Annotated in this window: 171 protein-coding genes, 1 pseudogene and 1 riboswitch (2 of these 173 running past the window's edge); of the genes and pseudogenes, 78 read left to right on the top strand and 94 right to left on the bottom strand. The window is 72.5% G+C overall.

Annotated elements, in window-relative coordinates; genetic code table 11:
* On the top strand, positions 1-768 hold the end of the coding sequence (locus tag ACIQOU_RS01380) for a long-chain fatty acid--CoA ligase (protein WP_401532880.1). The gene continues 792 nt to the left of window position 1, outside the view; 768 of the gene's 1,560 nt are visible here — the last part of the coding sequence; its start codon lies beyond the left edge, outside the window; its stop codon occupies positions 766-768.
* 270 nt (positions 769-1,038) lie between these two features.
* On the opposite strand, the gene ACIQOU_RS01375 is transcribed toward ACIQOU_RS01380, so the two are convergent.
* A complete protein-coding gene (locus ACIQOU_RS01375; RefSeq protein WP_401532878.1) occupies positions 1,039-1,884 on the bottom strand; it encodes a helix-turn-helix transcriptional regulator in 846 nt (281 codons plus the stop codon).
* 139 nt (positions 1,885-2,023) lie between these two features.
* Here ACIQOU_RS01375 and ACIQOU_RS01370 point away from each other — a divergent pair, with 139 nt between their 5' ends.
* Complete coding sequence (locus tag ACIQOU_RS01370) at positions 2,024-2,749, top strand: SDR family oxidoreductase (protein ID WP_401532875.1); 726 nt, start codon at positions 2,024-2,026, stop codon at positions 2,747-2,749.
* A 103-nt stretch (positions 2,750-2,852) separates the two neighbouring features.
* Positions 2,853-3,026 carry a hypothetical protein gene (locus ACIQOU_RS01365; RefSeq protein WP_401532874.1) on the top strand — a complete coding sequence of 58 codons (174 nt, stop codon included), beginning with the start codon at positions 2,853-2,855 and terminating at the stop codon, positions 3,024-3,026.
* 103 nt (positions 3,027-3,129) lie between these two features.
* Here ACIQOU_RS01365 and ACIQOU_RS01360 read toward each other — a convergent pair whose 3' ends face one another.
* Positions 3,130-3,768, bottom strand: coding sequence for a hypothetical protein (locus tag ACIQOU_RS01360; protein ID WP_401532872.1), 639 nt, complete (start codon positions 3,766-3,768; stop codon positions 3,130-3,132).
* Between the two features lie 302 nt (positions 3,769-4,070).
* Between ACIQOU_RS01360 and ACIQOU_RS01355 the strand changes: the two genes are divergently transcribed.
* From ACIQOU_RS01355 to ACIQOU_RS01335, 5 genes are read left to right on the top strand one after another with little or no spacing between them, the layout of a single operon-like run.
* The gene (locus ACIQOU_RS01355) at positions 4,071-5,081 is read left to right on the top strand and encodes a substrate-binding domain-containing protein (protein ID WP_401532870.1); all 1,011 of its coding nucleotides are present in this window, start codon (positions 4,071-4,073) and stop codon (positions 5,079-5,081) included.
* A 3-nt stretch (positions 5,082-5,084) separates the two neighbouring features.
* Complete coding sequence (locus ACIQOU_RS01350) at positions 5,085-6,101, top strand: ABC transporter permease (protein ID WP_401532868.1); 1,017 nt, start codon at positions 5,085-5,087, stop codon at positions 6,099-6,101.
* On the top strand, positions 6,098-6,985 hold the full coding sequence (locus ACIQOU_RS01345) for an ATP-binding cassette domain-containing protein (protein WP_401532867.1): 888 nt from the start codon (positions 6,098-6,100) through the stop codon (positions 6,983-6,985). Before ACIQOU_RS01350 ends, ACIQOU_RS01345 begins: the two co-directional genes overlap by 4 nt.
* A complete protein-coding gene (locus tag ACIQOU_RS01340; protein WP_401532865.1) occupies positions 6,982-7,662 on the top strand; it encodes a nucleoside/nucleotide kinase family protein in 681 nt (226 codons plus the stop codon). Before ACIQOU_RS01345 ends, ACIQOU_RS01340 begins: the two co-directional genes overlap by 4 nt.
* Positions 7,663-7,671: 9 nt before the next feature.
* Positions 7,672-8,703 carry a LacI family DNA-binding transcriptional regulator gene (locus ACIQOU_RS01335; RefSeq protein WP_401532864.1) on the top strand — a complete coding sequence of 344 codons (1,032 nt, stop codon included), beginning with the start codon at positions 7,672-7,674 and terminating at the stop codon, positions 8,701-8,703.
* A 19-nt stretch (positions 8,704-8,722) separates the two neighbouring features.
* On the opposite strand, the gene ACIQOU_RS01330 is transcribed toward ACIQOU_RS01335, so the two are convergent.
* Complete coding sequence (locus tag ACIQOU_RS01330; RefSeq protein ID WP_401532863.1) at positions 8,723-9,331, bottom strand: TetR/AcrR family transcriptional regulator; 609 nt, start codon at positions 9,329-9,331, stop codon at positions 8,723-8,725.
* 79 nt (positions 9,332-9,410) lie between these two features.
* Between ACIQOU_RS01330 and ACIQOU_RS01325 the strand changes: the two genes are divergently transcribed.
* Positions 9,411-10,229: an SDR family oxidoreductase gene (locus ACIQOU_RS01325; protein ID WP_401532861.1), complete on the top strand. Its 819-nt coding sequence runs from the start codon at positions 9,411-9,413 to the stop codon at positions 10,227-10,229.
* Positions 10,230-10,270: 41 nt separating this feature from the next.
* Here ACIQOU_RS01325 and ACIQOU_RS01320 read toward each other — a convergent pair whose 3' ends face one another.
* Genes ACIQOU_RS01320 through ACIQOU_RS01310 form a run of 3 tightly spaced genes read right to left on the bottom strand, consistent with a single transcriptional unit; the run spans position 10,271 to position 13,366 of the window.
* On the bottom strand, positions 10,271-11,713 hold the full coding sequence (locus tag ACIQOU_RS01320; RefSeq protein WP_401532860.1) for a pyridoxal phosphate-dependent decarboxylase family protein: 1,443 nt from the start codon (positions 11,711-11,713) through the stop codon (positions 10,271-10,273).
* Between the two features lies 1 nt (position 11,714).
* Positions 11,715-12,365, bottom strand: coding sequence for a GNAT family N-acetyltransferase (locus tag ACIQOU_RS01315; protein ID WP_401532858.1), 651 nt, complete (start codon positions 12,363-12,365; stop codon positions 11,715-11,717).
* Positions 12,366-12,403: 38 nt separating this feature from the next.
* Positions 12,404-13,366, bottom strand: a complete 963-nt coding sequence (locus ACIQOU_RS01310) for a polysaccharide deacetylase (RefSeq protein ID WP_401532855.1) — start codon at positions 13,364-13,366, stop codon at positions 12,404-12,406.
* Between the two features lie 248 nt (positions 13,367-13,614).
* Between ACIQOU_RS01310 and ACIQOU_RS01305 the strand changes: the two genes are divergently transcribed.
* Both ACIQOU_RS01305 and ACIQOU_RS01300 read left to right on the top strand, forming a co-directional pair.
* Positions 13,615-15,096: a glutamate--cysteine ligase gene (locus tag ACIQOU_RS01305; protein ID WP_401532853.1), complete on the top strand. Its 1,482-nt coding sequence runs from the start codon at positions 13,615-13,617 to the stop codon at positions 15,094-15,096.
* Positions 15,093-16,346 (top strand): amidohydrolase family protein, encoded by a 1,254-nt coding sequence (locus ACIQOU_RS01300; protein ID WP_401532851.1) that lies wholly within the window; start codon positions 15,093-15,095, stop codon positions 16,344-16,346. The genes ACIQOU_RS01305 and ACIQOU_RS01300 overlap by 4 nt, the downstream gene beginning before the upstream one ends.
* A 74-nt stretch (positions 16,347-16,420) precedes the next feature.
* On the opposite strand, the gene ACIQOU_RS01295 is transcribed toward ACIQOU_RS01300, so the two are convergent.
* The 12 genes from ACIQOU_RS01295 to ACIQOU_RS01240 form a co-directional block, all read right to left on the bottom strand.
* Complete coding sequence (locus tag ACIQOU_RS01295) at positions 16,421-18,433, bottom strand: hydantoinase B/oxoprolinase family protein (protein ID WP_401532849.1); 2,013 nt, start codon at positions 18,431-18,433, stop codon at positions 16,421-16,423.
* Positions 18,434-18,460: 27 nt separating this feature from the next.
* A complete protein-coding gene (locus tag ACIQOU_RS01290; protein WP_401532847.1) occupies positions 18,461-20,536 on the bottom strand; it encodes a hydantoinase/oxoprolinase family protein in 2,076 nt (691 codons plus the stop codon).
* Between the two features lies 1 nt (position 20,537).
* Positions 20,538-21,380, bottom strand: a complete 843-nt coding sequence (locus tag ACIQOU_RS01285; RefSeq protein ID WP_401532846.1) for an ABC transporter permease — start codon at positions 21,378-21,380, stop codon at positions 20,538-20,540.
* Positions 21,373-22,251: an ABC transporter permease gene (locus ACIQOU_RS01280; protein WP_401532845.1), complete on the bottom strand. Its 879-nt coding sequence runs from the start codon at positions 22,249-22,251 to the stop codon at positions 21,373-21,375. The genes ACIQOU_RS01285 and ACIQOU_RS01280 overlap by 8 nt, the downstream gene beginning before the upstream one ends.
* Complete coding sequence (locus tag ACIQOU_RS01275; RefSeq protein ID WP_401532843.1) at positions 22,248-23,441, bottom strand: ABC transporter ATP-binding protein; 1,194 nt, start codon at positions 23,439-23,441, stop codon at positions 22,248-22,250. Before ACIQOU_RS01275 ends, ACIQOU_RS01280 begins: the two co-directional genes overlap by 4 nt.
* Positions 23,442-23,455: 14 nt before the next feature.
* A complete protein-coding gene (locus ACIQOU_RS01270) occupies positions 23,456-24,583 on the bottom strand; it encodes a PotD/PotF family extracellular solute-binding protein (RefSeq protein ID WP_401532842.1) in 1,128 nt (375 codons plus the stop codon).
* Positions 24,584-24,760: 177 nt separating this feature from the next.
* Positions 24,761-24,882, bottom strand: a riboswitch (SAM riboswitch).
* Between the two features lie 146 nt (positions 24,883-25,028).
* The gene (locus tag ACIQOU_RS01265; protein ID WP_401532841.1) at positions 25,029-26,102 is read right to left on the bottom strand and encodes a lactonase family protein; all 1,074 of its coding nucleotides are present in this window, start codon (positions 26,100-26,102) and stop codon (positions 25,029-25,031) included.
* A gap of 94 nt (positions 26,103-26,196) precedes the next feature.
* The gene (locus tag ACIQOU_RS01260; RefSeq protein WP_401532838.1) at positions 26,197-27,168 is read right to left on the bottom strand and encodes a sugar kinase; all 972 of its coding nucleotides are present in this window, start codon (positions 27,166-27,168) and stop codon (positions 26,197-26,199) included.
* A complete protein-coding gene (locus ACIQOU_RS01255; RefSeq protein ID WP_401532837.1) occupies positions 27,165-27,866 on the bottom strand; it encodes a bifunctional 4-hydroxy-2-oxoglutarate aldolase/2-dehydro-3-deoxy-phosphogluconate aldolase in 702 nt (233 codons plus the stop codon). Before ACIQOU_RS01255 ends, ACIQOU_RS01260 begins: the two co-directional genes overlap by 4 nt.
* A complete protein-coding gene (locus ACIQOU_RS01250) occupies positions 27,863-28,777 on the bottom strand; it encodes a carbohydrate ABC transporter permease (RefSeq protein ID WP_401532835.1) in 915 nt (304 codons plus the stop codon). Before ACIQOU_RS01250 ends, ACIQOU_RS01255 begins: the two co-directional genes overlap by 4 nt.
* A 100-nt stretch (positions 28,778-28,877) precedes the next feature.
* The gene (locus tag ACIQOU_RS01245) at positions 28,878-29,750 is read right to left on the bottom strand and encodes a carbohydrate ABC transporter permease (RefSeq protein ID WP_401532833.1); all 873 of its coding nucleotides are present in this window, start codon (positions 29,748-29,750) and stop codon (positions 28,878-28,880) included.
* 129 nt (positions 29,751-29,879) lie between these two features.
* Positions 29,880-31,148: an ABC transporter substrate-binding protein gene (locus ACIQOU_RS01240; protein ID WP_401532832.1), complete on the bottom strand. Its 1,269-nt coding sequence runs from the start codon at positions 31,146-31,148 to the stop codon at positions 29,880-29,882.
* A gap of 364 nt (positions 31,149-31,512) precedes the next feature.
* Between ACIQOU_RS01240 and ACIQOU_RS01235 the strand changes: the two genes are divergently transcribed.
* The 8 genes from ACIQOU_RS01235 to ACIQOU_RS01200 all read left to right on the top strand — a co-directional run bounded on the left by ACIQOU_RS01235 (position 31,513) and on the right by ACIQOU_RS01200 (position 42,580).
* A complete protein-coding gene (locus ACIQOU_RS01235) occupies positions 31,513-32,595 on the top strand; it encodes a LacI family DNA-binding transcriptional regulator (protein WP_401532830.1) in 1,083 nt (360 codons plus the stop codon).
* Between the two features lie 298 nt (positions 32,596-32,893).
* A complete protein-coding gene (locus tag ACIQOU_RS01230; protein WP_401532828.1) occupies positions 32,894-33,664 on the top strand; it encodes an SDR family NAD(P)-dependent oxidoreductase in 771 nt (256 codons plus the stop codon).
* Between the two features lie 376 nt (positions 33,665-34,040).
* Positions 34,041-35,186 carry a galactonate dehydratase gene (gene dgoD / locus ACIQOU_RS01225; protein ID WP_401532826.1) on the top strand — a complete coding sequence of 382 codons (1,146 nt, stop codon included), beginning with the start codon at positions 34,041-34,043 and terminating at the stop codon, positions 35,184-35,186.
* Positions 35,187-35,375: 189 nt separating this feature from the next.
* Positions 35,376-37,901, top strand: coding sequence for a right-handed parallel beta-helix repeat-containing protein (locus ACIQOU_RS01220; protein ID WP_401532825.1), 2,526 nt, complete (start codon positions 35,376-35,378; stop codon positions 37,899-37,901).
* 191 nt (positions 37,902-38,092) lie between these two features.
* Positions 38,093-39,460: an MFS transporter gene (locus ACIQOU_RS01215; protein ID WP_401532823.1), complete on the top strand. Its 1,368-nt coding sequence runs from the start codon at positions 38,093-38,095 to the stop codon at positions 39,458-39,460.
* A 28-nt stretch (positions 39,461-39,488) separates the two neighbouring features.
* Positions 39,489-40,148 (top strand): response regulator transcription factor, encoded by a 660-nt coding sequence (locus ACIQOU_RS01210; protein WP_401532822.1) that lies wholly within the window; start codon positions 39,489-39,491, stop codon positions 40,146-40,148.
* Between the two features lie 21 nt (positions 40,149-40,169).
* A complete protein-coding gene (locus ACIQOU_RS01205; protein ID WP_401532821.1) occupies positions 40,170-41,588 on the top strand; it encodes an ATP-binding protein in 1,419 nt (472 codons plus the stop codon).
* On the top strand, positions 41,585-42,580 hold the full coding sequence (locus ACIQOU_RS01200) for a TAXI family TRAP transporter solute-binding subunit (protein WP_401532820.1): 996 nt from the start codon (positions 41,585-41,587) through the stop codon (positions 42,578-42,580). Before ACIQOU_RS01205 ends, ACIQOU_RS01200 begins: the two co-directional genes overlap by 4 nt.
* Before the next feature lie 109 nt (positions 42,581-42,689).
* On the opposite strand, the gene ACIQOU_RS01195 is transcribed toward ACIQOU_RS01200, so the two are convergent.
* Complete coding sequence (locus ACIQOU_RS01195; RefSeq protein WP_401532818.1) at positions 42,690-45,101, bottom strand: SpoIIE family protein phosphatase; 2,412 nt, start codon at positions 45,099-45,101, stop codon at positions 42,690-42,692.
* Between the two features lie 380 nt (positions 45,102-45,481).
* Complete coding sequence (locus ACIQOU_RS01190; RefSeq protein WP_401532817.1) at positions 45,482-46,789, bottom strand: MFS transporter; 1,308 nt, start codon at positions 46,787-46,789, stop codon at positions 45,482-45,484.
* 107 nt (positions 46,790-46,896) lie between these two features.
* Between ACIQOU_RS01190 and ACIQOU_RS01185 the strand changes: the two genes are divergently transcribed.
* Positions 46,897-47,499, top strand: a complete 603-nt coding sequence (locus ACIQOU_RS01185) for a TetR/AcrR family transcriptional regulator (protein WP_401532816.1) — start codon at positions 46,897-46,899, stop codon at positions 47,497-47,499.
* A 31-nt stretch (positions 47,500-47,530) separates the two neighbouring features.
* Here ACIQOU_RS01185 and ACIQOU_RS01180 read toward each other — a convergent pair whose 3' ends face one another.
* A complete protein-coding gene (locus ACIQOU_RS01180) occupies positions 47,531-50,347 on the bottom strand; it encodes an AAA family ATPase (protein ID WP_401532815.1) in 2,817 nt (938 codons plus the stop codon).
* Positions 50,348-50,476: 129 nt separating this feature from the next.
* A complete protein-coding gene (locus ACIQOU_RS01175; RefSeq protein ID WP_401532814.1) occupies positions 50,477-51,136 on the bottom strand; it encodes a TetR/AcrR family transcriptional regulator in 660 nt (219 codons plus the stop codon).
* A gap of 64 nt (positions 51,137-51,200) precedes the next feature.
* Here ACIQOU_RS01175 and ACIQOU_RS01170 point away from each other — a divergent pair, with 64 nt between their 5' ends.
* Positions 51,201-52,658: an MFS transporter gene (locus ACIQOU_RS01170; protein ID WP_401532813.1), complete on the top strand. Its 1,458-nt coding sequence runs from the start codon at positions 51,201-51,203 to the stop codon at positions 52,656-52,658.
* Positions 52,659-52,918: 260 nt separating this feature from the next.
* On the opposite strand, the gene ACIQOU_RS01165 is transcribed toward ACIQOU_RS01170, so the two are convergent.
* The 23 genes from ACIQOU_RS01165 to ACIQOU_RS01055 form a co-directional block, all read right to left on the bottom strand.
* A complete protein-coding gene (locus ACIQOU_RS01165) occupies positions 52,919-53,659 on the bottom strand; it encodes a class I SAM-dependent methyltransferase (protein ID WP_401532811.1) in 741 nt (246 codons plus the stop codon).
* Complete coding sequence (locus ACIQOU_RS01160; RefSeq protein WP_401532809.1) at positions 53,656-55,149, bottom strand: flavodoxin family protein; 1,494 nt, start codon at positions 55,147-55,149, stop codon at positions 53,656-53,658. The genes ACIQOU_RS01165 and ACIQOU_RS01160 overlap by 4 nt, the downstream gene beginning before the upstream one ends.
* Positions 55,146-56,231, bottom strand: a complete 1,086-nt coding sequence (ribD, locus tag ACIQOU_RS01155; protein ID WP_401533605.1) for a bifunctional diaminohydroxyphosphoribosylaminopyrimidine deaminase/5-amino-6-(5-phosphoribosylamino)uracil reductase RibD — start codon at positions 56,229-56,231, stop codon at positions 55,146-55,148. Before ribD ends, ACIQOU_RS01160 begins: the two co-directional genes overlap by 4 nt.
* Before the next feature lie 62 nt (positions 56,232-56,293).
* Positions 56,294-57,277: a formylglycine-generating enzyme family protein gene (locus ACIQOU_RS01150; RefSeq protein WP_401532806.1), complete on the bottom strand. Its 984-nt coding sequence runs from the start codon at positions 57,275-57,277 to the stop codon at positions 56,294-56,296.
* Positions 57,274-58,599, bottom strand: a complete 1,326-nt coding sequence (locus tag ACIQOU_RS01145; RefSeq protein ID WP_401532805.1) for an SGNH/GDSL hydrolase family protein — start codon at positions 58,597-58,599, stop codon at positions 57,274-57,276. The genes ACIQOU_RS01150 and ACIQOU_RS01145 overlap by 4 nt, the downstream gene beginning before the upstream one ends.
* A complete protein-coding gene (locus tag ACIQOU_RS01140) occupies positions 58,596-59,324 on the bottom strand; it encodes an SAM-dependent methyltransferase (protein ID WP_401532802.1) in 729 nt (242 codons plus the stop codon). The genes ACIQOU_RS01145 and ACIQOU_RS01140 overlap by 4 nt, the downstream gene beginning before the upstream one ends.
* A gap of 181 nt (positions 59,325-59,505) precedes the next feature.
* A complete protein-coding gene (locus ACIQOU_RS01135) occupies positions 59,506-61,191 on the bottom strand; it encodes a WD40 repeat domain-containing protein (RefSeq protein ID WP_401532801.1) in 1,686 nt (561 codons plus the stop codon).
* Complete coding sequence (gene ribA, locus ACIQOU_RS01130; RefSeq protein WP_401532800.1) at positions 61,188-61,853, bottom strand: GTP cyclohydrolase II; 666 nt, start codon at positions 61,851-61,853, stop codon at positions 61,188-61,190. Before ribA ends, ACIQOU_RS01135 begins: the two co-directional genes overlap by 4 nt.
* Before the next feature lie 525 nt (positions 61,854-62,378).
* Positions 62,379-63,524 carry a homoserine O-acetyltransferase gene (locus ACIQOU_RS01125; protein ID WP_401532799.1) on the bottom strand — a complete coding sequence of 382 codons (1,146 nt, stop codon included), beginning with the start codon at positions 63,522-63,524 and terminating at the stop codon, positions 62,379-62,381.
* Positions 63,521-64,288 carry a gamma-glutamyl-gamma-aminobutyrate hydrolase family protein gene (locus tag ACIQOU_RS01120; RefSeq protein ID WP_401532797.1) on the bottom strand — a complete coding sequence of 256 codons (768 nt, stop codon included), beginning with the start codon at positions 64,286-64,288 and terminating at the stop codon, positions 63,521-63,523. The genes ACIQOU_RS01125 and ACIQOU_RS01120 overlap by 4 nt, the downstream gene beginning before the upstream one ends.
* Positions 64,285-65,664: an O-acetylhomoserine aminocarboxypropyltransferase/cysteine synthase family protein gene (locus ACIQOU_RS01115; protein ID WP_401532796.1), complete on the bottom strand. Its 1,380-nt coding sequence runs from the start codon at positions 65,662-65,664 to the stop codon at positions 64,285-64,287. The genes ACIQOU_RS01120 and ACIQOU_RS01115 overlap by 4 nt, the downstream gene beginning before the upstream one ends.
* Before the next feature lie 214 nt (positions 65,665-65,878).
* Positions 65,879-66,973 (bottom strand): SDR family oxidoreductase, encoded by a 1,095-nt coding sequence (locus tag ACIQOU_RS01110; RefSeq protein WP_401532794.1) that lies wholly within the window; start codon positions 66,971-66,973, stop codon positions 65,879-65,881.
* Positions 66,970-67,416 (bottom strand): type II toxin-antitoxin system RatA family toxin, encoded by a 447-nt coding sequence (locus ACIQOU_RS01105; RefSeq protein ID WP_401532792.1) that lies wholly within the window; start codon positions 67,414-67,416, stop codon positions 66,970-66,972. The genes ACIQOU_RS01110 and ACIQOU_RS01105 overlap by 4 nt, the downstream gene beginning before the upstream one ends.
* Before the next feature lie 31 nt (positions 67,417-67,447).
* Positions 67,448-68,677 (bottom strand): aspartate aminotransferase family protein, encoded by a 1,230-nt coding sequence (locus ACIQOU_RS01100; RefSeq protein WP_401532790.1) that lies wholly within the window; start codon positions 68,675-68,677, stop codon positions 67,448-67,450.
* Between the two features lies 1 nt (position 68,678).
* Positions 68,679-69,209 carry a DUF6031 family protein gene (locus ACIQOU_RS01095; protein ID WP_401532788.1) on the bottom strand — a complete coding sequence of 177 codons (531 nt, stop codon included), beginning with the start codon at positions 69,207-69,209 and terminating at the stop codon, positions 68,679-68,681.
* A 33-nt stretch (positions 69,210-69,242) separates the two neighbouring features.
* On the bottom strand, positions 69,243-70,265 hold the full coding sequence (locus ACIQOU_RS01090; protein ID WP_401532787.1) for a DUF6001 family protein: 1,023 nt from the start codon (positions 70,263-70,265) through the stop codon (positions 69,243-69,245).
* Complete coding sequence (locus tag ACIQOU_RS01085; RefSeq protein ID WP_401532785.1) at positions 70,249-71,247, bottom strand: fatty acid desaturase family protein; 999 nt, start codon at positions 71,245-71,247, stop codon at positions 70,249-70,251. Before ACIQOU_RS01085 ends, ACIQOU_RS01090 begins: the two co-directional genes overlap by 17 nt.
* A 1-nt stretch (position 71,248) precedes the next feature.
* Complete coding sequence (locus ACIQOU_RS01080; protein WP_401532783.1) at positions 71,249-71,791, bottom strand: dCTP deaminase domain-containing protein; 543 nt, start codon at positions 71,789-71,791, stop codon at positions 71,249-71,251.
* Positions 71,788-72,354, bottom strand: coding sequence for a hypothetical protein (locus ACIQOU_RS01075; protein ID WP_401532781.1), 567 nt, complete (start codon positions 72,352-72,354; stop codon positions 71,788-71,790). Before ACIQOU_RS01075 ends, ACIQOU_RS01080 begins: the two co-directional genes overlap by 4 nt.
* On the bottom strand, positions 72,351-73,397 hold the full coding sequence (locus ACIQOU_RS01070; RefSeq protein WP_401532780.1) for a hypothetical protein: 1,047 nt from the start codon (positions 73,395-73,397) through the stop codon (positions 72,351-72,353). Before ACIQOU_RS01070 ends, ACIQOU_RS01075 begins: the two co-directional genes overlap by 4 nt.
* Entirely contained in the window at positions 73,382-75,064 is a 1,683-nt protein-coding gene (locus ACIQOU_RS01065) for an alkaline phosphatase family protein (RefSeq protein ID WP_401532779.1), read from the bottom strand. The genes ACIQOU_RS01070 and ACIQOU_RS01065 overlap by 16 nt, the downstream gene beginning before the upstream one ends.
* Complete coding sequence (locus ACIQOU_RS01060; protein WP_401532778.1) at positions 75,061-76,260, bottom strand: hypothetical protein; 1,200 nt, start codon at positions 76,258-76,260, stop codon at positions 75,061-75,063. The genes ACIQOU_RS01065 and ACIQOU_RS01060 overlap by 4 nt, the downstream gene beginning before the upstream one ends.
* On the bottom strand, positions 76,250-78,739 hold the full coding sequence (locus ACIQOU_RS01055) for a dCTP deaminase domain-containing protein (RefSeq protein ID WP_401532776.1): 2,490 nt from the start codon (positions 78,737-78,739) through the stop codon (positions 76,250-76,252). Before ACIQOU_RS01055 ends, ACIQOU_RS01060 begins: the two co-directional genes overlap by 11 nt.
* A gap of 333 nt (positions 78,740-79,072) precedes the next feature.
* Between ACIQOU_RS01055 and ACIQOU_RS01050 the strand changes: the two genes are divergently transcribed.
* Genes ACIQOU_RS01050 through ACIQOU_RS01040 form a run of 3 tightly spaced genes read left to right on the top strand, consistent with a single transcriptional unit; the run spans position 79,073 to position 82,681 of the window.
* On the top strand, positions 79,073-80,311 hold the full coding sequence (locus tag ACIQOU_RS01050; RefSeq protein ID WP_401532775.1) for an ATP-grasp domain-containing protein: 1,239 nt from the start codon (positions 79,073-79,075) through the stop codon (positions 80,309-80,311).
* On the top strand, positions 80,308-81,558 hold the full coding sequence (locus ACIQOU_RS01045) for an MFS transporter (RefSeq protein ID WP_401532774.1): 1,251 nt from the start codon (positions 80,308-80,310) through the stop codon (positions 81,556-81,558). Before ACIQOU_RS01050 ends, ACIQOU_RS01045 begins: the two co-directional genes overlap by 4 nt.
* A 37-nt stretch (positions 81,559-81,595) precedes the next feature.
* Entirely contained in the window at positions 81,596-82,681 is a 1,086-nt protein-coding gene (locus tag ACIQOU_RS01040) for a substrate-binding domain-containing protein (RefSeq protein ID WP_401532773.1), read from the top strand.
* Here the strand turns inward: ACIQOU_RS01040 and ACIQOU_RS01035 are convergent.
* Positions 82,665-83,120, bottom strand: coding sequence for a MarR family winged helix-turn-helix transcriptional regulator (locus tag ACIQOU_RS01035; RefSeq protein WP_401532772.1), 456 nt, complete (start codon positions 83,118-83,120; stop codon positions 82,665-82,667). The two genes, ACIQOU_RS01040 and ACIQOU_RS01035, sit on opposite strands and share 17 nt — an antisense overlap.
* Before the next feature lie 245 nt (positions 83,121-83,365).
* Here ACIQOU_RS01035 and ACIQOU_RS01030 point away from each other — a divergent pair, with 245 nt between their 5' ends.
* From ACIQOU_RS01030 to uca, 3 genes are all read left to right on the top strand, one after another.
* Positions 83,366-84,124: a GntR family transcriptional regulator gene (locus ACIQOU_RS01030; protein WP_401532771.1), complete on the top strand. Its 759-nt coding sequence runs from the start codon at positions 83,366-83,368 to the stop codon at positions 84,122-84,124.
* A 173-nt stretch (positions 84,125-84,297) separates the two neighbouring features.
* Complete coding sequence (locus tag ACIQOU_RS01025) at positions 84,298-85,953, top strand: purine-cytosine permease family protein (protein WP_401532769.1); 1,656 nt, start codon at positions 84,298-84,300, stop codon at positions 85,951-85,953.
* A 63-nt stretch (positions 85,954-86,016) separates the two neighbouring features.
* Positions 86,017-89,589 (top strand): urea carboxylase, encoded by a 3,573-nt coding sequence (gene uca / locus ACIQOU_RS01020; protein WP_401532768.1) that lies wholly within the window; start codon positions 86,017-86,019, stop codon positions 89,587-89,589.
* Positions 89,590-89,646: 57 nt separating this feature from the next.
* On the opposite strand, the gene ACIQOU_RS01015 is transcribed toward uca, so the two are convergent.
* From ACIQOU_RS01015 to ACIQOU_RS00900, 24 genes are all read right to left on the bottom strand, one after another.
* Positions 89,647-90,534, bottom strand: coding sequence for a peptidoglycan-binding protein (locus ACIQOU_RS01015; RefSeq protein ID WP_401532766.1), 888 nt, complete (start codon positions 90,532-90,534; stop codon positions 89,647-89,649).
* Entirely contained in the window at positions 90,534-92,069 is a 1,536-nt protein-coding gene (locus ACIQOU_RS01010) for a DUF6519 domain-containing protein (RefSeq protein WP_401532764.1), read from the bottom strand. Before ACIQOU_RS01010 ends, ACIQOU_RS01015 begins: the two co-directional genes overlap by 1 nt.
* Positions 92,070-92,141: 72 nt before the next feature.
* Positions 92,142-94,289, bottom strand: a complete 2,148-nt coding sequence (locus ACIQOU_RS01005) for a hypothetical protein (protein ID WP_401532762.1) — start codon at positions 94,287-94,289, stop codon at positions 92,142-92,144.
* The gene (locus tag ACIQOU_RS01000) at positions 94,289-98,050 is read right to left on the bottom strand and encodes a putative baseplate assembly protein (RefSeq protein ID WP_401532761.1); all 3,762 of its coding nucleotides are present in this window, start codon (positions 98,048-98,050) and stop codon (positions 94,289-94,291) included. The genes ACIQOU_RS01005 and ACIQOU_RS01000 overlap by 1 nt, the downstream gene beginning before the upstream one ends.
* Positions 98,047-101,139: a putative baseplate assembly protein gene (locus ACIQOU_RS00995; protein WP_401532759.1), complete on the bottom strand. Its 3,093-nt coding sequence runs from the start codon at positions 101,137-101,139 to the stop codon at positions 98,047-98,049. Before ACIQOU_RS00995 ends, ACIQOU_RS01000 begins: the two co-directional genes overlap by 4 nt.
* Positions 101,136-101,522, bottom strand: a complete 387-nt coding sequence (locus tag ACIQOU_RS00990; protein ID WP_401532758.1) for a GPW/gp25 family protein — start codon at positions 101,520-101,522, stop codon at positions 101,136-101,138. The genes ACIQOU_RS00995 and ACIQOU_RS00990 overlap by 4 nt, the downstream gene beginning before the upstream one ends.
* Complete coding sequence (locus ACIQOU_RS00985) at positions 101,519-101,854, bottom strand: hypothetical protein (RefSeq protein ID WP_401532756.1); 336 nt, start codon at positions 101,852-101,854, stop codon at positions 101,519-101,521. Before ACIQOU_RS00985 ends, ACIQOU_RS00990 begins: the two co-directional genes overlap by 4 nt.
* 83 nt (positions 101,855-101,937) lie before the next feature.
* A complete protein-coding gene (locus ACIQOU_RS00980; protein ID WP_401532755.1) occupies positions 101,938-102,474 on the bottom strand; it encodes a phage baseplate assembly protein V in 537 nt (178 codons plus the stop codon).
* A gap of 33 nt (positions 102,475-102,507) precedes the next feature.
* Positions 102,508-103,647, bottom strand: coding sequence for a hypothetical protein (locus tag ACIQOU_RS00975; RefSeq protein WP_401532754.1), 1,140 nt, complete (start codon positions 103,645-103,647; stop codon positions 102,508-102,510).
* Positions 103,640-104,005, bottom strand: a complete 366-nt coding sequence (locus ACIQOU_RS00970) for a hypothetical protein (protein WP_401532753.1) — start codon at positions 104,003-104,005, stop codon at positions 103,640-103,642. The genes ACIQOU_RS00975 and ACIQOU_RS00970 overlap by 8 nt, the downstream gene beginning before the upstream one ends.
* 7 nt (positions 104,006-104,012) lie before the next feature.
* Positions 104,013-104,693, bottom strand: coding sequence for a hypothetical protein (locus tag ACIQOU_RS00965; RefSeq protein ID WP_401532751.1), 681 nt, complete (start codon positions 104,691-104,693; stop codon positions 104,013-104,015).
* Positions 104,690-105,127 (bottom strand): hypothetical protein, encoded by a 438-nt coding sequence (locus ACIQOU_RS00960; RefSeq protein WP_401532750.1) that lies wholly within the window; start codon positions 105,125-105,127, stop codon positions 104,690-104,692. Before ACIQOU_RS00960 ends, ACIQOU_RS00965 begins: the two co-directional genes overlap by 4 nt.
* Before the next feature lie 55 nt (positions 105,128-105,182).
* A complete protein-coding gene (locus tag ACIQOU_RS00955) occupies positions 105,183-111,662 on the bottom strand; it encodes a DUF4157 domain-containing protein (RefSeq protein ID WP_401532749.1) in 6,480 nt (2,159 codons plus the stop codon).
* Positions 111,659-111,943, bottom strand: coding sequence for a hypothetical protein (locus ACIQOU_RS00950; protein ID WP_401532747.1), 285 nt, complete (start codon positions 111,941-111,943; stop codon positions 111,659-111,661). The genes ACIQOU_RS00955 and ACIQOU_RS00950 overlap by 4 nt, the downstream gene beginning before the upstream one ends.
* Positions 111,934-113,877: an ATP-binding protein gene (locus tag ACIQOU_RS00945; RefSeq protein WP_401532745.1), complete on the bottom strand. Its 1,944-nt coding sequence runs from the start codon at positions 113,875-113,877 to the stop codon at positions 111,934-111,936. The genes ACIQOU_RS00950 and ACIQOU_RS00945 overlap by 10 nt, the downstream gene beginning before the upstream one ends.
* Before the next feature lie 33 nt (positions 113,878-113,910).
* Entirely contained in the window at positions 113,911-114,819 is a 909-nt protein-coding gene (locus ACIQOU_RS00940; protein WP_401532743.1) for a DUF4255 domain-containing protein, read from the bottom strand.
* A 49-nt stretch (positions 114,820-114,868) separates the two neighbouring features.
* Positions 114,869-115,591: a hypothetical protein gene (locus tag ACIQOU_RS00935; protein ID WP_401532742.1), complete on the bottom strand. Its 723-nt coding sequence runs from the start codon at positions 115,589-115,591 to the stop codon at positions 114,869-114,871.
* Positions 115,584-116,312, bottom strand: a complete 729-nt coding sequence (locus ACIQOU_RS00930) for a hypothetical protein (RefSeq protein WP_401532741.1) — start codon at positions 116,310-116,312, stop codon at positions 115,584-115,586. The genes ACIQOU_RS00935 and ACIQOU_RS00930 overlap by 8 nt, the downstream gene beginning before the upstream one ends.
* Positions 116,313-116,345: 33 nt before the next feature.
* Positions 116,346-116,870 (bottom strand): phage tail protein, encoded by a 525-nt coding sequence (locus ACIQOU_RS00925; protein ID WP_401532739.1) that lies wholly within the window; start codon positions 116,868-116,870, stop codon positions 116,346-116,348.
* 35 nt (positions 116,871-116,905) lie between these two features.
* The gene (locus ACIQOU_RS00920; RefSeq protein WP_401532738.1) at positions 116,906-118,774 is read right to left on the bottom strand and encodes a phage tail sheath family protein; all 1,869 of its coding nucleotides are present in this window, start codon (positions 118,772-118,774) and stop codon (positions 116,906-116,908) included.
* Between the two features lie 519 nt (positions 118,775-119,293).
* Positions 119,294-120,580: a TIGR02679 family protein gene (locus ACIQOU_RS00915; RefSeq protein ID WP_401532737.1), complete on the bottom strand. Its 1,287-nt coding sequence runs from the start codon at positions 120,578-120,580 to the stop codon at positions 119,294-119,296.
* Positions 120,577-124,734: a TIGR02680 family protein gene (locus ACIQOU_RS00910; RefSeq protein WP_401532736.1), complete on the bottom strand. Its 4,158-nt coding sequence runs from the start codon at positions 124,732-124,734 to the stop codon at positions 120,577-120,579. Before ACIQOU_RS00910 ends, ACIQOU_RS00915 begins: the two co-directional genes overlap by 4 nt.
* Positions 124,731-126,044 carry a TIGR02678 family protein gene (locus ACIQOU_RS00905; protein WP_401532734.1) on the bottom strand — a complete coding sequence of 438 codons (1,314 nt, stop codon included), beginning with the start codon at positions 126,042-126,044 and terminating at the stop codon, positions 124,731-124,733. Before ACIQOU_RS00905 ends, ACIQOU_RS00910 begins: the two co-directional genes overlap by 4 nt.
* On the bottom strand, positions 126,041-127,597 hold the full coding sequence (locus tag ACIQOU_RS00900; protein WP_401532733.1) for a TIGR02677 family protein: 1,557 nt from the start codon (positions 127,595-127,597) through the stop codon (positions 126,041-126,043). The genes ACIQOU_RS00905 and ACIQOU_RS00900 overlap by 4 nt, the downstream gene beginning before the upstream one ends.
* A gap of 369 nt (positions 127,598-127,966) precedes the next feature.
* Between ACIQOU_RS00900 and ACIQOU_RS00895 the strand changes: the two genes are divergently transcribed.
* On the top strand, positions 127,967-128,626 hold the full coding sequence (locus ACIQOU_RS00895; protein WP_401532731.1) for a TetR/AcrR family transcriptional regulator: 660 nt from the start codon (positions 127,967-127,969) through the stop codon (positions 128,624-128,626).
* A 209-nt stretch (positions 128,627-128,835) separates the two neighbouring features.
* A complete protein-coding gene (locus ACIQOU_RS00890) occupies positions 128,836-129,471 on the top strand; it encodes a hypothetical protein (RefSeq protein WP_401532730.1) in 636 nt (211 codons plus the stop codon).
* 486 nt (positions 129,472-129,957) lie between these two features.
* Here the strand turns inward: ACIQOU_RS00890 and ACIQOU_RS00885 are convergent, their stop codons facing one another.
* Positions 129,958-130,260, bottom strand: coding sequence for a phosphopantetheine-binding protein (locus ACIQOU_RS00885; protein ID WP_401532728.1), 303 nt, complete (start codon positions 130,258-130,260; stop codon positions 129,958-129,960).
* The gene (locus tag ACIQOU_RS00880) at positions 130,257-131,825 is read right to left on the bottom strand and encodes a tryptophan 7-halogenase (protein WP_401532727.1); all 1,569 of its coding nucleotides are present in this window, start codon (positions 131,823-131,825) and stop codon (positions 130,257-130,259) included. Before ACIQOU_RS00880 ends, ACIQOU_RS00885 begins: the two co-directional genes overlap by 4 nt.
* Before the next feature lie 365 nt (positions 131,826-132,190).
* On the opposite strand from ACIQOU_RS00880, the gene ACIQOU_RS00875 reads away from it, so the two are divergent.
* Positions 132,191-132,994: a siderophore-interacting protein gene (locus tag ACIQOU_RS00875; RefSeq protein WP_401532726.1), complete on the top strand. Its 804-nt coding sequence runs from the start codon at positions 132,191-132,193 to the stop codon at positions 132,992-132,994.
* Here ACIQOU_RS00875 and ACIQOU_RS00870 read toward each other — a convergent pair.
* From ACIQOU_RS00870 to ACIQOU_RS00855, 4 genes are all read right to left on the bottom strand, one after another.
* On the bottom strand, positions 132,958-134,931 hold the full coding sequence (locus tag ACIQOU_RS00870) for an ABC transporter ATP-binding protein (protein ID WP_401532725.1): 1,974 nt from the start codon (positions 134,929-134,931) through the stop codon (positions 132,958-132,960). The two genes, ACIQOU_RS00875 and ACIQOU_RS00870, sit on opposite strands and share 37 nt — an antisense overlap.
* The gene (locus tag ACIQOU_RS00865; protein ID WP_401532723.1) at positions 134,928-136,676 is read right to left on the bottom strand and encodes an ABC transporter transmembrane domain-containing protein; all 1,749 of its coding nucleotides are present in this window, start codon (positions 136,674-136,676) and stop codon (positions 134,928-134,930) included. Before ACIQOU_RS00865 ends, ACIQOU_RS00870 begins: the two co-directional genes overlap by 4 nt.
* A 175-nt stretch (positions 136,677-136,851) precedes the next feature.
* Positions 136,852-137,892 (bottom strand): FecCD family ABC transporter permease, encoded by a 1,041-nt coding sequence (locus tag ACIQOU_RS00860; protein ID WP_401532722.1) that lies wholly within the window; start codon positions 137,890-137,892, stop codon positions 136,852-136,854.
* Between the two features lie 92 nt (positions 137,893-137,984).
* The gene (locus ACIQOU_RS00855) at positions 137,985-138,980 is read right to left on the bottom strand and encodes a FecCD family ABC transporter permease (RefSeq protein ID WP_401532720.1); all 996 of its coding nucleotides are present in this window, start codon (positions 138,978-138,980) and stop codon (positions 137,985-137,987) included.
* 234 nt (positions 138,981-139,214) lie between these two features.
* Here ACIQOU_RS00855 and ACIQOU_RS00850 point away from each other — a divergent pair, with 234 nt between their 5' ends.
* From ACIQOU_RS00850 to ACIQOU_RS00830, 5 genes are all read left to right on the top strand, one after another.
* Positions 139,215-140,300 (top strand): iron-siderophore ABC transporter substrate-binding protein, encoded by a 1,086-nt coding sequence (locus ACIQOU_RS00850; RefSeq protein ID WP_401532718.1) that lies wholly within the window; start codon positions 139,215-139,217, stop codon positions 140,298-140,300.
* Between the two features lie 459 nt (positions 140,301-140,759).
* Positions 140,760-142,214, top strand: coding sequence for a hypothetical protein (locus tag ACIQOU_RS00845; RefSeq protein ID WP_401532716.1), 1,455 nt, complete (start codon positions 140,760-140,762; stop codon positions 142,212-142,214).
* 263 nt (positions 142,215-142,477) lie between these two features.
* Positions 142,478-143,275, top strand: a complete 798-nt coding sequence (locus ACIQOU_RS00840; RefSeq protein WP_401532714.1) for a YqcI/YcgG family protein — start codon at positions 142,478-142,480, stop codon at positions 143,273-143,275.
* On the top strand, positions 143,272-143,484 hold the full coding sequence (locus ACIQOU_RS00835; protein WP_401532713.1) for an MbtH family protein: 213 nt from the start codon (positions 143,272-143,274) through the stop codon (positions 143,482-143,484). Before ACIQOU_RS00840 ends, ACIQOU_RS00835 begins: the two co-directional genes overlap by 4 nt.
* Before the next feature lie 241 nt (positions 143,485-143,725).
* Positions 143,726-151,294, top strand: coding sequence for an amino acid adenylation domain-containing protein (locus tag ACIQOU_RS00830; RefSeq protein ID WP_401532711.1), 7,569 nt, complete (start codon positions 143,726-143,728; stop codon positions 151,292-151,294).
* A gap of 49 nt (positions 151,295-151,343) precedes the next feature.
* On the opposite strand, the gene ACIQOU_RS00825 is transcribed toward ACIQOU_RS00830, so the two are convergent.
* Entirely contained in the window at positions 151,344-151,997 is a 654-nt protein-coding gene (locus tag ACIQOU_RS00825) for a hypothetical protein (protein ID WP_401532709.1), read from the bottom strand.
* A gap of 62 nt (positions 151,998-152,059) precedes the next feature.
* On the opposite strand from ACIQOU_RS00825, the gene ACIQOU_RS00820 reads away from it, so the two are divergent.
* Positions 152,060-153,364, top strand: coding sequence for a cation:proton antiporter (locus ACIQOU_RS00820; protein ID WP_401532707.1), 1,305 nt, complete (start codon positions 152,060-152,062; stop codon positions 153,362-153,364).
* A 37-nt stretch (positions 153,365-153,401) separates the two neighbouring features.
* On the opposite strand, the gene ACIQOU_RS00815 is transcribed toward ACIQOU_RS00820, so the two are convergent.
* Complete coding sequence (locus tag ACIQOU_RS00815) at positions 153,402-154,151, bottom strand: hypothetical protein (protein WP_401532705.1); 750 nt, start codon at positions 154,149-154,151, stop codon at positions 153,402-153,404.
* Here ACIQOU_RS00815 and ACIQOU_RS00810 point away from each other — a divergent pair.
* Genes ACIQOU_RS00810 through ACIQOU_RS00800 form a run of 3 tightly spaced genes read left to right on the top strand, consistent with a single transcriptional unit; the run spans position 154,120 to position 155,382 of the window.
* Positions 154,120-154,230, top strand: a complete 111-nt coding sequence (locus ACIQOU_RS00810) for a DUF6114 domain-containing protein (RefSeq protein ID WP_401532703.1) — start codon at positions 154,120-154,122, stop codon at positions 154,228-154,230. The two genes, ACIQOU_RS00815 and ACIQOU_RS00810, sit on opposite strands and share 32 nt — an antisense overlap.
* On the top strand, positions 154,227-154,733 hold the full coding sequence (locus ACIQOU_RS00805) for a hypothetical protein (RefSeq protein WP_401532702.1): 507 nt from the start codon (positions 154,227-154,229) through the stop codon (positions 154,731-154,733). Before ACIQOU_RS00810 ends, ACIQOU_RS00805 begins: the two co-directional genes overlap by 4 nt.
* Positions 154,734-154,740: 7 nt before the next feature.
* The gene (locus tag ACIQOU_RS00800) at positions 154,741-155,382 is read left to right on the top strand and encodes a hemerythrin domain-containing protein (RefSeq protein ID WP_401532700.1); all 642 of its coding nucleotides are present in this window, start codon (positions 154,741-154,743) and stop codon (positions 155,380-155,382) included.
* Between the two features lie 196 nt (positions 155,383-155,578).
* On the opposite strand, the gene ACIQOU_RS00795 is transcribed toward ACIQOU_RS00800, so the two are convergent.
* Positions 155,579-156,001: a YjbQ family protein gene (locus ACIQOU_RS00795; RefSeq protein WP_401532698.1), complete on the bottom strand. Its 423-nt coding sequence runs from the start codon at positions 155,999-156,001 to the stop codon at positions 155,579-155,581.
* Positions 156,002-156,123: 122 nt separating this feature from the next.
* On the opposite strand from ACIQOU_RS00795, the gene ACIQOU_RS00790 reads away from it, so the two are divergent.
* From ACIQOU_RS00790 to ACIQOU_RS00765, 6 genes are all read left to right on the top strand, one after another.
* Positions 156,124-156,207 carry a putative leader peptide gene (locus tag ACIQOU_RS00790; RefSeq protein ID WP_401533603.1) on the top strand — a complete coding sequence of 28 codons (84 nt, stop codon included), beginning with the start codon at positions 156,124-156,126 and terminating at the stop codon, positions 156,205-156,207.
* Between the two features lie 131 nt (positions 156,208-156,338).
* The gene (locus tag ACIQOU_RS00785; protein ID WP_401532697.1) at positions 156,339-157,232 is read left to right on the top strand and encodes an ABC transporter permease; all 894 of its coding nucleotides are present in this window, start codon (positions 156,339-156,341) and stop codon (positions 157,230-157,232) included.
* On the top strand, positions 157,205-157,942 hold the full coding sequence (locus ACIQOU_RS00780) for an ABC transporter ATP-binding protein (RefSeq protein ID WP_401532696.1): 738 nt from the start codon (positions 157,205-157,207) through the stop codon (positions 157,940-157,942). Before ACIQOU_RS00785 ends, ACIQOU_RS00780 begins: the two co-directional genes overlap by 28 nt.
* A gap of 43 nt (positions 157,943-157,985) precedes the next feature.
* The gene (locus ACIQOU_RS00775) at positions 157,986-159,011 is read left to right on the top strand and encodes an ABC transporter substrate-binding protein (protein WP_401532695.1); all 1,026 of its coding nucleotides are present in this window, start codon (positions 157,986-157,988) and stop codon (positions 159,009-159,011) included.
* A 1-nt stretch (position 159,012) separates the two neighbouring features.
* Entirely contained in the window at positions 159,013-160,161 is a 1,149-nt protein-coding gene (locus tag ACIQOU_RS00770) for an LLM class flavin-dependent oxidoreductase (protein ID WP_401532693.1), read from the top strand.
* A gap of 85 nt (positions 160,162-160,246) precedes the next feature.
* Entirely contained in the window at positions 160,247-161,323 is a 1,077-nt protein-coding gene (locus ACIQOU_RS00765; protein WP_401532691.1) for an FAD-dependent oxidoreductase, read from the top strand.
* A 7-nt stretch (positions 161,324-161,330) separates the two neighbouring features.
* Here ACIQOU_RS00765 and mltG read toward each other — a convergent pair whose 3' ends face one another.
* Both mltG and ACIQOU_RS00755 read right to left on the bottom strand, forming a co-directional pair.
* Complete coding sequence (gene mltG / locus ACIQOU_RS00760; protein WP_401532690.1) at positions 161,331-162,182, bottom strand: endolytic transglycosylase MltG; 852 nt, start codon at positions 162,180-162,182, stop codon at positions 161,331-161,333.
* A gap of 43 nt (positions 162,183-162,225) precedes the next feature.
* Positions 162,226-164,025: an ABC transporter ATP-binding protein gene (locus tag ACIQOU_RS00755; RefSeq protein ID WP_401532689.1), complete on the bottom strand. Its 1,800-nt coding sequence runs from the start codon at positions 164,023-164,025 to the stop codon at positions 162,226-162,228.
* A 147-nt stretch (positions 164,026-164,172) separates the two neighbouring features.
* Here ACIQOU_RS00755 and ACIQOU_RS00750 point away from each other — a divergent pair.
* Positions 164,173-164,601 (top strand): annotated as a pseudogene (locus ACIQOU_RS00750) (MarR family winged helix-turn-helix transcriptional regulator); the annotation flags it as partial.
* Positions 164,602-164,964: 363 nt separating this feature from the next.
* Here ACIQOU_RS00750 and ACIQOU_RS00745 read toward each other — a convergent pair.
* The 3 genes from ACIQOU_RS00745 to ACIQOU_RS00735 form a co-directional block, all read right to left on the bottom strand.
* On the bottom strand, positions 164,965-166,440 hold the full coding sequence (locus ACIQOU_RS00745; protein ID WP_401532688.1) for a cation:dicarboxylate symporter family transporter: 1,476 nt from the start codon (positions 166,438-166,440) through the stop codon (positions 164,965-164,967).
* Between the two features lie 168 nt (positions 166,441-166,608).
* Positions 166,609-168,207, bottom strand: a complete 1,599-nt coding sequence (locus tag ACIQOU_RS00740; RefSeq protein WP_401532687.1) for a peptide-N4-asparagine amidase — start codon at positions 168,205-168,207, stop codon at positions 166,609-166,611.
* A 56-nt stretch (positions 168,208-168,263) separates the two neighbouring features.
* Positions 168,264-168,992, bottom strand: a complete 729-nt coding sequence (locus ACIQOU_RS00735) for a L,D-transpeptidase family protein (RefSeq protein ID WP_401532686.1) — start codon at positions 168,990-168,992, stop codon at positions 168,264-168,266.
* A 213-nt stretch (positions 168,993-169,205) separates the two neighbouring features.
* Here ACIQOU_RS00735 and ACIQOU_RS00730 point away from each other — a divergent pair, with 213 nt between their 5' ends.
* The 4 genes from ACIQOU_RS00730 to ACIQOU_RS00715 all read left to right on the top strand — a co-directional run bounded on the left by ACIQOU_RS00730 (position 169,206) and on the right by ACIQOU_RS00715 (position 174,301).
* Entirely contained in the window at positions 169,206-171,464 is a 2,259-nt protein-coding gene (locus ACIQOU_RS00730; protein ID WP_401532685.1) for an ABC transporter transmembrane domain-containing protein, read from the top strand.
* A complete protein-coding gene (locus tag ACIQOU_RS00725) occupies positions 171,461-173,242 on the top strand; it encodes an ABC transporter ATP-binding protein (protein ID WP_401532684.1) in 1,782 nt (593 codons plus the stop codon). The genes ACIQOU_RS00730 and ACIQOU_RS00725 overlap by 4 nt, the downstream gene beginning before the upstream one ends.
* A 303-nt stretch (positions 173,243-173,545) precedes the next feature.
* Positions 173,546-174,016 carry a DUF5709 domain-containing protein gene (locus ACIQOU_RS00720; RefSeq protein ID WP_401532682.1) on the top strand — a complete coding sequence of 157 codons (471 nt, stop codon included), beginning with the start codon at positions 173,546-173,548 and terminating at the stop codon, positions 174,014-174,016.
* Positions 174,017-174,028: 12 nt separating this feature from the next.
* Positions 174,029-174,301 (top strand): type B 50S ribosomal protein L31, encoded by a 273-nt coding sequence (locus tag ACIQOU_RS00715; RefSeq protein ID WP_401532681.1) that lies wholly within the window; start codon positions 174,029-174,031, stop codon positions 174,299-174,301.
* A 98-nt stretch (positions 174,302-174,399) separates the two neighbouring features.
* Here the strand turns inward: ACIQOU_RS00715 and ACIQOU_RS00710 are convergent, their stop codons facing one another.
* A complete protein-coding gene (locus tag ACIQOU_RS00710) occupies positions 174,400-175,194 on the bottom strand; it encodes a metal-dependent hydrolase (protein WP_401532680.1) in 795 nt (264 codons plus the stop codon).
* Positions 175,195-175,339: 145 nt separating this feature from the next.
* Between ACIQOU_RS00710 and ACIQOU_RS00705 the strand changes: the two genes are divergently transcribed.
* Positions 175,340-177,853: a DEAD/DEAH box helicase gene (locus tag ACIQOU_RS00705; protein ID WP_401532677.1), complete on the top strand. Its 2,514-nt coding sequence runs from the start codon at positions 175,340-175,342 to the stop codon at positions 177,851-177,853.
* 19 nt (positions 177,854-177,872) lie between these two features.
* On the top strand, positions 177,873-178,739 hold the full coding sequence (locus ACIQOU_RS00700; RefSeq protein ID WP_401532676.1) for an acyl-CoA thioesterase: 867 nt from the start codon (positions 177,873-177,875) through the stop codon (positions 178,737-178,739).
* A gap of 1 nt (position 178,740) precedes the next feature.
* Here ACIQOU_RS00700 and ACIQOU_RS00695 read toward each other — a convergent pair whose 3' ends face one another.
* Both ACIQOU_RS00695 and ACIQOU_RS00690 read right to left on the bottom strand, forming a co-directional pair.
* A complete protein-coding gene (locus ACIQOU_RS00695; protein WP_401532675.1) occupies positions 178,741-179,706 on the bottom strand; it encodes a DUF6397 family protein in 966 nt (321 codons plus the stop codon).
* Positions 179,707-179,831: 125 nt separating this feature from the next.
* Positions 179,832-180,245, bottom strand: a complete 414-nt coding sequence (locus ACIQOU_RS00690) for a roadblock/LC7 domain-containing protein (RefSeq protein WP_401532674.1) — start codon at positions 180,243-180,245, stop codon at positions 179,832-179,834.
* 97 nt (positions 180,246-180,342) lie between these two features.
* Here ACIQOU_RS00690 and ACIQOU_RS00685 point away from each other — a divergent pair, with 97 nt between their 5' ends.
* The 3 genes from ACIQOU_RS00685 (at position 180,343) to ACIQOU_RS00675 (ending at position 182,763) form a co-directional block, all read left to right on the top strand.
* Positions 180,343-180,771, top strand: a complete 429-nt coding sequence (locus ACIQOU_RS00685) for a PPOX class F420-dependent oxidoreductase (protein WP_401532672.1) — start codon at positions 180,343-180,345, stop codon at positions 180,769-180,771.
* A 90-nt stretch (positions 180,772-180,861) separates the two neighbouring features.
* Complete coding sequence (locus ACIQOU_RS00680) at positions 180,862-181,461, top strand: class I SAM-dependent methyltransferase (RefSeq protein WP_401532670.1); 600 nt, start codon at positions 180,862-180,864, stop codon at positions 181,459-181,461.
* A gap of 432 nt (positions 181,462-181,893) precedes the next feature.
* Positions 181,894-182,763 (top strand): hypothetical protein, encoded by an 870-nt coding sequence (locus ACIQOU_RS00675; RefSeq protein ID WP_401532669.1) that lies wholly within the window; start codon positions 181,894-181,896, stop codon positions 182,761-182,763.
* A gap of 31 nt (positions 182,764-182,794) precedes the next feature.
* Here ACIQOU_RS00675 and ACIQOU_RS00670 read toward each other — a convergent pair whose 3' ends face one another.
* Positions 182,795-182,974, bottom strand: a complete 180-nt coding sequence (locus ACIQOU_RS00670; protein WP_401532667.1) for a hypothetical protein — start codon at positions 182,972-182,974, stop codon at positions 182,795-182,797.
* A 275-nt stretch (positions 182,975-183,249) separates the two neighbouring features.
* On the opposite strand from ACIQOU_RS00670, the gene ACIQOU_RS00665 reads away from it, so the two are divergent.
* From ACIQOU_RS00665 to ACIQOU_RS00655, 3 genes are all read left to right on the top strand, one after another.
* Positions 183,250-186,108: a DEAD/DEAH box helicase gene (locus tag ACIQOU_RS00665; protein WP_401532666.1), complete on the top strand. Its 2,859-nt coding sequence runs from the start codon at positions 183,250-183,252 to the stop codon at positions 186,106-186,108.
* Complete coding sequence (locus tag ACIQOU_RS00660; protein ID WP_401532664.1) at positions 186,105-187,361, top strand: SWF or SNF family helicase; 1,257 nt, start codon at positions 186,105-186,107, stop codon at positions 187,359-187,361. The genes ACIQOU_RS00665 and ACIQOU_RS00660 overlap by 4 nt, the downstream gene beginning before the upstream one ends.
* A gap of 127 nt (positions 187,362-187,488) precedes the next feature.
* Complete coding sequence (locus ACIQOU_RS00655) at positions 187,489-188,829, top strand: esterase-like activity of phytase family protein (RefSeq protein ID WP_401532662.1); 1,341 nt, start codon at positions 187,489-187,491, stop codon at positions 188,827-188,829.
* A gap of 113 nt (positions 188,830-188,942) precedes the next feature.
* Here the strand turns inward: ACIQOU_RS00655 and xylA are convergent, their stop codons facing one another.
* Positions 188,943-190,109: a xylose isomerase gene (gene xylA / locus ACIQOU_RS00650; RefSeq protein ID WP_401532660.1), complete on the bottom strand. Its 1,167-nt coding sequence runs from the start codon at positions 190,107-190,109 to the stop codon at positions 188,943-188,945.
* 187 nt (positions 190,110-190,296) lie between these two features.
* On the opposite strand from xylA, the gene xylB reads away from it, so the two are divergent.
* From xylB to ACIQOU_RS00620, 6 genes are all read left to right on the top strand, one after another.
* The gene (gene xylB, locus ACIQOU_RS00645) at positions 190,297-191,742 is read left to right on the top strand and encodes a xylulokinase (protein ID WP_401532658.1); all 1,446 of its coding nucleotides are present in this window, start codon (positions 190,297-190,299) and stop codon (positions 191,740-191,742) included.
* Positions 191,743-191,752: 10 nt separating this feature from the next.
* Positions 191,753-192,961, top strand: a complete 1,209-nt coding sequence (locus ACIQOU_RS00640; RefSeq protein ID WP_401532657.1) for an ROK family protein — start codon at positions 191,753-191,755, stop codon at positions 192,959-192,961.
* Between the two features lie 175 nt (positions 192,962-193,136).
* Positions 193,137-193,547, top strand: a complete 411-nt coding sequence (locus ACIQOU_RS00635) for a hypothetical protein (RefSeq protein ID WP_401532655.1) — start codon at positions 193,137-193,139, stop codon at positions 193,545-193,547.
* A 273-nt stretch (positions 193,548-193,820) separates the two neighbouring features.
* Positions 193,821-194,420, top strand: a complete 600-nt coding sequence (locus tag ACIQOU_RS00630; RefSeq protein WP_401532654.1) for an N-acetylmuramoyl-L-alanine amidase — start codon at positions 193,821-193,823, stop codon at positions 194,418-194,420.
* Positions 194,421-194,529: 109 nt separating this feature from the next.
* Positions 194,530-195,810, top strand: coding sequence for a GAF domain-containing protein (locus ACIQOU_RS00625; RefSeq protein WP_401533602.1), 1,281 nt, complete (start codon positions 194,530-194,532; stop codon positions 195,808-195,810).
* 229 nt (positions 195,811-196,039) lie between these two features.
* Positions 196,040-197,563, top strand: a complete 1,524-nt coding sequence (locus tag ACIQOU_RS00620; protein ID WP_401532652.1) for an aldehyde dehydrogenase family protein — start codon at positions 196,040-196,042, stop codon at positions 197,561-197,563.
* Between the two features lie 216 nt (positions 197,564-197,779).
* On the opposite strand, the gene ACIQOU_RS00615 is transcribed toward ACIQOU_RS00620, so the two are convergent.
* Together ACIQOU_RS00615 and ACIQOU_RS00610 are read right to left on the bottom strand one after the other, a co-directional pair.
* Positions 197,780-198,256, bottom strand: coding sequence for a hypothetical protein (locus ACIQOU_RS00615; RefSeq protein ID WP_401532650.1), 477 nt, complete (start codon positions 198,254-198,256; stop codon positions 197,780-197,782).
* A 66-nt stretch (positions 198,257-198,322) separates the two neighbouring features.
* Positions 198,323-198,643 carry a transposase gene (locus ACIQOU_RS00610; RefSeq protein WP_401532649.1) on the bottom strand — a complete coding sequence of 107 codons (321 nt, stop codon included), beginning with the start codon at positions 198,641-198,643 and terminating at the stop codon, positions 198,323-198,325.
* Between the two features lie 470 nt (positions 198,644-199,113).
* On the opposite strand from ACIQOU_RS00610, the gene ACIQOU_RS00605 reads away from it, so the two are divergent.
* The 10 genes from ACIQOU_RS00605 (at position 199,114) to ACIQOU_RS00560 (ending at position 224,076) form a co-directional block, all read left to right on the top strand.
* Positions 199,114-205,335, top strand: coding sequence for a DNRLRE domain-containing protein (locus ACIQOU_RS00605; RefSeq protein WP_401532648.1), 6,222 nt, complete (start codon positions 199,114-199,116; stop codon positions 205,333-205,335).
* A 57-nt stretch (positions 205,336-205,392) separates the two neighbouring features.
* Entirely contained in the window at positions 205,393-205,623 is a 231-nt protein-coding gene (locus tag ACIQOU_RS00600) for a hypothetical protein (RefSeq protein ID WP_401532646.1), read from the top strand.
* Between the two features lie 1,150 nt (positions 205,624-206,773).
* Positions 206,774-208,075 (top strand): MFS transporter, encoded by a 1,302-nt coding sequence (locus tag ACIQOU_RS00595; protein ID WP_401532645.1) that lies wholly within the window; start codon positions 206,774-206,776, stop codon positions 208,073-208,075.
* Positions 208,076-208,080: 5 nt separating this feature from the next.
* Positions 208,081-211,410 (top strand): type I polyketide synthase, encoded by a 3,330-nt coding sequence (locus ACIQOU_RS00590; protein ID WP_401532644.1) that lies wholly within the window; start codon positions 208,081-208,083, stop codon positions 211,408-211,410.
* Positions 211,407-217,490, top strand: a complete 6,084-nt coding sequence (locus tag ACIQOU_RS00585; RefSeq protein WP_401532643.1) for a MupA/Atu3671 family FMN-dependent luciferase-like monooxygenase — start codon at positions 211,407-211,409, stop codon at positions 217,488-217,490. Before ACIQOU_RS00590 ends, ACIQOU_RS00585 begins: the two co-directional genes overlap by 4 nt.
* Positions 217,487-219,010 carry a condensation domain-containing protein gene (locus ACIQOU_RS00580; RefSeq protein WP_401532641.1) on the top strand — a complete coding sequence of 508 codons (1,524 nt, stop codon included), beginning with the start codon at positions 217,487-217,489 and terminating at the stop codon, positions 219,008-219,010. Before ACIQOU_RS00585 ends, ACIQOU_RS00580 begins: the two co-directional genes overlap by 4 nt.
* Positions 219,007-221,481: a cytochrome P450 gene (locus ACIQOU_RS00575; protein WP_401532640.1), complete on the top strand. Its 2,475-nt coding sequence runs from the start codon at positions 219,007-219,009 to the stop codon at positions 221,479-221,481. Before ACIQOU_RS00580 ends, ACIQOU_RS00575 begins: the two co-directional genes overlap by 4 nt.
* Positions 221,478-222,485: a beta-ketoacyl-ACP synthase III gene (locus ACIQOU_RS00570; protein WP_401532639.1), complete on the top strand. Its 1,008-nt coding sequence runs from the start codon at positions 221,478-221,480 to the stop codon at positions 222,483-222,485. Before ACIQOU_RS00575 ends, ACIQOU_RS00570 begins: the two co-directional genes overlap by 4 nt.
* Positions 222,486-222,610: 125 nt before the next feature.
* On the top strand, positions 222,611-222,853 hold the full coding sequence (locus ACIQOU_RS00565) for an acyl carrier protein (protein WP_401532638.1): 243 nt from the start codon (positions 222,611-222,613) through the stop codon (positions 222,851-222,853).
* Positions 222,850-224,076 carry a beta-ketoacyl-[acyl-carrier-protein] synthase family protein gene (locus ACIQOU_RS00560; RefSeq protein ID WP_401532637.1) on the top strand — a complete coding sequence of 409 codons (1,227 nt, stop codon included), beginning with the start codon at positions 222,850-222,852 and terminating at the stop codon, positions 224,074-224,076. The genes ACIQOU_RS00565 and ACIQOU_RS00560 overlap by 4 nt, the downstream gene beginning before the upstream one ends.
* 146 nt (positions 224,077-224,222) lie before the next feature.
* Here the strand turns inward: ACIQOU_RS00560 and ACIQOU_RS00555 are convergent, their stop codons facing one another.
* The 3 genes from ACIQOU_RS00555 to ACIQOU_RS00545 form a co-directional block, all read right to left on the bottom strand.
* Positions 224,223-225,068, bottom strand: a complete 846-nt coding sequence (locus ACIQOU_RS00555) for a DUF2382 domain-containing protein (protein ID WP_401532636.1) — start codon at positions 225,066-225,068, stop codon at positions 224,223-224,225.
* A 323-nt stretch (positions 225,069-225,391) separates the two neighbouring features.
* A complete protein-coding gene (hypB, locus tag ACIQOU_RS00550) occupies positions 225,392-226,195 on the bottom strand; it encodes a hydrogenase nickel incorporation protein HypB (protein WP_401532635.1) in 804 nt (267 codons plus the stop codon).
* A 3-nt stretch (positions 226,196-226,198) separates the two neighbouring features.
* Positions 226,199-226,519: a hydrogenase maturation nickel metallochaperone HypA gene (locus tag ACIQOU_RS00545; protein ID WP_401532634.1), complete on the bottom strand. Its 321-nt coding sequence runs from the start codon at positions 226,517-226,519 to the stop codon at positions 226,199-226,201.
* A gap of 183 nt (positions 226,520-226,702) precedes the next feature.
* Here ACIQOU_RS00545 and ACIQOU_RS00540 point away from each other — a divergent pair, with 183 nt between their 5' ends.
* The 4 genes in view from ACIQOU_RS00540 to ACIQOU_RS00525 are tightly spaced (at most 54 nt apart) and all read left to right on the top strand, a layout consistent with a single transcriptional unit that may run on beyond the window.
* Positions 226,703-227,758, top strand: coding sequence for a hydrogenase expression protein HypE (locus tag ACIQOU_RS00540; protein ID WP_401532632.1), 1,056 nt, complete (start codon positions 226,703-226,705; stop codon positions 227,756-227,758).
* A 54-nt stretch (positions 227,759-227,812) separates the two neighbouring features.
* On the top strand, positions 227,813-229,585 hold the full coding sequence (locus ACIQOU_RS00535; protein ID WP_401532631.1) for a nickel-dependent hydrogenase large subunit: 1,773 nt from the start codon (positions 227,813-227,815) through the stop codon (positions 229,583-229,585).
* Between the two features lies 1 nt (position 229,586).
* On the top strand, positions 229,587-230,546 hold the full coding sequence (locus ACIQOU_RS00530; RefSeq protein ID WP_401532629.1) for a NifU family protein: 960 nt from the start codon (positions 229,587-229,589) through the stop codon (positions 230,544-230,546).
* Positions 230,543-230,686, top strand: partial view of a DUF5947 family protein gene (locus ACIQOU_RS00525; RefSeq protein WP_401532627.1) — the start only. It continues 534 nt past the right edge of the window; the window shows 144 of its 678 coding nt (coding positions 1-144); its start codon is at positions 230,543-230,545; the stop codon falls past the right edge of the window. The genes ACIQOU_RS00530 and ACIQOU_RS00525 overlap by 4 nt, the downstream gene beginning before the upstream one ends.

Below are 230,686 nucleotides of genomic sequence, written 5' to 3'. Positions count from 1 at the left end.
GTGCCCGCCATGTACGCCGCCCTGGCCCGGGTGCCGGGTTTCCGCGACGCCGACCTGAGCGCGCTGCGTGCCCCGATCGTCGCGGGGGCACCGGTCCCCCCGCATCTGATCAGGGAGTACGCGGCGCACGGCATCCCGCTCCAACAGGCCTGGGGACTCACCGAGACGGCCCCCTTCGCCACGTATCTGCCCGCGCCGCTGACGGAGCGGAAGGCGGGTTCGGCCGGCATCCCCATGCCGTACACGGAGATCCGCCTCGTCGATCCGGTCACCGGCGCCCCGCTCACCGAGCCCGGCCTCCGGGGCGAGATCTGTGTCCGCGGCCCCCATGTCACCCCCGGCTACTGGAACGACCCGGCGGCGACCCGCGCGGCCTTCGACGACGAGGGCTGGTTCCACTCCGGTGACATCGCCCACCGCGACGAGGAGGGCTTCTACTACGTCGTCGACCGGCTCAAGGACATGATCATCAGCGGCGGCGAGAACATCTACCCGGCCGAGGTGGAACGCGTCATCGCCGCCTGCCCCGGCGTCCTGGAGGCAGCCGTCATCGGCGTCCCCGACCCGACATGGGGCGAGACGGTCCAGGCGATCGTCGCCTGCGTCCCCGGAACGTCCCTCACCCTGGACCACATCAGAGAGTTCGCCGCCGCCCACCTGGCCCGCTACAAACTCCCCACCCACCTCACCACCGTCCCCCACCTCCCCCGCAACGCAACCGGCAAACTATCCAAACCCGCCCTACGCAACCTGATACCCCCCAAATAACCCCACCTTCAAGGCTTTTAAGGGGCGCGAGGAACTGCGCGACCAGCCCCCACGGCGCGCCAGCCGAACAACCACCCCTCCCCGGAGGCCCGAGCCACACAGCCAACGGCCCCGACAACGCCGAGAAGGGGCGCGGGGAACTGCGCGACCAGCCCCCACGGCGCCGCACCCGCCCACGACCCCGCCTGTCCAGGGGCGCGGGGAACTGCGCAACACCCCCACGCCCCCAGCGAGTGAACTCCCCTCGGCCACAACGCCGTTGGGCAAACCTCAGCCAGCCGAGCCCCGCCCACTCAGCACCCGGCGAGCCACCGGCCGCAACCGCGCCAACGCCTCCGCATCGCCACTACCAGGCTCGGCCGTACCGACCAACAACGCCTGCCCAGGCGCATCCTGCACCTCGAACGTCTGGTACGTGAGGGTGAACCGCCCCGCCACCGGATGCTGAAAGGTCTTGGTCATACTGCCGAGCCGCCGCACCTCATGCGCCCCCCAGAGCGCGGCGAACTCCTCACTGTCCCGCAGGAGTTCAGCGACCAGCGCGGCGGTGGCGGCATCGCGCCGCCCCTGCCCGGAGGCAAGACGCAGCGCGGCCACCGCATCACGGCTCACGGCACCCCAGTCCGCGAACAGCTCGCGCGCGGCGGGGTCACGGAACAGGGACCGCACCATCGCGCGCGGATCGGCCAGCGGCGCGAGAAGCGCGTCGGCGAGGGCGTTCGAGGCGAGGACGTCCATGCGCCGGTTGAGGACATAGGCGACGGCGTCGGGAAAGGCGTCCATCAGCTGGAGCAGCGCGCGGGCGACCTTCTCCTCGTCCGGGGACGGGGGCGCGGGGGTCGGCATGAGCCCGGCCAGCCGGTAGGCGTGCGCGCAGGCGTCGGCGTCCAGGCACAGGGCACGGGCGAGGGCGTCGACGACCTGCCCCGAGGGGTGACGTTCGCGGCCCTGTTCCAGCCGGGCGTAGTAGTCGGCGCTGACCCCGGCCAGGACGGCGACCTCCTCGCGGCGCAGCCCGCTGACCCGGCGTGGCGCGGAGGCGGGGAATCCCACGTCAGCGGGGCTGACGCGCGAGCGACGCACCCGCAGGAACTCGCCCAGTTCGTTGCCGCTCATACCCGCATCGTACGTCGGTGCTCCCAGGGTGTGCCGCACCCAGGAAGCCCCGTCCTGCCTCCGCGCCCTCCTCGCGCGCATGCTGGAACGACCTGGTCGGCACACCGGCACGGCCGACCCGCACCCCGAAGGACCGCGCATGTCTGTTCCCAAGGTCGTCCTGATCACCGGCGCGGGCAGCGGCATCGGTGAGGCCGCCGCCCACCGGCTCGCCGAGGCCGGGCACCGGCTGGTGCTGGGGGGCCGGCGCACCGACCGGCTCGCGGCGCTGGCGCAGGCCATCGAGGCGCGCGGCGGCAGCGCCCTGCCGCACCGGCTGGATGTGACCGACCCGGCGAGCATGCGGTCGTTCGTTGCCGCCGCCCAGGACCGGTACGGCCGCGTCGATGTCCTCGTCAACAACGCCGGGGTGATGCCGTTGTCCCGTCTGGACGCGCTGCGCACCGACGAGTGGGACCGCATGATCGATGTCAATCTGCGTGGGGTCCTGCACGGGATCGCCGCCGTGCTGCCGGTCATGGACGCCCAGGGCGCCGGGCACGTCGTGAACATCGCGTCGGTGTCGGGGCTTCGGGTCGATCCGACGGCCGCCGTCTACAGCGCCACCAAGCACGCGGTCCGTGCCCTGTCGGAGGGGCTGCGTCAGGAGAGCCGGCATCTGCGGGTCACCGTGATCAGCCCCGGCGCGACCCGCAGCGAGCTGGCCGACAGCATCGGTGACCGGGCGACCCGGGAGGCGGTGACGGGTCTGATGGACATCGCGATCCCGGCCGCCGCGATCGGTGAGGCGATCCACTACGCCATCGCCCAGCCCGCCGAGGTCGACGTCAACGAGATCGTCGTGCGCCCCACCGCCCAGGGCTGAGCCGCCCGGGCCCGGGCACCCCGAACGGCCGCCCCGGACAGGCACGTTGCGTCATCACGTGACTACGTTCTGCGCACATTGTTCTCGGTGAAGGGACCCGCACATGAGGTGGTCCGTAACGTCGCTCTCCGTCGCCGCGAGCACCCTGGCCGTCGGCGCGCGGAGCGTCCTGGGCCCGGTCGCGTCGGCGGCGGCCGCACCCGGCGCGGCCACCTGTCGGGGGGCCGTCGCGCTCCGGCAGGACGTGGACGCCCTCACCAGCCAGTGCGCCCCCTGACCTGCCGCCGCCCAGCGCAAGGGGCCTGTCCTCGCGGTGAGCGACAGGCCCCTCCCGCCCCCTCAGTCGCCGAGGGAGCGGCCCAACTCGCCTGCCCTCAGCGCTACTTGCCGAGCGGGCCGGTGACGGAGTGCAGGACGTCGAAGCTGGCGTTGCCCTCGAAGAACGGTTTGCCGGCCGGGGCGGGGCTGCTGCCGAACACGCCGGCGAGGGCGTCGGCGCCGGTCCTGGTGAGCGTCATCGGCAGGTGCTCCGCGCTCACCTTGGTCAGCGTGAGCTTCGCCCCGATCTTGGTGGACGTGAACATCTCGATGCGCCGCCCCTTGTGCTCGACGGTCCACGAACCGCTCCGGTCCGGGCTCAGCGCCACCCGGGGAACGGTGAACTCGGCCCGCTTGCGGCCCTGTCGGAACGCGAACCCGCCGGTGCCCTCGCCGGTCAGACCGCTCAGGTCGGAGTTGATGTGCCCGCTCTTGAGGGTCCCGCGCATGCACTTCTGCCCCTTCGACGTCACCACGGTGTTCGGCGCGAGGGCCTCCAGCGTGATCCGGGCGGCGGCAAGCGCCTTCTGGGAGGCGTCGGTCAGACAGAACGTGTACGGGTCACCGGACTTGAGCGGCAGCGGCGGCAACCCCGCGCCCGCCTCCCGCGCCGAGACCGGGGTCACCGGCGCGGTGAGCACCGCCAACGAGACGGCGGTGAGGGCGACACGACGCAGGGACGACTTCGCGGGTGACTTCACAGCGGAACTCCTGATGCACGAGACGGACGGACGAGGACGACCCGGGACCGGGTCAGATCCGTTTCACCAACGTGGACGCGCCCCGGCCGTCACGGGCCCGCGCCCCACACCACCCCAATGCCCGAGCGCGTCAACACCCGTCCCCCGTAAGGGTTCTCAGGCCGGGGCGGCGCGGTGGCCCGCGCTCTCACGGGGGCCCGCAAAGCTTTGCGCAATGTCTAGGCAGAAGCGTTTCCCCGGGCTACGTTGTGCGGCAGCCCGCAGGTCCGAGGCAGTACCCGCGCGGCTGGAAGGAGCGGATCATGGGACTTCTGCGTTTCCCCTCCAGTGCACCGGTCGTCGCCGCGGCAAGCCTTGCCCTGCTGGTCACCGGCTGCACCTCGACCAGGAGCGGCGGTTCGGACACCGCCACCGCCTCCGGCGGCACGATCTCCATCGGGCTGGTGACCAAGACCAACAGCAACCCCTACTTCGTCGAGCTGCGGCAGGCCGCGCAGGCCGAGGCGGACGCGAAGGGCGCTCAACTCGTCGCCCTCGCAGGCAAGTTCGACGGTGACAACCAGGGCCAGGTCGACGCGATCAACAACCTCGTCACCCAGGGCGTCCAGGGCATCCTCATCACCCCGAGCAACTCCTCCGGTGTGCTCAGCGCCATCAAGTCCGCCCGCGCCAAGGGTGTTCTGGTCATCGCGCTGGACACCGCGACCGATCCGGCGAGCGCCGTGGACGCCACGTTCGCCACGGACAACGAGGCGGCGGGCGTCAAGGAGGGCAGCTACGTCAAGGCCGCCCTGAAGGACGCGTCGCCCGCCGTCGTGCTGCTCGACGGCACGCCCGGCTCCTCCGTGTCCGACCTGCGGCACAAGGGGTTCCTCGCCGGGTTCGGGGTCACCGGCGGTGCCGCGGAGATCAAGGGCACCGCCGTCACCAACGGCGACCAGACCAAGGCGCAGACCGCGATGGAGAACCTGTACCAGCGCGACCGGGGCATCAACGCCGTCTACACGATCAACGAACCCGCGGCCGCCGGTGCCGCCCAAGCCCTGAGCGGGAAGACCGGGATCGTCATCGCGTCGATCGACGGCTCGTGCACGGGCGTACGGGACGTGCGGAGCGGCAAGTTCGCGGCGACGGTCATGCAGTTCCCGAAGAAGATGGCGCGGGACGGTGTGGACGCCGTCGTCACGCACGTCAGGAAGGGCACGAAGCCCTCCGGGTTCGTCGACACCGGTTCGCAGCTGATCACCGACAAGCCCGTCTCCGGACTGGACTCCCAGGACACCTCCTGGGGCCTGAAGAACTGCTGGGGCTGATCCGTGACCACCACGCACCCCTCCCCCACGCCCCCGGGCGCGACCGGCGTGCGCCCCTCGGCCGCCGCGCTCCTGGCCCGGTTCCTCGGCAACACGGCGGCGGGTCCGCTGGCCGCGCTGGTCATCGCCGTCACCGTGTTCGCGCTGACCACCGACACCTTCTTGAACGTGGACAACGGCTCGCTGATCGTGGAGCAGTTCCTCGTGGTCGGCACCCTCGCCCTCGGCCAGACCCTGATCGTCCTGACCGCCGGCATCGACCTGGCCAACGCGGCCATCATGGTCCTGGGCACCCTGGTCATCGCCCGGCTCGGGGAGCACGCCCTGCCCGGGGCCCTCGCCCTGCTGGTGGGCGTGGTGCTGTGCACGGCCGTCGGCGCGGTGTCGGGCACGCTGGTGACCCGGCTGCGGCTGCCGCCGTTCATCGTCACGCTCGGTGTGCTCAGCGTGCTGACGGCGACGGGTCAACTATTCGCCGATGGCCGGAGTTTCGCCGTTCCCCCCGGCATTCTGACGGTGCTCGGTGAACGGTCCTATCTGTTCGGCCGGATCGAGGTCACGTACGGCATGGGCGTGGCGCTGGTGCTCGCCGTGGGGCTCTGGTTCCTGCTCACGCAGACCTCCTGGGGGCGCAACGTCCACGCCGTCGGCGACGACGCCGAGGCGGCCCGGCTGACCGGCGTCAACACCCGGCGCACCCTGCTGAGCGTGTATGTGCTGGCCGGGTTCGTCTACGCGCTCGCCGCCTGGCAGGCGCTCGGCCGCATCCCCAACGCCGACCCGAACGCCTTCCAGACCGGCAACCTCGACAGCATCACCGCCGTGGTGATCGGCGGCACCTCGCTCTTCGGCGGGCGCGGCGGCATCCCCGGCACCGTGCTCGGCGCCCTGGTCGTCACGGTCCTGGCCAACGGGCTGACCCAGGCCCACATCGACAGCCTGTACCAGCAGGTGGCGACCGGCATCCTCGTGATCGTCGCCGTCGCGGTGGACCGTGTCGTACGCGGGAGGGCGGCATGAACCAGACCCGGTCCGGCAGTACGTCCGCCCCGCCGCCCGGCGCCGAGGTGGTGTTGCGGGCGAGCGGACTGACCAAGCGGTACGGCAACGTCGTCGCCATCGACGCGTCCGACGTCGAGATCCGCGCGGGGGAGGTGCTCGCCGTCGTCGGTGACAACGGCGCCGGCAAGTCGAGCCTGATCAAGGCTCTCACCGGGGCCCTCGTGCCGGACGCCGGAACCATCGAGCTGGACGGCGTCCCGGTCCGCTTCCAGGGTCCGCGCGAGGCCCGCGAGGCCGGCATCGAGACCGTGTACCAGACTCTCGCCGTCGCCCCGCAGCTGGACATCGCCGCCAATCTGTTCCTCGGGCGGCCACTGCGCCGGGCGGGGTTCCTCGGTGCGGGGCTGCGGATGCTGGACCACCGACGGATGCGCGCCGAGGCCGCCGAGCAGCTCGACCGGCTCGGTATCGCCACCGTGCAGGACATCACCCAGCTGGTCGGCACCCTCTCCGGCGGGCAGCGGCAGGCGGTGGCAGTGGCCAGGGCGGCCATGTTCGGCACCCGGCTGATCATCATGGACGAGCCGACGGCGGCCCTCGGCGTCCGGGAGTCCCGTCAGGTCCTGGAGCTGATCGCCCGTATCCGCGAACGCGGGGTTCCGGTCGTCCTCATCAGCCATGACATGCCGCAGGTCTTCGAGATCGCCGACCGTATCCATGTGCACCGCCTCGGCAGACGCGCGGCGGTGGTCGCGCCCGGCTCGTGCACGATGACCGAGGTGGTGGGTCTGATGACCGGCGCGCTGCGGGTGGCCGACGACGGCGCGCTCGTGGAGAGCACCGTGCAGCACATGCCCGGGGACGCCCCCGCCGCCCACCGCCCGTCGCAGCCGCCCGCATGACGCCCACCGGCGGCGGCACCGGCCCGGCCGACGCCCCGCTCTACCGGCGCCCCTGTCTGGACGCGCTGGTGGAGCGGGCCCTCGGTCTGGCCGACGGCGGCCGGGCGCTGCTCGGGATCGTCGGGGAGCCCGGCGCGGGCAAGTCGACGTTCGCCGAACAGCTGCTGGCCCGCCTGGAGTCGGCGCGGCCGGGGTGTGCGGTGGCGGTGTCGATGGACGGGTTCCACCTCGCCCACAAGGTCGTTCGGGCGCGGGGGCAGACGGCCCGGAAGGGCACGATCGGCACCTTCGACGCGCACGGCTTCGCCGCCCTGCTGCGCCGCACCCGCGCCGAGCGTCAACACACCGTGTGGTGGCCGGAGTTCGACCGCGCCCTGGAGAACCCGGTGGCGGCGGCGATCGAGGTCACCGCGGGGCACCGGCTGGTCGTCGTCGACGGCAACTTCCTGCTGTCCGAGCAGGGCCCCTGGCGGGAGGTGGGCCAACTCCTCGACGAGAGCTGGTTCCTTGACGCCCTCCCGGAACCCCGCCGGGCCCGACTCGTCCGCCGTTACGTGGAGTTCGGCTTCACCCCCGAGGCCGCCCGCGCGAAGGCCCTCGGGGTCGACGAGGAGACCAGCGCCCTCATCCGCGCCACCGCCGCACGGGCCGATCTCGTGCTCGGCGAGCGTGGCTAGGCCCAGGACATGGCAGGAAGAGCGCCCCGGCAGACGCCCACCATGGCGGACGTGGCCCGGCGGGCGGGCGTCTCCGTGTCGACGGTGTCGCATGTGCTCAACAAGACCCGTCCGGTGGCCCCGGCGACCGTCCGCAGCGTCCTGGGCGCGGTCGCCGAGACCGGCTACGTCCCCGACCCCGTCGCCCGCGCCCTCGGCAGCACCGGGTACGGCACCATCGGTCTGGCCATGTCCGCCCTGTCCAACCCCTACTTCAGCAGCGTCGTCCACGGCATCGACCGGCACGCGTCGGCCGCCGGGTACTCGGTGCTCCTCGCCGACACCCACGACGAGGCCGACGCCGAGATCAAGGCGGTCGGCGAGCTGCTGCGGCGCCGGGTCAGCGCGATCATCCTGGCCGCCTCCGGGGACGGTTCCCCGGCCATCAGGTACGCCGGCAAGGTCGATGTCCCGGTGATCGCCATCGACCGTTTCGTCCCGGCCGGCGTCGATCAGGTCGCCGTCGACAACGCCGAGCCCACCGCGTTCCTGGTGGACCATCTGGCCGCCGTCGGACACACCCGCATCGCCATGGTCACCGGGCGCGCCGGGCTCACCACCACCCGGGAACGCCGCGCCGGCTACCTCCTCGGCCTGCGCCGCAACGGCATCGAGGCCGACCCCCGTCATGAGGCCGACGGCGACTCCAGCGAGGACGGCGCGGGGGTGGCCGTCGGCCGGCTCCTCGGCCTCGCCGAGCCGCCCACGGCGCTGGTCGTGGGCAACAACCGTATGACGATCGGCGCCCTGCGCGCCCTGCGCGACGCGGGCCTGAGCGTCCCCGGTGACCTGGCCCTCGTGTCGTTCGACGACTTCGAGTGGGCGGACCTCTTCCATCCCCGGCTGACCGCGATGGCGCAGCCCGCCCGGTCCATCGCCGAACAGGCCGTCGCCATGGCCCTGTCCCGGATCACCTCCCCCGCCCTGCCGCCCCGCAAGGTCACCATCAACCCGACGTTCATGCACCGCGAGTCCTGCGGCTGCCCACCGGGAGCGGCGTGAGGGAAGGGGCACTCGGGGGCTACGGGGATGACGGCGCCGGGACCGTGCCGTTCCCGCCCTGTGTTCCCGTGAGGACCGTGTCGATGAGGCTGTCCAGGAAGTGCGGGGTGGCGGGCTGCCGTACGAGCAGGCGGTAGAGCATCGCTCCGATGAGGGCCTCGGCGGCGACGGTGGCCGACGCGTGGCGTGCGGCGGGGGCGGCGGTCCGCAGGCGGGCGGCGAGGGCGCCTGCGGTGGCCGAGGTGAGCCGTTCGTAGCATCGGGCGGCGACGTCGTCGCTCTCGGCGGCGGCCGCGGTCAGCGCCCGGATCAGGGCGGCGGCCTCGGGGCGGGCGAGCCGGCCGGCGAACGCGCCCAGCCAGTCGCGCAGGTCGCGCCGGATGTCGCCGGTGTCCGGGACCAGGTTCCCGGCGGGCAGGACAGCGCCGTCGAGGACGCATTCGGCGACCAGGGCGCTCTTGGACGGGTACCAGCGGTAGACGGTCTGTTTGCCGGCGCCGGCCGCGTGCGCGATGCGGTCGATGGACAGCTTGTCGTAGCCGTGCGCCGCCAGCTCCTCCCGGGTCGCGTCGAGAAGGGCCCGGCGGGTGGTCTCGCTGCGCGCGCGGCCACGGCGGGAGTCGGACATGGTGACGAGATTAACCGCTCCTCTATCCTGACCTTTCCAGCGAGACAGAAAGTCTCGTAAAGAGGAGCGGAGCGTCACCGTGAACGGACAGGTGTTGGTGGTCGTCGGGGCGGGCGGCATGGGAGAGGCCGTCGCCCGCCGCTCGGGCCAGGGCCGCACGGTGCTGCTCGCCGACATCGGGGAACAGACCCTCGACCACGCCGGGCGGGCCCTGACCGGCGAGGGCCTGAGCGTCGTGACGCAGGTCGTGGATGTGACCTCCGCCGACTCGGTGCGTGAACTCGCCGCCAGGGCACGGGCGTTGGGGGAGGTCACGCAGGTCGTGCACACGGCGGGGCTGTCGCCGGTGCAGGCGTCCGTGGCGGCGATCCTCGCCGTCGATCTGCTCGGCGTCGCCCTGGTGCTGGACGCGTTCGAGCCCGTCATCGCGTCCGGCGGCGCGGGCGTCGTCATCGCCAGCATGGCCGGGTATCTGGCCGCCCCGCTCCCCCCGGAGCAGGAACGCGCGCTGACCACCACCCCCTCCGACCGGTTGCTCGGCCTTCCCTTGCTCGCGCCGGACATGGTCGCCGACCCGGGCACCGCGTACGGCGTCGCCAAGCGCGCCAACCAGCTGCGGGTGATGGCCGCCTCCGTCGCGTGGGGGCGGCGCGGGGCCCGGGTCAACAGTGTCAGCCCCGGTGTCGTCTCCACCGCCATGGGCCAGGCCGAACTGGCGGGCCCGGCCGGGGAGATGATGCGCGCGCTGATCGACCTGTCCCCCACCCGCCGCCTCGGCACCCCGGGTGACATCGCCGCCGCCACGGCCTTCCTGCTTGGCCCGGAGTCGACCTTCGTCACGGGCACCGACCTGCTCGTCGACGGCGGGGCGGTCGCCGCGACCCGAGCCCCCGCGTAACCGCGCCGACCCGGCCGGGGGCGCCGTGGCCGCCGTTGCCCTCACCGTCGGTGGGGTGGTCCCGCGCCTGGCTCTGGTTGGCCTCGGTAGGCCTGGAGGAACGCGGACGCGGTGGCTTCGGCGGATTCCCGGCCGCTCTGCCAGTTGGAGACGGAGATACGGATCGCGGGGACGCCGTTCCAGGTCGTGGAGGTCACCCAGCAGGAGCCGCTGCTGTTGAGGATGTCCACGATCCGCCGGGTGCGGCCCTCGTCGCCGATGCGCAGGAGCACCTGGTTGAGGGTGACGGGGGCCAACAGGCCGATGCCCGGCTCCCGTTCCAGCAGGCGGCCCAGTTCGGCGGCGGCGGAGCAGTTGCGTTCGATGATGCGGGCGATGCCGTCGCGGCCCTCCTGGTGCAGGATCGCCCAGAGGGTGAGGGCGCGGGCGCGCTGGGAGATCTCGACGCGGTGGTCCATGGGGTCGCGCCCGGTGCGTTCGGCGGTCTGGAGGTAGTCGGCGCTGAAGCGGACCGCGTCGATGAAGGGGTCCGGGTGGGCGCAGAGGGCGATCCCGCAGTCGTAGGGCGTGTTGAGCCACTTGTGGCCGTCGCAGGACCAGGAGTCCGCGCGTTCGAGGCCGTCGAGGCGTGGCCGCAGGGCGGGGGACGCGGCGGCCCACATGCCGTAGGCGGCGTCCAGGTGGAGCCAGCCGCCGTGTTCGTGGGTGATGGCGGCGATCTCGGTCAGCGGGTCGACCGAGCCGCAGTCGGTGGAGCCGACCTGCCCGCACACGATCAGACCGCCGGGCGCGGCGGCCGCGAGGTCGGCGAGATGGCGCGGGTCCATCCGGCCGTCGGGTCCCGCCGCGACCCGTTCGACCTGGCCGCCGAGGCCGAGCAGCCGCAGACAGCGCAGGCCGGAGACGTGGGTGTGGGCGCCGGCGAGGACGGTCAGGGGCGGCGAGTGACGCATGCCCCGGTCGTTGACCTCCCAGCCCGCCGCGCGGAGTTGGTGTTCGCGGGCGGCCGCGAGGCAGGCGAGGTTGGCGGTCGTGCAGCCGGAGGTCAGGCCCAGTACGGTGCCGGTCGGCAGGCCGAAGAGGTCGACGAGCCAGCGTTCGCAGACCTGTTCGGCCACCGAGGCCAGTGGGCTGGTCTCGTAGACGGCCGAGCACTGGTCCCAGAGGCTGACCAGCCAGTCGGAGGCGATCCCGATCGGCAGCGCGCCCCCGACCACGTACCCGAAGCTCCGGGAGTCGCCCGACGGCAGCAGCCCGCACTCACCGGCGTCGATGAGCCGGCGCAGGGTCGCGTGCTCGCCGTGGCCCTTCTGCGACAGTTGCCCGCCGAGGAGTTCACCGAGGCGCTGCGGGTCGCGGGGGCGGACCGGGCGGGGTGTCTCCAGGAAGTAGCGGGCGTAACGGGCCACCGAGTCGAGGAGATCGAGGTCTTCGGGCACGACCTGGCCGTCGGCGAGGGGAGGTGGTCCGAGGGTGCCGGTCATCTCAACTCCCGCCCTGGCCTGTGGTGGGCGGGCGCCAGATGGGGAAGATCGGCGGTCCGTCGGGGAGGGTCAGCGCGGGTCCCCTGCGGCGCTGGCCGAGCCGTTCGTAGAGAGCGAGGTTGCGGGTGGAGGAGGCTTCCGCGTAGGCGCCGGCCCGCTCCGCGTCGGCGAGGGCGAACAGGCACTTCTTGAGGCGGGTGCCGAGGCCGCCGCCCTGGTGTTCCGGACGGGCGGCGACGAACGTGCCGTAGTAGTGCGGGGGGACATCGTGGGGATGATGCTCGTCCAGCATGGTCAGGAGGTGGATAGAGCGGCCGGAGTTCTCGCCGAGTGCGTCACGCAACGCGTCGAGCAGCCGTTCGTTCTCCGCCTTCGGCTGTGCCACCGCGTCCGGCGGGAAATACATGCTGACCGCGCCGAATTCCCTGGTCTCCAGGACGGCGCCGCCGTGGGCGAAGGTGTGGTCGACCATGACGGTGAAGAACTGCTCGATCAGTTCCGGGCGGCTCTCCGCGTCCGGGAACAGCCATTGGAACACCGGGTCCTTGTCGAAGGCCTGCCGGTAGACGGAGACGATGTCGTCCTGCCGGTCGGGGGAGGCGGGGCGGCAGGAGAAATCGGCCGCCGTATCGGCGACATCGATGACCTTCATGGATTCGTCCTTTCGCGGGGCGGGAGTCGGCCCACGGGTCAGGCGGCTCGGGAGTGTACGGAAGCGGGCGCGATACCGAGCCGGCTTCCGACCTGCCGTGCCACCTCTTCGTGGGTGGCGAACCAGACCCCCGGCCGGCTCGCGATATGCGTCAGCAGTTCCCGCAGCGCGATCATGCGGGAGCGGTGGCCGATCACATGGGGATGCAGGGTGAGTTGGAAGAGCCCGCCCTCGGCGAAGGCGCCGTCGAACTCGTCCTTCCAGATCTGCGCCACCTGACGGGGAGCCAGTATCTGGCGGGCCGCCGGGTCGTCGGGGAAATAGGGGGCGTCGTCCCGAATCCAGGAGACGGGGATCTCGGTCATACCGGTGCGCTCGCCCCGGTCGAGCAGTTCGTACGGTTCGTCGTCGGCCATCAGCGAGGAGTCGTAGAGGAGCCCCAACTGCCGGGCGACGGGGAGGGTGTGGGCGGTGAAGTCCCACCACGGTGTGCGCATGCCCCGGGGCGTGAGGCCCGTGCAGCGGCGCAGCACGTCGGCGCTGCGTCCGGCGAGCGCGTACTCCTCGGCCTCCGAGAGGTCGCCGCACCGCTCGTGAATCCAGCCGTGCAGCCCCACCTCGTGCCCGTCCGCCCGGAGCGCCTCGATGGCGTCGGGGGTCAGTTGCGCCGAGACGGCGGGGACGAAGAAGGAGGCGCGGGCCTCGTACTCCCGCAGCAGCGAGGTGATCCTCGGCAGTCCCACCCGCGCCCCGTAATGCGCCTGGGCCATATGGGCGGGGGATGTCTCGTTCCGGCAGAACGGCGCCGTTTCGTTGTCGATGTCGAAACTGAGGGCGACGGCGACCAGAATTCCGCTCGGCCACCGGGAAGGTCCGGTACTTTTCCCCGCCTGTACTTGAGCGGCGATACTCCGCCATTTCTCTTCCGGCCAGCGCCAGGGCTGTACGGTGGGCGGGACTTCGACGGCATGGTGGTCCGCGCGCTCCGTCTGTTTCTTCATGGGTTTCCGATCCTGAATGGCAGACGGAGAAAAGAGGCGGATGTCTACCGAGAGAGGTCAGCTCCTGGATGAGGGGCACGCCTCAAAGCCCACTCTCCTCCCATCGGCGCGCACATGCCACTCGGAGCGGGTGCCCGGCCGGAAGTCGCGCGGGGAACGGGATCAACTACACTCAAAATGCCATGCGCCGCTCAGGCCGTGCGTGTCTCGGAAGATCCCGGGTTTCTCTTCCCTCCCTGGAGCGGCGTATGGGGTTGGACATCGACCAGGAAACCTTCACGGAGGCCGACTTCCTGCTTTTCCGCCGACGGCTCGGCATATCCGTCGGGGAATTGAAGGAGACGTTGACGATCCCCGGTTTCGGCGATACCGAGACCAGCGTGGGGGCGGAACTGGAAATGTTCCTCATGCACGCCGACGGCCGCCCGGCGCCCCTGAACGGCCGTGTCCGCGACGACGTCCGCGACCCCCGTGTCGTCCTGGAGGTGGACCGGTTCGACCTGGAGGCGAACCTGACGCCGGTCGAGCTGCGGGGCAGGCCCTTCACCGCGCTGCGGACCGAGACGGACGCGCTCCTCGCGGCGATCTCCACGGCGGCCCACGCCCACGGGGCGCACCCGGTGACGATCGGCACCCTGCCCACGCTCACCGCCGCCGATCTGCACCGGGCGGCCCTGACGCCGTGCGGCCGGTTCCAGCACATCGAGCGGGCGTTGTCCCGGTGCCGCAGCTCGCCCTATCTCCTCGGCCTCGGCGGCGAGGAACCGATGACCCTGCCGGCCGACTCCATCGCGGTGCAGGGCGCGAACTGCTCCTGGCAGGTCCATCTCGTCGTGGCACCAGCGGAGTTCACCCGTACCTACAACGCGGCGCAGCTGGCGACCGGCCCGGTGCTCGCGGCGGCCGGGAACTCGCCCCTGTTCCTGGGCCGCAGGCTCTGGCAGGAGACCCGCATCCCGCTGTACGAGCAGGGCTTCGGCGACGGCGGCGGACCCTCGGGGCTCGCGCCCCGCCCCCGCGCCTCCTTCGGCCGGCGCTGGCTGGACGGCGGGGTGGTGCGGCTCTTCGCGGACGCCGTGCGCGACCACGACGTGCTGATCCCCGTCCTGTCCACCCGGGAACCCGCGGTCGGCGCCACTCCCTGGCTGGACGAACTGCGCCTGCACCAGGGGACGGTGTGGACCTGGAACCGCCCGGTGTACGACCCCGGCGGCCATGTCCGCATCGAGTTCCGGGCGCTGCCCAGCGGGCCCACCTCGCTCGACATGGCCGCCAACGCCGCCTTCCTGCTCGGCCTGACCCTCCATCTGGCGCGGCAGCCGGACGACCCGCGCACCGCCATGCCGTTCGAGTCGGCCCGGGGCAACTTCTACCGGGCGGCCCGCTCCGGCCTGCGCGCCAAGCTCTGCTGGCCCTCCGCCCACTACCCCACCCTCACCTGGAGCGACGCCGGACAGCTGCTCCCCCAGCTGCTGCCGCTGGCCGCCGAAGGCCTGGTCGGTGCGGGCGTGGACGCCGAGGAGGCCGGGCAGCTGCTGGCGGTGATCGCCGCGCGGGTGGCCGGCGGGCAGACCGGCGCGGTGTGGCAGCAGCGTGCGCTGAGCGCCCTGGAGGAGCGCACCGACCGGAGGACCGCGCTGCGGCTGCTGACGTCCGCCTACACCCGGCTGGCCGCGTCGGGCGCCCCGGTGCACACCTGGCCGACCCCGACCCGATCGGCCGGCGGGTGAGCGGGCCCAGCGCCGGTGAGCACCGTCCGCACCGTGACGTGTGGGTGTGCGCGGACCGGCTCTGGGACGGCACCGCCGACCGCCCGGCCACCGGGATCGGCGTGCTGGTGCGCGACGGGCGGGTGGCCGAACTGACCGCCGCTCCCCCGGAGTCGACGGACACCGACACCGTCGAACTGCCCGGCTGCACCCTGCTGCCCGGGTTCATCGACTGCCATGTGCACACCCTGGACGAACGGCTCGACACCGCGTCCGCCGCCTATCAGACCCTGCACGCGCTGCCCGCCCTGCGGACCCTGCTGACCTGTGGATTCACCACCGTCCGGGATCTCGGCGGCGCCCACCAGGCACTCAACACGGCGCTGCGGCGGGCGGTCCACGAGGGGCTCGTCACCGGGCCGCGCATGCTGGTCGCGCCGAACGTCCTCTCCCCGCGCGGCGGTCACGCCGACAAGACGCCCGAACTCGCCGAGCGGTACGGCATCGAGATCGGCACCCTGGCCGACGGCCCCGAGGAACTGCGCCGCGCCGTCCGCCAGCAGGCGCGCGCGGGGGCGGACTGGATCAAGTTCGTCGCCAGCGGCGGCTTCTCCTCGCCGGTGGACAGTCCCGACGACACCGCCTACTCGCAGGCCGAGATGAACGTCCTGGCGTCGACGGCCCGGGACGTCCATCTCCCGTGCGCCGCCCACGCGTTCGACGACGAGTCCATCACCCGGGCCATCCGGGCCGGGGTGCGCAGCATCGAACACGCCTGTCTGGCCACGCCGTCGGCGTACGCGCTGATGGCGGAGTACGGCACCTATCTGGTGCCGACCCAGTACGCCCAGACGTTCTTCCTGCGCGGGCTGGACGACGAGGGCCTGTGGGCGTTCCAGCCGCCGCACATGCGCCGGGTCTACCGCCGGTACGCGGACGAGCTGCGTGAGGGGATGCGGCGTCCCGCGCGGACGGATGTGAAGATCGCGTTCGGGACCGACGCCGGGATGTTCCCGTACGCGCAGAGCTGGCGGGAGTTCCCGACCCTGGTCGAGCACGGCATGTCCCCGCTGCGTGCCCTGCGCGCGGCCACCTGCGTCGCCGCCGAGCTGCTGGGCCGTCCCGACCTCGGCCGGATCGCCCCGGGGAGCACCGCCGACCTGGTGGCGCTGCGGGGCGACCCGTTCCGGGACATCGACGCGACCGGCCGCGTCGTCTATGTCATGCAGGGCGGCCACCGCGTCCCGCTGGAGTCACGGTGCGGACGGTGACCGACGGCCCGAACAGGCGGGCGCGCCAGGGGAGTTGACGCCGGTGAGGTGTCTCGTCGTCGGCGTCGGGGTGCTCAGGCCGCTCGGCCGACCTCGTCTTCGAGTTCGGTCGTGAGGGTCGCCAACGTGGCCCGGGCTGCGGTGAGTTGCGGGGGTGAGGGGGCCACGGCCGGGAAACCGGTGGGGAGTTCGCGCAGGACCGCCGTGTGGATCGCGGCCCGGCGGGCGTAGCGGCGGGACTGCGGGAGGCGGAAGAGGGCGGCGACGAGGCGGTCGGCGGCCTCGGTGTCGTGCACCGCGTCCCAGGCCGCGCGCTCCGGTCCCGCCCCGTCGACCGGGGCGGGCGCCTGGCTGCGCAGTTCCCGGGTGCCCGCCTCGTCGAGGGCGGGGCGGCCGTGGGGGTCGGCGGTGACGGCGACGCCGTAGGCGCGGGCCGCCGCCTCCGGGGTGACCAGTCCGCGCCGTATGTCGTCGAGCACGGCCCCCGGGTCGCGGGTCCAGGGGTCGCCGTGGCCGCCCGCGCCGGAGGTGCGCAGGGTCACGGTGTCACCCTGGCGCAACGTCAGCATGTCGATCTTGGTGTGCCGCTGTGCGTCGGACCGGCCCTCGTTGACGACGAGTTCGGCGGCGGCGCCGGGGCCGCCCCCGGCGCTGCCCCACGGGCGGAAGCGCATCCGCTCCAGGCCGCGGGCGAGGAGCCGGCAGTCGTCGTGGAGCACCCGGAAGACCAGTTCCAGGCCGCAGCCGCCGCGCCAGCGGCCGGGGCCGCCGGAGTCGGGGCGCAGCGCGTAGCGGACGATCCGGGCGCCGATCTCGGTCTCGACGGTCTCCACGGGGTTGTTGGCGAGGTTGGAGATGCCGCTGTCGCGGCCGTCGACGCCGTCGGCGCCGTCGCGGGCCCCGGTGCCGCCGACCATGGGCTCCAGCACCTGGACGTTCTGGCCGCCGCCCGGGGCGTTCTCGGCGACGACGACGGGCACGACGAGGCCGCTGCTGGCCGCCGGCATCACCTCGGGGGCGGCCAGCGCGAGGGCGCCGCCGAGGGCGTCGTTGACGCGGGAGGCGGTGGCGTGCCGGATGCCGACGGCGGCGGGCGGCAGGGCGTTGACGACGGAGCCCTCGGGCGCGGTGACGGTCACCGGGCGGATCAGGCCGCCGTTGAGCGGGATGGCCGGGTCGAGGGTGCAGATGAGGGCGAGGACGCGGGTGGTGATCCAGGCGTGCGCGCGGCCGTGGCTGGCGATGTTGAACGCGGCGTCGACCTGCGGGTCGGTGCCGGTGAAGTCCAGGTGCAGGGTGCCGGCGTCGACGGTGACGGTGACGGAGATCCGCACCGGGACCGGGGAGACGGCGTCGTCGTCGAGGTAGTCCGTGAACCGGTAGGTGCCGTCCCGCAGTCGGGCGAGCGCGGCGCCGGCCTTCTGGGCGGTGTGGTCGACGAGGTCGGTGTGGGCGGCGGCGAGGTCGGCGGCGCCGTGCTGGGCGATCACCCGGGCCAGCCGTTCGCGGCCGGTGCGCAGGGCGGCGAGCATGGCGCGCAGGTCGCCGTCGTTGGCGTCCGGGGTGCGGCTGTTGGCGGCGAGGAGGGCGGCGATGTCACGGCTCGGCTCGCCCGCGCGCAGCAGCTTCACCGGCGGGATGCGCAGGCCCTCCTGGTAGATCTCGTGGTTGCTGGGAGCCAGGCTGCTGGGGACCCGGCCGCCGATGTCGGAGCAGTGGATGAACGCCCAGCCGTAGCCGACGATCTCGCCCGCGTGGAAGTACGGCTCGACCAGCTGGAGGTCGGTGAGGTGGGTGGCCAGACCGCCGGACGTGTAGGGGTCGTTGGTGACGATCACGTCGCCCGGCTGAAGGGGCCCGGCGTGCTCGACGGCGGTGCGGACGTCGAGGCCGACGAAGCCGGAGACCCCGATGCCGCGCGGGTACGCGGTGAAGCGGCCGTCGGGCCCCGCGAGCGCGCAGCAGAAGTCGGCCGTCTCCTTGACGTACAGGGAGCGGCTGGTGCGCTGGAGGGTGAGGCACATCTCCTCGGTGAGGGCACCGAGCTTGTTGCCGATGATCTCCAGGGTGACCGGGTCGAGCTGCATGGTCGGGGGTGTCCTTGCCGTTCGTTGTCAGGAGTACCGGAGGCGGAGGTTGCCGAGCGGGTCGACGGCGGCCGACCAGCCGGGCGGCACCAGCACGGTGGTGTCGTCCTGTTCGACCACGGCCGGTCCGGTGAGGGTGTGCCCGGCGTGCAGCGCGTCCCGCCGGTGGACGTCGGCGGTGACCCGGCGCCCGGCGAGCAGCACGCTCCGGCGGCCGACCGGGCCGGGCGGCGTGGCGGCCGAGGGGGTGGCGGGGGCGGCCGGGGTGAGGTCGGGGCCCGCCGCGCTGATCGCGAGCCGGGCGGTGCCGATGCGGAGGGCGGCCGAGACGTCCCGGAAGCCGTAGAGGCGCTCGTGTGCGCGGTGGAACGCCTCGGTGAGGCCGGCCGGGGTGAGCGGTGCGGTGAGCGGGACGCGCAGTTCGTAGGCCTGCCCGGTGTAGCTCAGGTCGGCGGCGCGGGTGAGGCGGACGGCGCCGGTGGCGGGGCCCTGTGCGCCGAGCCAGGTGCGCGCCTGCTCCTCAAGACCGGCGAGGATGTCGCGCAGGGCGCTGACGCTGACGTCGTCGAGGTCGCGGCGCAGGCTGCGGGCGAAGTCGCGGCGCAGGTCGGCGCCGACGGCACCGAGCGCGCAGAACGTCGCGGCGGTCGGCGGCACGACGATGGCGCGGATGCCGACCTCCTCGGCGAGGACAGCCGCGTGGGTGGGGCCCGCGCCGCCGAACGGCACGAGGGTGAACTCCGCCGGGTCCAGGCCCCGTTCGGCCAGGGTCTTCTGAAGTTCGACGGCCATCCCGGCGGTGGCGACCCGCAGGGCGCCGTCGGCGGCCCCATCGCCGCCGTCGAGCCCGAGGGAGTCCGCGACCGCGTCGAGGGCGTGGGCGGCGGCGGGCGCGTCGAGGGTCATCCGGCCGCCGAGGAAGGTCGCGGGGTCGATGACGCCGGTGTGCAGATAGCAGTCGGTGACGGTGGGGCGCAGGCCGCCCCGGCCGTAGGCGACGGGGCCCGGGTCGGCTCCGGCGCTGTCCGGGCCGACCTTGAGGGCGCCGTGCTCGGCGCGTACCACCGAGCCGCCGCCCGCGCCGATGGCGTTCACGGCGACCACCGGAAGGATCAGCGGGAGGCCGCCGATCGTGGTGTGGGTGGCGAACTCCGGTTCGCCGTCGACGGCCACGGCGATGTCGCTGCTGGTGCCGCCCATGTCGAAGGTGACCAGGCGCTCGATGCCGGCGGCGCGGCCGAGCCGGGTGGCGGCGGTGACCCCGGCGGCCGGTCCCGACAGCACGGTCTCGATGGGGCGCTCGGCGGCCGAACGCAGGCTGAGCGAACCGCCGTTGGACGCGGCGATGTAGACGGGGGCGCTCACGCCCAGGCCGTCCAGGAGCGCTTCGAGGCGGTCGAAGTAGCGGCGCATCAACGGCTGGATGTACACGTTGAGGCAGGCGACGAGGGCGCGTTCGAACTCGCGGACCTCGGGCCAGATCGCCGCCGACGAGGTGAGCGGCAGCCCGGGCAGCAGGGCGCCGAGCCGCTCGGTGAGCCGTGCCTCGAAGGCGGGGTCGGTGTGCCCGTGCAGCACGAGAACGGCGGCGGCGTCGGCGCCGGTCGCGGCCAACTCCTCGGCGACGCGGGCGAGTTCCTCGTCGTCCGGGGTGCTGGTGGGGCGGCCGTCGGGGCCGAGCCGCGCGGCGATCTCGACGATCCGGTCACGCGGCACGAGGGGCTGTTCCTTCGCCGCGTGCAGGTCGAAGGAGGACGGCATCCGGCTGCGGCCGATCTCCAGGATGTCCCGGTGGCCCTCGGTGACGACCAGGGCGATCCGGGCACCCCGGCGCTGGATGATCGCGTTCAGGCCGATGGTCGTGCCGTGGGTGACGGAGGCGAGGTCACCGGGGCCGAGGCCGGCCCGGTCGAGGATGGCGGCGAGCCCGTCGGCGACGGCGCGGGCGGGGTCGTCGGGGGTGCTGGGTTCCTTGTGGTGGAGCAGGCCCCGGGCGTCCCCCGGCAGGGCGAGGACGAAGTCGGTGAAGGTGCCGCCCACGTCGATGCCGACCCGGGCACCCGGCGCGCGGGCGCGGTGGTCGGCGGTCACGTCAGTGGCCATGTCAGAGCACCTCGGAGAAATGGGTGAACCGGTCGACGCCCACCAGCACGAGCACGCTGACGAGCATCAGCAGGGTGGAGACGGCGGCCACGGACGGGTCGAGCTGGAACTGCACGGCGGAGAAGATCCGCACCGGCACGGTGGTGGTGTTGGCCCCGGAGACGAGCGCGGAGACCGCCACCTCACCGAGCGAGGTGACCGCCGCGAAGACCGCTCCGGCGAGGATGCCGGGGCGCAGCAGCGGCAGCGTGACCGTGCGCAAGGTGCGCAGGCGTCCGGCGCCGAGGGCCGCCGCCGCCCGTTCCAGCGTCGGGTCGAGGGCCTGGGCGCTCACCATCACGGTCCGGATGACGAACGGCAGGGCCACCAGGGAGTGCGCGAGCCACAGCCCCGTGAGGGTGTTGACCAGGCCGAGGCCCTGGAAGTAGTACAGCAGGCCGAGGGCGATGATGATCTCGGGGACCATCAGCGGGGCCAGGGCGAGCCCGGAGAGCAGGCCGCGCCCGGGGAAGTCGCCGCGGACCAGGCCGTAGGCGGCGAGGGTGCCGAGGGTCACGGTGGTCAGGACGACGAGGAGCACCAGCAGCCCGCTGAGCCGGAACGACACCAGCCAGTCCGGGGAGGTGAGCACCTCCTGGTACCAGCGCGGGGAGATGCCGCGCGGCGGGAAGCTCAGCGAACTCGTGGAGTTCAGCGAGCTGAGCGCCAGGACGGCGAGCGGGGCCAGCAGGAACAGGAAGACGGCCGTCGCGGGCAGCGCGGCGGCGATCCGTCCGGCCCGGCGCAGGACGGCCGAACCCCTGGTACCGGCGGCGCGGGGCGTGCGGGGGGACGGGTCAGCCATGGAGTCTCCGTTCCCAGAGGCGGAATCCGGTGCCGAGGGCGAAGACGCCCAGCACGGTCAGCAGGAGCAGGGCCAGGCTGAGCGCGGCGGCGACCGGGTAGTCGAACACGCTGGTGATCTGGCTGTAGACGCGCAGTCCCGCGAGGGGCTGGTTGGCGCCGCCGACCAGCAGCGGGGTGATGTAGATGCCCATGCAGAGGGCGAAGACCACGGTCGAGCCGACGGCGATGCCGGGGAGGCTGAGCGGGACGGTGATCTTCCAGAAGGTGCGGACGCTGCCGGCGCCCAGGCTGCGGGAGGCGCGGCGCAGATTGTCGTCGATCGCGCCGAGCGCGGTGGTCAGCGGGAGGATCGCGAACGGCAGCAAGACATGGGTGACGGAGACGACCACGACCAGGTAACTCGTCAGCAACGGGGCGGGTTTGTCGAGGAGCCCGGTGCCGACGAGCACCCGGTTCACCGCGCCGTCGGCCGAGAACAGCACGACCCAGCCGTAGCTGCGGACGACCACGCTGGTCAGCAGCGGGGAGACGACGATGACGAACAGCAGGGTGCGCAGCACGCCGGTGCGGGCCCGGGACAGGGCGTGGGCGGCGGGGAAGCCGAGCAGCACGCACAGGGCGGTGACCAGGAGCGAGGTGAGCAGGCTGTGCCACAGCGCCTCGGAGAAGAACGACTCGGTGAACACCCTGCCGTACTGCGTCAGTGAATACCCGTCCCGGGGATACCCGTTGGCGTCGACCGGGTGCAGGCTCAGTTCGAGAACGCGGGCCAGCGGAACGACGAACAGGGCGACCAGGAAGACCAGGGCGGGGGCGACGGGCAGCAGGCCGCGCAGCCGACGGGGGGCCCGGGTGGCGGCCGGGCTCATCCGGAGGCCTCCTTCCCGGACGCGGCGCCGGTCCCGGCACCGGCGGCCTCGTCGCCGTGGTCGCCGTTGTCGTCGTGGTCGTCGTTGTCGTTGTCCAGGGGGATGACGTCGGTGGGGGCCCAGCCGAAGGAGACGGTCGCGCCGACGGCGGGGGGTTCCTGCGGGGTCCGGGCGTGGACGGCGACGCCCTCGGCCACGACGACCCGGACCTCCCACGCCTCACCGGTGAAGGCCCGGTGGCCGACGATGCCGGTGCCCCGGGGGGCGCTCCCGGCGGGGAAGGCGCCGGGTCCGGGGGCGGCGGGCAGGACCGTGATCCGTTCCGGGCGGACGGCGAACGTGGTGGGCACGCCGTCCGGCAGACCGGCGCGGCCGGTGTCCAGGCGAGCGCCGCCGAGGTCGAGGGTGCCGTCCGAACTTCCCGTGCCCCGCAGGACGTTGGCCGCGCCGATGAACTCGGCGACGAAACGGGTCGCCGGGGTGCGGTACACCTCGGCGGGGGTGCCGAGTTGCTCGACCCGGCCGCCGTTCATCACGGCGATCCGGTCGGACAGCGACATCGCCTCTTCCTGGTCGTGGGTGACGAACACCATGGTGATGCCCAGGCGTTGCTGGAGCGCGCGCAGTTCGATCCGCATCTCGCGGCGGAGCTTGGCGTCGAGGTTGGACAGCGGCTCGTCCAGCAGCAGCACGGCCGGGCGGGTGGCCAGCGCGCGGGCCACGGCGACGCGCTGCTGCTGGCCGCCGGAGAGCTGCTTGGGGCGGCGGCCCGCGTACTGCTCCAGGCCGACCAGGCGCAGCGACTCCTCGACCCGCGCCGCCCGTTCGGCCTTGTCGACGCGCCGCACCTTGAGGCCGTAGGCGACGTTGTCGGCGACGGTCATGTGCGGGAACAGCGCGTAGTTCTGGAAGACCAGGCCGAGGCCGCGCCGGTGGGTGGGGACGTCGGTGAGGTCGGTGCCGTCCAGGACGATGCGGCCCTCGGTGGGCCGCACGAACCCGGCGAGGCAGCCGAGCAGCGTCGTCTTGCCGCAGCCGCTGGGGCCGAGGACGGACAGGAACTCGCCACGCCGGATGGTCAACCGGTCGACGTCGAGGACCCGTTGCCCGTCGTACCCGGCGGCGAGGCCCTCGATGTCGATGTGAATGTCGTCGGTGGGCGCGTCGTCGACGCGTGTCTCGTCGGTCACTTGAGGATCGCCGCTCACTTGAATATCTGGTTCCAGCGCTGCTGCCACTGGTTCAGCCGGGGAGTCGCCGTCGTGTAGTCGACCCACGTGAACTTCTGGTAGACGGCCTCGCCGTACTTCACCTTCTTCTTGAAGGCGGGGCTGTAGTCGATGGAGTCGTTGCCGCCGCCGTAGAAGGTGCCCTCGGCGAACGGCTTCTGGTGCTGGGCCGAGCTGAGGTAGTCGAGGAAGGTGTAGGCGGCCTTGCTGTGCGCGGTCCCCTTGGGCACGTAGTACGAGGTGAGCGCGCCGACGGCGCCGGAGGCGGGGTAGGTGAAGCCGATCGGCTGTCCTTCCTTCTCCATGGCGAAGGCGCGGCCGTCCCAGAACGGCACGATCCAGGCGTCGCCGTTCTGGAGGACGGTGGAGACGCTGCCGGCGTCCGCCGGGTAGGCCGACACGCAGCCCTTCAGCTGGGCGAGCTTGTCGAAGGCCTTGTCCACGGCGGCCGGGTCGGACAGCTTGCCGCCGCCCTCGGAGACCAGCGCGGAGAAGAACTCCAGGCCCGCGTTGTAGGTCAGTGGGGGCAGCGCGACATGGCCGCAGTACTTCTTGTCGAAGATGTCGTTCCAGTCCTCGGGCGCCTGCTTGATCTTGTCGGTGCGGTAGACGAGACCGTTGGAGCCGGTGGTCAGCGGGACGCCGTAGGAGGAACCGCCGAGGGTGGACTGCCGGGTCAGGACCGGGTCGAGCTGCTTCCAGTGGCTGAGATCGGCCGTCGAGAGCGGCTGGAGGAGATCGCCGCCGACCGCCTGGTGCAGCGAGCCGGGGGTGAGGGCGACGACGTCGAACGGCGCGTCCTTGCCGCCGGCCGCCCGGAGTTTGGTGAGCCAGCCGGCGTCGGCGCCGTAGACGAGGTTCACCTTGATGCCGGTGTCCTTCTCGAACGGGTCGACGAAGGACTTCTTGAACAGCGCGCCCCATTCTCCGGCGAACGCGGTGACGGTGATCTCCTCGCCCTTGCCCTGGGAGGAGGAGCCGGAGCCACCGCCGGTGTCGACGCTGCATCCGGTGACGACGGACAGGACGGTGGCGGTGCCGGCCGCCACGACGACCGGCAGGAAACGGCGGCCGCGAGGGCGGCGGGACAGGACGGATCTCATTGGTGGAGGGCTCCTCCGTGCGGGGTGGCGGCGCGCTGCGGGCCGACCCGTGAGTGAGTGATCAGCGTCCGCTCGACCGGCGGGAGCCGCGCGGCGGAGGGCCGACGGGACGGGGCGTGACGTGGTGTGCTGACTGTCATGCCATGCTCCCGTCCCAGGTCCTGGACCTGAGCGACAGGTCCGCGCTTGCCCCCGGCACACCGGAGTGCGCAGGGAGCCGTGTCATCACCCGGGGCACCCCACCGCAGAAGGAGGGTTGCCGCCCAGCAAGCCGGGGCTTGTCGCTGGGACTCGTGACGCGGGTAAAAGTAACACCAAATTCAGCCAATCTGAAGATGATGCCCGTTCCGTGGACGGCCCCCCGCCCGCGAGGCCCTCACACATGCAGGAACCCCAGGTCAGTGACCTGGGGTTCGTGAGCCGGGTGCTTCGGAGGGTGCGTCGGTCAGCCGCCGAGCACCAGCGCGCAGACCACGGAGGCCACCGGTGCGATGGCCGCCGTCTCGGCCTCGGCCAGTGTGCCGTCGTCCTGGATGCGCAGGGCGGCGACCGTGCCGCTGTGCTGGTTGGCCACCAGGAGACGGCCGGGGGCCAGGGTCAGGCCGCGGGGCCAGCTGCCGCCGCCGGGGGTCTCGCCGAGCGGTGCGAGCGTGGTGCCCGTGAGGCGGAACGCGGCCACCGTGTCCGCGCCCCGGTTGGTGACCCACACGAACCGGCCGCAGGGCGAGGCGACGATGCCGCCGGGCTGGTTGGGGACGTCCGCGACGGCGGTGGCGGGCACCCGGGACAGCGCGTGCAGGGTGCCGGTCGCCGGGTCGTAACGGTGACAGGTGACCGTCGACGACAACTCGTCGGCGCTGAACACCAGGGACCCGGACGGCGCGAACGCGAGGTGCCTCGGTCCCGAGCCGGCCCGCATCCGGCTCACGGCGACCTGCGTCAACTTCCCGGTGTCGGCGTCGAGTTCGTAGGTGAACACCGCGTCCGCGCCGAGGTCGGTGGCGAGGAGATAGCGGCCCGCCGGGTCGGGAAGGATCTGGTGGGCGTGGCTGCCGTCCTGGCGGCCGGTGACCGGGCCCGACCCCTCGTGCTCGACGACGTCCGTGAGGTCCGCGAGCCTGCCGTCCGCGTCGAGGCGGTGGACGGCCACGGTGCCGGGGAGGGTGTCGGTGCCGTAGTTGGCGGTGAGGAGGAAGGCGCCGCCCGGGTGCACCGTGAGGTGGCAGGGGTTCGCGCCGCCGCTGGTCAGGGGCGCCCCCAGCGGGAGGGGCGCCCCGCCGTCCCGCAGCGCGAACGCGCCGACCGCGCCCGGCGTCGACTCGTGCGTCGTGTAGACGACCGGCAGTGTCGGGTGCGCGGCGAGGAACGACGCCCCCCGGGCGGCGACCGCGTCCAGGGCGGTCAGCCCGCCCTCGGGCGTGAGACGGAGGGCGGTGAGTCCGATCCCCTCGCCCCCGGTGTCGGGCGTGTAGGACCCGGTCAGGACGGAGACACCGACTGGCGCTGCTGGATTGCTCATTGACGGTCCATCAACTGTGGCGTGTGACATGTGAGTTCAGTTCCTCGTACGGCGGGGGACGGACGGCGCGGACGGGTCCGGTGCCCGGGTGGCGTCAGCGGAGTACGTCGTCGTGGTGGTCGAGGAGGGCGAGTTCGGCCCGTCGGGGCAGGCCCTCCCAGTCGCCCTCGGTGCCGACCGCGAAGGCGCCGAGGCGGGCGGCCGTGTCGAGGCGGACCGCAGCCGGTGCGCCGGTCAGGAGTTCGGCGAGGTACCCCGCGACGAACGCGTCCCCCGCGCCCACCGAGTCGTGGACCCGGGCGGGCAGCGCCGGCTGGCGGTACGGGCGGCCGTCGAGCAGGGCGAACGCACCGTCCTCGCCCAGCTTGATCACGGCTCCGGCGGGGCCCAACGCGCAGATGCCCTGGGCCAGTTCCTCGGGTTCGTGGCGGTCGGGCACCGCGAGCCGCGCCTCGTGCGGGCCCGCGAAGACGAGGTCGCTGTCGCGCAGCAGGGGCAGGATCTCCTCGCGGGCCTCGGCCTCGTTCCACAGCAGGGAACGGAAGTTGATGTCGAGGGAGACCAGGACCCCGGCGCCGCGGGCGATGTCCACCGCCCGCCGGACCGCGCGCGCCGGCTCGGTCCCGAGGGCCGGGGTGATGCCGGTGATGTGCAGGACCCTCGCCCCGGCCACCACGGCCTCCGGGATGTCCTCGGGGGCGAGGCGGATGCCTGCCGTGGCCGTCCGGTAGTAGCGCATGCGGTGCTGGGTGCTGGTGCGCCGCGCCTTGAGGAGCAGCGAGGTCGGGGCCGGGTCGCGGACCGCCAGCGCGGTGACACCCTCGGCGCGCAGCTCGCGCAGCACCAGTTCACCGAGTTCGTCGTCGCTGACGCGGCCGATCCAGGTGGCCCGGCCGCCGAGGCGGCTGACACCGACGGCGACATTGGACTCGGCTCCGGCGATGCCGAGGCGCAGGCTGGTGCCCAGGGTGAGCGGTCCTGGTCCGGCGGCGGACAGCACGCCGAGGGTCTCGCCCACGGTGACGAGGTAGGGCTCGTCGCTTTCGACCGGCTTGCGGCTGTTCACAGATGCCTCTCCTCGGCCCCGGTGTCGGGCCTGACCGATTCCAGCAGTGCGCGGGCCCGTGCCGTGAGGGCGTTCAGCTCCTCCGGGGCGGGGGCCCGGTCGGCGCCGCGCAGCAGCGGGGAGCCGATGCCCACGGCGAACGCCCCGGCGGCTCTGTACTTCCCCGCTTCGGCGAGGTCCACGCCACCGACCGCGACGAGGGGGATCTCCGGGAGTGGGGCCCGGAGTTGACGCAGATGGGCGGGGCCGCCGGTGGCCGCGGGGAACAGCTTGACCGCGGCCGCGCCGCACTGCCAGGCCGTGACCACCTCGGTCGGTGTCCACGCGCCGGGGTAGAAGGGGATGCCCCGGTCGGCGGCGGTGCGGATGACGTCCGGGGCCACCATGGGCGCGACCAGGAACTCGGCGCCCGCCGCCAGCGCGTCGTGGGCGTCCGCCGCCGTGACGACGGTTCCGGCGCCGACGGAGACGTCCGCGCCGAGTTCGTCGCGGATGCAGGCGATCGCGTCGAGCGCCCCGGCGGTGGTGAGGGTGACCTCCAGGCAGGTGACGCCGCCGGCCGCGAGGGCCCGGGCCGCGGCGGGCAGCCCGTAGGCGTCGGCCGACCTGAGAATGGCCATGACCCGGGTACGGGCCAACTGGGGTGTGATAGAGGGCCGTTCGGCATTCTGACGGCCCGTCGGTTCCGGTGGGGTCACTTGACCGCTCCCGCCGACATTCCGGCGACCATCTGGCGCTGGAAGAAGATGAAGATGACCAGCAGCGGCAGCACGCCCAGCAGCGCGGCCGGGAACAGCGTGGTCGGCTGCACGGTGTGCGGGTCGATGAAGGAGTACGCGTTCACCATGACCGTGCGCTTGCCCGGGTCCTGGAGGAAGACCAGCGGGATCAGCAGGTCGTTCCAGATCTGGAGCGAGATGAAGGTCAGCAGGGTGCTGGTGACCGGCCGCAGCAGCGGCAGGATGACCACGAAGAACGTGCGCAGCGCGCCGCACCCGTCGAGCGCCGCCGCCTCCTCGACGTCGGTGGGGATGGTGCGGATGAAGCTGGTGTAGAAGAACACGGCCAACGGCAGGTTGAGGGCCGTGTAGATGAAGACGACGCCGGCGTAGGTGTCGAGCAGGTTCAGGTCCCGCATCAGCAGGTACAGCGGCGCCACCACGACGAACACCGGGATCGACGTGCCGAGGATGAACAGCCGGTACACGGCCGTCGACCAGCCCGCCGTGATCCGGGCCAGCGGATAGCCCGCGAGCGCGCCGAGCACCGTGATGCACACGCACGAAAGCCCGGTGATCAGCAGGGTGTTGAGGGTGCTGGGGCCGTAGTGGATCTGGCTGAAGGCCTGCGCGAAGTTCTTCAGGGTGAAGGAGTGCGGCAGGCCCAGCGGGGAGCGGGCGACGTCGGCGGCGGTGCGCAGCGAGGTGACGATCGTGAAGACGAACGGCAGCACGAACAGCAGTGTGCCTAGGCAGAGCACGGCCGTGCCGACGCCGCCCGCCACCCGGCGCGGTGTCCAGCGGGCGCCGGGCGGGCCGCCCTGGGGTCGGGGGGTCTCGGGCCGCCGTGCGGGGCGGAGGGTCTCCGGTGCGGAGAGGGGTGAGGTCATGGGGTGATCCGTCCGATTCCAACGGGGTGCTGTCTCGGGTGCGTCCGGTGCGCGGTGAACTGGGCTGCCGCAGACGGCCGTTGCGTGGGCGCGTGGGTCGTCATACGCGGCGTTCGCGCAGCCTGAGCAGGGAGTTGGTCGCGCTGGACAGGACGACCACGGTCACCAGGAGCAGCACCGCGAGGGCGACGCCGTAGGCGAACTTCCCGCCGCCGAAGATGTTGCGGTAGACGAGCAGGGTGAGGGTGTCGGTGGCGCCGGCCGGGCCGCCGTTGGTCAGGACGAGCGGGAACTCGAAGACCTTGAGCGAACCGATGAGGCTGAGGGTGATGTTGACGGTGAGCGCGGGCGCCAGCAGCGGCCATTCGATGCTGCGGAAGCGCTGCCAGCCGCTCGCGCCGTCGAGGGCGGCGGCTTCGAGGAGTTCGGTCGGCATGTTGAGGTAGCTGGCGAGGAAGATCGCGCACGAGTAGCCGGTGAACATCCAGATGTTGACGGTGGCCACCGAGAGCAACGCGGTGTGCGGGTCGCCGAGCCACACGTGCCGCAGCCCGCCGAGGCCCACCCCGTCGAGGAGGGCGTTCAGACCGCCGCTGGGGGCGAAGAGGTAGGACCAGATGAACGCGGCCATCACCGGGGAGATGAGGGTCGGGGTCAGCAGGACCACGTTGAGGACCTTGCGGACCCTCGGGCGGCGGAACAGCATCGACGCGAAGAGCAGCCCGAGGGCGTTCTGCGCGACGACGACCACGACGGCGTAGAGCACGGTGTGCCACAGGGCCGCCGAGACCTGCGCGTCGTCCGCCATCGCCGTGTACTCGTCCATGCCGACGAAGTGGGAGATGGGGCCGCCCAGGCTGTCGGTGAAGCTCAGATACACGCCCCGGAACAGCGGATACAGGATGAACAGGGCGTACATGGCGATCGCGGGGAGCAGGAAGGCGGCCATGGTGGCGCGCCGTCGGTGGAACACGGGGGAATCCTCCTTGGCCGGACAGGCCTGGGGTCGGGCGGGCCGCGGTGGGGGCACCCGCGCGGGACAGCACGCGCCCGCACCACGGCGGCCGACGGAAGTGGCCGGGTACGTCCCTGAAACGCGGGGTTACTTGGCGGTGGCCGCCGTCTGGATGTCCTTCAGCGTCTGCGCCGCCGAGGACTGGCCCAGCAGATACGCCTGGATCTTGGAGCCGGTGTCGGTCTCCGCCTGGGTGCCGTACCAGGTGCTGGAGGGCAGGACCCGGTAACGGCCTTCCTTGAAGGCGGCGTTGAAGACCGACGTCTCCGTCGCCTCGGGGGTGGTGCCGCCGGTGAACGGCGAGGCCGCGTGCTCGGCGTCCAGGTACTTCGCCAGATTCGCGCTCCGGGACCAGAAGGTGACGTACTCCTTGGCCGCGTCGGCGTGCTGCGACTGGGAGTTGACGCCCCACATGGTGCCGGAGAACAGCATCGCGTTGGGCTTGGTGCCCGCCGCGCCGCCCGGCCAGGGGGCGAACGAGACTGGGAATCCGGCCTTCTTGATCTGCGAGACCTGCCAGGCGCCCTGGTACCAGAAGGCGCTCTTGCCGGCGCTGAAGTCCTGGGCGCCCTGCGACCATTCGTCGACGCCCAGCTCGTCCTTCCAGTTCACATACCCCCGGTCACCGAGGGTCTTGAGCTGGGCGAGGGGTTCCTTCCAGTCCGCCGCGAAGGACGTCTTGCCGGCCAGGAAGTCGGCGTCCCACTTCGTGTTCTTCCGGTAGACGGTGGTCGAGCCGCTCGCCTGGAAGACCGAGCTGCCGGTCCAGCCGGCCTTGTCCGGGAGGGAGAGCGGGGTGATGCCGGCCTTCTTGACCTTGGCGAGGTCGGCGAGGAACGTCGGCCAGTCGGCGGGCACTTCGGTGATGCCGGCCTTCTTCAGCAGGTCCATGTTGGCGTACAGGCCGATGCCGATCAGCTCCATCGGCATGGCGAGCGTCTTGCCGCCGCTCTGTGCGAACGGCTTCGCGGCCGGGGATATGTTCTTCGCCCAGGACTCGCCGGACAGGTCCGCGAGGTAGCCGGAGGCGCCCCACTTCTTCGCCTTGTCCGCGTCGACCATGATCACGTCGCCGGCCTTGCCGCCGAGCAGCTCGGGCTGGAGCTTCTGCGTGTACGTGGGGTCGGCGGTGGTGTACGTGAAGTCGACCTTGATCTTCGGATGCGCCTTCTCGAACGCCTTGTTGATCTCGGCGATGTTCGCGGGTTCCGCGCCGCCGCCCTTCCACGCCTCGACGTGCAGCGTGACCGTCCCGTCGGCGGACGTCGCGTCCGCACCGCCGCCGCAGGCGGCGAGCGATGCCGCCAGGGCGGCGACCGTGGTGGCGACCGCGAGCAGTCTCCCGGAGCGCTTCATTGCACACCTCACCCATCATCGGCGCAGGCCGATTCATCGTGCTTGCAGGGGTTGCCCGCAGAAACGTGCTGATTGCGGGGTTCTTCTACGGAATGTTGACGGTCTTCCGTTTCGCCGAGTCCCGTCGGCTGCGCGAAGACCGTCGGACCTGACCGGGCCTGAATGGATATATCACTGAAATCCACTTGGGGAAACCGGTTGACCAACGACTTCGGCGAACGCTAGGTTGCGGCGCCAGAAGGTGTCAAGAGGTCAAACGCAACACCGCACGCCGATCGCCACACCCCGGGCGAACCCGGCAGTCGGGCATGATGCGCACGACGGTTCGGAGCAGTCGACAGCGTGGTTGACAGGGAGGATTCGCGTGGCTGAACAGCCCGTACGGGCACGGCTGGTGGACGTCGCACGGGAGGCGGGAGTCTCCAAGGCGACGGTGTCCAAGGTGCTCAACGGACGGCAGGACCTCTCCGTCCGGCCCGAGACCAGACAGCGGGTCCACGAGGTCGCCGCCGCCCTGGGCTACCGCCCGCACTCCGGGGCCCGCGCGCTGGCCGGGGCCAGCACCCACGCCCTGGCCCTGCTGGTGCCGGCCCTCAACAACCCGACGTACGTGACCATTTCGCGCGGCGCCTACCAGCGCGCCCGTGAGCTGGGCTATCTTTCCCTGCTGGCCGAGGACTTCGACGGGCAGGAGGCCGACGAGACCTTCAACGACCTGGTGAAGGAGGGTCGCGTCGACGGCCTGCTCATCGCCTCGGCCCGTCCGCACCATCCTCTGCTGGAGACCCTGAGCCGCAACCCGGTTCCGCACGTCTTCCTCAACCGTGCCGTCAAGGGTTCGGGCCGCAACGTCACCATGGACGTGGCCCGTTCGAGCGTCACCGCCCTCGACCATCTCCACCAGCTCGGCCATCGGGCGATCGGCCATATCGCCGGGCCGCCCGGCATCACCCCCGGGGAGGACCGCAGGGACGCGTTCCTGCGACACGCGGGCGAGTTGGGGCTGCGCGCGGCGCCGGTCGCCGCCGGTGACTTCACCGAGGAGGGTGGCGCCACCGCCGCCCGCGCCCTGCTCACCCCGGCCCCGGGCGAACCCCGGGTCACGGCGGTGTACACCAGCTCCCTGGCCCAGGCCATCGGGGCGATGCGGGCCATCCACGAACATGGCCTGCGCATCCCGGAGGACATCTCCCTGGTCGGCAACGACGATCTCCCGGTCGCCGGTTATCTGACGCCGCCGCTCACCACGGTCGCGATGCCCCTGCACGAACTGGGCACCGCCGCTGTGGACGCCCTCGTCGCCGAGATCGAGGGCAAACCGCCCGGGGACGTGGTCGTCCCGACGGAACCCCGGCTGGTGCTGCGGGGGTCGACGGCGGGGCCGCCGCCCGGGCAGGACGGGGCGCCTGGGCAAGGCGGGGTGCCTGGGCAAGGCGGGGTGACGTGAGCTGGTGGAGCCGTACAACTCCCTTGTGCGGCCTGGCCTGTACGACCCGTAGGGCTTGACCGGTAGGACCCGTACGACCCGTAGGACCCGTAGGACCCGTAGGACCGATGAGCTGACCTGACCGGACGGGCCGGACGAGCCTGAACGGTCATCGGCCGGTCCCTTACGGGGCGGTCCCTGAGAGGGGTTGCCCCTAGGGGACCGCAGCCCCTAGGGGCAAGGGCACCACGAAGGACCGCACGAAGGACGCCACGAAGAACGGATGACCGGACGGGCCGGTCACGCCGAGAGGAACCCCATGAGCCGCACCACCCCCGCCCCCTCCCGTTTCACCGGCCGTACGGCCCTGCTCACCGCCGCCGCCTCCGGCATCGGCGCGGCCACCGCCCGACGCCTCGCCGACGAGGGCGCCTCCGTGCTGATCACCGACGTGGACGCGGCGGGCGCGGCACGGGTGGCCGACGAGATCCGCGCCAAGGGCGGGGACGCGCGCCACCTGGGCCTCGACGTCACCGCGCCCGACGCCTGGCCCGACGTCATCCGGGCCGTCCAGGAGTGGACCGGCCGCCTCGACCTGCTCCACCTCAACGCCGGGCGCAACCTCCCCGGCGCCGCCCACGAACTCGACGACGCCGCCTGGCACGACCAAATGCGGCTGGCCCTCGACTCGGTGTTCTACGGCGTCCGGGCCGCCGTTCCGCTGCTCACGGCGGCCGGCGGCGCGGTCGTCGTCACCGGCTCCGTGCACGCGGTGCTCGGCTTCAAGGGCTTCCCCGCGTACGCGGCGGCGAAGGGCGGAGTCTCCGCGCTGGTGCGGCAGTTGGCCGTGGAGTACGCGGGGCGCGTCCGGTTCAACGCGGTGCTGCCGGGGGCCGTGGAGACGGGGCTGTGGACCGACGCGCCGGACGAGTACCGGGTGCGGACCGCCGCCAGGACCCCGGTGGGGCGGCTCGGCGAACCCGAGGACATCGCCGCCGCCGTCGCCTTCCTCGGCTCCGCCGACGCGTCCTTCATCACCGGCCAGAACCTGGTCGTCGACGGCGGCCGCAGCATCAGCTCCCAGGAGTAGGAGGAGGAGCAGCAGGAGGAGTAGGAGGAGCAGGAGCAGGGAGTGAGGGGGGATATCGGGGGCTGCGGTCGTGCTCGGGGCTGCGACCAACTCCCTTGTCCACACCCGTAGCACCCGTAGCACCCGCAAGGTCTCTCCCCCGCCCCGCGCCCGTACGACCCGTAGTACCCGCAGGGCGATTCTCCGCCGGGCACCCGTACCCGTAGTACTCGCACGCCCTGCCCCACGCCTCGCACCCACACCCCACACCCCACACCCCGCACCCGCACCCGCACCCGCACCCGCACCCGCAAGGCGCTCTCAGCTCGGTCCGGCTCCCGTGGCCGTGGCCGTGGTCTGTTGCCGTTGCTTCCCGTAGGACCCGGAGGTCCGCAGTATGAAAATCACCGGATACGAGCTGTTCTTCGTCGAGCCGCGTTGGCTGTTCCTGCGTGTCGACACCGACGAGGGGATATCCGGCTGGGGCGAGCCCATCGTGGAGGGCAAGGCCCACACCACGGCCCGGGCCGTCGAGGAGATGTTCGACTACCTGATCGGCCAGGACCCCGCCCGCATCGAGGAGCACTGGCAGATGCTGGCCAAGGGCGGTTTCTACCGCGGCGGCCCGGTCCTCAGCAGCGCCCTCGCCGGGATCGACCAGGCCCTGTGGGACATCGCGGGCAAGACCCACGGCGTCCCCGTGCACCAACTCCTCGGCGGCCACGTCCGCGACCGCGTCCGCATCTACGGCTGGCTGTACGGCGAGAGCCCCGAGGAACTCGCCGAGTCGGCCGCCGGTCAGGTCGCCAAGGGGCTCACCGCCGTCAAGATGAACCCCTGCGCGCAGATCGAGCCGCTCGCGACGCCCGCCGCGATCGAGGCGATCGTCGCCCGGGTCAGCGCCGTGCGGGAGGCCATCGGACCGGACCGCGACCTCGCCCTCGACTTCCACGGCCGTTTCAGCGGGGCCATGTCCCGGCGTGTACTGCCGTACCTGGAACCGCTGTTGCCGATGTTCGTCGAGGAGCCGGTGCTGCCGGAGTTCACCCGCGACCTCGGCGATGTCGTGCGGGCCACCTCCATCCCCATCGCGACCGGTGAACGCCTCTTCTCCCGCTGGGACTTCCGCGAGGTCCTCGGGACGGGCATCGCGGTCGCGCAGCCCGACATCAGTCACGCGGGCGGCATCTCGGAGACCCGGCGGATCGCCGCCCTGGCCGAGGCCCATGACGTGCTGGTCGCCCCGCACTGCCCGCTCGGCCCGATCGCGCTCGCCGCGAGCCTCCAACTCGACTTCGCCGTACCGAACTTCCTCATCCAGGAACAGTCGCTCGGCATCGGCTACGGCGACAGCAGCGGCCTGCTCGGCTATCTCGCGGACGCGTCGCCGTTCGAGGTGCGGGACGGGTACATCCACCGGCTGACCGCGCCCGGCCTCGGCATCACCGTCGACGAGGAGAAGGTGCGCGCCGCCGCCGAACGCGGCCACCGCTGGCGCAACCCGGTCTGGCGCAACGCGGACGGCTCGCTGGCGAGTTGGTAGCGCGCGAGCCGTAACGAACCGGAGTCCAGGGGGACTTGGCTCCGTGCTGTCCCGGCGCCGTCGACAGCGGCGCCGGGACAGCCACACGCTCCAGGCGCACCGGCTGCCACCGGCATCGCGCCTGGTGAAGAGGGGAATCTCGCCGCACGCAGCGGCAAGGGACACATCCACCCATCCAAGGAGCGCGCAATGAAGCGTCGCAGATTCGGTTCACCCGACCGACCAGTTCCCGCCAACCGTCGCACCGGCGGCCGGACCAGGACCGGGACGCCCCGGGTCCTCGCCCTGCTCGCCGCCCTGACCGGCGCCCTGCTCGTCCCCGTCACCGCCACCAACGCCTCGGCGGCCGGGGCCAGTCACTACGTGGACTGCTCGGCCACCAGCAACGGCAGCGGCTCCAGCGCCAGCCCCTGGAACTCGCTCACGAGCGTCAACGGCACCACGTTCACCGCGGGCGACAGCATCCTCTTCAAGGCCGGCACCACCTGCACCGGCCAGCTCTCCCCGGGCGGCTCGGGTGCCTCGGGCAGCGACATCACCATCGGCGCCTACGGTTCCGGCGCCAAGCCGGTCATCGACGCGGCGGGCGCCACCGGCGCGGTCATCCACCTGCTCAACCAGCAGTACTGGGACATCGGCGGCCTGGAGCTGATCGACAACGCCTCCTCGCCCGCGTACCGTTCGGGCGTCCTCGCGGAGAACAGCTCCGGCGGGGTGCTGCACCACATCCACGTGCACGACATGTACATCCACAACATCGCGGGCTACGGCGGCGGTTGGTACTCCACCAACGCGGGCGTCGGCGTCCAGACCGACCACACCACGCCGGTCTCGACGTGGGACGACGTCGTCGTGGAGAACAACACGTTCGACCATGTGGACCGGATAGCGGTGGCGGTGACCCCGGACGCGGACGGCCAGGGCACCGGCCTCACCACGAACACCGTCATCCGCGGCAACACGATGACGTACGACGGCGCCGACGACATCCTCGTGGTGAAGAACGACGGCGCGCTCATCGACGGCAACAAGGCGGGCTACGGCGGCGCCACGTCGACCTGCCCGCCGTCGGGCCAGTACTGCAACGGCGCCTCGGCCGGCATCTGGATGTCCGGCAGCAACGACACCGTCGTGCAGAACAACGAGGTGTACTGCCATGTCAACGGCGCCGACGGCACCGGCTTCGATGTGGACTGGGGCAACCACGACACCACGTTCCAGTACAACTACAGCCACCAGAACCTCGGCGGCTTCCTGCTGGTGATGCCGCCCTTCACCATCGCGAACGAGCCCACCTCGACCGTTCCCAGCGACGGCACGGTGGTCCGCTACAACATCAGCGAGAACGACGGCAGCAACTCGGGCTGCCCGGCCTCCGGCACCCAGACCCACGGCGGCGGCGTCCTGCACTTCGTGGGCGGGGTCCCCAACCAGAGCGGCAGCGCGTCCGCCGTTCCGCAGTTCTACAACAACACGTTCTCGGTCCGGGACGGGCTGAGCACCCCGATCCTGTACTCCCGCTCCGGCTCGTCGATCAGCGGCGCGCTGTCCTTCCAGAACAACGCCGTCTTCAACTACGGCTCCGGCACCTACTTCACCACGACCGGGAGTTCGACCTACTCCCACAACCTCTTCTACGGCAACCATCCCTCCCGCGAACCGGCCGACACGGCGAAGGTGACGTCGGACCCGGAGTTCCGCAACCCGGGCAACGCCGACACGTCGTCCGCGTACACGGGCAGAAACGCCTACCAGGTGCACGCGTCGTCGCCGGTGATCCGGGCGGGCGCGGTCATCTCCGCCAACGGCGGCCTCGACGCCTTCGGCAACACCGTCTCCGCGACGGCGGCCCCCAACATCGGCGCCTACAACGGCACCGGCGGCACGCTGCTGGGCAACGGCGGCTTCGAGACGGGGAGTTCGTCCTCGTGGACGCAGGCGAGCGGCTCGGCGGCGTCGGTCACGGCGGCCAACTCCCGTACCGGTGACTATGCGTTGACCACCGGGGCGAGCGGCAGCGGCGTCAACCAGACGCTGTCCGGTCTGTCGCCGTCGACCACGTATCTGCTGACCGGCTGGGGCAAGGTGGCCACGGCGGGCGAGACCCTGGCGATCGGCGCGAAGGGCTTCGGCGGCACGGAGACGTACACCACCCTCGCGGCGACGGCGTACGCGCAGGCGGCGGTGGTGTTCACCACGGGCGCCTCGACGACGTCGGCGACCGTCTACTGCTGGAAGAACGCGGGCGGCACCGGCGCGGGTTACTGCGACGACCTGGCGGTGGAGCGGCTGTCGTCGGCCGGCAACGCGGTCACCGACCCGGGCTTCGAGACCGGCGCCCTGACCCCCTGGACGCAGAGCACGGCAACGGCGTCGAGCGTGGCGTCGTCCGACGCCCGCACCGGCACGTACGCGCTGCGGACCGGGGCGAGTGCCAGCGGTGCCGCGCAGACGGTCACCGGCCTTGCGGCGGGCGCCAGTTACCTGCTGACGGGGTGGGTGAAGTCGGCCACCGCCGGTGAGGAGGTGGCGGTCGGTGTGAAGGGCTTCGGCGGCACGGAGACGTATCTGCGGGGCTCGACGACGTCGTACACGCAGCAGCCGGTCTTCTTCACCACGGGTGCCTCGACCACCTCGGCGTCGGTGTACTGCTACAAGAACTCCGGTTCGGCGGCGGGCTACTGCGACGACTTCTCGGTGCTCAAGCTGTCGTAACGGCGGCGGCCCGCACCACAGCGCGGACCAACCCCGGGTCCCTGAACCGGGGTTGGTCCGGTTGCCGAGGGGTGCGTGCGGGGTCGGACGATTCATTCTTAAGGGACCGTTAGGAGTTGGTGCCCGATATTGATCGGCCCGGTCGCGCCGTCGACCCTGTGTGGTTCCGGGCCGCGGACAAGGGAGTGGTGATGGCCACACAGAGCACAGCCGCGCGCGCACCGAAATCACCTCGGGGCGAGCGCAGGGTCGTCAGCAACATCGTGCGCGGGTCGATCGGCAACCTGATCGAGTGGTACGACTGGTACGCCTACACCGCGTTCAGCGTCTACTTCGCCGCCGCGTTCTTCCCCTCCGGCGACCAGACCGCCCAACTCCTCAACACCGCCGCCGTGTTCGCCGTCGGCTTCCTGATGCGGCCGATCGGCGGCTGGGTCCTCGGCCGGTACGCCGACCGGCGTGGCCGGCGGGCGGCACTGACGCTGTCGGTGTCGCTGATGGCGGCCGGTTCGCTGATCGTGGCGCTGACGCCGTCGTACGGGTCGATCGGGGTGGCGGCGCCGGTGCTGCTGGTGGCGGCACGGCTGTTGCAGGGACTCTCGGTCGGCGGTGAGTACTCGACGTCGGCCACCTACATGTCGGAGGTGGCGACGCCGGGGCGGCGCGGCTACTACTCCAGCTTCCAGTATGTGACGCTGATCGCCGGGCAGTTGACGGCGCTCGGCCTTCAGATCGTGCTGCAACAGGTGCTCAGCGCCGCGCAGATGGACGCGTGGGGGTGGCGGGTCGCGTTCGTCGTCGGCGCGGCGGGGGCCGTCGTCGTGCTGTGGCTGCGGCGGGGCATGGACGAGTCGGAGAGCTTCGAGCGGGCGGCGGCCGAGGAGGACGCGGACCGGGCGGGCGGCGGTCCGGCGCGGGGCAGTCTGCGGATGCTGCTGTCCTACCCCCGGCAGTGTCTGACCGTGGTCGGACTGACCATGGGCGGCACGCTGTTCTTCTACACGTACACCACGTATTTGCAGAAGTTCATGGTCAACACCAGTGGGATCGCGAAGCCGACGGCGGCCTGGATCAACTTCTGCGCGCTACTGGTGTTCGTGGTGCTGCAACCGGTGATGGGGCTGCTGTCGGACCGGGTCGGGCGGCGTCCGATGCTGATCGCGTTCGGGGTGCTCGGCACCGTGGTGGTGGTGCCGTCGCTCACCCTGCTGTCGCGGACCAGCGATCCGGTGTACGCGTTCCTGCTCATGCTGGTGCCGCTGGCGGTGAGTTCGCTGTACACGTCGATCAGCGCGGTGGTGAAGGCCGAGCTGTTCCCGACGGCGATCCGGGCGCTCGGCGTCGGTCTGCCGTACGCGCTGACGGTGGCGGTGTTCGGCGGGACGGCGGAGTACATCGCCCTGTGGTTCAAGGACGCCGGGCACGAGAACTGGTACTTCTTCTACGTCACCGGCTGCGTGCTGATCTCGCTGCTCGTCTACATTCGGATGCGCGAGACATCGGACGGATCGCCGTTGGACGAGGACGCGCCCGGGGCGGCCCATCCGCCTCGCGACTGAACGGCGCGAGCAGGAGGGGGAGTCGGGCGTGCACGTGCTGCTGGCCGAGGACGACGACGGGGTGGCGGGTGCGCTGACCGAGGCCCTGTACGAGTACGGCCATCTCCCGACCCGGGTGCGGCGCGGCGAGGAGGTCCTCGCCCGGCACCGGCAGGCCGATCTGGTCCTGCTCGATCTGGGGCTGCCCGACCTCGACGGCCTCGACGTGCTGCGCAAACTGCGGGCGGTGAGCGCCGTCGCGGTGGTCGTCCTCACCGCGCGCGGCGACGAACGGTCGGTGGTGCGCGGCCTGCGGCTGGGCGCCGACGACTATCTCGTCAAGCCGGTCCGGCTGGCCGAACTCCTCGCCCGTATCGAGGCGGTGGCCCGCCGCACCTCCGTCCGGGTGGTCCCGGCGTCGCCCGTGGTCCGCGCCGGTGATGTCGAAGTCGACCTGGACGCACGCCGGGTGCTGGTCGGCGGGGCCGAAGTGCGGCTGACGACCAAGGAGTTCGCGGTGCTCGCGGTGCTGGCGGCGCGGGCCGGCAGCGCGGTGAGCCGCCAACAGGTCCTCGACGAGGTGTGGGGCGACGCGTATCTCGCGGTGTCCCGATCGCTCGACGTCCATCTCACCCAGGTGCGGGCCAAGCTCGGCCGTCCCGAGGTGCTGACCACGATCCGCGGCTTCGGCTACCGGTTCGGCGGCTGAGCCGACGGGGCCGGACCTCTCATGCGTACCCGGGTGCTCTCCGTCGTCCTGGCCTTCGCGGTGCTCGCGGTGGCCGGATTCGCCGTTCCGCTGCTCGGCGTCACCGCGTCGCAGCGCACCCAACGGCTCGTCGCGGCGCGCACCGCCGACCTGGACCGTTTCGCGGGGCTGACCGAACAGGCCGCCGAGACCGGCGACAGCAGCGTGCTGCGGGCCGAGGCGAGCCGGTACACCGAGCTGTACGGGGAGGCCGTCGTGGTCGTCGACGCCCGCCGGGCGGCGCTGGTGCAGACGGGCGGGTTGCGGGCCGCCGACCCGGCCGTCGCCCGGCTGGTGGACGCGGCGCTGCGCAACCAGCCGGTGTCGTCCGGCGGCGCGCTGCGCCCCTGGTCGCGCGCCGACCGGATGCTGGCCCGCCCGGTGGGCACCGGCACCCGGGTCTCCGGAGCCGTGGTGCTGCGGGCCTCGGTGCGGGGCGCCGCCGACGACATCGCCCTGCGCTGGGCACTCGTCCTTGCCGGGGCGGGCGTGATCGCGGCGGCCTGTGTGCTGCTCGCCCGCCGGGCCACGCGGTGGGTGGTGCGGCCGTTGCACCGGCTCGACCGGGCGGTCGGCGCGCTGGCGGCCGGGCTGCCGCCGGAGCACGCGCGGGCGGGCGGCCCTCCCGAACTGCGCCAGCTCGCCGCCGGTTTCAACCGGATGGCCGACGCCGTGACCACCGCCCTGGAGCAGCAGCGTCGGCTGGTCGCGGACACCTCGCACCAGTTGCGCAATCCGCTCGCCGCCCTGCGTATCCGCATCGACCTGCTCGCACCCCGGCTGCCCGCCTCCGCCGCCCGCACCTACACCGGCGTGACGGCCGAACTCGCCCGCATGGAACACCTCCTGGACGACCTGCTCGCCCTCGCCGACGCCGAGCACCGGGCCGGTGAACTGTCCGTCACCGGCGGCCGGGGAGCCCGCTGCGACGCGACGGCGGTCACCGGCGCCCAGGTCCAGCTGTGGCGGTCGGCGGCGGACCGGGCCGGGGTGCGCCTCACCGTCGTTCCCGGGCCGGCCGTGCTGATGGCGTGCACGGCGGACGAACTGGCCCAGGTGGCCGGCATCCTCCTCGACAACGCGATCAAGTACGCGGGTGAGGGCGCCCGCGTCGAGGTCCGCTGCTTCGCCTCGGGCGCGGAGGCGGTGTGCGAGGTGCGGGACGACGGGCCGGGGCTGGAGGCCGGGGAACTCGCCCGCGCCGGTACCCGTTTCTGGCGTGCGGAACGGCATCGTGGCGTGCGGGGCAGCGGCCTCGGCCTGGCGATCGCCGAGCGCCTGGTGGCCGGTCGCGGCGGCCGCGTCGCGTGCGCGGCCGTCCACCCGCACGGTCTGCGGGTGCGGGCGCTCCTCCCCCGGGCCGAGCCGCCCGCACCCCACACCACCGGGGACGCGCCATGACAGGCCCCGCCCGCCGCACCGCTCTGCGCGCGGCCCTCGCCACCGCGGGCACCGGCCTGCTCGCGCTCGCCCCGGCCTCCGACGCCCGGCACCTGGACGGCGCTCCGGCGGGCGGGCTGCGGATCGCGACCGGCGAGGCCGACGGGTTCTACGCGGCGTTCGGCCGCCTCCTCGTCGGTCAGATCCGGGCGGACTACCCACGGCTGTCCTGCACGGAGGTCCCCAGCGAGGGCAGTGTGGCCAACGTCCGCCTGCTCCACGCCCGCCGGGCCGAACTGGCGCTCGCGCTGGCCGACATCGCGTGGGCCGCGCACGGCGGCTCACCGCCGTTCGGGCGGCGGGTGCCGCTGCGGGCGATCGGCCGGGTCTACGAGAACTACGTCCAGCTGGCGGTGCGTTCGCGGGCGCGGGTCCACACCGTCGCCGAACTGGCCGGGCGGACCGTGTCGTTGGGGGCGAGCGGGTCCGGCGGTGCGGTGCTCGGGGAGCGGCTGCTGCGGGCGGCGGGGCTGACGCCGGGCGTCGACGTGCGGGTGCGCCATCTGCTGATGCCACGGGCGGGGCGGGCGCTGCGGGCCGGGGACGTGGACGCCGTGCTGGTCGCGGGCGGGGTCCCGCTGCCGGTGCTGGCCGGTCTCGGCGCCCGGCCCGGCATCCGGCTGCTGCCCCTGGCGGGACTGCTGCCCCGGCTGCGGGCCGGTACCGGAGCGGCCGGTTCGGGGTTGGAGGCGGTGACGGTGCCGGCGGGGGCGTACCGGGGGACGCCCGAGGTGACCACCATCGGCGTCGCCAACCTCCTGCTGTGCCGCCCCGACCTCCCCGTTCCGACCGCCGCCGCCCTCACCCACGTCCTGGTCCGCCGGGCCGCCCAGCTGGTCCCCACCACGGCCCTGGGCACCCAGTTCCTCGACGTCCGCAGCCTGATCTCCACGGGCCCGGTCCCCCTGCACCCGGGTGCGATCAGGGCCTACCGGGAACTGCACGACGACTAGGGCGCGTTGAAGCCGGGCCAGGGGCACGACCGGCCCAGGCCGGCCGGAGCAACTCGGGCGCGTCCGGCGCGCGTTGCCCTCGTCGCCGTTGTCGCCGTTGTCGCCGTTCTCACGGTTTTCTCGTCTCCTCCGGCAAGGTCTGTTCCGCCCAGATGGTCTTGCCGGTGGGGGTCTGGCGGGTGCCCCAGCGTTCGGCGATCTGGGCCACCAGCATCAGGCCGCGGCCGCCCTCGTCGAAGACGCGGGCGCGGCGCAGGTGGGGGGCGGTGCTGCTGCCGTCGGAGACCTCGCAGATGAGGGTGGCGTCGCGGATGAGGCGGAGTTCGATGGGGTCGGTGCCGTAGCGGACGGCGTTGGTGACCAGTTCGCTGACGATGAGTTCGGTGGCGAACACCGCGTCCGGCAGACCCCATCGGGCGAGTTGTTCGCCCGTCTTCTTCCGGGCGCCCGCGACGGCGGCGGGGTCGCGGGGCAGCCGCCAGGTGCCCACCGCGTCGGCGCCGAGCGCGGCCGTGCGGGCCAGCATCAGCACGATGTCATCGCCGGGACGGTCGCCCGGCACGGTACGCAGCACCTGGTCGCAGGTCTCCTCCAGGGGCGCGGCCGGACCGCTCAGCGCCCGGCGCAGCCGGCTCAGACCGACGTCGATGTCACGGTCGGCCGCCTCCACCAGACCGTCGGTGTAGAGGGCGAGGAGGCTGCCCTCCGCAAGCTCCACCTCGACGGCCTCGAACGCCAGACCCCCGAGGCCGAGCGGCGGCCCGGCCGGCAGATCGAGGAACCGTACCTCGCCGTCGGGCAGGACCAGGGCGGGCGGCGGATGCCCGGCGCGGGCCATGGTGCAGCGTCGGGACACCGGGTCGTACACGGCGTACACGCAGGTGGCGCCGACCTCGCCGGACGCGTCGCCGGACCGTCCGCGCGCCTCGGGGCCCTCCTCCCGGTCGAGCCGGATGACCAGGTCGTCGAGTTGGGTGAGGAGTTCGTCGGGGGCGAGGTCGACATCCGCGAGGGTGCGCACGGCGGTGCGCAGACGGCCCATGGTGGCCGACGCGTGGATGCCGTGGCCCACCACATCGCCGACGACCAGCGCGACCCGGGCGCCGGAGAGCGGGATCACGTCGAACCAGTCGCCGCCGACGTCCACGCCGGGCCCGGCCGGGAGATAGCGGTAGGCCACCTCCATCGCGGCGAGGTCCCGGGGCCGGTCGGGCAGCAGGCTGCGTTGCAGGGCCAGCGCGGTGCGGCGTTCGTGGGTGTAGCGGCGGGCGTTGTCGATGCTCACCGCGGCCCGGGCGACGATCTCCTCGGCGAGCAGCAGATCGTCCTCGGTGAAGGGCTCGGCGGTGCGGTGGCGCAGGAAGTGCACCATGCCGAGGGTCACGCCCCGGGCCCGCAGCGGCACCAGCATCACCGAGTGGATCAGGTACTTGGTGACGGACTCGGCGCGGGCCTCGGCGGACCTGATCCAGGCCTGCATGCCGGGCTCGCCCGCCGTGTGCCGGGTGCCCCGGCCGGCGATGAGGGTGCGCGTCGGCGGGGTCCCGACCGGGTAGACGGCCCGGTCACCGGTGGCGACCACCGACTCCGGGCAGCCGTCGAGGACGGACCGCTGGGCCGTGCGGCGCAGGGCGACGGGTTCGTCCCGGGGCAGCGGTCCCGGCTCGTCGCCCTGGGCGACGGACTCCAGCAGGTCCACGGTGACGAAGTCGGCGAAGCCGGTGACGACGACGTCGGCGAGTTCCTCGGCGGTCCTGGTCACGTCCAGGGTGCTGCCGATGCGGGCACCGGCGTCGTTGAGGAAGACGAGGCGGCGGCGGGCCCAGTGCTGCTCGGTGGTGTCGAAGACGGCCGCCGACACTCCCCTGACCGTGCCGCTCTCGTCGGTGAGCGGGGACATGAACATCGACCAGGCGTGCTCGCGGGTCTCCCCCGGCGCCTTGCCGTGCGCCTCGTGGAACACCGTCTCGCCGGTGCGCAGGACCTGCCGTTGCAGCCGGTCGTACTCGTCGAACGGCGGGTTGGACTCGATCTCCCACAGGGTCTTGCCCCGCATCTCCGCCACCGTCATGCCCATCACCTGGGCCATGGAGGCGTTGGCGGCGACCAGCCGGGCGTCGAGGTCGTAGACCGCGACCGGCACCGGGAGTTGCGCGAGGGTGAGGTCCCACAGGGCCTCGGCGCCCGGTTCGGCCCGTCCGGCCACGCTCGCCGGTGTGGCCGGGGTCACCAGCCAGAGCCGTCCGGGCCCCGAGTCCGCCAGCGGGGTGCCCTGGAGCCGGACCACGACGCGGTCGCCGCCCCGGTGTCTGAGCGCGACCTCGGTGGCCACCCGGTGGCCGGTGACCGCGTGGCGCCGGGCGGACTCGGGCAGGCCCGCGGCGAGCAGTCCGGCGGCGGGGCGGCCGACGATCTCGGCGGCCCGGTACCCGAGCAGCCGCTCCGCTCCGGCGCCCCACGCCAGGACCGTGCCACCGGCGTCGATGACGACGGCGAAGTCCTCCGGTACGCGTCCCGCCACGGTGCCTCCGGTGTGCCGCCTGGCCCGTTCACGGTGGCCGGGGCCGGGCGCCCCGCGCGGGAAGCCGCGTCCCCTGACGCACCCCTTCTTCTGCACCAGTCTGGCAGCGGAACGCCCATTCGGCTCGGCCGCCGGTGAGGACGGGGCACCCGGGGGCGGCCGTTTCGCCCGGTCCGGCCGGTGGTGGTCGTGCCGGTGGCATGTGCCCGACCGGTCTCCACCGTGTGTGCCCCGCCCTCCCCCGGGTGGCCCTTGTCAGCGGGCGCCAGCCGTGGCCGTGAGGGGCCGGGCCGCCGCCGTGATCTGGAGGGCGCAGGCGAGCAGCGCACGGTCCAGGCCGCTGCGCACCGGCTTCCCGCTCCCCCCGGGGCCCTCTCCCGTCAGCGGGCGACGGCCGTGACCGTGCGGACCCGGCCCGCCGTGAGGGCCGCCGTGATCTGGACGGCGCAGGCGAGCAGCAGCACGGTCAGGGGCCAGGCCCAGGTGCCGGTGACGTCGTGCAGCGCGCCCGCGCCCAGCGGGCCCAGGACGCCGATCAGATAGCCGATGCCCTGGCCCATGGCGGACAGGGCGGCGGTCGTCGGCGCGTCCGGGGAACGCAGCGCGAACAGGCTGAGCGCCAGCGCGAACCCGGCGCCGAGTCCGAGGCCGAGGATCGCGACCGACGGCCAGAGCAGGGCCGTGGGGCCGAGCACGATCCCGGTGAGGCCGCAGGCCGTCAGGCAGGCGACGGTCACACCGGCCGGCCGCTGGTCGGCGAAGCGCCGCCCGGCGACGGCCAGCACCCAGGCGGCCAGCACCCCCACGGCGTTGCACAGGGACAGGGCGAGCCCGGCGGAGGTCGGGCTCAGGCCACGGTCCTGCCAGATGGTCGGCAGCCAGCCGAAGACGGTGTACGACAGCAGCGCCTGCACGCCGAAGAAGACGGTCACCTGCCAGGCCAGCGCGCTGCGCCAGAGCCCCGTGGACCGGGTGCCGGGCTGCGGCGCGGGTGCCGTCGGCGGCTCCTCGGCGCGCGGTTCACGGCCGAGGGCGAACGGCACCACCAGCGCCGTCAGTACCGAGAGCGGGACGATGAGGATCAGCAGCGGGGTCCGCCAGGAGGAGCCGGTCGCGTCGGCCAGCGGCACCGCCACCGCGGGGCCGGCCGCCGCGCCGAAGGTGAGGGCGCTGGAGTAGAACGCGGACACCCTCGGCACCGACTGCGGGAACCGGCGTTTGATGAGCCCCGGTATCAGCACGTTGGCTATCCCGATCGGCGCCGCGACCAGCACCGTTCCCACGAACAGCGCGAGCGGCGAGGTACCGGCCCGCACCAGCGCGCCCACGGTGAGGACGACGAGGGAGAGCGTGAGCAGGACGCGCGTGGAGTAACGGCGGCCCAGGCGCGGGGCGACGAACGCGAAGAGGCCCAGGCACAGCACCGGCAGGGAGGTGAGGACACCGACCGTGGTCTCGCTCAGGCGCAGGTCGGTCTGGAGGGGCCGCAGCAGCGGGGCGACGGAGGTGATCGGCGAGCGGAGGTTGAGCGCGAGCAGGATCAGGGCGACGAGTAATAACGGGCCGCCCAGGGAGGGCGACCGGGGGGCGGGGGCAGGCTCCGCCTCGGGTGAGGAGACGGAGGAGTCGAGGGGCATGGCGGACCGTCCGATCTGCGGGTGGGTGTCGACGTCGCGATTACGATACAAGGTGTACTGAATCAGTTCGTGGGTGCACCGGACCGCAGCGGGCAGAGTGGCCCTGCGCAGGCGGGCCGGCCGGGCGCACCCCTCCCACCGCACCGGAAGGCAGCCCTGTGCCCCCCAGCTCGACACCCCCCTCCGCCCGCACGGCCGGGCGCAAGAAGGACCCGCAGATCGACGCGGCCGTGCTGCGCGCCACCCTCGAACTGCTGGCGGAGACCGGATACGCGGCCACCACGATCAGCCAGGTCGCCGCCCGGGTGGGGGTCTACCGGCCCGCGATCTACCGGCGCTGGCCCTCGAAACAGCACCTGGTCGCGGAGGCCCTCGCCTCGGCCCTGGGCCCGGAACCCACACCCGACACCGGGGACCTGCGGGCCGACCTGCGAGCCGGTGTCGGGACGCTCGTCGACGCCCTCACCTCGACGAGCCTGAGCCGGGTGCTGCCCGCCCTGGTCGCCGACCTCGCCCAACAGCCGGAGCTGCGCCGGGAGTTCCTCGACTCCGTGTTCCGCTCCCGGCGCTCCTCCACGGCCCGTCGGCTGCGGGCGGCCGCCGACCGGGGGGACATCCGCGCCGACTTCGACATGGAGTTCGTCCTCGACGCGCTCGCCGCCCCCGTCTACTACCGGGCCCTGTTCGGACACGGCCCCGTCACCCAGGAGGTGACGGGACAGAGCGTCGACCTGGTACTGACCTTCCTGGAACGACGTTGAGCGCACCGCGCGCGGCGTCCCGCCGGTCCGCTCAGGAGGCGGGCAGGAGGGTCGCCGAGCCCGGCGGGCCGTGCAGCGGGGGTGCCGCGCCGTCGAGGTGGTGGCCGGCGGCCGGGAGGCTGTCGGTGACGGCGGCGGCGAGGTCGCTGCGCCCGGAGACCGACAGCTTGCGGTAGACGCGGCTGAGGTGGAGTTCGACGGTGCGCCGGGTGACGTAGAAGCGGTCGGCTATCTCACGGTTCGTCAGCCCCTCGGCGGCCAGCAGCGCCGTGCGGTACTCGGCCGGGGTCAGCGCGTCGAGGCCGGTCTCCGCGCCGCGCCGGGGGCGGGCCCCGGCCGAGGCGAGATCGTCGCGCAGCGCGTCGACCAGCGTCCAGGCCCCGCACTTCTCGGCGAGGGCGAGGGCCGCGCGGAGCTGTTCGCGGGCCTCGCGGACCTTGCGCTGGCGTTGCAGTTCGTGGCCCAGGGAGCGCAGGACGCGGGCGTGCTCCAGCCAGGCCCCGGAGCCCTGGAGCAGTCCGGCCGCCTCGTCCAGCAGGGCGAGACTCGGCCCGCCCGGGGCGACCTGGGCGAGCGTGTGCAGGGCGGCGGCGACGGTGTGCGGGGCGCCCCAGGCGCGGGCCTCCGCCAACTCCTCCTGGGCCAGCCGCTCGGCGGTGTAGGGGTCGCCGACCTGGGCGTGCAGGACGGCGGCGGCGGCCCGCCAGGGGTGCCGGTCGTGCTGGGACAGGCCCCGCAGCAGCCGCCCGCACTCCTCCAGGTCGGCGAGGGCGGCCTCGGTGTGGCCCAGCGCCGCGTGCATGCGGCCCCGGTACAGCAGCAGGTCGGGCAGGGCGGCATCGGGCAGGTCGGCGAGGGCGAGGTCGTCGAGGAGCAGCCGGTGCGCCCCGTCGAGGTCGCCGGTGTCCACCAGGATGCCGCCGAGCCGGCAGCGGGCCATGACGCTGCCGAGCCAGGTGCCGGGAGGTCCGTCGGCGAGGGCGGTACGGGCCGCGCGGGCCGCCTCGCGCAGCCGTCCGGCCCGGTGGCAGCAGACGGCGAGGGTGGCCTCGGCGAGGGCGGCCATGGTGCGCGCGCCCTCCTGGCGGGCGGTGGCGGCGAGCGCGCGGCAGGCGTCCAGCGCCTCGTCGTACTCCCCGGCGTCGCACAGCACATGGGCCAGCAGCAGCCGGAGCGGGGTGGTGGGCACGTCCGCGGGTCCTGCGGGTTCACCGAGTCCGGCGCGGGCGTGCCGGAGGGCGTCCTCGCGCCGTCCGCCGAGCTGGCGGGCGGCGGCGAACGCGGAGAGCGTCGCCTGCGCGCAGCGCACCCACGGGGTGCGGGCGGGGGTGTGCGGGATGTGCAGCGGGGTGGGTCCCGCCGCGCCGACCAGGGTGAGCACCCCGAGCACGGCGAAGGCCCCGGCGACCGGTTCGTGGGCGGGGTAGAGGGGGCCGAGGTCGGTGAGCGCGGTCTGCAAGGTGCGCCGGGCGCCGTCGAGGTCGCCGTCGAGGGCGGTGGCCATGGTGAGGTTGACGAGGGTGACGACGGCGACGGTGTCGTCGCCGCCGCGTGGTCGGCCGAGGGCGCGCAGCCGGTTGACGGCGGCGGCGGGCGCGTCGGCGGCGAGTTCGACGCGGCTGAGCCGGCGCAGCAGTTCGGACCTGTCGTCGGGGCCGTCCTCCAGGGCGCACCGTTCCTGGAGGGCGCGGGCCTCCACCAGGTCGTGCCGGGACAGGGCGGCGCAGGCGGACTCGAACAGCAGCCGGTAGGCCCAGCGTTCACCGATCCGGGGGGCGTTGCGCAGATGGTGGAGGACTTCGTGGGCGGGGGCGCCCATGGTGTGCAGGGCGTGGGCGGCGGCCGCGTGCAGCCGGGCGTGTTCGCTGGGCGGCAGGGCGGCGAGGAAGGAGACCGGCACCATCGGCTGGGCGAAGACCACTCCCCCGCCGCTCTCGTGCAGGACGCCGCAGCGCACCAGGGCGTGGAGCATGTCGGCGGCCTCGGCGCGGGAGATCCCGACGAGATCGGCGACCAGCGCCGGGGTGGCGGCGCGGCCGGTGACGGCGACGGCCTCCAGGGCCCGGCCGATTCCGGAGAAACGTTCCTCGAAACGACCGACGACGGTTTCGGCGACCTCCACCGAGCCGAGGGCGGCGATCTGCTCGCAGGTCGGTTCGCCGACCGTGCCGACGCGTCTCAGCTCGCGCAGCAGGGCCTGGGTCAGCAGCGGGTTGCCGCCGGTGACGCGGTGGCAGGCGAGCACCAGGTTCTCGGCGACGGGGCGGCCGAAGAAGGAGGCCAGCAGATAGCCGACGGCGTCCGGGTCCAGGCCGGAGAGCACGGTGCGCTGGTGGAAGTCGGAGACGACGCGGGTGAGGATGCCCCGGCCGTCCCGGCGCGGTTCCTCCCGGGGTGGGGCCAGGCCCGGGGCGAGGGTGCCGAGCAGGGCCACCGGCAGCCCTTCGAGGCGGGCCATCAGCTGCTCCAGCCAGTGCAGCGAGCGCCGGTCGGCCCAGTGCAGGTCGTCCACGGCGAGCAGCAGCGGCTTGCGCAGGGCGAGCGAGCCGACGAGGCGGTCGAGGCGGCCGTCGGCGAGTTCACCGGCGAACGGTTCCCCCGGGCCCGCGGGCACCGGGGCGGTGTGGAGTTGGCGCAGCACGTCGTAGGTGAGGGTGGTGCCGGAGGGCCGGGCGCGGGTCGAGATCGTCTCGAATCCATGGGCACGGGCGGTCCTGACCGCCGCCCGCATCAGGTACGACTTGCCGGACCCGATGCCTCCTTCGACCAGGAGACTGGCTCCCGCGCCGGAGGCGGCGGAGGACAGGACCCTCTGTAAATCGGACACTTCACAGTCGCGGCTGAGCATGCGCATCCCCTTCTCGTCCCAATGGCCCCGGAAGTGGGGGTGGTTCTCGCGCCCCGCGTGCAGCCGTACGCGGTCCGGGTGGCGCGGCGGAGCGCCCCCGGTCCGCGCTGACCGGGGGCGCCGGCGGGGTCAGAGGCTGTCCACCGCCATGTGGTTGCTGTGCCACTGCGGGGTTCCGACGCCCGCGAGGACGACCTCCACGATGTCCTCCGCGAGGGTCGACGTGAGTGGCAGATGTCCGAAAAGCACCCGGTAGTAGGCGGTGGACGCCAACATGTCGAGCAGCAGGTCGATATCGGCGTCGGCCCGGATGTCACCGCGCCGGATGCCCCGGCGCAGGGCGGCGGCGGTGGCGGCCCGGCGCGGGTGGAACAGTTCGTTGAGGAACTCCGACTCCAGCTCCGGGTCGTCGGCGAGGTCCGCGATCAGGGCGGGCAGCGCGCGGCGGCCGACGGTGGTGCTGAAGGCGTGGCTCAGGGTGCGGATGCCGGCGATGAGGTCGCAGTGGGTGCAGCCGGTGTCGGGGGTGGGTGAGGAACCCATCGTCTGCACGAGGGCGCTGACCACGAGGTGCTGCCGGGAGCGCCAACGGCGGCGCAGGGTGGGCTTGGTGGTTCCGGCGCGGGCGGCGACCGCCTCCAGGGTGAGCCTGCCGTAGCCGACTTCGTTGAGGATCTCCAGCACGGCGTCGCGGACGGCGGTGTCGATGCGTTCGTCGCGTGGTCTGCCCCGTGGGCGCGATGTGGTGAGGGAGGCGGCGCTCTCCGTTTCCTGTGGTGTGTTCAACACGCCTCCCGTACCTTTATGATTCCGTTCCGCATCGGAAAGTAATTCTCTCACACGAGGTGAGTTCATGTCCCAGCACATCGACGAGTTACCGGAGGACGTGGGCGGGCCCGCGACCGAGCCGGACAGCGACCGGCCCAAGGGTTCGGAGAGCGTCTTCGCCGGCCCGTACCGGGCACTCAGTCTCGGCGTGATCCTTTCCGTGGGCATGGTCGCGTTCGAGTCCCTCGGTGTCGCCACCGTCCTGCCCGACATCGCCCGCGACCTCGACGGACTCGGCGCCTACGGGTGGGGTCTGTCCGCCCTGATGCTCGCGAACATCATCGGCACCGTGCTCGCCGGCAAGACCGCCGACCTGCGCGGCCCGTGGGCCCCGGCGGCGACCGGCATGGCCGTGTTCGCGGCGGGCTGCGCGCTGGCCGGCGCGGCCGGTTCCTGGCCGCTGTTCCTGGCCGGACGCTTCCTCCAGGGCCTGGGCGTGGGCGCCGTGATGGCGATGGCCTACACGGTGATCGGCCTGGCCTACCCCGAACATCTGCGGGCCCGGATGTTCGCCCTGCTCTCCTCGGCCTGGACGATCCCGTCGCTGATCGGCCCGGTGCTGGCCGGCACCCTCTCGGACGCCACCTCCTGGCGCTCGGTGTTCCTGCTGATGCTGCCGATCGTGGTGCTCGCCGCGCTGCTCACCCTGCCCGCGCTGCGCAACCTCGAACGCCCGCAGGGCGAACGGACGGCGGCCCCGGCCGAGCCCTGGTGGAAGGGCTCGCTGGCCAATGCCGTGCTGCTGACGGTGGGCACCGGCGTGCTGCTCCAGGCGCTGCTCCTGGAGAACCTGATCCTGCTCGCCGTCCTCGCGGTGGCCGGTGCCGCCGTCGCCGTGCCGGCGCTGCGCCGGGTCACCCCCGAGGGCACCCTGACCGCGCGCGCCGGGCTGGGCGCCGGTGTGGTGATCCGCGGGCTGCTGTGCGGTGTGTACTTCGGCAGCGAGGCCTATCTCCCGCTGGGGCTCCAGGAGTTGCGCGGGCAGAGCGCCTGGGCGGCCGGTCTCGGGCTGTCGGCGGGCGCCATCACCTGGGTCTTCGGCTCGGCCTGGCAGGCCAAGCGGGACGCCACCGCGGGCAGCCGCACCACCGGCGTCGCCCTCGGCTTCGCCGTCCTGCTGGTCGGCGTCGGCCTGATCACCCTCACCATCCTCACCGACGCCGTCCCGGCCTGGTTCGCGATCCTCGGCTGGGCGATCGGCGGCGTCGGCATGGGCGTCGGCTTCAACGCCTCCACCACCGACACCCTGGAGCAGACCCCGGCCGAGCGGCAGGGCGAGATGAGCGGCGCGCTCCAGCTCGCGCAGACCCTCGCCACCGGCGTGATCGCCGGTCTCGGCGGCGCCGCCCTCGCCATCTGCGCGCACTACGACGCGGGTACCCGGGTCGCGCTCGGCTCCCTGTTCGGCTTCACGGGGCTGCTCGCCCTGGTCGGCGTCGGACTCGCCCGGCGGCTGCGGGCCCCGGCCACCACCACCGGGTGACACGGACTCCCGGCCGGACACAGGCCGGCCGGGAGGTGCGCGGTGCCGGTGCACCGCGCACCAGGTGGCGTACGGCCCGCCACGGGCGGGCGGGGCCGTAGGCCACCCCCTGAACTGTCGTCGGGGTGCTCTTCTCGGACGGTGTGCGTGTTTCATTCCCCCGTCGCGCGCTCACCGCATCGACCGGGACACCCCGGCGGCACAGAGAAGCCTCGCCCGGCCGTGATGGCCGGGCGAGGCTTCCGGATGACGCGGGACGGTCACACGGCCGTGCAGTGCAGCATGGTCAGCGGCGGGTTGCCGAGGAAGTCCGCCCAGTAGGCGGCGCCCCGCTCCCGCAGGCCCTCCTCGGACACGTGCAACGGCACCCATGTCACGTCGCGGAACCCGGCCCGGGTCAGGCTCCGCTCATACACCTCGCGGTGCGGATACGTGGTCACGAACGCGACGGGCGGGTCGAGTCGAGCGGTGATCCGCACCCGGGGGCCGATCGGGGACGTGCCCACCGGCTCGTACGTGAAGCCGTACGGTGCCATGGAGGGACCGTCGAAGCGGTAGGCGGGCGCCTGGGTCAGCACGAGGAAGCGGGCGCCGGGCGCCAGGCTGCGGCGCACCGCCCGGCACATGGCCTCCATCTCGGCGGCGTCCTCGGCGTAGTTGAGCAGATACACGGCGCTCGCCACGTCGAACGGCCGCTCGGGCAGGGGCAGTTCGGTGGCGTCGGCGACCGCGTACCGCACCCCGAGCGGGGCCCGTTCCTCGATCGCGCGGGCGGCGGCGACCATCTCGCCCGAGATGTCCACGCCGAGCACCTCGGCGGCGCCCAGACGCTTGAACTGACGGCTGTAGAACCCGGTCCCGCAGGCCAGGTCGAGCACCGACCTCCCGCGCACGTCGCCGAGCATGGTGAGGAAGCTCGGACACTCCGCCCAGCGGGCCATCGGCAGCGACTTGAAGCCCTCGTAGGTCTCGCCGATCCCGTCGTACTGCTGCACGCTCATGCCGTGCTCCCTATGAAGGTCGGTGGTCCGGCCGGACCGGACGGTGCGGTGGCCGCGCCGGGCGGGCGCGGGGCGCGGCGCAGCAGGTCGCCCGCGAGGACGGTGCGCCTGCTCTGGTGGGCCGCGGCGGCCATGGCCTGCGGGGTGGGCAGATAGCCCATGGTGCGGGAGTGCGTGGTGCCGTAGGGGTTGCCGCCCGCCGCCGCGATCACCGGGTCGGTGTAGCCGGGCGGCACCAGCACCGCGCCGGTGTGCAGCAGGACATGGCCGAGGTCGTTGAGGGCGGTCTCGGCGCCCGCGTGCGGTGCCGGGGTGATGGCGAACCCGCCGGCCGGTTTGCCCCACAGCGGGCCCCGGCCGCCGTCGGCGGGCTCCAGCGACTGGACGAACTCCAGCAGCGGCGCGGCCAGCGCGCCGAGCCGGACCGGCGCCCCGAACAGCACGGCGTCGGCCCACGCGATGTCCTCGGCGAGGGCGGGCGCGGCCCACGGACCCAGCCACGCCGCGTCCCGTGCCTCGCTGCCCCGGGCCACCCGGCGCAGCCGCACCCCGGCGCCCACGGCCCGCGCGGCGGAGGCCGCCTCCTGCGCGAGCATCCGGATGGCGGCGTCCTCCCCGTGGTAGACGACGGCGAACCGGACCGGCCGTGGAGAGACACCGGGAAGCCCGGCACCGCGCACCGTCCCCGCCGGAACCGGTGCGGGCGGCGCTGCCGATGCCGGTTGCGGTGCCGGTGCCGGTGCCGGTTCCGTGACGGTGAGGGTCGCCGGGGGAGGCCCGTACCCGGACCCGCCGGGGGCACCGGGGTTCGCCGACCCGGTGGGTACCGGTACGGCGGGAACCGGTACGGCGGCCGGGGTGGGCAGCACCGAGCGGGGCTGTGGGTCGAGGGCGGGCGGGGGCGACGGGGGTGGCAGCGGCGGGAGCGGTGGCAGGGGGCGGGCGCGGGCCGCGAGCCCGGCCAGCCTGCGGCCCAGGGCCCGGGCCGCCGCGCACTCGTGGGGAGCCGGGGCGCCCTGGCTGTTGTCGGCGACCAGACCGTAGGGGGTGCCGCCCGCCGCCCGGGTGACGGGGTCGTCCGGGTCGGAGCCGGCCACCCAGCAGCCCCAGTGGTACAGGGTGTGGTGCAGCGCGGTCAGGGTGGCCTCCCGGCCGCCGTGGCGCTGCGTGGAACAGGTGATGCCGGTCGCCACCCGGTCGGCGAGCAGCCCACGGCCCCACAGCAGCGAGGTCGACTCCAGGAACCGTTTGAGCGGCGAGGACACGTTGCCGTAGTAGGTGGGGCCGGCCAGCACCAGGCCGTCGGCCCAGACCACGTCCTCCGGTTCGGCCGCCCGCTCCGGCCACTGCGGGCGCCCCGGGCCGTCGTCCTCGACCCGGAGCAGCAGCACCTCCGCCCCGGTCTCCCGGGCCCCTTCGGCGGCCAGCGTCGCCAGGGTGCGCACGGTTCCGCGTCTGCTGTGGTAGATCACGGCGATCCGGTGGCTCACGGCGCGTCCTCCTCGCCGTCGCCCGGCAGGCCGCCGGTGCGCAGCAACAGCCGCACATCGTCGCCGAGGCGGGTCACGCCGCCCATCCGCAGCCGCAGGCCCGCCGTGAGGGTGGCGGCGCCGAAGTCGTCCAGGACGGGGCGGGCGTCGGCGCCGAGGAGCAGCGGGGCGAGGTAGGCGACGACCCGGTCGAGCAGCCCTCGTTCGACGAAGGACGCGGCGAGCCGGGCGCCGCCCTCCAGCAGGACCGAGCGCACGTCCCGGGCCCACAACTCGTCGAGCAGGACGCCGACATCGAGGGTGCCGTCGGTGAGCGGCACCCGCAGCACCTCGTGCCGGTCGCCCAGGGCGGGCTTGGGCGTGTGCGGCCCGGTCACCACGAGGGTGGGCGCGGAGTCGTCGAGGACCCGGGCGTCCGGCGCGATCGCCCCGTCCCGGTCCAGGACGACACGCAGCGGCGGGCGGCCGGACACGCCGTGCCGGAGGCCCAGGTGGGGGTCGTCGGCGCGCAGGGTGCCGGAGCCGACCAGGACCGCGTCGTGCGCGGCGCGCAGGGCGTGCGCGTCCTGGCGGGCCTCGGGTCCGGTGATCCACCGCGAGGTGCCGTCGGGCGCTGCCGTCCGGCCGTCCAGGGTGGCGCCGAACTTCCAGGTCACGCAGGGCCTGCCCCGGCGAACGGCGGTCAGCCACAGTTCGTTGCCGGTCTCGGCCTCGGCGCGCAGCACGCCGCCGATCACCTCGACCCCGGCCTCCCGCAGCCGTCGGGCACCGCCGGCCGCCGTCGGGTTGGGGTCGGGCACCGCGTACAGGACGCGGGCGAGTCCGGCCCGCAGCAGCGCCTCGGCGCAGGGTCCGGTGCGGCCGGTGTGCGCGCACGGCTCCAGGGTGACCAGGGCGGTGCCGCCCCGGGCGCGTTCCCCGGCCGCGGCCAGCGCCTCGACCTCCGCGTGCGGTTGCCCGGCGCCGGGGTGGAACCCCTCCCCCGCCACCGTGCCGTCCGCGCCGAGGATCACGCAGCCGACGGCGGGGTTGGGGCTGGTCTGCCCGAGGGCGACCCCGGCGATCTCGACGGCGCGCCGCATCGCGGCCTCTTCCAGGGCGGACACCGGCCGCGCGGCGGGTCCCTGGTCCGGTGTGCGGCCCGTCACGGCGTCTCCGCGAGGCGGAAGCCCATGGCGTAGATGTCCCGCTCGTACCAGCCGTGCCGGCGCCGGGTGCGGGCCAGGTCGCCGAACCGGGTGAAGCTGCCGCCGCGCGCGATGCGGTAGGTGCCCCGGGTGACGGCGAGGTCGTCGGCGACGGCGCTGCCGCCGGGGTAGGGGCGGTAGTCGTCGGCGGTGTACTCCTCGACGTTGCCCGCCATGTCGTGCACCCCGAACGGGGAGCGCCCGGTCGGGTACACGCCGATCGGGGTGGTGGTGAGCGGCCCGGTCTCGACGGTGTTGGCGCGTTCGGGCTCGAACGACTCGCCCCACGGGAACTCCCGGCCCACGGGGCCCGCGGCGGCGTACTCCCACTCGGCCTCGGTCGGCAGCCGGAAGGTGCGCCCGGTGTTGCCGGCCAGCCAGGCCGCGTAGGTGTCGGCGGCCTGCGGCGACACGGTCCACACGGGGTGGTTGCCGAGCCCCTCGGGGTAGTCGCCGAACCGCCAGGAGGTGGGCAGGTGGGTGTAGCCGGTGTCTTCGAGGAAGCGCCGGTACTCGGCGTTGGTGACGGGGTGCAGCGCGATGCGGAAGGTGGGCAGTTCCACTTCGTACTCGGGGCACTCCTTGGCGATCCACTCCTCGATCACCGCGGCGTGCCGCCAGCGCGCGGTGACCCGGGCGACGGCGTCCGGGTGCAGGCCGAGGCGGACGCGGGCGGCCGGGACGGTGGCCATGGGCGGGTCGTAGACGCGGATGCGCGGGTCGCCGATCAGACCGAGGACGGTGCCCGCCGCGTACCGGCGCGGGAAGGAGAGTTCGGGGTCCTCGGCGACGGCGACGAGGGTCTCGGCGGGCACCGAGAGCAGGTCGCGGTGGTCACGCAGGGGCCAGGGGCCGGTGCGGGCCACGAAGGAGTCGGGCAGCGCCATGGCGGCCCGGTCGCTGAGGGTGTTGGGGTTGGCCATCACCGGGGTGTCGGTCATGGGGTCCTCCCGTCGGGGCTCGGGGCGGATGTCGCCGGGTCGCATGAGGTCAGCGGTGCGGTGGGGACGGCGTCGGCCACCGCGCGGTAGCCGGCGTCGGTGAGGTGGATGTGGTCGCCGGAGTCGTAGGCGGCGCGCACCCGCTGGGGGTCGGCGGGGTCGCGCACGGCCGCGTCGAAGTCGGCCACGGCGTCGAACTCCGGGGCGGTGCGCAAGGCGGCGTTGACGGCCATCCGTTCCGTCTCGGCCTCGGCGGTCCACAGCGGCGAGTCCTTGAACGGCGTGAGGGTGCCGACGACGACGGGGGTCCCGCGCTCGTGCAGCCGGGCCGCGAGGGTGCGCAGCCCGGCGAGCACCTCCTCGGCGCCGGCGTAGGGGGCGAGTTGGAGGTCGTTGATGCCTTCGTAGAGGACGACGGCGCACACCCCGGACTGGTCCAGGACGTCCCGGTCCAGGCGGCCGAGCGCGCTGGTGCCGCGCTGCGGGCGGTCGGTCTCGGCGCCGTCGCGCAGGACGCGGTTGCCGCCGAGGCCCTTGTTGAGGACGCCGATGCCCCGGGTGGCGGGGGTGGCGGCGAGGCGGCGGGCGAAGGCGTCGGTCCAGCGGCCGTTGCCGTCCGGGGTGGAGCCGCCGCCGTCGGTCTGCGAGTCGCCGAGCGCGACGACGGTGCCCCGGGTGCCGGCGCCGCGCACGTCGACGCCGGTCAGGAAGAACCAGGAGGTCTCGGCTCCGGTGAAGGCCCCGGTGCCGGCGTCGCCGGTGTGGTCGCCGGGTTCGGAGACGTGGTTGGTCTGCTGGGCCAGCCAGTGCCAGGTGACGGGGCCGGTCGGTGCGGGCAGGTAGACGCTGACCAGCAGGTCGGCGCCGGCGGGCACGGGGTAGGGCAGCGGGTCGCTGACGGTCTGCGCCCCGGCGGCGACGGTGGTGCCCGGGGCGCCGCCGAAGGTGACCTGGCGCAGGCTGCCGGGCACGGCCGCCGCCGAGCCGGGCGCCTCGGCCAGCCCGACCGTGACCCGGCCGAGCACCAACGGCGCCGTTCCGTGGGCGTGGGACAGCCGCAACCGCACCTCGTCGCCGCCGATCGAGGTGTGCGCGACCATCCGTACGGTCCGGTCCGCGAACCCCGCTCGCGAGACGCCGTCCGGTGCGGCCGGCGCGGGCGCGGTGCCCCAGGTACCGGCCCAGGCAGCCTCGTTGGGACCGGCGGCGGTCGCGGGGGCGGCGCCCAGCAGGACCCCGCTCAGCAGTGCCCCGGCGACCGCCGCGGCGAGCGGGCCGCGGTGCCGGTACCGGGCGGCGGCCCGGACACGGCGCCCGCTCATCGGTCCCGGGACCCGGACGTGCCGGAGGTCGCGGGGGCGTCGGTGGCGCGGTAGGTGCCCACCAGGTAGTGCAGGCCCTCGGTGCCCCGGGTGACCTGGGCGACGGCGACGAACTCGAAGCCGTGCGCGGTGATCAGGCCGGTCAGCTCCTCCTCGGTGAACTCCCGGTACAGGCGCCGCGCCTCGTTGGCGTAGAGGCGGCCGAGGCCGTTCGCCGCCTCGAAGACGGAGATGGTGAACAGGCCGCCGGGGCGCAGGAGTTCATGGACGCGGTCCAGGTAACGGCTGTAGCCGTCGGGGTGTTGGTGGTGCAGGCAGCCGTTGTCGAGGACGGCGTCGTACCCGGCGGTGCCGGTGAGGTCGGACAGCGGGCAGGCCTCGAAGCGGGCGCGGCCCTCGGTGCGGGCGGTCAGCGCGGCCCACTGCGGGGATTCGACGAGGTCGATGCCGGTGACCCGGCAGCCCGCGTCGGCGAGGATCGCGGCGTCGCGGCCGTGTCCGGTGCCGATGTCGAGGACGTGCGGCGGCTCGGCGCGCTCACCGAGGGCCGCGAGCAGCAGGCGGGGCGCCTCGCGCATGGCGTTCTCGGCGGTCCACACGTCACGGCCGTTGACGTAGTGCTCCTGGAAGTCGGTGCGCAGCACGTCCGCGTACGCCGACTCGTCGAGCTGCGGGGCGGCGGCGGGGGTGACGGAGTAGCGGTCGGCTATCTGGTGGTCGGGCATACGTGAGGAAGTCCTGTCGTGTGGGCGGGGCACGGGACGGCCTGAACGGGGTGTGGAGAGGGGGCGTGTGGAGGGCGGGAGGGGGCGTGCACACGACGGTGCCGGAGAGGTCACGCTGCTCCGGCACCTTCGTGCGGGGCGCTTTCGGGAAAGCGGCTCGGCCCCGCTCCCGCGGGCGGTTTCAGCCGCCGACGGGGTAGACCTGCCCGTCGTAGGAGCCCGCGACGAAGAGCTTGCGGCCCGCGTCGTAGGCGAGGGAGGAGATCCCCGAGGTGGTGGGCCGGTCGACGACGGTCCAACGGCCCTCGGCGCGGTCGTAGATCGCGACGTGGCCGTCGTAGCTGCCGGCCGCGATCAGGCGGCCGTCGGTGTCGGCGGCGACGCACTTGATGGAGTGCGTGTGCGGCGTGTCCACGACCTCGGCGGTGCGCTCGGCGTTCCAGATCCGCAGCTTCAGGTCGCGGCTGATGCTGGCGAACCAGCCGTCGGCGAGGCCCGTGCAGCCGTTGGCGATCTTGTCGTGGGCGTCCTCGACGGTGCCGACCTTCTCCAGCGTGGAGATGCGGTACCAGGTCGCGGAGGCGTCGGCGGCGACCGAGAAGAGGAAGTCGCCGGAGACGGCGACGTCCTTGACCGCGTTGACGTTCAGCTGGAGGTCCCGGACGTGTTCGACGGTGTCGCCGGTCAGCTTCAGCAGCAGGCCCTCGCCGGTGTAGGCGCCGATCACCGCGTACTGTTCGCCGTCGCGCTCGAAGGCGACGCCGCAGTTCAGCGGGGAGCGGTGCTGGTACAGCTCGCGGCCGGTGAGGGCGTCGAAGACCTTGCCGAGCTGGCCGCCGGACAGGACCAGACCGCCGAGCGGGGTGAGGAAGTTGCAGAGGCTGCCGGTCTCGGCGATCTGCTCGCCGTCGCGGCGCACCAGGCCCGCGTCGCCGACGGTGAGCATGGAGCCGCCGGGCTCGGGGAGCACCGCGTTGACGCCGCCGGTGGGCGGGACGACGGCGCTGTCCCAGGTGCGCGCCTGGTAGTCGTAGCCCCGGTAGGTGGCGCCGAAGGTGGCGAACACCAGGCGGGTGCCGCCGGCGAAGGCGCAGGAGCGGGGCCACACGTCGTGCGGCAGGGCCGTCGTGTCGCGGGCCACCGGGGAGCCGGAGGCGACGTCCCACAGCCGCATGGTGCGGTCGTAGGAGAGGCTCACCAGCAGGTTGCGGGAGTCGTCGAGGACGAGCCGCTTGATGCCCGCGTCGTGCGCCGGGACCATGGTGGACTCGGTGGGTCCGACGACGATGATCTGGCCCTCGTCGTTGCCGGCGAAGATGATGCCGGAGGAGGAGATGGCGATGGTGTCGGTCTCGACGCCGTCCATGTCGAGGTCGTCGATCATCCCGCCGGTCTCCAGCGACCAGCGCTTGATGGTGCCGTCGTCGCTTGAGGAGATCAACTCGTCGACGCCGCGCGCCCATTCGACGGAGATGACGTCGGCGCTGTGTCCCTCGAAACGGTGCAGCAGCGTGCCCGCGAAGTCGTACACCCGGACCCGGTGGTCGCGGGAGGCGGTGGCGACGAGTTCCTTGGAGGGGTGGAAGACGGACATCTCCACGTCGTCCTCCTGGTCCCCGAGGACGGCGACGAGCCGCAGGTCCGGGACCGTCCACAGGCGGGCGGTGTAGTCGCTGGACGAGGTCAGCAGGTGCTTGCCGTCCGGCGCGAACTGGCACTGGTTGGCCAGATGGTCGTGGAACGAGCGGGACACCGCCCGCCCGGTGCGCTGGTCCCAGCAGATGACCTGGTTGTCGTAGCCGGCGGTGGCCACGTACTCGTCACGCCAGGCGGCGATTCCGCTGATGGGCCCGCGGTGCTGGATCATATGGACTCTCCCAGGAGTTCGATGGTGTGCCCGCCGTGCTCGGCCTTGACCCGCAAGTACTTCTCGTTGTTGACGTTCTGGTGGATGCCGGTGGGGATGACCTCCTCCACGACGACGCCGTATTTCCTCAACTGGGCGACCTTGTCCGGGTTGTTGGTGCTCAGCCGGATCGCCGGGACGTCGAGGGCGTGCAGCATCTGGGCGGCGACGCGGTAGTCGCGCAGATCGTCCGAGAAGTTCAGTTCGCGGTTGGCGGCGAACGTGTCCAGGCCCTGGTCCTGGAGACGGTAGGCGTCGAATTTGTTGTACAGCCCGATGCCGCGGCCTTCCTGGCGGAGGTACAGCAGGATTCCGCCCTCCTCCGCGAACTGGTCCACGCCTTCGGCGAGTTGGGGACCGCAGTCGCAGCGGGCGGAGCCGAACACGTCGCCCGTGAGGCACTCCGAATGCACCCGCACGAGGGGTACCGAGGTGGTGGCCGGGAACACGACCGCAATGTGTTCCCGGCCGTCGGCGAGCCCGGTGAAGCTGACCATCTCGGCGGGCCGCCAGGAGCCGTCGGTCCGTTGGACCGGTACCTCGATCCGGGTTCGGACCGTGGCATCGGTGGTGAGTGGACCGGTACTCGTTTGCGGCGTCTTGCCACTGGACGTACTCAACATTTGATCGTCCCTCCGCTGGTAACGGGGTGATTAAGTAACCACGCCGTCACGACCGCGCACAGTACGGATGGACCGAGACACCCTCCGAAACGTTTTCCGGCGGGCACCGAGAGGGCAACGGCCGTCCAGGGCATTCACAGAGCCGCTGACCAGAGGGTGCTGAACACGCCTTTCGGACAGCGGGCGGCACCCCGGACCGGCCCACTCCCCCCACTCCCCCGTCGCGCCCGGTGAAACGAGGCAGCGGAACGTACACATCCCGATACGTCCGCACCCGCCTCTCCCGCGCCCGGGTAAGGAGTGAACGGCCGGATCTGCCTGTCCGCGCGCGCCGGGCGCCGGGGGGGCGTACCGGTACCCCTAACACCCCTAAGTCCCCGCTCCCGGACGCCGGGCGACTCGGGCCGGACACCCGCCGGTCGCAGGGCATACCGGGGGGTACGGACAGCGACGCCCCACCGAACCCCGGGCACGCCACGGACCACCCCCGGGTGGGGGTGGTCCGTGGGCGGCGGGTCCTGCGGGTCAGGGCTGGCGGACGAGCCGGGGGTGGTCGTGGGCGGCGAGAGCGTCCGCGACGGCGTCCAGATAGCCCGGGACGCGGAGCAGGAAGGCGTCGTGCCCGGCCTCGGACGAGGCGTCACGGTGGTGCGTGAGGGGGAAGCCGAGTGCCGACAGACGCGTCGTCAGGTGCTCGGTGTCCGCCGCCGCGAAGAGCCGGTCCGACGCGAAGCTGAAGACCTGCACCGCCGGTGGCGGTCCGGTCACCGGCGTGGGACGGGCGAAGGCGTCGTAGCCGTCCATGGCGGCCGTGAGCCGCAGATAGCTGTTGGCGTCGAAGCGGGTCACGAAGGTGCGGGCCTGGTGTTCGAGGTAGCGCTCCACGGCGTACGGACCGTGGGCCGCGCCCCCCGGCGTCGGCAGGGGCTGGTGGCGGCGGCCGAACTTGGTCTCCAGCGAGGTGCGCGACATGTAGGTCAGGTGCGCGATCATCCGGGCGACGCCGAGACCGTCGACGGGCCCGGGGGCGCCGGGGAGTTCGGCGTAGCGGCCGGCCGCGAAGCCGGGGTCGGCGCGGATGGCGGCGCGGCCCGCGGCGTGGGCGGCGAGCGCGTCGGCGGACAGCCGGGCCCCGGTGGCGATGAGCAGGAACCGCCGGGCGTCACCGGGGTGGCGCAGCAGCCACTCCAGGGCCTGCATGCCGCCGAGGGACCCTCCCACCACCGCGTACAGCCCGGTGCTGCCCAGGTGGCGCAGCAGGCGCCGGTGGACCGTGACCATGTCGCCGACCGTCACCTCGGGGAAGTCCGCGGCCAGGGCCCGGCCCGTCGGTCCCGGGCTCCAGGGGCCCGTGGTGCCGGCGCAGCCGCCGAGGACGTTGGCGCAGACGACGTGCAGCCGGTCGGTGTCGATCGGGCGCCCTGGGCCGACCATCTCCTCCCACCAGCCGGGCAGGTCGTCGGGGCCGTGCCGGGCGGCGTGCGAGGTGCCGGTGAGGGCGTGGCAGACGAACACCGTGTTCGGCCGCCGGGGGTCGGGGCGGCCGAACTCCTCGTAGCCGACCCGGACATGGGAGAGGGTGGCGCCCGACTCCAGGCGCAGCGGGCGCTGGGGCGGGAAGAGGGTGGCGGTGCGCAGATGGCGGCTGACCGGGGCGGGGATCGCGCTCATCGGTGGCCTCCGCCGGTCGTCAGGACGTCCCGCGCGCCCGCCCGCCCCCGTGCCCGGCGGGCCGCTGCGGCGCCGAACGCCTCGAAGATCCGGCGGGAGAGGGGGTCGGTGGCCGCGTACCACTCGGGGTGCCACTGCACGCCGAGCGCGAAGGCCTCCGCCCGCTCCACCGACAGGGCCTCCAGCACGCCGTCGGGGGCGACGGCCTCGGGCCGTAACCCGGGGGCGAGGCGGTCGACGGCCTGTCCGTGCAGGGAGTTGACGCGTGCCCGGTCGGCGCCGAGCAGCCCGTGCAGGGTGCCGCCGCGCCCGACGCGGATCTCGTGGGCCGGCAGATACTGCTGGTCCCTGGGCAGGGCGAGATCCTCCCGGTGCGGCGCGGCGGGCCCGAGGTCGCGCAGCGTCCCGCCGTAGGCCACGTTCATCTCCTGGAGCCCCCGGCAGATCCCGAGCAGGGGCACCCCGGCGGCGACGGCGGCCGGTATCGCCGCGAGGGCGAGGGTGTCGCGGTCGGGGTCGAAGGGGCCCCGGCCGGGCGGCCCGGCGTAGTGGTGCGGGGCGACGTTGCTCTCGTGGCCGCCGAGGACCAGGCCGTCGAACCGGCACAGGGTGTCCGCCGCCGGGGCACCCGGGCCCGGCAGCAGCGCCACCGCGCAGCCGGCGACCTGTTCCAGCGCGGCGATGTACGCGTGGCGGACCGCGGCGTGCGGTACCCCGTCCCAGGTCTCGGTGGAGCAGGCGAGTGCGACGAGCGGACGGTTCATGATGCGCCGAGTGCCCCTTCGAGATCGGCGAGCAGGTCGTCGATGTCCTCGACGCCCACGGCCAGCCGGATCGAGCCCTGGGTGACCCCGGCGGCCAGCTGCTCGGCCTCGGGGAGCTGCGCGTGCGTGGTGGAGGCGGGGTGGGTGGCGAGGGAGCGGACGTCTCCGATGTTGGTGACGTGGGAGACGAGCCGCAGCGCCTCGATGAAACGGCACCCGGCCGCCCGGCCGCCGGTGAGTTCGAACTGCACCAGCGGGCCGCCGTTGTCGCCGAGATACCGCTCGGTGAGCCGGGCCTCGTCGCCGGTGGCGAGCCCGGGGTAGCGCACGGACGCGACCCGGGGATGGTTCTGGAGGTGGTCCGCGACCCGCCGGGCGTTCTCGCCGTGGGCGCGCATCCGCAACGGCAGGGTCTCCAGCCCTTGGAGCAGCAGCCACGCGTTGAACGGGCTGAGGCAGGGCCCCAGATCGCGCAGCAGGGTCTCACGGGCCTTGAGGAGATAGGGACTTCGGCCGAGCGGGCTGTCCAGGTCGCGTCCGGTACGGGTCCATACGACGCCGCCGTGGGCCGCGTCCGGGGTGGTGAGCAGGGGGTGGCGGTCGGCGTGCGCGTCCCAGTCGAAGCGGCCGGAGTCCAGGATCAGTCCGCCGAGGGTGGAGCCGTGGCCGCCGATGTACTTGGTCGCCGAGTAGACGACGAGGTGGGCGCCGTGCTCCAGCGGCCGGCAGACGTAGGGCAGCATGGTGTTGTCGAGGACCAGCGGCACCCCCGTCGCCTCGGCGAGGGCGGCCACCTCCTCGACGGGGAAGATCCGCAGCCTCGGGTTGGGCAGGGTCTCGCCGAAGAAGCAGCGGGTGTGCTCGTCGCTGGCCGCCGTGAAGTTCTTGGGGTCCTCGGGGCTGACGAACCGCACCTCGATGCCGAACCGGGCGAAGGTGTTGGCCAGCAGGTTCCAGGTGCCGCCGTACAGCTCGTCGGAGCTGACGATGTTGTCGCCCGCCTGACAGAGGTTGAGCAGCGCCAGGGCGATGGCGGCCTGCCCGGAGGCGACGGCGAGCCCGGCCGCGGCACCGTCCACGGCGGCCATGCGTTCCTCAAGGACGTCGCAGGTCGGGTTGTTGAGGCGGGTGTAGGCGTGGCCGTCCTGCTGGAGGTCGAAGATCCCGGCGGCCGCCGCCGCGCTGGGCAGTTCGAAGGCGGCGGTCTGGAAGATGGGGGTGACGACCGGCGGGGTGATCCCGAGGCGCCATTCGTAACCGCCGTGGATCGTCGCGGACCGGGCGGTCCTGAACGCCTTCCCGGTCCTGACGCCGGTCGCGCGGCCCGGGGCGGGCGGGGTGTCCTGGTCCGGCACGGGAGTGTCGTGGTCCGTCATCAGCGGTCTCCTCCGGAGGGTTCGGTACTCGGGAACGCCGTGCCCCGCCGCAGCGCACGCCGGCCGGACAGAGCGGTGGACGACGGGGCGACGGACCCCCGGTGGACGGCGGCGCGGGCGGACGGCCCGGCCACGGGCGACGGGAGCGCGGGCCGGACACCGGCCGCGTCCCGGGGACGTGCCGGTGGTGCGACGCCGGTGCCGGTGGCCGGGGTCATCCGGTGCCTCCGGTGGGCAGCAGCGTCCCGGGGCGGGCGGGCTGCCGGGCGAACCAGTAGCCGACGGCGGGGTCGAGGAACTCCGTCCAGGGCGGGCAGGCCCGTACCGTGCCGGTCGGCGGCAGAACCCGGTCGTCCTCGAAGTAGGGCCGGTACACGCCGATCAGCCGGTCCAGGAACGCCCGGGGCGGCATCGCAACCCCCCGCACCTGCCAGGCGTCGAGGGAACGGCGCAGAAAGTCCCAGCGCCGGAACGGCACCAGGGTCAGCTCCGGCACGGGCGCCCGGTCGGCCGCCGCCCGGGCCCGGTTGAGGGCGGCCACGGACCCGGCGAGCAGGTCGGCGAGGCGGGGCGCGGCCGGCCCCGAGGACGCCACGACGTCGGTCACCGCGTCGCCGCCTGCCACCCGGCGCAGCAGGGCGGCCAGTTCGGCGGCGACCCAGTCGACGGGGACGATGTCGATCCGGCGGTCGCGGCCGCCCGGCAGCAACGGCGGCTCGTGCCGGTCGATCAGGCCGAGCAGCGGATAGATGCCGTGGAACCGGCTGATGGCGCCGGTGCGGCTGTGTCCGACGACGAGGCTGCACGAGAACACCACCGGGCGCAGGTCGGCGTAGTCGGACCGCAGCAGACGTTCGGCCTCCGCCTTGGTGGCCTCGTAGGTGTTGCGGTACTCCCACCCCTCGACGGCGGTGTACGCGGAGGAGACGTAGACGAACCGGGTGCCGCCGCCGAGCGCGCGGGCCAGTTCGGCGACGTTCCGGGTGACCTCGACGTTGCCGCGCCGGGCGGCTTGCAGGGACGAGGTCCAGCTCACGTCGGCCGCCGCGTGGACGACCGTCGTCGTTGCGGCCGGGCCGAGTTCACGGGCGAGCGCGAGGGTGGCGGGGCCGTCGGTGAGGTCGCGGACGACGGTGCGGACCCGGGCCCGCACCGGCTGGCTCGCGCGGGCGAGGAAGGCGTCCCGGGAGCGTTGGCCACTGAAGACGCCGACCACCTCGGCCCACGGCGGGGCCGCCGCCAGCGCGTCGGCGAGGCCGCTGCCGACGGCCCCGCCGACGCCGGTGACCAGCAGCCGGGCGGCGCTCACGAGGACACCGGCGACGGCCTGCGGTCGCGGATGGCGGCGAGCATGCTGCGGGAGTTGGACTCGATGGCCTGTATCCCGATCGGGTCCAGGACCTCGGCCAGCGAGGGGATGCCGATGTCGAACTCGATCTCCAGGACCACCCGGACCCCGCCCGGGATCTCCTGGAGTTCCCAGAATCCGCGGAAGACCTCCAGGTCGCCGTCGGTCTGGTCGAAGTCGATCCGGCGCATCGGGGTGAAGACATCCCGTTCGTCCCAGGTCAGCTCGCTGCCATTGAGCAGGACCCGCCAGGAGCTGAGCGCGGTGTCCTCGCCGCGCTCCAGGAAGCGGATGCCGAGGACGTCGTCCATGTAGCCCGCGTGTGCCTCGAAATCGCACAGTACGGTCCACACGTGCTTCAGCGGGGCATCCTCGATCTCGACCTCGGTACGGACTACGGGCACGGTGTCGCCTCTTTCGCTGGGTGGGGGTGGGTCAGGTGGTCGCCGGCACGGGCAGCTCGGGAACGGCGGCGAGGGCGGCGGCGATCGTGTCGAGCCCCCGGTCGAGGTCGCCCCGGCCGATCACGGCGGGCGGATAGATCCGCAGGACCTGCGGGGCGCTGAGGCAGAAGCTGACCAGGACGCCCTGCTTGGCGGCCTCCAGCACGATCTGTCCCGCGATGCCCGGGGAGGCGGTCTCCACCCCGATCATCAGTCCCTCGCCGCGCACCTCGCGGATTCTCGGGTCGGCGCCGAGGGCGTCGTCGAGCCGTTGGCGGGCGGCCGCGCCGAGCCGGGTCACGTCGTCGAGGAAGGTGTCCTGGCGGACCAGGTCGACCACTTCGGCGCCGACCCGGCCGGCCAGGGCGCCGCCCGCGAAGGAGGACGCCAGCACCACCGGATCACCGGCCGCGCCGCCGAGCCGGGTGCCGGAGTGCACGACCGCGGCCACCGGGAGCAGGCCGCCGCCCAGGACCTTGCCGACCAGCAGCAGGTCCGGCGGGACGGCCAAGGCCGAGCGCCAGATCCGGCCGCAGCGGCCCAGCCCGGTCTGGATCTCGTCGAGCACGAACAGGGTGCCGGTCTCCCGGCAGATCTCCCGCAGGGCGGCAAGGTGGGCCTGCTCGACCGGCAGCACCCCGCCCTCGCCCCGCACCGGTTCGGCGAAGAGCGCCGCGACCGTTCCCCGGGCCAGCACCCGGCGGGCCCGGTCGAGGTCGCCGGGGTCGAGGAAGTGGACGGGCGCCGCGAGCGGTACCGGGGAGCGCACCGCGTAGGTGTCGGACAGGTGCAGGGCGCCCGCCGTCTTGCCGTGGTAGGAGCCGCGCAGGGCGGCGAACTCGGCGCGCCCGGTGGACAGGGCGGCCATCTTCATCGCCATCTCCACCGCCTCCGCGCCGGTGTTGGCGAAGGCGACCTGGTCGAGGCCCGGTGGCGCGACCCCGATCAGCGCCTCGGCGCACCGGGTCGCCTCGGCGTTGCCCAGGATCTTCCCGGAGAGCCCCATCCGCCCCAGCTGGTCGCGGGCGGCCGCGGTGATCCGGGGATGCCGGTGCCCGGCGAGGTGGACGCCGAAGGAGCCGAAGTCCAGCCAGCGGCGCCCCTCGGTGTCGCTGATCCAGGCGCCCTCGGCCTCCTGTTCGGCGGCGAGCAGCCCGGACATCCGCAGCAGCATGGCCTTGGAGCGGCCGAAGGCGGCGCCGTAGCGTTCGACGAACCCCATCTCAGGCGTCCTTGAGGAAGGGTTCGAGGAACGCGGCGTCGGTCCCGGCGGCGGTGCACAGCTTGGACCAGTCGCGCAGGGCCCGCAGCACCTCGCTCTGGCCGCTGGCCACCAGCGGGTCGGGGATCGTGCCGGGGAAGGCCTCGCACAGTCCCTCCCACAGCGCGCGCACCCCGCTCTCGTCGGCCTCCTCCCCGCCGAACTCCTCGTCCAGGGCGAAGAGTTGGGCCAGTTCGGCGCCGGAGGCGTGGCAGACCTCGTGCAGGCCGTACTCCAGGGCCAGGGCCAACTGGTGGCCCTCCCCGGCGGGTTCGGCTCCGGTCAGCCGGGTGTCCATCTCGGACAGCAGCTCCAGGAGGCGGAGTTTGACGATCTGGCGCAGCTGCGGCTGGTCCACTCCGCCGTCCAGGTCCTCGACGTAGGCGCGGCCGTCGACGGACATCAGCCAGGCGACGGTGGCCCAGGCCCGGACGGCGGCCTCGGGGGGCAGGCCGCGGCCGGCCCGCACGCCGGGGTAGAGGGTGAGTTCCATCAGGCTCCTTCAGCGGGTGGGTACGGCGGGCGGTCAGGCCGGGAGCAGCGTCACGGCACCGGCTCGGGCGGCGCGCAGCAGATCGGCGGGGTCACCGGCGCCGTCCGGCGGGCCGGTGAGGGGGATCGCGCCGGTGGGCAGCGGGTCCGGGCCAAGGAAGGCGGTGCTGGCCCCCAGCAGCAGGTCGGCGCCGGGCAGGAACCGGCGCCGGACCAGGTCGCCGACGGGCTCGACGGTCAGGGTCGGCGGGTGGCCCTCTCCGGCGACGGCGTGCACCTCGGTGAGCAGCGCGGTCAGGGCGGGGGCCAGCGGCCCGGTGTCCTTGCCGGCGAGGGCCTCGGAGACGGGGGTGCGCAGCGCGTCCACGGCGGCCACGCCCGGCGCGTCCCCGTGCCCCTTCCGGAAGCGGGTCCAGCGCAGCAGGAACCACTTGCGGTTGGAGTAGACGTCGAGGTGGTGCGAGAGCATCGCGTCCATCAGGTACAGCAGCGCGTTGACGGCGTACCCGACGCGTCCGCGCCGTTCACCGGCCGCCTCGGCCAGCGACAGGAACAGCACCTGTTCGGTGGCGGTGTGCAGGGAGGACCGCTTCCACAGCCGGGCCAGTTCGGGCAGGTGGTCGAGGTAGGGCAGGGTCCGGTCCAGGGCGACGCCGTTGACCATCCGTTCCAGGTATTTGCGGCGCAGCTCGTGCTGCTTGTCCCAACCGCGGTACCCGAGCACGGCTTGGCGGGGGTCGGCGTCGGCCAGGGTCCGCAGGTCGGCGAGGGCCGCGTGGACCTCGTCCTCGGCGAAGGAGACGGATTCGAGGTGGTTGGCGCCCTCGAAGAGCTGGGTCGCCATCCGGGCGCCGGTCATCGGCTCGGACTGGACGCGGATGAAGTCGACGTCGCTGGTGGCGTTGGCGAGCCCGTGCACCGGGGAGCTGGTGAGCAGGAAGTGGCGGGCGGCGCCGGTCCGGCCGCTCAGCAGGCGCTCCAGGCCCTCGGGGGTCAGTGCGCGCGAGGCGAGGAAGGCGTCGGCGTTGCTGAGGCGGGTCTCAGGCGTCAGGGCCATCGGTCTCCCCGTTCGGTGTGAGGGTGGCGTAGCGCAGGGCGCGGGCCTCGGCGACGTGCCGCAGGACGCTGTCGGGGCCGAAGAGGTAGGAGCGCGAGATCCGGGCGCGGTCCCGGACGACCTGGTTGTCCATGAGCCGGCGGTGCAGGTCGGCCAGGTTGTAGCAGGGGACGCTGGGATAGAGGTGGTGCGCGAGGTGGTAGTTGATGCGGCACGGGGAGAACAGGGCGCGTTCCACGGCCCCGGCGAGCACCGACCGGGTGCCGCCGAGCCCGGCGTCCTGGTCGCAGCCGACGTGTTCGGCCATGTCGCGGAGGCGGAGGATCATGCTGAGGGCGGTGATCATCGGCACGATCCACAGCAGCAGGTACGCCCACCACCATCCGGTGACGATCAGGAGCGCCGCGAGGACCGTGAGTCCGCCGAGGAAGAGCGCGCACCGGGCCCGGCCCATCGCCCGCGCCACGGTGCGGTCCCCGCGCACCACCGGCAGCAGCGAGAACTGGTCGAGGGTGCCGACGGTCTTGACGATGTTCAGCGCGACGGCGTCCGCCGCGTAGAGCCGTATCCAGTCGCGGGTGGTGTTCTCGATCGCGGTCGGGTCGTAGTCGGGGTCGCGGTCGGTGTTGAGATAGCGGTGGTGGTCCAGGTGGTGGCGGCGGTACAGGGTGGTGCTGATGAACAGCGGGAAGGCCAGCAGGAGGTCGCTGGCCCAGTCGTTGACCCGGCGGTCGTCGCACAGCAGCCGGTGCGCGCCGTCGTGCATGAGGACCGCGAGCGCGTGCTGGCGGGTGGCGATGACGACGATGGCGAGCAGATAGCCGTACCAGCGGTCCGTGTACACCGCGCCCGCGGCGGCGGCGAGGATGACCGTCCACTGGCGGGCGATGGCGAGGGCGGCGCGGGCGGGCCTGCGCCGGGATAGTTCGCGCAGTTCGGCGGTGGTGATGAGGCGCTCGGGGGCGCCGGTTCCGGTGGCCATGTCAGTTGCCTTTGGTGGGGGGAACGGCGGTGAGGTCCTCGCTGAGCCGGGAGGCGACGGCGGCGGTCGAGCCGGTGTACTTGCCGTCGTAGAGGAGGGGTTCGCCGCGCATGGCCCAGAAGGCGAGCTTGCCGATGCACATCCCGGGATAGAGCCGGACCGGGTTGGCGACGGTGATCTCCAGCGTCCAGGGGAAGAGCGCGCCGCTGTGTCCGAGCGGGGCGGAGAACTGAATCCACACGCCGAGGGTGGACACCGAGCGGCAGGCGTAGAGGGTGGCCGCGTAGTGCGGGCTGCCCATGACCTCCATGGTGGAGCCGAGGTAGAAGCGGCCGGGTTCCAGGACGTGACCGGCCGCGTCCATGGTGATGCCGGTGCAGTCGGGGGCGCGTCGGCTGTCCAGGGTTCCCCGGTCGTACGACAGGAGCCGGGGGGCGAGGCGGAAGCCGTAGGAGTTGGGTTCGAGGCGGGCGGGGTCGAAGTCGTCGATGTGGATCTCGCCCTCGGCCACCGCCCGGGCGATCTCCGGTCCGGTGAGGATCACGGTGTGCGACTCCCTCGCAGGGACAGGACGGTGGCGTGGATCGCCGACCGGTAGGCGGCCAGGTCCGCGCTGTTGTCGAGGACGATGTCGGGGGTGATCAGGTCGAGGTCGCGGGTCGAGGCGTCGGCGCGGGTGAGGTCGGACCGCGCGGCGAGCCGGGTCCCGCGCAGCCGTTCGTCGCAGGTGATCCGGATGATCGAGAAGCCCAGGGCGCGCAGGGCGGGTGCGTCGACGAGGGGGTCGCGCAGGTCGTCGTTGACGACGAGGTCGGCCGGGCAGCGGGCCAGCCGGGCCGCGAAGTCGTCGGCGAGGGCACGGGGGTTGAGGCGGCGCAGGTGTCCGGCCAGGTCCTCCATCAGGACCTGGTCCTGGGCGCCGGGGCGCAGCGGGGCGCCCGCGGTGGCGTAGACGCGGTCCTGGAGTTCGTACAGCGGCCGGGCCAGCGGGATGCGGGCGAAGCTGAGCCCGTGTTCGGCCGCGTGCTCGCGCAGGACCCCGGCGCAGGTGGACTTGCCGCTGCCGGAGTGTCCGATCACCGCGATCCGCAGCTGGGGGGCGCTCATGAGCCGTCCGTCAGGGCCGCGTCGAGGTCGACGTCGAGGGTGCCGGTGAGGCGGAGGATCGCGAGGTCGGCGAGGTGCGGGCGCATCGCGGACAGGGTGGCGTAGAAGGCGGCGTAGTCCGGTACGAGGTAGTGCTGCCAGCCGAAGAAGGTGGTGTCGATGGAGCGGTCCACGATGCGGTTCAGCTCCATCCAGCGGGCCGGTTCCTCCACCACCCGCTCGACGGCGAACGGCTCGCCGGGGCGGACCTCGGGGAGCAGGATGCCGGCGAGGCGCAGCGGCTCGGGGCTGAACTCCGAGCCGAGCCAGGCCTCGAAGGCGTCCGCGTCGAGCAACAGCTTGGTGCGGTCCGGGAGTTCGGCCGCGTCGAGGCCGGCGTTGACGCGTACCCAGTCGACCAGGGCGGGGTGTTCGCGCAGCGTCCCGGCGCCGACGTAGGGGTAGTCGCGCCAGGGGGTGGCGATGATGCCGCCGTCCTCGCCGATCCGGCAGAACAGCTTGTCGCCGGTGAAGTAGCGCCAGCCGGGCCGGCTCAGCACCGAGACCAGGGTGGTGGTCTTGCCCGCGCCCTTGACCCCGGCGATGGCGTAGGCGCGGCCGTCCCGCTGGACGCCGGAGGCGTGCAGGACGACGGTGCCGCGGGTCTCCTCGGTGCGGATGATCAGGTCCCGCAGGAAGTCGATCAGTTGGCACATGGAGGCGTCGGTGATGCCGGCCTCGAAGCGCCGGTCCTTCGTGGTGTCGACGGGGACGTCGAGGCGGGTGCTGTCGTTGGCGTAGACGCGGCGGTCGCCGTGCCGGGAGAGCAGGGCGTGGAAGGTGAACTCGGGGGCGGTGCTCTGCCGGATCACGGCGGGGCGGCCGGTGGGAGGCTGGTCGGCGGGGTCGTAGGGGACGAAGGTGAGGTGGAAGGTGGGTTCGTTGGCCGGGGCGTCGGCGAGGGTGTGGCGGAAGAACCGGGCCACCGGCTCGAAGGCCTTCTCCGCCTCGGGGTCGATGTCGAGGTGCAGGGTGGTGTCGAGGAAGTTCAGGTAGCGGTGCACACAGGCCTCGCAGAGGGGTCGGGGAGTGCTGGACGGGGACGGCCGTCCTGGCCCAACCCGAGCTGGCGCAGGGCGAGTTGGGCCGGGACGGTGTTGTCGACGACGCCGAGGTCGACGCCGGGCGACAGGCCGGGACCGCGGGCGGCGAACACCGCGTGCAGTCGGGGGTCGCCGTTGTTGGTGATGTGCGCGCCGGGTTTGGGGGAGGGCGCGACGGCCGCGCGGTCGGGTCTGAGCCGCGCGGTGGGCAGGAAGTCGGGGTCGAACAGCACATGCCGGACCACGCTCGGATCGCCGCCGGGCGAGGGGGCGAACCCGGCCGTCACGGGGCGGCTGCCGCCCGGTGCGGTCAGGGCGCGCAGGGCGGCTTCGGCCCGGTCCAGGAGCGCCCCGGCGGTGGAGCGGGGGACCAGGCCGCCGGGCAGGTCCTGGTGGTTGACCCACAGCGAGCCGTTGTCCGCCGGGTGGTAGAGCACCGGGGACCGGCCGGGGTCGAGGTTCCCGTCGGGGGTGCGGGCCGCGAGTCCGGCCGCGATCAGCGCCTCGTTGGGGTGCACCGTCCAGGCCGTGCCGGCGATGCCGTGGTCGGCGCCGAGCAGCACGGAGTCCTGCTCCCCGGCCCGGTCGAGCACCGCTCCGAGCAGCCGGTCGGCCCAGCCGTAGACGGCCCTGACGCGGCGCCAGACCTGGTCGGCGACGTCGGGGCGGTGGGCCGCGCTCTTCGGGTCGCACCAGCCGATCAGTTCGTGGCCGAGGTCGTCGGTGGTGGGCAGGTACATCACGACCAGGTCGGCGGTGTGGTGCCGCAGCACCGCACGCGCGGGTGTCTCGAACGAGCGCTGCACGCATCCCACGGAGGAGACGAAGAGGTCTTCCGCCGAGCCGTCGCCGCCGTCCACGAGCCGGGGTCCGAGGGCTCCGGTCCGGTAGGTGGGGCCGATGCCCTCCCCGGCGAACACGGGGAGCGTCCCGGCGACCGCGCCGGTCAGCGCCCGGTCCCGGCCGACCACGCGTGGGCGCCAGGCGCCGGTCCGCAGCAGGAGCCGTCGCCCGCCCGACCGGACCACGCGCAGCCAGATCCCGCTGTCGCCGCCCAGCCTCAACTGCCGCCAGTCGGCGTCCTGTTCGCCCAGGGTCACGGACCGGCTGCCGCTGCGGACCCGGACCCGCTCGCCCCGTGGGGTCACGTCGAGCGGGTGGGGGCCGACGGTGAAGTGCTGCGGGCCGCCGTCGAGGGGCAGCGGGGCCTGCCGGTCGATGCGGTCGCCGTAGGCGTCCACCGCCACGTCGAGTCCGGGCTCGGCCTGTCCGTCGGCGCCGATCGTCCAGGGGACGTGCACGGCGGCCGTCCGCAGCCCGGCCTCGGCGGCCGTCCGCCACACGGTCGGCGCGGCGCAGCGCCCCGGTGCGAAGGCCACCGCCGACTCCTCGACCGGGCCGCCGGTGCCGGGAACGCGGAAGCCGGTGATGCCGTGCCGTTCCGGCCAGACGCCGGTGAACAGGGTGGCGAGCGAGGGCGGGGTCTGGCAGTTGGGTGCCGGTGGGCGGGCCGCGGCGCTGATCCCGGCGGCCCGTAATCGGGCGGTGTGGGGCAGGGCGCCCTCCGCGACCAGCCGCTCCACGATCCAGTGCGCGGCGGCGTCCCAGACCAGCCAGTACACCGTCACCGGCCGGGCTCCAGCTCGGGCCGGGCGGCGACCACGTCGCGCAGGAAGCTCCGCTTGGAGTAGAAGGTGCGTTCCTTGGCCCAGCCCCGGTCGGCGAGGAGGCCGCGCACCCAGGCGTCGACGCGGTCCATCTCCGCGACCACCTCACCCTCCTCGGGGTCCAGGAGGCCCCGGGAGCGGAGGTACTCGATCTCGCACTGGGACAGCACCACGTCGGGTGCGTCGAGGAGTTGGCAGTGGTCGAAGAAGATGCCGTAGATGTGCCCGGTGCGCAGCGACTCGCACTGGACGTCGTAGCGGACCCGCCGGAAGGGCGGCATGGCCCGGACGGTCAGGCCGAGTTCGCGGGTGAGGTGGTCGGCGTAGCCGTCGGGGGCGACGTCGACGCCGTGGGTGAGTTCCTCCCGGCGGGCGAAGGAGTCCTCGGCGAACCACTTGCGCTTGAGGATGTTCTTGCCGTCGGTGGAGGGGATGAACGAGGCGTAGCCGCGCGCGGGTTCGGGGCCGAGGACGTCGAAGAGGTGGTTGTCGTAGTACCAGATCTGGAAGTCCTCGCGGTACTCCGGGCGACAGCCGGGCAGTTCACCGGCGCGCAGGGCCCGCAGCACCTCCTGGCCCGCCTCCCAGATGTCCGGGGCGGGGTCGAGGGTGTACTTGTACTCCAGCTCGGTGCCCTTGAAGTGGTTGCGGAAGTAGAGGTGGTGGTTGCCGAGCGGCAGCACGAACTGCTGATGGGTCGTCAGAGCGCCCTCCAGCCAGTGGAGTTCGTCGACCTCGCCGTGGCCGACGGGCTCGGCCGTGCTGCGCACGAAGCAGGCGTCGTCCAGGTGGGCGCGGATCTGGGCGTAGGCGTGGTAGCCGCCGCCGGGCTGCTCGGCGAGGTAGCACAGCGGCACCAGGGCGGAGCCCGCCGAGCCCACCAGGGGCCGCAGCGCGGGTCCGGCGAAGCCGTCCTCGAAGAGCTGCTCGCCCGCGACCCGGACCCGGCCGAGGAGACGTCCGTCGGCGGTGCGGGCCACCGCCTCGCAGGGGCCGAGGTCCGCCCAGCGCACGACGACGGTGGTGCCGGGGCCCGCCTCCTGGTGCGGGGCGACCCGCACCAGGACCAGCGGATCGTCGGCCGCCCGGGGCCGGGTGCCGTTGATGAGGTGGACGCCGCCGAGGACGACCCAGGCGCCTGCCTGTTCAGTGCTCATCCGTGACGCTCCTTCCGGCGACGGTGATGGAACCGCCGCTGATGACGGCCTCGCCGCCGTCCACGAACGCGCCCAGGTCGGTCGCGATCAGGGCGGGGACCTTGGCCTCGCGCAGCAGGATGGCGAGGTGGCACAGGACCGAGCCCTCGTCGAAGACGAAGCCCGCGACCGCGCCGATCAGGACCGAGAGCACCGCGTAGGGGCGGCCGACCCGGACGACCGGCGGCGCGGGCATGGCCCGGATCTTCTCCAACAGCCGCGTGATCTCGGTGTGTTCGACGACGTCCTTGCTGCGGTCGACGCTCACCGCGGGCCCCACCGAGAGCCGGCTGAGCAGGTCGTCGTCGGCCAGCGTCAGCAGGGGGCCGCGGGCCGAACCGGCGGAGACCAGCGTGCCGCGCTCGCCGGACAGCTGGTCCCCGGCGAGCAGCGAGTAGTCCACGAAGTAGGGCACGCCGTCGGCGAACACCCACTCCACGGTGGCGTCCCCGTACCGCTCGTGCATCCGGCCGGTGAAGGCCGCCATCCGTTCCAGATGCGGGGCGAGACCGGGCGGAATCGCACCGTCGGCGCTGTCGGTGCCGTCTGTGGCATCGGCGTTCCAGACGAACGAACGGGCCCCCGCCGTACCCCGGTTGAGGGCGAGCAGCCCGTCGGGGGTGTATTCGACCAGCAGGTCGGTGCCGGTCCTGCGGGTGATCAGACCGAGGTCACCGCGGATGAAGTCCCGTACGACCACGGCCTGGTGCCGGTCCGGGGCGGCCGCGCCCCGGGTGATCTCCGCCAGCCGGTCCGGCACCTGGTCCTTGGGGACGACGATCTGGCGCAGGGTGGCCCCGAAGTCCAGGACGCATTCGGTGCCGGCGCCGGTCGCCAGCAGGTCCCGTATCCGGGCCCGGCCCTCGGGGGCGGCCAGGTCGCCGGTGGTGAAGCCGATCAGCCAGCCCGCGCCGACCGCGAGGCCCAGCTCCTCGGCGAGCCGGTGCGCGGGGCCCCGTTTGGCGGTGTATCCGGCGTACACGTCGGCGACGTCACCGAGGTGTGCTCCGGCGGGCGGGTCCTCGAAGTAGAGCCTGCCGGACCAGATCCCGGCGGGTCCGGCACCGGACGGTCCCGCCGAGCGGTGGGCGGTCACCGGGCGCACCTGCACGAGGTGCAGTCCGTCGGCGTCGGCGGCCCACTCGACGTCGACCTCGCAGCCGCGCCGCTCGCGTAACCGGCGGCAGACGTCGGCGACCTCCCGCAGGACCGGTTCGTCCGGGTCGGCTCCGGGCCGGGCCGAGGCGCGCCGGGGCACCGCCACGCCCGCGACCAGTTCCTCGGCGAGCCCTTCGGTGTACTCGATCTCCACGGCGTCCGAGGCGCTGTCGAGGCCGGTGAACGCCACCCCGGCCAGGGTGGGCCGGACCAGCCGCTGGACGATCACCGCGAGCCGGGGCTCCGGGTCGAAGTCCCCGGCCCTGACCCGGGCGGCGACCGCCGAGCCCGCGTAGTAGGCACGCCAGCACTCCTCGACGGCCGCGATGACACCGTCCGCACCGCGCACCCCGAGCACGCTGCGGTGGATGCCGGCCAGGCTGCTGCCCGCGCTGTCCTCGGCGAGCCCGGAGGAGCGGACCGCGAACTCGCCCTCCCCGAGGTCGCCGAACACGTCGGCCAGCCGGGCGGTGAGCAGGTCGCGCAGGTCGGGGGGCACGGCCAGGTCCGCCACCGCCGCCTCGATCCCGGCCGTGACCTCGGTGAAGAAGGCGCCGACGGTGGCCCGCATCTCCTCGAACAGGGCGCCGAGCGCACAGCGGCCGGCCGGGGTGAGGGCGCGGGTGAACTCCCCGGCGGGCACGGCGAAGGCGGTCGGTACCCGGAACTCCCGGGAGACGTCGGCGAGGGCGGCGAACTTGTGGCCGACCTCCGCCGGGTCCGCGTCGGTGCCCAGGCCGGGCAGGCGCTGCCGGGACAGCTGGCGGTCGAAGTCCTTGTGGATGTCGCTGGAGCGGGGGCCGACGGCGCCCTGGTACTTGCCGTCGTAGAGTTCGATCTCGCCCTGGGGGCACCACCACATCATCTGACCGATGGTCATGCCCGGGTACACCCGGACCCGGTTCATCGTGTAGAGCTGGAGCGTCCACTGCCCCTCGTAGCCGATGTCGCCGAGGCTGGCGGAGAGGTTGATGAACAGCCCGAGCCGGGCCACGGAGGAACGCGCGGCGAAGGTCGGCGCGTAGTGGCGGCTGCCCAGCACCTCCTGGGTGTGGGCGAGGTAGAGCCGGCCCGGCTCCAGGACATAGCCCTCGGCGGTCATCTCGATGTCGACGCAGGCGTTCTCCCGGCGCGGGTCGAGCGGCATCTCGGAGTAGATCCGAAGGCGGCTGCCGAGCCGGAAGTTGTAGCTGTTCGGGTTCACCTGCTCGGGGGTGAACGGCTCGATGGTGATGCGTCGGTTCGTGCGTTCCCGCGCGATCTCGCTTCCGGTGAGGATCATCAACGCTCCTTGCGGTGGGTGGGGGGCGGCAAGGGTCGGACCGGGGCTCCGGGGAGGCCGGATCAGAAGAGGAAGTAGCGCTGGGGCAGGGGGAGTCCGGCGACCGGACGGCGGTCGCCGTCTCGCGGGATGGACACCCGTTCTCGACGAGTGGTACTTCCCCCAGAAAGTATTTGGGTGCCGGAATTTATGTCAAGGATTCAAGGACGCACGCAGCAAACGTAACTTTCTGGAAACCCGGCCTCATTGACAGCCGAACGCCTTCGAGAAAATAGTTCACCCAGGAAACATCTCCTCGTATCCCGTTCCGCCCGGGGCAACCGAGAGGCACACATGGCGCACATCGCGTTCCTGGAGACCAACACCACCGGAAGCGGCTACGAGGCGATCGCCGCCGCCAAACGGGCCGGACACCGCGTCACCTTCGTCACCCGTGACATCGAGGCCTACCTCCTGCCGGGCCAGCTCCAGCTGGACACCGACCTGATCGACGACGTCGTCGGCGTCGAGACCAACGACCCGGACCAGGTCGTCGCCGCGCTGCGGCCGCTGCTGCCCGGCCTCGCCGCGCTCATCTCGATCGGCGAGTGGCACATGATCAGCGGCGCCGAGTCGGCGTACCGCCTGGGCCTGCCGGGACAGGCGCCCGACTCGGTGCGGGCCGCCCGGATCAAGTCCCTCCAGCGGGTGGCCTGCGCCCGCGCGGGCGTCCCGATCCCGGCCTTCGCCGTCACCCTGACCCCCGAGGACGCCGCCGCCGCTGCCACCGCCCAGGGCTTCCCCTGCATCGTCAAACCCGTGGACTACGGCGGCAGTTACGGGGTGCGGCTGTGCACCGGGGCCGACGAGGTGGCCGAGCACGCCGCCTGGCTGCACTCGGTCACGCACAACCAGCGCGACCAGCGGATGTCCCCGGAGATCCTGATCGAGGAGTATCTGGAGGGCCCGGAGATCAGCCTGGAGACCCTCACCTTCGACGGCGTCACCCGGTTCCTGGCGATCACCCAGAAGCAGACGGTGCCGCCGCCGTCGTTCTACGAGACCGGGCACGCGCTGCCCGCCGTGCTCGATCCCGCGCTCGACCAGGAGTGCCGCCGGATCGCCACCGCCGCCCTGGACGCCATCGGGTACGTCTTCGGGGCCGGGCACATCGAACTGAAGCTGACCGCCGAGGGACCCAAGCTGATCGAGGTCAACTGCCGTCCCGCGGGCGACCGGATCACCCATCTCCTGCACCGCGCGCTCGACGTCGACCCGAGCGACCTGCTGCTCGGGATGTACCTGGGCGTCTCGCCCGACCCGCTGCCCGAGCCGGTGCGGGGAGCGGCCATCGTCTTCCTGCCGAGCCCCGGCGGCCGGGTCGTCGCCGTGGAGGGCGTCGAACGGGCCCGCACGGTGGCGGGCGTGGAGGAGATCTCCCTGTACGTCGGCCCGGGCGACGTGCTGGCACCGCCGACCAACAACAACGACCGGCTGGGCTATGTCACCGCCACCGGGCCCGACAGCGCCACCGCGCTGGCGGCGGCCACCACCGCCGCCGCGTCGATCCTGGTCAAGCTGGAGACACCGTGAGGCTCGGCAGCTACACCGAGGGGATGACCCGGCCGATCGCGCTGGTCTGCCTCGGCATCTTCGTCAACCGGCTGGGCGGCTTCTTCGTCCTGTTCCTCACCCTCGTCCTCGCGGACCGCGGGTACGGGACGCGCCAGATCACCGTCGCGCTGATCGTGGTGGCGACGGCGGGCGTGCTCGGCGCGGCCGCCGCCGGTCCGGTGGCCGCCCGCCTCGGGGTCCGCACGGCGCTGCTGCTGTGCGGGGCGACGACCGCGGCCGGCGCGTTCGCCTGCGCGGCGCTGCGGGACTTCGGCCCGACCGTCGCGCTGGCCGCCGTGGTCTGCGCCGGGGTGCAGGCGTACTCGCCGCTCGCGCAGACCGTCGTGGGCACCTCGGCCACCGCGGAGCGCCGGGTGGCGATGTTCGCCGTCTACCGGCTCTGCCTCAACGTGGGCGCCTCCGTCGGACCGGTGCTCGGCGCCCTGCTGCTGGCCTGGTCCCCGGCCGCGGTCCTGATCGGCAACGGGCTCGCGGCCACGGTGGCGACCCTCCTGGTGCTGCCGCTGCCCCGGACCCCCGCGCGCCCGGACCCGGCACCGGGAGACACCCCGGCGGCCGGACGGGGCCGGGTCGGACGGGACTTCGCGGTGGCGGCCGTGCTGCTGAGCGTGGCCTCGCTGGTCTACGCCCAGCAGACCGGCGTGCTCGCCCTCGCGGTCACCGGGGCCGGCTACAGCACCGGCGTCTACGGCGGACTGCTGACCCTCAACGCCGTTGTCGTGATCCTCGTGGAGGTGCCGCTGTCCCGCTTCACCGGGCGCTGGCAACGCCGCACCCCCCTCGTGCTCGGCACCGTGTGCGTCTGCGCCGGGTACGCGGTCAACCTGGCCGGGATCTCGCTGCCCGTGCTGGTCCTCGGGGTGCTCACCTGGACCCTCGGCGAGGTCCTGATGTCCCCGGTCGCCGCCGCCTTCGCCACCGAGGCGGCACCGCCCGGCCAAGAACCCCTCCACCTGTCCTTCCTGAGCATGTGCCAGACCGTCGGATACGCCGTCGGCCCGGCCGCCGGCGTCTACCTCTACGGCCGCAGTCCGACCCTCCCGTGGCTGCTGTGCGCCGTTCTGATGGTCCTCACCGCACCGGCCCTTTACCACCTGCTGCCCCGGGCCCAGCGAGCGGGCCGGGCCCGGGACGATTGTCAAGACCCGTGCACCGGTCTAGGCTCCGTCGACGCGGGAGATCCTCTGCAAGGGCGCCGGGGCTGATCCCGACGTCAACTGTGCGGACCCCCGGAGGCGCCCTGTGGACTGGTCGGCGGCACGCGTGTGCTTCCCGGACCGGCGCGACATCCTCCTCGTCGCGCTCGTGATCCCCCTGTCAGGCCCGGCCGGGATCTTCGGCCCCTCCTGCGAACTCTCGGCGCAGCTCGCCGTGGCGGAACTCAACGCGGCCGGCGGCGTCCTGGACCGCGAGGTACGGCTCGTCGTCCTGGACGGCGGCCGCGCACCGGACCGGGTCGCGGACGACGTGGCGGGCCTGGTCGAACTCGGCGCCGTGGACGCGGTCGTCGGCTGGCACACCTCCGCGGTACGCCAGGCCCTGGCACCGCGGATCGCCCACCGGGTGCCCTACATCTACACCGCCCAGTACGAGGGCGGCGAGATGACCCCGGGGCTGTTCCTCACCGGGGAGACCGACGTACAGCAACTGGCCCCGGCGATGCGGCTGCTGGCCGAGGCGACGGGCGCCCGCCGCTGGTGCACCGTGGGCAGCGACTACGTCTGGCCGAGGGTCACCGCGCGGCTCGCCCGCCGACTGGCCAAGGAGTGCCGGGGCGGCGTCGTGGAGGAGGTGTTCCTGCCGCTCGACACCGAGGAGTTCGCCCCCGCGCTGCGCCGGATCGAGGCCAGCGGGGCGAACGCGGTGCTGATGCTGCTGCTCGGGGACGACGCGGTGCGCTTCAACCGGGCGTTCACCGCGGCGGGCCTGCATCAGCGGTGCGTCCGGCTGAGCACCCACATGGACGAGAACCTGTTGCTGGCCACCGGCGCGGAGGCGACCGAGGGGCTGTGGGCCACGGCCGGCTACTTCGACTCCCTGATGACGCCGGAGAGCCTGTCCTTCAGCCACCGTTACGTGCGCAGGTTCGGGCCGGACGCACCGCTGGCCGGCAGCCTGGGCGAGTCCTGTTTCGAGGGCATCCTGCTGCTGGCCGCGCTCACCGCGCACCACGGGTCGCTGGCCGCGCCGCCCGCGCCCCGGCCGGAGGGGACGATCTCCTACGAGGGCCCCCGCGGCACGCTGCGATTACGCGACAACCACCTGGAGCAGCGCCTCTACCTCGCCCGCGCCGACAACCTGGACTTCGACATCATCGCTCGGCTCTGATCTCCTCGGGGGCGTTCGCCAGCAGGGCCTTGAGCCGGGACAGTCCGTCGGTCAGCTCCCGCACCCCGGCCGGGCCGCCCCACAGCTGCTCCTCGGCCCGTCGCGCCAGCGCGGCCACGGCCCGGTGCCGGCTGCGGCCGCGCGCGGAGAGGTAGACCAGGACCCGCCGGCCGTCCCCGGGGTCCTTGCGGCGGTAGGCCAGCGCCCCCGAGACCAGCCGGTCGACCAGCTTGGTGAGGCTCGGCGCGGGCATCAGGGCGTATTCGGCGACGTCGGACATGGTGTGCCCGCGCCCGTCCGACAGCAGCGACAGCACCCGCCACTCCTCGACGCCGCACCCCTCGGCCTCCAGCGCGAGGGTCAGCCGACGGGTCATCAACCGCTCGGCGCTGCTGAGCAGTTGGGGCAGATCGCGGGCCAACTCCGGAGACACGGTCATCCTCTCCTCCACACGAAACCCACAGCCCGACACTACCTCCCGGGGGCGGTACTTTCCAGGGAAAGAGTCGGCCCGTGAGCAACCCCCTACCCACCCCTTAAGTCGGCCCGTGCGGCCTTGTCCTCACTTCCTGTGCCCGGCACTTCACACAGGAAGGATCGAAGCCTCGTGGTGAGGTACCGGAAACCGTCCGTTCACTTTACGAGGGCCTTATGGGAAACAAGGGGTTCCTAACGTGTCCGCTCATGGATGCAGAGCTGTATACGCAGCGGGACACGCCGGGCGCACCGCCGGCCGCCCCCGGCACCCCGGCCGGGCCGCCGGCGGGGGCCTCGCTGCGTGACGCCGTCCACGACCAACTGCGCGCGGCCGTGCTCGACGGCGAGTTCGGCCCGCGTGAACGGCTGGCGGAGGTGCGGTTGGCCGCGCGGTTCGGGGTGTCACGGACCCCGGTGCGCGAGGCGCTGGCCCGGCTGGCCTCCGACGGGCTGATCGAGCGGGGCGACGGCGGCTTCTTCGTCACCATCCCCAACCTGGCCCAGCTGAAGGACTTCTACGAGCTGCGGGTCACCCTGGAGCTGCGCGGGATCGCCCGGGTCATCGAGGACCCGTCCCTCAAGCACGAGACGTCGATCCTCATCGCCGAGCTGGACCGCTGGTACGCGATGCGCCGCCGACCGCCCGTACCCGACCCGCGGTTCGTGGTCCAGGACGAGACGTTCCACGCCGAGCTGTCGCGCGCCTCCGGGAATCCCGCGCTCACGGACGCGCTCGTGACGGTCAACGAGCGCATCCGCCGGGTGCGGATGTACGACTTCCTCACCGAGGACCGGGTGCACACGACGATCACCGAGCACATCGAGATCATGGAGCTGGTCCGCGACGGACGGCTCGACGAGGGCCACCGGGCGCTGCACGCCCACGTCGGCGACTCGATGGCCGTGGTGATGGAACGCGCCCAGCGCGCCATGACACAGATGGCCCTGCACGCCGACCGCCTCTGAACACACGGGAGTTCCCGCTCCTGACCCGCACCCGCCCGGCTGCCGACGACGCCACCGACCGGACGCCCCATACCCCACGCCCCACGCCCCACCTCTCGTATCCCGCTCCCCCGACCCCGCCCCGCTCCTCCCCCACGTCTTCCCAGTCCCCTCCGCTTCCCGAAGGACGGACCATGAGCACCACCGAGTCCCCCCAGACAGCCGCCGAACCCGGCTCCCCGACCAGTCAGGCGACCAAGGAGACGCTGGAGGACTACACCCTCCGTTTCGCGCCCCGCAGTTACCGCCGCTGGACCCCGATGGTCGTGGCCACCACCGCGCTCGGCGGCATCGCCTACATGGCCGACTTCTCCATCGGCGCCGGTATCGGCCTCACCCACGGCACCGGCAACGCGCTCGTCGCGATCACCGTCGCCGCCGCCGTCATCTTCCTCACCGGGCTCCCGCTGGCCTACTACGGCGCCCGCTACAACATCGACCTCGACCTCATCACCCGCGGCTCCGGGTTCGGGTACTACGGGTCGGTCCTGACCAGCGTCATCTTCGCGAGCTTCACCTTCATCTTCTTCGCCCTCGAAGGCTCGATCATGGCCCAGGGCCTCAAGCTCGGCCTGGGGCTGCCGCTCTGGCTCGGCTACGCCCTGTCCACCCTGATGGTCATACCCCTGGTGATCTACGGGATGAAGGCGCTGAGCAAGCTCCAGGTGTGGACGACCCCGGTCTGGCTGGTCCTGATGGTCGCCCCGCTGGTCTACCTGATCTCCACCGACCCGGGCACCGTCGACCGCTTCCTGTCCTACGCGGGCACCGACGGCGACGGCGGCATCAACACCGCGTCCGTCCTGCTCGGCGCCGGTGTCTGCCTCTCCCTCATCGCCCAGATCGGCGAGCAGATCGACTACCTGCGCTTCATGCCGCCCAAGACCGAGGAGAACAAGCGGAGTTGGTGGACGGCCGTCCTCATGGCCGGACCGGGCTGGGTGATCCTGGGCGCGCTGAAGCAGGCCATCGGTGTCTTCCTCGCCGTCTACATCCTGGCGAAGGTCGGACCGGCCGCCGCCACCGAGCCGATCCAGCAGTTCCGGGGCGCCTTCGACGCGATGATGCCGTCCTGGCTCGTCATCCCGCTGGCCGTGGCGCTCGTGGTCATCAGCCAGATCAAGATCAACGTGACGAACGCCTACTCCGGCTCGCTGGCCTGGACGAACTCCTTCACCCGCGTCACCAGGCACTACCCGGGACGCATGGTCTTCGTCCTCGTCAACCTCGGTTTCGCGCTGGCCCTGATGGAAGCCGACATGTTCAGCTTCCTCAACAGCATCCTCGGCTTCTACTCGAACTGCGCCATCGCCTGGGTCGTCACCGTCGCCACCGACATCGGCGTCAACAAGTACCTGCTGAAGATCTCCCCGCTCCAGCCGGAGTTCCGGCGCGGCATGCTGCACGCCGTCAACCCGGTGGGCGTCGTGTCGTTCCTGGCCGCCTCGGGCCTGTCCATCGCGATGTACTTCCACGGCCTGGGCGACTCCCTCCAGCCGTACTCCCCGGTCGCCGCCGCCGTCATCGCGTTCGTCCTCACCCCGCTGATGGCCGTGGCGACGAAGGGCAAGTACTACCTGCGCCGCACCGACGACGGCATCGACGAGCCCCTCCTCGACGCCGACGGCAACCCCACCTCGACCACCTACGACTGCCACGTCTGCCACCAGGCCTACGAGCGCCCCGACCTGGCGGCCTGCGCGACGCACGACGCGATGGTCTGCTCGCTCTGTCTGAGCACCGACGGCGTCGGCGACCACGTGCTGCCCGCGGCGCCCGCCGCCGTCTGACCCCCTGACGGCCGGGCGGCGAGGAGATCGCCGCCCGGCCGTTCCGTCCGGAAGAGCTGTGCCGTGTTCGACACCGTGCTCGTGGCCCATCGCGGAGAGATCGCCTGCCGCGTCATCCGCAGTGCCCACGCCCTCGGTCTGAAGACGGTGGCGGTCCACTCCGACGCCGACCGCACCGCCCCGCACGTCCGGATGGCCGACGTGGCCGTCCGGCTGGGTCCGGCCCCGGCCGCCGACAGCTACCTGCGCGCGGACCGGGTGCTGGAGGCGGCGCTCGCCACCGGTGCCGGGGCGATCCACCCCGGCTACGGCTTCCTCTCCGAGAACGCCGCCTTCGCCGCGTCGGTGGAGGCGGCCGGGCTGGTCTTCGTCGGCCCCACCCCGGCCCAACTGGCGGTCTTCGGCGACAAACACACCGCCCGGGCCGCCGCGCGCGCCGCCGGGCTGCCGTTGCCGACCGGCAGCGGGCTGCTGGCCGACGAGGCCGAGGCGCTGCGGGCGGCGGCCAGCACCGGTTACCCCGTGATGCTCAAGGCCACCGGCGGCGGAGGCGGCCTCGGCCTGCGGGTCTGCCCGGACCCGGCCGCCCTGCGCGCGGCGTTCGCCCACGTCACGCGTCGCGCCGACGGCTTCGGCGACGGCGGGGTGTTCCTGGAACGGTACGTGGCGGGCGCCCGGCACATCGAGGTCCAGGTCTTCGGCGACGGCAACGGCGAGGTCGTCGTCCTCGGCGACCGGGACTGCTCTCTCCAGCGCCGCCACCAGAAGGTCCTGGAGGAGTCCCCGGCACCGGACCTGCCCGCCCGTCTCCGGGCCCAACTGCACGACTGGGCCGAGGAGTTGTGCACGTCGGTCGACTACCGCTCGGTCGGCACCGTCGAGTTCGTCCACGACCCCGCACGACAGCAGGCGTACTTCCTGGAGGTCAACGCCCGTCTCCAGGTCGAGCATCCGGTCACCGAGGAGGTGCACGGCGTCGACCTGGTCGCCTGGATGCTGCGCCTGGCCCGGGGCGAAACCGGCGTCGCCCGCCGACGCGCCCCGCGCGGGCACGCGTTCGAGGCCCGCGTCTACGCCGAGGACCCCACCCTCGATCACCGGCCCAGCGCCGGACTGCTCACCCGCGTCCACTTCCCCGCCGGGGTCCGCGTCGACGGCTGGGCCGAGACCGGGCAACGGATCTCCCCCGCGTACGATCCCCTGCTCGCCAAGATCATCGCGACCGGCACCGATCGCGCCGAGGCCCTCGCCCGCCTCGAACAGGCCCTGGACGACACCCGGATCGACGGCGTCGAGACCAACCTCGGTCTGCTGCGCGCCGCCTGCCGCTCACCGCAGGTGCGCGCCGCCCGCCACACCACCGCCACCCTCGCGCACCTCACCGACGCCCGTCCGCGCATCGACGTCGTGCGCGGCGGGGCGCACACCACCGTGCAGGACTGGCCGGGACGCACCGGCCACTGGGAGGTCGGTGTCCCGCCGAGCGGGCCGATGGACGACCTCTCCTTCCGCCTCGGCAACACCGCCGTCGGCAACCCCGAGGGCGCCCCCGGCCTGGAGTGCACCTGGGAGGGGCCGACGCTGCGGTTCTCGCGCCCCTCGGTCGTCTGCGTGACCGGGGCACCGGCCGGGGTCAGCGTCGACGGACGGCCCGCCGAGCAGTGGCGGCCACTGGAGCTGGCGGCCGGGCAGGTCCTGGAGGTGGGCGCCCCGACCGGCCCCGGGGTGCGGACCTATGTCCTGGTGCGCGGCGGACTCGACGTGCCCCGCTATCTCGGCAGCGCGGCCACCTTCGTCCCCGGCGCCTTCGGCGGACACGCGGGGCGTGCCCTGCGCGCCGGTGACGTCCTGCGCCCCGCCGCACCCGCCGCCGACGCCCCGTCACCGGCGCCGGTGACGGCCGGGAGGCGCCCGCGTTTCACCGCCCACTGGCACCTCGCCGTGAGTGAAGGACCGCACCCGGCACCGGAGTTCCTCACCCGCGCCGGTATCCGGGCCGTGTACGCGACCGACTGGCAGGTCTCCGCCCAGTCCGCCCGCACCGGCGTCCGGCTCATCGGCCCGCGCCCCGAGTGGGCCCGCCCCGACGGCGGTGAGGCCGGGCTGCACCCCTCCAACGTCCATGACACCGCGTACTCCGTCGGCGCCGTCAACTTCACCGGCGACACCCCCGCCGTCCTCGGCCCCGACGGCCCGAGCCTGGGCGGCTTCGCCTGTCCGGTCACCGTGGTGCGCGCCGACCGCTGGAAGACCGGGCAGCTGCGCCCCGGCGACACCGTGCGCTTCGTCCCCGTCGACGAGACCACCGCCGACGCCCTGCGCCGCACCCCCGCCCCGCGCACCCGCCCGCCGCGCACCGGCCCGGACGGCGACGACGGCGTCCTCGCCCGCCGCCCGGCCACCGACGCCACCCCCGAGGTGACCTACCGGCGCGGCGCCGAGGACAACCTCCTCGTCGAGTACGGCCCCATGGCCCTCGATCTCGCCCTGCGTCTGCGCGTCCACGCCCTCGCCCGGCGGCTCGCCGCCGTCGGCCCGCGCGGTCTGGTCGACGTCACGCCCGGCGTGCGCTCCCTGCACCTGCACACCGACCCCGACGTCCTCCCCCTGCGCACGCTCCTCGGACTGCTCCAGGAGGCCGAGGACCACCTGCCCGACACCGCCCGGCTCACGGTGCCCAGCCGGGAGGTCCACCTCCCGCTGTCCTGGGACGACCCCACGGTGCAGGAGGCCGTCGGCCGCTACACCGCCGCCGTCCGCGACGACGCCCCCTGGAATCCGTCCAACATCGAATTCATCCGCCGGATCAACGGCCTCGACCGCGCCGAGGACGTACGGCGGGCGGTGTTCGCCGCGCGGTACCTCGTCCTCGGCCTGGGCGATGTCTATCTGGGGGCACCGGTCGCCACCCCGCTCGACCCGCGGCACCGGCTGGTCACCACCAAGTACAACCCGGCCCGCACCTGGACCGCCGAGGGCGGGGTCGGGATCGGCGGCGCCTATCTGTGTGTGTACGGCATGGAGAGCCCGGGCGGCTACCAGCTCGTCGGCCGTACCGTGCCGGTCTGGGGCGGCCTGCGCCCGCCCCGCTCCTTCACCGACGGCACGCCGTGGCTGCTGCGGTTCTTCGACCGGATCGTCTGGCACCCGGTGAGCGCCGAGGAGCTCCTCGACCTCCGGGCCGACCTCGCCGCCGACCGCGCCGCCCTGGACATCCGCCCCGGCACCTTCTCCCTCGCGGACCACGAGAGGTTCCTCGGCGAGAACGCCGCCGACATCGCCGCGTTCCGGGCCCGGCAGGCGGCCGCCTTCGCGGCGGAACGTGGGGCCTGGGAGACGGCGGGCGAGTTCACCCCGCGCGAGGCCCCCGATCCCGTGGCCCGGAACACCGCCGCCCTCCCGCCGGGCGCCCGTTTCATCGAGGCGCCGCTCAGCTCCACGGTGTGGAAGATCGAGGCCCACCCCGGCACCCACGTCGGCCCCGGCCACCTCCTGCTCACCCTGGAGGCCATGAAGATGGAGGTCCCCGTCCACTCCCCCACCCACGGCACCGTCACCGACATCCTCGTCACCCCCGGCCAGCACATCGACGCGGGCACCCGCCTCGCCATCATCGCGAACGATCCAACTCCCTGACCTGGCAGCGGGGTTGCTCCGCGCCGGTGCGCACGGGGCGGCGCTCCGGTGGGCGGCTCAGTCGACCGAGGGCACCTTCAGCCTGTCCCAACTGACCTTGCCCGGGATGCCGTCGGCGTCCTTGCCCGTGAAGCCGAGCTTGCGCTGCCAGGCCTGGTAGGACGCGTGGTCGGCCTCGGTCCACTCGGGTCCCGGGCCCACCTCGTAGCGGCCGCAGCCCTCCGCGACCAGGCGGCGGCCCATCGCGGTGATGAGCGCGGACTTCTTGCCGACGTGGAAGAAAGCGGCGCCGGGGAACGGCTCGTGGGCCGGCTTCGGCGGGGGCTTCGGGCCGGTGCCGGGCTTCTGGGGCTTTCCGGCCAGCCGGTCGGCGATGCGGGCCCGCATCCCCTCCATGGTGAAGCCGCGCGGGTCGGACTTGCCCGGCTGCCACTCCTTGTGCCCGATCACGGAACGCTCGCTCCAGCCGTGGTGACGGCAGATCGCGGCGGCCACCTTCTCGATGGCCTCCTTCTGCGCCTCGGGCCACGGGTCCTTGCCGTTGCCGAGGTTGACGCACTCGAAGCCGTAGAAGTGCCGGTTGCCGTCGGTGTCGGCCTCGTTGTCCGGCGGCAACGCCCTCTCGTCGACGACCGCGCGCAGGACGTCGCCGTCGCCGAGCCCCGCGTGGTTGGCGCGTCCGTTGCCGACGAGGTGGATCTCGCCCTTCTTGTCGATCACGCCGTGGCACAGCGGTCCCGGCAGGCCGGAGTAGCCGTCGTAGCAGATGTCGACGGAGGCGGCGGTGCCGGAGGTGACGGTGTGGTGGATCATCACACCGTTCAGGGGGCCCCAGGGGCCCTTGGTGTTGCGGTGGTGGGTGCGCCAGGAGCGCACCTCGTGGACCGTCAGGCCCTCCGCGCGCAGGATCTCGACCATCGTGGACGCGCTGATCGGCTTGGCCATCACTTGTCTCCTTCCGGTGCGGCGCCCGCGTCGGCCTCCGCCGCGCGTTCCTGGCGCCCGGCCTGTTCCTCGGCGGCGAGGGCCGCCGCGTCCGCCGCCGGGACGGCGGCGGCCAGCGGCCCGAAGGCGAGTCGCAGGTCGACGGCGCCGGCCTCGCCCTTGACGAGGGCGAGCGGGGCGAAGCTGCGGACGATCCCGGCGGGCCCCTCAAGGAGCGGGCGGCGGGCCGGGTCGGTGGGCCACTCGACGCTGCCGGTGGCGGTGCGGGCGGGGACGATCCAGTGATCGCCGGTGCGGTAGGTGCCGCCCTGCGCGAAGTAGACCTCGACGCCGTCCTCCAACGGCAGCCACGCCCCCTCCTCCAGCCGGACGGCGCCCTGGTGCAGGGTCGAGGTGCGGCCCTTGCGCTTCGGTCCCTCGTGGTGGTCCCAGCGGCGCAGGAAGGGGTGCAGATGGGGCAGGCGTCCGACGCCGGGGGCGGGCTCGGCGGACAGCCTGACCCGGCGGCCCGGCAGGTCCAGTTCCTCGACGCGCAGGAGGGGCAGGGCCGCCAGCCGGGAGGCGTACCCGGTGTCCGTGAACTCGACGTGGTCGCCGACGTCGAGGTCGAGCGTGGCGTCGTACCCGAGGGACGCCAACTGCACCCAGGTGCCGTCGAGTTCGTCGACCGGGAAGACCACCGAGCCGTTCTCGCGGGACCACTTGAAGGTGGCGTCCTTCGCCGGTCCCCCGGCGTGCACCTCGACGCGGTAGAGCTGGTTCTCCGGGCCCCGGTAGCGGGCGTCGGGCTTGACCAGGCAGGGGTCCTCGTCGGCGTGGTCGGGGCGTTCGCTGCGGGCGGCGAGCCGGGCCGAGGGCGCCGCCTGGGCCGCGGCCCACCGGTCGAAGGCGGCGCGGACGGCCTCCGTCGACGGGTCGCTCTCCTCGATCGCCAACTCCCCGAGGGACAGCGGCAGGACCTGCCACACGACCTTCACGCGGGCCGCGGTGTCCGGCATCGCCGCGCCGAGGGCGACCTCGCGCAGCGCCGGGTCCTCGGCGGCGCCCACCGCCCGCTCCCACACCGTCAGATAGACGACGAACGGCGACTGCGCGGGCGACGGCAGCCGGTCACCGGGCTTCTCCGGGTCGCGGAAGCCGTCGGGCTGGTCCCAGTAGGTCCAGAAGGCGGGCGGCGCCGCGCCGTCCGTACCGGTCCCGTCGGCGTCCTCGGCGTCCCCGGCGTCGGGCACGGGCACGCCGGGTGCGGGGCGGTCGGCGTCCAGCGGGATGCCGTTCACGTAGTAGCGGCCGCCGTGGATGTACAGGGTGTCGATGTCGTGGCGGCCGCCCACGTACTCGATGCGGAAGCCGGTCGCGCCGCTCGGTCCGCCGTACGGGCCGATCAGGTCGGCGGCGAGGGTGCGGGCCTGGTGGAGCTGGATGGCGGTCTGTTCGTTGGCGTCGGCGTCGAGCTGGACGCGGCCCTGCTGGGCGACGACCGCGGAGTAGTGCCGCTCCGGGCGGAAGGTGAGCCGGGAGAGATCGGCGTGCATGAAGGGGTCCCCCTAAGTGTCAGACCTGGTCGGGAAGTTGGGAGGGCGGGCGCGGGCGGCGCCGTTGACGGGTCACGTCACGAAGAAGATCCCGGCGTCCGTGCCCGCGGGCGTGTACTCCGCGAGCCGCGCCCTGAGACCGTCCTCGCGCTGCGGCCGGTACAGGTCGTGGAAGGCGCCCAGTTCGGCGCCGTCGTCCGCGCCGCGCCGGATCTCCTCGGGGCCCCGGTCGGCCAACTGGCCGTACCAGGGCGTCCCGTAGCGCTCGGCGGCGAACAACGGCCGTACCGAGGTGCAGCGGTGGCGGCGCGGGGTGCGCGACCCGGCCGGGACGCGGCAGTACCGCAGGTGGCCGATGCCGCGCCGGGCCACATGGAGCTTCCCGGTGAAGAGCGCGTTCTCGGCCAACTCCACGGCATGGGTGTGGACTTCACCGATGACGGTCGACCGGTGCACGTGCAGCACCGCGTGGGCGTGGCGGCAGTCCGGCGCGGACAGGGCCTCGCGGTCGTGCCCGGTGGCGTCGAGGATGCTGTCGCGGAGGTGGATGTGGAGGGGGTCCTCTCTCACCTCGTCGCCGATGACCTCGATGGTGCCGAGGACGCTGTGTTCGATCTGGAGGCACGCGGTGGTGCGTTCCAGGACGATGCTGGGCTCCTCCGGCGCGTGCGGCTCGCAGTGCGGCTCAAGCGACCAGCCGGGCACCAGGGTGCTGTGGCGGACGACGACGGCGCCCATCGGGCCGGTGACGTTGATGCCGCGACCGGCGACCAGAAGGCCGTCGAGCACGAGGCGCGGGCGTTCGTGCGGCGCGCAGTCCCCGTCCACGGCACGGACGTTGAGGGCGTCGGGGCGGTTGCTGTACCAGTCGAGGAGGCGGATCACCGGCCGGGTTCCCTCGGCGGCGCGCACCTGGAGGCGGTCGCCGGGGTCGAGGTCGAAGTCCAACTGCTCCTGGTGGGCGCCGCTGTGGGTGATCTCGATGATGCCCTCGGGTCCGGTGCGGTCGCCGCGCCGGTCGTGCCGCCAGGCCCGGTAGGCGTCCATGATCTGCCGGAACGGCTGTCCGGGGCCGACCCGGTAGCAGGTGGCGTCGGGCCGGTCGGCGCGGTCGGGCCGCGCGTACTCGCCGCCGCCCAGGTCGGCGCCGGACGCGTAGTGGTGGTCCACCCACACGCCCTGCCGGGGCGCGGAGCGGGCGCCGAAGGCGATGCGCCCCAGCTCCGGGTCGACGGCGACCTGGCCGCGCCGGGGCCGGTAGCGCCAGTCGGACAGGTCGGTGACCACGATGTCGGACGGCGGGACGGGCTGGTTCTCGCCGTCGCGCCGGATGACGAGGCTCTTGCCGGGCCCGTAGTAGTCGGCGAGCCGGTCGTGCAGCAGGCGGCGGGTGATGAAGGCGGGGACGGTGTCGACGGCGGCGAGGGAGGTCGTCGACGGTTCGGGGACCGGCTTGGTGACCAGGGGGGTGTCGTTGCCGAGGATGGAGAACGTGTACAGGTTGCGGGCCCGGTCGACGCAGTAGGCCGGGGAGGAGGTCAGCGCGTACGCCGTCAGCCGCCAGACGAAGAGCCCGACCCCGGCCGGGGTCCAACCCCCTTGCCTGCGCGGGGAGTTGGCGCTGCGGACGTCGACCGTGCGGGCCGCCGCGCTGAAGGGGCCGTCCGCGAGGGCGAGTCCGGAGCCGTCCCGGAGGTCGAGGAGGCGGCCCCTGCCGGTGTCCCGGTACCGCTTCACCGGCTGGTGGTGGGCGACCAGCCGGGACAGTTCGACGGCTCGCGCGGGCCACCCGGCGACCTGGTCGGAGATCTCCTCCAGGAGGTGCGGGGTGCCCTTGCGGCGGCGGTGGGCGACGGTGGCGGCCACCTCGGCGCGCGGGGCGATCGCCTCGGCGAGCGCGGCCCGGCCGCCGGTGTGCAGGCCGGTGGTGAGGACGCGTTCGTAGCCCGGCAGGGTGCGGTAGCCGACGAGGTCCCCGAGGTAGGGCAGTACCCAGGGGGCCGCCGTCTCCACGAACAGGTCCTCGTAGCCCTGCGCCACGCCGTCGCGGACCAGGTCGAGCTGTTCGGCGATCACCGCGAGCAGCGCGCGCAGCGGTTCGCCCTCCTCGGCGTCGCGCAGCAGGTGCCAGCGGGGCAGCAGGGCGGCGAGGCCGTCCGGCTCCCGGGAGGTCACCGGGGTCGCCGTGTCGAACGGGATGTCCGTCGGGTGCGCCGACATCACTTGACCTCCGTGAGAATCAGGGTGTCCGCCGCGCCCGGTGACAGCAGCGCGAACTGGGCGGGGCGGATGCCGCGGAAGACGTACACCGACCGGCCCTTGGCCAGGCGCCGGGTGTCGGTGATGTCCGGGTTGAGGCGCAGGAGTCGGGCGAGCGGGATGCCGTGCAGGGCGCAGATCTCCGTGAGGGTCTCGCCGTTCGCGGCGGTGACCGTGTGGAGTCGCTCGTCGTAGCGTGCCGGGTGCGCGGGGACGGCCGCCCGGGGTGCGCCGGGGTCGGTGAGCAGGTCGGTGAGTTCCCGTGGGGTGGCCAAGGCGGGGACGCCGGTGAAGACGTCGACGTCCACGTAGTCGACGCCGGGCACGGTGTGGGCGGCGGCGAGCAGCTCCGAGAGGCGGGCCGGGCGGGCCAACTCCCGTCCCTCGTAGCCGAGTCGGCGTAGCAGGGTCCGGCGCAGGCGGGGTTCGACCGTCTCCCAGGCGTGGTCGGTGGCGACCTTGACCTTGGCGGAGATCAGCAGCAGGACCAGTTCGCGGACGTCGACGCGGACCGGGAGGCCCGGGTCGCCGTAGGCGGTGAGCGCGGCGCGCAGCGGGTCGAGGGTCTCCGCGGCGATCGGTACGTCGTCCGTGCCGGCGACGGTGATGTGCAGCAACCGCCTTCTGCCGTCGAAGAGTTCACGGGCGGCGGCGCGGCCGATGCCGGCCCGGGAGCGGGCGAAGTCCTCGTAGTCGGCCGGGGAGACCAGCCGGTCGAGGGCGGAGACGGCGAGGGGGATCGTGCGACGGGTCAGGCCGGGGCCGTCGGCGTCCGCGCCGCCGGTGGCCGGGCGGGGGTTGGTGACGGCGGTGACGCCGAGGGGGCGGGTGAGGGGTTGGGTGATCCGGCCGGCGGGGGCGTTGGCGGCGCGTCCGGTGCCGAAGCGGTAGCGGGCGTGGACGTTGTCGTGTCCGGTGGGCAGGCGGGCGCCGTGGACGCCGTCGCCGAAGGTCACCGTGGTGCGGCCGTCAAAGGAGGTGCCGGTGATGTAGACGCGTTCGCGGGGGCCGCGTCCGGCGAGGCTGTCGACCTCGTGCCAGCGGACGCCGTCGGCCCGGATCTCCAGGACCGGTGTGGCGCCGAGGGGGTTGTCGTCGGCGAGCCAGGTGAGCGGGGACTGCCAGAGCGCGAACGTCTGGTGGACGCGGTCGGAGTCGCCGCTGCCGATGGCCTCGTCGCGGCTCTCGCCGTGGGTGGCGGCCACGACGTTGCCGAGGATGCGGACGCTGTCGCGGCGGTAGCGGTGGGCGAGGTCGCCGGTGAGGGTGAGCCGGGTGTGGACGTGGTCGCCGGGGAGCCGGGGGTCGACGGCGGGATCGGCGGCGGCGAGGGTGACGACCTCGGTGGCGTCGATGCCGCCGGGGATGTCGCTGCGTTCTCCGCTGACGACGAGGGTGCGTCCGGCGCCCAACCCGTCGTACAGCTCGTCGAGTTCGATCTCGTTGCCGTGCACGTCCTCGCCGAGCGGTTCGTCGGCCGGGCGCAGCGCCTCGCCGGCCGCGTGCACGGTGGTGTCGCGGATGTGGGACAGCAGGACGTCGAACTCGTCCAACCAGGGTTCGGCGAGGGTGAGTTCGGTGCCCCGGCCGGTGATGCCGTAGTTGCTGTACGCCGCCGTGCGGGCCGCGACCACCTGCGTGGTGACGAACGCCAGCTCGGCGTCGCCCGGGATCTGGGCGCCCTTGGCGGGGCGTTGGATCGCGACCCAGCTGCCGACGGTGATGCCGGTGTGCACGCTGTCCAGTTGCAGCACCCGGCGGTCGAGGGGCTCGGGTGTGGAGGCGATGACGATCTCGACGTTCGGTTCGGTGCTGCCCACGGTGGAGCGCAGGCTCACCTGGTGGTCGCCGTGGGTGAACTGCTCGGTCGCGCCCGGCCGCAGGGCGACCTCGTGTGCGGTGCCGTTGCGGATGCCGACCTGGATCACGCCGTCGTCGTCCGGCCGGGACACGAACAGGGTGCGCTCGGGCAGGCCGCCCTGAAGGCGGACGGTGAGGCCGGGCTCCTCGGAGTCGGCGCGGCGGGTGAGCCAGTTCAGGTCGCGGTCCTGGGCGGCGCGGGTCGACAGGTCGACCTGGCCGGGGCCGAGGGGGAAGGAGAGCGGCGAGGTGACGGGCAGGTTCACGGCCCGCTGGTCCGAGCCGGTGCCCTCGACGTACTGCACCTCGGCGCGGACCGGGGTCCGCCCTGCGGGGTCGTGGACGACGCGCAGGGAGACGAGCACGGCGCCGGTGAGCGGCCAGTCGGCGCTGCGGATGACCCGTCCGGCGGCGTCCTGGACCGGCTTGAGCGGAGCGGTGGCGCCGAAGGGGGCTGCGGTCACGCGCAACGCCAGGAGTTCCCGCAGGAGTTGGGGGGCGGCGGGGGCGGCGGCCCTGCGCCACGCGGGGTAGAGGCTGCCCAGGGTGGGGTGGAGGGCGGCGAGCAGCCGGGCGGGGTCGGTGCCGGGGCGGGGCGTGCCGGTGCCGGGCGCGGGGGCCGGGGCGGCGAGCGCGGGGAAGACGGCGGCCAGGGCCTGGAAGGCGGCGGCGGACGCGTCGCCCGCACGGGGCACCGGCCGCGCCGAGGCACCGGCGCGCAGCGCGACCGGCCCGGACGGCGCCGCCTCCGGCTCCGTCTGTGCGGGCGCCAACTCCCTTGCGCGTTGGGCGAGTTCCGCGAGGACGGTCTCCAGCTGCTCGCACCAGGCGGCGACCTCCTCGTAGGGCTCGGCCAGCACCTGGGCCTCGCCGAGCCGGGCGACGGGTTCCGCGAGGCGGGCCGCGAGCTGCTCCGGCGTGGTCAGCCCGTCCAGGTCCGTCCGCAGCGGGGCGAGGACCTGGTCGTCGAGGTCGTCGATCAGGCGGCTCACCGGGCGCGGGTGGGGCACCTCGGGGGTGGGCGGCTCCTTGCCGGGCTCGCCCGGTCCCGCGGGCTCGGCGATCCAGCGCCGTACCTCGTCGAGGAGTTCCTTCACCGTCGGCGGCGCCGACCTGGGCAGGGAGATCGCGGTGACCTCGTCGTCGCGGTCGACCCGGACCCCGGCGACCGGCAGCACCATCCGTACGCCGCCCGCCTGTTCCCCGAAGACGAACAGCAACTGGTCGCCGGTGGCCAGGGAGTTCGCCGTTCCTTCGACGAAGAGCTGTGAACGGCGCTCCAGGTCCTCGGGGGTGAGCAGGGACGGTCGCCTGCGCCGTACCTTCAGCTCGTTCCAGTCCCAGCGGGCCGTGAGGTCGTGGCTGGTCTCGAAGGTCAGGGACGGTTCGTCGGCGGACGCCGGCACGCTGTGGCTGCGGGCGCCGCGCGGGATCAGCACGGGCAGGGCGTCGGCGCGCGGGTCGCGCTCCAGGGTGTACGCGAGGTGGGTGGCGGCGGCGACGCCGGGGCGCGGCCGGTGGGCGACGAGGCGGCCGAGCAGGACCAGCGAGCGGTGCTCGTCCGCCGTGCGGAGGTAGGCCTCGTCGGCGATCCGCTCGGAGTGGAAGGTGAGCAGGTCGCCGAGGACCGCGGTGGCGTCGAGCAGGCCGATCGCCGGGTCGTCGGGGGTGCGCGCGGTGAGCCCGTCGAGGGCCGAGTAGGCGGGCGAGGCGAGCCGGTCGAGGAGGGCGGCCAGGAAGGTGCCGTAGGTGCCGACGCGGTGGTCGAGGGCGGTGCGTCCGGGCGGGTTGTGCGGCCGGGCGGGCGCGAGGCGCTCGTCGTGGCCGCCGCACCCGCAGCCGCAGTGGTCGGTCGCGTTCATCGGGCTCCACCTCCCAGGGTCAGCGTCAGCAGGCCGTTCTCCGGCCGGTCGGGGTCGTTGTCGCAAGTCGCGAGGGACAGCGGGCCGAGCCGCAGCACACCGTCCTCCTTCTCTCCCCGGTCCTCTTCGAACAGCCGTCGCAGCCGCGTCACCTGGACGCTCTCCACCCCGGGCACGGCCGCGGCGACGGCGACCAGCCTGCTGAGCCGGACGGGCTCGCCGAAGGTCAGCGCGTCGGGGTGGAAGAAGCCGCGCGGGCCGCTGCCCAGGACGCGGTACAGCTCGGCGAGGATCTGCCCGTGCTGGTGACCGGGCGCGGCGCACACGCTCAGCGCGATGTCGAGCGGCACCAGCCGGGCGGCGCCCACCACGAGGTCGTGGCCGATGCGCCGGTAGGCCTCCAGGGACTGTTCGACGCGGGCGAGCAGTTCGGCCGAGGGTGCTGCGGTGCCGTACGCGTCGATGGCGACGTGGGCCTCCTGGACGCTGCCGGTCCAGCGGATCTCGGCGGCGGCCCGCCGCACGCCGGGCAGGTCGGCGGCGAGGGCCGCGTAGTCGTCGGCGGTGACGGCGCGCAGCCGGGTGCGGCGCAGGTCGAGGGGGGCCAACTGGCGTACCTGGTCGACGGGTTCGGGCTCGGCGCCGCCGATCGCGGGCAGCGGGTTGCGGACCCGGGCGGCCGGTGGGTGGGCGTCCTGGACGACGAGGTGGTTGATGGCCTCGGCGCCGACGTTGCCCGCGATGCCGCCGCCGAGCCGGTAGTGCACCGTGAGCCGGGCGCCCGGTGTGGGCCGCGCACCGTGCCGTCCGTCGCCGAAGCGCAGGGCGAGGCGGCCGTCGTCCTCCAGTTCGCCGACGAAGTGCCGGTCGCGGGCGGCGCTGTCGAGCAGGTCACGCCGGGGCTCCCAGGTGAGGTCGCCGTCCTGGACGCGCACGGCGGGCAGGGCCGTCCTCGGGTCCTGGGCGAGTCCGGCGGTCGCGGAGCCGCGCAGCACCGGCTCCTGCGGGTGCAGTCCGGCGGCGTGGGCGGGGCCCCAACTGCGGGCGATCTCCCAGGAGATGTGCCCGTCGAGGACGGTGCCCGCGCGGGCCCGCGCGGTGAGGATCTCGATCCGGCGCAGCTTGGTGTCGAGCAACTCGTCGCTGCGGTACAGGAGTTCCCGCAGGGCGCGCACCGGGTGGCGGTGCAGTGCGAGGCGTTCGAGGGCCTTCAGGCCGTAAAGGACGGTGAGTTCGGCGATCTCCGCCTCGCTGAGGCCGTCGCGGTCGCGGGCGCCGCGCCACAGTTCGACGAGGCGTTCGCGGACGCGGGCGGGGATCGCGGCGAGCCGCTCGGCCTGTCCGGCGGCGACCGTGCGCGGGTCGGGGTAGGGCGCGGCCTGGACGACCGGCGCCCGGCCGAGGACCGGCCGCACGCGGGGTGCGATGCCCGGGTAGAGGGACTGGGCGAGCAGCGTCCGCAGGGCCGCGGCCTGCGCGTACACGGCGGAGGGCACCACCCGTTCGTGCCGCTGCCCGGCCCGTTCCAGACCGAGTCCGGCACGGGTGACGGCGGCTTCTCCGACGACCTCGAACAGCTCACGGACGTCGCCAGGCCCGAGCGCCTCGCCCGCATCGGCCTGATCCGTGAGGGAGTTGATGAGGCGGCCCGGCGCGTTCCCCTCGTCACGGTCGTCGCAGCCGAAGACGGGCGGGGCGCAGGGCGCGACGACGGCGGGCTCGGCCGGGACGGTGAACGTCTCCGGCAGCCCGTGCCGGGTCCGTCCGTGGTCGACGAGAACGACGTTGCCGCGCGCCAGCGTCACGTCCTCGACGGGCAGACAGTCGCGGCCGCCCCGGGTGGCGAGGCGGAGCGGGAAGCGCAACGCGTCCTCGGCGGCCCAGGTGACCTCAAGGACCGGCTGGTCCTCGATGTGGTCGACGGCCGGGACGACGGAGGTCAGGCGCACGGCCTGGCGGTGCGCCGGGTCGGCGTCGCCCGGGGTGCCGGTGCGCGCGCCCTTGACCTCCTCCAGGATCAGCACGTCGCCGGGTGTCAGGTCGAGTCGGCGTTCCTCGCAGGTCTCCCGGTCGCGCCACTCGTCGCGCAGGGTGACGGCGGTGGTGCCCCGGGGCAGGGCGGTGACCTCGCCGTCCCAGGTCCACAGCCGGATCGCGTTGTGCGCGACCCGCAGCTCCAACGGGTCGGTGGCCACGGCCGGTTCGAAGACCTCGACCGAGCCGCGCTCGTCCAGGTCGCCGAGGTCCCGCTCGTCGATCACCGTGCCGGGCTCGGGCCGGTCGTGCGGGTCGAGGGCGCGGACGTCGACGGAGGCGAAGCGGAACGTGCCCGGGGCGAGCGTGTGATCAGCCGCGGCCTCGACGGCGACGTAGGCGCGGGCGGTGCAGCCGTCGTGCATCGCGTAGTCGATGAGCCGCGCATGCCGCCGTACCGAGACCCGGCGGCGCGCGGTGTCGAGGTAGGCCTCGGTGGCGACGGCGTCCTGCTGGTAGCTGATCTGGTCGCCGGTGTACGCGAGCAGTTCGACGAGGGTCTCGCCCAGGTCGGCGGGGTTGCGCTCCACCCAGTCGGGCGTGGTGAGCGCGAGCCGGTCGAGGAGGAGCCTGCGGAGGGTGTCGTAGTCGCGGGCGGTGTAGTCGACGAGCGGCGTGTCCGGGAGGTCCGGCAGCGCACGGGGCTCGTCGGTGCGGTCGAAGGGTGTCGGGCAGTCGGGCCGGAAGGAGAACGACGCCGTGTGGTACCGCTGGTCGAAACCGCGCAGCGGCGTGGTGCCGGGGCGCCCGTACGGGTCGGGCTCGACCAGGGAGAGCCGGTAGCGGGAGGTGTCACCGGCCCGGTCGAGGGTGACGTGGAGGAGGTCGTCCAGTTCGGGGTCCTCCTCCCGCTCGACGCTGACGTCCACGGCGGTGATGCCGGTGATCCGGCGGCCGCCGTCGACCCGGACGTTCTCCGGTCCGAGGCCGTGCGGGGCCTTGCCGAGGAAGGTGACGGTGAGCAGCAGCCCGTCGTCGCTGACCTCGACGGCGTCGACTCCGTTGAGCTGCGCGGCCCGTACCTTGGCGCGCCGGGATTCGGTGGCGTGTGTCATGCGGCGGCCCGCCCCTCGAAGACGTCGTCGCGCAGGGCGCCGGTGGCGCGCACCACGTACGACAGCTGGACCCGTACGACGTTCTCGTCGCTGTCGATGTCGAGTGCGAGCACGTCGATGAGGTCGCCGAGCCAGCGGTGCAGCGCGGCCTGCACGGACAGTTCCAGGGTGGAGACCAGTTCGGGGCTGTTCGGGGCGAAGACCAGGTCGAGCAGTCCGCAGCCGAAGTCGGGGCGCATCACCCGCTCGCCCGGGCTGGTGAACAGCAGCTGTTCGACCAGGTCGTGGACGTGCTCGCCGGGGGAGGCGGGCGCGGTGCGGCCCCGGCGGTCGGCGTGGAAGGGGAACGCGATGTCGGAACGCGTGCGGGCGCGTGGGCTCATCGGACCGTGACCTTTCGCTGTGCGGCCTGGACGACCGGCGGTCCCTGCGGCACGAAGGCCGCCGTGCAGCACTGGGCCGCCGAGGTGTCGAGCAGCACGGGCGCGCCGTCGACCGTGACGCCGCTGTCGCCGGCGGTCCAGCGGACCGAGACACAGGGCGTGTGCACACCACCGACGGTGTGCGGGCAGCCGGTGACGACATAGCCGTGGGCGGCCGTGGCGATGGCGGCCCCTTGGCTGAGGACGCCGCCGGAGGGCGTGGTGGCGGCGGTGACACGGCCGCCGTGCGGACAGCCGATCACGGCCCCGGCATCGAGCAGACTCCCGGACACTTTCTCTGTTCCCCCGTCTTGTCTTTCGTTCTTCTGTCGTACGTCGGTCGCGCCGATCCGGCACTTCGATCGGTCGCTGCGATCTAGCGTTTCGAGATGGCGCTCAACTGGCCTTCGTTGATGGTGACTTCGCGGCCGCGCAGGGTGATTTCGGCGCCCGCGCCGGTCGCGATGACGACGGCCTCCCTGGTGATGCGGATGTACGCGCCGCCCTGGGCCTGGAGCAGGATGCCCTGTTCGGCGCCGACGGTGTCGTTGAGGACGAGCTTGTGGGCGCCCGGTGTCTGCACGACGACCGGCTTGGCAGGTGAGTTCGCCTGAAGCTCGCGGCGCGCGTCGGGCGGCAACTCCTCGGCGGCGCCGTACCAACACCCCGTCCACACCGGGAAGCTGGGGTCTCCCTGCTCGAACTCCACCCAGACGCCCGCGCCCGGCGGGGGCACCACGAACTGCCCCGATTCCGGCCCGGTGAACGGCAGGCAGGGCAGCGCCCAGGTGGACGCCTCGTCGCCGAGCACGTCCGGGACCTCGACGGTGATCCGGCCGATGCGCAGCGGGTCGTCGGTGTCCACGACCCGGCCGCGGAACTTGCCGAGATAGCTCTTGCCGGTTGCCGCCATGCTGAACTGCTCCTGATCGGTGGGTGGTTGCCGTTAGGGCCGGACGGTGTCGCCGAGGGCTTCGAGCCCCTCGCGCGAGATCGTGAAGTTCTGCTGGAACGAGCCCGGACGCAGCGTGTGGGTCACGGACTTGACGTAGTAGTCGCCGTCGTAGGCCCGTCCGGCGCCGCGTACGCCGACGAGTTGGCGGGGTTGCAGGAGGTAGCCGTGCCGGTTCACGTCGAGCGAACCGGAGCCGGAGACGACGTCGGCGGAGATCGCGGCACGGGCCAGCAACTCCGCCTCGGCCTGCTCGCGTTGCTGCTTGGCGGTGCCGGACAGCGTCGTGCGTTTCAGCGCCGGGGTGGGCCGCTTGCCCAGCGGCGGGCGCAGGGGGCTGATCGGCGGTTGCGGCAGCAGGGTGGCCTGCCGGGTGCCGGGGTCCTGCCAGCGGGCCTGCGGTTCCTCACGCGCCGTGCCGTCGTAGGCGAACGTCAGCTGGTCGACGGTGGAGTGGGCGTCCATGTTGACGTTCAGGGCGTGCTGGCGGATGCCGAGCCGGATCTCGGGTCCCCAACGGGCGGCGGACTGGCCGGGGTTGGGGCCTGGTTCGAGAGAGAAGGTGTAGCCGTTGGCGTGGGCGAGGTCGGTGACGTACTGGAGGTCCGTGCCGGTCTGGTAGTGCACGCGGAGGTCCTGGTGCGGGGGCTGGGCCACCTTCTCGGTGGAGACGTCGGGCCGGATGCCGTAGTCGGAGTACCGGCGCAGGATGGCGAGGACCCGCTCGGAGGGCGGCAGGTTGGGATAGCGGGCGGTGCGCTCCTCCAGGTCCATCAGCAGCGTCAGGTCCTCGCCGGTGACGGTGAGGGTGGAGTGGCCCGGCTGGTTGCTGGTGCCGACCTCCTGGCGGACGATCAGGCCGTCGAAGAGCACGTCGGGGGTGCCCCTGACGCTGACCGTGACGATGATCCGGGTCTTCGGGTCGAAGAACCCCTCGGGCAGCAGCCGCCGGTTGATGATGCCGTTCTTGGTGAGATCGAACGCCAGCTGGAAGCCGCTGCGCTCCCCCGCCGTGGCGGTGATCTGCGCGGACAACAGCGCCTCGCTGACCTCGGCCGGGACGGGCCGGGCGAGCCGCTGCCCCATCAGGAGCGTGAGGTGGACGGGGCCTCGCCCGACGGGCAGATCAAACACGCCGGTCCCCCCGAGGGAACCCGCCGGCCACCGGAACGTCGATGACACGTCCCGCCTCGTCGGTCAACTCCCGTGGATCGAGGACGGGGTTGGCGTCCGCGATCTGCCACCACTGGCCGGGCTCACCGAAGTACCGCTGCCCGAGCAGGTCGGGGCGCTCCCCCGCGCGCACCACGTGCTCCTGCGTCTGCTGCTGGTCCAACGGGGGCAGCAACCGGCGCTTGGTGTACCGGACTTCGGTCCCGTCCGGCTGTCGGTGCACGCCGATCTCGGCGTCGTGGTACCGGCTGTCGCGGGGATAGGGGTGGGCGCCGGGTATCGCGCCCAGGGCGTTGTCGTACGGCTCGATGTCGGCCATGGTGGGCTCAGCCCCTTCCGCTGAATGTGCCGGTCAGCCCGAGCGCGCCCAGCCCCGGGCCCCGGGCGGCGGCCGCGAGCCGTTCCTTCTGCGCGAGGTGCGCCATGTACAGGTCGGCGCCCCGGTGCCCGGCGGGCAGGTCGCTGACGGTGAGGATCTTCATGCCGATGCTGAGGGAGGCCCGGATGGGATTGAGGTTCACGTCGAACGCGGACTCGTTCACGGACAACTCGGTGAGCCGCACGGGCATCACCCGCTTGCTCCCCCAGGTGAACAACGTCAACGGCATCTCGATCGGGCTGATCTCGATGGTGCCCTGGGCCGCCAACTTGCTCGCGGCCCGCAGCTGAGCGGTGGTGGGCTGCACCAGCATTTCGAGCGTGGCCAGCTGAGGATGAATCCCGTCGGGCGCGGCCACCTCGAACTGATCGGTGGCGTCGATCTCGGCGGTGAACTTCCAACTCTCCTGAGCGGGCCCCTTCAGCCGAAGCGCCTCATTCCGGTCACCACCCCCGGCACCGCCCCCACCGGAGTCACTGCTGTCCCCGGCCGACTGAGGAGCAAGACTCCGCTCCAGGGTGTCGGGATTGAACTGAAGCACGATGACCCGCTGAGGGACGCCGGTGTCGGGATCGACGACGACCATGCCGGATCGGATGGGTTTGGGGATGTCGGCGTAGCGGGTCATGAGCGCTCTCCCTGCCCGCCGTATCGGCTGGCGAGGAATTGCACGGCGTCGGAGTTCGGCAGGGCCTGTTCCTCGGCGCCTTCCGCCACGCCTCCGCCTCGCGGGTCCTCCGGTTTCCCCACCCAGTGGCGTACCGCGTCGAGCGGCGTCATTCCGCTCTCCCGTGCCCGCTTCAGCCGGCCTCGCCAGGTCCCACCGGCGTCGAAGCCGACCGCGCCCATTCCGTGCCGGGGAATGAAACAGGCGGCATCGCCGTCCGCCGCCTCCACGGCCCAGAGGTAGCCGATCAGTTGTCCGCGCAGGGTCACGGGGACGTACCGGACCGGATCTCGCGAGAACCCCCGGAACTCATGGCGTTCCAGCGTGAACGGGCTGAGATCACCGAACTCGGTGGGGCGCCGCACCGGTGAGGGTTCGCCGTGAGGGTCTGACACTGTGTGCTCCCATTCTGAAAACATTTCCGCCCCGCCGTCCGAGCGCTGCTTGGAACTACACACCGCGGTCCCTGACCACGGCCACGATGGTCCATGGGCCATTACGTCCGTGGGGGATCACCTGGCGGATCTCGTACTCCGTGTTGCTGGGCAGCAGGAGTTCACGCTGGTGAGGGTACTTGCTGGTCCGGCCGAGCCAGAGCGCCCGCGATCCTTCCGGAACGCTGAGCCGAATCCGGTACGGATTGGTCGCGAAAGTCGACTCCCCGCCGACCGATGTCGACATGAAACCCGGTTCGCGCTGCTCGGTCCCTTCCAGGCGGTCCACCTCGCGGGGGAAATTCCTGTTGAAACCGTTCATGAAACTGATGTCGCTCAGCGACCTGTGCACCTCCAGCCCTTCGGGCAGCCGCTGCGCCCTTGTGGCCTCGTCGATCAGAACATTGCGTTCCAGGAAGTCTTCCGGCGACGGATAGGAACCGAAAGAGAGCGTCAACCGCTCCTCGGGACTCGCGTACTTCTTCATCCATTGCGCGATGGCCCGTTGTTGCTTGCTCCGGGCCTGTTCGGGTGTGGCAGCGGACGAGCCCGCATCGAGGATGCCTTTCAACCGGCCCACGTCCACGTCGGTGAGGCCCGCACGGGACAGCGCCGCCCTGAGATCCTCGGGAGTGTAACGGCCGTGCCGCCCCGTGCCCGTGTCGCCCATGATGCCGGTGAGCATCCTTCGCGGCCCGGGGAACTGACCGGGATCGCGCCAGCTGTCCAGCAGTTCTTCGGGGGTGTTGTGCAGGCGCAGCATCTGGTTGTAGACCCAGCCGTACTCGGAGTATTCGAGAGCCGCTCGCCTCTGCTCACGAGGCAGGGCACCCATGTGATGCCCAAGTTCGCCCTCGCCGTATCGCTCGGCGTTCCTGTTCTGCTCCTCCGAGGAGAACTGCCTGGACTGGTCGGAGTTCTCGGTGAAGCGGCGGATTTCGTCCTCGCCGACCCGGCTGAACTTGTCCCAGTGCGCCTCACCGAATTTCAGGGAGGGGTTCAGGAGAGCCGTGAAGTCGAAGGACTCGCCATTGTCGTCGACTTCGAGTCCGGTCAGCCGGTACCAGGTCTGGAGGCCTCGCAGCACCGCACGGAGCACGGGCTGCGGAATGCCGCGCTGGAGAAGGGAGTTCACCTTCGGTTCAAGGCGCGCCACGATTCTCCTGAGCCGCTCCTCCTTGGACTCCTTGGACTTCTCCTCCTTCTTCCGCCGGTCCCGCTCCCGCCCCTTCTGCTCCCGCTGGCGCCGCTTGTCCTCGCGCAGCCTGTCCTTCTTCTTCTTGAAGAAGTTCCGCAGTGTGGACGCGCCGTTCTTGAGGGCCTTGCCGGCCTTCGACTTCTTCAGCTTCCGGCCGAGCGTCCTCGCCGCGTTGGCGGCCTTCCTCACCGAGGACCTGACCGCGCCCTTGGCCCTGGCCAGCGCCTTGGCCGCCGGGGACGTGGGCCTCTTGGGCTTGGTCGGCTTGGGGCCCTCGATCTCCTTCTTCTTGGACGGCGCCGGGGACTTGCTGTCCTGGCCCTTGCTGTCCTGGCCCTTGTCCTTGGCGGCGGTGCCGGGCTCCGGCTTGGTCTCCTTCGGCCTCTGTGTCTGCGCGTCCGGCTTCTTCGCCGGGCCCTTCGGGGTCGCGTGGTCCTTCGGTTTCACCGGGGACTTCGGGTCGGGTGAGGCCTCGCCCGAGCGTCTGCGCGGCGCCGCCGACTCCGCGAGCTTCTGGCGGGCGTTCCGCATCGCCCCGCGTGCCGAGTTCACCGCCGCCCCCGCAGCCTTCTTCGCCCCGCCCCCGGCCTTCTTCAGGCCCTCCATGATCTTCTGGGACATGGCCTTGAGCCGCTTGCCGACACCCTTGGTCGCAGAAGAGAGCTTCGCCAGAAGGAAGTTGGTGATGACGTCGAGGAGGGCGACGACCCCCGCGGCGACCGCCTCCGCGAACAGGCACGCCGCCGGGCCCGCCTTCACGGCCGTCAGGTACGCCCAGAACTTCCCGAACGCCGACAGGATCGAGCTGACGCTCTGCCAGGCCGCCATCAGTCCCTGCACGATCGTGAGGATCGCCCCGGCCGCCGGCACGATCATCGCGACGACCTTCTCGATGACCAGCGAGGCGATCATCATCGGCAGCGAGGCGACGATCGCCTCCCAGGCCATCCTGCCGATCTGCTTCAGCGACACACAGCCCTTGACGAGGACGTCGATGACGGCCTTGCCGAGCCCGAGGATGCCCTCGACCTTGGTGTCGAACCACCCCTTGACCGCGACCTTGATGGCGCCCCAGAGATGGTCGGTGATGCCGGTCCTGGCCGAGCTGCCCGCCTGGGCGATCCAGCCGCCCGGGTCGGGGGCGATGTCCGCGACCAGGGCCGCGAACTTCCCGAGCGCCTCGATGGCCGCCTGCGCGAACCTGATCGCCCCGACGATGACGGCCTGATAGATCGCGACGACGGCCTTGAGGCCCGCTTCCAGGACGTCGAGGAGTGTGTTCAGCCCGGCGGCCAGCGCGTCCAACAGGCTGGTGACGGCCTTCTTCAAGCCCTCGGCCAGCTCATCGACCTTGGCCACGGCGGCGTCCCGCAGGCCCTCGATCGCGGTGCGGAACCGGTCCCGCAGTTCCGGGAAGGCGGCCAGCAGCACATCCCCGATGGCGATCAGGACGTCGGCGAGCGCGTTGATCGCCGTGACCGCCAGATCACGCACGACGTCGATGGCCCGGTCGGCCCACTCCTTGAACGTGTCGATGATCCCGTTGACGAGCTTGCGGGCGGCGTCGAAGACGGCGGTGACCGCGGCGAGGAGGCCCTTGAAGAAGTCGGCGACCTTGTCAGCGATCCAGCCGAGCACGCCCCCGGAGGGCTTCTTCTCCTCCTTCTTCCTGCGGGCCTCCTGCTCGGCGTTCTCCCGCTCGGTGTCGATCTTCGCGTTGTCCTGGTCCTTGCGCGCGCCGATCTCCTTGTCCTTGTCGTCGCGCGCCTTGACGATCTCCTTGTTCTTCTTGCCGTGCTCGTCCTCGGACCTCTTCTCCGCGTCCTCGGACTTCTTGTCCTGCTCGGTCCGCCAGTCCTCGCGCTGCTGCTGCGTCTCGCGGGCCACCCGGCCCCGTTCGGCGGTCTGCTGCGCGGTGTTCCGCTCCACCTCGCGGTCGAGTTCGGTCTGCTTCTCCTGCTTGGCCCGCTGCTCGCCCTGCTGGTGTTCCTTCTCCCGGGCCCCGAGGTCCCCCTGCGCCGTACCGGCGGCGCCGGTGATCTCGGCCCCCTTCTCCTGCCCCGCGACCGCGCCGACGCCGGGCCTGGGCGCGGGGGTTGCCGCCAGGGCGCCGCCCTTGCCGCGCCCGCCGCCCGGGGCCTTGCCGGTCAGCTGCTCCCGGGGCGCGTCGGGGAAGACCTGGTCCTCGCCCAGGGGGTTGGCGGCGTCCTCGCGGCCGGTGGCCCGGAGGTCGGACTGCTTGTCCTTGAGGGCCTTGGCCTGGTCGTCGGTGCGTGTGGGGTCGCTCGCGCCCTCCAGGCGGATCTTCGGCGCGGGGCCGACCGTCTTGCCGGCGAGTTCGGGGTCCGTGGTCGGGATGGCGTCGGCCGCCGCCTCGACGTTCTTCGCCTCGGCCTCGCTCAGGCCCTTGTCGGGCACGGCGGGGCCCGGCGGCGGCGCCACGCCCTCGGTGGGCTGCCTGCCCTCGGCCTTGTCGCCGCCCTTCGCCCGCTGCTTCTCGGCCTGGCTCTCGGGGCCGACCCGCGCCACCTTTCCGGTGACCTGCGGCGCCGCCGGGGCGGACTGGGGCGGTGCCGAACGCGTCCGGGGCGCCCCCGACGGACGTTCCCTCGTGGGCGGGGCCGCGTCGAGCCGCTGCTGCTCCTCACCGACCTTCTTCCCGACGGCCCGGTCGACCCCGGGCAGGGCGGCGGCGGCCTGGTCGGGCGCGAGGGTGCTCACGGTCCGCACGGCCGCCTTGGGGTCCTGCCCCGAGACGTCCGGCGGCTCCTGCGCCTTCTCCCGCGCGGCCTCACCACCACCGCCGCCCCCACAACTCCCCTGGCCGCCCTCGTCCTTCTCAGGTGCGGGCGCCGGTGGGGAGCAGCCGCCGCCGTCCTTCTCCAAGGACGCCTCGGGCCGGGGCGCGACCGCCTCGGAGGCGGTCTGGCCCGGCGTGTCGGCCTGTTCGGCGGCCGGGCTCACCGCAGCCTGCGCGGCGGACGGCGCGGCGCCGGGCCCTGCGGCGGTCGTCGGCCCGGTCCGCTCGGCGGCGCCCACGGGTCCGCGAGGGACGGCTCCGGGCCCGGTCTCCTTGGGGACCCGGCTCTTGGCCTGCGGTGCCTCACGCTCCGACCTGGGCGGTTCGGCGCCACGCCGCGCGGCGGGCGACGGGTTGCGGTCCTCGACCTGCGTCTTCGGCGTCTGCGCCCCGGCAGGCGTGGCAACGGCGGCGGCGACCGGGGACGCCACGGACGGCGCCGGTGCCTGCCCGGCCGACTGCCGCTGCACGGCCGTTCGATCGTGGGGGTCGGGGGACGCGTCGGGGGCCTCGGCGTCGTCGCCCCGGCCCGCGTCGGCGTCGTCCGGGTCCTTGCTCTGCTCCTTCTCCTGCCGCTGTTCGGGGTCGGGCTGTTCGGCCTCGGGTTCCGGCTGTTCCTTGTCCTGGGTCGCGAGGTCCGGGCCGACCTCCTGGTCGAGGGGCTTCTCGGTCTCCTGGAGGTCCTGGGCGCCGCGGTCGCGGGTCTGGGCGGCGGGCCCGTTCTCGGGCTGCGGGGCCTCGCCCTCGACAGGGCCCTCGTCCTGTCCGGGGGCCTTGAGTTCGGGTCCGGCCTCGTCCTCGTCCTGTTCGCTCTCCTGCTTCTCCCGTTCCTGTTCGATCGTCTCCGCCTTGGTCGGCGGCGGGGTGGGGAAGGTCGGCGGGGACGGTTCGGCGGCGCCCGGTTCGAGCCGGTCGGCGGTCGCAACGGCGGAGAGGTCGAGGTCGGTCTCGGGGAGGTGGTCCTCGGGCTTGATCGCGGGCCCGGTCTCGCCGCCCGGGGCCCGGTGGCCCTCGTCCTCGCCGCCGGCGACGTCCTTGTCCGCGCCCGCTTCGAGGCCGAGCGGGCGTTCCTCCTCGCGCGGCTCGACCTCGGCGCCGCCCTCTTCGGCCTGGTCGTCGAGGCCGTGCTCGGACAGCGCGGAGTCCGGCTGTTCGGCCCGCTCGTCGACCTTCTCCGGGCGAACGGGGCCTGGTTGGGCCTGCTGCTTCGGGTCGGGTTCCTCGGCCTTGGAACCGGCGGCGGGCTGCGTCTGCTCGTCCTGGCGTGCGCGCTTGCCGGCGCCGGGCGCGCTGGCCTGCTGGGGGTCGGCCTCCTCGCGTTCGCGCTGTTCCTTGCGCTCCTCCTTGGCCTGCTCGGCGCCCTCCTGCCCGCTCTCGGTGCGCGCGTCGGCGGCCCGGTCGGTGCGGTCCCGGTCGGCGGCGGCCTGCTCGTCCTCCTGCTGCTGTTCCTGCCGGTCCTGTTGCCGGGAGGCGTTGCGCGCGTCCTCCTGCTCGGTGCGCCGGGCGGCCTCCTGGTCCTCGGTGGCGGCGTCCGCACGGGCCCGGCTGCGGTCGCTGCCGCTCTTCTCGTCCCGCGCCCTGGCGTCCCGCTGCTCCTCGCGCTCGTCGGTGGCGCGCCGGTCGGCCGAACTCCGGTCGGATTCCTGCTTCTTCCGCCACTGGACGCGTTCGACGCCCAGCTCCTCGAAGAGGTCGACCTCGGGCAACGGCACCTCGGCGGGCCGGAGTTCGAGCAGTCCGGGGCGGGCCCGCTCGGCGAGGTCGAGGAGGCGTTCGTACTCCGGGGTCAGCAGCCGGGTTTCCAGGCTGGCGACGACCGCGTCCTCCAACTGCTCCGACATACGGGCGAGTTGGAGGCGTACCCGGCCGGAGGCGTCGGTGGGGTCGCCGCGCAGGCTGCGCAGGACGTTGCCCGCGAGGCGGTCCACGAGGGTCGCCGGGTCGACGGCCTCGGCGCGCATCCGGTCGGCGTCGACGGTCGCGTACCGCAGCCAGCCCGGGGTGGCCTGCCCCTCCTCGACCCGCGGTGCCGTCTCGTCCCGCGCGACCGCTTGCGCCGCCGCCTCCGCCTCCCGTTCGATGGCCTGCTGCGGCAGGCTGACCGCGCCCAGCTCGCGCCCGGCCCGCAGTGCGCCGAGCCCGTGCGGGTTCTGCACGGTGTGCTGCACCTCGTGGGTGAGCAGGCGCCGTCCCTCGGCCGTGCCGGGCTGGAAGGCGCCCGCGCGGAAGAAGACGTCCTGGCCGACGGCGACCGCGTCCGCCCCGAGCAGCTCGGTCAGCTGCCCGGCGTCCCGGCCGGTGTGCAGCCGCACCCGGCTCAGATCGTGCCCGAGCTGCTCCTCCAACTCCCGTCGCACGCCCGGATCGAGAGGCTGCCCGGCGCCGCTGACGATGCTCTTCGGCTCCGGGGTACGGGACGTGGCGGCGCGTTCCTTGCGCCTGCGGCGGCGCTGCTTCGCCGACTGCTCCGAACGGGCCTCCTGCGCCGGGGAGTTCACCGGCTCACCTCCCCACGGCCGCTGAGCCCCTCGTGCACGGCGCGGGCCAGCTCCTGGCCGAGGCGGCGCGCGGACAGCCCGCCCGGCAGCGGGGGGAGCCCGGACAGCGCGTCGACGCTCAGCGCGCCGTCCGCCGCGAGGGGCACCCCGTGTTCCCGTACCAGCCGGGTCAGTTCGCGCTGGAAGGCGGCCGAGACTCGCTCGGGGTCGGCGTGGAACCCGTCGAGCACCAACTCCCCGATCTCCACGCGGATTTCGCTCGGCTCCCTGCTCACACCCATCCGCGGACCTCCCCGGGCGTCAGCGAGCGCTCCAGCTTCAGGTACTCGGTGCGGGCGGCGGCGAGCATGTGCCGCATCTGGAGCGGGCCGCCCTCCTCGGCGGCGAGGAAGGCACCGGACAGGGCGATGTTGCGGATCGACCCACCGGCGACGGTGAGTTGGGCCAGCAGACCGGTGTCGATGTCCTTCACCGGGGCCTGCGACGGCAGCACCCGGCGCCAGATCTCGGCCCGCTCGTGCTCGGCCGGGAAGGGGAAGTCGACGACGAAGCGGATGCGCCGCAGGAACGCCGTGTCGAGGGCGTTCTTCATGTTGGTGGTGAGGACGGCGAGGCCCCGGTAGGCCTCCATGCGCATCAGCAGATAGCTGACTTCGAGGTTGGCGTACCGGTCGTGGCTGTCCTTGACCTCGCTGCGCTTGCCGAACAGGGCGTCGGCCTCGTCGAACAGGAGGAGCGCGCCGCCGCGTTCGGCGGCGTCGAAGACCCGGCGGAGGTTCTTCTCGGTCTCACCGATGTACTTGCTGACCACCTGCGAGAGGTCGATGACGAACAGGTCGAGGCCGAGTTCCCGCGCCACGACCTCGGCGGCCAGCGTCTTGCCGGTGCCGGAGCCGCCCGCGAACATCGCGGTGACCCCGAGCCCCCGGCGCAGGGTGGCGGCGAATCCCCACTCCTGGTGGACCGTTGCCCGCTGCCGGACATGGGCGACGATCTCGCGCAGCACGTTCGTCTGCCGTGCGTGCAGGACCAGGTCGCCCCAGCCGGCCTGCGGCGCGATCCGCCGGCCCAGCTCGTCCATGCCGATGCGGGCCTCGTCGAGCCCGGCCCGCCAGGCGAGTTGGGCGGCGGTCAGCTCGTCCTCGTGCGGGAGCCGACGCCGTACGGTGGCGGCGGCGGAGCGCACGACGTGCGGGGGCAGCTGGAACTGGGCCACCAGCGAACGCAGTTCAGCGTCGTCGAGATCCGCGACCTGGCTGAACGCCTCGCCCCACAGCGCGAACTGCTCGTCGTCGTCGAGCCGCGGCACGACCACCCGGGCCGCGTACACGCGTTCCGTGCGCGGCGGGTCCTCGCTCGACACCACCACCGGAACGGCGGCCCCGGCGAGGAACACCTCGGTCGCCGCCCGCTGGTCACGGTCCAGGTCGCCCACCTCGACGAGCAGCGCGGCCGGCAGCAGGATCGCCTCCCGCTGCCACAGCCGGGCGAGCCGGTCGCGGTCGGCGGGGTCGGCGGGGATGTCGTCGGCGCTCATCGCGTAGAGCCCAAGGCCCGAACGGGCGGCGGCCGTGGCGGCGAGGTCGGCCCGGCCGCGCGCCTGCCCGCCGGTCAGCTCGACCAACGGGCTGTCGGTGCCGTTCGTCCAGCCCTCGGCGAGCCTGCTCGCGGCCAGGTCGTACGCCGGTGGCAGCGCGTCCGGCACCGGGGTGCGGCGCAGTTGGCCGTGCAGCCGGGCGTCCAGATAGGGCGAGGACAGCAGGAAGTGCAGGATGCGTTCGTCGAGGCGGAGCCGGGCGGTCGTGAGCCGTGTCTCGTCGTCCAGCTCGACGATCCGCCAACGCCTCAGCGGCGCCACGGGGGTGAGGGCGCTCCAGTGCGGCTCGGCCAGGGCGGCGAGGGCGAGCGAGAAGGTGGGGTGGGTCCGCTCGGGGTCCCCGCAGGCGGCGGCGCAGCGAGCGGCGGTCGTGGGCTCCAACTCCTGGGCGGCGGTGAGGAGTACGAGGTCCCGCTCGAAGGGGGTGAGTCCGAAGCAGGCGACGAGGTCGTCGAGCGGGGCGCTGCCGGGGCCGTCGACACGCACCACGGCGATGCCGGGCTCGTCGTCGTTCGGGGCGGTCCGTGCCGCGTGCGCGTCGACGCGGGCCAGGACGCGCTGGATCTCCGAGGTCAGCGTCGGCCGTCCGCCGTCCCCGCCCGTGCCGTCGCTCCCCATGCCCTCACCCGCCCCCGTCGCCCTCACGTCGTCTCAGTTCCCGGTGGTCTCGGTGGTCTCGGTGGTCTCTGTGGTCTCGGTGGTCTCGCCTCGGGGCTTCGGCACCGGTGGTGCCTGCTTGCTCGCCCGGCCGGTCCTGCGGGTCCGCGCGGGTGCCTTGGCGGCGGCCTTCGCGGGAGCCTTCGAGGCCTTCTTGGCCACGGCCTTCACGGGCTCCTCGGGCTCCTTGGACTCCTTGGACTCCTTGGACCTTTCAACGTCCTTTGGGGGAGCGCCGTTTGACGACCCGTCAGGCACCGGTACCGGTCCGGGAGGCAGCGGTGCTCCCGGTGCGCCGAACGGCAGTGCCCTCACCTCGGGTCGTTCCACCGGCCTGCCCGGCACCGGGCCCTCGCGGCCCTCGATGAGGACCAGCGTCGCCTGGTAGACCACGGACAGCGCGTACGGCGTCTGGTAGAGCATTCCCCACAGCTTCGACGTCTCGTCGACGTCCATCACCGTCGGCGTGAACCGCACCCGCTGCGCCGACGCGCCGAGGTCGCTGGCCGCCAGGTACGGCCGCTGCTCACGGGCCTGTTCGATGACGTCCTTGGGCAGCACCGGGATCTCGTGCAGCGCGCGGACCACGGAGCCGATCAGCCGTTGCCCGACGAGTTCGGTCTCGTCGCCGTACGCGGTGATCAGGAAGTGCAGGTCGAGCGCCGCCGCCGGCCGTCTGACGAGGGTGCCGTCGGCGGCGCGGGTCGGCAGGTCGTGGTTGCGCTGCGAGGTGTTGGGCGTGACCTGGTAGAGGAACACGGAGATGGTGGGCTCGGGCGGCGGGTCGGCCGGTGGCTTGCGCGGCTCGACCTTGACGGCCATGTCGACCTCGGGCCCGAGGTGGGACTCGATCAGCAGGGCGAGGGCCTGGGTGACATGGGCGAGGGCAAGTGCGTTGCTCATGACGTCGGTTCCTCGGTTCCTCTCGTCCTGCCGGTGCCTGCCGTGCCGCTCACGCGCGCCCCCGGGCCAGGTACTCCGCCAGACCCACGGTCGCCCCGGCGCGCCCGGCCGTGGGCGTCCGCTCCCGCGCCCCGCCCGACGGCGCGTCGGACGCGGTGACTTCGAGCCGCCCGATCTGCACCTGCACCACCTGTTCGGTGGCGCGGGCCGGTCGCCGGGCCGCCGCCTGCCGGACGGCGTCGCGGGCGGCCGCCGTGTCGGCGGCGCTGGGGCGCAGCGGCGCCGCGACGGCGGTGCGGGCACCGTCCGTTCCCGGCGCTCCGGGCGCGGCCGCCGGGGTCGGTGACGGTTGCCGTCGGGTCCGGCCGGTAGCGCGCCGCCCGGCGTCGGGCGACGGGCGCGGCCCCGTCGCGAGGGGCGTGGCGGGACGCGGCGACGGCGTCTCGGGCCCGGCCTGCGGTGCCGGGCGGGCGGCCGGTGGCTCCGGCGCCCGCTCGGTGCGAACGATCGTCCGCTCCCGTTCCGTGGACGTCCGCGTCCGCGCACGCGCCGGGCGCGCCAGGTCCGGCGTGGGTGCGGCCGACGGCGGCGCCGAGGGCCACAGCAGCGCGTCCTCGTCCGGCGCGGCCGCCCGCTCCCGTACGGCCTCGACCCGTTCGAAGGGGCCGGGCAGCCGGGGCCGCACCCGCACCCCGCTCGGGCGCGGGGCCGTGTGCCGGGCGATCAGCCGGTCGAGGAAGTCGGGAACGGGGGCCCCGTCGGCGTCAGACATCGGCACACAGCTCCAGGTAGTAGCGGCGGCGCAGCGGGCTGAGCGTGAGGATCTCCGGTTCGCTCCAGCCGTACGCGGTGGCGAGGAGATGGACGTCGAGGAGCACGTCCCGTGCCCAGGCGTCCAGTTCGGTCCAGAGGTAGGAGGCGATGTCGAGTTCGGCCCGGGTGGCCTGCCCGCACTCGGGGCAGGCCACGTGGAGCGCCAGGTCGGCGCCCGGGTCGGCCTCCTCGACGGCCGCGGCGATCCGGCGTTGCACGGGCGCGGGCAGGTCGGCGGCGGTCACGGCGCTCCCGTCGTGCAGCGCCGCGACGAGGCACCGGTCGAGCAACGCGGCGCGCGGGTCCTGGGAACGGGCCGCCGCCGTCAGGTCGGCCACCCCGGGCAGCCGGAACTCGACGTCCCAGCCGTCCTGTTCGACCCGCACGACCGGCTCACCCGGCACCTGGGCCGAGTCCGCGAGGTGCCCGGCGTCCAGCTCGAACTCCATGTCCTCGCCGCACGCCCGGCACGCCAGCCGCACCTGCATCCGCTCACCGAACAGGGCCCGGCGCAGCGCGAACAGATCCGCCTCACGTTCACCGACGGGCACCGCGAGCAGCCGCCCGGTGTCGTCGTCGGGCCGCGCCGCGCGGTGCAGCAGCAGCGCCCGCCCGCCCGGCGCCTCGGCCAGTCCCGCTTCCCAGGCGGCCAGCAGCCCGGCCGCTCCCGTGATCGCCATACCGTCCCCCCGGACTCCTCAACTGCCGTCGGTTCAGGCCGGGTTGAGGAAGGACGGCTCGGCCGGCTCGGGTACCTCGTAGTCCCGTTCCCAGCCCTCGCACTCCAGCTTCAGCGACTGGATGGCCACCGCGTTGGCGTTGGCGTCGAGTTCGCCGAGGACCTGGTACTCGCTGGGCCAGGTCCGGTAGAGCTTGTGCGAGACGGCGACCTGACCGGCCTCGTTGAGGACCTGGATGACGATGTCCTTGCGGAAGTCGGCCAGGGACACTTCGGAGCCCAGGCCCGCGCCGACCTGCCAGACCTTGTTCGCCCAGCGGTCGAACTCGGGGTCGTGGGTCACCCCGCGTTCGAGGGTGATGCCCTCGAACTCCGAGCGGCCCGGCGACTTGCGCGGGGAGGAGGGGTCGCCGCCGTGCCGGTGCTTGACGACCTCGGTGGTCCGCTTGAGCGGACTGATCTTGCTGATGCCGGCGACCGTGCGACCGTCCCACAGGACCAGGAACTTGAAGTTCTTGTAGGGGTCGAAGCGATGCGCGTTGACCGTGAACTCAGCCATCGGATTCCTTCAGCTCTCCAAATGTCAGCGGGTGCCTAGAGCGCGAACTGCCCCGACGTCTGCTGGATCTTGACGACCACGAACTCGGCGGGACAGACCGGCGCGATGCCCACCAGGACGTTGACGACGCCGTTCGCGATGTCCTCGTCGGTGGTGGTCTCGCTGTCGCACTTGACGAAGTACGCGGCGCGCGGGGTGCTGCCCTGGAAGGCGCCCTGGCGGAAGAGGGTGTGCAGGTACGAGGACGCGGCCAGCCGGATCTGCTGCCACAGACTCTCGTCGTTGGGCTCGAACACGACCCATTGCAGGCCTCGTTGGAGACTCTCCTCCACATGCAGGGCGAGCCGCCGCACGGACACGTACGTCCAGTCGCTGTCCAGCGCGTCGGACCCTTCGAGGGTGCGGGCGCCCCACACCAGTGGCCCGGTCACCGGAAAGGTCCGCAGGCAGTTGACACCGAGCGGGTTGAGCAGTCCGGTCTCACGGTCGGTGAGGTCGACGGTGAGCGAGCGCACGCCCACGAGTTGGGCCTCGGTGCCGGCCGGTGCCTTCCACACCCCGCGCTCGGAGTCGGTGCGGGCGATGACCCCGGCGACCGCGCCGGAAGGCGGGAAGGAACGCAGTCGCCCGGTGAGCGGGTCGGTGAGCTGGAGGTGCGGGAAGTACAGGCCCGCGTGGCTGCCGCGCACGGCGTCGAAGGCGGCGGCCCCGGCCCGTGCCGTGTCGACACTCACCCAGGTGCCGGGCGCGTCCACCAGCAGGAAGATCCGCCGCTCCTGACACAGCCGTTGGGCGGCGGAAACGACGGTGAGGGCGTCCTCGGTCTTCTCGTACGCCGCCAGTTCGGGCAGGGCCAGGAGGTTGACGTCAGCGACTCCGCGCAGGGCCTGGATGCCGGTCTTGTCGGCCTCGGAGCCGATGAGGTCGCGCGGCCCGGGCGCCTCGCCGTCCTCGCCGCCCTCCAGCGGGAAGACGGGCGGGTTGACCGAGGCCTCAAGACCGAGGTCGTTGGCGCACTCGCCGACGAAGCGGACGATGTCCTCGGGGTCGGTGGAGCCCGCGACGACCTGCAACCGCCGTCCGAACGCGGTGACTTCGGCGCCCGCGAAGGCGTGCTTGCCGGGCGCGTCGGGCAGCGCCCGCAGCTTGCGCTCCAGGAGCAGCGCCAACTCAGCGACAGAGCAGGGGGCTTCGCCGTCGCCGTGCGGGTCGTAGAGCGTGAACTCGCGCTCCACGTCCCCGATCTTCACCGTCACGTCGACGGCCAGGTCGGGCAGTTCACGCCCGAACGGCTTGGAGACGGTGCCCGAGGGGTCGGGGCGCCCCTCACCGACGGCGTCGACGCGGATGAGCCGCGAACCCGTGTTGATCACGGTCGGCGCGTACCGCCCGTGCGCCGCGTCCATGGACAGCCCGGTGAAGGACTCGCGGGCCTCGCCCCTGGCGTCGTACACGCGCAGGTCGAAGGTCTCGTCGGGGCACGGGGTGTCGTAGTCGACGGCGACGCGCAGGCCGTTGCCCCACCCGCCGGACTCCTTGGCGTGGACGTCGAGGACCCGGCTCTCGCTGTGCCCCTCGGTGGACTCCAGGACGACGCGGGCGGCCTTGCCGCTGCCGGCCTTGTTGACGCGGACGACGACGGCGACCGTGCCGCCGTTGCCGAAGAACTGGTGGACCGCGTAGCCGACGGCGCTGCGTGCGCTCAGGCCACCGAAGCGGCGTTCGAACTCCGCGAAGCTGGTGACGCGCACCGGCTCGTTGAGCGGACCGCGCCGGGTGTGGCCCACGAATGCGGTGACCGACGTGGTCAGGGTCGAGATGGTGCGGGTGCTGCTGGGAACCTCTTCGACGTAGACGCCGGGGTATGTCGGCTTGGCGGCGCCGACCGCGCTGACCGGGCTCATTGGATCTCCCCCTCCTATCCCTGTCTCGGGCACCGGACAGACGCACCAAGGGGCGGACAGCGGGGTGAGCGTGGCACATCAGCGCGGCGAACGGCACCGCGCGACTGGACGTCGGCGGCCCGAACGCACCGCATCAGCTCCCCCGTCGATGCCCGGACGGTCATGTGCCCGGGTCAAGCAATGCGCTTGCGACTCCTGATGCTCAAGTGCTCAATCCACGGTAGGGCGTGGGCAGTTCGGGCGACAGGGGTTGTTTCGGCCGCACCAAGAAAGCGTTTCCCCTGAGCAAATTCTCGGTATTTTCATACCGCACCCGCACACCCCTGACAGGTGCTCCTCATCTCCCACACAGGTAGCGCCAACAGGGCGTGCGACCCCTCCGCGCATACGCCCCCGGAAACGGAGAGACACCGAGGTCGCAGCACTGCCGGGCCGCCACCCGTCGCCGCGCCCCCTCCAGACGCCACCAACCCCCGCCGATGGCTGAAACCCAACGGTCCCCTGACCGGAATACTTCCTTCAGCTTCTCCGCGACTCATACCCCGGCCGCACCCGAGCGGCGAGGTCGTCCAGCAACACATCGGCCACCAGCTCCTCGACGACGGCGATGCCGTGTTCCGTCATCGACGCGGCCAGTTCGGCGTCCCACGGTGCGTCGGTGATGCGCCCGGGGTGCGGGCCGCGCGCGGTACGGGCGAGGGCCGCCCGGTAGTCCGCGGCCGTCATGCGCCAGGGGCTCGCCCGGGTCTTGTCCTGGACGTACGCGGCGATACGGATGCCCTCGCCGTCGAAGTCGCCGTGGTGGCGTAGAGCGGCGCCCCGGTCGGCGAGGAGGCGCAGGAGCTGGACCGCCGCGCTGTTGGGCCAGCCGGACGTGCAGACGAGGGGCGGGCAGTCGGCGCCGAAACGGCGCAGGGCCAGCGCCAGGATGCTGGGGTTCTCCACCACATGGACGACGTGCGGGGCAGGCCCGGCGGGCAGGGACAGTTCACCCGCGTTCCGGACGTGGGCGAGGGTCAGGCTGGCGGCCTGACCGGCCTCGGCGCACAGCCCGGCCAGGCGGGCGAGCAGGCCGTCGCCGACGAGGCGCAGTCCGCAGGCGAGGACGGTGCCGGACAGCTCGTCGTCGGCGACGCCGGCGCGGGTCCACAGGGCGCGCCGCTGCGCCGCCGACGCGGGTGGGGCGGTGTCGTACAGGGTGGCCAGGGCGCGCAGGACGAGCGTGGACAGCGGGGTGCCGTCGTCGAGGGCGTGCGCGTGGCCGTTCAGGACCCGGGCGGCGAAGACGGGCAGGGGCTCGGCCTGGCCGGGGAGTGCGGCGAGCACGGTGAGCGCGTCGGTGAGCAGGGCCCGGGTGCGGTCCACCGAGCCGCCGGTCAGGCCCGCCGCCCGGCAGGAGGCGGCCCAGTCGGCGAGCACCGGTTGGGCCCGTACCGTGTCGTGTCCGGTCAGCCAACTCCACAGCCCGGCGCGTTCGTCGTCGTGGCGGCGTCGCTCGCCTGCTCGGTCGCCGAGCGGTCCGACGAGCGCGCTGACGACCTCCCGGACGGTACGGCCGGAGAGTTCGGTGACGGCTTCGTCCAGGCGGGCCAGGACGATGGAGGGGCGGGGTTCTGGCAGGCGGTCGAGGCCGAGGAGGTCGGCGAGGGCCTCGCGCTGGGGCTCGTCCAGTGGTCCGAGGCGTATCCGGGTGACGGGGCGGCCTGCGGAGAGGCGGTCGTGGACCGTCTGCCAGAGGGGGCTGAGTTCGGGGCGGCGCAGGGTGGCGTCGCCCGGGGCCGGTTCGGTGGCGTCCACGGCGGTCATTGAGCCTCCATGCGGGTGCCGTTCCAGACGAAGCGGGCGCTGGTGACGGCTTCGTCGTCGCCGTCGGTGAGGAGTTGGTGGACGGCGATGCCGGGCAGTTCGCGGTAGGTGCCCCACTCGTGGTCGGAGGTGATCATGAGGTCCAGGTCGAGTGCGGTGAGCAGGGCGAAGACCTGTCCTCGGTTGACGGTGTCGACGCCGACGAAGACCTCGTCGAGCAGGATCGGGCGGGGTGCCAGGGGGACGTCCTCGTAGTGGGCGGCGACGGCGGCGAACAGCGGCAGGTGCAGGGCGATGGCCTTCTCCCCGCCGGACAGGGCGCCGTGCAGTCGTTTGGTCAGCGGCTGCCAGCCGTTTCCGTCCGCCCGCTCCAGCCGGACGGTGAAACTGTGCCAGGCGGTGTAGTCGAGCACGTCGCCGAGGTGTTCCTCCCAACTCGCGGCGGTGTCGCTGCCCTTGGCCTCCTCGATGCGGGCGCGGAAGAAGGCGTGCAGGGCCTCCCGGTCGGACTCGGTGACCCGGCCGGGGTCCTTCAGGAGCAGGTGGCGGGCGGTGCGGGTGCTGTCGGGGAGGTCGGGGCGGACGTCCCAGACGAGCTGCACCGCGACGTGGGAGGCCGTGCGGACCCGCTCCAGGTGGCCGTTCATGCGGTCGACGAGTTCACCGGCCCGGCGGATGCGGGCGGCGAGGTGGCGCCGGATGTCGCCGGTGAGGATCTGGTCGAACAGGCGCCGTTCGGCGGTGCTGATGTCGCCACGGCTGCGGTCGCGTTCCTGGGTGAGCGCGGTGAGCAGGCCGCTCGCCCCGACGCGGACGCCGTCCAGGGTGGCGGTGAAGAGCTGGACGTCGTCGTCGGGCTCCAGATCGAGGTCGGCGCGGACCCCGAGGCTTCCCCGGGCCTCGTGGACGGCTTCGGAGAGGCGGGTCGCGGCGTCGCCGAGGTTGCGTGGCGCGTGCGGCAGGCCCGGCCACTGGGCGGCGAGGGCACGGGCGGCCTCCAGTGTGGCCCTGGTGCCGTCCCCGAGGTCGAGTCGCGGTGCGACCCCGGCGTCCTCGGCCAGGCCGACGAGGCACAGGTGTCTGAGCCGGTGGGCCGCGCCGTCCCGGGCCGCGACGGCCTGCTCCCGTCGTTCGGCGTCCTGGCCGCTGGTGGCGGTCAGCTCTCCGATGCGGCCTTGCAGGTCCACCAGGAGCCGGTTGGTGCGCCGGGTCTCCTCCCGGCAGCGGTCCCGTTCGGCGCGCGCCTCGGTGACGCGGGCGACGATCTGCCGGTAGTCCTCTCCGACGGTCGCCTCCACCGCGCGCAGCCGCGCCGTCGTCCCGAGGGCCTTCGCCTCGGCGGCGGCCGCCTCCCCGGCCTGCTCGTCCGCGATGCGCCGGGCGCGGTCGGCCTGCGCGGCCGTCTGCCGGGCCCGTTCGGCGGCGGCGGTCGCGGTGAGGCGGGCGTCGATCCAGCTGTCGGCGAGGTCGCGGAACCGCTCGATGTCGTCGCCGAGGGTCCGCAACCGCCCCCGGTCGGTGGGCAGTCCGTGGTCCGCGGCCCGTCGGCTCAGCTCGCGCAGCGCGTCCGCCACGCCGGTCTCCCGCCGGGCGAGGCGGGTGGTCGCGTCGCGGACGACGTCGTCGCGGGCGGCCACCGTCTCCTCGGCCCGGTCCCACTCCCGTCGCCGCGCGTCGAGTTCCCGGTGGTCGGGGCGGGCGGCCCGGTCGGCGTCCAGCCGGGCGGCCCGGGCGTCGAGCGCGCGCAGCCGGTCGTCGAGGGCGGCGAGGGCGGTGTCCGTCTCCTCGATCCGCCCGGTCAGTTCGGCGATCGTGCGCTGCCGGGCCCGTTGCCGGGCGAGGGCGCCGATGAAGGCGGGTTCCGGCTTGGCCCAGCTCCCGGTGGCGGGCGCGAGGCGCCAGGTTCCGTCGGCGGAGACGGCGGCGGGGTGTCCGCCGGGCAGGGTGGGGCCGTAGGCGACGCCGGCGAGGACCCGGCTCACGGTCGCGGCCGGTACCGGGATGCCCTCCTCGGGGCGCAGCACGTCGAGCAGGCTGGGGCCCGGCGCGGGGGCGGCGAGGGTGGCCTCGACGCGGGTGTCGTGGCCCGGCAGGGTGATCCCCTCCGAGGGGCTGACCCACGCGTCCAGGAGACCCGAGGCCTCCAACGCGGCTTCCACCGCTGCCTGGACGGCGACCGGAACCTCGTCGTGGAAGGCCACCAGCCGCCACAGCGGTGCGCCCGCCGCCATGGTGCGGACGGTGGTGCGGGTGCGCGGCGCGGGCGGCGGCAGGTCGCTCTCCCCTCTGAGCCGGCGCACCTCCGCGTCGAGGCCGTCCCGCTGCTCGACCAGGCCCCGGTGGGCGGCGCGCGCCTCGGCCCGCGCCGTGCTGATCTCCTGCTCCCGTGGTCGCGCGGCGGCGTCGACCCATGCGCGGACCTCCGCCTCGACGGCCGCTCTGGCCGCCAGTTCGCCGGGGTCCGCGATGCTCAGCTCGGTGCAGTCGGCCGCCCAGGCCAGCAGCCGTTCCGCCTGCCCGGTGACGGCGTCGTCCCAGGCCCCCGCGGTCTCGTCCCGGTGGGCGAGCGCGTCCCCGAGCCGGGTGCGGGCCTCCTCCAGCAGGCCTTCGGCGGTGCCCCGGTCGCGTACCGCGCGGTCGTGCTCCTCGATCGCCTCGGTGAGGTGGGTGACCTGCTCGCGCCGGGCGGTGACCGCGCCCCGGAGCAGCCGTCGGGCCCGGCGCGCCGCGTCCCCTCCCGGCGGGTGCGCGACGCCGCCGGAGTCCTCGGGTGTCCGGCCGACGGACCCGCTCCCCGGGCCGTCGTGGCGGGGCGCCGCCGGTGGCAGGGCGAGCATCGCCCCCACTTCGTGGTGGACGGACTCCAGTCCCGAGGCCCGGGCGGACCGGTGTGCCTCGTCGCCGGCCTCACGCGCCTGCTCGTCGAAGGTGCGGGCGTGTCCCGCGCTCTCGTCGGCGAGTTTCTGGTCCTGCTCCGCTCCCTTTGCGGCGGAGCGGGCGGTGGCGTGCCGTTCCTCGGCGGCGGCGACCAGGTCGGCGGTGTCGCGGCGGAGTCGGTCGAGCTGCTCGCCCTTCTGGTAGGCGTCGCTCTCGCGCAGTCCGTTGACGGTCTCGTCCAGGGCGTGGGCCCGCAGCTCCAGTGCGTCGCGCAGGGTCTGGGCCGAGCCGCGTTCGGTGAGCGCCTCGTCGAGTGCGCCCGCGCTCTGGCGGGCGGCACGGGTGAGGTCGTCCATGTCGGTCGTCGCCGAGATCAGCCCGGCCGCACCGGCCCGCAGGACCCGGCGGGCGTAGGCGCGTTGCCGGGAGGCGACGGCAGTGGCCGCCGCCACTTCGGCGTCGAGCCGGTCGAGGTGGTCGCGTTGCCGGTCGAGGCGCTCGAAGCCCTCGGCCAGTTCGGTGATCTCCGCCTCCCCGAGCGGGGGCAGGGCGCGGGACAGCAGGAGGGACAGCAGGGCGGGGTCGAGCCGTTCGGACAGCTTGGGCTGGCGCAGTTGGAGCAGCGCGGAGAGCAGCGATTCGTAGCGCTGCTCCGCCATGCCGGGGAAGAGCGCGCGGCGAACGGCGGTGCGGTGGTCGGTGGGGGACGGGTGCACCTCGCCCCGGTCGCGCAGGGCGTCGGCGAGGGCGGCCTTGGACAGGGGCTGTCCCGTCTCGTTGACGAGGAGGACGCCGTCGGGGTGGGCGATCCGGGAGCCGGTGGTGAAGTACTCGGCGTGGGCGGTGCTGGTGTGGACGCTCGCGTGCAGGCGGGCGCCGCAGCCGAACCAGTGCTCGGTGCCGTCGTCGTCGACGCGCCGGAACTCCATCCACACGTACCCCACCCGTGTCTTGCCCGAGGCTCCCGCGCCCAGCAGGTTCCAGTGCATGGTGCGTTCCGAACCGCCGAACGTGGAGAGGCGGTTGGGGCGGAGGCTGGCGTCGAAGAGGAAGGGGAGCAGCAGTTCCAGGGCCTTGGACTTGCCGGAGCCGTTCTGGCCGCGCAGCAGCAGGCGTCCCTGGTGGAAGGTGAACGTCTCGTCGTAGTAGCGCCAGATGTTGAGGATGCCCGCGCGGTGGGGCTGCCAGCGGCCGGGGGCGGCGTCCGGGTGCCGGGCGGGCGGCGGCTGGTTGCTCTCCTCGGGCAGTCGCTGGCGGGGCAGCTCGGTCACGTTCACTGCGGGTCTCCTTCCACGGCGACGCCGCCGGAACCGGTCGTGTCCACCGGGTCGTTCTTCGGGCCCGGGGTGGTGGCCTGCGTCACGCGGTAGCGGTGGGCGGCCGGGCGGGCGACGACGCGGCCCCGGGCCGGGCCGGCCAGGCCCATGTCGAGCAGGACGCGCAGGGCGTCCTCGGCGAGCCGGGCCGGGCCGTCCTCGGACTGGTAGGCCTTGGCCCAGCCCGGGAAGCGACGCAGCAGATCGGCTCCGGCCTCGGCCAGTTGCTCGGGCAGCAGGCCCGCGGGCGTCGCGCAGAGCGGTTCGAGGAGGAGCAGCGCGGCGACCCGGGCGGTGGAGGTGTCGTCGGGGAAGCGGACGTCGGTGGCGAGGCCGTCCGGGTCGACGAGGAGGAAGCCCTCGGCCCGTTCCTCCAGCAGGAAACCGGCCTGTTCGACGGAGCGGCGCAGGATCTGGCGGCCGGTCAGGGAGGTGACGTAGGCGAGTTCGTCGGCGGCGAGGTCGGTGCGGTAGAGCACGGGGTCGTCGAAGAGTCGGCGCAGGACCGAGTGGCGCAGTTTCAGGTTGCGTTGGGCGTCCGTGGTGGCGTTCTCGCCGGGCAGCCCGTCGGTGGTGCCGTCGCCGGCCGTGCCGCCGTAACGGCGCTCCCGGACGAGGTCGGTGAGGAGGTCGTCGAACCGTGCGGGGACCTCGCCCGGAGGCACGGCGAGCCGGGAGGCGCCGACGGGCGCGGCGGGCAGCCGCATCAGCAGGGTGCTGTCGACGCGGTAGAGCACCTTGGCCTCGGCGGAGTCGACGTACGACTCGGTCGTCCCGTCCACGCTGCGCAGCACGTCGTAGGACTCCAGCAGCTTCAGGACGTCGACGAACGCCGCCCGCTCCGGCCGCTGGACGGGGTCGAACGCCGGGAGGGCCCGGTCGGCGGCGGTCGCCTGGACGACCCGGTCGGCGAGCACGCCGATGGTCGTCATCGGCATCGACAGCAGCTCGGCCGCGGTGACGCAGAGCAGGACGTAGCGGCGGCGGTCGAACGGGGCGCGGCCGGAGCGTGCCCTGCGGGCCGGGCGGGAGCCGTCGGGGTGCGCGCGGATCTTGGTGAGGCGGGCGTATCCGCGCCGGGGTTCCACGACCAGGCTCCAGCCGCAGGTGTAGTCGAACCAGCCGGTCAGCGGGGAACGGCGCCGTCGTACCAGGTCGAAACCGGTCGGGTCGGCGGTCTCGGTGAGCAGCGGACGGGCCAGCAGGAGCCGGATGGCGCGGGCGACCTCTTCCCTCTCCGTGGCGGCCAGTTGGTTGGCGAGGGTGCTCATCCGGCCGCCTCCTGTCCCGTGGCGGCGCCGGCCACCGGGAAGGCGGCCGCTGCGCCCGCCGCCACGATGTGGACGACGTAGTCCGGGCCGGTGAGGGTCCCCCTCGCGGTGTGCAGTACGGCGCGACGGGTGTCGGGAGGCGGCGACAGCACGACCTCCGCCCTGCCGTCCGCGGTCGTGGCCCGGCGCAGACCGCTCGCGTCCGACGGGGCGGCCAGGGCCCGGCCGAGCAGGTCCAGCAGATGGTCGAAGACCTCCGGTTCCAGGGCGCCGAAGGAGGACAGCCGCACGGGTCCCTCGGTCTCCAATGCCTGCCAGGCGCGGGCGAGTTCGGCCCGCTGGGCGCGGGCCCGCTCGGCGCGTTCGGCCCGCACGGCCGTCACGTCGCGGACTCGGCCGGTGCGGGTGAAGCGCTCGGTCCGTCCGCTGGTGCGCAGCAGCGCCGACACCTCCACCGCGGGCGCCTCGGACCAGGAGTGGGCCGACGGGATCAACTCCGGGTCGGGGTGGGCGAGATGGGCGTGGCGTGCCGGTCCGAGGCCGAAGGCCGTCGCCCACAGCCGGTGCAGGTCGTCCTCCTCGGGAGCGGCCGCGAACCAGCGGGCCAGTTCGCGGAAGTCCTGGACGGCGCTGGAGGAGCGGCGCCGGGACTCGTTGATGCGCTCCAGGACCTGGAGGAGGGAGACGATGGCGCGCCGGGCGATGTCGTGCAGTTGCTCGATCCGGGGGCGCGCCCCGTCGTCCGGCAGGAACCAGGCCCGCAGGCCCGACCAGCGTGCCCGTCGGCTCTCCAGCCAGCCGGCCGCCGGGTCCTCCCCCGGCATCGGCGGCAGCTCCGCGCCGCGCAGGGCCCGCTGCCGCAGCACCGCGACGCCCCGCTCCTCCACGCGGGCCACGGCTGCGGCGACGGTCTCGCCCCGCCGGTCGAGATTGACCAGGAACTCCTGGAGGTAGGCGACGGTCGCGGCCTTGACCTCGCGGAACACCTCCAGGTCCACGCCCTCGGTGCGCAGGAGCCGCTGCAACTGGCCGTTGAAGGCCTTGGTGTTCTCCACCAGGGCCTCCAGATGGCCTTCCAGTTCCCGCAGGGTGCTGAAGATCCGGCGGTCGGCCGCGGCGGGTTCACCGGCCAGCACGGTCAGTTCGTCGAGCCGGTCGGTGATCGCTTCCAGCACGGCGGTCTGCAACGCCCCCGTCGAGGCCAGCACCTCCAGGGCGTGCCGTACCCCGGCCAGCGCGGCCTCGCCCTTGCGGGTCAGCGAGTAGTGGAGGTTGCGCCGCTCGTACTCCTCGGCCGTGCGGTAGTTCTCGGCGTGGTTGTGGACCACGTCGAGGAGTTCCCACTTCACCAGGCGTTTCAGCGCGTCGTGCAGTTCCTCGTCCGCCAGGTCCGCGATCCAGCCCACCGCACGCAGCCGCTCGCGCACGGCGTCGATCCCGAGCGTGGTCTCCAGATGCTCGCCCGCCACGCCGAAGGCCTCCAGCACGGCGCCGTTCAGATCGGCCTTCTCGCCCGTGGTGAACCGGAACATCTCCGGTGGAACCCTGCGCATGCCCGTACGTCCCCCTCCCCCGCCGCCACCTCTGCGACACTTCTGCCCCCACCGTAAGGGGCGGGTCGGACATCGCGTCACACGGCGCTGTCACCACCCCTCATCAACACCAGCGGCCTGCCCGCCGTCTCCCTCCCGCCCACGTCACACCACAAGGGCTGCCGGTCGGCGTGCACCTCGGGACGCGTGAGCGCTCCCGGCCTGGCGTCGCCCTCACTCTCGGACGTCACCGCTCGCACCGTGTGAGCAGCGCGGTGACTTGTGCGACCGCCGCCGACGCCTCCGGGGCCAGATCTTACTAACCACTAAGTAAATGCAAACAGAATCCAGACTTATAAACTGGTCAGGAGGGTCGCGTAGGATCGCCGCATGACCGAGAGCACGCACGAGACCGGGCGCGGTGGCCGCACAGGGGTCAGGTCGGCGCGGGGAGCGCGCTCCCGTGAGGAGATCGTCGACGCGGCGTACACCCTCTTCGCCCGGCACGGGTACCGAGGGGCCCGGATGGCCGAGGTCGCCAAGGCCGTGGGCATGACCGAGCCGGCGCTGATCTACCACTTCGGCAACAAACTGGGGCTGCTGAAGGCGGTCGTGGAGCGCCGCAACCAGCTGAGCGAGGCCGCCGGACGCCGTCTCGTCGAACTCGGCGGCCTCGCGGCCCTCAGCGAACTGCCCGCCATCGCCGCCCACTACAGCCGCCAACCCGACCTGATCAAGCTGTTCTACGTCCTGATGGCGGAGAACCTGGACCAGGGCAGCCCCGCGCACGAGTTCTTCGTGGACCGCTACCGCACCCTGCGGGCCGACATCGCGGAACTGATCGCCATCGGGCAGCGGCGCGGCGAGATCCGCCCCGACGTCGACCCGGGTCTCAAGGCGGTCGAGATCCTCGGCATCCTGGACGGCATCTCGGGCCAGTGGCTCCTTGATCCCGACGCGGCGGACTACCTCGCCGCCATCGAGTCCTACGGCAAGAGCCTGCTACGCGACCTCACGACGGAGCGACCAGCCGAGGGCTCGGCGGGCTGAGAATTCTCCGGGTGGAGTGTCGGACTGACGGCGCCGGACGGGGAGTTCGCCGGGCCGACGGTTCCTCAGTTCGGACGGCATCCGGCCCGCCCCGTGGCGCTCTTCGGGTGATCCACGCCGGGCGGGCGTGCCGGGGTCGGCCTGTCGGCGTTGGGCGGGTGCATCCCCGCACGTCGGCCTGCGTGGCCGACCCGAACCCTGGAGCCCCCGTGAAGAGAACCTGCGCGCGACTTGCCGCCCTCGCCGTTCTGGCGTTCGCGACGCTGGCCCCCGCCCCGGCCTCGGCGCAGGCGCCCGGTGACGGTGGGCTGTTGCCTCCGTTGCAGCTGCGTGCCGGAACTCCGTTCGACTACTGCGTGACCGGGACCGCAGCCAAGGCCCTGGCCGCGGCCGGGGTCACCTTCGACGCTGTCGCGCCCGCGACGCTGACCACCGTGAACGGCCGGCCGTGCATGCACTCGGTGCTCGACAGCGGGGAGCTGAACACCGACCTGTCCGGCGTGACCGGCAAGGCTCGCGGCGGCTTCGCCTTCCAACGGGACGGGAAGCGGGCCGAGTTCACGGACCTGGCACTGGTGATGAAGCTCGACCGCAGTGGCGTCATCACCACCGAGCACCTCGGCCGACGCATCGAGACGCTCACCACCAACGGTGACGGCATCAAGCTCGCCCTGACCAAGGTCAGTGCCGAGAACACCCCCATCAACCTGACCGCCCCGGCCGTCGACGCCCTCGCCCAGAAGTTCGGCACGAGCCCCCTCGCCGCCGGGGACCAGCTCTTCTCCGCCACCCTCAGTTTCGACGTCGTCAAAGGTCTGACCGGACTGCTCCCCGTCACCCTGTAGGACGGAGACGATCGGGCCCGCCGGGGCGGATCGGGTCGGCGTCTGATCCCCCGCTGGGGAACTCCCCTCGCGCCAGGGGCCGTTCGGCATCCGGTCGGGCGGAGAAGGGTGGCTCCAGTCCGTTCGGCCCTGGCGGAGGACGCAGGGGAACCCACCTCGCGCGCCACCGCACACAAGTCGGACACCTCGGCGTAGGCCCGCTCGGACCCCGCCCGCATTCGCCGGTGGTGTGGGTTGCCCGGGAACCAGGGCCGCACCGGCGCGTTCCGGGCCGGATCAGCGTGACCGGGGTCGGCGGGCGCATCCCGCGCGACCCTGCGGTGTTCCCGCACCGCCCAGATCACCCTGCCCGATCACCCTGCCCACCGCGCGGTGGTCTCCGACCCCGGCGACAACACGTTGACCTGCTCGAACAGTCGGGCGGTTCAGGGCACGCGGCTGCGGATCAGCTCGGGCCTGAGCCCGGGAGCGGGCGGCTCGTCGGGGTCACGGAGTGGGTGGTGTCGTCGCCTCCTGCCGGTGTCCGTCGGCCGCTTGGATCAGGTCCCACCATGCGCCCGGCGTGGTCTCGGTCGCCAGGTCCAGCAGGGCGATGTCGACACCTGCGGCGCGCCATCGCACGGTGAGGTGCATCAGCCGGATCGAGTCCAGGCCGACGTCGAGGAGGTCGTCGTCCCAGCCGATGTTCCCGGGGTCCTCGTCGAGGACCTCCGCGATGTCCGTCAGCAACGTCTCCCGGGTCAGCGGCGCGGACGCGTGGGCGGCGGTGTTCGTGGCCGGTTCGCTCATCGCTCGGCTCCCGTCCCGACCGCGGCGTCGGCCGGTGCGGCGTCGGTGGCGGGTTCCGTCCAGCGCAGGCCGTCCGGGGAGGGGACCAGTCCGCCGGGGAAGAGCGGCTGTTCGAGGGCGCTCGTGCCGCCGAGCCGGGCCCGGGCCTGGACCTCGTTCATCCCCTGCATGACCCCCTCGACGACCTGGGTGCCGAACAGTTTGTCCATCCGTTCCCCGGAGCGGGTCCGGGCCGGGCCCGTGCTGTCTATCGCCTCGGCCAGTTCGGCGGAGGAGGCGGCGAACCGTGCGCGCAGCGCGTCCGGGTCGGTGAGCACGGTCTCGCCGGAGGAGACGCCGCCGACGAGTTCCACGAACGCGTTCAGATCCGAGGTGGCCGTCTCCGAGGCGCGGCGTGCCTCCCAGAAGTACGACTCCTCGGTCTGCCGCATGTCGTAGAAGGCGAGCAGGAACTCGTAGAACACCCCGTACTCACGCCGGTAGCGCCGCTCGAACTCCTCGAACGCCCGCTCCTCGGTCAGCTCCCCCGCCAGCACGGCGTTGATGGAGCGAGCCGCGAGGAGCGCCCCGTAGGTGCCGAGGTGCACCCCGGTGGAGAAGACCGGGTCGATGAAGCAGGCCGCGTCGCCCACCAGCGCCATGCCCGGCGCCCAGAAGCGCTCCATGGCGTACGAGTAGTCCTTGCGGACCCGGAGTTGGCCGTAGGGGCCCTCCGTCACGCGGGTGGCGTCCGCTAGGTACTCGCGGATCATCGGCGCCCGCTCGATGAGGTCCTTGAGTGCCGTCTCGGGGTCTTGCTGCAAGGCCTGCGCCCTGGACCGGTTGACGACCACGCCCACGCTGGTCAGTTCGTCGGTGAGCGGGATGTACCAGAACCAGCCCTCGTCGAAGGCGCAGCAGAGGATGTTGCCGGCGTCCGGGCCCGGCAGGCGCTTGCCGCCCTCGAAGTAGCCGTAGAGGGCGATGTTCTTGAAGGCCTCCGAGTACCGGCGCTTGCCCAGGGTGCGGGAGAGCCGGCCGGTGTTGCCCGAGCCGTCGACGACGAACCGCGCGGTGCTCTCGTGCTCCGTGCCGTCCTTGTCCCGCCAGCGCACACCGGTGACCCGTTCACCGGCATCGGTCGGGGACGTCAACGAGGCGAGGGCGGTGGCCTGTTCGTGGACCTCGACGCCCACCCGGCGGGCGTTGTCGAGGAGGATCTGGTCGAATTTCATGCGCTCGACCTGATAGGCGGTCGAGGCCGGTCCGGAAAGGACGGGCGAGTAGGCGAACAGGAAATTCCAAGGTTCGGGGTTGGCGCCCCAGCGGAACGTGCCGCCGCGCTTGGGCATGAACCCGGCCTGGTGTATTTCGTCGGCCACTCCGAGGAGTGTGCAGATTCCGTGCACAGTCGCGGGGAGGAGTGATTCCCCGATCTGATGCCGTGGAAAGGATTCCTTTTCGAGCAGCAGCACGCGGTGGCCGGCCATGGCCGTCAGCGCGGCCGCGGTCGAGCCGGCGGGGCCGCCGCCGACGACGATGACGTCGTAACCGGCCTGGTGAGCTTGGTCGTTGAGTGCCGTCATGGGGCGAGAACTCCCGGAGGGTACAGGGGTGGGGGGACCGGGCGGAACCCGATTGCTTAGGTTAGCCTAACCTCACAAAACAGCCGACGCCGACCGGCTCCGTCAAGATCGCTTCAAATGAGAGTCACCTCAAGTCCGCAATGCGCCAAGCACGTTCCCATGAAAGGTCACGCAACTACCAAGAGATGGTCATGAATTGCGGCGGTCGGCGTCCTACAGCAATTCGGAGGCATCCCATGTCCCCCACATCCCCCGCTTCTTCCGCGTCGTCTACCTCTTCGACTTCTCCCGCTTCTCCGCAATCCGCGGGAGACGCGGCCCCGGCTGCCCGGCCGCCTCGGCGGTCCGCGTTCCGGCTGTTTCCGGTGCGGGTCGCGCGCACCGAGCGGCTCACGCCGCTCATGGTGCGGATCACCTTCGCCGGGGACACGCTCGACGGCTTCGTCGGCGGCGGCTACGACCAGCGGTGCAAGCTCATGCTGCCCCGCACGGGCCAGGCGGAGCCGGTGCTGTCCGAGGACGCCGACGCCGTCGGCTGGTTCGAGGCGTGGCGCCGTACTCCCGAGGAGATCCGCCCGGTGATGCGCACGTACACGGTGCGCGCGCAGCGGCCGCACCGGCAGGAGGTCGACATCGACTTCGCCCTGCACGAGGCGCCCGACGGCACGTCAGGACCGGCCACCCGGTGGGCGCGCGCGGCCACCGCCGGTGACCGCATTCTGCTGTGCGGACCGGCCGACGCCGACGCCGGCGGGGTGGACTTCCGGCCGCCGGAGGGCACCGCCGCCCTGCTGCTCGCCGGGGACGAGACGGCGCTGCCCGCGATCGCCGCCACCCTCGAAGGCCTCGCCCGCGACGGGGCGGGCGACATCCGGCACATCACCGTGCTGGCCGAAGTCGACGGCCCCGAGGGCGAGTTCGGCCTGCCCACGGTGGAGCAGGCCGAGACCTCGTTGCGGTGGCTGCACCGGGGGCACGGTCCGTCCCAACTCGCCGAAGCGGTCCGCAGCGCCTCGGTGCCGGAGGGGCGTGTCTACGCGTGGGTGGCGGCCGAGGCGTCGGTGGCGCGCGGGATACGCCGTCAGCTGGTCGACGAACGGGGTCTGGACCGTACGGCCGTGACGTTCAAGGGCTACTGGCGGGCCGGGTTCAGCGAGGACGACGACTGATCCGGCCGACCCGGCTGATCCGCTGACGGGTTCGGCCGCGCGGTGGGCAGGTGGGCGCGCTCGGCGCTCTCCGGCCCACCGCGCCCTCCCGACCAGGCCTCCCACAGCCGCGCGTAGGGTCCGCCCCGCGCGGTCAGCTCCTCGTGCGTGCCCAGTTCCGCGACCCTGCCCCGGTCCAGGACCACCACCCGGTCGGCACGGACCGCCTGGGTGAGGCGGTGGGCGACGACCAGGGCCGTACGCCCCTTGAGCGCGCCCTCGGCCGCCGCCTCCAGGACCCGGGCACCGGCGCTGCCCGCCTCGGCGGTGGCCTCGTCGAGGACGGCCACCGGCGGATCGGCCAACACCAGCCGGGCCAGGGCGAGTTGCTGCTCCTGTACCGGGGTGAGGCGCGTGCCGCCCCGGCCGACGCGGGTGGCCAGGCCGTCGGGGAGGGCCTCGGCCCACTCCAGGGCGTCCACCGTGGCGAGGGCGGCGCGGAGTTCCTCGTCGTCGGCCGCGGGGCGGGCCAGGCGCAGGTCGTCGGCGAGGGGCCCGGCGAACACATGCGTCTCCTGGCTGACCAGGGCGACCTGGCCGTGGGCGCGCCCTTCGGCGGGGCGGCCGTCGAGCAGCACGGTGCCCTCGACCGGGCGGTGCACGCCGGCCACGATGCGGGCCAGGGTGGACTTGCCCGCGCCGGAGGGGCCGACCACCGCGACCCGCTCGCCCGCGACGAGGGCGAGGTGGACGTCGTCGAGGACACGGTGGCCGGGAGTGTAGGCGTGTCCCACGCCGCGCAGTTCCAGCGTCGCTCCGGCAGGGTCGCGCGGTGGCCCGGCCCTGCCGTCCGCACCCTGGGGCAACTCGCCCTGTTGGTCGGCCTGTTGGTCGCCCTGCGGTGTGGGCAGGCCGGTGAGGCCGACGACGCGGGCCGCTGCGGCGCCGGCCGACTGGACGCTGTCGAAGGAGGAGAGCAGTCCGTTGACGGGGTCGAAGAGCTGCACGAAGTACAGGGCCGCGGCGCTGGCCGCGCCCACCCCGACCGCGCCGTCACGCACCAGCAGATAGCCGACCGCGAGCAGCGCGGCGAGCCCCGTCCACTCCGCTCCGTTCAGCTTGCCGAAGAAACGGGTGCCGATGCCGGTGGCGGTCAGGGCGAGGTCGCGGACCTCACGGGACGCCGCGTCGCCCGCCGCTGTCCGCCAGGACGTGAGCCGGAACGCCCGTACGGTGTCCGCTCCCTCCACCGTTTCGAGGAAGGTCTGCGCGAGGCGGCCCTGTGCCTCGCGCTCGGCCCGGCGCACCGGCCGCGATGTGCGGGTCAGCCAGCGCACCGCGTACGCCTGGAGGGGCACCGCGATCAGCGCCGTGAGCGCGAACCGCCAGTCGAGCAGGAGCAGCGCCACGAACGTGAGGCCGATCTCCAGAACGGCGGTGACGACCTTCGGCAGCACCTCGCGCACCGCCTCGCCGAGCAGCGACACATCATTGCTGAGCCGGGCCACCAGGTCACCGGTGCCGGACCGTTCGACCTGTTCCTGGGGCGTGGCCAGGGCGTGCCCCAGGGCCTTCTCCCGCAGTGCGGCGAGCAGTTCCTCGCCGGAGCGGGCCAGCAGGGCCGTCCCCCAGCCGCTCGACAGGGCGCCGACGAGCCCGGCGACGAGGATGGCGGCGACCGGTGCGGTCACGCTCTGCGCGGAGGCGCCGCCCGCGGTGACCTCGTCCACGACCCGGCCGAGGGCCCTCGGGACGACCAACGAGGCCACGACCCCGCCCACCAGGAGCAGCAGCGCGACGAGCGGGCGCAGCGGGGCGCGGCGCAGCCCGGCGACGAGTTCGGCGCGGACGGCGGCCGAAGTGGCGGTCGGGAGCAGTTGCGCGGCCCGGTCGTGCGCGGCGGACGAGGTCTCCGTGGGCGCGGAGGTGTTCTGGGGAGCGGGATTCGGGGCGTTCATGCCATCACCACCGTGCGGTATGCGGGTTCGTCGTCGGTCAGTCGGGCGTGTGTGCCCTCGGCCCGGACGCGGCCGTCCGCCAGGAAGAGGACCCGGTCGCAGTGCCGGAGCAGGATCGGGCTGGTCGTCACCAGCAGGGTGGTGCGTCCCTCGCGGAGCCGGTGCAGGCCTGCGGCGACGGCCGCCTCGGTGGCCGCGTCGACGGCCGTGGTCGGTTCGTGCAGCACGAGTACGGGCGGGTCGGCGGCCAACGCCCGGGCGAGGGCGACCCGTTGGCGCTGCCCGCCGGAGAGGAAGCGGCCGCGTTCGCCGATGGTGGCCCGGTCGCCGTCCGGTCCTGCCCGGACGACGTCGTCGGCTGCGGCGGCGGCCATGGCGGCGACCACCGAGGCGGACTGCTCGGGCGGTCGGCGGGCCGGGTCCGCCGCGTCCTCGCCGTCGGGCCGTGCGTGCAGCAGGGCGGCGGCGACGTTCTCGGCCACGGTGCCGTCGAAGAGGTCCCCGTCGTGGTCGGCGACCAGGACCGCCCGGTGGGCCGCGGTCGGGCCCGCCGCCGTGAGGTCGGTGTCGTCCAGGGCGACGGTGCCCTGTTCGGGGACGGCCCGCAGGGCGAGCAGGTCGAGGAGGTCGGCGGCGGCCGCGGGGTCGCCGGTCGCGATCCCCACCACCTGTCCTGCGGGCACCGTCAGGTCGACGCCGCGCAGGGCGCCGTGCACGATGCCGCGCAGGGCCATGTCGCCGCGCGGGCGCGGGCGTTCACCGCCGTTGTCCTGGACGGCGTAGGGCTCGTCGAGGAGTGCGGCGAACCGGCGGGCGGAGCCGCGGGCGCGGGCGCGCAGGGCCAGCGCCGCGCCCAGTCGTTCGCTGGGCCCGACCAGGAACCGGGCGAGCCCCACCGCCGCCACGAACTGGCCGACGGTGATGGTCCCCTCCGCCGCGAAGCGGGCGCCCGCCCAGGCGATCGCGGCCAGGAAGACGGCGTTGAGGAGCAGGGTGACGCTTTCGTAGCCGGCCTCCCAGCGGGCCACCCGGACGGTGGCGGCGAGCGAGGCGCGGCTCGCGGTGCGGTAGCGGCGCAGCGCGGCGGCCTCGGCGCCCAGGCCCTTGAGGACCCGCAGTCCGAGGACGAGGTCGGCGGCGGTGCCGGTGGCCCTGGCGACCTGGGCCTGTTCGGTGCCGCTGCGGGCGCTGAGGGGGGTGGCGAACAGCCGCAGGGCGACCAGGAGCGGGACCAGGCAGGCCAGGACGAGCAGCCCCAGGGGCACGCTGGTCGCCAGCAGCCAGGCGGCCCCGGCCAGGAGCGCGGCGAGGGCGCCGCCGGCCAGCGCCCAGAAGCGGTTGCCGAGGCCGATGCGCAGGGCGTCGTTGGTGACGGTGGACAGCAGGGTGCCGGGGTCGGTGCGGTGGGCGAACCCCCGTGGGTCAAGGACCCGTTCGACGGCGGCCATCCTCAGCAGGTGCGCGGCGCCCTGGCTGGCCCGCCGGTTGCAGCGGCCGCCGAGCCGCATCACGGTGGTGAGGACCAGGAAGAACGCCCCGAGGGCGGCGAGCCATGCCAGTAGGTCCAGGGGGCTGCCGTCGCGTATCGCGTGGTCGATGACCAGGCCGACGCCGACCGGCACTGCGGCCTCGCAGACCTGGTGCAGGGCGGTGAACACGGTGGCTCCGACGATCCATCGGCGTCGGCACCGGAACGCCCAGCGGATCACGCCCTGTTCGGTGTGTTCCATGAGGATGGCTGCCAACTCCTTGTGTCGGTACGGCGGTTGGGCCGGTGGGGGGCCTGTGGGGGGTGCGGCGAAGAGTGGGGGGGGACCGGTGGCGTGGCGGCCGGGCGGGAGGAGGCGGGTGGGTGGTGGCCCGGTGGGTCGTGGGCCGCGCAGGGCGGGCGCCGGTCCGGTGGCTCGGTGGTGCGGTGGGTCAACGGGCGGCCCGCCCCTGCCGCAGGAGGAGCAGGCCCAGGTACCCGCCGCCCAGGCAGGCGGTCGCGACGCCCACGGGCAACTGGGCGGAGGGGAAGGCGTGTTGCCCCGCCAGATCGCTGAGGGTGGTGAGCAGGGCCCCGGTCAGGGCGGCGGCGGTGAGGCCGACGCCGGGGGTGCGGGTGAGCCGCCGGGCCACCTGTGTGGACGCCAGGGCGACGAAGGCGACGGGGCCGGCCGCCGCGGTGGCGAAGGCGACCAGGCCGACGGCGAGGACGACCGCGGCCAGCCGGACGCGCTCGGCCGGTATGCCCAGGGCGCGGGCGCAGTCGTCCCCCATCTCCATCAGGTCCAGGCGGCGGCCGAGCAGGAGCAGCACCGGCAGCAGGACGGCGACGCCGATGCCGAGGGGAACGGCGGTCCCCCACGACGCGCTGCTGAGGCTGCCGGTGAGCCAACGCTGCGCGGTCTCGGCGTCGTTGAGGGAGGCGCGGGTCAGCAGCCACTCGTTGAACGCGGTGAGCATGCCGGTGACACCGATGCCGACCAGGATGAGCAGCAGGCTGCTGAGCGCCCGGCGCCGCAGGGCCATGAGGTAGACGGCGGCGGCCGTGCCGAGTCCGCCCGCCGTGGCACCGGCGGAGACGGCGCCGGGTCCGCCGTGGAAGAGGACCAGGACGGCGACGGCACCGCAGGAGGCGCCGGCCCCGAACCCGATGATGTCCGGGCTGCCGAGCGGGTTGCGGGTGATGCTCTGGAAGACCGCGCCGGCCGGGCCGAGGGCGGCGCCCACCAGCAGCGCCACCACGAGCCGGGGAGCGCGCAGGGAGTCCACCACGAAGCGGGTCGCGGCGTCGCCGCCGCCGAGCAGGGCCCGCGCCACATCCGGTACGGGGATGGCGTAGTCGCCGGTGGCGAGGGTGCACAGGCCGACGGCGACGATCAGCAGCAGGAGCACGGCGCACACGACGAGACCGCGCGGCCTGAACCGGACGGCGACGGAGCCGAGGCCCAGCACCCGAACGGGCCTGCGCGGCAAGGGCGGTGAGCCCGGTGAGCCCGGTGAGCCCGGTGAGTCAGGTGAGTCAGGTGAGTCAGGTGAGTCAGGTGAGTCAGGTGAGTGGAGCAGGTTCACGGTGCGGCCGGCCTTCCGCGTCGTACCAGAACGATGAAGAAGGGGGCGCCGAGGAACGCGGTGACGATGCCGACCTCCAGTTCGCCGGGCTCGGCGGCCACCCGGCCCAGGACGTCGGAGGCGAGCAGCAGGGCGGGGGCCAGCAGCGCCGAGCAGGGCAGAATCCAGCGCTGGTCGGGCCCGGTCCACACCCGCACGATGTGCGGAACCGCCAGCCCCACGAAGCCGATCGGGCCCGCCGCAGCAGTCGCTGCCCCGCACAGCAGGGTGACCGCCAGACCGCCGAGCGCGCGGGTGCGTCCGGGACGCGTGCCGAGGGCGCGTCCGGCGTCGTCGCCCAGGGCGAGGGCGTTGAGCGGGCGGGCCAGGGCGAGGGCGAGGAGGGTGCCGACGGCGACGAAGGGGAGCATCTGCCGGACGGTGTCCGCCTCACGTCCCACGAGGGAGCCGACGTTCCAGTAGCGGAACTGGTCGAAGGCGTCCGGGTCGAGGAGGAGGACGGCGGAGGTGTAGCCGCCCAGGGCCGCCGTGACGGCGGTCCCGGCGAGGGCGAGCCGGGCGGGGGTGGCGGCGACGCGTCCCACCGAGCCGAGCAGATGGACCAGGACCGCCACGAGGGCGGCTCCGGCGAAGGCGAACCAGACGTAGGAGAGCGGTCCGCGCATCCCGCCGAACGCGATCGCGGTGGCCACGGCCGCCGAGGCACCGGAGTTGACGCCCAGGAGGCCCGGGTCGGCGATCGGGTTGCGGGTCAGCCCCTGCATCAGCGCTCCGGACAGGCCCAGCGCCACGCCCACCAGGATGCCCAACCCGGTTCTGGGCAAGCGCTGTTGCCTGACCACCAGTTGGGCGCTGCCGCCGTGGAAGTGGAAGAGCGCGTCGGCCACGGTGTGCGGCGCGATGGACCGGGAGCCCACGGCGAGGCTCAGCACGACGGCGGCGGCGAGGGCGAGCAGACACCCGGCGACCCCGGCCGCCCGGCGACCCGGCATACGGGACACGGAGCGGTCGGGGGGCTGTGCGTCAGCAAAGCCGTGCGGCGTGGGGAAATCGCGGGACGCGTCGACCGAAGTACGCGCGGGGACAGCGGTATTCCGCGAGGGGCCTGGAGGGAACACAAGGACTTAGGTTAGCCTCCCCTTACCCATCAGGCAATTGCCCGCCGCTCCATGCAGCGGCCACTCATCCGCGATTGCCCTTCCCCACTCCCCGAAGGGACACCACTTATGAATTACCTGTCAATTTCCCCGCGCCTCGCTCCAGTTGCGGACGGGTCGCCGAGGAAGAGGCCTCGAAGCGCCGCCGCGGCCTGCCTGCTCACCGCCTCCGCCCTCCTGCTCACCGGGTGCGGCAGCGGCTCCTCCACAGGGTCCGCGACCTCGGCGTCTTCGGGGTCTTCGGGGTCCGCCGCCGACGCGCAGCCGGACGCCGGCGCCTACCCCGTCACGATCGCTTCTAAGTTCGGCTCGGCGACGTTGAAGAAGCAGCCCACGCGCGTGGTCGCGCTCGGCTGGAGCGACCAGGACGCGGCACTCGCGCTCGGTGTGCGGCCGGTGGCCGTGGTCAAGACCGAGGACTCCTTCGAGCACGGCGTGGGCCCGTGGGACCAGGCGGCACTGGGCAGTTCACGCCCCGAGGTCCTCGACACCACCGACGGCTACCCCGTCGAGAAGATCGCCGCGCTCCACCCGGATCTCATCCTGGCCGTGCAGTCCGGCCTGACCTCCGCGGACTACGCCAAGCTGTCGAAGATCGCCCCGACGGTCGGCTACACGAAGGACCGCGTGGCCTACGGCACGCCCTGGCAGGAGCAGACCCGCCTGATCGGCAAGGCGCTCGGCCGGGGCAAGGAGGCCGAGCAGGCGGTCACGAAGGTGACGGACGAGCTGAAGCAGGACGCCTCGACGTACCCGAACCTCAAGGGGAAGACCTTCATCTACGCCTACCCGATGCCCTCCACCGGGAGCATCGTGCTCTACGACGACGAGCGCACCAACCTTCTCAAGTCGGTGGGCATGACGCTCGACCCGGTCGTCTCGAAGGCCAAGAAGCTGAACACCTTCGCCCACCGGATCAGCAGCGAGCGCACGGACGAACTGACCTCCGACGCCCTGCTGGTCTGGTACAACACCGCCAAGGACCAACGGCAGTTGGAGTCCGACGCGACCTTCTCCGCGCTGCCCGCGGTGAAGAACAAGGCGTACGCGGGGATGGACCGCACCGAGGCCCAGGCGACCAGCGCACCGAGCGTGCTGAGCATCCCGTGGGTCATGAAGCGGCTGCTGCCCTCGCTCAACGCCGGGTTGAAGTGACTCCCACCCCGCACCTCGCCGGGTCGAAGTGAAGCGGGCCCGCACCTCGCCGGCCTCGGATCACCCCCCGACTCCCCCGGTCACGACCGGAGTTGAGAAAAGGCGATTCCATCAATCAGCAAAAGGCCCACCTCTTCCAAGTAAAGCAACCATAAATAACCCCGGATACGACAGGTCCATTTCTCTGCCGAGGCATCCCTCGAACGGCCTGCAATAGAGCGGAATCCGCCCCTGCACCCGGGCTCGCGATTCCCCTTTCCCCGCCCGGGCTTTGCAGTTGCTCCACCAAACACACACATGACTCCAAGGAAAGTAAGGTTAGGCTTACCTAAGTCATGGTGGCCGGACTTCGCTGTCCCCGTACCGCAACTCCGCCCCGGCCGCCCTCTCCTGGCCGCCACCGGCGCATCGCCGGTCCCCGGCCCGTTCCAAACGATCCCGCTCTCCTGTGGAGACCCCATGTCGTCGCAGACCACCGCCTCCCGCAACCCCGTCCTCGCCGACCTCGGCCTCGACCCGCACGACGAGAACGCCGTCGTCAAGGCCTTCGCCGCCAACTCCGCCTTCCGCGCGGCCGATTGGGAGGAGCTGACCACCGAGGACAACCCGTACCGCCGCCCGGTCCGCCCGGACGACCTGGCCTGGCTGAACTACGCCCGGCCGATGCCCGCGGCCAAGTCCCTCAAGCTGAGCGCCCTCCTCGGCCACCGCATGCTCCGCAACGTCTACGACGCCGAACTGCTGTACCTGCCGCCCGCCCTGGGCGGCCCCGGCGACAAGGACGGCGCCGCCTTCTACTGCGAGCGCAACCGGGTCCTGGGCGCCCTGGCAGGACCGATCCTGGAACGGCACCTGTTCGCGCCGCTGGACGAGACGCTGGGCGCGCCGGAGGCCGTGACTCCCGACACCTTCCGCCAGGAGGTGCGCGCCCACCACGAGCACCGTCTCGCCGAGCCCGGACTCGTGCACATCGCCGCCCTGTCGACCACCGACCGCAAGGCGTCCGCCACCTTCTTCCTGCTCCAGCTGAGCGCGTTCCTGCCGGCCGCACGGGCCGCCGCAGGACGGGCCGCCCTCGGCGAGTTCGACGCCGCCCACCCCGACGGGCGCGGATACCTGCTCGACGAGTACCGCACCTGGGTCGGCGCGCACGACAGTTACCGGACCCTGCTCGCCGGCGCGGACCTCAAGCCCGCCGCCGCCGCGTACTGGCAGCTGTACCTGGGCTCCTCGCTCGGCCGGGGCAACCACCTCCACCACCTCTCCCGCACCCGCGAGAAGTACCCGGAGTTCCTGGGCGCCCTGCTGCACCACACCCTGGACCAGTCCGTCGAGGCCGGCCAGTACACCCAGGTCATCGAGGACGGCCTCGGACTGCACACCGACCTCTTCGCCCGCCTCGCCCCCGCCACCGCCGACGGCACCTCGTCGGCCACGGCCCTGGCCGCCGTCGGCGATCTGACGGACCGTCTGCTGGCCACGGTGCACGGCTACTTCGGCGCCGAGGGCGTCGGGCGGATGCGGCGCGGCTTCGCCGAGGCCCGCTGGTTCGCCGAGCTGTGGGACGAGGACCTGGCGAAGCAGCTGGCCTGGGCCGACACCATCCCCGAGCACCAGGAGAAGGCCGCGCGCATCGACGCGTACCTCAAGGAGAACAACATCGAGGTGGACCTCGACACCTTCGTGGAGAGCCACGAGGAGACCTCCACGACGCACGTCCACAACGAGCACCGTCTCGTGATGGTCGAGCGCGGCCAGATGCACTTCTGGAACAACGTCACCCACAAGATAGAGCTGCACGAGGGGGACAAAGTGCTCATCCCGGTGACCCGGCTGCACGGCTCCACGGTGCTCTCCGGCGAGTGCACCTACCACCAGCCGATCATCCCGGAGGAGATGTACCAGCGGTTCTGAGGATCTACCGGCGGGTTCCGAGCATGTGCCGGCGGTTCCGAGCATGTGCCGACCGTTCTGAGCATGTGCCGGCGGCTCTGAGGCGGACGTGAGGGGGCGGCCCAACCCGCCCCCCGTCCTCCCACCACCGCAACTCCTCAGCTCGCCCAACTCCCCACTCCCCTCACCCACTTCCCTCGCCCCGCTCTCCTCGTCCCGCTCCCCACTCCCCTCGTCCCGCTCCCCACTCCCCTCGTCCCCCGCCCTGGAGGGAGAACATCTCTGTGTCCGCACCCGAAGCGGATCTCCCGGAGCCACTGGCCCCGGACGCCCTCACCGCCGCCACGCTCGGCCAACTGCCTTCCTGGGGACGGCCGGTGGCCCATCAGCTCATCGCCACCCTGCTGTCCGGGCAGAACCCCTTCCCCTGCACCTTCGGGGTCGCCGCCGCGAAAAAGAACACCCTGCGCTTCGGCTTCGTCGACAGCGCGCACGACCCCGGCACCTGGGGGCCGCTCACCGACATCCTCACCTCCTACCTCGCCTGCTACCAGGAGCTGGGCAAGGACACCTCCCTGGTGGTCTTCTTCGGCCCCGACGAGCCCGAGGACCAACTCCTCAGCCAGCAGGAGTACTTCAGTAGATTCTGGTCGGTGCTTCAGTTCCTGCACGAGAAGGACGGCAGCCCCTGGCCCGAGGAGACCCCGACCGATCCGGACCACCCGCTGTGGGAGTTCTCCTTCGGCGGCACCGAGATCTTCGTGGTGTGCAACACGCCCGCGCACATCACCCGCAACAGCCGGCACAGCCCCGGATTCGTCATCACCTTCCAGCCCCGCTGGGTCTTCGAGGGTCTGGAGCCGGACTCGCCGCGCGGCATCCGCGCCCGCCAGGTGATCCGTAAACGCATCCGGCGCTACGACGCCCTCGAACCCGCCCCCGAACTGGGCGACTTCGGCAACGCCGACAACCGCGAGTGGCGCCAGTACTTCCTGCCCGACGCCCCCGGCGACACCCTGCCCGCCTGCCCCTTCCACGCCGTCCGCAACCGCACCGGCGCCGCACCCGAGGAACCCCAGTGACCGAGACGCAGCACACCGACGGCGACTGGGCCGCCGTCGTCAACGACGAGGAGCAGTACGCCCTCTGGCCCGCCTGGCGGCTCCTTCCGCCGGGCTGGCGGCACACCGGTGTCACCGGCGACCGGGACCACTGCCTCGCCCACATCGAAGAGGTCTGGACGGACCTCCGCCCCCGCTCCGTACGCGCCGCGGAGTCCTCAACGGCCTGACAGCACAAGGACGTTCACTCCCACTGCCCCTGGGGCCGCCAACGCCCTGACAGCACAGGCACGTTCACCCCCACCGCCCCGGGATCGCCACCACCCCGACCGCACGGGGACGTTCACCCCCGCCCGCCCCAGGGTCACCAACGCCCCCACCGTGCAAGGACGTTCACCCCACCGTCCCGACCCGATGCACACCCGCCCCCACCCCCGTCCCCACGACTCCTCCGAGGGAAGCAGCCCCGCCATGCCCGTCCCCGCTCCCGACACCGTCCCCGATCCACCGGCCGCACAGGCGCTGACCTCGGCGCAGGCCGGTATCTGGTACGCCCAGCAGCGCACTGTGGACAGCCCGTCCCACAACTGCGCCCAGTACGTGGAGCTGACGGGGCCGCTGGACGTCACCCGGTTCGAGGCCGCGCTGCGCGCCACGGTCGCCGAGGCCGACGTTCTCTCGCTGCGGTACCGCGAGCCCTCGGGGGACCGGGCGGAACCCGTCGCCGAGCAGGGGGCGCCGGACGGGGGGCAGGGGCTGGTCGACGCGTGCGACCAGCCGGACCCGCACGCCTTCGCCCTGGAGTGGATGGGCCGGGACCTGGCCCGGCCCCGGGACCTGGCCCGCGACCCCGTCTTCACCCACGCCGTCCTGCGCACCGGCCCCGAACGGCACCTGTGGTATTTCGCCTGCCATCACATCGCCGTCGACAGTTACGCCGTCACCCTGCTCCAGCAGCGGGTCGCGGAGCTGTACGGCGCCTCGGTGCGGGGTGAGCGGCGGCCGCCGGTCCGCTTCTGCGACCCGCGCGCACTGCTGACGGAGGAGCGGGAGTACCGCGACTCGCCCCGGCACGAGGAGGACCGCGCGTACTTCACCGACCTGCTCGCGCGGTGGACGCCCCCGGCGGACCTCCGGCCGGCCGCGCCGGAACGCGCAGCCGGGTCGGAGGGAACAGCACCGGCGGGGGCGGACGGGCGCCGCGACGCTGTCGTCTCCGATGCGGGCGACGCGCCGCAGGCGCCGTGGTTCCGGCGCGCCCACGGGCCGTTGGCCGCGACCGCCGGGGCCGCCGGTGCCGAGGAACGGCTCGCCGTGGTCGCCGCCTATCTGCACCGGGTCACCGCGCGCGAGGACGTGGTCCTCGGCCTGCCGTACGCCGGGCGCCTGGGCTCGGCCGCCGCCCGTGTCCCCGCGAACACCGTCAACGTGCTGCCGCTGGTGCTGACGGTGCGCCCGGGAGCCACCCTGCGCGAGCTGACCGCCCAGGTCCGTGAGCGGCTGCGCGAGCTGCGCCGTCACGCCCGTTATCGCGGCGAGGACATCCGCCGTGATCTGCGGGTGCCGGTCGGCGAGGCGCTCACCGGACCGCTGGTCAACGTCGGCCTACGCACGCCCGAGCTGGCCTTCGAGGGACTGTCGGCCCGGGTGGTCCACCTGTCCGCCGGCCCCGTCGACGACCTCACGATCACCTTCCGCGACCACCCCGCGGACGGTTTTGCCACCCTCACCCTGGACGCCGCCCCGGACCGCTACCCGGACGCCGCTCTGCGCGCCCACCACCGGCGGCTGCGCGACGTCGCCGCCGTGCTGACGGCCGACCCGGACCGGCCGATCGGCCTGGTGCCGATGGTGAGCGAGGAGGAGCGGGCAGCGGTCCCGGAACTCTCCGCAACGACGCCGCAGCACCTCCTGTCCGACCTGCCGGACCCGGCGCACAGCCCCGTCGAGGACCCCGCCTCCGGCACCGCGACCCTCGCCGAGCTGTTCCACCGCAGGGCCACGGACGACCCGGCCGCCGTCGCCGTGGTCTTCGGCCATCTCCAGCTCACCTACGGCGACTTGGAGGAGCGCGCCAACCGGCTCGCGCACGAGCTGCGGGCCCGGGGCATCGGCCGTGAGTCGCTGGTGGCGCTCGCCCTGCCCCGTTCGGCCCATCTGGTGGTGGCCGTCCTCGCGGTGCTCAAAGCGGGCGCCGGTTACGTCCCGCTCGACCCGCACCAGCCGCCCGCCCGCACCGCCGCTGTCCTCGCCGCCGCCCGGCCCGCCCTGCTGCTCACCGACAGCACGTCCTGGACCCGGCCGGACGCGGAGCGGGCGGCGGCCGACGCGACACCGCCCCTGGTGCTCGACGCGCCTGCCGTGCGGGCGGCTCTCGCCCGTCACCCGGCGACGCCGCCCGAGGTCCCCGGCGCGGGCGCGGACGACTGCGCGTACGTCATCCACACCTCCGGCTCCACCGGCCTGCCCAAGGGTGTGGTGGTCCCGCACCGCAACGTGGTGCGGCTGCTCGACACCACCGACGCCCTGTTCGGGTTCGGGCCGGCCGACACCTGGACGCTCTTCCACAGCTATGCCTTCGACTTCTCGGTGTGGGAGCTGTTCGGCGCCCTGCTGCGCGGCGGGCGACTGGTCGTGGTGCCGTACGCGGTCAGCCGTTCCCCCGCGGACTTCCTGCGGCTGCTCGCCAAGGAGCGGGTCACAGTCCTCAACCAGACCCCCACCGCCTTCGAGCAGTTGACGGCGGCCGAGGCCGCCGACCCGGCGACCGGCGCGCGTCTGACCCTGCGCCATGTGATCTTCGGCGGGGAGCCGCTGCGCCCGGCCGCCCTGGCCGACTGGTACCGCCGGCACCCCGAGGAAACGCCACGGCTCACCAACATGTACGGCATCACCGAGACCACCGTGCACGTCACGCAGCGCCTCCTCGGCCCCGAGGACACCGCGCCCGGTGCCACCGGTCTGATCGGCACCGCGCTGCCGGACCTGCGGGTGCGGCTCCTCGACCCGGCGCTGTGCCCGGTGCCGCCGGGGGCGACCGGCGAGCTGTATGTCGCGGGCCCCGGTCTCGCCCGCGGCTATCTGGACAGCCCAGGACTGACCGCCGCACGTTTCCTGCCCGACCCGTACGGCCCGCCCGGCGCCCGTATGTACCGCAGCGGCGACCTGGCACGGCGTTGCCCGGACGGCCGTCTCGACCACCTCGGCCGCGCCGACCAGCAGATCAAACTGCGCGGGTTCCGGATCGAACCCGGCGAGATCGAGGCCGCGTTGCTCTCCCACCCCGGCGTCGCCCAGTGTGCCGTGGTGCTGCGCGCCCCCGGCACGCACTCGGCCCCGGCCCCGGCCCCGGTCTCGACCTCGGGCTCGGACTCGGACTCGGGTGAGCCCGCCCTCGCCGCGTACGCCGTCCCCCGGCACGGCATCACCGGCGCCCCCGACCCCGCCGAACTGCGGCGGCACGTCGCCGCGTTGCTGCCCGCGCCGATGGTGCCCGCGACCTTCACCCTGCTGCCCGCCCTGCCCCTCACCCCCAACGGGAAACTCGACGCCTCGGCGCTGCCCGCCCCGCAGGCCCCGTCCGGCGGCGCGGCGGACAGCCGCCCGCCCACCGGCCCCCACGAGGGACCGCTCTGCGCACTGATCGCGGAGCTGCTCGGGCTCGCCCACGTCGGCCCCGACGACGACTTCTTCGCCCTCGGCGGCCACTCCCTGCTCGCCACCCGCCTGGTCGGGCGGGCCCGCCACGCCTTCGGCGCCGAACTCGGCGTCCGTGACATCTTCGAGGCCCCCACCGCGGCCCGTCTCGCCGCCCGCCTGGCCGGGCGCGCGGAGCAGGCGCGGGCCACCTCCACGGAGGGTGCGGAGGAGGTCCCGGCGCTGCGACCGCCGTTGACCGCCGTACCGGGCGCGGACCGGCCCGCGCCGCTCCCGCTCTCCGACGCGCAGCGCCGGATCTGGTTCCTGCACCGCATGGAGGGCCCCAGCCCCACCTACAACATCCCCTACACCGTGCGGCTCTCCGGCACCCTCGACCGCAACGCCCTGCGCGCCGCCCTCGCCGACCTGGTGACCCGGCACGAGTCACTGCGGACGGTGTTCCCGGTCGCGCACGGCACCGACGAGACGCACGGCCCGGACACCGGCCAGGCCGAGGGTTCGGTCGTCGGGCCGGTCGACGGGGAACCCGTTCAGCAGGTGCTGCCGCCGTCGCGGGCCGTCCCCGAGCTGCACGTCACCGATCTGTCCGGCGAGCGGGACCGGGCGATGCGTCTCGACGCCGCGCTGGCCGCCGCCAGTCGCTTCGCCTTCGATCTGGCCGCCCATCCCCCGCTGCACGTCCGGCTGTTCCGCCTCGCTCCCGACAAGCACGTCCTGCTCCTGCTGGTGCACCACATCGCCTGCGACGACTGGTCGCTCGCACCGCTCGGCACGGACCTCGCCGAGGCGTACGCGGCCCGCCGCACCGGGCACGCCCCCGCCTGGCCCGCGCTGCCCGTCCAGTACGCCGACTACACGCTGTGGCACACCGCCCTCACCGCCGCCGGTTCCGAACTGGCCCAGCGGCAGCTGGAGTTCTGGCGCACCCAGCTGTCCGGACTGCCCGACCAGATCGAGCTGCCCAGCGACCGGCGCCGGCCGCCCGTGGCGTCCCACCGAGGGGCCACCGTGCCGGTGCGCATCGACGCCGCGCTCCACGACACGCTGCGCCGACTGGCCCGCAGGCACGGGGCGACCGTGTTCATGACCCTGCACGCCGCCCTCGCCGCGCTGCTCACCCGGCTCGGCGCGGGCACCGACCTCGCGATCGGCACCCCGGTGGCCGGGCGCACCGACCACGCCCTCGACGAACTGGTCGGCTTCTTCGCCAACTCCCTGGTGCTGCGCACCGACACCTCCGGCGATCCGTCCTTCGCCGAGCTGCTCGACCGGGTCCGCGCCACCGATCTGGCCGCCTTCGACCACCAGGACGTGCCGTTCGAGCGTCTGGTGGAGGAGGTGAGCCCGGTCCGCTCCCCCGCCCGGCACCCGCTGTTCCAGGTGATGCTCTCCTACGGCACCGCCCGCCGGGCCCCCGCGCTGCCCGGCATCGAGGCCGAGCGGCTGCACCGCCACAACGGCTCGGCCAAGTTCGATCTGACGCTGTCCCTGTCCGACGCCGCCCCCTCGACCCCGGCCGGGGCCACCGAGGCACCCGGCATCGACGGCTTCCTGGAGTACGCCACCGACCTGTTCGACGCGGACAGCGCCCACGCCCTGGTGGAACGGCTGCTGCGGCTGCTGCGGCAGGTCCTGGCCGCGCCCGAGGCGCCGATCGGCCGCCACGAGCTGCTCTCGCACGCCGAGCGGGACCGCATCGTGCGTGGCTGGAACGACACCGAGGCGCCCGTCGATCCGCGCCCCTTCCCCGTGATGTTCGAGCAGCAGGCCGCCGCGCACCCGGCGCGCACCGCCCTGGTCGCCGGTGAACACCGGCTCACCTACCGGGAGTTGAACGTTCTCGCCAACCGTCTCGCGCACCGGCTGGCCGAGTTGGGCGTCGGCCCCGAGCGCACGGTCGGCATCCACCTGCCGCGCGGCGCGGAACTCGTCATCGGTCTGCTCGCCGTGCAGAAGGCGGGCGGGGCGTTCGTGCCGATGGAGCCGAGCTGGCCGGCCGACCGCCTGGCCCAGATCGCCGACAGCGCCGCGCCGGTCGCCGTGCTCACCCGTCCCGGGGACACCGCTGCCCTGCCGGAGGGGGTCCCGGCCGTCGAACTCGCCCTGTCCGAAGGTGAGTTGGATGCCTGGTTCCCGAAGCAGCCGGAGTGCGACCCCGGTGTGCGGATCGCCCCGGAGAACCTGTCGTACGTCATCCACACCTCGGGTTCCACCGGCGTCCCCAAGGGGGCGATGATCCGGCACCGGGCGATCAGCAACCGGCTGCCCTGGCAGATCGGTCTGCTCGGTCTCACCCCCGACGATCCGGTCCTGCACAAGGCGCCGCTCACCTTCGACATCTCCGTCAACGAGATCTTCCTGCCGTTGGCCTGCGGCGCGCCGCTCGTGGTCGCCGACGCGGGGCGCGAGGGCGACGTGGCCTATCTGCTCGACCTGGTCCGCGCCGAGCGGATCGCCTTCGTCTACCTGGTCTCCTCGGTGCTGGACATCATGCTGGAGCACCCGGACGCCGCGGCCTCGGGCGCCTCCCTCAAGCATGTGTGGTGCGGCGGCGAGGTGCTGACCCCGGAGCTGTTCCGCCGTTTCCGTGCCTGTCTCGGCGCGGCCACGATGTACCACGGCTACGGTCCCGCCGAGACCACCATCGGCGTCACCTGCCAGGTCTACCGGGGCACCGCCGACCACGGCATTACCATCGGCCGCCCCAACCCCAACGCCCGGGTGTACATCCTGGACGCCGCCATGCAGCCGGTACCGGCGGGCGTCCCCGGCGAGCTGTTCATCGGCGGGGTGCCGCTCGGCCGGGGCTATCTGGGCGAGGCCCGGCGCACCGCGCAGTCCTTCGTGCCGGACCCGTTCTCCGGGCAGCGGGGCGGCCGTCTGTACCGCAGCGGTGACCTGGCCAGGCACCGCCCCGACGGCAACATCGAGTTCCTCGGCCGGGCCGACAACCAGGTCAAGATCCGTGGCGTGCGCGTGGAGTTGGAGGAGATCGAGTCCCTGCTGACCGCGCACCCGGACGTGAGGCAGGCCGCCGTGGTGGTGCGGCGCGGCGCGGGAGGCGAGCAGCTGACCGCCTGGTGCACCCCGCGCGCCGATGCCGGGACGCCGCCCACCAGCGCCGACCTGGCCGAGTGGCTGCGCACCAAACTCCCCGAGTACCTCGTCCCGCGCCACTGCACCGTGCTGCCCGCCCTGCCCCTGCTGACCTCGGGCAAGGTCGACCGCAAGGCCCTCGCCGCCACCGAACCGCCCGCCACGGGCCCGGGGTCAGGCTCCGGCACGGGGCGGGCCACCCCGGCCGTGCCGCCCGCCGAAGGCACCGAGCAGATGGTCGCGGCGGCGTGGGAGTCGGCCCTCGGGCTGGCCGCCGGCACCGTCGGCGCCCACGACAACTTCTTCGACCTGGGCGGGCACTCCCTGCTGCTGGCCCGCGTCCAGACCCGGCTGCGCGCCCACCTCGGCTGGGACGTGCCCGTGCTCGACCTGTTCACCCGTCCCACCCCGGCCGCCCTCGCCGCCCACCTCGACAGCCGCGACGGACACGCCCCGGCCTCCGCGACCGCCCGGGGCACCGGCGCCCGGGCCGCGCTCGGCCAGGTCCTGCCGATCAGGACCGAGGGCCCGTTGCCCCCGCTGTTCTGCCTGCCGCCGGCGTCCGGCCTGAGCTGGCCGTTCACCGGGCTACGCCGTCACATCGACGAGCGCCGCCCGCTGTACGGGCTGCAATCCCGGGCCCTGCTCGGCGAACTCCCGGTCCTCGCCACCCTGGAGGAGACCGCGCGGGAGTATCTGGCGCGGGTCCGCGAGGTCCAGCCGAACGGCCCCTACCACCTGGTCGGCTGGTCCTTCGGCGGCGTCCTCGCGCACACCATCGCCGCCGCCCTGCAAGAACAGGGTGAGCGGGTGGCGCTCCTCGCGATGCTCGACTCCTACCCCGCCTACCCCTGGGAGCGGCTCGCCGCCGACCACGAACAGCAGGCCCTGCGTTCGCTGCTGTACATGTCGCACTACGACCTGTCGCAACTGGACGAGGGCGCGCCGCTCACCCGCGCCCGGGTCATGGAGACCATCGCCCGGCAGGGCGGTGTCCTGTCCGAACTGTCCGAGCGTTCCCTCCAGGGTGTGATGGACACCTTCGTCGCCGCGGGCCGCCAGCAGCGGACCGCCCACCACCCCGTCCTCGACGGCGACCTGCTGTTCTTCACCGCCACCGTCAACCAGCTGGACCCGAGCCTCTCCCACCGCGACTGGCAGCCGTATGTGCGGGGCACGGTGGAGAACCACCCCATCGCCTGCGAGCACAAGGACATGACCCGCAGCGGCCCGCTGGCCGAGATCGGCCGCCACCTCGACCGCCGTCTGACGGATGCGGTCTGAGCCCACGGCCCGGCCCGGCGCACCGGAGCGGGGCCGGGCCGTGGGGTCCTCACGCCAACGGTTCGACGTGCACGTCCGGACGGATCTCGGCGAGAATCCGCGCCACCGTCCGCCCGATCTCCTCGGTGTGCTCGGCCCCTTCCCCGGGGCAGCCGAGCACCACCATCACGGCCTCCCGGTCGCCGTCCGCGACCTGCCACCCGGCCGCGTCGCAGTCGCGCCGCCCCAGCCACGCCAGCGGCTCGAAGCCGGTGCCGTCCGGCGCGGCCACGCCGTAGAGCAGGTCGCCCACCGGGACGGGCCGGGACTTGCTGGAGAAGGCGGGCACGATGCGCTCGCCGCCCGAGGCCCGTCGGATCAGCAGCTCCTGCCCCGCCCCGGGCATCCGGTGCAGTCCGATGCCCGCCCCGTGGCGCAACGTGGCCACGCTCACCGCGTCGACGACCGCGCCGTGCGACGCCCAGCCCCGGCCGGCGACGACGTCCCGCAGCCGCTCCCCGGCCGGAACGACCTCGGGGTGCCCCAACCCGGCCAGCAGCTTGCGATACCCCTCGGGCAACGGCGCCTGCGCGTCGTACATCGCGGCGACCTGCTCGGCGTTGAGCCCGTCGTCCCGCAGCAGCCCGGCGGGCGAACTGAGCCGCCAGGCACGCGCATGGGCGAGCCCCAGGTCACGGGCTTCGGTGGAGATACGCACGGTCACAGGTCAACCCTCCGCAGACGATCCGGTCAGCAGAAGATGATGTCAGACGAGAGGAACGCGCCATGGCGCCCGTCACCGCCTCGCCGTTGGGCGGGCACTCCCTGCTGGTGCTGCTGGCCCAGGTGGCGTTGCTGCTCGCTGCCGCGCTGCTGCTCGGGCGTGTCGCCGAGCGGTTCCAACTACCCGCCGTCTCCGGGGAGTTGACCGCGGGGGTGCTGCTCGGTCCGACGGTACTCGGTCGGCTCGCCCCCGGACTCCAGGGCTGGTTCGGGACGTCACAGGCGTCCCAGGTCCATCTCCTGGACGCGGTGGGCCAGTTCGGGGTGCTCCTCCTGGTGGGGACGACCGCGCTGGAGATCGACCTCGCTCTGGTGCGGCGCACCGGCCGGACCTCGCTCGTCGTGGGCGCCTTCGGCCTGGTCGTTCCGCTGGGACTCGGCATCGCCGCGGGGTTCGTGGCACCGGCCGCGCTGGTGCCGGCCGGTCATGGGCGCGGCCTGTTCGCGTTCTTCATCGGGGTGGCCCTGTGCGTCAGTGCCCTGCCGGTGATCGCCAAGATCCTGTCGGACATGCGGCTGCTGCACCGGGACATCGCCCAACTGACCCTCGCGGTCGGGGTGGTGGACGATGTCGCCGGGTGGATGCTGCTGTCGGTGGCGTCCGCCATGGCGGCGGGCGGGCTCGCGTTCGGCTCGGTCGCCGGGCCGCTGGTCCGGCTGCTGCTGATCACGGTCTGCGCCGTGTTCCTGGGCCGCCCGGCGGTCCGGTGGCTGCTGGCCGGGGCACGGACCCCGGGGGCGGTGGCGGGTACGGCGACGGTGGTGATCGTCGGGTGCGCTGCGGCCACCCAGTCCCTGGGGATGGAGGCGTCGTTCGGCGCGCTCATGGGAGGGCTGCTGATCGGTGCCGCGGGCCCGGACGCGCGGAGCGGTCTCACGCCGCTGCGCTCCGTCGCGCTGTCGGTGCTCGCCCCGCTCTACTTCGCGGAGGCGGGCCTGCGGATGAACCTGTTCGCCCTGGGCACCCCGCAGATCCTGCTGGCGGCCCTGGGCGCGCTCGCCGTGGCGACCGTGAGCAAGTTCGCCGGCGCCCTGCTCGGCGCCCGTGTCGCCGGCCTCGACCGCCACGCCGCCCTGGTCCTCGGCGCCGGGATGAACGCACGCGGCGTCATCCAGATCATCGTCGAGGGCATCGGCCTCCAACTGGGCGTACTGAACACGGCCTCGTACACGATCGTCCTGCTCATAGCGATAGCCACGTCCCTGATGGCACCCCCACTGCTCCGCCGCGCCGTACGCCACATCGCCCCCACCCCCACCGAACAGGCCCGCCTCCAACGGGCCGAAGACCTCACGGTTGTGCCGTGAGCGAGGTCGCAGCCGGTCGTGTGGAGATTGCGGCCGGTCAGGCGGAGCTGCCCGGCCGGTAGTCGGCGCAGGCGGCAGGCAACCTGACCCCCGCGAGGCGGAGTTGGCCAACGCGGGCGTGGTAGGCGGCGCCGGTGAGGAGTTCACGGGCGACGGTGGCGGCATGGCGGTGCTCGGGGGCGGCGAGCGGGGTGCCCTCGGTCCAGGCGTTGAAGGCGCCCATCGCCGGGCCGCACCAGATCTGGTAGTCGACGGTGCGGTCCGGCTCGCCGTCCGAGGCCCAGCGGGAGGACTGCCCGAGGTACCAGCGGAAGACGGCGGCCATCCTGAACCTGCGGTCCGTGGCGGCCCGCGCGGCCGCCTCCGGGTGGTGTTCGGCCAGCCAGGCAAGGGTCTCGCGTTCGACGTCGGGAAGGCCACGCCGGAGAACCTGTCGCTCCAGCCGCTCCCGCTGGGCGTCCGTCAGCTCGTCGAGTCCGCCGTGCTCGGTGTAGAGCCGGTACAGCCAGCCGGCCCGGCCGGGGAAGAGGCTGCCGCGCTGCAACACCTGGACGTCGATGCCGAGTTCGAACATGTCGGCGGCGGGGGCCATCGTGCAGTCGGCGATTCCCGCCCGGGCGAGGAGTTCCTTCACCGCGGTCGAGGTCCCGGCCTCGACGCAGGCCTGGTTGACGGAGCCGGTGACGACGTAGGCGGCCCCGAGGACGAAGGCGGCGTGGGCGGCGGCCTGCCTCCTCGGCCTGCTCTCCTGCCCGATGGCCGACCTCGGCGGTTTCCTGGTCGGCATGCTGCTCGCCGTGCTCGGCGGAGCGCTGGCGTTCGCCTGGCGCCCCCTGCCACCCACGCCGCGCACTCCGGCACGGTGACCGCCGCTTGGGTGCGGACGGCCATCATCGCGGCGCTGCTCCAGCTTCCGGCCTCCCCGACGGCTGAGGCCGGGCCGTCCGTCGAACCGTCAGCAACCGGTCAACTCACCCTCACCGCCCGCACACTGACCGCCGCCGGCCTGACCTGCTCGGTCCCGGAACAGGGAAGGCGACGAGAACAGGGACAGGGGCTGGGCAGCTGCCGGGCGGACCTCCTCCGACTGGAGAGGGCCCGTCTGGTCCAGGACGGCCGACTGTGCATCGTCGCGGCGGGCTTGGCGCGGCTGCCGGCCGATGGCGGTGGCGGTGGCGGTGGCGGTGGCGGTGGCGGTGGCGGTGGCGGTGGCGGTGGCGTGATCCGAGCGCGACGGGCCCTGTGTCTGGGCAAGATTGCCACTGCCGGGTTCTTCGCCCAGGAGGTGCTTGCGTCGATGACCGCCGAACGATCCCTCGCGCACCGCCTGGTGAGTGTGTCGGCCCACCACCTCATACTCCCCCTCTAGGAGTGTCATGTCTCAGGCCTCCGATGTTCTGTATGCCGGTCATCAGACGATGGTGCTTGCCCATCGGGCGATGGTGCGGGATCTGGACCGGGTCGGTCGTGCCGCTGAGCGGTTGGCGGTGTCGCCGGACCCCGGACAGGCCGTCGCGCTCAGGGAGTACGTCGACAAGCTCTTCCAGCTGATCGAGCATCACCACGAGGGCGAGGACGAGTATCTCTGGCCCCGGCTGCGGCAGTTGGGCGCCGACGAGGAGGCGCTCACCCTGATGATCGCCGAGCACGCCGACCTGTCGAAGGTGCTGCACAGCTGGCACGACGTCAGCCGCCACCTGGGCACGGCACCCGGCGCGGAGGCGGAAGTGGCGACGTTGACGGCGGCCGTGCGCGAACAGCTCGCCCGGCATGCCGGGGACGAGGAACGTGAACTGGCCGGGCGGTTCGCCCCGGTGCTCGACAGACAGACCTGGAAAGGGTTCGCGACGCACATGCGCAAGACGGCACCGGGCTGGACCCTGAAGTTCATGCCGGCCTGGCTGTCCTCCGTGGCCGGTCCCGGCGAGCGCGGCGGGGTGCCCGCACCGCCGGTGGCGGCGTTGTTCCGGGGCTGGCTGGAGAAGCGGCAGCGGGCCGCGTTCGGCGAGGACTACTGACCTTGGCTTGAGGTTCCCCCGGTGTACGGGAGACGTCGATCGGCCGGTCGGGGCGGGGTGCCGGGGTTTCAGGTTCGTTCGGCCGTGAGCATCGGACAGTTCGAGCCAAGGTCTCGGCGTCTCCCCTTCCTTTTACTTGTCTCCCAGGGAGCGCACCCGGGGCACGTCCGCTGGAGCGGTGACCCGGCGACCGCCCTCACCCCAGGAAGCTCAGCCGCACCTGTCGTTCAGGGTTGTCGACGTTGGTGTCGACCAGGCACACCGACTGCCAGGTGCCCAGTTCGAGTCGGCCTGCCAGGACCGGCAGCGTCGCGTGTGGGGGGACGATCGCCGGGAGGACGTGGTCACGGCCATGGCCGGGGGTGCCGTGGCGGTGCTGCCAGCGGCCGTCGGCGGGGAGCAGCGTGTGCAGGGCGGCGAGGAGGTCGTCGTCGCTGCCCGCGCCCGTCTCGATGACGGCGACGCCGGCCGTGGCGTGCGGGACGAAGATGTTGAGGAGCCCGTCGCGGCCGGCCGCCGCCTCCGCGAGGAACTCCTCGCAGTCGCGGGTGAGGTCGACGACCCGTTCCCGGGAGCCGGAGGTGACGGAGAGGACGCGGGTGGTGAATGCGGCTGACATGACCCCATCCTGACCCATTCGCGGGGTTGCCGGAGTCGTCGGTGGCTCGGAGGGTGATACGGGAGGTCCACTCCGCGAGACACCATTGACCGTTGGCGGTCCCGCTGGCTACTTTCGGCCGCATGTTGCGTTCAGCCATGCTCACCACGCGCGGTCACATCGACCTGCTGCGGGTGGCCTCCGCCGCGTGTTGTCGCGGCTGCTGACGCCCTTCTCTCTGCATTCTCCTTTCCCTTTTCTCCCGCGTTCCGCTGTTTCCGCCCACGCTGTCGTGGCCCGGCGACGCCGACGCGCAGGTGCGGCTCTCCCGTCGGCCGCTCGCCCCCATGGAGCACCCGTGAGCATCAGCCATGCCCCGCCCGGCTCGCCAGAACATGACATGTCGGCTAAATCATCGTCCGCGACCTCCGGTGAAGGTGCCGCCGCCCCCGACCTCGTGGCGCTCGTCCCCTCCTCCACCCGCCGTGCCCGCGTCCCGCGCTGGCTGCGCCGCACCACAGGCCCCGTGCTGCTGCTCGCCCTGTGGCAACTCCTCAGCAGCACCGGCGTGTTGGGCTCCGACGTGCTCGCGTCGCCGGGGCGGATCGCCCAGGTCGCCGGTGATCTGATCGGCGACGGTTCGCTGGCCTCGGCCATGGGCATCTCGCTCCGCCGGGTCGCCCTCGGGCTGCTCCTCGGCACCCTGGTCGGCACCGGACTCGCCCTGGTCGCGGGACTGTTCCGGGCCGGCGAGGACCTGGTGGACGCGCCGGTGCAGATGCTGCGGACCGTGCCGTTCGTCGGTCTGATCCCGCTGTTCATCATCTGGTTCGGCATCGGCGAGGCACCCAAGATCGCCATCATCACCCTCGGCGTGACGTTCCCGCTCTATCTCAACGTCTACGCCGGAATCCGCGGCGTCGACTCCCAACTCATCGAGGCCGGTGAGTCGTTGGGGCTGTCGCGGTGGGGTCTGGTGCGGCACGTGGTGCTGCCGGGCGCGCTGCCCGGCGCGCTCACCGGGCTGCGCTTCTCGCTCGGCGTGGCCTGGCTGGCGCTGGTCTTCGCCGAGCAGATCAACGCGGACGCCGGTATCGGCTTCCTCATGGTGCAGGCCCGGGACTTCCTGCGGACCGATGTGATCGTGGTCTGCCTGATCGTCTACGCCTTCCTCGGCCTCCTCGCCGACTTCATCGTCCGCTCCCTCGAAAGGCTGCTGCTGCAATGGCGACCGACGTTCACCGGCCGGTGACCGGGCAGGCGGTCCACGTCGAGGGGCTGACCCGCTCCTTCGACGGCCGCGCCGTCATCAAAAACCTCCAACTCGACGTCCGTCCAGGGGAGTTCGTCGCGCTGCTCGGCCGCAGCGGCTGCGGCAAGTCCACGCTGCTGCGCATCCTGGCCGGGCTCGACCGCGACATCGAGGGCACCGTCCTGGTGCCGCGCCGCAAGGCGGTCGCCTTCCAGTCGCCGCGCCTCATGCCGTGGAAGAAGGTGTGGCGCAACGTCCTGCTCGGCCTGCCCGGCCACCCCGAACGCGCCGTCGCCGAAAAGGCGTTGGACGAGGTCGGTCTCGCCCATCGGTCGGACGCCTGGCCCAAGACGCTCTCCGGCGGCGAGGCCCAACGCGCCTCGCTGGCGCGCGCGTTGGTGCGCGAGCCCGATCTCCTGCTGCTGGACGAGCCGTTCGGCGCGCTCGACGCGCTCACCCGCATCAAGGCCCAGCGCCTGGTGGGCGAGTTGTGGCAGCGCCGGGGCTGCGCGGTGCTGCTGGTCACCCATGACGTCGAGGAGGCGGTGCTGCTCGCCGACCGGGTCCTCGTCATGGACGACGGGGTGATCGCCCACGAGCAGCACATCGACCTCGACCGGCCGCGGGAGATCACCGACCCCCGCTTCGCCGCACTGCGCGCCGGTCTGCTGGAGCGCCTGGGCGTCGACACCGCCGCCGAAGCCGCCTGAACTCCCCTTCCCCGCAACGCCAGTTCCACAGAACGGACCCGTCATGAGACGTCACCTCGTCCCCGCCGCCCTGCTCCTGCCGTTCGCCCTGCTGCTCACCGCGTGCGGCGGCAGCGCCGGTGCGCACACGGGCTCCGACACCGACGGCAAGGGTTCGCTCACGCTTGAGGTCGGTGACCAGAAGGGCGGCTCGGAGGCCATCCTGCAAGCCGCCGGGGAGCTGAAGAACCTCACGTACAAGATCCACTGGTCGACCTTCACCTCCGGCCCGCCGCTCCTGGAGGCGGTCAACGCCAAGGCCGTCGACATCGGTGGCGTCGGCAACACCCCGCCGGTGTTCGCGGCCGGTGCCGGTTCCAAGATCAAGGTCGTGGCCGCCTGGCACGGCACCTCGATCAGCGACGCCCTCCTGGTGCCGAACGGCTCCAAACTCACCACACCCCGGCAGCTGAAGGGCACATCGATCGCGGTGGCCCAGGGGTCGTCCGCGCACTACCAGTTGGTGGCCTCCCTCAAGGCGGCCGGGCTCAGCATCAAGGACGTGAAGGTCAAGTACCTCCAACCGGCCGACGCGCTGGCCGCGTTCACCTCCGGCAAGGTCGACGCGTGGGCGGTCTGGGACCCGTACACCTCGCAGGTGCTCCAGGCCAAGCAGGGCCGGGTCCTCACCACCGGCAAGGGCGTCACCAACGGGCTCACCTTCCAGGTGGCCTCGCCGACCGCGCTGGCCGACCAGAAGAAGTCCGCCGCCATCAAGGACTATCTCCAGCGGCTGCGCCGGGCCACCGAGTGGGTCTACGGCCATCAGGAGGAGTGGGCAAAGGTGTGGTCGAAGGACACCGGGCTGCCCTACGACGTGGCGCTCGCCGCGGTCAAGCGCAGCTACTCCACCCGCGTCTCGGTCGCCGTCGACAAACCGCTCATCGCCTCCGAGCAACAAATCGCCGACACCTTCACGGAGTTGAAGCTGATCCCGTCGAAGGTCGACTTCGCGACGTTCGTGGACACCCGCTACAACGGCGGCCTGCCCGCGTCGACGTCCGCTCCGCGCACCGAGGGTGGTTCCTGACATGACCGTACGTCTGCACTGGTTCCTGCCCACCGGCGGCGACGGCCGCACCCTCGTCGACCGGCACGCCTACGGCTCCAACCAGAGTGGCCCGGTGCGCGGAATCCGGCCGCCCGACATCGACTACCTGGTCCAAATAGCCAAGGCCGCCGAGCATGTGGGGTTCGAGGCGGTTCTCACGCCGACCGGCACCTGGTGCGAGGACGCCTGGCTGACGACGATGGCGCTGGCGCAGCACACCGAACGCCTCAAGTTCCTGGTGGCGTTGCGGCCCGGGCTGATCTCACCGACGCTCGCCGCGCAGATGGCGGCCACCTACCAGCGGGTGACGCGCGGGCGGCTGCTCCTGAACGTCGTCACCGGCGGCGACTCGGCCGAGCAGCGGCGCTTCGGCGACGGCCTCGACCACGACCGGCGCTACGCCCGCACCGACGAGTTCCTGTCGGTGGTCCGGGGCGTGTGGGAGGGCAAGCCGTACGACTTCGACGGCGAGCACTTCCGGATCGAGGGCGGGCTGACCGCGCTGCCGCCGGACCCGGTGCCGCCGGTGTTCTTCGGCGGGTCCTCCCCGGCGGCGGGTCCGGTGGCCGCCCGGCACGCGGATGTCTATCTGACCTGGGGCGAACCGCCCGCACAGGTCAAGGAGAAGATCGACTGGATCAGGGGGCTCGCGGAGCGGGAGGGCCGGACCGTGCGGTTCGGCATCCGGGTGCACAGCATCTCCCGCGACTCGTCCGCCGAGGCCTGGGCGACCGCGAACCGGCTGCTCGACGACCTCGACGCGGACACCGTCGCCGCCGCGCAGCAGGCGCTCGGGCGCAGCGAGTCGGTGGGGCAGCAGCGGATGCTGGCGCTGCACGGCGGTTCCCGGGACAAGCTGGAGATCCATCCGAACCTGTGGGCCGGGGTGGGTCTGGTGCGGGGTGGTGCGGGGACCGCGCTGGTCGGCAGCCATGCCGAGGTCGCCGATCTGATCGAGGAGTACCACGCGCTGGGCGTCGAGCACTTCGTGCTGTCCGGGTATCCGCATCTGGAGGAGGCGTACTGGTTCGGGGAGGGCGTGATTCCGGAACTGTCCGCGCGCGGGCTGCTGGCCGGCTCGGCACCGGCTGTCGGCGGGGCTCCGCTGCTGGTCTCGGGCGGGCGGTGAGCCGTTGCGGAGCCCGTTCGGCGAGAGGGGCGGCCGTCGGGGAAGTTCCGGGACCGCACCGCCGTTGACGGTGGATGTGAACGGGATGCGTGAGGTCGAGGTCGTGGTCGTGGGCGCCGGGCAGGCGGGGCTGTCGAGCGCCTGGCATCTGCGCCGCGTCGGTCGTGAGCCGGAGCGTGACGTCGTGGTCCTCGACCGCTCCCCCGCGCCGGGTGGTGCCTGGCAGTTCCGCTGGCCGTCGCTGACGTACGGCAGGGTCCACGGGATGCACGCGCTGCCCGGGATGGAGCTGACCGGGGCCGATCCGGAGCGGCCCTCGTCCGAGGTGGTCGGCGGCTACTTCGACCGGTACGAACGCGCCTTCGATCTGCGGGTCCGCCGGCCCGTCGAGGTGCGTGCCGTGCGGGAGGGCGAGGGCGGCCGGCTGCGCGTCGAGACGTCGGACGGCGACTGGTCGACGCGGGCGCTGATCAACGCGACCGGCACCTGGGACCGGCCGTTCTGGCCGCGCGTGCCGGGTCAAGAGGCCTTCCGTGGACGGCAGTTGCACACGGCGACGTATCGCGGGCCGGAGGAGTTCGCGGGGCGGCGGGTGGTCGTGGTGGGTGGCGGCGCCTCGGGGACGCAGCATCTGCTGGAGCTGGCCCCCTTCGCGGCGGCCACCACCTGGGTCACCCGGCGTCCGCCGGTGTTCCGCGAGGGGCCCTTCGACGAGAACCTCGGCCGGTCCGCCGTCGCGCTGGTGGCGGACCGGGTGCGGCAGGGGCTGCCGCCGCGCAGCGTGGTGTCGGTGACCGGGCTGCCGCTGACCGACGCGATCCGGCGGGGCCTCGCGGACGGCGTCCTGGACCGGCGCCCGATGTTCGACCGCGTCACGCCCGACGGCGTCGAGTGGGCCGACGGGGAGCGGGTGGCCGCCGACGTCATCCTGTGGGCCACCGGCTTCCGCGCCGCCCTCGGTCATCTGGCGCCGCTGCGGCTGCGCGAGCCGGGCGGCGGCATCCGCGTCGAGGGCACCCGCGCGGTCGCCGATCCCCGGGTCCATCTCGTCGGCTACGGCCCGTCCGCCAGCACCGTCGGCGCCAACCGGGCGGGCCGCGCGGCCGTACGGGACATCCAACGGCTGCTGGCCGACGGGGCGTTGACCACGACCGCCGCCTGACGCACCGTCACTTCGTGGGCGCCGGGCTCGCCTTCTTCTGGTTGGCGTTGAACTCGTCGACGTTGCGCAGGTGTTCGTCGTAGTTCGCGGTGAAGCGGGTGTCGCCCGGCTTGACCGTGACGAAGTACAGCCAGTCGCCCGGGGTGGGGTTGATCGCGGCCCGCATCGCCTCCTCGCCCGGGTTGTCGATCGGGGTGGGCGGCAACCCCATGCGCTGGTAGGAGTTGTAGGGGCTGTCGATCCGGGTGTCGCTCTCGGAGGTCTTCAACGTGCTGCGGTTCAGGCCGTAGTTGATGGTGGAGTCCATCTGCAACGGCATCCCGCGTTCGAGCCGGTTGAAGACCACCCGGGCCACCTTGCCCATGTCCGCGCGGGTGGCGGCCTCGGCCTGGACGATGCTCGCGATGGTGACGGCCTGGTAGACGTTCATCGCGTTGCGCTGCGCACCGGCGGCGATCGGGGCGCCGTTGAACCTCTTGTTGGCGGTCTCGACCATCGACGACAGCAGGGATTCGGGGGTCGCCTTCTCGGGCAGCGGGTATGTCGCCGGGAAGAGGTAGCCCTCCGGGTTGCCCTCCGCGTCGTTCGGCAGTTTCAGGCCGGCCTTGTCGAGCGACTTCCGGGTGCTTCCGGCGGGCAGCGCGAGGGTCTTGTCGACGGCGTCGTAGACCTGGCCCGCCCGCCAGCCCTCCGGGATCACCAGCGTTCTGGGCCGGGTGTCCTCCCCGCCGCCGCCGTCCGCGGTCAGCAGCGGCACCGCCACGGCGGTGGCGGCCACGACGGCGCCGGTCGCGATGAGGACGAACCGGCCCCGGCGCGTCATTCGAATCGTGCTCCGAGGCGGAGTGTTCATCTGCATGCGGGCACGGTAACCCGCATAACGTCACAAACCCGGCATATCTTCAGCTTGTCGGTTCCAGTTGGGCATCCCGGCGTACGAGGGCCGCATACCGTCCGTCCCGCTCCAGCAGCTCCTCGTGGGTGCCCCGCTCGGCGACCTGCCCGGCGTCGAGGACCACGATCTGGTCGGCGTCGCGGACCGTGGAGAGCCGGTGGGCGATGGTGAGGGTGGTGCGGTCGGCGGACAGCGCGTCGATCGCGTCCTGCACGGCGGCCTCGGTGCGGGTGTCGAGCGCGCTGGTGGCCTCGTCGAGGATCAGCACCGGCGGATCGCGCAGGATGGTGCGGGCGATGGCCAGGCGCTGCTTCTCCCCGCCGGAGAACCGGTGGCCGCGTTCACCGACGACGGTGTCGTAGCCGTCGGGCAGGCTCGCGATGTGGTCGTGGATCTGCGCCGCCTCGGCCGCCGCGCGCAGTTCGTCGTCGGTGGCGTCCGGCTTGGCGAAGCGCAGGTTCTCGGCGACGGTGGCGTGGAAGAGGTACGTCTCCTGCGAGACCACGCCGACCGCGCGGGCCAGGGTGTCGAAGTCGAGGTCGCGCACATCGACCCCGTCGAGGGTGACCCGGCCGCCCGTCACGTCGTAGAGGCGCGGCACCAGATGACCGAGCGTCGACTTCCCGGCGCCGGTGGGACCGACGACGGCGAGGCTGTCACCCGCGGGGACCTCGATGTCGACGCCGCCGAGGATCGCCGCCCCCTGGCCGTCGTAGCGGAACTCGACGTTCTCGAAGCGCACTTCGCCCCTGATCCGGTCGAGGTGGACCGGGCGGTCGCGTTCGGTGATGTCGACGGGCAGGTCGAGGTATTCGAAGATGCGCTGGAACAGCGCCAGCGAGGTCTGGATCTGCACACCGGTCGCGAGCAGGCTGACGGCGGGCCGGAACAGGCCCTGCTGGAGCGAGACGAACGCGACGATCGTGCCGATCGAGGTCCGCGGGCCGCCGCTCTGGACCAGTCCCGCGGTCCAGTAGATGATCGCGGGCATCGCGGACATGACCATCGTGATGACGGCCATCCGCCACCGGCCCGCCATGTTCGACCGAACCTCCAGGTCGACCAATTGTTCGGACTCGACGGAGAACGACCTGGCCAGCGAGTCGGTGCGGCCCATCGTGCGGCCGAGCAGGATGCCGCTGACCGACAGCGACTCGGTGACCGTCGCGGCCATCGCGGCCATCTGCTTCTGACGCTGGGTGGTGATCTTCTTGCGTTCGTTGCCGACCCGGCGGCTGATCCACACGAACACCGGCAGCAGGAGCAGCGAGACGACGGTGAGCCGCCAGTCGAGGGCGAGCATGGCGACGACGGTGGCGATGACGCTGGTGGCGTTGGAGACGAGCGAGGTCGCGGTGGAGGTGACGGTGGCCTGCATGCCGCCGATGTCGTTGGCTATCCGGGACTGCACCTCGCCGGTGCGGGTGCGGGTGAAGAAGGCCAGCGACATGCGCTGGAGGCGGTCGTAGACGGCGGTGCGCAGGTCGTGCATGACGCGCTGGCCGACCGTCGTCGAGATGAGGGTCTGGAGCACGCCGAAGACGCTGCTGAGGACGGCGCTGAGGATCATGCCGAGGGCGAGCAGGCTGAGCAGCCCGGTGCGGCCCTGCGGGATCGCGACGTCGAGGGTCTCCTTCAGCAGGAACGGCGTGGCGACCGAGACCAGCGAGGCAGCGCCGACCAGCAGACCGACGATCGCGAGCCGGGCGCGGTAGGGGCGGAAGAGGGCGAGGATGCGGCGCACCTGCCGGGGCTGCTCATGAGCGTCGGCGGGCGGTGTCCAACGGGGTGCGACATCGGGAGGCAATGGACTCCTAGGGACGTGGGTGTGCGGGCCAAAGGACTGGAGGCCCGGAGGACGGGGCTCGGAGGACGAGCCAGGATCGAGGACTCACGGAGCCTAGCTCATTGTTACCTATGTTCACAATGAGCGGAGTCCTGATATTGTTCCCGCATGACCACGTCCGATTCCGACAGCCTCCTCGCCGAACAGCTGCTGCGGCTCACCCGCCGGGTGCATCGCATCCAGAAGCGGCACATCGAGGAGTGCGGCCTCGGCGTCACGCCGGCCCAGTCCCGCCTGCTGCGCACGCTGGCGCACTACGGGTCACCGCCCCGCATGGCCGACCTCGCCGAACGCCTTGAGGTCGTCCCCCGCGCGGTGACGACCCTGGTCGACGGCCTGGAGGCGGGCGGCCGGGTACGCCGGGTCCCCGACCCGACCAACCGCCGGGTCATCCGCATCGAACTCACCGACGAGGGCCACCGCGCCCTGGGCCAACTGCGCGGCGCCCGCCGCTCGGCCGCCGAGGAGATCCTCGGCTCCCTGTCCGACCCCCAGCGCCAGGCACTCGGCGCCCTCCTCGACACCCTGCTGGACGGGGAGGCGGGAGCATGCCGGGACGGGGCGAAGGGACCGGGGCATGGACACGCGCACGGGCCGGGGCACGGGCGCGGGTCTGGGCAAGGGCATGGGCATGGGCATGGCCTTCAGCCTGGGGTCGAGTCGGCCAAGCCCGCGGGGAGTTGACGGGCGGAACGTCGAACACCGCCCGAACACCGCCGGGCAGGCGGCAGGCGGCAGGCGGCAGGCGGCAGGCGGCAGGGTGAGGTGGGGCTCGGTGCCTGCCGAGTGGCGATCGCTGTGATCAGGGCGCGTCGGTGCGGGATCTCCGGGGAGAACGCGGTCGAGGCCCCCGCTCCGTGGTGCTGGAGCGAGGGCCTCGACCTTGTCACGCGGGTGACCTCAGCTGCTGTCGGCTGCGGTCTCCTTGATCTTCTGGGGCGGAACGGCGGCGGCAGCGGGCGTGGCGGCCGGTTCGGCGGCGGCGGTCACCGGGTCGGCGTCCGGGGCGGTCGGTCCGCCCTGGTCGTCGCCGGACTCGGCCTCCGTGGCGGTGTCGGCGTCCGGTGCCGGGTCGGCGTCCGGGGCCTGCTCCCCGTTGAGGACCTTCTTCGCGCGCTCCAGGTCGAGTGCGCCCTCCCAGCGGGAGACGGCGAAGACGGCGACGCAGTTGCCGAGCAGGTTCGTCACGACGCGCATCGAGTCCATGATGCGGTCGACGCCGAGCAGCAGGGCGACGGCGCCCGCCGGGATCGCGCCCAGCGAGGACGCGGTCGCGGACAGGGCGAGGAACGCGGAACCGGGGATTCCGGCCATGCCCTTGCTGGTCAGCATCAGCACCAGGACCACGGTGATCTGCTGGCCCAGGCTGAGGTCGACGCCGACGGCCTGGGCGATGAACAGGGTGCCGATGGAGAGGTAGAGCGAGGCGCCGTCGAGGTTGAAGGAGTAGCCGGTGGGCAGCACGAGGCCGACGGCGTCGTCACGGGCGCCCGCGCGGCGCAGCTTCTGCATCACGCGCGGCATGACGGCCTCGGTGGACGCGGTGCCGAGCGCGAGCAGCATCTCCTCACGGATGTAGCGGACGAACTTCCAGAGGCTGATCCCGGTGAGCGCCTTCAGCACGACGCCGAGCAGCACGACGAACAGCGCGGCGGCGGCGTAGCACAGGATGATCAACTTGGCGTACGTCTCGATCACGCCGAGCCCGTACTGGCCGATCAGGACGGCCATCGCGCCGAACACCGCGATCGGGGCCAGCCGCATGACGAAGCCGACGATCGAGAAGATGATCTCCTGGGCCTGCTCGATGGCGGGCAGCACCTGCGGGACCTTGGTGTGGCCGAGGTGCAGCAGGGCCGCGCCCACCAGGCAGGCCAGGATCAGCACCTGCAACAGGGAGTTCTCCGCGAAGGCGCCGATGAAGCTGGTGGGCAGCGCGTTCAGCACGAACTCGGTCGTCGACGGCAGCGACCCGCCGGCCGTCTTCGCGTCGACCGCCGCCGCGTTGAGCGTGGCCGGGTCGACGTGCATCCCCCCGCCGGGCTGGAAGACATTGGCCGCGACCAGGCCGATGACCAGCGCGAGCGTGCTGGCGACCTCGAACCAGATCAGCGCCTTCAGCCCGATCCGCCCGAACGCCTTCAGGTCACCGGCCTTGGCGATGCCGACGACCACCACGCAGAACACCAGGGGCGAGATGATCGTCTTGATCAGCCGGGTGAAACCGTCACCGAGCGGCTGAAGATCCGTGGCCACTCCGGGCCACAGCTTCCCGACGACGATTCCGAGCACGAGCGCGCAGGCGACCTGCGCGAAAAGTGAGGTACGCAGTATGCGTGCGACGCGTCGCGGCAGGGACGGTACGGACTGCGGCACGGGCACTCCTTGTGGGGGCATCAACGCGCAGAAGCCCGGAGCGACTTCTGCGATACGGAAAGCGGCTTCCGTGGCATTCACTCTTGGTGCGTTTTTGGTCCCGTCGGAGACCTCCGTGTTGCCTCTGTGTAAATCCCTCCCCGTGTGACGCATTCCATGCGGCTCGCCTCAACAGTGATCACGGTCCTCGGTGACCACACCCTGCTCCGTGGTCACGGTCCGGTCGTAGCAGCCTGCCGACCCGTGCTGCCGGTAGCGCTCGCTCGACGTGCCGACCGCGTGCCGCTCCTCGCGGGGCACCCCGGTCGTGTAGGCCGCGTCGCCCGTGTAGGTGTCGTCGAGCCTCGACCATCCGGTTCGGCGCCCGCCCTGCGACTCGGTCACCGAGGCACGGTCGCCGAGGGTCAGCACGGTGCGCAGCCGGGCGTCGGCGCCGAGGGTGGTCGTGCCGTTCATCGTGTACAGCCGGTGCGTGCGGGTCGTGCCGGCCGGCTGCCCTCCCGGTCCGTCGACCGTCACCGACGCGTCGTCGCTCCAGGTGGCGTCGAGCCCGTCGGTGTCCTCCCCGTCGGCCCAACGGTGGGTGGAGGTGGTGGCCAGGGCGCGGGTGACGGTGGTGGTGACCCGGCCGTGCGAGGTGTCGACGTATCCGGCGACGGTCAGCCGGTGCGCGCCCTCGGTGTCCACCCGTTCCGGCGAACCGGCCGTGTATGTCGAGGAGTTGGCCAGGTCACCGACGTGGTGCGCGGTGAGCTTCCCGGTGACGTGCGCACGCCCGGCGTCCTGCCAGACCAGAACGTTCACCGGGGCGCTCCAGCCGTCCTGCCCCTCGGGGACGCCGACGACGGAGACCCCGATGCGGTGCGGGCGGCCGTCGTCGAGCAGTCCGGCGAACGGGGTCAGGTCGTATTCGATCGGCTGCACGTCGAAGGCGCGGGGGCCCGGAACGACGTACCAGAGGAAGGGATTGGACCAGCCTCCGGTCCAGACCTGCGGGAACGGCGCTGCGATTCCGGCCAGTTCACCGTCCACCGTGATCTGCACCTCGCGGTAGGGTCCGCCGCCGGCCCGGCAGGAGTACGGCGCGGAGTCCGGCACGCTCAGGTACCAGAACTCCTCGCAGCCGCCGCCCGATCCGGTGGCGTACACCTCGGCGAGGATGCGCTCACTGTTGCGCGGGGCGGTGAGGGTGCCGCCGTCACCGAGGGTGAGGACACGGTCCGGGGTGGCGGCCGGTCCTCCGGCGAAGAACGTCAGCGTCACCTTGACGTCGAGCACGCCGGTGTAGGTGTCGTCGACGACGTTGCCGATGAGCATCTCCACGTCCCGCGCCCTGCGGAAGGTGTCGCTGTAGCGCGTGACGTCCTTCTCGACCGACCACTCGATGCCGTCGGGCGAGGGCTCCGGCGTCGAGGTGCGCAGGATCTCCACCCCGCCGACGTGGAGGTACCCGAGCCGGTCGAACTGCCGCCCCTCGACCGTGCCGTCGAGCCGCAGCACCACCTTGCTCCACCGGTTCCCGCACCCCCGGGGCGGGGTGTAGGTCCCCCGGTACGGCGTGAAGTCACGGAACTGTGCCTCGACGAGCGTGACCCGGCAGGACGTGCCCGTGGGCTTCTCGACGGGCGGGGCCGCGGTCACCGGATCGTGCCAGTCGGTGCCGAACTCGGCCGGAACGTCCGCCGCTTGAGCCGGACCCGCCCCGAACAGCGCACCGGCGACCAGCACCGCCCCGGCGAGCATGGCCATGATGAACGGTCTCTTCATGGCCGTGTTCTACGGGGTGTCCCCTCCCCTCCGCAATGCCGCCTCCTTCGTCGGCCCTACGCCCCCAGGGCCGCCCTGTCCCCCATCACCACCACGGGGTGCAGGTCCGGATCGAGCGTGCGCAGCAGGTGACGCATTCCTTCCTCGGACAGGCTCACGCAGCCGGACGTGCCGCTGCCGTGGTCCAGGTGCAGCCAGATCCCTCCTCCCTTGGCCTCGCCGCCGGGCCGGGTGGGGTCGGCGGGCGAGGTTCCTCTGACGCGGTTGTAGTCGATGGCGATCACATAGTCGAAGTCGTGCCAGTGCGACCTGGCCCACCAGCGCGGTGCCGCGAAGGACGCGGAGCGCGTGTACGGCAGCCGGGAACCGGGGTCCGCGAGCACACCGCCAGCGTCCGTGAGCGTGAACACCCCTACCGGGCTACGCCGGTCGCCCTCGTGATGGTCGGTCGTCCATCCCTTCTTTCCGTTGTGCGCGGGCCAGCTGCTCGTCCGGGTCCAGGTGGCGCCCCGTCTCGTGTACAGCACGACCGTCGAACCCGCCGCGTCCCGGCCGTCGCCGTAGACCGCCACGATCTGACGGGAGTCGGCGGGAATGCGGTGCCGTAGCCGACCTCCGATGCCGGGGAGTGCGGTGGGATTTCCCGGGGCCGTCGCGGTCGCCGTCGGCCCGGCGGCTGCGACCTCGCCGCCTCGGGTGTCGTGCGCGCCGCCGCATGCGGTCAACAGCGTCAGCAGGGTCCCCAGGGCGGTCGTGGTGACCGTCGCGCGCAGTGCGTTGTGCATCGGGCCATGGTGCCACCGCGTTCCGGGCGAATGCGTGCAGTTCAGGAGATACAGGTCGGCCCGGTCCGTGGTCGGTTCCGTGGACGGTTCCGTGCGGGGCGGCGGAAAACCCCTTGCCCCCGGCCCGGCCGCGCGGGGAACCTTGCACGGTTTGCTGCCGCCGCTCGCAGCGCTCCTCCCTCTCTGACACGAGCCACCTGGACGTCATCCGTCATGCAGATCAAAGACCTCCCTTATCCCGATCCGGGCGTGCCTGACACGCGCTCGGGTCCCCGGTTCCTGTGGTGGCTGGCCCGCAACCAGCTGGGCGGCCAGCTCAAGGCGCTCGCCTGGGGGTTGCTGCATTTCGCGTCGGTCTCCGCCCTCCCGTTCTGCGTCGGCGTCGCCGTCCAGGCGGTCATCGACCGCTCGGGCCGACATCTCGCGCTGGCCGGCCTGCTGCTCCTGCTCGCCTGCGTCGGCAACGCGCTCGGCGACACCTTCCTGCACCGCACCGCCGTCACCAACTGGATCACCGCCGCCGCCCGGGTCCAACAGCTGCTCGCCCGCAAGGCCGCCCATCTGGGCTCGGCACTGACCCGCCGGGTCGCTGCCGGTGAGGTGGTGGCCGTCTCGACCGCTGACGTCGAGAAGATCGGTTGGTTCGTGGAGTCGGTCTCGCGGTTCGGCGCCGCCGCGGTCACCGTCGTACTGGTCTGCGGGGCCCTGGTGATCTATCAGCCCGCGCTCGGTGTGGTGGTCGCCGTGGGTCTGCCGGTGCTGGCCCTCGCCGTGCTCCCGCTGCTGCCGCACGCCACTCGGCGTGCCGACGTGCAGCGCGCGAAGGCGGGGCGTGCCACCGAACTCGCCTCGGACACCGTGGCCGGGCTGCGGGTCCTGCGGGGCATCGGCGGCGAGGAACTCTTCCTCGACCGCTACCGCCGTGCCTCCCAGGAGGTCCGTCACGCGGCGGTCCGCAGCGCCCGTATGTGGGCCCTGATCGCCGCGATCCAGGCGCTGCTGCCGGGCCTGCTGCTGATCTCGGTCGTCTGGTACGGCGTCCAACTGGCCCGCCAGGGGCGGATCACGGTCGGCGAACTGGTCACCGTCTACAGCTCTGTCATGGTCCTCACCTATCCTCTGCGGCAATTCGAGGAGATCGCCATGGCGTACTCCTTCTCCCGGCCTTCGGCTCAACGGGCTGCGCGCGTCCTGTCATTGGAACGACCCGCGAACGGCGGCGGTTCCCGGGCCACCGATCTTTTGTCCGGAGATTTTTCCGGGGATGCGTCGGGAGTTCGGCCCGAGGGCGTGCGGCAGGTTCCTTCAGGTGCGGCGGCGCTCGTTCCTTCACCGGATACGGCCCCCGTCTCTTCCCTTGAGGCGGCCCGGGTTGCATCTCCCGCTGCTGTGGCGTCCGGTGGTCCGTACCGCGTTCCGTCCGGTGATCTGTACGACCCGGTGACCGGACTGCTCGCGCCCGAGGGGCGGTTCACCGCTGTGGTGTGCGGCGACCCGGACGCGGCGGGACGGCTGGCGGAACGGCTGGGTGGGCACGCCGGGGACGCGGCGGCGCCCGAGGGCGCCGGGGTGCCCAGGGGTACCGGGGTGCCCGGGGAGGGGTCGCCCGGGGCCGAGGCTTCTGGCGCTGAGGCGGGTGAGGTGGCCGGGGAGCCGGGGACATCTGAGGCGGGGAAGTCGGGAGCCGTCGGCGCTGCGGGAGGAGAGGCCTCCGAAGCAGCGCGGGCGGAGGTGCTCGCGAGCAGGAAGGGCGCGGCGGGCGAGAACGAGGCCGGCGAGTCCGAGGCGGCTGGGGCGCGCCCGGGTTCGGGGGGCGGCGCGGCTGCGGGGACCTCGGTGTTGCTGGGTGGCGTCCCGCTGGACGCGTTGCCGATCGACTCCGCGCGGGCGGCCGTGCTGGTCCAGGACAAGGACCCGGTCCTGCTCTCCGGCACGCTGCGTGAACTGCTCGACGTGCCCGCGTCCGGTGCCGTCAGCCCTGCCGAGGCGCTCGCCGCCGCACAGTGCGCGGACGTGCTGGCCGCGCTGGTGGAGGGGTCCCTCGACGCGGCCGACCCGATGGACGCCCGGATCACCGAGCGCGGTCGGTCCCTGTCCGGCGGGCAGCGCCAACGGCTCGCGCTGGCCCGGTCGTTGATCACGGACCCGGAGGTGCTGGTCCTGGACGAGCCGACCTCGGCGGTCGACTCGCACACGGAGGCCCGGATCGCGGTGGGTCTGCGCGGCCTGCGCGAGGGGCGCACGACCGTGGTGTTCACGTCCTCGCCGCTGCTCCTCGACCACGCCGAACGGGTGGTGCTCGTGCACGAGGGAGAGGTCGCCGCACTCGGTACCCACCGCACGCTGGTGCACGACGAACCCCGGTACCGGGCGGTCGTCACCCGCGAGACCGACGACGAGGCCGCCCTCTCGGGCGTCGCCGACGAAACGACCCTGCGGGGCGTTCTGGAAGAGATCGAGGAGACGGCATGATCGGCGTGGCCCCACCGGCGTACGACCCGGCGGCCCCGACGACGGCGAACACGCTGCCCGTCGGCGCCGGCGCGACCGTACGCGCGTACGTGACCGAACTGTTCCGGCGTCACCGCCGGGCCCTCCTGCTCCTCATGACGGTCAACACGGTGTCCGTGCTCGCCTCGATGGCGGGCCCGTGGCTCCTGGGCGACCTGGTGGAGCGGGTGTCCGACCGGACCCGCGACCTCCATCTGGAGCTGTCGGCCGGTCTGTTCATGGCCGCGCTGGTCGTGCAGGCCGTTTTCGTGCGGCAGGTCCGGCTGCGCGGGGCGATGCTCGGTGAACGGATGCTGGCCGACCTGCGCGAGGACTTCCTCGTCCGTGCGGTCGGGCTGCCGCCCGGCGTCCTGGAACGGGCCGGTACCGGTGACCTGTTGTCCCGGATCACCACCGACATCGACCGGCTCGCCAACGCGATGCGCGAGGCCGTGCCCCAACTCTCCATCGGCGTCGTCTGGGTCGTGCTGCTGCTCGGCGGGCTCGTCGTCACGGCTCCGCCGCTGGCCGCCGCCGTGCTGCTCGCGCTGCCGCTGCTCCTCGTCGGCTGCCGCTGGTACTTCCGGCGGGCGCCCTCCGCCTACCGTTCGGAGGCCGCCGGGTACGCGTCCGTGGCCGCCGCGCTCGCGGAGACCGTGGACGCCGGCCGCACCATCGAGGCCCACCGGCTCGGCGACCGCCGTATCGAACTCTCGGAACAGCGGATCGCCGAGTGGACCGCGTGGGAGCGGTACACCCTCTGGCTCCGGTCGGTCCTGTTCCCCTTCATCAACATCACCCACGTCAGCATCCTCGCGTCGGTCCTCATGATCGGCGGGGTCTTCGTCCTCCAGGGCTGGATCGACGTCGGCCAGTTGACGACGGGCGCGTTGATCGCGCAGATGCTCGTCGACCCGGTCGGGATCATCCTGCGCTGGTACGACGAGCTTCAGGTGGCGCAGGTGTCGCTGGCCCGCCTCGTCGGGGTCCGGGACATCGAGCCGGCCGCCGGTGACGCATCGGTGACTCCCGAGGGCCGGGATGTGCGTGCGGACGGGGTGCATTTCGGCTACCGCGAGGGCGTCGACGTGCTGCGCGAGGTCTCGCTGACGGTCGCCCCGGGCACCCGTCTCGCCCTGGTCGGCCCGTCCGGCGCGGGCAAGTCCACGTTGGGCAGGCTGCTCGCCGGGATCTACGCACCCCGGGACGGCCGGATCACCCTCGGCGGCGCCGAGCTCTCCCGGATGCCGGCCGAGCGGGTCCGCTCCCATGTGGCCCTCGTCAACCAGGAGCACCACGTCTTCGTCGGCTCCCTGCGCGACAACCTGCTGCTGGCCAGGACCGGCGCCGAGGACGCCGAGCTGTGGGCGGCGCTGGGCGCGGTCGACGCCGACGGCTGGGCCCGGGCGCTGGACGACAGGTTGGACACGGAGGTCGGCTCGGGCGGCCTCGCGCTCACTCCAGCGCAGGCCCAGCAGATCGCGCTGGCCCGCCTGGTCCTCGCCGACCCGCACACGCTGGTCCTGGACGAGGCGACCTCGCTGCTCGACCCACGCGCGGCCCGGCATCTGGAACGGTCCCTGGCCCGTGTCCTGGACGGCCGTACCGTCGTCGCCATCGCCCACCGGCTGCACACCGCTCATGACGCGGACATCATCGCCGTCGTGGAGAACGGCCGCATCACCGAGCTGGGCGGCCATGACGACCTGGTCGCGGCGGACGGCGCGTACGCGGCCCTGTGGCGGTCCTGGCACGGGTGAGCTGGGGTACGGACGGGCCGGTGGCGCGGGGCGTCGGTGGCACGCCGTTCCTCGCTCGGCCCACCCGTCGATCAGGGGGTCGGGGACCGTCGTACGGCGGTCCCCGCCCCGGTTTCCGGCCCCGCGCCCCCTGCCCGAGGGCGTTCGGGTCCGCGCGTGCGGGGACCCGCCGCGTCCCCTGCCCTGGTGCTGTGGCGTTGCGCGGTCCCGAAAAGGGGTGGAAGGCTGGAGAGCGGCACCGGCTCGGGGAGTGCTCTCCCACCGTGGTGGGAGTGGGCCTGTCCCCACCACTGGGAGGTACCCGTGAACAGCGCCGACGGATGGGGAGACGACGTCTACCAGCCCGACGGGTCCGAGGTACAGGACGACGCGGGGCTGCTCGACGCCGAGGACACCCTGGACAGTGACGGTGTCGGCGACCCTCTCGACCGGGGCTGGTCCCCGCCCGAGAAGCCGTGGGCGGTCGAACACGACGGTGTGACAGCCGCCGAAGGACACCGGGGCGAGTCCCTGGACCAGCGTCTCGCCGAGGAGCGGCCGGACCTTCTCACCCAGGACGGTGACGGTCTCGGCGACTGCGACGGCACCGACGGCGAACTCCTCGACAACGAGGTCGGCGCCGCCCGTTCCGGTCGTCTCGTCGCTCCCGACGAGGGAGCCCACGAGGACGAGGAGAGCGCGTTGATCGCCACGGACGTGGGCATCGACGGTGCCGCGGCCTCCGCCGAGGAGGCCGCGATGCACATCGTCGACGAGGACGCCCTGTCCGGCTGACAAGGAGTCCACATGCAGCAGGACAAGCACCCCGAGTACCGTCCGGTCGTCTTCCGTGACCGTGCCGCGGGCTACGCCTTCCTGACCCGGTCCACCGCGACCAGCGACCGGACCATCGAGTGGGACGACGGCGAGACCTACCCGGTGGTGGACGTGGAGATCTCCTCGGAGAGCCACCCCTTCTACACGGGCAAGGCCCGGACGGTGGACGCGGAAGGCCGTATCGCACAGTTCGAACGACGGTACGGCGACGGAACCGGCCAAGGCACCGCCGGTACGGGCTGACCCGCCGGTGCGGGCGGTGGTCCGGACCGTGCCCGTTGGTTCGCCGGGGCGGGTGGCGGGGGCGCGGTCCGGTCCGTCCGTCGCGGGGCGGGTGTCCCTCAGATGAAGTTCAGTGCCGCCGCGCAGCCGACTCCGCCGAGCAGCATGAACACCGGCATGAGGACCTTCAGCTCCACCCAGCTGCCCGCCCGGAAGCGCATGGCCTTCGGCGGGCCGATCGGGTACCAGCGCTTGCGTCCGACCGGGATCGGCCACAGGACCGGGCAGCCGGAGACGGTCAGCGCGTCGCCGAGGTCGTGCACCAGGGCGCCCAGCACGATCGGCAGGCCCAGCCACATGTACTGCTGGCCCGGGTCGGTGAACAGCCAGTGCGAGCCGTTGCCCGGTTCGTCCAGGATGCCGGCGAGAATCCACGCGCTCGTCGCCGCCAGCAGCCACACCAGGACGTCGCTGCTGGACCCGCGTGCCGCCCGCCACAGCAGGCCTTCGATGGCCAGCACCATGTGCACGAAGAGGATGCCCAGCACCGTCCAGCGGCCGCCGGTTATCGCCGCGAACGATGTCCCCGCACCGATCATGACCGCCCACAGCCAGGTGTGGGTGAGCGTGCGGTGGCCGCCCGAACGACGGGGATCGGCGGGCTTGCGCGTCGCCTTGTAGACGGCGTAGGAGAGTTTGTCGACGATCTCGCACAGCCATCGGGAGACGGGTCCGAAGGCCCGGGAGATGGTGGCCGCCTTGTGATCGAGGTCCGGGGCGAGCGCGGCGCCCGCGCAGATCAGGGCTCCGACCAGGAGGACCGGCCACGGCATCGGGTGCCCGGTCGCGGCAGCCGCGGCTCCGACACCGAGCCACGCCGCCGCGCCCGACAGTGAGTGTGCTGGTCCCATCATGGCGCTTGTCCGCCCCATTCCTCTTGTGCCGCTGTCCAGTTGACCGGGCGTGCTGATGCTCCGTCGGCGACCCAGGGTATCGGGCATGATCTTCGGGCGAGCATCCGATTCCCCGGGGACGGTGGCGGCCAGGCAAGATGGGTGTGTGACCCTCATCGATCAGCTGCCTCCCACCGCCGACCCCGACGCCCTCTACGAAGCCTTCGAGTCGTGGGCCCAGGAGCGCGGTCTCACGCTCTACCCCCATCAGGAGGAGGCGTTGATCGAGGTGGTCTCCGGTGCGAACGTGATCGTGTCGACGCCCACCGGCTCCGGCAAGAGCATGATCGCGGCGGGCGCGCACTTCGCCGCGCTGGCCCGGGACGAGGTCACTTTCTACACGGCTCCGATCAAGGCGCTGGTCTCGGAGAAGTTCTTCGAGCTGTGCAAGATGTTCGGCACGGAGAACGTCGGCATGCTGACCGGCGACGCGTCCGTCAACGCGGACGCGCCCGTGATCTGCTGCACCGCCGAGGTGCTCGCGTCGATCGCGCTGCGCGACGGCAAGAACGCGGACGTCGGCCAGGTCGTGATGGACGAGTTCCACTTCTACGCGGAGCCGGACCGTGGCTGGGCCTGGCAGATCCCGCTGCTGGAACTGCCCCAGGCTCAGTTCATCCTGATGTCCGCCACCCTCGGCGACGTCGCCATGTTCGAGAAGGACCTCACCCGGCGCACCGGGCGGCCGACCTCGGTGGTGCGTTCGGCGACCCGGCCGGTGCCGCTGTCCTACGAGTACCGGTTCACCCCGCTCACCGACACCCTCACCGAGCTGCTCCAGACGAAACAGGCGCCCGTCTACATCGTCCACTTCACCCAGGCGCAGGCCGTGGAGCGGGCCCAGGCGCTGATGAGCATCAACATGTGCTCGCGGGAGGAGAAGGACCGGATCGCCGAGCTGATCGGCAACTTCCGTTTCACCACCAAGTTCGGCCAGAACCTGTCCCGTTACGTCCGGCACGGGATCGGCGTCCATCACGCGGGCATGCTGCCCAAGTACCGGCGGTTGGTGGAGAAGCTCGCGCAGGCCGGCCTGTTGAAGGTCATCTGCGGTACGGACACCCTCGGTGTGGGCGTCAACGTCCCTATCCGGACCGTGCTGTTCACGGCGCTGACCAAGTACGACGGCAACCGTGTCCGCACCCTGCGCGCCCGTGAGTTCCACCAGATCGCCGGCCGGGCGGGCCGGGCCGGGTTCGACACCGCCGGGTTCGTCGTCGCCCAGGCTCCCGAGCATGTGATCGAGAACGAGAAGGCGCTCAACAAGGCGGGGGACGACCCCAAGAAGCGCCGCAAGGTGGTGCGCAAAAAGGCGCCGGAGGGCTTCGTCAGCTGGACGGAGAGCACCTTCGAGAAGCTCATCGGCTCCGAGCCGGAACCGCTGACGTCCCGTTTCCGGGTGACGCACACGATGCTGCTGTCCGTGATCGCCCGCCCGGGCAACGCCTTCGACGCGATGCGGCATCTGCTGGAGGACAACCACGAGCCGCGCAGGCAGCAGCTGCGGCACATCCGGCGCGCGATCGCCATCTACCGTTCGCTGCTGGCCGGCGGCATCGTCGAGAAGCTCGACGAACCCGATGCCACGGGCCGCATCGTCCGCCTCACGGTGGACCTCCAGCAGGACTTCGCGCTCAACCAGCCGCTGTCCACGTTCGCCCTCGCCGCGTTCGAACTCCTCACCCCGGAATCCCCTTCCTACGCGCTGGACATGGTCTCCGTCGTCGAGTCCACGCTGGACGACCCCCGGCAGATCCTCGCCGCCCAGCAGAACAAGGCGCGCGGTGAGGCCGTGGCCCTGATGAAGTCGGACGGTGTCGAGTACGAGGAGCGGATGGAGCGGCTCCAGGACATCACCTACCCGAAGCCGCAGGAGGAGCTGCTCTTCCACGCCTACAACACGTACCGCACCAGCCACCCGTGGGTGGGCGACCATCCGCTGTCGCCGAAGTCCGTCGTCCGCGACATGTACGAACGGGCCCTGTCCTTCACCGAGTTGGTGTCCCTGTACGAGCTGGCGCGTACCGAGGGCATCGTGCTGCGCTACCTGGCCGGGGCGTACAAGGCGCTCGACCACACCGTCCCGGACGACCTCAAGTCGGAGGACCTCCAGGATCTGATCGAGTGGCTGGGCGAGATGGTGCGCCAGGTCGACTCCAGCCTGTTGGACGAGTGGGAGCAGCTCGCCAACCCGGAGGTGATGACCGCCGAGCAGGCCCAGGAGAAGGCCGACGAGGTCAAGCCGGTCACCACCAACACGCGTGCCTTCCGCGTCCTGGTCCGCAACGCCCTGTTCCGACGCGTCGAACTGGCCGCTCTGGACCAGGTCGACGCGCTGGGCGAGTTGGACGCCGAGTCCGGGTGGGACGCCGACGCCTGGGGCGAGGCGATGGACACGTACTGGGACGAGTACGAGGACCTCGGGACCGGCCCCGATGCCCGTGGTCCCAAACTGCTGGTGATCCAGGAGGAGCCGCAGAACGGCATCTGGCGCGTCCGGCAGATCTTCGACGACCCGAACGACGACCACGACTGGGGCATCAGCGCGGAGGTCGATCTCGCGGCCTCCGACGCGGAGGGCCGTGCGGTCGTCCGGGTCACCGACGTCGGTCAGCTGTGAACCAAGGAGAATTCCCCGCATGACGAACCCGGCCGAGAGACTGGTCGACCTGCTCGACCTGGAGCAGATCGAGGTCAACATCTTCCGTGGCCGCAGCCCGCAGGAGTCCCTCCAGCGGGTCTTCGGCGGCCAGGTGGCGGGCCAGGCGCTGGTCGCCGCCGGCCGCACCACGGAGGGCGACCGCCCGGTGCACTCGCTGCACGCGTATTTCCTGCGCCCGGGTCGGCCCGGTGTGCCCATCGTGTACCAGGTCGAACGGGTGCGGGACGGCAGGTCGTTCACCACTCGCCGGGTCACCGGCGTGCAGCAGGGCCGCACGATCTTCAATCTCACCGCCTCCTTCCACAAGCCTGAGTCGGGGTCGTTCGAACACCAGCTGCCGCCGGCCCGCAAGGTTCCGGACCCGGAGTCCCTGCCGACGGTGATGGACGAGGTCAAGGAGCATCTGGGCGAGCTCCCCGAGCAGTTGGAGCGGATGGCGCGCCGTCAGCCCTTCGACATCCGCTATGTGGACCGGCTGCGCTGGAGCGCCGAGGAGATCAGCGGTGCGGAGCCGCGCAGTGCCGTGTGGATGCGCGCGGTGGGGCCGCTCGGCGACGATCCGCTCGTGCACACCTGCGCGCTGACCTACGCCAGCGACATGACTCTGCTGGACGCCGTCCGTATCCCCGTCGAGCCGCTGTGGGGTCCGCGGAGCTTCGATCTGGCGTCGCTGGACCACGCGATGTGGTTCCACCGTCCGTTCCGCGCGGACGAGTGGTTCCTGTACGACCAGGAGTCGCCGATCGCCACGGGTGGTCGTGGTCTGGCCCGGGGGCGGATCTACGACCTGGAGGGGCAGTTGCTGGTGTCCGTGGTCCAGGAGGGGCTGTTCCGGGCCCTGTAGGTCAGGCGCCGGGTTCCCCGGTCCGGCACTCCGCGAGCCGTCGGTTCGTGCGACGCAGTCGGCTCAGCAGGCCGCGTGCGTGCCGTGGCTCCTGTCGGTGGCGTCCCCCGGTCCAGGGTGCGGGAGAGGGCGTCGGTTCGGCAGCGGGCGCCGGGGTCGGGAGCGGGGCGGTGGGTTTCGGTGTCGGGCGGGGTGCGGGCTGCTGGGCGCGGGCCTCGTCGACGGCCTGCGCCAGGTCGGCCCGCAGCCAGCCGATCTCGTCCGGTTCGACGGCTGTCGCGATCCGTTCGGCCAGTTGCGCGGTGGGCGAACCGGGTGTGCCGTGGACCATGGGCCGGGGCCGGAACCGTGCGAGTTGGGCGCGCTCGTAGGGGTCCGGCACGATCTCCGCGACCTGGACCAGGTCGAGCAGGGACGCCACGGCCGCGGCACGGGCCCAGGGATGGCCGTCCGCCTCCCGCAGCAGGAATCCGAGCTGCCGCCCCCGCCAGTTCCGGGCTCGCAGGTCGAGTCCCTCGTCCAGTTGCTCTCGCAGCCCCGACGGGGTACGCGCGGTCAGGAGTGGCCTGTTGTCGTCGGCGGCGGCGAACTGGCGTAGTTCTTCTGCCAGATAGCGCCAGACGACCGCTCGGTACCGGTTGAGGTAGAAGGTGACGGGCACCAGCACGCCCAGCCGGGCCAGGCGGGTGAACCTGCCGGGCGGCACGTCCAGCAGCTCCGCGGCTTCTTTCGTGCCCACGGTGTGGACGCGGGTGCGCAGTACCTCGGGGAACCCGGTCTGCGCACGCAGCCGGTCGAGCTCGGCGCAGGTGACCCGCCGGCCACCGCCTCCTTCGTCAGGGACGGTCCTGACGTGCCCGAGACGCACGGCGAGGTCGAACTCGCCGCGCCTGATCTCCAGTTCCCGTGCCGCCCGGCTGGGCGTGAAGGTCGGTCCCTGCGGTGTCGTGACAGTCGTGTCGGACATGGTCGCTCTCCCCCGTGGAGTACGTGTCCGCGCCGTTCGCGCGGCCTCGGAAAAAAACCGTAGCCGCTTTCGCGCATCTCGTGGCAGCCTGTGGATAACTCGATGGGGGATGACGAAGTCGCAGGTCAGGAGTCTGCGGAGCGGGCCCGTTCGGGCTCGCGTGCTTCGACTCCGAGGTGTTCGCCGACCCGGTTGACGAGCAGGGTCATCTCGTAGGCGATCTGGCCGATGTCCGCTTGCGCGCCGCTGAACACGCACAGGCAGCTGCCCGCTCCGGCCGCGGTGACGAACAGCACCGCGTCATCGAATTCGATCATGGTCTGTCGTACCGCGCCCGCTCCGAAGTGGCGGCCGGACCCCTTGGCGAGGCTGTGGAGTCCGGAGGAGACAGCGGCGAGGTGCTCCGCGTCCTCGCGCCGCAGACCCGTGCTCGCCCCGGTGACCAGTCCGTCGTTGGACAGCACCAGTGCGTGGCGCACGTGTTCGACGCGCTCCGTCAGATCGTCCAGCAGCCAGCCGAGTCCCTGGTTGTGCCCCATTGTCTCTGTGTCTCCCCGTGTGACGACTCCCCCTGGCTGGAGGATCTGTTCGCCAGCCTTCCCCACAACGGGTGCGCGGACAAGGAGGATGAAAGCCATGGCACAGAAGATGACCGACGAGGAATGGCGGGCCTTCCTCTCCGAGGGCACCCGCACCGCGAAGTTGTCGACCGTTCGGGCGGACGGCAGCCCGCATGTGACCCCGATCTGGTTTCTGCTCGACGGGGACGACATCGTGTTCAACACGGGCGCCACCAGCGTGAAGGGGCGAAATCTGGTCCGTGACGGCCGGGTCGCCCTGTGCGTGGACGACGACCGGCCGCCCTTCGACTACGTGGTGGTGCGCGGCCGGGCCACGGTCTCGGAGGATCTGGACGAGTTGACGTACTGGTCCGCCCGGATCGCCGGTCGGTACATGGGTGAGGATCGCGCCGAGGAGTTCGGGGCCCGCAACGGGGTACCGGGTGAACTGCTCGTCCGGGTCAGGATCGAGAAGGTTCTCGCGCAGAAGGCGATCGCCGGCTGACCCACGGCGGGCAGGGGCGTGCGGCGACGGGAGGGGCGTGTGCCGCCGGAAGCCGTCGCGTCCCGCTGCCGGTGCGGGATCATGCGGGGCATGAGCGACGACCACACGCACGTCCAGGAGTTCTTCGCCGTCCGCGCGGCCGACTGGGACCGCCGGTTCCCCGACGACGGCCCGGCCTACGCCGGTGCGGTGGCCGACCTGGGGCTTCGTGAGGGTGACCGGGTGCTCGACGCGGGCTGCGGCACCGGGCGGGCGCTGTCGCCGTTGCGTGCGGCGGTGGGGGATTCGGGGGTGGTCGTCGGCGTCGATCTGACCCCGGAGATGCTCCTGGCCGCCGTCCGGGCCGGACGGGACGGGGACGGGCGGTTGCTGCTGGCCGACGTGGCCGCGCTGCCGTTGCGGTCGGGATCGCTCGACGCGGTGTTCGCGGCCGGTCTCATCGCTCATCTGCCGCATCCGGCGGAAAATCTGCGGGAGTTGGCGCGGGTGGTACATCCCGGTGGCTCGCTCGCGTTGTTCCATCCGATCGGCCGGGCGGCGCTCGCCGCGCGTCAGGGCCGACAGATCACCCCGGACGACCTGCGCGCGGAGCCCAACCTCCGGCCGCTGCTGGCCGGTTCCGGCTGGCGGATGACGTCGTACGTGGACGAGGACGCCCGGTTCCTGGCACTGGCTGTTCGCGAGGCATGAGGAGAGAGCGGACGGCACGGCCACGCACAACGCACGCGTGGACGGCATGGACGAGGCCCACGAAGGCCGGTCGCGGCCAACGTGCACACCATCTTTTCGAGGCTGCCTCTGTGTACGTCTCGGCGTGCGCGGAGAGCTATCAGCACCGGCGACGAGGCGACAGCCCAAGTGCCCTCGCAGGCGCGGTCTTTCGGGGGCGACGAGGTGGCGTGCAGGGCTGTCATCGCCCTCGCGCGGGATTACGACGAGTCACCGTGGACCGTGGCCCGCCCCCGTCCCAGGCTGGCGAGAGTGTGAAGTCCGGTCAGCCGATGGCTGGTTCGCCCCGTCCAGGAGGATCACCGCAGCTCCGGGTGAGCCTGGGCGTCGTGACAAGGTGCTCGCCCGCGCATTAGGGTGCGCGCCGTTGGACGAACCGATGGGGAGGCTGGGATGGCCGGGACGGACGAGGGCACCGTCGCCGCCGAGGACGACGCGCTCTATGTGCTCACGGCGGTGCTCCTGACACCGGCGCAGTTCCCGAGCGTGCTGGGCGACGACTATCTGGAGGCCTGTGCGGCGCTGGGCCTCGCGCCGCTCGTCGATGGATACGGCCTGGTGCTGGGCCAGGACGGGGACGGGGCCCGGTGGACGGTCGTCGTCGACGATGTCTCCCTGGTCGCCGTCGCCATAGCCTCCTGGGACTGCGGCATGGAGCACGATCTGTCGCCCGACGAGCGCACGGTCGTCGCCGCGCTGCCCGGCTGGCCTCTCGCGGTCGCCGTCGCGGCCCCGGGCGTCCCCGCGCCGCACGATCCGGGCCCGGCCGTCGCGGACGGTCCGGCGCTTGCGCCTCCGGACACCTCGACCTGGGGACCGGCCCAGCGGCGCCTGGGCGCTGACGAGATCGCCCTCCAGTGGGCCTTGTGGCGGGAGCAGATCGACGAGCCCGGTACTCCGGCGGCCGAGCCCGATGTGAGCGACGGGACCGGGCAGAGCGACAACGGCCCCGAGGACTCGGAGGACGCCGAGAACCAGGCCCAGGCGAGCGGTGGCCGCAGCGGCATCCGGCGTGTCCTGGCCGAGGCGCGCGCGTACGTGGATACGCCGCCGCCTCTCGGTCGTGTCCGCTCCTCCTTCGCACCGGGTGACGCGCGGACCCTGCGCGCCGACGGCCCTGGCTGGTCGCTGGTGGCCAGGACCGACGACATCGCGTTCATCCTGCTGGACGAGGAACCCGGCGAGGTGCTGCCGGTGGGCCGGGGACCAAAACTGCCGAGCCTCCTGGAAGCGCTCGACAAGATAGCCGTCCGACCCCTCTGACAGCGCCGGGCCTCTCCCCCGCGCGGGTGCTTCAGCGCAGTTCCTTACGGTTGATCCGGCGCAGCCTGCGCCTCTGGGAGGGGTCCAGGGTGAGGTAGGCGGCGGCCGGTACCCCCAGGACTATCAGGAGCGCCGCCCACCACGGCAGCCAGATCAACAGAATCAATCCGACGGCCACTCCACCCACTGCGATCTTCGCGTTCCTCGACATGTGTGTCGCCTCCTCCGCGGCCACGGCCGCTCTCTGTCCTGAAAACGGCTCCGCGCCACGCACGGTTCCGAACGGCGACCCTGAGACATCCCTGATGTGCGACCCCTAGTCGTCCCTTACATGGTCCTCCCCCACTGGACCTCGGCCCAGACGTCCGGGCCGTCACCTCAGCGGGCGGTTCAGGTCACCGGGCCGGTCGCGTCACCGAGGCGCTCGGGTGCTGTACCCTCGGCGGCTCCAACCCAGTAGTCAAATTTGAGGAATGCGGCATCTCCGTGCAGAGGATTCCTTCGGCAACACCCTCCGAGATCTCCGAACTGGCCCGCTGCTGCGCTGTCTTCACCCCGGGCGACCCGGCCCGCGCGGGCACCGTCGCCTTCTGGCGACCCGACGGCACCGCCCCGCCGTCCGTCACCATCGGCTCCGTTCAGGACCTCGCGGTCGCCCTGCCCGACGGCGACGATGTCACGTTGGTCAACGTTCCGGCCGTCGTGCTCCCGGTGCGGGAGGCGCTGCCGGTGCTCACGCGTGCGCGTGCCGATGCGCAGGCCCACCCGGCAACCGCCTTCTGGGGAACGGCCGCCGTGCTGGCCCTACAACTCGTGGCACGGGGGCTGCTGCTGCCCGGGCTGTCCATAGGCGACCACGACGCCTGGCGGGTCGGCCCGCTGCCGTCGGCGGATCTCGACCGCGTCCGCGAGCTGGCCGCCGCGCTGCCCCCGCAGGGCCACGCCGCGCCCCTCGACGACACGACGCCCCTGCGGTTGCCCGACCCCGAGCGGCTGCTGCGCGCGTTCCTGGACGCCGTGGCCGACACCCTGCCCCGCTCCCCCGCCGCGCCGCTCGTGACGGGCGGCCCCGCCTACGCCGCCCGGGAACCCCGGCACCTGCCGGAGCAACGGGCGTGGGCCGCCGAGGTGGCAGCGGGTCACGACGCCGGCGTACGGCTCTCGCTGCGGGTCGAGGCGACCGGTCTCACGGAGGCCACGCAGGAGGGCGCACCGGTGGCGTTCCGGGCCGTGCTTCAAGTGCACGCCGTCGGTGATCCGGCGCTGGTGACGGACGCCGTCGAGATCTGGTCCGGGGACGCGGGTGCCGGCTTCGGGCCACGCGCGCGGAGGGACGTTCTGCTGGCGCTGCGTCGCGCGGTCCGGGCCTGGCCGACGCTCACGCCGTTGTTGTCCGCCGGTGTGCCGGACTCCCTCGACCTCGCCGACGACGAGATCGTCGAGCTGCTCGGTGCGGGCGCCCGTGCCCTCGCGGCGGCCGGTGTCGACGTGCACTGGCCCCGGGGGCTGGCGCGTGAGCTGACCACGCGCGCGGTGATCGGCCCGCCGGACGACGAGTCGGAGGCGCGCCGGTCGGCGTCGGGACTGCCGTCGTTCCTGTCCGCCGACGCGTTGCTCGCCTTCGACTGGCGGTTCGCGTTGGGCGACCAGCAGCTCACGCGCGCGGAGCTGGATCGGCTGGCGGAGGCAGACCGGCCCGTCGTACGCCTGCGCGACCAATGGGTCCTCATCGACCCGGAAGCCGTCCGTCGGGCCCGCACCCGGCAGGACCGCAAGGTCACGCCTCTGGACGCGCTCGGTGCCGCTCTGACGGGTTCCGCCGAGGTGGACGGCCTGCGGGTCGAGGTGCAGCCCACGGGCTGGCTGGCGGCCCTGCGGGAGCGGCTCGCGGCACCCGAGGCGCAGGAGCCGGTGGCCCAGCCCGCCGCGCTCGCCGCGACCCTGCGCGACTACCAGCGTCGCGGCCTGAACTGGCTGGCCGGGATGACGTCCTTGGGGCTCGGGTGCTGTCTCGCCGACGACATGGGCCTCGGTAAGACGATCACGCTCATCGCGCTGCATCTGCACCGGCAGAGTGACGTGGCGACGGCCGGTCCGACGCTCGTGGTGTGCCCGACGTCGCTGATGGGCAACTGGCAGCGCGAGATCGAGAGGTTCGCGCCGGGCACGCGTGTGCGCCGCTTCCACGGGGCGCGGCGCGATCTGGACGCCCTGGCCGACGGGGAGTTCGTGCTCACGACGTACGGGACGATGCGCCTCGACGCGGACCGGCTCGGCCGAGCGATGTGGGGCATGGTCGTGGCGGACGAGGCGCAGCACGTGAAGAACCCGTACTCGGAGACGGCACGCCGGCTGCGTTCCATCGGGGCACGCGCGCGCGTGGCGCTCACCGGTACTCCGGTGGAGAACAATCTGTCGGAGCTGTGGGCGATCCTCGACTGGACGACTCCGGGGCTGCTGGGGCGCCTCGGTACCTTCCGGGCGCGTTATGCGCACGCTGTCGAGGGCAGCCGTGATCCGGCGGCGGCGGAGCGGCTCTCCCGGCTGGTGGGGCCGTTTCTGCTGCGCCGCCGGAAGGCGGACCCGGGGATCGCACCGGAGTTGCCGCCGAAGACCGAGACGGATCGTGCGGTGTCCCTGACTGCCGAACAGGCGGCTCTGTATGAGGCGGTGGTGCGCGAGACGCTCGCGGAGATCTCGGGGAGCGGCTCCATGGCGCGGCGTGGGCTGGTCATGAAGCTGCTGACGGGGCTGAAGCAGATCTGCAACCACCCGGCGCAGTTCCTCAAGGAGGAGCGGCCGAGGATCGCCGGGTGCTCGGGGAAGCTGGAGCTTCTCGACGAACTGCTCGACACGATCCTCTCCGAGGGGGCGAGCGTTCTGGTGTTCACCCAGTACGTGCAGATGGCGCGGCTTCTGGAGCGGCATCTCGCGGCACGCGGCGTGGACACGCAGTTCCTGCACGGCGGGACGCCCGTCGCGGTGCGCGAGTCGATGGTGCGGCGCTTCCAGGACGGTGAGGTCCCGGTCTTCCTGCTGTCGTTGAAGGCGGCGGGTACGGGCTTGAACCTGACGCGGGCCGAGCATGTCGTGCACTACGACCGCTGGTGGAACCCGGCGGTCGAGGCGCAGGCCACCGATCGTGCCTATCGCATCGGCCAGACGAGGCCCGTTCAGGTGCACCGGCTGATCGCCGAGGGGACCGTCGAGGATCGCATCGCCGAGATGCTCGGTCGCAAGCGGGAGTTGGCGGATTCGGTCCTGGGCTCCGGCGAAGGAGCGTTGACGGAACTGACGGACGTGGAACTGGCCGACCTGGTCGAACTGCGAGGGGGAGCACGATGAGCGACGACGGTGACCTGGAGCGGACGTTCGCCGCTTTGCCGCCCGGGCGTGAGCGGGGCGGGGCACGGACGTGGTGGGGTCGGGCCTGGCTGAAGGCCCTGGAGGACTCGGCGCTGGATCTCAAGCAGGTGAAGGCGGGACGTCGCCACGCGCGCGCGGGCGGCGTGGGCGCGGTGTCGGTGCGTCCCGGGCGTATCACGGCGGTGGTCCGGAGCGCCGACGGTGCGACGCATCGGGCCGACGTCCTGTTGGCGGAGTTGTCGGACGAGCAGTGGGACCGGTTCCTCGCGATGTCCGTGGAGCGGGCCGGGCATGTCGCGGCGCTGCTGGACCGGGAGATGCCTCCGCATCTGGTGGAGGACGCGCAGTCGGCGGGTGTCGAACTGCTGCCCGGTATCGGTGATCTGGAGCCGGAGTGCGACTGTGGGGCGTGGGACCACTGTGCGCACACGACAGCCCTCTGCTACCAGATGGCCAGCCTCCTGGACGAGGATTCCTTCGCCCTGCTGTTGATGCGTGGCCGCAGCGAACGCGCCCTCTTGGACGCCCTCCAGGCCCGCAGCACGGTCCCGACGCCGGTGTCGTCCACGCCCGAGGGCGTCGATGCCGCCGAGGCCTACGCGACCGGCGCTCTCCTGCCGCCGTTGCCCGCGCTGCCTGAACTGCCGTCGGAGCCGGGCACACCGCCGTCCTTCGACAGCGAGACTCCGCCCGCCCCCGGCATCGACCCGGCAGGTCTGCGCCACTTGGCGGCCCTGACGGCGATAGAGGCGCGTCGGCTGCTCGTGGAGGCTCTTCGGGAAGACGCCTTCGCGCGCGAGGAGTTGACGATCGCCCAGGATGCGGTGCGGTTGGCGTCCGGGGTCTCGGACGGGCTGGTGCTGACACGGCTCGCGCAGGGGTCCGGCCGGAGTCCGGAGGCGCTGGCGGGAGCGGTGCGGGCCTGGCTGACGGGTGGCGTCGACGCGTTGTCCGTGTGGGACGAGGAGTGGTCCGTCTCCGGCGAGCGGCTCGCACGCGCGCGTGCCGCGCTGGACGCGGCGTGGGAGCCCGCCGAGAGGCCTTCGCTGCGGGCAGGCGGGAACCGGTGGACGGTCGTCGGCGGCGACGCACAGCTCCGGCTGGGCCGGGACGGACGCTGGTGGCCCTACCGCAAGGAGCGTGGTCGCTGGCTGCCCGCGAGCGGGCCGTCGAGGGACCCGGCGACCGCGCTGGCGGGGTGCGGCGTGCCGTTCGGTAAGGAGGCCCTCTGAGGCCCGTGGAGGGCGATGTCCGGGTGCTCGGACAGCCGACGCCCTGCGTTCATCCAGGGGCTGCCGGGTATTCGTCCCTGGGCCCAAGCCTGGACGCTGTCCCCGCACTTGCCCTTCAGGAGGTCCGATGTCCCCGCACGCCACCGGCCGGCACCACGTCAGACGCGCCGTCGCAACGGGCGTCCCGCTGGCGGTGATCGCGGCCCTCGTGGCGGCCGGCCCGGAGGCGAGCGCCGCCTCCCGGGACGCGCACGTCACGGGGACCGCCACGCTCGGCGACATCCCGCTCGGCCCGTTCAGCAACGCGCTGCTGCCCTCGACGGTGGACAACGACCGGGGCGTCGACCTCGGCGGTATCGGCAGCGACATCTACCCGACGGGTCGCAAGAACGAGTTCTGGACCGTCACCGACCGTGGCCCCAACGGCCAGATCAAGGTGTCCGGAACGAAGCGGCGCACGTTCCCGGTGCCGGGCTTCGACCCGGCGATCGTGAAGATCCGGGTCTCGGGCGACACCGTGAAGGTGCTCGACGCGATCCCGATCACCACCGCCTCCGGCAAGGCGGTCACCGGGCTGTCGAACCAGGAAGGGCGCGACGAGGCGCCCTACTCCTACGACGCCAAGACACCGTTGTCGTACAACCCGAACGGGTTGGACACGGAGGGCATCGTCCGGGCGGCGGACGGGACCTTCTGGCTCGTCGACGAGTACGGGCCTTCTCTGGTGCACGTCTCCGCGCGCGGGAAGGTGCTCACGCGGTACGTGCCCAAGGGGCTGGGTCCGACGGGCGCGGACTACCCCGTCGTCGAGGCGCTGCCCGCCGTTCTGCTGCACCGGAAGATCAACCGTGGATTCGAGGGGCTCGCCCAACTGCCCGGCGGCGACCTGGTGATCGCGATGCAGAGCCCGCTGTCCCTGCCGGACGAGGATGCCGGTGAGGGGTCGCTCACCACCCGGCTGCTGCGTTTCTCGCCGAGGAAGAAGGCGGTCACCGCCGAGTACGCGTACCGCTTCGACCCGGTGAACGTGGTGGACCCGAGCGAGGACGACACCTCCGAGCTGAAGATCTCCTCCGTGGTCGCAGTGGGCGGCGACCGCCTGCTCGTCGAGGAGCGCACCGACAAGGCGGCCCGGCTCCAGGTCGTCGAGCTGGACCGGCGGTCGAACATCCTCGGCGGCCGGTACGACGACGCCACCACGTCACCGTCCCTTGAGCAGTTGGCCGACCCGGCGGCGTCGGGTGTGCCGGTGCTGCGCAAGCGGCTGGTCGTCGACCTCGGCAAGGTGAAGGGCGTGCCCGGGAAGATCGAGGGCATCGCGCGCGTAGACGGCGACACGCTCGCCCTGATCAACGACAACGACTTCGGTATGACGGACGGCGCGGAGGCGTTCGACGCGCAGGGCCGCCTGGTCGACAGCGGCATCGAGACGTCCGTGACCTACGTGCGGCTTCCGCACCGCATCTGACGGTCGTCACAGTCCGTCGGCCGTGCGGTCCGAGGCCGTGCGGGAGTTGTCCCACGACGTGCGCCGCGTCCCCGTCACCTTGACGGGGACGCGGCGCACGCGTGCGTGGAGGCTCAGCCGCGAGCTCCCAGCAGGTGGTCCATGGCCAGCTGGTCGAGGTGCTCGAAGGCCATTCCACGGGCACCGGCGGCCTCGATGTCGAAGCCCTCGAAGGAGGCCGTGTCGGCGAGCAGGCCCTCAAGGCCGTCCTCGGCGGTCGGCTGGACGAGCTGGTCCAGGCGCGAGGCGCGCAGGGCCTCCTGCACCTCCGGGTCGGCGCGGAAGGACGCGGCGCGGTCCTTGAGGATGAGGTAGTTGCGCATGCATCCGGCGGCCGACGCCCACACCCCGTCGAGGTCCTCGGTCCGCGGCGGCTTGAAGTCGAAGTGGCGCGGGCCCGCGTATCCGGCGGTCTCCAGAAGGTCGACGAGCCAGAACGCCGCCCTGAGATCACCGGCGCCGAACCGCAGGTCCTGGTCGTACTTGATGCCGGACTGGCCGTTCAGGTCGATGTGGAAGAGCTTGCCCGCCCACAGGGCCTGCGCGATGCCGTGCGGGAAGTTGAGCCCGGCCATCTGCTCGTGGCCGACCTCGGGGTTGACGCCGTACAGCTCCGGGCGCTCCAGGCGCTCGATGAACGCGAGGGCGTGGCCGACGGTGGGCAGCAGGATGTCGCCGCGCGGCTCGTTGGGCTTGGGCTCGATCGCGAAGCGGATGTCGTAGCCCTGGGAGATCACGTACTCGCCGAGGAGGTCGAAGGCCTCCTTCATGCGGTCGAGCGCGGCCCGCACGTCCTTGGCACCGCCGGACTCGGAGCCCTCACGGCCGCCCCACGCGACGTAGGTCTCGGCGCCCAGTTCCACCGCGAGGTCGATGTTGCGGATCGTCTTGCGCAGGGCGTAGCGGCGCACGTCACGGTCGTTGGCGGTGAAGGCGCCGTCCTTGAACACGGGGTGCGTGAACAGGTTGGTGGTCGCCATCGGCACCTTCATGCCGGTCGCGTCGAGGGCCTGGCGGAAGCGCTTGATGTGCGACTCGCGCTCGGTGTCCGAGGCCCCGAAGGGGATCAGGTCGTCGTCGTGGAAGGTGACGCCGTGGGCGCCGAGTTCGGACAGGCGCTGCACCGACTCGACGGGGTCGAGGGCACGCCGCGTGGCGTCGCCGAACGGGTCCCTTCCCTGCCAGCCGACGGTCCACAGGCCGAAGGTGAACCTGTCCTCGGGGGTGGGCTGGTAGCTCATGCGGCGGCTCCTCGCTCGCTTGCGACTATTTCGTCATGGCGGTTTACAAATTAGTATGCGGACGCATCCCTGGGAAGGGACACGATGTCCCCGAAGGGGTGGGGCGCCGGTCCGTGCGGCCGGAGCGTTCTCGAATCAGCAGGTCAGAGACTTCAGAGCCCGCAGAGCCGCAATAAGGGAGAGCCCGATGTCAGCAGCCGAGGGTCCGCTCGTCGTCGGCGTGGACACGTCCACCCAGTCCACCAAGGCGCTCGTCGTCGACGCGGCCACCGGTCAGGTCGTCGCGAGTGGCCAGGCACCGCACACCGTCACGACCGGGGCGGGCCGGGAGAGCGACCCGCGTCAGTGGTGGGGCGCCCTGGGTGAGGCGTTGCGCCAGTGCGGCGACGCGGCACGGGAGGCCGCGGCGGTGTCGATCGGCGGCCAGCAGCACGGCCTGGTGACGCTGGACGCGCGGGGCGAACCGGTCCGCCCGGCGCTGCTGTGGAACGACGTGCGTTCGGCACCGCAGGCCCGCCGTCTCATCGACGAGTTGGGCGGCCCGAAGGGCTGGGCGGAGCGCACCGGGAGCGTGCCCGGGGCGTCGTTCACGGTCACGAAGTGGGCCTGGCTGGCGGAGCATGAGCCGCAGGCGGTCCGCGCCACGAAGGCGGTGCGGCTCCCCCACGACTACCTCACCGAGCGGCTGACGGGCGAGGGCACCACCGACCGCGGCGATGCCTCCGGCACCGGTTGGTGGGCGGCCGGGGCGGAGGCGTACGACGAGGAGACCCTCGCGCATGTGGGCCTCGATCCCGCGCTGCTGCCCCGCGTGGTGCGGCCCGGCGAGGTGGCGGGCACCGTGCGCGACCCGCACGATCTGCCGTTCTCCAAGGGCACCCTGGTCGCCCCGGGCACCGGCGACAACGCCGCTGCCGCGCTCGGTCTCGGGCTGCGTCCCGGGGTGCCGGTGCTCAGTCTGGGCACGTCGGGCACGGTGTACGCCGTCTCCACGCGGCGTGCCGCAGATCCGACCGGCACGGTGGCGGGCTTCGCCGACGCGCAGGGCGACTGGCTGCCGCTGGCCTGCACGCTGAACTGCACGCTCGCCGTCGACCGGCTGGCCGCCCTGCTGGGTCTCGACCGCGAGGCCGTGGAGCCGACGTCCGGTGTCACGCTGCTTCCGTACCTGGACGGCGAGCGCACCCCGAACCTGCCGAACGCCTCGGGGCTGTTGCACGGCCTGCGTCACGACACGACGGCCGGTCAGCTTCTTCAGGCCGCCTACGACGGTGCCGTGCACGCGCTGTTGGGCGCTCTCGACCTGGTCCTCGACGAGGAGGCGGACCGTTCGGCTCCGCTGTTGCTGATCGGCGGCGGGGCGCGGGGCGGCGCCTGGCAGCAGACCGTGCGCCGGCTGTCGGGGCGACCGGTGCGGATTCCCGAGGCGAGAGAGTTGGTGGCACTGGGCGCGGCAGCGCAGGCTGCGGGGTTGCTGACCGGCGAGGACGCCTCGGCGGTCGCCCAGCGCTGGAACACCGCGGCCGGCCCGGTCCTCGACCCGGTGGAGCGGGACGAGGCGACGCTGGCCAGGATCTCCGGGGTACTCTCCGACGCGGCCCCGCTGCTGGAACGGGGCGACGACGGCCGTTGAGGACGGGGGCATGACCGCACCGCCGCACGAGGCGCACCCGGCCGGACCCGGGCGGGCGCTGCCCGACACGCAACAGGGCATGCGCCGCCGCAATCTGGCCCGGGTGATGCACACGGTCAGCGCCGAGGGGCCGTTGTCCCGTGCCGCCGTCGCCTCGCGCATCGGTCTGACCCGAGCTGCCGTGTCGAGCCTCGTCGACGAACTCATACGCTCCGGGCTGCTTCAGGAGCTGGGACCCGAGCGGCCGGGACGGGTGGGGCGGCCCGGCTCGGCGCTCGCCGTCAGCGGGCTCGGCCCCGCCGGGATCGGCGCCGAGGTCGGCGTCGACCATCTCGCGGTGTGCGCCATCGACCTGCGGGGAGAGGTGCGGGCGCGGGCCGTGCGGCACGGCGTGAACCGGGGCCGTCCGGCCGCACCGGTGCTCGCCGAACTCACCTCCCTGGTCCGCCGGGTCGTCGCCGAGGCGGAGCGCGAGGGGCTGTGGCCGGCGGGGCTCGCGGTGGCGGTGCCCGGCCTGGTGGCCCGCGACGCCCGTACCGTCGTGCGGGCCCCGAACCTGGACTGGCGGGACACCGACCTCGGCACTCTGCTGCCCGGCGGGTTCCCGCTGACGGTCGACAACGAGGCCAACTTCGGCGCCCTGGCCGAACTCTGGCTCGGCGAGGCCACTCCCCCCGACTTCCTGCATGTGTCGGCCGAGATCGGCATCGGTGCCGCGGTCGTGGTGGACGGCGGGCTGCTGCGTGGGACGCGGGGTTTCGCGGGCGAGCTGGGTCATGTCCCGGTCCGCCCGGAGGGGCCGGCGTGCCCGTGCGGCGGGCGTGGCTGTCTGGAGCAGTACGCCGGTGAGGAGGCGGTGCTGCGGGCGGCGGGGCTCCAGCCGGGCGAGGACCGGGTCGGTCTGCTCGCGGACCGCGCCGCCGAGGGCGACGAGGACGTGCGGCGGGCGCTGCGCGACGCGGGCACGGCGCTCGGCATCGCGCTGACCGGCGCGGTGAACCTCCTCGACCCCGAGTGCGTGGTCCTCGGCGGTGCCCTGTCGGGGCTCGCGCCCTGGCTGCTGCCGTCGCTTGAGGAGGAGTTGGACCGGCGTACGGCGGGCGCGGCCTGCCCGGTGTCGGTGTCCCGGCTGGGTCCCGAGGGCCCGTTGCTCGGCGCCGCGCACTCGGTGGTGCGGGCCGTCCTCGACGACCCCGCCTCGGTGGGCGAACGGGCCTGAATCCAGGGCGAGTTCACCCGTGTGAGTGACCGAGTTATCCACAATCGGACCGTCGTCCACGAATCCCCGCCAGGCCCTTCTGCCCGTCTCTGCGGCGCCGTACCGTGATTCACGTGAGGCGCTCCCGACCTGTCGGTGACGCCCGGTATGACGGCGTGAATTGAGGGGGATTCACATGACGGTAGGGGCGGAGGGAAGGCTCGGCGGGAGTGCCGGGCGCCGGCAGTTCGGTGTCTGGCTCCGGCGGCTCTGGTTCGGTGTCGGGCTCCGGCGACTCTGCGGCTTCGGTGTCGGCCACCGGCAGCGGGCTGGGCGGGAGACCTACCTGGGCGGACGTGTGCGGTCGGGCGGGAGAACGGCCCGTGAGGTCGCGGCGGGGTATGCGGTGTACGCGGGAGTGGTCGTCGCGCTGCTCCGGAGCATCGTCGACCTCCTGAAGAGGCCGAACTGCCTCAGCACGCCGGCCTCGCCGTGGCCGCGCGTCGGGTCGGACACGTCCATCACCTCGACGGTCCCGGTGCGTCCGGCGGAGGGCACGTTCCGAATATCGCGCTCGGCCGGTGCGGCGGCCGTCGCCGGGGACTGACGGGCCGAGGTGTTCGGTGAACTGAACGTGTGTCAGTTCGCGACGCGGGCGGTCGAGTCGCCGTTGCCCGGTCTGTACGGCGGCGCCTGGCACACGGGTATGAACCACCTGTACGTGCGCGGCGGAGATCCGCGAGGTGAGGCCGCCGCCGCGCGAGACTCACCCCGGTACGCCCGCTCGACGGCGAGAGATCACAGCGGCAGCCTTCCAGCACCGAACGACGCCCCGCCCGAGCGGAACCACCCGACTCCCTCATCCGAGAGGCAGCGCCCGATGGACCGACCAAGACCACACCTGAACAGGCGGCGTTTCCTGAAGGGGACCGCTCTCGCCGCCGTCCCCTACGCGTTCCTTCCCGACGCCCAGGCCGGTGCGGAGGCACAGGCCGTCGACTATCCCCTCGCGGACTGGCAGCCGGCGACCGGGTCCAACTACACCGTCTCGCACCGCCCGTCCAGCTACTCCGTCGACTACGTCGTCATCCACGTCACGCAGGAGACCTACTCCGACACGTTGGCCATCTTCCAGAACCCGGCGAAGAAGGTGTCCGCGCACTACCTGGTGCGCTCGGCCGACGGGCATGTGGCGCAGTGCGTGCGGGAGGCGAACATCGCCTGGCACGCCGGGAACTGGGACTACAACACCCGCAGCATCGGCATCGAACACGAAGGGTGGGTGGACCAGCCGGCCTACTTCACGAACGCCCTGTACGAGCAGTCGGCGAGACTCACGGCGGCCGTCTGCGACACTTACGACATCCCCAAGGACCGGTCCCACATCCTCGGGCACTACGAGGTACCGGGCACCGACCACACCGATCCCGGCCCGCACTGGGACTGGACGCGCTACATCAGACTCGTCAACTCCGCCTGATTTCCGCTGGTTCGGGGGTTCATTCGAGTGACCGCGGTGGAAAAGGTTGTCCGCGCCGGTACTCGGAGTGACGATGTCCTCAGCCGCATCGCTCTTCGGGGAGGCCGAGTTGACCGATCCGTGGGTTGCCCTGGAACCGGGGGCCGACCACGCCGCACACGCACGGATACTGCGTCGGGCGCACGAGACGTTCACCTCGGTTGGCGCCGTACCCCGGCCGGTGCGTGCCGTGGTGGCCGAATCCTGGCGGCGCTCCGCGCGGGCCGGCGTGGGGCCCGACGGGACCGCCGACGTGGACCTGGTCGACGGTGATCTCGGTGCCTACCGGGCGGAGCATCCGCTCGCTCGGGTGATGCCGGTGTTCCGGGAGTTGCTCGGGACGTTCGCCGTGGACGGGGAGCATCTGCTGGCGGTGTGCGACGCGCACGGCAGGCTGCTGTGGGTGGAGGGCCACCCGGCGACCAGGGCACGGGCGCAGCGGATGAACTTCGTGCCGGGTGCCCGGTGGGCGGAGTCGGCGATGGGGACCAACGCGCCGGGGACGGCGATCTCCGTGGACCGGCCAGTGCAGGTGTTCGCCGCCGAGCACTTCGCACGGAGCGTCCAGCCCTGGACGTGCGCGGCGGCCCCGGTGCACGATCCGCGGACCGGACGGGTGCTGGGCGCCGTCGACATCACCGGCGGGCACGGGCTGGCGCATCCGCACAGTCTGGGGTTCGTGCAGGCGGTGGCGCGGGCCGCGGAGTCCCAGTTGGCGCTGCTGGTGCCGGCCGAGCGGTCCGGTGAGGGCGCACCGGAGCTGACGGCGCTCGGCCGGGACGAGGCGTTGCTGCTGATCGACGGGCGCAAGGTCAGGCTGAGCCGTCGGCACAGCGAGATCCTGGTGCTGCTCGCGCGGCACCCGGAGGGCCTGACCGGTGACGAGTTGCTGTGCGCGTTGTACGAGGACGAGTCGGTGACGCCCGTGACGCTGCGGGCCGAACTGACGAGACTGCGAAGGGTGTTGGGGGCCGATCTGTTGGGGTCGCGGCCGTATCGGCTGACCGTGCCGGTGGAGTGTGATGTCGCGGTGGTGGAACGGAGGTTGGAGAGCGGGGCGGTGGCGGCGGCCGCGGCAGCGTATGCGGGGCCGTTGTTACCGGCGTCCCAGGCACCCTCGGTGGTAAGGCTCAGGCAGCGACTGGCCGACGCGGTGCGGACGGCGTTGATCGCCCGGCGTGATCCCGATCTGCTGGCCGACTGGGTGTACGCGCCGTGGGGTGAGGACGACCTCGATGTCTGGCGGGCGTTGGCGGCGGTCCGGCCGACGGCGACGTTCCTGGCCCGGCTCGCGGGACTGGAGTCGGAGCTGGCCGCACCGGCGGTCTGGCGACGGACGGCTTCACGGTAGGGGGTGAGGGCTGGGGGGGGTGGCACCGGCTTCACGGAGGGGACGGGGGCGGAGGGGAGGGGGTGGGGGCGGGGGGGGAGGGGCCCCACCCCCGCCGCCTCTCTCACTCCGACCCCGACCCCCACCCCGACCCCGACCCCCCAGCAACGTACTTGCAACCCCCCGCTACTTAAATTCGCCGCGGACGTTGCCCAACGGCGGGCGGCGCATCTGGAGGAGGCGGACCGGTATGACTCGTTACGCGGCACCTGGCACCGAAGGCTCGATCGTCTCCTATCAGCCGCGCTACGACCACTTCATCGGTGGGGAGTATGTGCCGCCGGCTCGCGGGCAGTATTTCGAGAATCCGTCGCCGGTGAATGGTCAGCCGTTCACGGAGGTCGCGCGGGGTACGGCGGAGGACGTGGAGCGGGCGTTGGACGCGGCGCATGCGGCGGCGCCGGGTTGGGGTCGGACGTCGGCGGCGGAGCGGTCCGGCATCCTGCTGAAGATCGCCGACCGGATGGAGGCGAACCTTGAGGCGCTCGCGGTCGCCGAGACCTGGGAGAACGGCAAGCCGGTGCGGGAGACGCTGGCCGCTGACATCCCGCTCGCCATCGACCACTTCCGGTACTTCGCCGGGGTGATCCGTGCGCAGGAGGGTTCACTCGGAGAGTTGGACGACGACACGGTGGCGTACCACTTCCATGAGCCGTTGGGCGTGGTCGCGCAGATCATTCCGTGGAACTTCCCAATCCTGATGGCGACGTGGAAGCTGGCGCCGGCTCTGGCTGCGGGCAACGCGGTTGTCGTCAAGCCCGCCGAGCAGACGCCGGTGTCGTTGCACTACTGGATGAGTCTGGTCGCGGATCTGTTGCCGCCGGGTGTGGTGAACATCGTCAACGGGTTCGGGGTCGAGGCGGGAAAGCCGTTGGCGTCGAGTCCGCGGGTGGCGAAGGTGGCGTTCACCGGGGAGACCACGACGGGCCGGTTGATCATGCAGTACGCGGCGGAGAACATCAAGCCGGTGACGTTGGAGCTGGGGGGCAAGTCGCCGAACCTGTTCTTCGACGATGTGTGGGCGCAGGACGACGACTTCCGTGACAAGGCGCTTGAGGGCTTCACCATGTTCGCGCTCAATCAGGGCGAGGTGTGTACGTGTCCGTCCCGGGCGCTCGTGCAGCGGGGGCGGTATGCCGAGTTCATGGAGGCGGCGGTCGCCCGTACCGAGTTGATCAAGTCGGGGAATCCGCTGGACACCGAGACGATGATCGGCGCGCAGGCTTCCAACGACCAGTTGGAGAAGATCCTCTCCTACATGGACATCGGTCGGCAGGAGGGTGCCCGGGTGCTCACGGGCGGGGAACGGATCGAGCATGAGGGTGAGTTGAAGGGCGGGTACTACATCCAGCCGACCATCTTCGAGGGTGACAACCGGATGCGGGTCTTCCAGGAGGAGATCTTCGGTCCGGTCGTCGCGGTGACGTCCTTCGACAACTTCGACGACGCGATGAAGATCGCCAACGACACGTTGTACGGTCTCGGCGCCGGTGTGTGGACCCGGGACATGAACACGGCGTACCGGGCGGGTCGTTCCATCCAGGCGGGGCGGGTCTGGACGAACTGCTATCACGCGTATCCGGCGCACGCGGCGTTCGGCGGGTACAAGCAGTCCGGGATCGGGCGGGAGAACCACAAGATGATGCTGGAGCACTACCAGCAGACGAAGAACCTCCTCGTGTCGTACTCGCCGAAGAAGCTGGGCTTCTTCTAAAGGCAAACGAAAGGGTGCCTGACCTGAGAAAATTCCCGTCAGGCACCCTTCTGAGCCATCATTCGAACAGCAAGGAGAAATGCTTCCTTACTCCCACTTGGCCCCACCGCCATCCCACCCCTGACCAGTTGGTCACGGTATTTCCGGGCCAACTCACGGATAACTCGGCCTCATCCGACGCTGGAGACTCCTCTCAACGGTTCATGGGGTCCTCGATCATTTGGTTGGCACGGTCGCGTGTTCCAGCCAGGAACTTCGCGCAGTACCGGAAGAGCACCTGAATGCTCCGGGATCGCCTTCGCCGTGTGGGTAGGTCCGGCTTCGCATCACATCACGGTTGGAGATCGCATCGAGGTCGTACTCGGCCACCTGGATGATGCGGAGGGCATCGCCAGGCAGGAGGTCGGGGAGGGAGCCCTCGACATATCGGATGTTCTCTTCGAGCTCTTCGAGGCGCCCGAGTAAATGCTTGGTCAGCGTGTCGCGGACGACATCGAATTCCAGCCCCATCTCTTCCCGGAGTTGGTTCGCTGCTCGCTCGGGCAGGTCAACTGGGTCGTAGTAGCCGTTGGACCCCTCAATGAAGCGATCGAGTTCAGGCCCCGTGCCGTCGTCGGAGGTCGATCCGGGACTGTATGTGGAAAGGACAGTGCAGGCAGTATCGAAATAGATCAGCCCAGCGGGACGGATCACTTCGGGACGGTGGTGATCGCGGTGGTAGGTCTCGTTGCGATGCTCGTGCAGTCGCTTGGTGACTGTTTAGGGGTTTACGCGGTTTCGGGCAGGGTGAAGGGCCGCCCGTCGAAGAGGTCGCGGAGGGGGGTTGTGTCCGTGCTTGCGGACGGTGGAGATGTAGGAGCGGAAGCGGGCGAAGCGCCTCGTGCCAGTCAGAGTGCGCCAGCAGCCGGAGACTTTCTGCTGGACCTTGACCATCCGCTGGTCCCGTTCGGCCTGGTTGTTGTCGAAGGGGACGCGGCGATGATTGCAGCCTGCGCAGACACCAGCAGCTTCAGCATCCAGGTGCGTCGGTGTCCACCCGCACAGGTGGATGCCGGCCCGTGGGACGAGATCGTCGACCACAGCGTCGTAGCACCCACCGGCGCCCTACACGTCACGAGCGTCATGCATCCAGGCCCACGTACAGGTGGAGCGCCCCTCAGCCCCTCGGACCTGACGCAACCGCAAGGGCGTTCTTCACCAACCATGGCGCGCTTCTTACCCTTTAGGCTGATTTTCCATAAAGAATCAGCCAAGATCGATCCCCGGGCAACCTGCGGATGGACTCCGACCGCACAGCGACCCAAGGGGGAATGCTGACCTTTTGCGGTATTCACACAGGATGCACCCAGGAAGGCTCAGCGGCCCCATTCAGGCACCTTTGCCTCGACTTGGCGAAGTGCACAGCCGCCCCAAAGATGACTTGTGATGGCGATGTAAAGATCTGCTGCTCAACCGTCACGCGTGTCAACAGTTGAAAGATCACGGGGTTCTTCGTGCGTAGCAGATCGCGGTCCGGCAGATCCGGTTCCCGTTGGAGATCGGTGTGCCTCGTGGCCGCCGCTGTTCTGGTCGCTGAGGCGGCGTTGACCGTCGCCGACACCGGTGCGGCCGTCGCCCTGCCCGGCGCCGCGGCCACGTCGTCCACCACGGCCGCCGCTTCCGCGCAGTACGGTGCCGCCGAGGCGAAGGACGCCACCTCCGCCCTGCTGACCGCCCGGTTGCAGAACCGGAAGATTGAGGTCCTGTCGGAGCGGACCACAGACTCGACGACCTACGCGCTGGCCGACGGCAACATGCAGACCGAGGCCTACGCCGGCCCGGTCCGGGTCAAGCAGGGCGACGGCGGCTGGCAGGACATCGACACCGATCTGTCCGACGCCGGCGCCGACCTGGAGCCCCAGGTGGCCGCCGCCGACATCGCGGTGTCGGACGGCGGTGACACCGACCTCGCCTCGGTCGCCAAGGGCGGCAAGTCCTTCGGTCTCGGGTGGCAGGACAGACTCCCGACACCGACGGTGAAGGACGCGACCGCCTCGTACGATCTGGGTGACGGCGAGACCCTGTCGGCGACCGCGCTGGCACAGGGCTTCTCGGAGCACATCACCCTGGACAGCCGGCCAGCCGACTCCGCTGTCAGCTTCCGAATACCCCTGCGTCTGAAGGGCCTGACCCTGTCCCAGGCCGACTCCGGGCACCTGCTGCTGAAGGACGCCGACGGCAAACTGGTCGCTGAGGCCCCGGCGCCGATGATGTGGGATGCGAGCAAGGACACCGGCTCCGGCGAGTCCGCGCACCAGGAGCAGATCGCGACGAAGGTCGAGACCGCGGACGACGGCTCCCAGACCCTGGTCCTCACCCCGGACCCCGATTTCCTCGACGCGGCCACCTATCCGGTCACCGTCGACCCCACCTCCACGCTCGCCGTGACCACCGACACCTGGGTGCAGACCCCGGACTACACCGACTCCCAGGTCTCCTCGCAGGAGTTGAAGTCCGGCACGTACGACAGCGGGAGCGATGTCGCCCGCGCGTACCTGAAGTTCGACGTGTCGAAGTTCGCCGGTACGGACATCACGTCGGCGACGATGAAGCTCTACAACTACTACTCCTCCACCTGCTCGGCCTCCGGCCCTGCCACGCAGGCCCGCCGGATCACCTCCAACTGGTCCTCGTCCTCGGTCACCTGGTCCGCCCAGCCGTCCACGACCACGACGGGGATGGCGACCAACTCCGGCCACTGGGGCTACTCCTCCTCCTGCCCGGCCGCCTGGTCGAACTGGGACCTCCAATCGATCGTGCAGACCTGGGTGGACGGCTCCCCCAACTACGGCCTCCAGCTGCGCAGCGCCGACGAGAGCGATTCGACGACCTGGCGCCGCTTCCGGTCCGCGAACTACACCACTTCCGGATATGCCCCGAAGCTGGTGGTCACCTACAACTCCTATCCCTCGAAGCCGACTTCGGCCGCCGTGTCCCCGTCCGCCGTCAACGCCTACAACGGCAAGCGGTACGTGACGACGTACACACCGACCCTGTCCGCCAAGGTCTCCGATCCCGACGGCTCCTCGCTCAAGGCGCAGTTCGAGATCACCAACGATCCGGCCTACCCGGGCGAGACGTCGTACGCGTACACCGCCACCTCGTCGTCGGTGTCCTCCGGCGGGACCGCCACACTGGCCGTGCCGAGCACGAGCCAGCTGGCCGGCGCGCATCTGCGCCTGCGGGTGCGCGGCTACGACGGCACGGACTACGGCGCCTGGTCGTCGTACGTCTCCTTCGTGCCGAACGTCGCCAAGCCCGCCGCGCCCACGGTCTCCTGCTCCCCCTACACGTCAGGGAGTTGGACGGACCAGTCGAGCAGCGGCGCGACCTGCACCCTGTCCACCACGTCCAGCGACGGCGCGGGCTACCAGTGGGGCCTGGACGACAAGACCGTCCCCAACAAGGCACTCGACACTACCGACGGCAACGGCGGCGAGTCGCGGACCATCACCGTCAAGCCGGGCAACGGCTGGCGCACCCTGTACGCCCGCACCGTCGACTCCGGCGGCAGCATTTCCACCGCCACCACTTCCTACGCCTTCGGCGTGGGCAAGGCCGGCCTGGTGTCCCCCGTCACGGGGGACACCACGGACGACGACGTGACCTTGTCGGCCACCCAGTCCGGGGCATTCACCGGAGTGACGTACCAGTACCGGATCGGCGACAGCGTCGACTGGCAGCCGATTCACGTGACGTACGTGACGAAGGACGGCTCGGCGATCTCCTCCTGGCCCGTCTCCTTCGCCTCCTCCGGCAACCCCGACGGCCTCACGTGGGCGGCGACCAGCCAGCTGACCGACGACGGCCCCGTCCAGGTGCGGGCCCTGTTCACGGACGGCACCAACACCTACGGCACCGACACGGCCACGGTCACCGTCGACCGCAGGGCCGACAACGCGCCCGTCAGCGGGGTCGGTCCGGGCTCCGTCAACCTGCTCACCGGCGATTTCGGCCTCACCACCACCGACGCGGGCGCGTTCGGCGCGGCAGTGACCCGTACTTCCTCCTCCCGTGACCCACTCGCTGGGGCGGGCCAGAGCGGTCAGGTTGCGATCTTCGGCCCCCAGTGGACGTCCGGCATCACCGCTTCCGCGTCCGACTGGACCTACGTGAAGGCGACGTCGACCACGTCGGTCGCCGTCATGGACGCCGAGGGCGGCCAGACCGGCTTCACTCTCAACGCGTCCGGCGGCTGGACCCCCGAACCGGGCGCGGAGAACCTCACCCTGACCGGCACCCTGACAGGCAGCTCCTTCACTCTGAAGGACTCCGGCGGCAGCGTCACCACCTTCAAGAAGGTCGCCAACGCCGCGCCCACGTGGCAGGCGGACACCACGTACGCGGTGAGCGACTCCTCAGCCAACACCACGACCGTGATCTCGCGCGCGGTGACGCTCTCGGACGGCGAGGTGCTCGCCGAGCCGCGGTACGTCATCGCGCCCACCAGCGCGGTATCCGCCACAACCTGCGCCGACGACCCGTCCACGGCCGACTGCCGAGTCCTGGAATTCGTCTACGCATCCGGCACCACCGCGACCTCCTCGGCGCTCGGGGACTACGCAGGCCAGGTCAAGCAGATCAAGCTGTGGGCGACCGCCCCCGGCGGTTCGGCCGCCACCGCGACAACCGTCGCCCAGTACGCGTACGACGCCTCGGGCCGCCTCCGCGAAGCCTGGGACCCGCGCCTGGGCACCCCGCTGAAGACGGCATACACCTACGACGGCGCAGGCCGCGTGGCCACCGAGACCGACCCCGGCGAGCTGCCCTGGACCTTCACTTACGGCACGGTCGGCACCAACGGTGACGCGGGCGACGGCATGCTGTTGTCCGCGTCCCGCCCGACTCTGAAGGCGGGCAGCACCTCGACAACCGACGGCACCGCCACCACCGACGTCGTCTACGACGTACCGATCTCCGGCACCACGGCACCGAACCAGTTGGACTCCGCCACCACGGCAGACTGGGCTCAGCACGACAACCCGGTCTACGCCGCCGCTGTCTTCCCGGCCGGCCCTGCCCCGTCCTCGCACGACGGCTCGACGCTCGGCTCCGGCGACTACGGCACGGCGACGATCAGCTACCTCGACGCGAGCGGCCGCGAAGTGGACACCGCCGTACCCGGCGGGCACATCGCGACCACGGAGTACGATGCAGACGGCGATGTGACCCGTGAACTGACCGCTGGAAACCGCGAGTTGGCACTGGCGACGACAGCCAGCCCCGACCCCCTGCTCGCCGGGGCAATCGCGAGCACGAGCGGCACCGCCGACGCCGCCGATCTCCTCTCCACACTCACCACCTACACCACCGGCACGAACGGCATCGCCCTGGCCTCGGACGTCTACGAACCGCTGCACACCATCACGCTCCAGCACTCCCTCTCCGGTGGCACCAACGACGCCGACCTGACCGCCGACACCGAGGTCCTGGCCCGCGCACACACCGTGTACGCCTACGACGAGGGCCGCCCGAGCGACGCCAAGGTCTCCGGCCTGCTGACATCGACCACGGTGGGCGCGAGTGTCACCGGCTACCCCTCCGACGGCGACCCGTCCAAGGACACCAGCACCTACGACTGGTCGACAGGCCTCCAACTGACCAGCGTCACCGACCCGTCCGGTCTCGCCCTGACCACCGCCTACACCTACGACAGCGACGGCAACCTGCTGTCCACCACCGGTCCCGACAAGAACTCCACCACCCAGACGGTGACCACCTACTGGTCCGCGACCGGCTCCGGCACCTGCCAAGGCCGCCCCGAATGGGCCGGCCTGACGTGCCGGGTAGCACCGGGCGCCGCCATCACCAGCGGCGGCTCCAATCCGTCGGAGCTGGTCACCAAGGCGTACACGTACGACCGTTTCGGCGAGCCCGACACCCTCACGGAGACCGCGAACGGCTCAACCCTCACCACCACCTACACCCGTGACGCGGCCGGCCGGGTGACGAAGAAGTCGATCACCGGCGGCCAGGGCACGGACACCCCCGACACGACCTACACGTACGACGCGTCGACCGGCCTGCTCGCCACCCAAGCGAGCCATTCCCAGACGATCACCCGCACCTACGACAGGCTCGGCAGACAGACCTCCTACGCTGACGGCTCGGGCAACACGACGACCACGGCGTACGACAGCCTGAATCGCCCGGCCACGGTCACCGACTCGGTGCCGTCCACCACGACGTACACGTACGACAGCACGACGGGCTACCCGGCCAAGGTCACCGACTCGGTGGCGGGCACCTTCACTGCCACCGCCTACGACGCCGACGGCGACCTGACCGCAGAGACCCTGCCCAGCGGCTACACCCTCACCCAGACCTACAACACCGTCGGAGCTCCCACCGGTCGTACCTACACCGATTCCTCCGCCACCACCGTCCTCGACGACCAGGCCGACTACACGATCCTGGGCACCGAGTCCGGACACGCGGAGAACAACGGCGCGTCCACCAGCACCGGCTACACCTACGACGGGGCAGGCCGCCTGACCCGGGCGCAGGACGACACCGGCGCCACCTGTACGACCCGGTCTTACACGTTCGCGTCGGCAACGAGTTGGGACCGCACGAAGCAGACGACGGACACGAGCACGACGGACTGCGCCGACACCACCACGACGACCGCCACGACCGCGACCCACACCTACGACAGCGCGGACCGCATCACGGACAGCGGCTACACCTACGACGCGTTCGGTCGCACCCTGACCACACCTGACGCGACACTCACCTACTACACCGACGACCTGGCCCGCAGCGAGGCGACCACCACCACCAAACAGACCTGGAGCCTGGACGCGGCGCATCGCCAGGCGGTCACCACCAACGCCACCAGCACGGACGGCGGCACCACCTGGACCGACGGAACAACGGCGACCAACCACTACGCCGACGACACCGACAGCCCGACCTGGACCACCGACTCCTCCGGCACGATCACTCGCTCGGTCGCCGACGTGGCCGGCGCCCTGGGCGCGACAACGTCCGCGAGCGGTGCCATCATCCTCCAGCTGTCGGACCTGCACGGTGACATGACAGTCACCCTGGCCACGGCCACCACGACCGCGACCGCCTACTCCTACGACGAGTACGGCAACACGACGAACACGTCACGCTACGGCTGGCAGGGCAACTCCCGTGTCGCGAGCGACACCCCCACCGGCCTGACCCTGATGGGCCTGCGCCTCTATAACCCCACGACGGGCCGCTTCCTGCAAACCGACCCGGTCACGGGCGGCAGCGCCACCTCGTACGGCTACTGCAACGGCGACCCGGTGAACTGCGCCGATACGAACGGCCAGTGCCCGTCCTGGCGACACCCGGTCAAGAAAGCGGCCTGCAAGGCCGCCGTTTGGGCCACCGAGTACGGTATCGAAACGGTCGGCGAGGTCTTCTGCGGTGCCGTGGCCAACGTGGTCTTCGCACTGTGCAGCGCGATAGTCACCGGGCTCTCCTCCGCCGCGTCGTACTACGTCGAAACACGCTGGGACGGCGGCTTCTCCTGGGGCGAGGCGATCAGCAACTTCGTCATCGCCGCCTTCGCCGGCGGAGTCCTCGGAGGCGCGACCAAGAAGTTCCTGAAGACCAGTTCCGGGAAAACCTTCCTCCGCAAGACCCGATCGTTCCTGACCAAAGCAGCGGAGAAGGTGGAATCCAAGTTCCCGCGTATCCACCTCTCAGGTCTGGTGACCAGAATCGCCAACGTGATCAAGGACAGGCTGGGTTAGAACGTCGTGGAGAAGCCGAAGAGAACCAGCGAGCCGGAGATGACAGTGAAGGCAGAGATGACAGCTGAGCCGGACGAGAAGAAGCCGGGGTTCACGCTGCTGCGATTCGCCCTCCTGCTCTTCGCCATCGCGCTCGCGCACTTCGCGACGGCCGTCGTCTTCGGCCACTCCGTCACGCACGCACTGGGCAGCCTGGCCGAGGACACGGCCATGCTCATCGTCCTGATCTCCGTGGTCGCCTACATCAGGTCCAGGATGCGGCGGAAGGCGAAGAAGGCACAGAGCTGAGCGGCTCCGGCCAAGGGTGGGTGCCCGGCCATGCGCAGACCAGGCCGATATCCTCGCTCGCCGCCTGTCCCCTGCTACCAACCACACCATCGCGGCACCACACGCCTCACTACCACCAAGATCTGGACCATACGCGGGCCAACTGCCCACATTGCACCCGTCGGACCGACAGCCTTGCCGGCCAGAAGGCCTGGGCTTCTTCTAAAGAGTCGGAAAGGGCGCCCGTTCCGGGAGGAATCCCGTCGGGCGCCCTTCTCACCGCCACGCCCCGGAAGCCCGGCCCCGGAGCCACCGACCGCGTACTCCGGCGAGGCAGCGCTCAACTCCCGCCCACCACCACAGTCCCCCACCCCAGCCCCGGTGGCGAAAAGTCGCCCCTGGCCGAAGCGCGGGCTCAGCAGTCACCCGGCACCGACCAGCCCCAGACGCCGGCCACCGCACCGGCGCCCGAACACCCGGCACCCGACCGTCCCGCGCTCCCATCACCCGGCACCCGGCACCCGGCACCCGGCACCCGGCACCCGCAAAGACGGCGACGGAGCCGTCACCCGGACCTGGCTGACCGTCAGTTTCTGCTGGGCGGCGTCGAGTAACCCCGAGTTCGGTGAGTAACTCACCTGTGACCTTCGGGAGTTCGCCGCGATGTCATGACGCGGCCGACGGGACCGTCTCCGGCGCGGTGACCTGCGGGTGACGGGTGGCGCGCAGCCAGTGACCGGATGTGCGGCCGGACCGCCTTTCTGTGAATTGCCGGGAGGCTTTCTGTGTGTCGCCGGTCAGTGCGTGGTGGCGACTTGATCCCCTCATTCGAACCCCTTTAGCTTCCGTTCATCTCCCGTTCATCTCCCCCCATTCATATTGAGCCAGTTCGCTTCACCCCTTTCACCTCAACACGAACCACCGGGCGTTTCGCCATGGCCCCGTACTGGACAGGCAATACCGGCTTTGAGGTTTCGAAGACGCGACCTGAAGCATTCTGTGCACGAATGATGCGGCAAGCGATGCGCCCCTGCCACCGATGACAACGATGTCAACAAGGCATCGCATCACCAGGGCCCCTCCGGTCGGCACACACACCCTCTTGCGTCACGAATCACTTCAAGAATTAGCCACGAGACACCGCCCTGCGATTCACATTCCGGGACCACAGATGTTCGGGCCTCGGTTGACGGTAGAGAGAAGTGCGTTGAGATACTTTCGCGTCCTGGTCCTAGGCAATGCGATATCCGCATACGGCAGCTATCTCAATATGCTCGCGCTGAGCCTGTTCGCCTACGAGATATCCAAGAGCGCCCTCTTCTCCGGGCTGTTCCTCACGGTGCGGCTCGTGGCGGGGTTCCTCACGGGTTTCGTGGCCGGGCGGGCGACCCGTCATGCCCGGCGGAAAGTCATCATGGTCGCCGCCGAACTCTCCCAGGCCGGTGCCCTGTTGGTGCTGGTCACCGCTCCCTCGGGTGCGCGGGAGGCGCTTCTCTACGGCCTGGCGGTGGTCACCGGTGTCGGCGGAACCGTCTCGCAGGTCTCGTTGCGTTCGATGATTCCCGAGTTGGTCGGACCGGAGTCACGTACCCGGGCCAACGGCCTGCTGGTGACCGGTCGTTCGACGGCGATGGTGCTGGGGTTCGGGTCCGCCGGTGCCGTGCTCTCCTGGGCGGGCTATGACACCGCGTTCCTGCTGGACGCGGGCTCCTTCGTCGTCTCGGCCGCCGCCCTCTCGGTGCTTCCGCTCCAGCCACCGCAGCCCGCTGAACCCGCTCAACCCACCGAGGAGTCGGCCGAGTCCTTCCTCGGTGCGCAACGTGCCGCGCTGCGTTTCCTGCGGGCCGCTCCGATCCTGCTGCCGCTGATCGCGATCCGGGGCATCGACGGGCTGGGTTCGTCGTCGCACAACGTCGCCCTGCCGGTCTACTCCAGTCTGCTCGATCCGCGTCATCCGGCCGTGTTCATGAGCCGGTTCTGGGTGGTGTGGGCGGTCGGGAACATCGTCTTCCAGCAGGCCTTCTCCTGGTACGTCAAGCGCACCGGACGCACCTTTGAGGAACGGGCGTTCGCGCTCGGCACCTGTCTCATGTCGGGGGCGTTCATCCTCGCCTTCTGTGGGTTCCCGGCGGCGGTGACGGTGGTGATCGCGCTGGTCGCGGGCGCTGCCGACGGCTTCACGGAGGTGTCGTACATCTCGCGGCTCCAGGCGCTGCCGGACGAGCAGCGCGGCTATGCCTTCGGTTTCTCGGCGACCGTCGAGAACCTCGGGGTCGGCATCGGGATGGTGCTGACCTCGTCGGCGCTGGAGTTCTTCCGGCCGTTGTCCGTGGTCGCCGGTGCGCACGGGGTCGCCATCGTGACGGCCGTGCTGTTCCTGGCGTATCTGGCCCGCCGCAGGCACCGTTTAGACGTGCCGGCCGGCGGCCGCTTCCCCGTCTCTGTCCCCGCCCACCACGACGAAGCCAGGTGACGGACGTGGCCAAGCAGCTCCCCGCCGAGCCCATCGCGGTCATCGGCATGGCGTTCCGGTTCCCGGGGGCCGACTCGGAGGACGCGTTCTGGGACCTGGTGCGGTCCGGCCGGTCGGCCGTGCGCCGGTTCACCGACGAGGAACTGGACGCGGCCGGGGTCACGCCCGAGGTGCGGCGGTCGAAGGAGTTCGTCGCGGCGACGGGCACGTTGGGCGACGTCTCTCGTTTTGATGCCGCGTTCTTCACGATCAACGGGCGTGAGGCGGCGTCGATGGACCCGCAGCAGCGGCTGTTCCTGGAGTGCGCGCAGCACGCGTTGGAGGACGGTGGTTACGCCGGTGCCCAGGACGCGCGGATCGGTGTCTTCGCGAGCGCCGGTTATCAGCTGTACCCGCTCAAGAGTTATCTCCTCAACAACCTTGCCGTGGACGGCTGGGACGGGCGGGACTGGGCGTCGGCGGCGCGTCCCGCGCTCGGTACCTCGGCCGACTTTCTCGCCACGCGCGTCGCCTATCTGCTCGATCTGACGGGTCCTGCGGTCTCGGTGCAGACGGCCTGTTCCAGCGGTCTGGTCGCTGTCCATCAGGCGTGTCAGGCGGTCCTGTCGGGGGACGCGGACCTGGCGCTGGCCGGTGCCTCGGCGGTGATGCTGCCGCAGGTCACCGGGTACCGGCGGATCAACGGCTCGGTGCTGTCCGCCCGTGGGGTGTGCCGTGCGTTCGACGCGGACGCGGACGGCACGGTGGGGGGCAGCGGGGTGGCGGCCGTGCTGCTCAAGCGGCTGGACCGGGCGGTGGCCGACGGCGACAGCGTCCACGCGGTGATCCGGGGCATCGGGGTCACCAACGACGGTGCGCGCAAGGACAGTTACCTGGCGCCCAGCGCCGTAGGCCAGCGCGATGCCGTGCTGCGGGCCCTGGAGCGGGCCGGGGTCGGCGCGGAGAGCGTCGGGTATCTGGAGGCTCATGGCACCGGCACCTACAAGGGTGACCCGATCGAGTTCGAGGGCCTGTCGTCGGCGTACCGGCGTCATACGGACGCGTCCGGGTTCTGTGCCCTCGGCGCGGTCAAGTCCACGGTCGGTCATCTCGACGTCTGTGCGGGGCTGGCGGGGCTGGTCAAGGCGGTGCTGGTGCTCAAGCGCGGTGTCATTCCGCCGTTGGCCAATTTCACCCGCCCGAATCCGCTGCTCGACCTGGACGCGAGCCCGTTCTATCTGCCCGATACGGCCCGGCCGTGGCCTCGGGGCGGCGAGCCTCGGCGGGCGGGCGTGCATGCGCTGGCCGTGGGGGGCACCAATGTGCACCTGGTGCTGGAGGAGGCGCCGGAGTCGGTGGCGCGGGCGGCGACCGTGCCGTCTCCCGGGCTGCTCACGCTGTCCGGGCGGGACGGCACGGCCCTGGAGGAGTCGGCCCGTGCCTGGCGTGACCGTCTGCGCTGCGGCTCGGAGCGGCTCGACACCCGGGATGTGGTCACCACGGCGGCCGCGGGCCGGCGTCATCTGCGGCATCGGTTGGTCGCGCTCGGGGACAGCCCGGGTGAACTGGCCGATTCTCTGGACGCGTTCCTGTGCCGGGCGGATTCCGGCGTCGCTCGGGCGCCGTTCGTGACCGGGGAGGCCGTGCGCGCTCGGCAGGGTCCCGCGCTGGTCTTCGGCGGTCAGGGCAGTCCGTATCCGGGGATGGCGCGGGCGTTGTATGACCGTTTTCCGGTCGTGCGTGCGGTGCTCGACGCGTGCGAGCGTCTCCACAAGGAGGCGGGCGGCACGTCCGTGCTGCTGCCGCTGCTCGACCGGGAGCCGGGCGGCGGGGGCGCGGTCTGGGGGACGGAGACGGCTCAACCGGCTCTGTTCGCTTTCCAGATGGCGTTGGCCCGGCTGTGGGAGCACTTCGGTGTCGAGGCGGCGGTGACGGCGGCGCACAGTGTGGGTGAGTACGCGGCGCTGTGCGCGGCCGGTGCGTTCTCGCTGGCCGACGGGGTGCGGCTGACCACGGTGCGCGGCCGGTTGATGGCGCGGCGCACGCCGGGCGGCGGGATGGTGGCCGTGCTCGCGGACCGTGCCCGCACCGACCGGGTGCTCGACGGTGTCCCGGGGCTGGAGCTGGCCGCCGTCAACGGGCCCGGGAGTCATGTCCTGGCCGGTCCGTCGGACGCCGTCGATACGGCGTGCCGGCTGTTGGAGGCCGACGGGGTGACCGTGCGGCGGCTGCCGGTGGACCGGGCTTTCCACACGAGCGCGCTGGACGTCGTTCTGCCTGAGTTGCGGGAGGTGTTCGCGTCGGTGGCTTTTCTGCCGGTGCGTGTGCCGTTCGTCAGTGGGGTGGACGGTGGGCTGCGCGGGGTGGGGTGGGTGGCGGATGCCGATTATCTGCTGCGGCAGGCCAGAGAGCCCGTGCGGTTCGACGCCGTGATGGGGCGGTTGGCCGGTGAGGGACATACCACGGTGGTCGACGTCGGGCCCGGCAGTGCGCTCGCCGGGATGTTCCGGCGGGCGCTGCCGGAGATCGAAGCGGTGGTGACGCACCGTCGGGGTACCGAGTTGCGGACCCTGTGGGCGGCGGTCGCGGCCCTGTACTGCCGGGGGTTGCCCGTCGCGCTGCCGCGGCTCCTGGAGGAGACCGGGGGGCGCCGGATTCCGTTGCCCCGCTACCCGTTCCAGCGCGTCCGGCACTGGTCGGGGCCGGAGTTGGTGGTGCCCACCGCCCGGGACCCGGAGGCGGTGGTCCCCTCGGACGCCGCCCTCTCGCAGAACCATGTACCGAGCAAGGAGAACGACATGACACAGCTGGCGCTCGACCGTGTGACCGAACTGACCGCACGGCATCTGGGCTGCACGGAGTCCGATGTGCTGCCGGACCGCGCGTTCGTGGATCTGGGCGCGGACTCGTTCCAGATGGTCAGCCTGCTGCGGGAGTTGGAGGAGGGCTTCGGGGTCCGGGTGACGATGCGGGAGTTGTTCGAGGAGGTGTCCACTCCGGAGCTGCTGGCGGGCCGGGTGGCGGACCGGGTGGGTCCGGCGGACACCTTGTCGGCCGGGGGGACGGCTGCTCAGGCGAACGGCGTGCCGGCGAGCGTGCCGGTGGCCCCGGTGGCGTCGCCGGTGACCCCGCCCCCGGTGCCGGAGGTCGCGGCGGTGTCGCCGGTGACCCCGCCCCCGGTGCCGGAGGTGGTGCCGGTGGCCGTGGCCGCCGTTGCGGAGCCGGTTTTCGCTGATCAGGAGGCGGTGGCGTTGCTGGCCAGGCAGGTGCAGGTGATCGCTGAGGGGCAGTTGGCGATTCTGGCGCAGCTCGCTCAGCTCACGCAGCTCGCCGGTCAGAAGGGGGCGGGCGCATGACGATCCCCACGCGGCAGACGCCCGGCGGCGGAACGGACCCGGGGGCGGCGGATTCCGGGTCGGCGGTGGACCGGCTCGCCCGTCAGCTGGCGCTCCTCGCCGCGTCCACGGAGCCCGCGGTGCCGCCCTCGGAGTCCGCGGTCCCCGCTCCCGCTCCCGCTCCGGTCGTGATGGGGCCCCGGGTGGCCGTGTCGACCGGGTCCGGGATGGCGGCGGGTTCGACGAGTGAGACGCAGCGGGCTCATGTGGCCGACCTGGTGGAGCGGTACACGCACAAGACTCGTTCGTCGAAGGAGTTGACCCAGCGGTATCGCCGGGTGCTGGCGGACAGTCGGGCGGCCGTCGGGTTCCGCAGGAGCAGCAAGGAGATGCAGTATCCGCTGGCCGCGCGCAGGGCTTCCGGGTCGTGGCTTGAGGACATCGACGGCAATCGCTATGTCGACATCACGATGGGTTTCGGCATCCTGTTGTTCGGTCATGAGCCGGAGTTCGTGACGGAGGCGGTGCGTGAGCATCTCGGCCGGGGTATCCGGCTGGGCCCGCGCAGTGTGGAGACCGGTGAGGCCGCGGAGTTGCTCGCCGGGCTGACCGGTCTGGAGCGGGTGGCGTTCGCCAACTCCGGTACGGAGGCGAACTCGGCGGCGATCCGGCTGGCGCGGGCGGCGACGGGGCGCAGCACGATCGTCTCGTTCCAGGGCGCGTACCACGGGCACGCCGACAACGTTCTGGGGCGGGCGGTCGGTGGGGGTTCCGGGCACCGTACGTTGCCGGTCTCGCACGGGATTCCGCAGGGCGCGGTGGACGATCTGATCGTGCTGAACTTCGGTGATCCGGCGAGCCTGGACGCCATCGACGCGCTCGGTGACACGGTCGCCGCGGTCATCGTCGAGCCGGTGCAGAGCCGTAATCCGGGGCTGCGTCCCGTGGAGTTCGTGCGCAGGCTGCGGGAGATCACCCGGCGGCACGGGAGCGTCCTGTTCTTCGACGAGATGCTCACGGGGTTCCGGCCGCATCCGCGTGGGGCACAGGGGCACTACGGGGTCCAGCCCGACCTGGCGACCTACGGCAAGGCCATCGGGGGCGGCTATCCGATCGGTGCGATCGCGGGCCGCGCGGACATCATGGACGGCATCGACGGCGGGTTCTGGCAGTACGGCGACGACAGCGGTCCCGGCGCCGACACGACGTTCTTCGGCGGCACCTACATCCAGCATCCGCTGGCGATGACCGCGGCCAAGGCGGTGCTCACCCATCTCAAGGACCACAGCCCGGTGCTCCAGGACCGGCTGAACGCGCGGACCGATCAGTTGGCGGCGCGGCTCAACGGTTTCTTCGAGGAGGAGGAGTTCCCCCTCCGGATGAAGCATTTCGGCTCGATGTTCAAGTTCGAGCACCAGGCCGACATGGATCTCCTCTACCACCACATGGTGCTCAAGGGGCTGTATGTGTGGGAGTGGCGGGCGTTCTTCCTGTCCACCGCGCACACCGACGGTGACCTCGATTTCATCGCCGACACGGTGACGGAGTCGCTGCGCGAGCTGCGGCAGGCGGGGTTCTTCCCGCGCAGGACTCCGCCGAAGGCCCCGGCGGTGGCCAGGGCGGCGCGCCCGGTGGCCCAGGTGGAGCGGCCGGCACCGGAGTTCAGCCTGTCCTTCTTCGGCGACTACCCCCAGGACGCCCCCGCCGCGTCGGAGACCCCTGCCGCGTCGGACGCCCCGGCGCCGAAGGCCGATCCGTACGGGGTGCTGATCGACGCGGCCCGGTACGCGGACGCGCACGGTTTCCATGCGGTGTGGCTGCCCGAGCGGCACTTCCACTCCTTCGGCGGTCTCTTCCCCAACCCGGCCGTCCTGGGCGCGGCGGTGGCCCGGGAGACGGAGCGGATTCGGATCAACTCCGGTTCCGTGGTGCTGCCGTTGCACGATCCCATCCGGGTCGCCGAGGAGTGGGCGATGGTCGACAACCTCTCCGGCGGGCGGGTCGGTCTCGGCTGCGCGAGCGGCTGGAACTCGCGGGACTTCGTGTTCTACCCGGACTCCTTCGGCCGCCACAAGGAAGTGACCCGTGACCATCTGGCGCAGATCCGTGCGCTGTGGCGCGGTGAGGCGCTGCAACGGCGTTCCGGTGACGGCCGTGAGGTCGAGGTGCGGCTCTTCCCGCGCCCCCTCCAGCAGGAGCCGCCGTTGTCCATGGCGGTGGTCGGGCGCCGGGAGTCGTACGAGGAGGCCGCCCGGAGCGGACTGGGCATCCTCACCAATCTGATGGCCCAGTCGGTCGAGCAGTTGGCGGACAACGTCGCGCACTACCGGGCGACGCGGGAGAGGCACGGTCTCGATCCCGACGCCGGACGCGTCACGGTGCTGATGCACACCTATCTGGGCGCCGACCTGGACACGGCCCGTGCCGAGGCGCTCGATCCGCTGGCCCGCTACATGCGGTCGTCGCTCGCCCTGTCCGGGCAGGTCGCCAACAGTCTCGGGCTGACCATCGACGTCGACGCGACCAGCGAGGACGACCTCGACTTCGTGTTCCGCCGCGCCTACCAGCGGTACTGCGACCAACGTGCCCTGATCGGGACGCCCGACAGTTGCGCCGAGGTGGTGGCCGCGGTGCGTGCGGCGGGCGTCGACGAGATAGCGGCCCTGGTCGACTTCGGGGTGACGCCGGATCAACTGCGCACCGGGCTCACCCACTTGGACGCCCTGCGCCGTCGCCACCACCCCGACCCCGACGCCGACGCCGACGCCGGGCCGGCCGTGAGCCCCGAGCCCGCCCGGGTCACCCTCCGCTCCCCCGCCGCCCCGGCCGCCCCGGACCGCCTCCACGAGGTGATCGACGCGGTCCATGACGCCGTTCACAACGTGCTGCCCGACCCGGTGGACGACGTCACCTCCCCCACCGTCACCCCCTCAACCACCGCCCCCGTGACCGACGTTGCCGCCGCTTCCCTCGCTCCGGTGGAGCGCAGTGGGCCCGCGACGGCGGCGCAGCGCAGGCTGTGGCTCGCGTCGCAGTTGGCGGGGGGTACCGCCTACAACGAGTTGCAGGCCGTGCGGCTGCACGGGGTGTTGGACCGGGACGCGATGCGGGTGGCCGTGCAGACGGTGGTCGACCGGCACGACGGGCTGCGGACCGTCTTCCGGTGCGACGAGGACGACGAGACCGGCGAGACATTGCGTCAGGTCGTGAAGGCTCCGGCTCCGATCGGCCTGCCGCTGACCGATGCCCGGGACCAGACGCCCGAGGAGGCGGTCCGCGCCGCGCTGCGGGTCGAGAACGAACGCCTCTACGACCTGGCGAACGGCCCGCTGTTCGGGGCGCGTCTCGTCCAGCTCGGGGCGGACGACCATCTCCTCGTCATCGGCATGCATCACATCGTCATCGACAGCCACTCGGCCGACCTGATCACCAAGGATCTCCAGGAGGTCTACCGGGCCGAACTCGCGGGCCGCGCCCCGGCGTTCGAGGGTCCGGCGGGGACCAGCCTCACGGTGCCGGCGACGGTGGAGCGGCCCGACGACCTCGCCTGGTGGCGCGGTCACCTCGGGTCGGCGCCGCCGGTGCTGCGGCTGCCCACCGACCGGCCGCGCACCCGGGTCGTGCAGGGCCGGGGTGCGGCGGTCGCGGTGCGTTTCGACAGCGCGGCGACCGGCAGGCTCCAGTCGTGGAGCAGCCGTAACCGGGTGACTCTCTTCGCGACCCTCTTCACCGGGTGGCAGACGGTGTTGCGGCGGTTCTCGGGGCAGGACGAGTTCATTCTCGCGACGACGTTCGGGCAGCGTGATCCGCAGGCCCAGGACATCGTCGGGTTCTTCGTGTCGCTGCTGCCGTTGCGGTGTGCGCTGACCGACGACACGGCGCTGGCCGACGCGGTCCGCACCTGCCGCAACACCCTGCTGGACGCGGGTGAGCGTGCCGATGTGCGGCTGGACGGGCTGATCGCCGAGATCAACCCGGAGCCGGGCGCGCCCCGGCCGCTGGTGCCGGTGTCGATCGACTTCGACAACGAGGCGCTGCCCGGGATCGACCTGCCCGGGTTGCGGGCCGAGCCGATCGCGAGTGCCGGGGACTCGGCGCCGTTGGAGCTGATGCTGTTGGTCACCAAGGACCCGGACGGGCTGAATCTGAAGGTCAAGTACGACGTCGAGCTGTACGACGAGGCGACCGTGCGGCGGCTGGTGGAGCAGCTGCATCTGGTGCTCACGGCCATCGCCGGCGGCGGGGTCGAGACGGTCGGTGATCTGCCGCTGGTGACCGGGCGGGACGAGGCGGAGGTGCGGGCGTGGGAGACCAGTGCCCCGGCGGCGGCGCATCCGCCGGTGTTGACGGGCATCCGTCCGGACGACACGGACGAGGTCGCGCTCGTCGATGCCGACGGCCGGGAGTGGACGCGGTCCCAGGTGCGTCGTGCCGCCGATGCCGTCACCGCGCGGTTGATGGCGGCCGGGGTGGGCCGTGGTGACATCGTGGCGACGGCGCTGCCCAAGGGCGCGGAGTTCCTCGCGGCGCTGATCGGCATCGTCACCAGCGGTGCCGCGTATCTTCCGCTCGACCTCGCGCAGCCTCTGCCCCGGCTGTCGGCGATGCTGGCCGACGCCCGCCCGAAGGCGTTGATCTGCGAGGACTCGGCGCATCCGGTGGCCGACGAGATCCCGGAGGTGCCGCGCGTGCGGGTGGATCTGACCGCGGGACCCACCGAACTGGCCGGTCTGCCCACGCCCGTGGGCACGGATCTGCTGTACGTCCTCTACACGTCGGGGTCGACCGGTCGGCCCAAGGGCGTGGCCGTGGAGCACGGCAACATGGCGGCGACGCTGTCCTGGTATCTGTCCGAGGTGCCGGTGACGGCCGACGACCGGTTGTCCTGGTACTCCAGTCCCGGGTTCGACTTCGGGCATGTGGAGATGTGGCCGGCGCTGGCGTCGGGGGCCCGGCTGTACGCGGTGCCCGACGAGGTGCGGCTCGATCCGGACGCCCTGACCCGGTGGTTCGTGGAGCGGGGCATCACGGTGACGAATCTGCCGACGCCGATCGGCGAGGGTGTGCTGGCACGGTCCTGGCCGGCCGACGCGGCCTTGCGGGTGCTGCACACCGGGGGTGAGCAGGTGGTCGGCCGGCCGCGTCCCGGGGCGCCGTTCACGGCGTTCAATGTGTACGGGCCGACCGAGGCGACGGTGTTCTGCACGTGGGGTGCGATCGCGCCGGAGGGTCCTGGAACGCCGCCGATCGGCAGGCCGGTGCCGGGGGTGCGGGTGCGCGTGCTGGACGCGGCGGGTCGGCTGCTGCCGCCCGGGGTCACCGGTGAGCTGTCGGTCGGGGGCGAGCAGGTGGCCCGCGGCTACCACGGCTCCGACAGCCTCACCGCCGAGCGGTTCAGCACGGACGAGGACGGGTGCCGTTGGTATCGCACCGGTGATCTGGTGCGGTGGCGGGGGGACGGGCTGCTGGAGTTCGTGGGCCGCAGTGACGACCAGGTGCAGATCCGGGGGGTGCGGGTGGAGCCCGCCGAGGTGTCCCGCGCGGTGGGTGCGCTGCCGGGTGTCGCGGAGGCGCTGGTCCTCGGCAGCGTGGACCCCGCCACCGGGCAGGGTCGGCTGACGGCGTGGGTGCGTCCGGACGGTCCCGTGGCCGACGAGAACGCCCATGTCGTGCGCTGGCGGCAGCAGTTGGCGGCGGCGTTGCCCCGGCCGATGGTGCCGGAGCAGTGGACGCTGACGGATCGGCTGCCCACCGACATCAACGGCAAGCGGCTGCGCCGTCCCGAACCGGCCGCCGTCGCCGGGCCGTCGAAGGCCCCGGAGACGGACGAGATCGCGGAGAGGGACACGGTGGCTCAGACGGTGCGGGCCGAGTGGAGCGGTGTCCTCGGTATGGACGAACTGCCGTCGGACGCCTCGTTCTTCGACCTCGGCGGGCATTCCCTGTCGGTGATCAAGTTGTTGGGCCGGATCGAGCGGAAGCTCGGGGTGCGGCTGAGCCTCTCGGAGTTCTTCGACGCGCCCACGCTCGACGGCACCACGGCCGCCGTGTCCGCCCGTCGGGCCGCCGCCGGGTCGGACCGGGTCCGGGGGCAGCTGTGACCAGGGACCTGGGATCGCTGCTGGCCGAGCTGGAGTCGGCCGGGGTACGCCTGTGGGCACGGGACGGGGCCGTGCACTATGATGGTCCGTCAACTGCCTTGCCCACAGGGGTGCTTGATGAACTCCGGGCGCAGCGGCCGGAGTTGCTGCGCCGCCTCACCGCGTCGGCCCAGGGGGTGACGGTGGTGCCTGCGGGGGCGGAGCATCTGCGGATGTGGCGGTCGATGCGGACGGTGTCGCGGCCCGAGGTGTGGATCAACTCCTTCTCCGCGCACACCGGCGCCCGCATCGACGTGGACGTCCTGCGGGCGGCGATGGACGACGTGGTGGCCCGGCACGAGTCGCTGCGTGCCGGGTTCGCCGAGGGGGAGGACGGCGGCCTCGGCATGAGCGTCCACCCCTCGGCGTCCGCCCGCGTGGAGATCCTCGACGCGGACCCGGCGGAACTGTCCAACGAGCAGGGGATTCACGCCCGTTGCCTGCGGTTCGCGGGTGAGCCCCTGGATCTGACGCGGCCGCCGCTGCTGCGGCTCGGGGTGCTGCGGCACGAGCGGGACGGCCGGGCCGACGATGTTTTGGCGCTCGCGTTCCATCATCTGATCGCGGACGGCGTCACGTTGGAGATCCTCGGCGACGAACTCGGCGCCCGCTACCGCGCCCGGCTGAAGGGCGAGCCGGGTGAACTCCCGCCCGCCCAGCCCTACTCGGGGTTCCTGGAGCAGGAACGCCGGTGGATCGAGACGGAGTTGGACGAGGCGGTGGAGACCCGTGCCGCCCACCTGGGCACGGCCTGCGCGGTGTTGACGTTCCCCGAAGACCCCGACGCGGACCCGGAATCCACCGACAACGTCAGCTTCCTCACCCTCGACGACGCGGACAGCGCGCTGTTCACGGAGGCGGTCCGGCGGGCCCGGCTGAGCGAGTTCGCGGTGATGCTGGCCGCCCTGAACGTCCTGATGACGGAGGTCACCGGCGCGAGCGACTACGTCCTCGCGGTGTCCGCCGCCTGCCGGGTGCCGGAGTTCGCGGAGACGGTGGGCCTGGTGCGCCGGCACGTCCCGGTGCGGCTGCGCGCGCTGGCCGGGGACAGCTGGGCGGACCTCGCGCGCCGGGCGCTGGACGACCTCGGGGAGGCCATGGCGTATCCGCTGCTGTCCCTGGAGGCGCTGCGGGAGCGGTGGGCACCCGGTGGCGCCGCGGACTTCCCGCAGCTGGTGGTCACCCACCTGCCGGAGATGCGCCTCGGCGTCGACCTCGGGGACGGACTCGTGCTGTGGGAGGAGTGCCCGCTGCCCGGGGCCCGTGCCGGGATCGGCATGATCATGCGCAAGGACGCCGGACGGGTCAGCGGCGGCTTCGAGATCGCGGGCGCCCTCGCGAGCGCCCGGACCCGGCAGCGCTGGCTCGACCGGTACGGGGCGCTCCTCGTCGAGGCGGCCCGTGACCTCGACGCGCCCCTCCCGCCGCACCCCCGTGCGGCGGGCCCCGCCCCGCTGTCCACCGCGGGAGGCACCCGATGACGTTCGACCTCTGCGACCCCGCCACCTTCACCGACCACGACCTCACCTCGTTCTGGCGCGATCTGCGCCGCGACGACCCCGTGCACTGGCAGGCCCCGGCCGCCGGGCGCCCCGGGTTCTGGGTGGTCTCCCGGTACCAGGACGTGCAGCGTCTGCTCCGGGACACCGACGGGTTCGGCTCGGCGCGGGGCAATGTGCTGGCAGCCGTCCTCGCGGGCGGTGACACCGGCTCGGGGCGGATGCTGCCCGTCACCGACGCGCCTCGCCATCCGGCGCTGCGCGCGGTGATGAACGTGTCGTTCACGCCGCGCGCGCTGCGGCGCATCCAGCCCCGGGTCGAGGGCAACGCGCGTGAGCTGGTGCGGCGGGCGGTGGCCGGTGGCAGCTGTGACTTCGCCACCGAGGTCGCCGAGCAGATCCCGTTGCACACCATCTGTGACCTGCTCGATGTGCCGGCCGGCGACCGGGCCTTCCTGCTCGACGTGGCCAAGAAGTCGCTGGGCTTCGAGGAACCCGACCAGTCGGACCTGCAAGCGCGGCTCGCCCGCAGTGAGATCGTCCGCTACTTCCAGGACCTGGCCCGTACCCGGCGGGCCCGTCCCGGTGAGGACGCCGTCAGCGCGCTGGTCGCGGGCGAGGTGCAGGGCGAGGTGCTCACGGACGAGGATGTCGCCCTCAACTGCTACAGCCTGCTGCTCGGCGGCGACGAGACCGCCCGGCTCACCATGATCGACGCGGTGCGCGCGCTGGCCGGGCACCCGGCGCAGTGGCGGGCGTTCAAGAACGGGGACGTCGATCTCGCCGCCGCCACCGAGGAGGCGTTGCGCTGGGCGACCCCCGCGATGCACGCGGCCCGGCAGGCGCGGCGGGACACCGTGCTGCACGGCCGGCAGATCCGCGCCGGTGAGCTGGTCACCCTCTGGCTGTCCTCCGCCAACCGGGACGAGAACGTCTTCCCCGACCCGGACGTGTTCGACCTCGGCCGGACACCCAACCGGCATCTGTCCTTCGGTTCCGGTCCGCACTTCTGTGTCGGCGCGCACCTGGGCCGCATGGAGATCAGGGCGGTCCTCGCCGCCGTGCGCGACCACGTGCCGGACATCCGGCTCACCGGCCAGGGCAGCCGCGTCTACTCCACCTTCCTCAACGGCTACAGCAGCCTGCCCGTCTCGTTCGCCCCCGCGCCGGTCGCGGACCGTCCGTCGGCCGCGGCCACCGCGGTGAAGGAGCAGCCCGTGAAACTCTTCTGCGTCCCCTTCGCGGGCGGCTCGGCGCGGGCCTTCCAGGGCCTGCTGGCCGCCCTGCCGCCCGGCATCGACGCCGTCGCCCTGGAGCTGCCGGGGCGGGACGGCCGGTACCGGGAGCCGGCGCACGAGACGTTCACGCAGGCGGTCGAGGACATCGCCGCGCGGATCGCCCGCGACGCCCCGGACGGTCCGTACGCGCTCTACGGGCACAGTCTCGGCGGGCTGTTCGCCTACGAGGCGGTCCGGCTGCTCGTGGCACGGGGACACCGGCCGCCCCGGCATCTGTTCGTGTCGGCGAGCAGGCCTCCGCAGCGCGGGTACGGCTCGGACGGCAGGCCGGTCATCCACACCTATCCGGACCTGGCGTTCCTCGGCGCCCTCGCGGCGACCGGTGGGGTGCCGGAGGAGTTGCTGCGGGACGCGGACGCGGTCGCGTACTTCGCCGGCCGTATCCGCCGTGACTACGAGCTGTACGCCCAGTACCGCCACCCGGGTCCGCTGCCCCGGCTCACCTGTCCGGTGACGGTGGTGACGGGAAGCGAGGACCCGGTCACCTCGGAGGCCGACGTCGACCTGTGGGCCGACCTCACCACCGGCCCGGTCAGCCACCTCCGGCTCGCGGGCGCGGGGCACTTCTTCCTCGACAGCCACACCCGCACCCTCACCGCGCGGATCGGCGGCGCCCTGCTCGGCGACGGGGCGCCCGCCCCGCAGCTCCCGCTGACCACGGAGGCGTTCCGGGAGGCGATGGCCCGCCTGGCCGCGCCGGTCACCGTGGTGACCACCCGGGACGAGGCGGGACGGGCGCGGGCGTTCACCGCGAGCGCGGTGTGCAGCCTGTCCGCCGATCCGCCGTTGCTGCTGGTGTGCGTGAACCGGACCGGCAGCGCGCACGAGGTGTTCGCCTCCGCCGACCGGTTCCTCGTCAACGTCCTCGGTCACGAACAGGCCTCCACGGCACGGGAGTTCGCCTCGCACCACCGGGCGCGGGCCGAGGCCGGGCTGGTGCCGCTGGAGCGGGGGCTGCCCGGTCTCGCGGACGCGTCGGCGCGGTTCGCCTGTGTGCGCCGGCAGGTGTTGCCGGGCGGCGACCACAGCATCCTCGTCGGCCGTCTGGAAGAGGTCACGCTCGCCGACACACCCCCCTTGATCCACTACCGCCGTGACTGGCACCGCCCCTCGGCGGTGTCCGCCACCCCAGGTTCACGGAGCCACCTCGTATGACCTACCGACCTCCCCGCGCCGCCGTGCTCGCCGGACTCGGGTCCTGGCTGCCGCCGGATGTGCTGACCAACGCCGAGCTGGAGGCCAGGCTCGACACCAGTGACGAGTGGATTCGCAGCCGTACCGGCATCGCCAGCAGGCACCGGGTGACGCCCGGCATGTCCACCTCGGACCTCGCCGTCGAGGCGGGTGGACGGGCCCTGAAGTCGTCCGGCGACGACCGGGTGGACGCGGTGGTGCTGGCCACCACCACCCCCGACGAACTGTGTCCGGCGACGGCGCCCCAGGTCGCCGCCCGGCTCGGTCTGGGTACCGTGCCCGCCTTCGACGTCTCGGCGGTGTGCGCCGGGTTCCTCTACGGCCTGTCCACGGCCGCGGGGCTGATCGCGACCGGCGGCGCCGAACGGGTGCTGCTCATCGGCGCCGAGGCGTTCACCACCCTCATCGACCCCGGTGACCGCACGACCGCCGCGATCTTCGGCGACGGCGCCGGTGCCGTGGTGCTGCGGGCCGGTGACCCCGGTGAGGCGGGCGCGCTGGGCCCGGTCGTCCTCGGCAGCGACGGCGGCCGCAGCGACCTGGCCGAGGTGCCGGGCGGCGGGGCCAGGCGCCGGGTGCCGGACGCCGACGCGCCGCCGTATCTGCGGATGCAGGGGCGGGAGATCTTCCGGCACGCCGTGCGGCACATGACCGCCGCCTGCCGTACGGCGACGGAGGCGGCGGGCTGGCAACTCGCCGACGTGGACCGGCTGGTGGCCCACCAGGCCAACGCGCGCATCATCGGCGCGGTGGCGGACGGGCTCGGCGTGCCGCCCGAACGCCGGGCCTCCAACATCGAGCGCGTCGGCAACACGGCCGGCGCGTCCGTGCCCGTCCTCCTCGCGGAGGAGAACGCCGCAGGGCGCCTCGCCGAGGGCGACCGGGTCCTGCTGACGGCGTTCGGCGGCGGCCTCGCCTGGGGCGCGACCACCCTCGTGTGGCCGTCCCTGACCAGCGTCCCGTAGCCCACCCCCGCTGGTGGCTCAGCGGTCACCGGCGTTGTCCCTGGCCCACCACCCGCTCCGCGCACGGCCGTTGCCGCGCGGGGAGCCCCGTCCCTCACTCACGCACACGTTCCCAAGGAGCTGACATGACCGCTTACGACACCCTCCAGAAGATCTTCGTCGACGACCTGAAGATCCCCGCCGACCTGGTGAGCCCGGAGGCGACCCTGAAGGACATCGAGTTCGACTCGCTCGCGCTGGTGGAGCTGACCGTCATCCTCGAACGCGACCTCGGGGTGGAGATCCACGAGGACGAGCTGAAGGATCTCGCCACCCTGGCCGACATGGCCCGGTTCGTGGACGAGCGGGTCGCCCAGGTCACGGCGTGACCTCCCGCGCCGACCTCGCGGTCACGGGCCTCGGCCTGGTCACACCGGCCGGAGTCGGCGTCGAGCGGAACTGGGCCGCGATCCGCGCGGCCCGGTCCACCGCCGCCGCGCTCGACCCGCTCCTTGCGGAGCTGCCCGTACCGTTCTCCTGCCGGGTCCCGGGGTTCGATCCCGAGGCCCTGCTCGGCGGGCGGCGAGCCCATCGCCTCGATCGCTTCGTCCAGTTCGCCCTGGTCGCCGCGGCCGAGGCGGTGTCCGACGCGGGGCTGGACCCGGCCGCGTGGGACGGCGCGCGCGTCGGTGTGGTGCTGGGCAACGCCAGCGGCGGCACCCAGACGTTCGAGGAGCAGCACACCGTGCTCCTGGAGCAGAAGCCGCAGCGGGTGACGCCGTTGCTGCTGGCCATGTACCTGCCCAACATGCTGGCCGGGCAGGTGGCGATGGAGTTCGGCGCGACCGGACCCAACCTGGTCGTGGCGACCGCCTGCGCGTCCGGCTCCACCGCCATCGCCACCGCCTGCGACCTGCTGACGCTGGGCCGCTGCGACGTCGTCCTCACCGGCGGCAGCGAGGCGCTGATCACGCCGCTGGTCATGGCGGGCTTCGCCCGGATGGGCGCGCTGTCCCGGCGGAGCGACGACCCCGGGGGCGCGTCCCGCCCGTTCGACGCCGAACGGGACGGTTTCGTGGCCGGGGAGGGTGCCGGGCTGCTGGTGCTGGAGCGGACGGCGGACGCGCGGGCCCGCGGTGCCCGCGTCCGCGCCCGGATCACCGGGCACGGTTCGACGGCCGACGCCCACCACATCACCGCGCCCCACCCGGAGGGGCACGGTCTCGAACAGGCGATGCGGCGCGCCCTCGCGGAAGCGGACGCCGGGCCCGAGGACGTCGGGTACGTGAACGCCCACGGCACCTCGACCCCGCTCAACGACCTGGCCGAGGCCCGCACCCTGCGCCGGGTCCTGCCGCACGGGCCGCTGGTCAGCTCCACCAAGGGAGTCACCGGGCACCTGCTGGGCGCGGCCGGCGCGATCGAGGCCGCCTACACCGTCCTCGCCGTCGAACACGGGGTGGTGCCGCCCACCGCCAACCTCACGGCGCCCGACCCGGAGATCGATCTCGCGCTGCCCACCACCGGGACACCGCACCGCATCGGTCTGGCCCTGAGCAACTCCATGGGGTTCGGCGGCCAGAACACGGTCCTGGCGGTGAGCGCGGGGTGAGCCCGGACACGGCACGAGGATGCCCCGCACAGTGAGCCATGGGCTCCGTGTGCGGGGCACTCCGGCACTCTGCCGACACGGGTTCGACGGGGCTGCTGCTCCCGGGAGTCCGTGACCGGCCGACGGTCCTCGATTCGGCCGTCGCCTCAGTGGCGACCCGGTCCGCCGGAACGACGGCCGCGCTCGCCCGGCATGTCGGTCGGAGGGGCGTCGTACTCGGCCTTCTCCTTGCGCACGGTGTCGGTGACCTCCTGCTGCTCGGTGATCCTGTCGGTCTCCAGCCGGACGCGTTCCACGGCGACGGCTTCCTTGCGGATGACCGGCCGCTCGGCGTGCAGGGTGACTTCCCGCTGTGCCTCGCCGAAGTCCGCCGCGACCCGGTCGCCCTCGCGGATGGGTTCACGGACCAGGTGAACCTCTTCGTGGGAGACGGGGATCGTGGTGGTGACGTTCTCCGTCACGACGACCTTCCGCAGCCGGGCGTGGCCGACCTCTTCCTCGCGGGTGCTGACCTCAAGGTGCTCCTCGGAGAGGATCAGGCTCTGGTCGTCACGGCTGCGGGCGCCGGCTCCGGCGGGCACGCGACCGGCGGCCGTGCCGGTCCCCGCCGCCGTTCCGGCCATGCCGGTGCCGGCGGTGCGGCCCTTCATGCCGGTGGTGGTGCCACTGCGGCGCGCGATGCCGTAGTGCGTGTAGAGGCGCTGCTCCTCGTCGGCGTCGAGATGCTGGTCGGCGTCGATCCGCGGGGCGTCCTTGACCATGTCCTTGGAGTGGGCCACCCGCAGGCCCTCGGTGGTACGGCGCGCTCCGTCCAGCGGCACGAAGCTCTCCTTCATGCCGAACAGGCCGGTCTTGACCGTGGCCCAGCCAGAACGCCCGGTCACGTCGTCGACGTAGACCTGCTCCACAGTGCCGATCTTCTCGCCGTTCGGGTCGTACGCCGTCAAACCCTTGATCTGCTCACTGCCGAGGTATTCCCCGCTTGCCGCCATGATCGACCACGCTCCTTCGAGTGCCGTACAACGGATGTCCGGGAGGGCGTGAGATCCCTTCGAGCAGTTGTTCTCACACCTACTGCCTCCCACTCCATCTGGCGGCGCCCCAAGGGGTGGCGCAACATATCGGAAACGCCACCGGGAGGGGACCGGAGCGGCAATTCCCCTGGTCGAAGCGGTATGGGAGCCACCCGGGGTTTAGGCCATACGGGTGACGAGGGCGGTTGGGAGGCCGTCTCGGCCGCCGGGCGACGGGCAACGGGCAACGGGCAACGGGCAACGGGGGCTCCCTCCCCGTGCGGAATCCGCCGTCCCCTTCTCTACGGTTGCCCCACCCACCCGTACCAGGCGGCCATCCCCTCCCCCGTCGTCGCCGACACCGCCAGGACGCGCACGTCCGGGTTGACCGAGCGGGCGTACTCCTCGCAGCGGGCCACGTCGAAGTCGACATAAGGGAGCAGGTCGATCTTGTTGATGACGACCAGGTCGGCGGCGGCGAACATGTACGGGTACTTCAGGGGCTTGTCCGTGCCCTCGGTGACCGAGATGATCACGGCGCGGCTGCGTTCGCCGAGGTCGAAGAGGGCGGGGCAGACGAGGTTGCCGACGTTCTCGACGAGGATCAGCGAGCCCGGCTCGGGGGCCAGCGTGGTGAGCGCGCCGTGCACCATCTCCGCGTCGAGGTGGCAGCCGGCGCCGGTATTGATCTGGACGACGGTGCCGCCCGCCCGTCTGATCCGGTCGGCGTCGAGGGCGGTCTCCTGGTCGCCCTCGATGACCGCGACCGGGCGGCGTCCGGCGAAGTCCCGAAGGGTGCGTTCCAGCAGGGTGGTCTTGCCCGCGCCGGGCGAGCTCATCAGGTTGACGGCGACGATGCCCCGGTCCGCGAGCCAGGCGCGGTTGCGGGCGGCCAGGTCGTCGTTCTTGCCGAGGACCCGTTGTTCGAGGGTGAGGGTCTCGCCGTTGCCGTCCCTCTCCTCGGCGTCCGGCGTACGGTCCCGCACGCCGGTGTGGTCGTGGCCCGGGTGGGCGTGCTCGTGGGTGTGCTCGTGGGTGTGCGGCAGGACGAGCCTCGTTCCGCCACCCGTGGTGTTCGCGCCGACGCAGCCGCAGGTACCGCACATGGGTCAGCCCACTCTCATGGAGACGATGTGCAGCTCACGCCCCGACGTGACCGCCACGTCGGCGCTGCCGCACGGACACAGCAATACAAGACCGGTCAGTGTGAAGTCGTCCTCACACGCCCGGCAGTGGGCCGTTCCGGGGGGCTGCTCGATCTCCAGGAGGGCGCCCTCCGCGACCGTTCCCGCGGTGGTCAGGTCGAAGCAGAAGCGCATCGCGTCGGGGACCACGGCGGTCAGCGCCCCGACCCGGACCCGGACGGTCCGCACCGGCCGTCCGGCGGCGCGTTCACACACCGCGTCGACCACGCTCTGGGTAATTGCCAATTCATGCATCGTCGGCCCGCTTTCCCGTCTCCACCCATTCGGCCCAGCAGGGCCGGGGGGAGACGAACAGTCACCCGAACAATCTCGTGTTGACAGAACATCCGAGCGGATTCTAGATGGTACAAGGTGAGTGTCGTCACCCTCACCGCTATCGGGCGGTCCCATCCCGAAAGGCAGCGGGCTATGCCGACAGAGGCAGCGCAAAAAGCTGAGAACACGCTCATCCATGTCCTGTGGATCAACGCGGGGTTGAGTTGTGACGGAGATTCCGTGGCACTCACCGCGGCCACACAACCCAGCATCGAGGAAATCGCGCTCGGTGCGCTTCCCGGTCTGCCGCAGATCGCCGTGCACTGGCCGCTCATCGACTTCGAATGCGGCCCCACCGGCGGTGCGGACGATTTCCTGGAGTGGTTCTTCAAGGCCGACCGGGGCGAGTTGGAACCGTTCGTCCTGGTGGTCGAGGGGTCGATCCCCAACGAGAAACTCCACCAGGAGGGTTACTGGTCGGGATTCGGCAACGACCCGGCGACCGGGCAGCCGATGACGACCAGTGAATGGCTGGACCGGCTCGCGCCGAAGGCCACGGCGATCGTCGCGGTCGGCACCTGTGCCACGTACGGCGGCATGCACGCGATGGCGGGCAATCCGACCGGCGCCATGGGGGTGCCGGACTATCTGGGCTGGGAGTGGAAGTCCAAGGCCGGTATCCCGATCGTGTGCGTGCCCGGCTGCCCGATCCAGCCGGACAACCTGTCGGAGACGCTCACCTATCTCCTCTACATGGCCACCGACCAGGCCCCGATGATCCCCCTCGACGAGGCGCTCCGTCCGACCTGGCTGTTCGGCCGGACGGTGCACGAGGGCTGCGACCGGGCCGGTTACTACGAGCAGGGCGACTTCGCGACCGAGTACGGCACGCCCGAGTGCATCGTGAAGCTGGGCTGCTGGGGGCCGACCGTGAAGTGCAACGTGCCCAAGCGCGGCTGGATGAACGGCATCGGCGGCTGCCCCAACGTCGGCGGTATCTGCATCGGCTGCACCATGCCGGGATTCCCGGACAAATTCATGCCGTTCATGGACGAGCCGCCCGGCGGGAAGCTCTCCACGAATGCCGTCGGGATCTACGGATCGACGATGCGGCGGCTGCGGCACATCACCACCCACACCCTGGACCGCGAGCCCAAGTGGCGCAGGCGCGGCAAGGAATTGACGACCGGCGCCACCCGCACCTGGTAATCGGACCGGCGACTCACCTCGTACCACCCCCGAAAAGGAAGAAGAGGCGGCCTCATGACGGCGACTCGCCAGGGCAAGAACGACCTCGTGGAGATGGCGTGGGACCCCATCACCCGGATCGTCGGGAGTCTGGGCATCTACACGAAGATCGACTTCAAACAGCGGGTCGTCGCTGAGTGCCACAGCACCAGCTCGATCTTCCGTGGCTATTCGGTCTTCATGAAGGGCAAGGACCCGCGCGACGCGCATTTCATCACCAGTCGCATCTGCGGGATCTGCGGTGACAATCACGCCACGTGTTCCTGTTACGCGCAGAACATGGCGTACGGGGTGAAGCCGCCGGCCATCGGTGAGTGGATCGTGAATCTCGGCGAGGCCGCCGAGTACATGTTCGACCACAATATCTTCCAGGAGAATCTGGTCGGGGTCGACTACTGCGAGAAAATGGTCGCCGAGACCAATCCCGGCGTCCTCGAACAGGCCAACCGCACACCGTCGCCGCACGCGGACGACCACGGGTACCGGACCATCGGCGACATCATGCGGTCGCTGAACCCGTTCACCGGCGAGTTCTACCGCGAGGCCCTCCAGGTCAGCCGGATGACGCGGGAGATGTTCTGCCTGATGGAGGGGCGGCACGTGCACCCCTCGACGCTCTACCCGGGCGGCGTGGGCACGGTGGCGACCATCCAGCTGATGACGGACTACATCACCCGGCTCCAGCGGTACGTGGAGTTCATGAAGAAGGTCGTCCCGATGCACGACGACCTCTTCGACTTCTTCTACGAGGCGCTGCCCGGCTATGAACAGGTCGGCAACCGCCGTGTCCTGCTGGGCTGTTGGGGCTCCTTCCAGGACCCGGAGCACTGCAACTTCGCCTATAAGGACATGACCGACTGGGGTCGGAAGATGTACGTGACCCCCGGTGTCGTCGTGGACGGCAAACTCGTCACCACGGACCTGGTGGAGATCAACCTCGGTATCCGCATCCTGCTCGGCTCGTCGTACTACAACGACTGGGAGGAGCAGGAGATGTTCGTGACGCACGACCCGCTCGGCAACCCGGTCGACCGGCGTCACCCGTGGAACCAGCACACCAACCCGCAGCCGCAGAAGCGCGACCTCGGCGACAAGTACAGCTGGGTGATGTCGCCGCGCTGGTTCGACGGCAAGGACTACCTCGCCCTGGACACCGGCGGCGGGCCCCTTGCCCGGCTGTGGGTCACGGCGCTGGCGGGTCTGGTGGACATCGGCTACGTCAAGGCCACCGGCAACAGCGTGCGGATCAACCTTCCCAAGACGGCGACCCGGGGTCCGGTGGAGCTGGAGTGGAAGGTCCCGCAGTGGAGCAACACCATCGAACGCAACCGGGCGCGCACCTACTTCCAGGCGTACGCGGCGGCGTGCGCGCTGCACTTCGCGGAGAAGGCGCTGGTGGAGATCCGGGCCGGACGCACCAAGACGTGGGAGAAGTTCGAGGTGCCCGAGGAGGGCGTCGGCTGCGGTTTCACCGAGGCCGTGCGCGGGGTGCTGTCGCACCACATGGTGATCAGGGACGGCAAGATCGCCAACTACCACCCGTACCCGCCGACCCCGTGGAACGCGAGCCCGCGCGACTCCTACGGGACGCCGGGCCCCTACGAGGACGCGGTGCAGGGCCAGCCGATCTTCGAGGAGAACGACCGGGAGCACTTCAAGGGCATCGACATCATGCGCACCGTCCGCAGCTTCGACCCCTGTCTGCCCTGCGGTGTGCACATGTACCTCGGTGAGGGCAAGAAGCTGGAGCTGCTGCACTCGCCCACGCAGTCCGCGGGAAGTGAGTGACGTGCCCGAGCCTCAGACGCCCGAGCCGCCCGAGCCCTGGCGGGCGACCGGGGAGCGCATCGACGCCCTGCTCACGGCCGGTACGGCGGCGGGACCGGCGGCGCGTGAACGCGGCGAGGAACTGGTGCGGCTGGTCACCGACTTCTACGGCGCGGGCCTGGAACGGCTCCTCGACCTGGTCCATGAGCGGGGCGGCCTGGACGACACCGTGCTGGCCGCCCTCGCCGGCGACGACCTGGTGGCGAGCATGCTGCTGGTGCACGGGCTGCACCCCTACAGTGTGACGACCCGCGTCGAGCACGCGTTGGAGAGCGTGCGCCCCTATCTCGGCTCGCACGGCGGCGACGTCGAACTGGTCGGCGTCACCGAGGACGGGACCGTCCGGCTGCGGCTGCTGGGCAGTTGCGACGGCTGCCCGTCCTCCTCCGCGACGCTCGCCCTCGCGGTGCGGGGCGCGGTCGAGGCGGCCGCGCCGGAGATCGACGGCATCGAGGTCGAGGACGCCGCCGAGGCCGAGCGGGCACCGGGCCCGCTGCTCCCGGTGGAGTCCCTCTTCTCCCGCATGCGGGACGCCGGTCCCTCCGACTCCGGTGCGACGGCGGCGAGTTGGCAGCCGGTGCCGGAGCTGCTGGCCCTGGCGGCGGGCGGCGTCGAACGGCTCAGCGCGGCCGGGTTCCCGGTGGTCGCCTGCCGGATCGGGCCCGACCTGTTCGCGTTCCGCGACCGCTGCGCACGCTGCGAGCAGCCGATGCGGGGCGCGACGCTGGCCCGCCGCCTGGGCGGGAACGGCGGGGACGGCGTCCTGCGCTGCTCCCACTGCCGCGCCCACTACGACGTACGGCGCGCCGGTGCCTGTCTCGACGCGGACGCGGACGGCGCCCATCTGGACCCGCTGCCGGTGCTGGTGGACGGGGCGTCGGTGTCGGTGGCCGTGCCGTCGGCGCCCGCGGTCGCGACATGAGCGCGCCGCCCGGCCGGGCCGGATCACCGGCCGCGACGCTGCTGCGGCTGCACCGCAACCGTCCGGCGCCGGTGGCCGGTGAGCGCTGCGAGATGTGCGCCGTGCCCGTCGAGGGCGAGCACCAGCATGTGGTGGACCTG

The sequence above is a fragment of the Streptomyces sp. NPDC091279 genome (assembly GCF_044757465.1).
Lineage (GTDB): Bacteria > Actinomycetota > Actinomycetes > Streptomycetales > Streptomycetaceae > Streptomyces.
Note: the sequence above shows the minus strand (reverse complement) of the source record. Positions and strands in the feature narration are given on the sequence as shown.

Bases quoted from the DNA above. Each gene is read 5' to 3' on its own strand.
- ACIQOU_RS01375 (WP_401532878.1), bottom strand. From the start codon at position 1,884: ATGAGCGGCAACGAACTGGGCGAGTTCCTGCGGGTGCGTCGCTCGCGC.
- ACIQOU_RS01370 (WP_401532875.1), top strand. From the start codon at position 2,024: ATGTCTGTTCCCAAGGTCGTCCTGATCACCGGCGCGGGCAGCGGCATC.
- ACIQOU_RS01365 (WP_401532874.1), top strand. From the start codon at position 2,853: ATGAGGTGGTCCGTAACGTCGCTCTCCGTCGCCGCGAGCACCCTGGCC.
- ACIQOU_RS01355 (WP_401532870.1), top strand. From the start codon at position 4,071: ATGGGACTTCTGCGTTTCCCCTCCAGTGCACCGGTCGTCGCCGCGGCA.
- ACIQOU_RS01345 (WP_401532867.1), top strand. From the start codon at position 6,098: ATGAACCAGACCCGGTCCGGCAGTACGTCCGCCCCGCCGCCCGGCGCC.
- ACIQOU_RS01340 (WP_401532865.1), top strand. From the start codon at position 6,982: ATGACGCCCACCGGCGGCGGCACCGGCCCGGCCGACGCCCCGCTCTAC.
- ACIQOU_RS01335 (WP_401532864.1), top strand. From the start codon at position 7,672: ATGGCAGGAAGAGCGCCCCGGCAGACGCCCACCATGGCGGACGTGGCC.
- ACIQOU_RS01330 (WP_401532863.1), bottom strand. From the start codon at position 9,331: ATGTCCGACTCCCGCCGTGGCCGCGCGCGCAGCGAGACCACCCGCCGG.
- ACIQOU_RS01320 (WP_401532860.1), bottom strand. From the start codon at position 11,713: ATGACCGGCACCCTCGGACCACCTCCCCTCGCCGACGGCCAGGTCGTG.
- ACIQOU_RS01315 (WP_401532858.1), bottom strand. From the start codon at position 12,365: ATGAAGGTCATCGATGTCGCCGATACGGCGGCCGATTTCTCCTGCCGC.
- ACIQOU_RS01310 (WP_401532855.1), bottom strand. From the start codon at position 13,366: ATGAAGAAACAGACGGAGCGCGCGGACCACCATGCCGTCGAAGTCCCG.
- ACIQOU_RS01305 (WP_401532853.1), top strand. From the start codon at position 13,615: ATGGGGTTGGACATCGACCAGGAAACCTTCACGGAGGCCGACTTCCTG.
- ACIQOU_RS01295 (WP_401532849.1), bottom strand. From the start codon at position 18,433: ATGCAGCTCGACCCGGTCACCCTGGAGATCATCGGCAACAAGCTCGGT.
- ACIQOU_RS01290 (WP_401532847.1), bottom strand. From the start codon at position 20,536: ATGGCCACTGACGTGACCGCCGACCACCGCGCCCGCGCGCCGGGTGCC.
- ACIQOU_RS01285 (WP_401532846.1), bottom strand. From the start codon at position 21,380: ATGGCTGACCCGTCCCCCCGCACGCCCCGCGCCGCCGGTACCAGGGGT.
- ACIQOU_RS01280 (WP_401532845.1), bottom strand. From the start codon at position 22,251: ATGAGCCCGGCCGCCACCCGGGCCCCCCGTCGGCTGCGCGGCCTGCTG.
- ACIQOU_RS01270 (WP_401532842.1), bottom strand. From the start codon at position 24,583: ATGAGATCCGTCCTGTCCCGCCGCCCTCGCGGCCGCCGTTTCCTGCCG.
- ACIQOU_RS01265 (WP_401532841.1), bottom strand. From the start codon at position 26,102: ATGAGCAATCCAGCAGCGCCAGTCGGTGTCTCCGTCCTGACCGGGTCC.
- ACIQOU_RS01250 (WP_401532835.1), bottom strand. From the start codon at position 28,777: ATGACCTCACCCCTCTCCGCACCGGAGACCCTCCGCCCCGCACGGCGG.
- ACIQOU_RS01240 (WP_401532832.1), bottom strand. From the start codon at position 31,148: ATGAAGCGCTCCGGGAGACTGCTCGCGGTCGCCACCACGGTCGCCGCC.
- ACIQOU_RS01230 (WP_401532828.1), top strand. From the start codon at position 32,894: ATGAGCCGCACCACCCCCGCCCCCTCCCGTTTCACCGGCCGTACGGCC.
- dgoD (WP_401532826.1), top strand. From the start codon at position 34,041: ATGAAAATCACCGGATACGAGCTGTTCTTCGTCGAGCCGCGTTGGCTG.
- ACIQOU_RS01220 (WP_401532825.1), top strand. From the start codon at position 35,376: ATGAAGCGTCGCAGATTCGGTTCACCCGACCGACCAGTTCCCGCCAAC.
- ACIQOU_RS01215 (WP_401532823.1), top strand. From the start codon at position 38,093: ATGGCCACACAGAGCACAGCCGCGCGCGCACCGAAATCACCTCGGGGC.
- ACIQOU_RS01205 (WP_401532821.1), top strand. From the start codon at position 40,170: ATGCGTACCCGGGTGCTCTCCGTCGTCCTGGCCTTCGCGGTGCTCGCG.
- ACIQOU_RS01200 (WP_401532820.1), top strand. From the start codon at position 41,585: ATGACAGGCCCCGCCCGCCGCACCGCTCTGCGCGCGGCCCTCGCCACC.
- ACIQOU_RS01180 (WP_401532815.1), bottom strand. From the start codon at position 50,347: ATGCTCAGCCGCGACTGTGAAGTGTCCGATTTACAGAGGGTCCTGTCC.
- ACIQOU_RS01170 (WP_401532813.1), top strand. From the start codon at position 51,201: ATGTCCCAGCACATCGACGAGTTACCGGAGGACGTGGGCGGGCCCGCG.
- ACIQOU_RS01165 (WP_401532811.1), bottom strand. From the start codon at position 53,659: ATGAGCGTGCAGCAGTACGACGGGATCGGCGAGACCTACGAGGGCTTC.
- ribD (WP_401533605.1), bottom strand. From the start codon at position 56,231: ATGCGGCGCGCCGTCGAGATCGCCGGGGTCGCCCTCGGGCAGACCAGC.
- ACIQOU_RS01150 (WP_401532806.1), bottom strand. From the start codon at position 57,277: ATGACCGACACCCCGGTGATGGCCAACCCCAACACCCTCAGCGACCGG.
- ACIQOU_RS01145 (WP_401532805.1), bottom strand. From the start codon at position 58,599: ATGAGCGGGCGCCGTGTCCGGGCCGCCGCCCGGTACCGGCACCGCGGC.
- ACIQOU_RS01140 (WP_401532802.1), bottom strand. From the start codon at position 59,324: ATGCCCGACCACCAGATAGCCGACCGCTACTCCGTCACCCCCGCCGCC.
- ACIQOU_RS01135 (WP_401532801.1), bottom strand. From the start codon at position 61,191: ATGATCCAGCACCGCGGGCCCATCAGCGGAATCGCCGCCTGGCGTGAC.
- ribA (WP_401532800.1), bottom strand. From the start codon at position 61,853: ATGTTGAGTACGTCCAGTGGCAAGACGCCGCAAACGAGTACCGGTCCA.
- ACIQOU_RS01125 (WP_401532799.1), bottom strand. From the start codon at position 63,524: ATGAGCGCGATCCCCGCCCCGGTCAGCCGCCATCTGCGCACCGCCACC.
- ACIQOU_RS01120 (WP_401532797.1), bottom strand. From the start codon at position 64,288: ATGAACCGTCCGCTCGTCGCACTCGCCTGCTCCACCGAGACCTGGGAC.
- ACIQOU_RS01115 (WP_401532796.1), bottom strand. From the start codon at position 65,664: ATGACGGACCACGACACTCCCGTGCCGGACCAGGACACCCCGCCCGCC.
- ACIQOU_RS01100 (WP_401532790.1), bottom strand. From the start codon at position 68,677: ATGGGGTTCGTCGAACGCTACGGCGCCGCCTTCGGCCGCTCCAAGGCC.
- ACIQOU_RS01095 (WP_401532788.1), bottom strand. From the start codon at position 69,209: ATGGAACTCACCCTCTACCCCGGCGTGCGGGCCGGCCGCGGCCTGCCC.
- ACIQOU_RS01090 (WP_401532787.1), bottom strand. From the start codon at position 70,265: ATGGCCCTGACGCCTGAGACCCGCCTCAGCAACGCCGACGCCTTCCTC.
- ACIQOU_RS01085 (WP_401532785.1), bottom strand. From the start codon at position 71,247: ATGGCCACCGGAACCGGCGCCCCCGAGCGCCTCATCACCACCGCCGAA.
- ACIQOU_RS01075 (WP_401532781.1), bottom strand. From the start codon at position 72,354: ATGAGCGCCCCCCAGCTGCGGATCGCGGTGATCGGACACTCCGGCAGC.
- ACIQOU_RS01060 (WP_401532778.1), bottom strand. From the start codon at position 76,260: ATGAGCACTGAACAGGCAGGCGCCTGGGTCGTCCTCGGCGGCGTCCAC.
- ACIQOU_RS01055 (WP_401532776.1), bottom strand. From the start codon at position 78,739: ATGATCCTCACCGGAAGCGAGATCGCGCGGGAACGCACGAACCGACGC.
- ACIQOU_RS01050 (WP_401532775.1), top strand. From the start codon at position 79,073: ATGGCGCACATCGCGTTCCTGGAGACCAACACCACCGGAAGCGGCTAC.
- ACIQOU_RS01035 (WP_401532772.1), bottom strand. From the start codon at position 83,120: ATGACCGTGTCTCCGGAGTTGGCCCGCGATCTGCCCCAACTGCTCAGC.
- ACIQOU_RS01030 (WP_401532771.1), top strand. From the start codon at position 83,366: ATGGATGCAGAGCTGTATACGCAGCGGGACACGCCGGGCGCACCGCCG.
- ACIQOU_RS01025 (WP_401532769.1), top strand. From the start codon at position 84,298: ATGAGCACCACCGAGTCCCCCCAGACAGCCGCCGAACCCGGCTCCCCG.
- ACIQOU_RS01015 (WP_401532766.1), bottom strand. From the start codon at position 90,534: ATGGCCAAGCCGATCAGCGCGTCCACGATGGTCGAGATCCTGCGCGCG.
- ACIQOU_RS01010 (WP_401532764.1), bottom strand. From the start codon at position 92,069: ATGCACGCCGATCTCTCCCGGCTCACCTTCCGCCCGGAGCGGCACTAC.
- ACIQOU_RS01005 (WP_401532762.1), bottom strand. From the start codon at position 94,289: ATGTCGGCGCACCCGACGGACATCCCGTTCGACACGGCGACCCCGGTG.
- ACIQOU_RS01000 (WP_401532761.1), bottom strand. From the start codon at position 98,050: ATGAACGCGACCGACCACTGCGGCTGCGGGTGCGGCGGCCACGACGAG.
- ACIQOU_RS00995 (WP_401532759.1), bottom strand. From the start codon at position 101,139: ATGACACACGCCACCGAATCCCGGCGCGCCAAGGTACGGGCCGCGCAG.
- ACIQOU_RS00990 (WP_401532758.1), bottom strand. From the start codon at position 101,522: ATGAGCCCACGCGCCCGCACGCGTTCCGACATCGCGTTCCCCTTCCAC.
- ACIQOU_RS00980 (WP_401532755.1), bottom strand. From the start codon at position 102,474: ATGGCGGCAACCGGCAAGAGCTATCTCGGCAAGTTCCGCGGCCGGGTC.
- ACIQOU_RS00970 (WP_401532753.1), bottom strand. From the start codon at position 104,005: ATGGCCGACATCGAGCCGTACGACAACGCCCTGGGCGCGATACCCGGC.
- ACIQOU_RS00965 (WP_401532751.1), bottom strand. From the start codon at position 104,693: ATGACCCGCTACGCCGACATCCCCAAACCCATCCGATCCGGCATGGTC.
- ACIQOU_RS00950 (WP_401532747.1), bottom strand. From the start codon at position 111,943: ATGGGTGTGAGCAGGGAGCCGAGCGAAATCCGCGTGGAGATCGGGGAG.
- ACIQOU_RS00945 (WP_401532745.1), bottom strand. From the start codon at position 113,877: ATGGGGAGCGACGGCACGGGCGGGGACGGCGGACGGCCGACGCTGACC.
- ACIQOU_RS00940 (WP_401532743.1), bottom strand. From the start codon at position 114,819: ATGAGCAACGCACTTGCCCTCGCCCATGTCACCCAGGCCCTCGCCCTG.
- ACIQOU_RS00935 (WP_401532742.1), bottom strand. From the start codon at position 115,591: ATGTCTGACGCCGACGGGGCCCCCGTTCCCGACTTCCTCGACCGGCTG.
- ACIQOU_RS00930 (WP_401532741.1), bottom strand. From the start codon at position 116,312: ATGGCGATCACGGGAGCGGCCGGGCTGCTGGCCGCCTGGGAAGCGGGA.
- ACIQOU_RS00925 (WP_401532739.1), bottom strand. From the start codon at position 116,870: ATGGCTGAGTTCACGGTCAACGCGCATCGCTTCGACCCCTACAAGAAC.
- ACIQOU_RS00920 (WP_401532738.1), bottom strand. From the start codon at position 118,774: ATGAGCCCGGTCAGCGCGGTCGGCGCCGCCAAGCCGACATACCCCGGC.
- ACIQOU_RS00915 (WP_401532737.1), bottom strand. From the start codon at position 120,580: ATGACCGCCGTGGACGCCACCGAACCGGCCCCGGGCGACGCCACCCTG.
- ACIQOU_RS00905 (WP_401532734.1), bottom strand. From the start codon at position 126,044: ATGAGCACCCTCGCCAACCAACTGGCCGCCACGGAGAGGGAAGAGGTC.
- ACIQOU_RS00900 (WP_401532733.1), bottom strand. From the start codon at position 127,597: ATGCGCAGGGTTCCACCGGAGATGTTCCGGTTCACCACGGGCGAGAAG.
- ACIQOU_RS00895 (WP_401532731.1), top strand. From the start codon at position 127,967: ATGACCGAGAGCACGCACGAGACCGGGCGCGGTGGCCGCACAGGGGTC.
- ACIQOU_RS00885 (WP_401532728.1), bottom strand. From the start codon at position 130,260: ATGAGCGAACCGGCCACGAACACCGCCGCCCACGCGTCCGCGCCGCTG.
- ACIQOU_RS00880 (WP_401532727.1), bottom strand. From the start codon at position 131,825: ATGACGGCACTCAACGACCAAGCTCACCAGGCCGGTTACGACGTCATC.
- ACIQOU_RS00870 (WP_401532725.1), bottom strand. From the start codon at position 134,931: ATGAACGCCCCGAATCCCGCTCCCCAGAACACCTCCGCGCCCACGGAG.
- ACIQOU_RS00855 (WP_401532720.1), bottom strand. From the start codon at position 138,980: ATGCCGGGTCGCCGGGCGGCCGGGGTCGCCGGGTGTCTGCTCGCCCTC.
- ACIQOU_RS00850 (WP_401532718.1), top strand. From the start codon at position 139,215: ATGAATTACCTGTCAATTTCCCCGCGCCTCGCTCCAGTTGCGGACGGG.
- ACIQOU_RS00845 (WP_401532716.1), top strand. From the start codon at position 140,760: ATGTCGTCGCAGACCACCGCCTCCCGCAACCCCGTCCTCGCCGACCTC.
- ACIQOU_RS00830 (WP_401532711.1), top strand. From the start codon at position 143,726: ATGCCCGTCCCCGCTCCCGACACCGTCCCCGATCCACCGGCCGCACAG.
- ACIQOU_RS00820 (WP_401532707.1), top strand. From the start codon at position 152,060: ATGGCGCCCGTCACCGCCTCGCCGTTGGGCGGGCACTCCCTGCTGGTG.
- ACIQOU_RS00810 (WP_401532703.1), top strand. From the start codon at position 154,120: ATGGCCGACCTCGGCGGTTTCCTGGTCGGCATGCTGCTCGCCGTGCTC.
- ACIQOU_RS00815 (WP_401532705.1), bottom strand. From the start codon at position 154,151: ATGCCGACCAGGAAACCGCCGAGGTCGGCCATCGGGCAGGAGAGCAGG.
- ACIQOU_RS00800 (WP_401532700.1), top strand. From the start codon at position 154,741: ATGTCTCAGGCCTCCGATGTTCTGTATGCCGGTCATCAGACGATGGTG.
- ACIQOU_RS00795 (WP_401532698.1), bottom strand. From the start codon at position 156,001: ATGTCAGCCGCATTCACCACCCGCGTCCTCTCCGTCACCTCCGGCTCC.
- ACIQOU_RS00790 (WP_401533603.1), top strand. From the start codon at position 156,124: ATGTTGCGTTCAGCCATGCTCACCACGCGCGGTCACATCGACCTGCTG.
- ACIQOU_RS00780 (WP_401532696.1), top strand. From the start codon at position 157,205: ATGGCGACCGACGTTCACCGGCCGGTGACCGGGCAGGCGGTCCACGTC.
- ACIQOU_RS00775 (WP_401532695.1), top strand. From the start codon at position 157,986: ATGAGACGTCACCTCGTCCCCGCCGCCCTGCTCCTGCCGTTCGCCCTG.
- ACIQOU_RS00770 (WP_401532693.1), top strand. From the start codon at position 159,013: ATGACCGTACGTCTGCACTGGTTCCTGCCCACCGGCGGCGACGGCCGC.
- ACIQOU_RS00765 (WP_401532691.1), top strand. From the start codon at position 160,247: ATGCGTGAGGTCGAGGTCGTGGTCGTGGGCGCCGGGCAGGCGGGGCTG.
- mltG (WP_401532690.1), bottom strand. From the start codon at position 162,182: ATGCAGATGAACACTCCGCCTCGGAGCACGATTCGAATGACGCGCCGG.
- ACIQOU_RS00740 (WP_401532687.1), bottom strand. From the start codon at position 168,207: ATGAAGAGACCGTTCATCATGGCCATGCTCGCCGGGGCGGTGCTGGTC.
- ACIQOU_RS00735 (WP_401532686.1), bottom strand. From the start codon at position 168,992: ATGCACAACGCACTGCGCGCGACGGTCACCACGACCGCCCTGGGGACC.
- ACIQOU_RS00730 (WP_401532685.1), top strand. From the start codon at position 169,206: ATGCAGATCAAAGACCTCCCTTATCCCGATCCGGGCGTGCCTGACACG.
- ACIQOU_RS00725 (WP_401532684.1), top strand. From the start codon at position 171,461: ATGATCGGCGTGGCCCCACCGGCGTACGACCCGGCGGCCCCGACGACG.
- ACIQOU_RS00715 (WP_401532681.1), top strand. From the start codon at position 174,029: ATGCAGCAGGACAAGCACCCCGAGTACCGTCCGGTCGTCTTCCGTGAC.
- ACIQOU_RS00710 (WP_401532680.1), bottom strand. From the start codon at position 175,194: ATGATGGGACCAGCACACTCACTGTCGGGCGCGGCGGCGTGGCTCGGT.
- ACIQOU_RS00700 (WP_401532676.1), top strand. From the start codon at position 177,873: ATGACGAACCCGGCCGAGAGACTGGTCGACCTGCTCGACCTGGAGCAG.
- ACIQOU_RS00695 (WP_401532675.1), bottom strand. From the start codon at position 179,706: ATGTCCGACACGACTGTCACGACACCGCAGGGACCGACCTTCACGCCC.
- ACIQOU_RS00690 (WP_401532674.1), bottom strand. From the start codon at position 180,245: ATGGGGCACAACCAGGGACTCGGCTGGCTGCTGGACGATCTGACGGAG.
- ACIQOU_RS00685 (WP_401532672.1), top strand. From the start codon at position 180,343: ATGGCACAGAAGATGACCGACGAGGAATGGCGGGCCTTCCTCTCCGAG.
- ACIQOU_RS00680 (WP_401532670.1), top strand. From the start codon at position 180,862: ATGAGCGACGACCACACGCACGTCCAGGAGTTCTTCGCCGTCCGCGCG.
- ACIQOU_RS00675 (WP_401532669.1), top strand. From the start codon at position 181,894: ATGGCCGGGACGGACGAGGGCACCGTCGCCGCCGAGGACGACGCGCTC.
- ACIQOU_RS00670 (WP_401532667.1), bottom strand. From the start codon at position 182,974: ATGTCGAGGAACGCGAAGATCGCAGTGGGTGGAGTGGCCGTCGGATTG.
- ACIQOU_RS00660 (WP_401532664.1), top strand. From the start codon at position 186,105: ATGAGCGACGACGGTGACCTGGAGCGGACGTTCGCCGCTTTGCCGCCC.
- ACIQOU_RS00655 (WP_401532662.1), top strand. From the start codon at position 187,489: ATGTCCCCGCACGCCACCGGCCGGCACCACGTCAGACGCGCCGTCGCA.
- xylA (WP_401532660.1), bottom strand. From the start codon at position 190,109: ATGAGCTACCAGCCCACCCCCGAGGACAGGTTCACCTTCGGCCTGTGG.
- xylB (WP_401532658.1), top strand. From the start codon at position 190,297: ATGTCAGCAGCCGAGGGTCCGCTCGTCGTCGGCGTGGACACGTCCACC.
- ACIQOU_RS00640 (WP_401532657.1), top strand. From the start codon at position 191,753: ATGACCGCACCGCCGCACGAGGCGCACCCGGCCGGACCCGGGCGGGCG.
- ACIQOU_RS00635 (WP_401532655.1), top strand. From the start codon at position 193,137: ATGACGGTAGGGGCGGAGGGAAGGCTCGGCGGGAGTGCCGGGCGCCGG.
- ACIQOU_RS00630 (WP_401532654.1), top strand. From the start codon at position 193,821: ATGGACCGACCAAGACCACACCTGAACAGGCGGCGTTTCCTGAAGGGG.
- ACIQOU_RS00620 (WP_401532652.1), top strand. From the start codon at position 196,040: ATGACTCGTTACGCGGCACCTGGCACCGAAGGCTCGATCGTCTCCTAT.
- ACIQOU_RS00600 (WP_401532646.1), top strand. From the start codon at position 205,393: ATGACAGCTGAGCCGGACGAGAAGAAGCCGGGGTTCACGCTGCTGCGA.
- ACIQOU_RS00595 (WP_401532645.1), top strand. From the start codon at position 206,774: ATGTTCGGGCCTCGGTTGACGGTAGAGAGAAGTGCGTTGAGATACTTT.
- ACIQOU_RS00585 (WP_401532643.1), top strand. From the start codon at position 211,407: ATGACGATCCCCACGCGGCAGACGCCCGGCGGCGGAACGGACCCGGGG.
- ACIQOU_RS00575 (WP_401532640.1), top strand. From the start codon at position 219,007: ATGACGTTCGACCTCTGCGACCCCGCCACCTTCACCGACCACGACCTC.
- ACIQOU_RS00570 (WP_401532639.1), top strand. From the start codon at position 221,478: ATGACCTACCGACCTCCCCGCGCCGCCGTGCTCGCCGGACTCGGGTCC.
- ACIQOU_RS00565 (WP_401532638.1), top strand. From the start codon at position 222,611: ATGACCGCTTACGACACCCTCCAGAAGATCTTCGTCGACGACCTGAAG.
- ACIQOU_RS00555 (WP_401532636.1), bottom strand. From the start codon at position 225,068: ATGGCGGCAAGCGGGGAATACCTCGGCAGTGAGCAGATCAAGGGTTTG.
- hypB (WP_401532635.1), bottom strand. From the start codon at position 226,195: ATGTGCGGTACCTGCGGCTGCGTCGGCGCGAACACCACGGGTGGCGGA.
- ACIQOU_RS00540 (WP_401532632.1), top strand. From the start codon at position 226,703: ATGCCGACAGAGGCAGCGCAAAAAGCTGAGAACACGCTCATCCATGTC.
- ACIQOU_RS00535 (WP_401532631.1), top strand. From the start codon at position 227,813: ATGACGGCGACTCGCCAGGGCAAGAACGACCTCGTGGAGATGGCGTGG.